The sequence below is a fragment of the Corynebacterium uropygiale genome (assembly GCF_021568315.1).
In the GTDB taxonomy this organism is placed as follows: domain Bacteria; phylum Actinomycetota; class Actinomycetes; order Mycobacteriales; family Mycobacteriaceae; genus Corynebacterium; species Corynebacterium uropygiale.
The window spans coordinates 227298-400563 of the sequence record NZ_JAKGSI010000003.1 but is presented as its reverse complement, the minus strand read 5'-3'; the positions used below and the strand labels follow the sequence as shown (position 1 = coordinate 400563).

The following is a 173266-nucleotide window of genomic DNA, read 5'->3' as shown; positions in this document are numbered from 1 at the left end:
CCGCCAGCGTTCGTCCTGAGCCAGGATCAAACTCTCCTAAAAAGAATTTCAGAAAAACAACCAAAACCCCACCCACACCACCACCAGATGATGCGGCAAGAGCCTGATACCTGAAACAAACAAAAAAGAATTGCTCTTGAACCAAAAAACAATCAATCAATCATGACACAAACCACAACCATCAATGCCAGCAAGAGCACCAGCAACCACCACACCAAAAGGCATGATGTTGGTTGCACCTTATGCCACGAGGTCATGATCACCCACCCCACAACGGGGCAACATGGCCACCCACATGGTGGTCATGCCAGGTCACAAGACAAGGCAAAAAAGTACATTGGCTCACTATTGAGTTCTCACACAACACCACATCGTTTCCGCTTCAGCGGCCCCGATGTGCGGGGAGTTCTCAAACTAGGCGACGAACTTCTCGTTGTCAACCCGTTTGTTTCCCCTTTGTCACCGAGCAGTTACCCGAGGGTTACCGCGGCAACGAGATATGAATTTACCCCCTTCCCTGAATCTTCGCAAATGTCCAGGTGAAAGGGGGTTTCTCTGTTAGCGGCAGACTCCCGCGAAGTTCTTCTTGCCCTTACGGAGCACAAGGTACGTGCTGTGAAGGAAGGAGTCGTCTTCCGGCGCCCAGTCGGGATCAGTCACGCGCTCGTTGTTGACGTAGATCCCGCCTTCCTTCAGCGAGCGGCGAGCAGCACCCTTGGAGTCCACCAGTCCGGTGGCGAGGAGAAGGTCGACGATCGTTGCGCCGTCGCCCGCGGGCATATCTACGAGGCTCGTTTCCTGGAGGGCCGCGCGGAGGGTGGAGTCATCGAGGTCACTCAGCTCAGCGCGGCCGAACAGCGCCTGTGCAGCGAGTTCGACGGAGGCGGTGGCTTCTTCGCCGTGGACGAGGGTTGTCATCTCCCGGGCAAGTCGTCGCTGCGCCTCGCGCTTGAAGGGGCGCTCGGCAACCTCGGTTTCCAGCTCCTCGAGTTCTTCCTTGGAGATGAACGTCAGCCAGCGGAGGTAGCGGATGACGTCGGCGTCAGAGGAGTTGATGAAGTACTGGTACCACTTGTAGGGGCTGGTCATCTCGGGATCCAGCCACAGGCTTCCGCCGCCGGTCGACTTCCCCAGCTTCTTGCCCTCGGAGTCAGTGACCAACGGGGTGGTCAGGGCGTGTGCGGCGATGCTGCGCTTGCGGCGCAGGAGGTCGACACCGGCGATGAGGTTGCCGAACTGGTCGCCGCCGCCAATCTGGAGGGTCACTCCGTAGCGATCGTAGAGCTCGACGAAGTCATTGGCCTGGAGAAGCATGTAGGAGAACTCGGTGAAGCTGATGCCGTCGTTCTCCAGGCGACGCTTGATGGTCTCCCTCGACAGCATCGTGTTGAGGGAGAAGTGCTTTCCGGTGTCACGGAGGAACTCGATGACGCCGAGGTTCTTCGTCCACTCGTTGTTGTTCACCAGCTGGGCCGCATTCTCCCCCTCGAAGGAGACAAAGCGCTTGAGCTGCGAGCTGATGCGCTCGGACCACTCGGCGACGGTGTCGGCGTCGTTCATAGAACGTTCGCCGACGTCCCGAGGATCGCCGATCATGCCGGTGGCTCCGCCCGCCACCACGATGGGCTTATGGCCGGCACGCTGGAATCGGGCCAGCATGAGGAGCGGCATGAGATGACCTGCGTGGAGGGAGGGGCCCGTCGGGTCGAAGCCACCATAGAGAGTGATGGGGCCAGCTTCCGTCGCCTCTTTGAGGGCTTCCAGGTCCGTGTGCTGATTAATCAGCCCGCGCCACTGCAAATCATCAATAATATTCGGCATGCGAACATAGTCCTTCATGAACGGCTCAAAGAATACGTCGACAATGATAGCCTACGAGCACATCAGCACTCTGTGACCCGGGAGTATAAGAAAAGACCATGTTCAACGAGGACCTCGCCGCCCACTATCTCGATACATTCGCGTCCCTGAGTCTCCCGGACAATCAATCCACAACGAAGGACTCGGGAGTCATTCGCTGGGGAATGAGCCTGCTAGAGCGCGAGGCACACACCTTCTTTCAGGAGGAGATGCGGAGCCTCGGACTGGACTTGTCCGTGGACGCCGCAGGAAACAGCATTGCCACGCTTCCAGGCTCGGATCCGGACTGCGGCGCGCTGGCCTGCGGCTCGCATCTGGACTCTGTCTACCGGGCCGGACGCTACGACGGCATTGCGGGGGTCATTGCCGCGATGCTTGCTGCTCGGCATGTCGTCGAGAGCGAGGAACGATGGCGCCATCCACTGAGCTGCGTCGTCTTTGCGTGTGAAGAAAGCGCGCGCTTTAGCCAAGCGTGCCTGGGGAGCCGGCTGGCGACGGGACTGACCTCGCGCTCCGACCTGCGGAGGCTTCACGATGCCCAGGGAATTAGCGCGGAGGAGGCCATGAAGGAGTGTGGGCTGTGTCCCGAGGAGGTCGACGAGCAGCGCTGGCGCACCGAAGACTGGGAGGCCTTCCTTGAGCTCCACATTGAACAAGGACCACGGCTTGACGAGGAAGGTGTTCAGGCCGGGGTCGTCGAGGTCATTTCCGGAAGTACCCGCCTGCGGATCACTCTCGAGGGGATTGCCTCGCACAGCGGGGGAACGCCCATGGAGCTACGTCATGATGCGCTCGCGGGGGCGGCGGAGATCCTTCGTGCCGCGGAGGACTATGCCCGCGATGCCGCGCACCCGGGCACGCGGGTGACGTGTGGGGTCATTGACGTGGAGCCCGGCGGGCTGACCACCATCCCGGGGCGCTGCAGCATGAGCATCGATATCCGCGACACGTCAGCCGAGAGCCAGCGGGCGGCACGGGAGGCGATCGAGGATGCGGTCGCGACGGCGGCAGCGCGGCGGGGTCTGAGCGCGACCATCACGCCCCTCTCCCATGTCGACCCGGAGGAACTCGCGCTCGGTCCGCGGCAGGCGCTGAGGAACGCCTGCCGGGACCTGGGAGTATCCTTCATCGACCTTCCCTCTGGGGCGAGCCACGACGCGCAGATCATGGCGCGCCTGTGCCCCACCGGGATGCTCTTCATCCCGAGCCTCAACGGAGGAGTCAGCCACTCCCCTGACGAGTTGAGCCGCGTGAGCGACCTCGTCACGGGGGCGAGGGTGCTGCACGCGGCGTTGCGTCGGCTCGATCATGGAGCCTAAGGCTGAGGGCTAGTCGGCTGACTGCCCCTCGGGGGTATAGGGCTTCGCCTCATCGGGGAGAAGCACAGGGATGCCGTCCTCGATGGGATAGGCAATGCCCTTGCGGTCATTGATGAGGAGATTGGCCTCCTCGTCAAAGCGCAGAGGCCCCTTGTCCTGCGGGCAGGCAAGGATCTCGAGCAACGTCGGGTCCAGGCTCATTCCTTGTCCTCCTTTCGCACCGGGGTCTCTGCCCAGGCACGGTAGTCCTTCACTCGGCACTCCACGCGCTGCCGCTGCTCGGCAACCCGCACGCCCGCTGTTCCTCCCCGGGTGTCCCGGGAGGCGACGGCGCCATCGATGGTGAGCACGCTGCGGACCTCGGGGCTTAGCCGCCCATCGACGGAGGCGAGCTCCTCGTCAGTGAGCTCGTCGAGCCCCACGCCGCGCGCCTCGGCGAGGCGGACGCAGCCGCCTGAGGCCTCGTGCGCTTCGCGGAAGGGGACGCCCTGGCGGACCATCCACTCGGCCAGATCCGTGGCGAGCGTGTAGCCCTTCGGGGCGAGCTCACGCATGCGATCGGGGTGGAAGGTCAAGGTGGCCACGAGCCCCGTCATGGCGGGGAGGAGCAGGCGGAGTTGGGCGATGGAGTCGACGATTGGCTCCTTGTCCTCCTGCAGGTCCCGGTTGTAGGCCAGGGGCAGCGCCTTGAGGGTGGCCATGAGGCCAGAGAGATTGCCGATGAGCCGGCCAGTCTTGCCTCGGGTGAGCTCCGGAATGTCCGGGTTCTTCTTCTGGGGCATGATCGATGATCCGGTGGACCACTGATCGGCCAGGGTGACGTAGCCGAACTCGGGCGTCGACCACGCGATGATCTCCTCCGCCAGACGCGACAAATCCACCGCAATCTGGGCGAGCACATATGCCGTTTCCGCAGCGAAGTCCCGCGCGGCGGTGCCATCGAGGGAGTTGTCACAAGCCTCGGCGAAACCAAGCTCACGGGCGATGGCCTCGGGATCAAGGTGAAGCGAGGAACCCGCAAGCGCGCCCGAACCATAGGGCGAGACCGCGAGGCGCTTGTCCAGGTCCTGGAGACGCTCAATATCGCGTAGCAGCGGGTGCGCGTGGGCCAGAAGCTGGTGAGCGAGCAGCACAGGCTGCGCGGCCTGGAAGTGCGTCTTGCCCGGCATGATGACGTCCGGGTTGGCAGCAGCCTGCTGCACCAGGGCCTCGACGAGCTCGCAGACTCCCACAGCGGTGTCGCGAATCGCGTCGCGAACCCACATGCGGAAGAGCGTGGCGACCTGGTCATTCCGCGAGCGTCCCGCGCGCAGGCGGCCGCCCAGCTCGGGCCCCACTCGCTCGATGAGGCCGCGCTCCATGGCTCCGTGCACATCCTCGTCCGTCGGCTCGGGCGTGAAGGCTCCCGAGGCGACGTCCTCGCCGAGCTGGGTCAGACCGGCGAGCATGGCGTCGAGGTCCTCGGCGCTCAGCAGTCCGGCGGCGTGCAGGACGCGGGCGTGAGCCTTCGACGCGAGGACGTCATAGGGCGCCAGGACCCAATCGAAATGGGTAGATACGCTGAGCTGGAACATGGCCTCGCTGGGGCCGCCGGAAAAACGGCCGCCCCACAGAGCGCCTTGATTCGTTCCATGCTTCTCCATGAGCTCTCTGCTCCTTATCTCAGGAATCTCAGGGCCGATTACGAGCGGCGGGCTTCGCGGTCCCGACGGTTGGCGATCTTCGAGGAAAGGCCGTGGAGCTCGACGAAGCCCTTGGAGAGGGTCTGGTCGAAGGTATCGCCGGTGTCGTAGGTGGCGAGGTTGAAGTCGTAGAGGGACTGCTCCGAGCGGCGGCCATTGACGACGCAGCGGCCGGCCTGGAGCACCATGCGGATGTCGCCCGTGACGTTCTCCTGGGTGGACTCGATGAAGGCATCGAGGGAACGCTTGAGCGGCGCGTACCAGAGGCCGTCGTAGACTTCCTCGGACCAGCGGGCGTCGATGAGCCGCTTGTAGCGAGCGAGCTCGCGCTCGACGGTCACGTCCTCCAGCGCCTCGTGGGCGGTGATGAGAGCGACGGCACCCGGGGCCTCGTACACCTCGCGGGACTTGATGCCCACCAGGCGGTCCTCGACCATGTCAAGGCGGCCCACACCCTGCGCGCCGGCGCGACGGTTGAGCTCTTCGATGGCTTCGAGGACGCTCACCTTCCGTCCGTCGATTGCCACCGGCACACCGGACTCGAAGGAAATCACCAGCTCATCCGGGGCATTGCCGAGGGCGGGGTCCTCGGTGTAGGCGTACAGGTCCTTCGTCGGCGGATTCCACAGGTCCTCGAGGAAGCCGGTCTCCACCGCGCGGCCCCACACGTTCTGGTCGATGGAGAACGGCGAGGAGGCGGACTGCTCGATGGGAACGTCGTTCTCCTCGGCGAAGGCGATGGCCTTGTCGCGGGTCCACGCGAAGTCACGGGCGGGAGCGATGATCTTGAGGTCCGGGTCGGTGTTCATGAAGCCGACCTCGAAGCGGACCTGGTCATTGCCCTTACCCGTGCAGCCGTGCGCGACGTGCGTTCCGCCGTGCTCCTGCGCCGCCTTCACGAGGTGCTTGACGATGAGCGGGCGGGAGATCGCGGAGACCAGCGGGTACTGCTTCATGTAGAGGCCGTTGGCCTTGATGGTCGGGAGGCAGTACTCCTCGGCGAACTCATCCTTCGCATCGACCACGATGGATTCCACCGCACCGGCGCCGAGGGCGCGCTGACGCACGGACTCCATGTCCTCTCCGCCCTGGCCGAGGTCAATCGACACGGCGATGACCTCTCCCCCAGTCATCTTCTTGAGGTAGGGAATGGCGACGGTGGTGTCCAGACCACCGGAGTACGCGAGGACAACGCGATCAGTCATATTTAAGGCTCCTTCTCAGGGTGATCGTCCAGCCTAAGCGCTGGCTTGTCACTATAGTTTTTTCACTTTACATCTCGGTGTCTCCACCGAAGGGTTTGGGTGAACTCCCAGCTCTCACGGGGCTCTCGCGGGGTTCTCACGATGCTCGAGCGGGGAGGCTCACAGCTTCTTGAGGACCGAGCAGAGCTCTGCGCCATCAAGGGGTTCGCGGGCGAGGACGAACACCGTGTCATCTCCCGCGATAGACCCCACAACCTCGTTCATCCCCACGCGATCAATGAAGCTCGCCAGATATTGCGCCGCGCCCGGCGGGGTGCGCAGCACCGCGATCTGACCGGAGCTATCAAAGGAGACGACGAGCTCCTCCATCATTCTCCGCAGCTTCACCCGCGGCCCGGTGAGGGCTTCGGCGAGACGCTGTTCCACCTCGCCCAGGGCGTAGAACCCGCGCCCGCCCTCCTTGGGACGGACCTTCTTGGCGCCGAGCTCATCAAGGTCACGCGAGAGGGTGGCTTGCGTGATGTCAATCCCCTCGTCCAGGAGCAGCTCCGAGAGCTGGACCTGGGAGTACACCCTGGTCGTCGACAAGAGAGTGGAGATCCTATCGAGGCGGGCGGTCCGGGAGGTGGCGCCGGCGGCGGTATCGCGATCGATCATAGACCTCACGCCTCGCTGCTTCCCTGGTGCTCAAGAAGCCACACCATGAGGGCTTTCTGCGCGTGGAGGCGGTTCTCTGCCTCGTCGAAGACGACGGAGGCTGGGCCGTCGATCACCTCCGCGGTGACCTCATTGCCTCGGTATGCCGGGAGGCAGTGTAGGAAGATCGCGGAGTCCTTCGCCTGGGCCATGAGCTCCGTGTTGACCTGATAAGGCAGGAAGGGGGTGCGGCGGTCCTTGCCGTCGTTTTCCTGGCCCATGGAGACCCACGTATCGGTGATGACGACGTCGGCGTCGCGGACATCAGCCGGGTCCGTGCTCACGAGGACGCGCGCCCCTGTGGCCTCGGCGCGGCGCTGAGCCCGCTCCACGAATTTTGGCGCGGGGAGGAATCCCTCCGGACCGATGATGGTGATGTCCATGCCGGCCGTCGCGAAGCCCAGCATGTAACTGTGGGCCATGTTGTTGGCGCCATCGCCGAGGTAGACGGCCTTCTTCCCCTTGAGCCCGGCTGGGCCCTCCTCGGGGCACAGGTGCTCCACGCACGTCTGGAGATCCGCGAGAATCTGGCAGGGGTGGAGGTCATCGGAGAGGGCATTGATGATGGGAACGGTGGCCGTCTCCGCCATCTCCGTGAGGTTGCTGTGGGCGCCGGTGCGCCACACAATCGCCTCCACGAAACGGGAGAGGACTGCGCCGGTGTCCTGGTAGGTTTCCCCCTTACCCATCTGCGTGCCGCCGGTCTCGGCGACAATCGCGTGACCACCAAGGTGGGCGATGCCCGCGTCAAAGGAGAAACGGGTTCTCGTGCTTGTCTTATCAAAGAGAACGGCCACGCTGAGCGGCCCCTCGAGCGGTCGACGCGACAGCGGCTTCTCCTTCAGCTCCGCGGCAAGCTGGAGAACTTCTGCTTGTTCCTTGGGACTGAGGTCATCATCGGCAAGAAAGTGGCGTACAGCGCTCATTATTCGTCTCCTTCCTTCGTGGCGTCCTCGAGAGCAGCCGCGAAGCGCGTGATCGCTTCGTCGACGTCCTCGGCGGTGATCACCAGCGGCGGGGTGATGCGCACGACGTCCTGGGCGGGGGCGTTGAGGATCAGCCCGTGGCGGTAGCCCGCGGCCACAACCTCCTTGGCCAGCGGATTCTTCAGAACGACACCGAGCATGAGGCCACGGCCGCGGACGTAATCAACGCCCGGAAGGTCCGCAAGGCCTGCGGCGATCTGCTCGCTCCGAGCACGCACGCCGGCGAGGAAGTCCTCATCGATCGTCTGGAGAACCGCCCGCGCGGCCGCGCACGCGACGGGGTTGCCGCCGAAGGTCGTGCCATGCGAGCCAGGCCCAAAGAGCGACGCAGCCGGGCCCGTGGCCAGGCAGGCGCCGATGGGCAGCCCCGCTCCCAGCCCCTTGGCCATGGTGACGACATCCGGGGTCACGCCATAGGTTTCGTGGGCGAAGAACTGCCCGGTTCGGCCGACGCCCGTTTGGACCTCGTCGAAGATGAGGAGAATGCCGTGCTCATCGCACAGGTGGCGGGCCGTCTCGAGGAAGGCGCGCGTCGCGGGAATGACGCCCGTCTCCCCTTGGATGGGCTCGACGATGATCGCCGCCGTATCCTCCGGCGCCGCGGCGACCGCAGCGCTGAGGGAGTCACAGTCATTGAAATCGAAGAACTCCACCCCCGGCACGAGCGGGAGGAAGGGCTTTTGCTTATCCGGCTGGCCCGTCAAGGAGAGGGAGCCCATCGTGCGGCCGTGGAAACCGTGCACGGCCGCGAGAACGCGGCTCTTGCCCGTGAGCCGTGCGAGCTTGAAGGCCGCCTCATTGGCCTCTGCGCCGGAGTTGCAGAAGAAGACCCGGGTGTCTGCCTCTGCCTTGCCTCGAAGGAAGCGCGCCTTCAATTCGTGGGCGACGTCAACCACCGGCTGGGACACGAAGAGGTTGGAGACGTGGGCGAGCTCCGCCACCTGCGAGCTCACCGCATCAATGACGGCTGGGTGCGCGTGCCCGAGAGAGTTCACGGCGATCCCGGCGAGGAGGTCGATGTACTCCCGGCCTTCGTCGTCGAGAACGCGCGCGCCCTCCCCCTTCACGAGGGTGAGTGGCGGAACGCCATAGGTGTTCATGAGGTCATGGGCCCATTGCTGTGCGGTATCGCTCATTGGCCATCATCCTTTCGCAGCACTTTCCCCACAGGGTAATCAGCAAGGTCGAAGACGTCCGGGAGGACCATGGTGCCGATACCTCCCATCGTGAGCAGCTCCAAGAGCACCGAGTGCTCGATGCGCCCGTCGATCACGTGCGCCGCCGCCACGCCGGACTGCACGGCCTTGAGGCAGGACTCCATCTTCGGGATCATGCCGGACTCGAGGCTCGGCAGCAGCTCGGCGAGCTCCCCCACCTGGATCTTGGACAGGAGGGAATCCTTGTCCGGCCAGCTGGTGTACAGCCCCTCCACGTTGGTGAGGATGATGAGACGCTCGGCGTGGAGGGCGCTGGCTAGCGCCCCGGCCGCGCTGTCGGCGTTGATGTTGTAGACGTTGCCGTCACGGCCCGGGGCGATTCCAGAGACGACGGGAATCCGCCCCGCCTCAATGATGTCCATGACCGCCGAGGGATTGACGTCCGTGATGCGGCCGACGAGGCCGATGTCGGTCTCCTTGCCGTCGAGGGTGACGATCTTCTTCTCCGCGGTGAACAGGCCCGCGTCCTCGCCCGAACAGCCCACTGCGTAGGGGCCGTGGGAGTTGATGAGCCCAACCAGGTCGCGCCCCACCTGCCCAAAGAGCACCATGCGGACGACATCCATCACCTCGGGCGTGGTCACCCGGAGGCCGCCGCGGAACTCGCCTTTGAGGCCGAGGCGGTTGAGCATCGTCGTGATCTGGGGACCACCGCCGTGGACGACCACCGGCTTGGCCCCCACCGTGCGGAGAAAGACCATATCCGCAGCGAAGGCCGCCTTGAGCTTCTCATCCACCATGGCGTTCCCGCCATATTTCACGACGACGATCTTGTCGCGAAAGTGCTTGAGCCAGGGCAGGGCCTCAGCGAGCACCGTAGCCCGTTCCGCCGAGCTCAGCGTCGAAGTCTTATCAGTCATGCCACAATCCTTGCCGCTTAGGAAGAGTACGCAGAGTTGATTTCTACATAGGAGTGGGACAGGTCGGTGGTGTACACCGTCGCCTCCCCGGGACCGCCGGTGCCGAGGTCCACCTCAACGGCAATGTCCGCTCCGCTGAGATCCACCTGCCGGGCCTCGGGGGTACCCATGGAATCGCGGCACACGGCCTGGCCGTTGAAGTCCACCGAGATGTGCTCCGGATCCATCTCCGCCGGCGCCATGCCGACGGCGGCGAGAACGCGTCCCCAATTCGGATCCGAGCCGAACATGGCGCATTTCACCAGGTTGTCCCGCCCAATCGTCCGCGCGGCGGCAAGGGCCTGCTCATGAGAACCAGTGCCACGAACCGTGATCGACACGCGCTTGGTGACGCCCTCCGCGTCCGACTGCATCTGTTTCATGAGGCTGGAGCAGGCCTCGAGCACTGCTGCGTCGAGTTCATCCTGGGTGGGCTCCACCCCGCTCGCCCCGGAAGAAAGAAGGAGAACGGTGTCGTTGGTGGAGGTGGCGCCGTCGATGTCGAGGGTGTTGAACGTCGATTGGCTTGCTGCGCTCAGGGCTTTCTGGGCCATCTCCGCGGTGATGACGGCATCAGTGGTGAGGCACACGAGCATGGTGGCCAGGGACGGGGCCATCATGCCCACGCCCTTGCCCATGCCGCCGAGGCACCAGCCGTCCGATTGGACGATCACCTGCTTGGAGACTAGATCCGTGGTGAGAATTGCGGCGGCGGACTCCTCGCCGTGGTCGCCCAGGCCCTCCACCAGCTCGCTCAGGGCCGGGCGCATACACTCCAGAGGAAGAAGATCGCCGATAAGCCCCGTCGAGCACGCTCCGATGTCCTCCGGGGAGAGGTCGAGCTGCGCCGCGAGGCTCGTCACCAGCTCGAGCGCATCCGCATCACCCTGCTGACCATTGCAGGCGTTCGCGTTCCCGGAGTTGTAGAGCACGGCGCTGAGCTGGCCGTCGGCGATGTGACGCCTCGTGAGCTTCACCGGCGAGGCGCACACCTTATTCTGCGTGAACACGCCCGCGGCAACGTACTGCGGACCATCGTTGATGACAAGGGCCATATCCGGCTTCCCCGAGGGCTTGATTCCCGCGGCCAGCGCCGAGGATCGGAAACCAGCAGGGGCCGTAATACCAGTGGTGGACAAGAGAATCTCCTCAGTTCATCCGGAAGTGAATCGTGACTAGGGTCCGAGTGTGGGGTTCAGAGTGACGGAGGCCGTGGTCGGCACTTAGGGGGCGACGGCTGCCATCGGGAGACCAGCCGTTTCCTCCCAGCCTAAGGCGAGATTCATGCACTGGATCGCCGCGCCCGCGGTGCCTTTCGTCAGGTTGTCGATAGCCGAGATGACGAGGAGCCGCCCCGCCTCCTCATCGACTTCCACGGCCAGGTGACACATGTTGCTGCCCAGCACACACTGGGTTTGGGGCTGCTGCCCGGCGGGAAGCAGATGAAGGAAGGGCTCGGAAGCGCAGAATTCCTCATAGACCGCGCGGGCCCGATCCTCATCGACGCCCTCCTGTATGGGAGCCGACGCCGTGGTGAGAATGCCTCGCGGCAGAGGGGCGAGAACGGGCGTGAAGGAGACCGTGACGGGATCCTCGCTGTACTCGGAGAGGTTCTGCGCGATCTCCGGGGTGTGCCGGTGCTTCCCGGCGGTGTTGTAGGCCTTGAGCGAGCCCATGGTTTCCGACCCGAGGAAAGGCACCGCAGCCTTCTTGCCTGCGCCGGACACACCGGTGATCGAGGTAATGGTGACCTCGGGGGCGATGAGGCCGGCCTTCACGGCCGGAAGGAGCGCGAGCGTGGCGCCCGTCGGGAAACACCCGGGAACGGCCACTCGCCGCGTGGCCGCCAGGGCCGCGCGGTGGCCGGGCATCTCGGGAATGCCATAGGGCCAGGTCCCGGCGTGCGTGCCCCCGTAATACTTCTCCCACTGTGCGCTATCGCGCAGCCGGAAGTCCGCGGCGCAATCGATGACCAGGGTGCTCTCCCCGACCGCCTGGGCGATCTCCGCCGAGTGCCCGTGCGGCAAGGCGAGGAACACGATATCCATCCCGCGGAGGGCGTCGACGTCCGTCGGCTCAATAGCGCGATCTGCGATCTGCGGCAGGTGCGGCATGAGCTCGCCGACGGTCTGGCCGGCGGTGCTCGCGCCCATCAAGGCGGAGATCTCTAGCTTCCCTTCCGCCCAGGCGGGGTGCCCAAGGAGGAGACGGAGGATCTCGCTTCCGGCGTATCCACTCGCTCCGACTACTGCGACTCTCAAGCTCATGCCCACCACCCTAACACTTTATGCACTGGGATGTAAATTATACATGCCGTGTGGGGTGGAAGCTCCCTGTGGCCCGGGTGCCCAGGCCGCAGGGGCTCAGCGCGCCCGCAGCCTCTAGGCGCGCATCTCCGCGCCGAACTTCTCGCGGGCGCGCTCGGCGGCGGCGAGGCGCCATTCATTGGCCTCATCGTCCGTCAGCGTGCGATCGGGGGCGCGGAACTCGAGCGCAAAGGCGAGGGACTTCTTGTTCTCCCCCAGCTGCTCCGAGGTGTACACATCGAAGAGGCTGACATCTTCCACGAGCTCTCCCGCGCCCTCGAGCAGCGCGCGGCGCACATCCTCGGCCGGAATATCGGCATCGACGACGAGCGCGATGTCCTGGTGCAGGCTCGGATACGCCGACAGCACCGGCGCCGGCAGGGACTCCGTCACGGAAATCGCCGAGAGGTCCATCTCCATCGCGCACGTCCGGGCCGGAAGCCCCATCGCGGAGACGATCTGCGGGTGCAGCTCACCGGCATAGCCCACCGTCTGCCCCTCATAGCGCAACTCGGCGCAGCGGCCGGGGTGCCACGGGGTCTGCTCGCCCTGGACGACCTCAAGCTCGATGTCCGCCGCTCGCGCCACAATCCGCGCGGACTCGACGGCGTCTGCCCAGGAGTAGTGCTGGGCGTCGCTGAGCGGTCCTTCCTCCACCGTGCGCCCCACGCCTACCGTCGCAACGTGAAGGGGCTGCTCAGGCAGCGAATCATAGACTTCGCGGAGCGTCTCATCGCTGGGGCGATCCGTCACCGAGGGCATCGGGGAGGAATCGGCGCGCTTGAAGGACACCTGCTGGAGACCGAAGAGGGCCACATCTGCTCGACCGCGGGCGGCGTTACGCACGACGGCGTCGAGCATGGCGGGAAGGAGCGTGGTCCCGAGGTGCGCCTGGGCAGAATCCAGCGGATTCTGCACGGCGACGAGCTGGAGCCGCGGGTCCTCCGCCGGGAGATCCCAGCTCTCCAGGGTCTCCTTGGACACGAAGGGCGTCGGCAGGATCTCCGCATAGCCCGAATACGCAAGGGCATGCCCCACCGCGCGCTTCCGCTTCTGCTCGGGGCTGAGCCCGCGCCCGCCGCGCGGCGTCGGGAGGACGGAGGGGATGTCCTCCAGACCTTCGAGGCGCAGCACCTCCTCCACGAGTTCAGCGGGCATCGTGAGGTCCGTCCGCCACGTCGGCGGCGTCACGGAAAGCACGCCCTCCCCCTCGCGGGAGACCTCGCACCCCACCTCCTCCAGGCGGCGGACGACGGTGTCTTCGGAATATTCCACCCCGGCCAGCTCGGAGGGGAATGAAGAGCGCAGCGCGATCGTCGGCATCGTGGGGAGCTCGCCCAGGAGGGTGCGGCCCGGATCGACCTCGCCACCTGCGATGTCAACGAGCAGGCTCGCCGCTATGTCCAGTGCAGCCTCCACAAGGTCCGGGTCCACGGTGCGCTCGAAGCGACGCGAAGCCTCGGAGCTCAGCTTGTGGCGGCGCGAGGAACGGGCAATGGCCACGGGGTTCCAGATCGCGGCCTCCAGGTACACATCCGTCGTCTCCTCAGAAATCTCGGAGGTGAGGCCGCCCATGACGCCGGCCATCGATTGGATGCGCTCGTCATCACAGATGACGATGTCCTCCGGATCGAGCTCACGGACCACGTGGTCCAGCGTCTCCAGCTTTTCGCCGGAGCGCGCCGGACGGATGCTGAGCCCGCCCGCGATCTTTGCGGCATCGAAGGCGTGCATCGGCTGCTCGAGAAGCAGCATGACGTAGTTCGTCACGTCCGTCGCCGCGTTGACGGGACGCTGGCCGCACAGCATGAGCTCACGCTGCAGCCAGAAGGGCGAGGCCGCACGCGGGTTGATCCCACGGACGCGGCGCACCCCGAAACGCTGAACCCCAGCCTCCGGGTCAATGTCCACGCGCAACGCCTCGCCGCTGACCTCGGGGACGGTGACACCCAGGCCCGCGGCCGCGGGGTTCTCCTTGGGGTCAACGAAGGTGAGATCGAAGGCGCTCGCGATTTCTCGGCAGAGGCCTCGAGCGGAGAGTGCGTAGCCACGGTCCGGGGTGATGTTCACGTCGAACACCGTGTCCGCAAGGCCCACCACCGGTCGCGCATCCTCTCCCGGCTCCCCCGCACCCTCAGGGAGGGTAATGATCCCGGAATTCTGCTGGCGCGCCAGACCGAGCTCCATCGCGGAACACATCATGCCCGCCGACATTTCCCCATAGGTCTTCCGAGCAGAGATTTCAAAATTCCCCGGGAGAACAGTCCCCGGGAGAGAGACGACGACGAGGTCCCCCTCCTTAAAGTTCCGGGCGCCGCACACAATCGACTGCAGCTCCCCCGTGCCGTTCGCCTCACCGACATTGACGTGGCAATGACGGATCGGCTTCTTAAAGCCCTCGAGCTCGCGGATCTTTTCCACCCGCCCGATCACGAGGGGGCCCGTGATCTCCGGAAGGGGCTCATAGCCTTCCGTCTCAAAACCCACGCGGACAAAGCCGGCGTCGAGATCCGCCGCGGATACCCCCCACTCCGGGTTGGCATACCGCAGGATCCGAGTGATCCAATTCTGTGCAATCAGCATGACGTAGAGTGCTCCTTTTCGCGGTTGCTCAAGTAGGGGTTAGACGTGGATGCCGAAGGGAACGGTGAAACGCACATCGCCCTCCACCATGTCACGCATATCGGTGAGACCATTGCGGAACTGGAGGGTACGCTCCAGCCCCATTCCGAAGGCGAAGCCCGAGTACTCCTCCGGGTCAATACCCGCCGCCCGGAGAACATTCGGGTTGACCATGCCGCAGCCGCCCCACTCGATCCAGCCGGCCCCGCCCTTCTTGTTGGGGAACCACACGTCCACCTCTGCAGAGGGCTCGGTGAAGGGGAAGTAGTTGGTGCGCATGCGCGTCGTCGTCTCAGGGCCGAAGAGAGTCTTGGCCAGGTGATCGAGGGTGCCCTTGAGGTGAGCCATCGTGAGGCCCTTATCCACCGCGAGGCCCTCGACCTGGTGGAACACCGGGGTGTGGGTGGCGTCAAGCTCATCGGTGCGGAAGACGCGGCCGGGGCAGGCAACATAGAGCGGGAGGTCCCGCTCGAGCATCGTGCGCACCTGGACGGGCGAGGTGTGCGTGCGCAGCACCTGGTTGGAGCCGGGCTCGCCGATGTGGAAGGTGTCCTGGAGGGTACGCGCCGGGTGATCCGGGAGGAAGTTCAGCGCGTCGAAGTTGAAGTACTCCGCTTCCACCTCGGGGCCCTCGGCGATCTCCCAGCCCATGCCGATGAAGATGTCCGCGATCCGCTCGCCCAGCTGCGTGATCGGGTGGAGGGCGCCGAGCTGCCGGGTGCTCGTCGGAATGGTGACGTCGACGCGCTCCGACCGGAGCACCTCAGCGTTTCGCTTCTCCTCCAGCTGCGCCTTCACCTGGGCAAAGTTCTTCTCGACGCGGCCACGCGCCATGTTGACCAGGCGGCCGGCCTCCTTGCGCTCGCTCTTCGGCATCTGGCCGATACACCGACGGGCCTGCGGGATGAACGCCGCATCCCCCAAGTGTTCGCGCCGCAGGTCAGCGAGTTCCTCGAGGTTCTCCGCTGCCGAAAAAGCGGCAATCGCCTTCTCTGCTGCATCGTTCAACCGCTCTTCTGTCAAGGCATCCGCCGTCATCTGAGGCTGCTCAGCAGATGAAGTCACCTGGTCACCTTCCCGTTCATTCGTGTGTGGTGTTGATTCGATTAATATACCGCGTGCGCTGTGGCGCGCCGCGTTCGCTCTGATCGCGGGCTCAGGCCCTGGCCGTGCCAGCCCGTCGCTGAGCCCGCGCGGACTCGTAGAGGCAGATCGCGGAGGCCGTAGCGAGGTTGAGCGACTCAGCGCGCCCCGTGATAGGGATCCGGACCCGATGATCCGCCCGCTCTTGAAGCTCCGTGCTCAAGCCGTGCGCCTCGTTGCCGAACAGCCACGCCGTCGGCTGCGCGAGGAGCTCCTCCGCCTCGTCGAGGTTCACCTCTCCATCCGCCGCCGTCGCGAGCAGAGTGAGCCCCGAGTTCGAGAGTCTCTCGATCACCGCGTCGATATCCCGATTCCGGACCACCGGCAGGTGAAAGAGCGAACCCGCAGAGGAGCGCGCCGCCTTCGAGGAGAGGGGGTCGCAGGTGTCCCCGGCAAAGACGACGGCATCTGCCCCCATCGCGTCCGCGACGCGGATCATCGTCCCGGCGTTTCCCGGCTCGTTCGTCTCGACCGGAACGCTAAGAAGCCGCGGCTGCCCACGCAGGCAGGAGCCGAGGGACCACAGCACCGGCTCGCACACAGCAAAGATCCCCGGACTATGCACGGTGTCGGCCAGCTGCCGGGCCGCCTTCTCCGTGATCGGATGGGTGGGGATCCCCATGAGATCGGCTGCCTGCAGGAGCTCGGCGCTCCGCTGAGCCCCGGCTTCCGTGACGAAGATGTCACGGGCTGCGCCCGTCCCGATCGCGGCATCCACGCAATTCTCCCCCTCCACGAGGAAGGCCTGTGCTTTCCTTCGCGCCGAGGCGCGATGGAGCTTCTTCGCCGCAACGATCCGGGGCGTGCGTTCAGTAAACGCCCGATCAAAATCCATGAACTGTCAACTCGCTCTTCGTTTGGGGTCCTAGGACGGGCCCTTCGTGTTGTAGCTGCCGACGTCGAGAAGGATGAGGATGAACTCGACAGTGACCCACACGACGAGCACCGGGACAGACACGAGGTGAATGATGGGAACAAACGTGGCGCCGAAGAGGACCAGCTGCCCTATGCCCCGCTCCCTATTCCCTAAATAAAAGTTGTGGATTCCGAACTGCCCGAGGAACAGCGCAAAAACGGCGGCGAGGACTTTGTTCTTCCCCGCCGCAGAAACCGGCTGCAGACCTCCCTGCTGCGACACGACGGGATAGTGCTGCTGAACACCGGGCTGCGGCATCCCTGGCTGCGCGAAGGGATCAGCAGACGGATCCTTCGCCGGCGCCCACTTCTTCTTCGCGGCCTGGCGCGGCAAACCGTCCTCATCATAGGGATCCTCGAAGGGGTTACCCACCCTCATCCTCCTTCACTCAGGTGCTCTCGGCCCTCCCCATCATAGAACAATGCCCGGACATGACCGGGGATCGTCGTTCCTCGCCGAGGGCTCACGCCCTGCCCTAGACAGCACAAACCCGTCCCCTCCCGTGGGAGGGAACGGGTCACGAGCTGACGCACTCGGCTTTAGGCAGCCTTCGGGGCGTTCACGTCCTCCGGCAGCGCAGCCTTCGCGGCCTCGCAAATGGCCGAGAAAGCCTGGAAATCGTTCACGGCGAGCTCGGCGAGGATCTTGCGGTCCACCTCGATGCCAGCCAGGCGGAGACCCTGGATGAGGCGGTTGTAGGTGATGCCGTTCATGCGGGCAGCGGCGTTGATGCGCTGGATCCACAGCTTGCGGAACTCACCCTTGCGGGCGCGACGGTCCCGGTAAGCGTAGGTCTTGGAGTGCACCCACTGCTCCTTGGCCTTGCGGTACAGGCGAGAACGCTGACCACGGTAGCCCTTAGCGGAGTTCAGGATCGTGCGACGCTTCTTCTTGGCGTTAACGGAACGCTTAACACGTGCCACTTCGTTACTTCCTTAATGTTCTTCGAGCGTATAGGGCAGGACAGATCAGGCTCAGGCCTTGCCGAGCAGACGCTTGACGCGCTTGGTGTCGGGCTGGGCAACATCCGTCGTGCCCTTGAGGCGACGAGTACGGGTGGAGGGCTTACCCTCGAGCAGGTGGCGGCGGTTAGCCCGCTCGCGACGCAGCTTGCCGGATCCGGTGATCTTCACGCGCTTGGCGGTGCCCTTGTGGGTCTTCTGCTTCATCGGTATTGAGTCCTTAATCCCGGTTCACCGGGGTTGCTTGCTTACTTCTTGCCCTTACGGACGGGTCCGAGCACCATGGTCATGTTGCGACCATCCTGCTTGGGCCGCGATTCGACGACGCCCACCTCGGCGACATCATCAGCCAGCCGCTCGAGGAGCCGGTAGCCCAGCTCCGGGCGGGACTGCTCACGGCCACGGAACATGATGGTCACCTTGACCTTGGAACCCTTCTCCAGGAACCGGACCACGTTCCCCTTCTTCGTCTCGTAATCGTGATCGTCGATCTTCGGACGAAGCTTCTGCTCCTTGACCACGGTCTGCTGCTGGTTCCGTCGAGCTTCACGAGCCTTCTGGGCCTGCTCATACTTGTACTTGCCGTAGTCCATGATCTTGGCAACCGGCGGCTTGGCCTTCGGCGCCACCTCTACCAGGTCAAGGTCGGCATCGTAGGCGAGCTTGCGAGCATCCTCAGTGCGGACGATCCCGACTTGCTCACCACTCGGCCCGACCAGACGGACCTCGGGAACTCGGATACGCTCATTGATGCGAGCTTCAGCGCTGATGTGGACTCCTCAGGTAGCAGGGTAAGAATTCACGTACCTCACCACAATCAGAGGTCCCCGGCACGGAAAAACCCGCGGCGTGGATGCCGCGGGAGATCTCCAGTGCCAAGCTAATGGCCGACCCGAATCATCACCCGAATCGCACTAACTCTTGACCCTGAGCCAACCGTGAAGGCGGCATGGGGTGGGAGGATCTCCTCTTGCGGCCCCGCGTTATGGAACACGAGGCGGTAGCGGGTACTTAATGTACCCACCCCTCCCCCCGCTGTCAAATCGACGCGCCGGGTCCTATCGCCCTGGTCCCGTGATGATGACCTGTGCCTGATCCCCTCCCGAGCACTCGATGTAGCCATGGCCGAGGCCCCGGCACGTCATCGTGTACCGCTGCCCCGTGACCGGGCTCCGCACAGTGAACTGCTGGACGTCCGTGTCCGGCATGCCAATGGCCGTGTTCGCCACTTCATTCGCAAACTCGCAGGAGGTGTTCGCGTTACCCGACCACACGCCCTGCGAGGCCAGGTGCCCGCACTGGGTTTGCCCGTCCTGGCCCACCGCAATGGGCGGAGCGGCCGGGCGCGGCGGCGGGTTCGGTTCGGCCGTCGTCGATGGCGCGCTCGAGGTGCGCGAGGAGGTCGGGTGGCTGCTGCGGGTGGAGGAGCTCGTCGACGAGGACGTTCGCGAGGAGGAGGAGGACGTCGAGGTTCGGGACGTCGTCGAGTGAGAGGAGGAGGCGGTCACCGTGCTCGTCGACGGGGCGACGGCGGCCGGGTCCTCGTGCTTATTTCCGTCGCCGGACAGCCATGCCCAGACAGCCCCCGCCAGCGCTAGCGCGATAATCACGAGGATTACAACGATGATGATCGGCCCTACGGTCCCCTGGCGCTTCATGTAGCGCTGCCCTTCTGCCTGGTCCCAGGGGTTGTCTTCGCTGGGGATCGGGAAGGACTCGGTGTTCGGGTTCTCGTCTCTCGGGGACATAGGCTTCAGACTATCTCACGTCGAGAAGCTCGGCGAGGAACTGCCCGGTGTAGGACCCGGGCTCCCGGGCGACGTCCTCGGGGGTGCCCTGGGCCACGACGGTGCCGCCTCCCGAGCCGCCCTCGGGGCCCATGTCGATAATCCAGTCCGCGGCTTTGATGACATCCAGGTTGTGCTCGATGATGAGCACCGTATTCCCCTTGTTTACCAGGCCCTGGATGACGAGCATGAGTTTGCGGATGTCCTCGAAGTGCAGTCCCGTGGTGGGCTCGTCGAGGATGTAGATGGTTCGCCCGTTGGAGCGTTTTTGCAGCTCGGAGGCCAGCTTGACACGCTGGGCCTCGCCGCCAGACAGCGTCGTGGCGGACTGCCCGAGACGCACGTAGCCGAGACCGACGTCGACGAGGGTGTTGAGGTAGCGGTGGATGGCGGTGATGGGCTTGAAGAATTCGGCCGCCTCGCTGATGGGCATGTCGAGGACCTCGGCGATGTTCTTGCCCTTGTACTTCACCTCGAGGGTCTCGCGGTTGTACCGGGCACCATGGCAGACCTCGCAGGGGACATAGACGTCCGGGAGGAAGTTCATTTCGATCTTGATGGTGCCCTCGCCGCGGCAGGCCTCGCAGCGACCGCCCTTGACGTTGAAGGAGAAACGGCCCGCCTTGTAGCCGCGAACCTTCGCCTCGGAGGTCTCCGCGAAGAGCGTGCGAATCTTGTCGAACACGCCCGTGTACGTCGCGGGGTTCGAGCGCGGGGTGCGCCCAATCGGCGACTGATCGACCTGGACCAGCTTGTCGAGGTTCTCCATCCCCTCGACCCTCTGCGCCTTCCCGGGCACGAGGCGCGCGCGGTTGAGCTCGTTGGCCAGGTTCTTCGCGAGCACCTCGTTGACCAGGGTGGACTTCCCGGAACCGGAGACGCCCGTCACGCACACCAGCACGCCCAGCGGAATGCTCACGTCAATGTCCTGGAGGTTATTCTCCCGCGCCCCGCGGATGGTGAGCATCTTCTCCCGATCGATGGGACGCCGCTCCTCCGGGACGCCGAGCACACGCCGGCCCGAGAGATACGCCCCCGTGAGCGACTCCTCCGTCTCGAGGATCCCCGCGGGCTCGCCCTGGTAGACGATCTCCCCGCCGTATTCGCCCGCTCGCGGGCCGACGTCGACGAGGTAATCCGCCGCGCGGATGGTGTCCTCATCGTGCTCGACGACGATGAGCGTGTTGCCAATGTCCCGCAACCGCTTCAGCGTCTCGATGAGCCGGTGATTATCGCGCTGGTGGAGTCCGATCGACGGCTCGTCGAGAACATAGAGAACACCTGCCAGGCCGGAACCGATTTGCGTGGCCAGACGAATGCGCTGGGCCTCCCCGCCCGACAGGGTGCCGGCCGCGCGATTGAGGGTGAGGTAGTTGAGGCCGACGTCGAGAAGGAAGTGGAGGCGGGCCTGAATCTCCTTAAGGACCGCGCCCGCAATCATTTCCTCGCGCGGGCCGAGGACCAGGGAGTCAAGGAACTCCGAGGCCTCCTCAATGCTCAGCTCACACAGCCCCGCGATGGACTTCTCCCCGTGGGACGTCGACGCCAGCCTTACGGCAAGGATCTCCGGCTTGAGCCGGGTCCCCTCGCACGTCGGGCAGGGCACTTCCCGGGTATAGGAGAGCAGCCGCTCCTTCTGAGAATCCGTGTCGGCGTTCTCCAGCTTGCGGTACATGTACCCCATGACGCCCTCGAAGGGCGCCGTCCAGCTGCGCTGCCGGCCAAAGCGATTGCGGTAGCGGACGTGCACCTCGGTGCTGGTGCCGTGGATGAAGTCGTGCTGGTGCTGCGCGCTGAGCGCGGAGAAAGGCGCGTGGGAGTCCACGCCCATCGCGGCGGCAAATCCGTCCACAAGCTTCTCGAAGTAGCGGTGATTGGGGCTCGACTTCCACGGTTGGACGCACTGGCGCAGCGGGGCCTCGGGATCGGGGATGATGAGCTCCTCGTCGACCACCGTGCGAGTCCCGAGGCCATCACAATCCGGGCACGCACCATAGGGCGAGTTGAAGGAGAAGGCCCGCGGTTCCAGCTCATCAACGTGGAGTGTGTGGCCGTTGGGGCAGGCCATCTTCTCCGAGAAACGCATGATACGGCGAGGATCGTCCTCGTCGAGCCCCACGAACTCGAGGACGACGACGCCGTCGGCGAGCGCCAGGGCCGTCTCGATGGAATCGGTGAGGCGCTGCCGCTGGCTCTGCTTGACCTGGAGGCGATCCACGACCACGTCGATATCGTGCTTGATCTGCTTCTTGAGGGTCGGCGGATCCGAGAGCGGGTACACCTCCCCATCCACCCGCACGCGCGCGTAACCCTGCGCCGCGAGATCCTGGAAGAGGTCGACAAACTCGCCCTTCCGGGTCCGCACGACGGGAGCCAAGACCTGGAACTTCAGCCGCTCCTCCAGCTCTAGAACCTGGTCGACAATCTGCTGCGGGGTCTGGCGACTCACTGGCGCATCACACACCGGACAATGCGCGGTGCCGGCCCGCGAAAACAGCAGGCGAAGGTAGTCATAGACCTCGGTGATGGTGCCCACCGTCGAGCGCGGGTTGCGGTTGGTGGACTTCTGGTCGATGGATACAGCGGGGGATAAACCGTCGATGAAATCGACATCCGGCTTGTCCATCTGCCCGAGGAACATGCGGGCATAGGAGGACAGGGACTCGACGTACCGCCGCTGCCCCTCAGCGAAAATTGTGTCGAATGCCAGCGAGGACTTCCCCGAGCCACTCAGCCCCGTAAAGACCACGAGCGCATCACGGGGGATGTCAATATCCACCCCTTTGAGATTGTGCTCCCGGGCACCACGGACAATGAGGCGATCTGCCACGCTATCTGCTCCCACCTTGGAAAAAATCTACTTCATCGAACATAGCAACGATTGGCCCGCACTGCATAGTTCCCGCCGCCTCCCGTACGCTGGTGAGGCATGACGAACACTCTCTCACTCCAGCACGTCTCCGTCTCCTCGATGGACAACAACTGCTACCTCCTCTGCGCGGGCGGCGAGGGCCTCCTCATCGACGCCTCCGACGACGCCCCGCGTCTGCTCCAACTCGCGGAGGACGCGGGAGTCCGCATCACCGGGGTTCTTACCACCCACCGGCACCACGACCACGTCCGCGCCCTCCGCGAGGTTCTCGACGCCACCCACGCCACGCACTGGGCTTCCTTCCTCGACGCGCCCGCCCTCCCCGTGGCTCCCGACGTCGAGCTCCACCACGGCGATACCCTGGACTGGAATGGATTCTCCTTCCCCGTCATGATTCTCCGGGGCCATACCCCCGGTGGCCTCGCCATCGCAGCCGAGATTGATGGGGAGACCCACCTGTTCGTGGGAGATAGCCTCTTTCCCGGCGGCTTAGGAAAGACAACGAGCGAATCGGACTTTGTCCGCCTCTTTGAGGATGTCAAAGAGCGGATTTTCGAGAAATACCCAGATGAGGCCATCGTTCACCCCGGTCACGGGGACTCCACTACACTCGGCGCCGAGCGTCCGCACCTCGCCGAGTGGTGGGAACGCCGGTGGTAAAAGCTATCTTTCCGTGATAGTCGCGTACGATTACAGAGAAGGCCATATTCGCGCACCGAGTTAGGAGCGAACAGACACATGATTCGGAAGATTGCACGCCCGATGCTCGCATCGGCCTACATCGTCGATGGCGTTGACACCCTCGTAAACGTCGATGCCCACGTCGAAGGCACCGAGCAGGTCCTCAAGCGCGTGCGTTCCCTGCTGCCCCGCAAGTACGCTAAGCAGCTCCCCGAGGACCCGAAGCTCGTCGCCCGTGCTGTGGGCGGCACCAAGGTGGGCGCGGCCTCCGCGTTGGCGCTTGGCAAGGCTCCGCGCCTCGCCGCCGGCACCCTCACCGTTCTCACTATCCCGACCATCCTCGCCCGCCACGCCTTCTGGGAGACCCAGGAGGAGGAAGAGAAGAAGGCGCGCAAGCAGGGATTCCTCACGAACGTCGCCCTCCTGGGCGGCCTCGCCATCACCTCCCTCGACACCGAGGGCCGTCCGGGCCTCAAGTGGCGTGCCTCCAAGGCCGTCCAGCAGGCGCTGCCGACTAAGTCCGAGACCGAGAAGTTCCAGGCCAACGCCAAGGAGTTCTTCGCCGACGCCTCCGACAAGGCCTCCGATTACGCCTCCACCGCCCGCGACTACATCGAGGACAACAAGGAGGACTGGATCGACACCGTGAAGTCCAGCGCCTCGAGCCTCAGCGACAAGGTTCAGGACCTCACCGAGTCCGCCCGCGACTACATCGAGGACAACAAGGAGGACTGGCTCAAGAGCGCCAAGGACAACTCCGAGACGGCCCGGAAGCACGTCGTCAAGGTGGCCTCCAAGGCCCAGGATCGCGCGGACTCCGCGCTGTCCACCGCCCAGAAGAAGGCCGACAAGAAGCTCAACTCCCGCAGCGCCAAGCGCGCTCAGAAGAAGGCCCAGAAGCTGCAGAAGCACGCTGACAAGGCCCTGAAGAAGGCTCAGAAGAAGCTCGCCGACAAGTTCGACTTCTAAATCCTGCGCCTCGAGCCCCGTCCACGCTGCACCCATGCAGCGGGTGGCGGGGTTTTCCTTATCTGTTCTACGCTGAGAGGTCTATGCGTCGCGACGGAGGACACCAGAACACCATGAGTGAGCAGCACAACCATGCAGCGGAGAGCACGGACGATGTGGCCCGTGAACAGGCCTATGTCAACAGCCTCTTCGCCCGACTCGACGCCGAGGTCGAGCACGCCACGGAGCGGCTGCGGGCCGTGCAGCTCAACACGGATCCTGCGAACCCGGCGGCGGAGGCCCTCGTCCAGCGTGAGACCGAATACCATGCGCTGAACGCCAGGCTGGATAAGCTCAACCTCGCGCAGCTCGGGCTCGTCTTCGGGCGCATCGACATCACCGCCGATGAACCCGAGAGCATCGACAACCCCGTTCCCGGGCAGCCGGGGATGGACCGCCGCTACATCGGCCGCATGGGGCTCGACGCCCGGGAGGAGCACTATCGGACGCTGCTCCTCGACTGGCGCGCGCCCATGGCGCGCCCCTTCTACCTGGCGACCACCGCCCACCCCGAAGGCGTCACGCTCCGCCGCCACATCCGGACCCATGGGCGGACCGTCACGTCGGTGGATGATGAATACCTCTCCGGCGCTGAGGCCGGGACGCAGCGAGGCGGCGTCGGCACCGAATCCACCCTGCTCCACGCGCTCGACGCCGCGCGGACCGGCCACATGCATGACATTGTGGAGACCATCCAGCAGGAGCAGGACGACATTATCCGGGACCCCTCGCGAGGCGTGATGATCGTGGAGGGCGGGCCCGGAACGGGGAAAACGGCCGTGGCGCTTCACCGCGTCGCCTACCTCATGTACACGTGGCGGGAACAGCTCTCGCACACGGGTGTGCTCATCATCGGGCCGAACCGCACCTTCCTCGACTACATCTCGCACGTCCTTCCGGAGCTCGGGGAAACCGGCACGGTGCTCTCCACAGTGGGCGACCTCTTCCCCGGGGTCCACGGGACGGCGGAGGAGAGCCTGCTCGTGCGTGAGATCAAGGGCTCGGAGGAAATGGCGACGATCCTCAAAGAAGATGTGCGCCGCTACGAGACCCTCCCCGCCGGCGAGCGCGACTACGTGGTCGAGGGGATCACCCTGCGGCTCAGCCCCGCCATGGTGAAGGCCGCGCGCACCCGAGCCCGTCGCTCCCGGAAGCCCCACAACCTCGCACAGGCGATCTTCCGCGACACGCTGCTCGAGGAACTCGCGCGGCACATGGCGGAGAGGATCGGGAGCGACCCGCTCGGCGGCGCGAACCTCCTCAGCGGGGCCGACGTCGACCAGCTCCACGACGACCTCGCGGATGAGCCCATCATCCAGGAGCTCGTCGAGGAGTTCTGGCCCGAGCTCGACCCACCGAGCGTGCTCCGCGCCCTGCTGGAGGATCGCGAGCGCATCGCCCGCGCTGCCCATGCCTACGACGAGGAGACCCAGGAGGCGTTGTATCGCGCGCCCGGCTCCGAGTGGGCGCCGAGCGACGCCGCCCTCCTCGACGAACTCGCCGTGCTCATCGGGGCCGCCGATCCCGAGGAGGAGCGCCGACGCTCCGACGAAGAATGGCGCGCCCAGGTCACCGAGGCCCAAGAGGCGCTCGATATCCTCACCGGCTCGGCCAATACCGACACAGATGACGAGGACTTCGAAGCCGAGATCCTCAGCGCCCACGACGTCATCGACGCCGAGACGCTCGCCAGGCGCCAGCAGGTCCGCGATCGCCGGACCACCGCGCAGCGAGCCCGCAGCGACTACACCTGGGCGTATGGGCACGTCGTCGTCGACGAAGCGCAGGAGCTCTCCCCCATGGAATGGCGCATGGTCATGCGGCGCTGCCCCTCGCGGTGGATGACGATCGTTGGGGATACCGCCCAGACCGGCTCCCCCGCCGGCGTCGACGCGTGGTCCGAGACCCTGGCGCCCTTCGTTCAGCGCCGCTACCGGCACCATGCCCTCACCATCAACTACCGGACCCCGCGCGCGATCAGCGACTATGCCCAGCGGGTTCTCTCGATCATCGATCCGGAGGCGCCGACGGCCACCCCAGTCCGCGATGTCCCGGACGCCCTCCGCTTCTACCCCGAGGACACCGATCCCGCCGAGCTCCTGACCCAGCTGCGCTCGGAAGACCCCGAGCGGCTCGTGGCGGCCATCGGGGCCACCGCGGAGGGGGAGGTCCAGCCCGTCGAGCTCATCAAGGGCCTGGAGTTTGACCACGTCGTGCTCGTGAGGCCGCAGGAGATCGTCGAGCACTCCCCACAGGGCTGGCAGGACCTCTACGTCGCGATGACGCGGGCCACGCAGAGCCTTAGCATCATCGGGGACGTGCCGGACGACCTGCGAGAGGCCGCGGAGGCCAACGACTAGGACGCCCGCGTGCATGCCAAAGGCCCGGGATCTTCTCGGACAGATCCCGGGCCTCCAGTGCGGAGGGCACTTGCGGCAGGCGCCCTCCTATCCTTGTGCGGATTCTCCTACTTGACCGTGTGGACGATCATGACATCGCAGTCCGACTGACGAGCCACATCCGCTGGGACGGAGCCCAGGAGACGGCCGGTCAGGGAGTTGATGCCGCGGTTACCGACGACGAGCAGGTCAGCGTCGTTGTCATTGACGATGGCCATGAGCGCCTGCACCGGGGTGCCGGCGCGGAGCTCGGTCTTCACCTTCGTGACTCCGAACTTCTCCGCGTGGGCGGAGGCGGTCTCCAGGTTCTTCTGGGCGGTCTCATCACCGACGACGGTGACGGAGTCCTGACGCAGGGTCTTGGAGGCTTCCTCCTTGGTCTCATAGTAGGCCGAGCCCACAATCAGCGTGGCGTCGAAAGCAGACGCAATGCGCGCCGCCCGCTCCACCGCAAGCAAAGAGGAATTGGAACCATCAGTTCCGACGACGATCGTCGAATAGCAGTCGCTCATAAAGCCTTCCCTCGAAGAAATCTTTGATGTCGGATGTCGCTCATTCTAGCAATGGGTAGTCTACGCGCGTCAGGGATGTTTTTCCGTGTTGACGAGCATCACATCCACGTTCGCGTGGCGCGCCACCCCGGTGGGAATATTGCCAAAAACGCGGCCCGCCAGCGTCTTCACACCGCGGTTTCCCATGACAAGGAGCTCAATGCCGGACTCCTCGACGGCGTGCAACAAGACGTCAACGGGCGAGCCCTCCTTCGCGAGGACCTCAATCTTCTGCGCCCCCTCACCCTGGGCGACCCTCCGCGCCTCGGCGAGGAATTCCTGGGCGCGCTCGTCGCTGATGACCGGGATGGACGTCGAGCCCTTACCATGGGGCGCGTCCAGGAGGGACCCCGAGTTTCCGTAGAAGGCGCAGACGATCGTGAGCTCCGCGCCATAGGCCTGGGCCAGGCTCGCTGCCGTGGCCACCGCCTTCATCGATTCCGCCGAGCCATCGGTTCCGACGGCAATCCTCGAGTACTTCACCTTGCCTCTTTCTGTCCTGTGCGCGGCGGGTGGGTGATCCCGCCACAGTCCCATCACACTGTTTTACCAGGATTGACCGAGCGTAGCCGCTTACATCCCCATATCCTCGAGGCCGCGTCGTTCCTTCTTCAAATCCGCGATTTCATCGCGCAGACGCCCCGCCAACTCGAACTTCAGCTCGCGAGCCGCCTCGCCCATCTGGGCGGTGAGATCGTCGATGAGCTGCTGGACCTGCTCCGCCGGCATGCCCGAGATGTCCCGACGCTCCCCGCCACTGCCGGCCACCGCCGCGTCGCCGCGCTCGCCCGAGGTGGGTTCCTCTCCCCTGTTCTCGTGGACCTGGTCGAGGATGTCAGCGATCTTCTTGCGCAGCGGCTGCGGGTCGATGCCGTGCTCCTCGTTATAGGCGATCTGCTTCTCGCGGCGGCGCTCCGTCTCATCAATGGCGTAGCGCATGGACTCGGTGACGGTGTCCGCGTACATGATGACCTCGCCCGACACGTTGCGCGCGGCGCGTCCGATCGTCTGGATGAGTGAGGTGGAGGATCGCAGGAAGCCCTCCTTGTCCGCGTCGAGGATCGCGACGAGCGACACCTCCGGGAGATCCAGGCCCTCGCGCAGGAGGTTGATGCCGACGAGCACGTCGTACTCCCCCAGGCGCAGCTGCCGAAGGAGCTCGACGCGCTGGAGCGTATCAATATCCGAGTGGAGATAGCGGACCCGAATGCCCATGTCGAGCAGGTAATCCGTAAGGTCCTCCGCCATCTTCTTCGTCAGCGTCGTAACGAGCACCCGCTCGTCCTTGTCCGTGCGCTGGCGGATTTCCTCGATGAGGTCATCAATCTGGCCCTTCGTGGGCTTCACGGTCACCTTGGGATCAACGAGCCCCGTCGGGCGAATAATCTGCTCGACGAACTCCCCGCCGCTCGCGGTGAGCTCATAATTCCCCGGGGTGGCCGACATATACACGGTCTGCCCCACGCGATCCTCAAATTCATCCCAGGTGAGCGGGCGGTTATCGAGGGCCGAAGGCAGGCGGAAACCGTGCTCGACGAGGTTCCGCTTTCTCGACATATCCCCCTCATACATCCCACCGATCTGGGGAACGGTGACGTGGGACTCGTCGATAATCGTGAGGAAATCCTCTGGGAAATAATCAATGAGGGTCGCCGGGGCGGAGCCCGCCTCGCGGCCATCAATATGCCGAGAATAATTCTCAATCCCCGAACAGAATCCCACCTGCTGAATCATCTCAAGGTCGTATTCCGTCCGCATCCGCAGGCGCTGAGCCTCCAGCAGCTTCCCACGATTTTCGAGCTGAGCCAGGCGCTCCTCCAGCTCCTTTTTAATATTCTCGATGGCCTTCTCCATCCGCTCCGGACCAGCCACATAATGGGTGGCCGGGAATATCCTCAACTCATTCACCGAGCGCACGACATCCCCCGTCAGCGGGTGAATGTAGTACAGGGCGTCGATTTCATCCCCGAAGAACTCCACCCGCACGGCCAATTCCTCATAGGCCGGAATGATGTCCACCGTGTCTCCCTTTACCCGGAAGGCGCCGCGGGTAAAGGCCACATCATTGCGGTCATATTGGATATCCACGAGGACTCTTAAGAACTGATCACGCTCGACTTCCTCGCCCACGCGGAGCACAAGTGAGCGGTCCAGATAGGACTGCGGGGTACCCAGGCCATAAATGCAGGACACAGAGCTCACCACCACGACGTCGCGTCGTGATAACAGGGCGGATGTTGCGGAGTGGCGGAGGCGTTCGACGTCCTCATTGATAGAGGAGTCTTTCTCGATATACGTATCCGTCTGGGCGATATACGCCTCAGGCTGGTAATAATCGTAATAGCTGACGAAATACTCCACGGCATTATGCGGAAGGAGCTGACGGAGCTCATTGGCCAGCTGGGCCGCCAACGTCTTATTCGGCGCCATAACCAGCGTAGGGCGCTGCTGCTGTTCAATGAGCCACGCGGCGGTGGCGGACTTACCGGTACCCGTCGCGCCCATGAGAACGACGTCCCGCTCCCCTCGTCGCAGGCGTTCATCCAGTTCCTTGATGGCGGTGGGCTGATCCCCTGAGGGCTGGTACTCCGACTCGACGCGGAACGTCCCCTCGGTACGCTCCACCTCGCCCACCGGACGGAACTCTGAATAGGACAACACCGGATGTTCAGCAGCAAAAGCCATGGCTACTAGGGTACGCGTTCACCCGCGCACATCCCCACGCGCACTCGTTGGTACGTTCAATGAATCACGCCTAACCTGGACCCATGAGATTCACCACGCCTCCACGTATCTGCGTCGCCGCCGCAGGCATCAGCATGCTTGTCCTCACGGGCTGCTCCGGCGAATCCTCCCCCGCCACCACGAGCACCAGCACCGTCACGACGACGCCGTCCTCCTCTCACTCGACCCCGGATGCACCATCCACCTCAAGCGCCGCGGACAACTCCCCCGCAGCCGCCCCATCCAGCACCTCTGCCCCAGCCGGCCCAGAGGACACCAGCACCCCGGCGGACCCCGCCCGATTCGCGGCGTCGGCACTCTTCCCGGAGCAACCGGGCCTCATGTTCACCACCACGCGCGGAGACTATTGCGAGATGCACCCCGCGGGGCCCGATCAGCCTCAGGCGCAGACTCTCTGCCGGCTGAACGCCAGTACCTCCACCGCCAACGCGCTGCGCCTCAGCCCGACCTCCGGTGGGGTGGCGGAGGTCAACCGACCCCTCGGCGCCTTCGAAGGCACGCAGGTGCTCGAAGCCGGTCAGTCCCTCACGTTCGAGGGGATGACATGCACCGTCACCCCCGAGGTCGACATCCACTGCACGGCCGGTGAGCACCACATCCGCGTCGGCGTGGACGACTACGAGGCGTACTGATCGATCCTCTCAAGGAGGGCATCGATGGCGGGCTCAAGGTCCGCGATGGCGCCATTGTTATCGATGACGACGTCCGCTGCGGCTCTCCTTTCGCCGTCGCTGGCCTGGGCCGCCATGCGCCGACGCACGTCCTCCTCCGCCAGTCCTCGTGTCTGGACGAGGCGGCGGATCCGCTCCGCCCGGTCGACCTCCACCACGACAACGAGGTCCATGTCCTTATCGTGCCCATTCTCGATGAGCAGGGGCATGTCGTAGACCACCGCCCGTTCCCCGCGGGCGGCCGCCTCCGCGAAGCGACGGGCCGTTTCCTCCGTGATCCGCGGGTGTGTGATCTGGTTGAGAACGGCCGTCTCCTCCGGCGCCGCGAAAGCGAGGCGGGCAAGCTCAGGGCGGTTGAGGTGGCCGTCGTCGCCAATAATCCCCTCACCGAAGTGGGCGACGAGCTCGGCGAATGCGGGCTGGTCGGGTTCGACGATGTCGCGGGCGATCTGATCGGCGTCGATAACGGTGAGCCCCCGCTCGCGCAGGAGCGCCGAGACCGTGGATTTTCCGCTGCCGATTCCTCCCGTCAGTCCAATTGTCAGCATGCCACCCATGATAAATGGCTCCCCCACCACAGATGGTGAGGGAGCCACACGGGGGAGGGTCGCGAACGACCCCAGGGTTATTCGGTTATTCGCCGGACGGGGCGGTGAGGGTGAGGATGTGATCCCCCTCGGCAACGGTGGAGCCGCTCACGCCCTCGACGGAGGCGAACTTCTTCGTGTTCGTCACGATGATCGGGGTGATGTCCGGGTAGCCGGCCTCGTGGATCTTCTGGCGGTCGAAGGTGATGAGGGTATCGCCCGCCTTCACCTTCTGCTTGCGCTCGACGTGGACGGTGAAGCCCTCCCCGCCCATCTGGACGGTGTCGATGCCAATGTGGATGAGCAGATCGATGCCGTTATCCAGGCGAAGGCCCACCGCGTGACCGGTCTTCTGCGCGGCAAGGACCGTGGCGTCAGCGGGAGCGACGATGGTGTTCCCGCTCGGCTTAATGGCCACGCCCTGGCCCAGCGCGCCGCCGGCGAAGGCGGGGTCCGGGACCTCGCTGAGGCTCACGACCTCGCCGGCCAGCGGGGCGCCGACCTGCGTCGTGGCGCCCGGCTCGAGGGCGGTCTTGACCGGCTTGGCCTGGGTGGCCGTCGCCGTCGCGCCGGCAGCACCGGCAGCGCCAGCAGCGCCAGCAGCCCCGGCCCCAGCGGCAGCGCCAGCGGCGGGAGCGGCCGCTGCGGAGTCCGTGTCGTTGAGGGCGGTGACGCGCTCATCCTCGGCAGAGCTGGCGTCGGCACGCTCGGCCTCCATCTGCGCGAGCATGGCTTCCTTCTCCTCCGGGGTGCGGTAATCGAGGAAGAAGGTGAGGAAGAAGGACGTGGCAAACGCGACGACGATGGCGAGCACGTAGCCACCAATCGGGTCCATGGCGCCCACTGTGAGCACCGAGGTGAAGACGAAGGCGTGGGCCTTGATTCCGAAGAAGCCAGCGACGACACCGCCGAGGAAGCAGCCCGGGAGCAGGCGGTAGTAGGAGCGGCGGTAGCGCAGGAGCACACCGTAGAGGGAGGGCTCGGAAATACCGCCGAGGAGGCCGGCGAAGACGCCACCAGCGGACACCTGCCGCATCTGGGGGTTGTGCTCCTTGACGGAGAGGAAGAACACGGCGCTAATCACACCGAAGCAGGCGAAGTTCCACGCACCCATGGGGCCCTGGATGACGTCGTAGCCAGCCGGGCTATTGAGGCTCACGATCATGATCGCGTTGAGCGGCCAGTGCAGGCCCAGCGGGACGAGGAACGGGTAGAGCAGAGGAATCACGATGCCGAGGACCCACGGCGAGAAGTCATTGATGGCGTAGAGCATCGTGGCGATGCCATTACCCGCCTTGAGACCGATCGGGCCCACAACGAAGGCGGTGAACGGGATCATGATGAGCAGGGAGAAGAAAGGCACGAAGACCATCTGCACCGCGCCCGGGATGATCTTCTTCAGACCCTTCTCCACGAAGTAGAGGAACACCGCCGCGAAGATCGGCGGGAAGACCTGTCCGCCGTAGTCGCTGATGTACATGGGCAGGTGGAAGACCTCGGTCTTGAAGGCCGACTGGCCCTCAACGTTGGTGGCGATCTCCTGCGCGCTCTCCTTCATGCCCATAAACTCCGGGGTGAAGAGAGCGGCGGGGATGGCAGCGCCCACCCACTCATTGGCGCCGAGCTTCCGCGCCGCGGTGGCGCCCACCATAATCGGCAGGAAGTAGAAGACCGAGCGCCACATGGCGTGGAGGAACTGGAACGTCGGCGGCTGCTCCGTCATCTCCTGGCGGAAGTCCTGGACACCCGCGGTGTCGAGGAGAACGAGGATGGTGATGATGAGCGACGCACCCAGCAGGGCCCACAGAACCGGGCGGAAGGTATCCGACAGGAACTCGAAGCAATAATCCACCCAGCTGTACTTGCCGCGGACGCCGCCGTATTCCTTCTTCGAGGAATCCTTCGCGGCCGCCTTCTTCTCACCCATCCCGGGGAGAGCGTTAATGCTCTGGTAGTACTCCGCTACACCTCCCCCCATGATGATCTGCAGGCCTGTGCTCCCCTGCTTCACCACACCGAGCACCGCCGGATCCGATTCCAGGGCCTCGATATCAGCCTTGGCCTGGTCTGCCAGCTGGAAGCGCAGACGGGTTGCGCAGTGCGTGAAGGAGGTGACGTTCTGTGGACCACCGATGTGGTCCAGGATGTGTTGCGACGTAGTTGTCGTCGACGCCATGTGGACACCTTTCCATCCATGACACGGGGAGCACGAGATACACGTGTCCCCTTCTCAGAGTGAACAGATGCCACCCGCGCGACAACGAACAATTGTTCCCGAGAGAGTGGTTTCTGTTCCCGACGTGTCGATTATACGTCGTGCCAAACAGAAAGTCACAGGGTAATGTGTCCGTTTATGCCCGAATGGAATGAGATTTAAAACACAGAAAACCCGGGGCGTCGCGTGGACGCGCCCGGGTTGGGGTGAGAGCCGAGGGGCTTAGTTGCCGGTCAGCTTCTCACGGAGAGCGGCGAGCTGCTCGTCGCTGGCGAGGGTGCCGGCGTGAGCGGACTCGTTGTTGTAGGAGGAAGCTGCACCCTCATCGGACTCGGAGGAGTAGTTGGCTTCCTGCTCGGCGGCCTCCGCGGCGGCCGCACGGTGACGCTCAATCTGAGCAACGTGGAGCTGGTAGCGGTGCTCCGCCTCGGCGTAGCGGGTCTCCCACTCGCGCTGGGCGTCCTCGTAGCCCTCCATCCACTCGTTGGTCTCCGGATCGAAGCCCTCGGGGAAGATGTAGTTGCCCTGCTCGTCGTAGGAGTCGGCCATACCGTACTTGGTCGGGTCGAACTCCTCGTTGAAGTCGGCATCCGCCTGCTTGAGGGAGAGGGAGATGCGACGACGCTCGAGGTCGATGTCGATGACCTTGACCATGACCTCTTCGCCCACGTTGACGATCTGGTCCGGCACGTCCACGTGGCGCTGAGCCAGCTCGGAGATGTGGACGAGGCCCTCGATGCCCTCCTCGACGCGAACGAAGGCGCCGAACGGAACGAGCTTGGTGACCTTGCCCGGGACGATCTGGCCCACGGCGTGGGTGCGGGCGAAGACGCGCCACGGATCTTCCTGGGTGGCCTTGAGGGACAGGGACACGCGCTCACGGTCGAGATCGACGTCGAGAACCTCGACGGTGACCTCGTCGCCCACGGTGACAACCTCAGACGGGTGGTCGATGTGCTTCCAGGACAGCTCGGAGACGTGAACCAGGCCGTCGACCCCACCGAGGTCGACGAAAGCGCCGAAGTTGACGATGGAGGACACAACGCCCTTGCGAACCTGGCCCTTCTGCAGCTGGTGCAGGAACTCGGAGCGGACCTCGGACTGGGTCTGCTCGAGCCAGGCGCGGCGGGACAGCACGACGTTGTTGCGGTGCTTGTCCAGCTCGATGATCTTGGCCTCCAGCTCCTGGCCGATGTAGGGCTCGAGGTCGCGGACGCGACGCATCTCCACCAGGGATGCCGGGAGGAAGCCGCGGAGTCCGATGTCCAGGATCAAGCCGCCCTTGACGACCTCGATGACGGTACCGGTAACCGGCTCGTCCTTCTCCTGAAGCTCCTCAATAGCACCCCAGGCACGCTCGTACTGCGCACGCTTCTTGGAGAGAATGAGGCGGCCTTCCTTGTCTTCCTTGGTCAGCACCAGCGCGTCAATCTGATCGCCGACCTCGACGACCTCTTCGGGATTGACATCGTGCTTGATGGAAAGCTCGCGGGAGGGAATAACACCCTCAGTCTTGTAGCCGATGTCGAGCAGAACTTCGTCGTGATCGACATTGACGACGGTACCTTCGACGATGTCGCCATCATTGAAGTACTTGATGGTGGCATCGACTGCGGCGAGGAAGTCCTCAGCGGAACCGATATCGTTGACGGCTACCTGAGGGGTTTGAGAGTTGGGCATATGGTTAGTGCTCCGAGTTGGATAGGAAATCGTTGCGGACAGAGTGCGTGTCTCTCAGACTGCCCCTGACGTGGGCTTTTCTGATCCCGATTAGGCGCGCTTCCACCTCCTATCGCGATGGACACACGCCGTCTCACGGACACGTGGGCCTAACACTACCCATCTCGACCTGCTAATTCAACTGGAACACGAGGGAAGATCGGCAGTGTGCGAACTTTCACATCGGCCCCTCTCTGAGGCCTAATCGTGGGCCGCATCGTGCCAGTTTGCACCCATGCCCACGGAGACCTCCAGCGGCACCCGGAGCGCGATGGCGCTATCCATCTCCCGCTCGACGATCTCCCGCACCTTTTCCTTCTCTCCCGGAGCGACCTCGACGACCAGCTCGTCATGCACCTGGAGGAGGACCCGGGAACTCAGCGCAGCCTCGGACAGGGCGCGGTCCACCCGGATCATCGCCACCTTAATGATGTCCGCCGCTGTTCCCTGGATGGGCGCGTTGAGCGCGGCGCGCTCGGCATTCTCCCGGGCCACGCGGTTCGTGGAACTCAGCTCGGGCAAGTAGCGGCGCCGGCCGAAGAGGGTGCTGGTGTAGCCGTCCAGGCGGGCCTGGTGAACCACCTGCTGGAGATAGCTCTGCACCCCGCCGAAGCGCTCAAAGTAGCTCTCCATGATGGACTTGGCTTCCTTCGCTGGAATATCCAGCTGCTGGGAGAGCCCGTAGGCGGAGAGCCCATAGGCCAGGCCATAGGACAGCGCCTTGACGCGGCGGCGCAGCTCCGGGGTGACGCCGTCGATCGGGACGTCGAACACCTGGGAACCGACGTAATTATGGAGGTCTTCCCCGGATTGATAGGCGTGGATGAGCCCGGCGTCCTCGGACAGGTGCGCCATGACCCGCATTTCAATCTGCGAGTAGTCCGCAGTGAGGAGGGTGTCATAGCCCTCGCCCACGGTGAAGGCCGAGCGGATCTTCCGGCCCGCCGCCGTGCGCACCGGGATGTTCTGGAGGTTGGGGTCTGTGGAGGAGAGGCGTCCCGTCGTCGTGATCGTCTGATTGAAGGTGGTGTGGATGCGGCCATCGGGTCGCACGGCGGCGATGAGTCCCTCGATGGTGCTCTTCATCTTGGAGTATTCGCGGTGCGCGAGGAGGTGATCGAGGAAGGGGTGCGGGTGCTGCACCGCGAGCTGCTCGATCTCCTTCGCCGCGGTGGAGTAGCCGGTCTTGGTCTTCTTCGTCTTGGGGAGCTCGAGCTTTTCGAAGAGCACAGACTGCAGCTGCTTGGGGCTTGAGAGATTGAGGGTGGGCTCGTCGACGAGGTTCCTGGCCTCCTCCACCTCCTGATCGACGGCCGCCACGTACTCCTCCAGCAGCTCCTCAAGGACGTCGAGGCGCACCGCAATACCGGCGTTCTCCATTTCGCCGAGGATGCTCGCGAGGGGAAGCTCCAGGTCAGCGTAGAGCTCATAGGCGTTGATCTCCTGCAGCTCGCGGGAGAGCGCCTCGACGAGTTGCAGGACAGCCAGCGCCTTCGCGGCGAGCTCGCGGGCCGCTGAGCCGTCGTCGAGAAGGGAGAGCTGCCCGGACTCCTCCCCCTCCCGCTCCCAGTGGCGCTGGAGATGGCGCTGGTAGATGGTCTCCAAAGAGTACGTGCGCTGCCCCGGCCGGAGGAGATAGGCCGCGAGGAAGGTGTCCTGCGCCACACCGCGTAGCGTGATGCCCCGCCCGCGCAGCATGTGGGCGGCGGCCTTGGAGTCATGGACATAGAGCGGGGTGCCGGATTCGAGGCGCTCGACGAGCGCCGTCTCCTCCGCTGCGCTGAGCTCCTCAAGCTCGACGACGATGGCACGGCGCTCCTCATCGAGGAGCGCGAGCACCCGCGCGTCCCCCTCGGCGGGGTCGGGGTTCCCCTCGACGACCATGGCCAGCGGGCGATCCTTCCGTGCCCGGAGGAAGTCCTCGAGGCTCTCGTCCACGAGCTCAGCGTGGGGCTCATCCTCCTCCGCAGCGCTGGGGTCCTCCCCCGGCGCCATGATGCTAAGGAGGCGTTCGCGCAGGTGGGTGCCGAATTGGAGCTCGTCGAAGAGGGTGGCGACGGCGTTGCGATCGACCTCCCCGAGGAGAGCTCCGTCGGGGCCGATCGGGAGATCGAGGTCGCGGATCATCTGGGTGAGGTAGCGGTTGAGGCGCACCTGCTCGATGCTCTCCCGGAAGTTGTTGCCCACCACGCCTTTGATTTCATCGGCGTGCTCGATGAGGGCGTCGAGGCTGCCATAGGTGCTAATCCACTTGGTGGCGGTCTTTGGGCCGACCTTCACCACGCCCGGGAGATTATCCGAGCTGTCCCCCCGCAGCGCCGCCATGTCCGGGTATTGGGTGGGGCTCACCCCGTAGCGCTCCTCGACGGCGGCCGGGGTGTAGCGGCGGAGGTTGGACATGCCGCGCTCCGGGTAGAGCACCGTCACGTCGTCGGTGACGAGCTGGAGGTAATCGCGATCGCCCGTGACAATGAGTGTGTCAAAGCCCTCCGCCTCGGCGCGGGTGGCGAGGGTGGCGATGATGTCATCGGCTTCAAAATTCTCTTTCTCGAGCCACTGGACGCCCAGGGCGTCGAGAACCTTCTTGAGGAGATCCACCTGCCCATGGAACTCCTCCGGCGTGGCGTCCCGCTGGGCCTTGTACGCCGGGAATTTCTCCGAGCGGAAGGTGGTGCGCCCCACGTCAAAAGCCACCGCGACGTGCGTGGGCTCTTCCTCGCGAAGGATCCCGCTGAACATGCTGAGGAAGCCGTAGACGGCGTTGGTGTGCTGGCCGCCCGACGTCATGAAGTTCTCGGCCCGGAGCGCATAAAAGGCGCGGAAGGCCATGGAGTGTCCGTCGATGAGGAGGAGTCGTTGGGGTTGAGTCTTCTCAGTCACGTGTCCCGAGTGTAGGCGAGTGTGACGCTGCTCCCCACGATGTGGAGTTTGGCGGGGCATCGGCTATGCTAATCCGAGTGACTCCGCCCCAGTAGCCCAATTGGCAGAGGCAACGGATTCAAAACCCGTCCAGTGTGAGTTCGAGTCTCACCTGGGGCACTCAACCGACGACGTCGTGCCGCCGGTGCACGGATGAGGTGCACCGGCGGTGTTTTTATCGTTTTTGTCCGACGTGTATCCGACAAAACGCCCCCGTGTGTACCCGTGGGCCCCTCCCCCATCCGCCGCGTGGATTCCGCATCCATTCCCAGTGAAGGAACTCATGAGTATCTCTCCTCCCCGCGTGTCTCTTCTGTCTGTTGTCCTCAATGTCCTCCGCGGCGTCCTCATTGGGATGGCGGAGCTCGTCCCCGGGATCTCCGGCGGGACGGTGGCGCTCGTGGTCGGGATTTATGAACGAGCCCTGCACGCCGCTCACGCGCTGCTCCACTGCGCCAAGGTGCTTCTTCGCCGACCCTCCGAGTTCAAGGACGCTGCGCGGGCGGTGGACTGGGGGCTGCTCCTGCCCGTGGGGATCGGCATGGCGGGCGCGGTCTTCTCGCTCTCCTCGGTCCTCCACGCCTTCGTCACCCACCATCCGGAGACGAGCCGGGGGCTCTTTTTTGGCATGGTGCTCATGTCCCTCGCCGTACCACTCAGCATGATGGCCTGGCGGGTTCCTCGACGACGGCAGGCGCTCTACGGGCTGATCATCCTCGTGGGGGCTGCCCTCGCCTTCCTCTCGACGAGCCAGGTCTCGGAGCCGCACGCTCATCCCCCGCTCATTGCCATCTTCTTCGCTGCCTCGGTGGCGGTGTGCGCGCTGGTTCTCCCCGGGGTATCCGGCTCCCTCGTGCTCCTGGCGATGGGTCTCTACGCCCCGGTGATGGCAGCCGTCTCGGCGCGCCATGTGCCCACCCTGCTCGCCTTCGCGGCCGGCGCTCTGCTGGGGCTCGCACTCTTCGTCCGTGTGCTGGACTACCTCATGACCAGGTATCGCGACCTCACCCTCGCCGCCATGGGCGGGCTCATGCTGGGCTCGCTGCGCGCGCTGTGGCCGTGGCAGGATGAGTCCGGGGCGCTCAGCGGGCCGCAGGACCCCGTCGCGCTGCCCGTCCTCATGGTGGCCGTCGGCATGGGCGTGGTGCTTCTGGTCATCGCGGCGGAGAAGTGGGGCCTGGCCCGCGCCGGGAGCACGGCCGCACCAAGCGAGAAACACCCGTCTTAAGTTTTTCTCAAGGCGGCTATTAGACTCTTCATCATGACATTCTCGCGCCCTGTTCTCCGCCCGGCGCTAGGGATTCTCCTCTCCGCAACGCTCCTCACGGGGTGCGTCACCAATCATGAGACGGGAAACCCCGAGGGCTGGGAACCTATCACTCCCGCGGCCGTCGACGAGATCGCCGCGATGGTACCCCCAGAGATCTCCGCCAAGGGCTATCTCACCATGGGGACGAACCCGCCTTTCGCTCCCTTCGAGTTTAAGGACTCGGAGGGAAACATCATCGGCCTGGAGATCGACCTCGGGCGCGCGCTCGCCTCCGTCATGGGGCTGGAGCTCCGCCCTGTCGAGCAGGACTTCTCGAAGATCCTCCCCGCGGTGTCCGCCGGCACGATCGACTTCGGTGGCACGGGCTTCACCGATACCGAGGAGCGGCGAGCCAACTATGACTTCGTCAATTCCCTCTATGCCGGCGTGCAGTGGGCGCAGCAGACCGGCGACCACGTCGATCCCAACAATCCGTGCGGGCTGACCGTCGCGGTCCAGCGGACCACCGTCTCCGAGACCGACGACGTCCGTCCCAAGGCTGAGCAGTGCCTCGCCGAGGGCAAGGAACCGATCGAGGTCTTGGCCTATGACACCTCGGACAACGCGGCGACGGCCCTGGTCCTCGGCCGGGCTGACGCGCTGTCCGCCGACTCCCCGGTGACCTCCTGGGCGATCGAGCGGGCGAACGGGAAGATCGAGACCACCGGAGAGATGTTCCAAGCCGCGCCCTATGGTTATGCCGTGCCCAAGGGGTCTCCCCTGGGCCCGGCCCTCGGCGCCGCCATGCAGCACCTCATTGATACCGGCGAGTACGCCCGCCTCCTCCAACAGTGGAACATCCACGAGGGCTACTTAGACCGCGCCCTCATCAACGAACAGCCGCTCGGAACGAAGGATTAACGGAAACATGCAGGACACTCCGAACCCTCCCCAGCCTCAGCCCATCCAGGCCAAACCCCTTCGCCACCCGGGGCGTTGGATCGCCGCCGCGATCATCGTCGCGCTGCTCGCGTGGTTCATTATCTCTGCCCTCAACAACGAGGCCTATGGGTGGTCCACCTACGCCGCCTACCTTTTTGACACGCGGGTGGCCACGGCCGCCCTGCACACTCTGGCGCTCACGGTGCTCGCGATGCTCATCGGCGTGGTGCTTGGCGTGCTCGTCGCGGTCATGAGGATGTCCCCCAACGTGCTGCTCAAGACCGTGGCGTGGGCATACCTCTGGATTTTCCGTGGCACCCCGATTTATGTGCAGCTCGTCTTCTGGGGCCTGTTGGGCTCCATCTACCAGAGCCTCAACCTGGGCTTCACCGAGATTGACCTGCAGGATCTCCTGTCCAACATGTTCCTCCTCGCGGTCATCGGCCTCGGGCTCAACGAGGCGGCCTACATGGCGGAGATCGTTCGCTCCGGTATTCAGGCCGTCCCGGCCGGGCAGATGGAGGCCTCCCAGGCCCTCGGTATGAGCTGGTGGCTCACCATGCGCCGCACCGTGCTGCCGCAGGCGATGCGGATCATCATCCCGCCGACGGGAAGCGAGCTCATCTCCATGCTGAAGACCACCTCCCTCGTCGTCGCCGTTCCGTACACGGCGGAGCTCTACGGACGCAGCATTGATATTGCGAACTCGCTCTTCCAACCCGTCCCGCTGCTCCTCGTCGCCGCGACGTGGTACCTCTTCATCACCTCGCTGCTCATGGTGGGCCAGTACTTCCTGGAGAAGCACTATGATCGCGGGGCCAGCCGCGAGCTGACCGGGCGGCAGCTCGCCGCCCTCACCGACGCCGAAGGCGCCGTTCCCCACAACGTCACCATCGTGTCCACCCCGCCGAAGAAAGGGAGCCACTAAGCATGTCCACCCCCATGATTGACTGCCAGCAGGTCTGCAAGTCCTTCGGCCCCCAGCAGGTCCTCAAGGGCATTGATCTCCAGGTTCCCCAGGGCACCGTGACCTGCCTCATCGGCCCCTCCGGTTCCGGCAAGTCCACGCTCCTGCGCTGCGTGAATCACTTGGAGAAGATCACCGCTGGCCGGCTATACGTCGACGGCGAACTCATCGGCTACAAGGAGCGCAACGGTACGCTTTACGAGATCTCCGCGAAAGAGGCCGCCAAGCAGCGCGCGGACATCGGGATGGTCTTCCAGTCCTTCAACCTCTTCCCCCACCGCACGGCGCTGGAGAACATCATCGAAGCGCCCATTCACGTCAAGGGCATCGGCCGGAAGGAGGCTGAGGACAAAGCTCGCGTCCTCCTGGCCGAGGTGGGCCTCGAGCACAAGGCGGATGCCTACCCCGCCCAGCTCTCCGGCGGGCAGCAGCAGCGCGTCGCCATCGCGCGGGCGGTGGCCATGGAGCCCAAGCTCATGCTCTTCGATGAGCCGACCTCCGCGCTGGACCCGGAGCTCGTGGGCGAGGTTCTCCGCGTCATGCGCAACCTGGCGGAGCAGGGAATGACGATGCTCGTCGTCACCCACGAGATCGGCTTTGCCCGCGAGGTGGCGGACACCGTCGCCTTCATGGATGGCGGGGTCATCGTGGAGGCGGGAGATCCACGCAGCGTCATCGATCACCCCACGCACGAGCGGACCCGGACCTTCCTGTCCAGCCTCCTCTAGGACAAGTTAGCGCGGGCCCTCGCGGCGCCCGCGCAACGCAGAGCCCAGGGCTCGGTGACGGGATTTTTCGGTAACGCTCCCCGCCGCCGGGCCTTAATCTGTGCCCTGGGTGCCCCACTTCCGCTCGATCGCGGCGGCCACGCCCGGGGGCACGAGATCCGCAATCGCTCCGCCATAGCGGGCCACCTCCTTGAGGAGGGTCGAGGAGATATAGCCCCACTGCGGAGAGGTGAAGAAGAAGAGCGTGTCAATGCCGGAGAGCCGGCGATTCATCTGCGCCATGGGGAGCTCGTATTCGTAGTCCAGGGAGCTGCGCAGGCCCTTGACAATCGCGTCCACGCCGTGGCTGCTCGTGTAGTCAACGAGCAGGCTGGACCACCACTCCACGCTCACCGAGGGCCAGGGGGCGACGGCCTCGCGGATGAGCTCCACCCGTTCCTCGAGGGTGAACAATCCGCTGGTTTTCTGGGGATTCCCCGTCACGAGCACGACGACCTCATCGAACTGCTGCGCCGCGCGCTCGATGATGTCGAGGTGCCCATTCGTGATCGGGTCAAAACTCCCCGGGCAGACGACCTTCATTCCTTCTCCTCCCGGTGGAAGAACGCCATGTCCATGCGCGCGATCCCATAGGTCCGCTTCTTCAGCTTCTGGTTGGTGGGCTCATAGCCCTCAGGCCACTCGGGCTCGCGTGAGTCCACGTGACGCTCGATGACCACCATGGCCTCGTCAGCAAGGAGCGGCTCGAGCGCCCGGAGGATCTCCTCCACCGTCTCCGTGCTGAGATCATAGGGAGGGTCGGCCAGGACCAGGTCGAAGTGCCGCCGAGGCGCGGTGGCCACATAGCTCGACGCCTGCTGCTCGACGACCGTCGCCCCCGGAAGGCCCACCTTCTCCACGTTCGAGCGGATGACGGCCAGCGCCTGGCGCTGGTTCTCCACCAGAACCACCTCCTGGGCGCCGCGGCTCAGCGCCTCGAGCCCGAGGGCCCCGGTGCCGGCGAAGAGGTCGAGGACCGTGCGCCCCTCGAATCCGAAGCGCACCTGGAGGGAGGAGAAGAGCCCCTCCTTGGCGCGATCGGAGGTCGGGCGCGTTCCCTCCGGCGGCACTTTGAGCTTGCGGCCGCGGGCGATGCCGGAAATGATCCTCGGCTGGGACATCAGTGCTCCTCCACGATGAGTAAGAGATCTCCGCCGGACACATCGGCGAAGTCAGGGTGCTGAAACGTCGTTGCTGTGCCCGGCCCCGGGGAATACACGGGGGCCTCCAGCTTGACCGCCTCCACGATAGCGAGCACGTCACCAGTGTCCACCGCCTGGCCCGGCTGCACCTGGTAGTGCACGATTCCCGCGAAGGGGGCGCAAATATTCATACCCGTAGGGTATCGCACCTAGCTTTTGTCGAGATAGCCATAGTCGACGTCGTCCAACTGCCCCGCCAGCCGGGCAGCAGCCGCCGGATCGGCGCGTACGAAGGCGGCGGCGTCCTCGTGGGCGCGGGCGATGAGGTCGCCGTCGTCGACAACACTGATGAGCTTGAGCGAGCGGGTGTGCCCAGACTGCCGGGTGCCCAGCACGTCCCCCTCCTCGCGGTGGCTGAGGTCCTCCTCAGCGAGACGGAAACCGTCCGTGGTGGATTGCACAGCCACGAGCCGCTCGTGGGCGGGTGTGCCCACCTCCGCGCTGGTGAGGAGGAGGCAGAGCGAATCCTCGCTGCCCCGCCCCACGCGGCCGCGCAGCTGGTGCAACTGGCTGATACCGAAGTTCTCTGCCTCCCGGATGACCATCATGGTGGCGTTGGGGACGTCGACGCCCACCTCGATGACGGTGGTCGCGACGAGGATATCCGCCTCCCCCTTGCTGAAGCGGGCCATCGCGGCGTCTTTCTCCTCCCCGCTCATCCGGCCGTGGAGGAGCTCCACGCGAAGATCCGCGAAGGCGCCGCCGGGGGCCGTGACCTGCGAGTAATAGTCCAGCACCCCGCCCTCGTTCTCGATGCGCGGGCACACGATATATACCTGGTGGCCCCGCTGCACCTCCTCGCGGATGCGCTCATCCACGCGTGCCATCCACACCTGGCGCTCGACGGGGACCACTGTCGTCTGGATCGGGCGCCGCCCGCCCGGCAGCTCCCACAGCACCGAGACGCTGAGATCCCCGAACACCGTCATGGCGATCGTGCGGGGGATGGGGGTGGCCGTCATGACGAGCTGATGCGGCACCAGCCCGTCCCTGCCCTGGGTGCGCAGCTGGTCCCGCTGTTCCACGCCGAATCGGTGCTGCTCATCGACCACGACGAGCCCCACGTCGAAGAACTCCACCGAGTCCTGAATGAGCGCGTGCGTGCCCACCACAATGTCCGCCTGGCCGCTCATGATGGCCAGCAGCGCCTCGCGCTTCGCCGCCGTCCCCATCGAGCCGGAGAGCGTCACCACGCTCGTCCCCAACCCGGCGCGCCCAATGAGGCCCATGAGAGAGCGGGCGTGCTGCGCGGCGAGGACCTCGGTGGGCGCGAGCAACGCGCATTGCCGCCCGGAGTCCACCACCTGGAGCATGGCGAGGAGCGCCACGACGGTCTTCCCGGATCCCACGTCCCCCTGGAGGAGGCGGGACATGGGCGTGTCCCGGGAAAGGTCGGCCATGATCTCCGCGCAGACGGCGCGCTGCCCCTCGGTGAGCTCGAAGGGGAGATGGGATTGGAGAGTCTCGACGGAGGAGTCCGCGCCGGGGGCCGCACCCGGGCAGGCCGGGGCAGGGCGACGTTCGTGGTCGGCGCGCCGGACGGCCATGACGAGGGCGAGGCCCAGCGCCTCGTTGTACTTCAGCCGCTCGCGGGCGGCGCGGGGGCCTTCGGGCCCGGGCTCGTGGATGCCGCGGAGGGCGTCGTCGAGGCCTGGGAGGTCGCTGGGTGGCGGGTTGAGGGGCTCGGGGATGGGTGGGAGTCCCTCGAGGACGTGGTGGATGGCGGCCAAGATCCGCCAGGAGGCGAGGCGGGCGGTGGCCGGGTAGATGGGCAGGTAGTCGCGCTCGAGCAGGGTGGTGTCGAGGGAGTGCCCGGGGTAGGCGGCCATCGCCTTGAGGATCCCGGTGCCCTCCCCGCCGTGGGCGGCGGAACCGGGCCCGGGGGCGATGACAAAGAAGTTCGGCTGGGTGAGCTGCGGCGCGTCGCGGAAGAAGGAGAGCTTGCCGGTGAGCATGACCTGGGTGCCGTCGGTAAGGAGGCGGGCCGCGTAGGGAGAGTGGAAGAACGTCACGGCGATGCTCTCCGCGCCGTTGCGCACGCGGAGGGTGAGCCGGCTCTTCTTCCCGGCGTGGACGACGCGCGCGTGGCTGACCTCGCCAAGGAAGCTGATGGTGTCCCCCTCCTGGGCGGCGGCGAGGCTCGTCATGTCCCCGTGGCGGCTGTAGCTGCGCGGATAGTATTCCAGTAGCTCGCTGACGGTGCTGAGCCCGAGATGCTGGGTAAGCGCGCGGGCTTCCTTCTCCGGGAGAACCTCGCCGAGGGCCCGCTCGTCCTGCCATCCCAGCATGAGCTATTCCACCCCCACTTCTGCCGTGCAGGCGAGCCCCCGGGCGGGGTAGACCATGATCTCCACGTCCTCGGGGAGAGCGTGGCGCGCGCGGAGGGCGTCCTCGGTGCAGACGTCGGCGAGGTCGGCGTCGAGGAGGATGGTGAGCTGCTCGCAGCGCCCGCCCTCCGAGAGCGTGAGCACCGCGCGAGCGATGACCTCCACGAGGTCCTCCCCCGTGGCCACCGTTTCCGGCCCCCAGTGGGCGATGTACTCCCCCGCCGCCACAGATCCTTCGGTGGTGAACGTCGCCTGCGTTGCGGTCTCGACGACGGCCGTCCGCATCGCGTTGGCGGCCTCCGTCATGTTGAAGGTGGCGACACCGAGCGGGGCATCAGCATCATGCACAGCAAGGGCCGCGATGCCATCGGCGAGGTGCCGCGTGGGAATGAGCGTGATGGCTTGGGAGAAGGCGTGACCAGCCTTTTCCACCGAGATGAGCTCACGGCGGCTGAGCAGCCCGTTGGGGAGCAGAATCACTTCGGCGGCCCCGGCGCGACGGACGGTCGCGATGATGTCGCTCACCACGGTCTCCGAGGGCTCGATGACGCTCACCCCCGCCGAGGTGTAGAGGTCGCCGATCGTCCCGGGCTGCGCGAGCGCGACGATGAGCCTTCCCGGTGCGTGGACGTGCGCGGCGGGAAGGACCTCCAGGCGGAGGTTGCTCACCGCGCCGTGGCGGTAGCAGCACTCGATGACCTCCCCCGCGCGGGTGCTATGGATGTGGATGGTGGCGGGGGCGTCCTCGCCGTGGATGCTCGACTTCCCGATGATGAGCGAGTTCCCCATCGGCCGCAGCTCCGCTTCCAGCGCCTCGAGGTTCGCGTGCTCGATGCTCAGCATGACCTCGATCTCCGCGGAGGGGCCCACGGCCTCGGCCGCCGGGGGCTCGGGGGCCGACGGGATACTGGGCGCCGCCCCGGCGGAGGCTGCTCCGCTGACTTCGTCAAGGAGGGTTTCGAGCAGGATGAGAAGCCCCGATCCCCCGGCGTCGACGACGCCCGCGTGGCGGAGAGCGGGGAGCTGGCTCGGTGTCGCGGCGAGGGCCTGGCGGGCCGCCGCGACGACGCGCCGGAGGGTGGTGAGCAGGCCGTGCTTGTCCTCCGTCGATTCCCTCGCCGCGATAGCGGCCGCCCGCAACACCGTAATGACCGTCCCCTCGACGGGCTCGGCGATGGCGCTATCCACGAGCTTCACCGCCGTGGCGAGGCACTCTGTGACCGTCTGCGCGTCGACCGGCCCCTGGCTCGCCGTGTGGGCGACGGCCCTCAGGATCTGGGAGAGGACGAGGCCAGAATTGCCCCGCGCTCCGCGCACCGCCCCCTGGGCGAGGGCGCGCGCTGAGGCCGCAAGGTCCTCCGGCTCCTCCGGCAGAGCGGCCACCGCGGAGTCGATGGTGTGGGCCATATTCGAGCCGGTATCTGAATCCGGCACGGGAAAAACGTTGAGGGAGTTGATCTCCGCGCGCCGGGCGTTGAGCTCATCACGGGCACGCGCCATCCACTGATGGAGGACCGCCGCGTTGAGGGCGTTGAGAGAGGATGAGGCCGACGCTGTCATAGGCGCCAGTCCACGGGTTGAGCGCCCTGATCCCGGAGGATGGCATTGGCCCGGCTAAAGGGGCGCGAGCCGAAGAATCCCCGGTGGGCGGAGAGGGGTGAGGGGTGGGGCGAGCACACGCACGGTGTATTGCCGAGGAAGGCTTGGGTGGACTGGGCGTCGCGCCCCCAGAGGATGGCCACGAGCGGGGCGTCCCGCTCCGCGAGGGCACGGATGGCGCACTCGGTGACGCCCTCCCAGCCGCGGTTGCGATGGCTACCAGCTTTCCGCGGCTGGACGCTGAGCACCCGGTTAAAGAGTGCCACCCCCTGACGAGACCACGGCGTGAGGTCACCATCCTGGGGCTCGGGGATCCCGAGGTCATCAGAGAGCTCGCGGAAGATGTTCACGAGGCTCTTCGGCAGCGGCCGCACCCCCGGCTGCGTGGAAAAGCTGAGCCCCATGGCGTGGCCCGGCGTCGGGTAGGGATCCTGGCCAACGATGAGCACTTTCACCTCATCAAAGGGGTATTCGAAGGCTTTGAGCACGTCGTGGCCAGCCGGAAGGAAGCCACGCCCGGCGCGCTGTTCCTCGCGGAGGAAGTCACCGAGGCGGTGGATCGTCTCCTCCACCGGGGCGAGCACCGGACGCCAACTGGGGTGAACAGGCAATTCTTGAGTCATGACACTTAAAAACTTACCCAGCCTCCGCGATGGGCGGGGCTCTGCCCCCCGATGGTGATGTCCTCCGGCCCCTTATGGACGGAGCCGATGGTGCGGAAGCCGCTGGGCACGTCGGTGGCCGTGGTGGCGATGAGGGTGTGGTCCTCCCCGCCGCAGAGCACCCACTCCCAGGGGTCGGCGTCGAGGAGCGCCGCGGCCTCCTCCATGAGCGCGGAGGGGCGGATGGCCTCGGGGTCGAGGTCAATGCGCACGTGGGAGCGCTGCGCCATGAGGCCGAGGTCCGCGGTGAGCCCGTCGGAGTTGTCGGTCATGGCCGTGGCCCCGGTGGAGCGGGCCACCATCCCCCGCCCAGGCACGAGGCTGGGCGTGCGATGCGCCGCGACGAGCGGAGCGAACTCCCGGGGGAAGTCCGTGCCATAGCGCTCGAGCAGCGCCAACCCGGCCGCGCTGTGCCCGATCTCCCCGCTCGCGACGACCTTCTGCCCCGGCCGGGCGCGGTCGATGGTGAGCTCCGGGAGGTTGCCGCCCAGGGAGCCCAGCGCCGTCACCGAGAGCACAAGGTGATCGCCGGAGGTGAGGTCCCCGCCCACGAGCTCCGCCGAGAAATCCGCCACGCGCAAGGCAATCCCCCGCGCGATTCCGCGGAGCACCGAGACGGGGGTACTCGGCGGGGCGGAGAGGGCGAGAAGCGCTGCCGTCGGGCGCGCCCCCATGGCCTGGATGTCCGCGAAGTTCTGGACGATCGCCTTGTGCCCGATCTGCTCCGGGGTGGACCAATCCATCCGGAAGTGGCGTCCCTCGACGAGCATGTCCGTCGTGACCACCACCCTCGAGTTCGGCGAGGCGTGGCCGAGCACCGCCGCGTCATCGCCATTGTGCCGTGAGGGCGAGACCTTCTGGATCTCCTCGATCGCGCGATGCTCACCGATATCGCCAATCGTCAGTTCTGTCATGAGGCCTCCTCGGGCGTGATGGTCACGGTGGATACACTGACAATCATGCATGCTGAGTCGTCCTCACCATTTAACCGCACGCTCACGCTCATTTCTCTGAGCTTGGCGATTCTTTTCGTCATCGGCGTGCTCATCAGCGGACGCATGGTGTTTCAGCACGCAAGCCAACAACCCATCGGGATGTCCGCTCTCCCCGCCCCCGACGCCCAAACCCCGGAGTGCACGCAGCTCCTCGATTCCCTCCCCTCGACGCTCGACGGCCACCGCCGCGCCGAGCTCGTCGACCCGGCCCCCGAGGGGGCCGCAGCATGGGGAGAGTTCGGGCAACGCGCCATCAGCCTGCGCTGCGGGGTGACCCCGCCCGCCCAGTTCACGGCCCTCTCCGACCTCCAGGAGATCGACGGAACCGACTGGCTCCTCGTGGGCGATGCCACCCCCGGCTCCCAGATGAAGACCTTCTATGCGCTCAACCGGGCTGTCGTCGTCGCGCTCACCTATGACCAAGGTGGGGCCGATACTCCCCCCGAGGAGATCACGAGCCTCCTGGCGGACATGCCCACGACGACGCGCTCGCCCCAGCCTGCTCCCCTCGCCTCCCTTCCCCGCGCCGCGGGCTCCGCGGCCTCCTGCCGCGCGCTGCTCGCCCACCTGCCGGAGACGCTCGGCACGGACGGCGTCTACACCCGGGAGGAGCTCAAGGAATCGGGGCACACAGACACCGGTCTTCACCCCGAGAGCGACGCCGTGTGGACCGCCCCCGGCCTGGAACCTGTCGTCCTGCGCTGCGGGACCGAGCTCCCCGCGAGCTACCAGCCGGGCGTGGAGCTGCACCAGGTCAATGACATCCCCTGGTTCGAGGACACCGAGCTCGCCCCCGGAAGCACGGCCTCCACATGGTATGCCCTGGGGCGCGACGCCACGGTGGCTGTGAGCATGCCGCAGGAGGCGGCGGCGAGCGTCTCCGTCGACCTCGGCGCGGCGATCTCCCAGCACACGAAGAAGACGAGCGACTAAACACTCGCCCGCTTAGCCTCGCAGCGTGGTGTCCTCCACGTGCTCCTCATTCTTCGGCTCTGCGGCCTGGCGGATGAGGATGCTGAGAAGCTCCGCGTAGTCAATGCCCGTCGCGCCGAAGACCTGCGGATACATGGAGATGGGCGTGAAGCCCGGCATGGTGTTCACCTCGTTGAGGATGGGGCCCTCAGCGGTGAGGAAGAAGTCCACCCGGGCGAGCCCCCGCGCGTTCATCGCGGTGAAGGCGGTCTCAGCGAGCTGGCGAAGGCGGGTTGTCGTCTCCTCGTCATAGGGGGCGGGGATGGATGCGGAGACGACGTCGTCGAGGTACTTCGTCTCAAATCCGTAGAAGCCCTCCTCGGAGGAGTTTGTGCCATTGAGCTTGGCGGGCACGCTGCTGAGGATGCGGCCATCGGGGAACTCCAGCACCCCCACTTCCACCTCGTCCCCGATGAGTTCGGCCTCCACGAGGACCTTCGGGTCCTGCAGAGCGGCTTGAGTGATGGCCTCGCTGAGCTCATCCCAGGCCTCCACCTTGGACACCCCAATGGACGAACCCCCGCGGGCCGGCTTCACGAACACCGGGAGGCCAAGATACTCGCGCTCCTCCGCGGTGAGCTCCGTGCGCCCGCACACGACGATGTCGCGGGTCACCGGGATGCCCGCCTCACGCATGATCTTCTTTGTGTACTCCTTGTCCATCCCGCAGGCGGAGGCCAAAACACCCGGACCCACGTAGGGCAGCCCGGAGAGCTCGAAGAAGCCCTGGATGGTCCCGTCCTCCCCGAAGGGCCCGTGCAGCACGGGGAACGCGACGTCCACCTGCGCGTAGAGCGAGCCGTCCTCGACGAAACGCAGCTCCCCGCGGCGCTCAGGGTTCACGGAGAGATAGATCTCCGGGGCAGAATCATCCACGCTCGGCAGCACCCGATCCACCGTCCGGAGCTTCTCCGGGTCTTTCTCCCCCGTCACCCACCGGCCTGCGGCGGTGATGCCCACGGGGATGACCTCGAAGGCCTCGGCATCGAGGTGGGCCATGATCGCGCCGGCGGACACACACGAGACGTTGTGCTCGGAACTGCGGCCGCCGTAGATCACGGCAACCCTCGTACGCGTGGTGCTGCTACTCATGGCTAGAAAGTGTACAGGTGCGGATTATTCCGCCTTCTTTGACCGCCCCATGAGCGCCCGCACCATGTCACCGACGTCCATGCCGTGATGACAGACCGCGAAAACCGCCTGGGTAATCGGCATATCGACGCCATGATGCTGGGCCAGCTCATAGATCGAGGCCGAGGACACTACGCCCTCCGCCACCTGCCCGTGCGTGGCCTCGGCGGCCTCCTCCACCGTGGCGCCCTGCCCCAGGCGAGCGCCAAAGGTCCGGTTGCGAGAAAGCGTCGAGGAACACGTCGCCACGAGGTCACCGAGCCCCGCCAAGCCCGCAAAGGTGCGCGGCTCGGCGCCCAGCGCCACCCCGAGACGGGTGATCTCCGCCAAGCCTCGGGTGATGAGCGTGGCCGAGGTGTTGTTCCCCAAACCCCGCCCCGAGGCCACACCGCAGGCCAGCGCGATGACATTCTTGCAAGCCCCGCCGATCTCGCAACCGACGACGTCCGTGTTCGTGTAGGGGCGGACATAGGGTGTGGCGCAGGCGCTCTGGACGGTCCGGGCGCGATCCTCATCGACGCAGGCGATCACCGTGGCCGCGGGCTGTTCCTCGGCGATCTCCCGGGCGAGGTTCGGCCCCGAGAGCACCGCGATCCTCTCGGCGGGGGCGCCCGTCACGTCGGCGATGACCTCGCTCATGCGCAGGAAGGTGCTTTTTTCCACGCCCTTGGAGATGCTGAGCAGGGTGGCGTCGTCGGGAATATCCTCCCGCCACCGGGCGAGGTTCTCCCGCATGGTTTGGGAGGGGACAGCCGGAACGATGATGTCCGCGCCCCGCAGGGCCTGGGCGGCGTCGGAGGTCCCCCTGAGCTGCTCGGGGAGGGTGATGCCGGGGAGGTAGTCGGGGTTCGCGTGCTGCTCCTCGATGGTGGCTGCCAGCTCGGGGCGCCGGGCCCACAGAGTCACCCTGTTGCCCGCATCCGCGAAGACTTTCGCCAGCGTTGTCCCCCAGGATCCGGCCCCCATGATGGCGACGTTGTGCATCGATACTCCTCCATTCCCAGACGTCAAGAACTCGCTGACATGCATCTTACGGCCAGATTCGCACCTGCACAGCGCGTGCGAGACAATAACAGGTATGTCGAAACGCCCGCACGAATATGACAAGGACCGTGCAGGGGACCTTGATGTCACCGGAAGGCACCAAAGCATCCCCGTGCGGCCGCGCAAGGAGTTCTCTCGAACGACGCTCGCTGCCGGGGCCGTGCTCTGGCGCGGCGATCTTGATGATCCCGAGAGCGTCGAGGTCGCGGTCATTCACCGACCCCACTACGACGACTGGTCCCTCCCCAAGGGCAAGGTTGACGCCGGTGAGAATCTCGTCGCCACCGCCGCGCGCGAAATTCGTGAGGAGACGGGGTACGACATTCGCCTGGGGAAGCTCCTCGGCCGCGTGCACTATCCCGTAGGCCAGCGCACCAAGGTGGTCTACTACTGGACGGCCAAGGTGATCGGAGGGGAATTCACCCCCAACAATGAGGTCGATGAGCTGCGCTGGCTGCCCCCCGCACAAGCCCGGGAGCTGCTCAGCTACGACATCGACGCGGGGGTGCTCGACAAGGCGGAGAAGCGTTTCACCCTCCCCGCGACAAGCCGCATCCTCTACGTCCGCCACGCCCACGCCTTCCAGCGGCGCAACTGGGCGGGGGATGACAACCTGCGCCCCCTCGACAAGAAGGGGCAGCGTCAAGCCCAGGCGCTCGTCTCCCTGCTGGCCTTCTACCGTCCTCATCGGCTCTATTCCGCCGAGCCCCAGCGCTGCCAGCTCACCGCCGATCCCCTGGCGATGGCCCTGGGCAAGGACGTGACCGTGGACCCCATCTACGGCGACCAGGCCTGGCTCCACTCCATGACCGACGCCCAGCAGGCGATGACTGAGCTCATCGACGCCGGCGGCACGTCCGTCGTCGTGAGCCAGGGGCTCATCATCCCCGACATGATCGCCTGGCTGACCAACCAGGGCCGCCTCCCCCTCCCCGAGCGCTCCATCAAGGCGAAGAAGGGTTCCACCTGGGTCTTGAGCTTCCACCACGGGGATCTCACCGGGGCTGATTACCTCCCGAGCCCCCTGCCAGTGAAGTAACCGCGCACCCTCGGCTTCGATTCACCCCGCCGCCTGCCCTGTGGGAATCGTGGCGGCGGGGTGTCGTGTGCGCAGGGCGGGATGGATCTAGGGCTGGATGACCGGCTTGAAGGAGGGGCGGGAGGCCTCATAGGCCTCGATGTCCTTCTCGCGGCGCAGGGTGAGCCCTATATCGTCGAGCCCCTCCATGAGGCGCCACTGGGTGTAATCGTCGATCTCGAAGCGGTAGATGTTCTCCCCCGCCTGCGCCGTCCGCTCGCCGAGGTTCACCGTGATCTCCAGCCCGGGCTCTTGCTCCAGCTGTTTCCACAGCAGCTCGATGTCGGACTGCTCCATGATCGCCGCGAGGAGCCCCGCTTTGCCGGCGTTGCCTCGGAAGATGTCGGCGAAGCGGGAGGAAAAGACCACCCGGAAGCCGTAGTCCATGAGCGCCCACACGGCGTGCTCACGGGACGAGCCCGTACCGAAGTCCGGCCCCGCCACGAGCACAGAGCCATTGCGGTAGGACGGCTGGTTGAGCACGAAGTCCGGATCGTTCTTCCGCCAGTTCGAAAAGAGACCATCATCGAAGCCGGTGCGGCTCACCCGCTTGAGGTAGACGGCCGGGATGATCTGGTCCGTATCGACATTCGATCGCATGAGCGGAACGCCGACACCAGTGTGAATAGTGAACTTCTCCATGATTCCTTCTCCTCCGATTCGCTCTTAGCTGACCGCCGCGGCCGCTTCGCTGGGCTGGGGATCAAGGTCGGCGGGGCTCGCGAGGTGCCCGGCCACTGCCGTCGCCGCGGCCACCGCCGGGGAGACGAGGTGGGTGCGCCCGCCCGGCCCCTGGCGCCCCTCAAAGTTGCGGTTCGACGTCGACGCCGAACGCTCGCCGGGGGCCAGCTGGTCGGGGTTCATTCCCAGGCACATCGAGCAGCCGGCGGTGCGCCACTCCGCGCCGAATGCGGTGAAGATGGCGTCGAGCCCCTCCTCCTCCGCCTGCTCCTTCACCATCGTCGACGAGGGCACGACCATCATCCGCGTGTTCTTCGCGATCGTGCGCCCCTTAACGACGGCAGCCGCGGCGCGAAGATCCTCGATCCGCGCGTTCGTGCAGGAGCCAAGGAAGACGGTGTCAATAGCGATCTCCCGCAGGGGCGTGCCCGGGGTGAGATCCATGTAGCGCAGGGCCTTCTCGGCGGCGGCCTTGTCATTGTCGTTGGTGAAGGACTCGGGATCAGGAACCTCGGAGTCCAGGGGCAGACCTTGACCGGGGTTAGTACCCCACGTGACGAAGGGGCTGAGTGAGGATCCGTCGATATGGACCACCGTGTCGAACTCGGCGCCCTCATCGGTAGCGAGCGTGCGCCAGTACTCCACGGCCCTGTCCCACTCCTCGCCCTTCGGGGCGAACTCGCGCCCTTTGAGGTACTCGAAGGTCGTGTCGTCGGGGGCGATCATGCCGGCGCGGGCGCCGGCCTCGATGGACATGTTGCAGATGGTCATGCGCGCTTCCATGCTGAGCTTGCGGATCGCCTCGCCGCGGTACTCAATGATGTGCCCCTGGCCGCCGCCGGTACCGATCTTCGCGATGATCGCGAGGATGAGGTCCTTGGCGCTCACCCCCTCGGGCAGCTCGCCGCTCACCTCGATGGCCATGGTCTTGAAGGGCTTGAGGGAGAGCGTCTGCGTCGCCATGACGTGCTCCACCTCGGAGGTGCCGATGCCCATCGCGATCGACCCGAAGGCGCCGTGGGTGGAGGTGTGCGAGTCACCGCAGACGATGGTCATCCCCGGCTGCGTGGCCCCGAGCTGCGGCCCCACGGTGTGCACGATGCCCTGCTTCACATCCCCCATCGGGTGCAGGCGCACGCCGAACTCTTCGCAGTTCTTGCGCAGCGTCTCCACCTGGGTCCGGGAGGTGGGGTCACCGATCTCCAGGAGGTTCCCCCGCACGATGCCCTCTGTGGGCACGTTGTGATCTTCGGTAGCCAGGTGCAGCTCCGGGTGACGCATGCGGCGCCCCGCCAGCCGGAGGCCGTCGAAGGCCTGCGGGGAGGTCACCTCATGGAGCAACTGCAAGTCAATGTAGATAAGATCGGGTTCGCCGTTCTCCCCATGAACGACGACGTGGTCCCGCCACACTTTTTCGGCCAAGGTCAGTTTCTTCTCACCGGCCATGGGTTGAGTCACCTCTTTCTCGCTGAGTGCACGCCCTCGGGCTGGAGGGTGGATTCTCAATATATGGAATGTTAATATCGTGGTATGGGACAGTATAGCGTAACCGCCAGCTCCGGAATCAAAGTGCTCGACCGAGCCGTCGCCATCATGACTGCTGTTGCTGCGCAACCTCGCTCACTCGCTGAACTCTGCGAAGCCACCGAACTTCCCCGCGCCACCGCGCACCGCCTCGCCACCGCGCTGGAAACGCACCGCCTCCTCGCCCGCACGTCCGACGGACGCTGGTCGGTGGGCCCCGCGCTCTCGAGTTTGAGTATCGGCGGCAAGGATCAACTCATCGACGCCGCCACCCCGATCATGGCCTCCCTCATGGCCACCACCAACGAGTCCGTGCAGCTCTACCAACTCACGGGCACCACCCGGACGTGCATTGCCTCCCAGGAGCCGCCGGTCGGCCTCCACAATACGGTCCCCGTCGGCGCCCGTATGGCGCTCACCGCGGGCTCCGCTGCGAAGATCTTCCTCGCCTATTCCTCCCCAGGACTGCGGCACACCATCCTCCCCCACGCCGTCTTCACCGAAAAGGACCTCGAAGACGTCCGGGCGCGCGGCTGGTCCGAGTCCGTCTCCGAGCGCGAAATCGGCCTGGCCAGCCTCTCCGCCCCCGTCTTCGAGGGCAACGGCCTCTTCGTCGCGGTCCTTTCCATCTCCGGCCCGGCCGACCGCCTTCGCCCACACCCCGGGGAGAAGTGGGGCACGCAGCTCCTCGCTGCCGCCACGGAGCTCTCCAACGCGCTCTAAGTTCCACCCCCTGTGGGTGCCGACGCGCACCCGCCGCCCACACAGCATGACGCCCGCCTGGGGCTTGCGGTCTCCCAGGCGGGCGAATTCTTTGCTGTCATCGCGCCTTCACTCTCGTCCCGATCGTGGCGAAGGCGGAGGTTTCTTCCCTACGGAAGCGGGCGCAGTGTTCGTCCTAGCTGAGCGCCTATGCTTCTCGTAGCGTCCGCGTGACCCTGAGGGGGACTAAAGGCCACTGTGCACGAGTATGACGGTCGTGATGCAGCTCATCTGACGCTGAGCGATCATCATGTGGTAGTCAAGCTCCTGCTTCTCGCGAGAATTGCGGGGTGGAAGTCTGGATTATGGCAATGCCGCTTGTGCTACAACTGCCGATCGCTGCGGTCAGGGTTCAGAGTGTGACGTTCTGCCATACACTCCCCTTTCCGTTGTGGTGATAGTTCCTTGGGGGCGGGGCCGCTAGCGTGCCTCGCTGCCCCTGAGTGTACTCCGCCATAGCCTCGCGGGAGGGTGGGATATATCACAAAAGCCCGGCCTTTCCGAAGAAAGACCGGGCTGGTAGTACCCCGTACGGGATTTGAACCCGTGTTACCGGCGTGAGAGGCCGGCGTCCTAGGCCGCTAGACGAACGGGGCCGAAGCGGAACAAGACAGAAGATTAAACGACACGTGCGTTATTCACCAAATCCCCAGGTAGAAACGTGTTTTTTCAGCTTCAACCCCAAGGCTCCACACACGCGCTCGCCCGCCCCCTGACGCACGCTTCCCTTCTCCCGCAGCCGTCCCATGTCAGCACAGAGAAAAGCCCGGCCTTTCCGAAGAAAGACCGGGCTGGTAGTACCCCGTACGGGATTTGAACCCGTGTTACCGGCGTGAGAGGCCGGCGTCCTAGGCCGCTAGACGAACGGGGCGGATCGGTCAGAATAAACCGAAGCTGGCCTACCAGGACTCGAACCTAGAATGACGGTACCAGAAACCGTTGTGTTGCCAATTACACCATAGGCCATCGTTGCGATCTGGGGAGCAGGTCATCCCTGCGCCGTGCAACGGGGATTAATATAACCACAATCCCCGTAGCTCCACAAATCGCCTGGTAGGGGCACATTTTAGCGCTCGCCACAGTGCCCCTCTTTGCCCCGTTCCCGACCCCACATCGGAGCCACAAATCGAGGACTAGGCTCCGTTCTGCTGCGCGGAGGCCCACGGGGTCTGGCTCCGGGCGGCCTTCAGTCGGGCGAGGGTGGACTCCCGGCCCAGCAGCTCCATGGACTCAAAGAGCGGCGGGGAGACAGCAGCGCCCGTGACACCAACACGCAGCGCCCCATAGGCCTTCCGAGGCTTCAGGCCCAGCTTCTCGATGAGGGCGCCGCTCAGCGCCTTCTCGATCTCCTCCGTGGTCCACTCGGACACGCCCTCCAGCGCCGCGATCCCCTCGTCGAGAGCCTGCACGGCGTCCTCCTTGAGGTTCTTGCGCGCGGACTTCTCGTCAAGGGTGAGGTCCTCATCCTTGGTGACGAGGAAGGAGAGGAGCCCGTAGGCGTCGCCGAGAGTCTTGATCCGGGTCTGCACGAGCTGCGCGGCGATCGCGAACTTCTCGGCCGGGTAGTCCTCCGGGAAATCCGTGAACTCCGTGAGGTAGTCGCGCAGGCGGCGCTCGAACTCCTCCGGGGAGAGGCGGCGGATGTGGTCGGCGTTGATCGCTTCGAGCTTCTTCTGGTCGAACCGGGCAGGATTGCCGAGGACATCGGAGACGTCGAAGTGCTCGACGAACTCCTCCACGCTGAAGATGTCCTGGTCCTTGCTCAACGACCAGCCGAGCAGAGCCAGGTAGTTGATCATGCCCTCGGGGATGATGCCGGCGTCCCGGTGGTTGAAGAGGTTCGACTGCGGATCGCGCTTGGAGAGCTTCTTGTTGCCCTCGCCCATGACGAAGGGCAGGTGGCCGAAGGTCGGAATCGTCTCGGCCACCCCGATGCGGATGAGCGCCTCATAGAGTGCCAGCTGGCGCGGGGTGGAGGACAGCAGGTCCTCGCCGCGCAGCACGTGGGTGATGCCCATGAGGGCGTCGTCGACGGGGTTGACGAGCGTGTACAGCGGCTGACCATTGGAACGCGCCACCACATAATCCGGCTGCGTCGAGGGAGCGAACTCCATGTCCCCACGCACGAGGTCATGCCACGCCCACGTCTTCTCTGGCATGCGCAGGCGCCACACCGGCTTGCGGCCCTCGGCCTCGAAGGCGGCGATCTGCTCCTCGGTGAGATCGCGATCAAAATTGTCATAGCCCAGCTTGGGGTCTCGGCCGGCGGCGCGGTGCCGCTCCTCCACCTCCTGCGCCGTCGAGTAGGCCGGGTAGACCTCGCCCGCGTCGATGAGCTTTTTCAGCACATCCTGGTAGATCTTCCCGCGGAGGCTCTGCCGGTACGGCTCATGCGGCCCGCCCTTCACGACGCCCTCATCCCAGTCCAAGCCCAGCCAGGTCAGGGAATCAATGATGGCCTGGTAGGACTCCTCCGAATCCCGCGCGGCATCCGTATCTTCGATGCGGAAGATGAGCTTTCCGCCAGTGTGCCGGGCCTGCGCCCAATTGAACAGGGCCGTGCGGACCATGCCCACGTGGGGTGTTCCGGTGGGGGAAGGACAAAAGCGAACACGTACGTCAGTCATGATGGCTATGGTAGCTAGAATGGTTCCACATGTGTTCACGCCCTACCACTGCCCCTGATTTTCTGCTCTCCCGCGTGGACGGATCGGTGCGAACCCAGGGCTCAATCGACCAGTTCTCCGACCCCGAGGAGGCGGTCTCTGCCCTCCGCGGCGGGAAGGTCGAGATGGTGGTCGGCGCGCTGCCCTTCCTTCGCAGCGATCCGGCGGCGCTCACCGTGCCCCGCCACATCATTCGGGAAAGCGGGCCGCTCGAGCCGCACTCCTACTACCGCATGGGGCCGGGATCCCAGCTTCATGCCCAGGTGTCCGGGCTCGACCCCCGACCGGAGGAGCACGTGGAAAGGATCCGCTCCGCCGTCGCGACGATCCAGCGCACCCGCCTGGAGAAGGTCGTCCTCGCCCGCGCGGTGGATATCGCTTTCGACCCGCCGGTGGACCCCCTCCTCGTGGCGGCGCGGCTCATCGATCACTCCACCCACCGGGATGGATTCATCGCCGACCTCTCCCCCGCCGGCGGCCGCTTCGAGGGCTCCATGCTGGTCGGGGCCTCCCCCGAGGTCCTCATCCGGCGCCAGGGCACCCGCGTGAGCGCCTATCCCCTCGCCGGCTCCGCCCCGCGGCACCCGGACCGGGACCGCGATGCCCTCGTCTGCCACCAGCTTCAGACCTCCGCCAAGGACCTGGGGGAACATGCTTTCGTCGTCGAGCACATGCGGCAGGCCTTGAGCCCCCTGTGCGAGGACCTGCGCATCCCCCGCCACCCGGAGCTCATGAAGACGAGCGAGATGTGGCACCTCGCCACCCCCATCGAGGGCACGCTGCGCGATTCGCGGACGACGGCGCTGGAGCTCGCGCTCGCCGTGCACCCGACGCCGGCAATCTGCGGCACGCCGACGGAGGCCGCAGAAGAGATCATCCGCACAGCAGAAACCGCCCGCGGCTTCTATGCCGGGGCGGTGGGCTGGTGCGATGCCCAGGGGGATGGGCAGTACATGGTCGCGATCCGGTGCGCGGAGGTCTACCGCGGCGGGCACGCGGCCCGGGCGTGGGCTGGCGGCGGGATCGTCGCGGACTCGGACCCGCAGGCCGAGTTCGAGGAGACGAGCGCCAAGCTTCGCACCATCATGACCGCGCTGGGGCTCTAGGCCCGGGCGACGGGGTTGCGCAGCCGGCCGAGACCCGGGATCTCCACCTCGATGACGTCGCCGGGGACCATCTCCTCGGTGCCCGCCGGGGAGCCGGTGCAGATGACATCGCCCGGGAGGAGGGTCATGGAAGCGGTAATGAACTCGATGATCTCGCCGATGCTCATGATCATCTGCTGGGAGTTGGAATCCTGCTTGATCTGCGTGGAGCCCTCGTGGGTGAGGTGGGCCTTGATGGGTAGGTCCTCTACGTCGATGGCATCGAGGTCCGTCTCGATCCACGGGCCCAGCGGGCAGAACGTGTCAATGCCCTTGGCGCGCGCCCACTGCCCATCGGAGAACTGCAGGTCCCGGGAGGAGACATCGTTGACGATGGTGTAACCGCGCACCACCTGGCGCCACTGATCCGCCGCGACGTTCTTGCACGGCCGGCCAATCACGAGGGCGAGCTCTCCCTCGAACTCGACGTTCGTCGCGAAGTCCGGAATGCGGATGGGCTGCTCCGGCCCGATGACGGCCGTCGGGGGCTTAATGAAGAGGGTCGGTGGCAGGGATTCCGCGGACTTCTTGAAGACCTCCGCGACGTGATCCGCATAATTGCGACCGATGGCAACGATCTTGCTCGGCAGCATGGGGGCCAGGACCCGCACCTCAGAGAGCGGCCACTCTTTGCCTGTAAAGGCCGGCTCGGTGAACGGGGTTCCCTCGATCTGACGGGCGGTGAGCTGGGCGGGGTCCTCCCCCTCCCCCTCGATAACGCAGAAGCACATTCCCTCAGGGGTGGCGATTCGTCCATAACGCATGGTGGGTATCCTAGCCTGCCCTTAAGTGCCGGAGTGAGGCAGGTCGCCTAATGTCTCTCCCGTCGCCGCGCGTCTCACCGTCTGCGCAAGGTAGAGCTCCGCGCAGCCGAGGGCGTCGTGGAGAGCGTGGTGCCCGGGGTAGCGCGGGAGGCTGTAGCGCTCGCGCGCCCGCGGAAGGCGCAGGTCCTCCCCGCGGGGGTAGGTTCCCATCCGTTCCATGTGACGCCGCTCGAGGACAAAGGTATCGACGATCGGCAGGCGCACCGTCTGCCGGTAGTGCCGCCGACACGCGGCGCGGAGGAAGCCCTCCTCCACCGGGGCAAAGTGCGCGAGGAGAACCCTGCCGCGCAGCGCGTGGAGCAGCTGCTCGATCGCCTCCGACTCCGGAATGCCGGCGGCGAGGTCCTCGTCGGTGAGCTGATGGATGATCGCGGAGGAACCCACGGACACCCCCGGGGTCCCGGACACCACGTGATACCCCGCCCTGGAGAGGTCGATGCTGCGGCCGTTGACGGGCACCCAGGCGATGGACACGATCGAGTGGCGCGCCGGGCGCAGACCCGTGGTCTCCATATCCACGGCAAGCAGCGGCAGCTCCGCCAGCGGCGTGCGGGGCGAGGGCCACTCCGAGCCGGCGAGGGGGCCTGGGCGGGGGCGTCGTCGAAGAAACATGGTGCTCCTGGCGGCTCGGGCGCTAGATGGTGCGGATCGGATAGGCGGTGGCCAAGGAGGCCTGGATCTTCTTGATGACGTGGAAGGCGTCACGGAGATGCTCGCGATCCATCGCGCTGAGGTGGGCGGGGTCGATGTGATAGTCGGGGCGCGTGCCCGCGCGCATCTGCTCGGCCTGGTGGCGAAGGCTCAGCGAGCCGAGGACGTCGAAGGCATCGGTAAGGTGACGCGCCCCATCACCGGAGAGCGCGCCCCGGCTGGCGGATTCCGCGAGGCGGGTTCGGGTGTCGACGGCAAGAACCCCGCTGCTCAGCGCGTAGAGCCGGGCCAATTGGACGATGGCCGCCAGCCCTCCCTTCTTCACGTCGAGCGTGTGGGCATACTCCCCCGAGCGATCCAGCACGAAGCCGCGGAAGAATCCCAGCGGGGGCTCTCGACGCGCAGCCAGCGCGGCGAGGTGGGCGTGCAGGCGCGAGGAGACCTGGGCGTGGGCGGCCGTGTCGGCGCGGAGCTCCTCGGCAAGGTGTGCGCTTCCGCCCAGGAATCGGAGGTCAAAGAAGACCTGGGTGCTGAGCAGGGCGTCGGGGGTCGGGGCGGTCATCCACGTGTGGAAGGTCCGCGTCCACTCTCGGAGCGTCATCCGCCAGCGGGGGTTGCTCGCCATCATGTCCCCGGGGCAGGTGACTTGGCCGGCATCGTCGAGACCGCGGCAGACAATCTCCGCGAGAGCCTCGAAGTAGGGGCCGTGCTCCTCGGGGCGGTAGGCGTCGTCGAGAATGAGGGCATTGTCCTGGTCGGAGGCCAGGCCCATCTCCGATCGCCCCTGGGAGCCCACGGCAATGAAGGCATAGGGCACGGGTGGCGGGCCGAGCCGCTCCTCGGCGAGGGTGAGGAGCCGACGGGCGATCGCGCCGGCCACTGTCGTGAGGATCTGGGCCACGTCCGCGGGCGTGGAGCCGCGCTCGATGAAGCTGAGCGCCAGGCGGGAGGCATCGTGATAAGCGCCGCGGAGATCTTCGAGGCTGCGTTGGGAGAGATCGGCGGTGAGGTAAATGGGGTCCTGGTGGAGAAGCCTCATGACGTCCGCCGAGCTAATGAGGCCGAGGGTGGCGTCGCCGTCCAGGACGGGCAGATGATGGATGTGGCGCTCGGCCATGAGAAGCATGGCCTCGAAGGCGGGCGTCTCGGGGCTGATGCTGTGGAGATCGGCGGTCATGATGTTACGGACCGGGCGTTCCGGGCTCATCCCCCTCGCGAGGACGCGTCCCCGCAGGTCACGGTCGGTGAGTATCCCGCACAGCCGGTTCCCCTCGCCGAGGATGAGCAGCGAGGAGACGTCGTGATCCGTCATGAGGCGGGCGGCCTCGCGGATGGGCGTGGCCTCGGCACAGGAGAGCGCCGGCCCCTGGATGAGGGAGCGCACCGGGGTGTGGAGGAACTCCTCGGCGGGGCCACGGCGAAGCTGCTCGGCTTCGGCGGCGATGCGCCGGGTTTGGGAGGAGAAGAAGCGCTCGACGGCGGGGAGCTCCGAGGCCACCTCCAGGACGAGCCGCCCCGGCAGCGCCATGAGCAGGCTGTCCTCCACGGTGAGTGCACGGTAGCGAAACTCGGGATCGCCGAAGAGGGAGGAGTAGCCGACGGTGCGCCCCGCCTCCCGGCGGTCCAGGAGGACGCCCTCGGGATCGAGGACGTCGACGGCGCCCGAGCGGATGATGAACAGGGTCTCCCCCGGCTGGCCCTGCTCCAAGAGGACCTCGCCCCGGGGGTGATAGGTCACCGTCACCGCGCGGGCGAGGGCGCTCAGGGTGTCCGCGTCGGCACGGCTGAAGGGCTCGACCTCCGCGAGGAAGTCACGCACGGCCTCGATTTCCACGTTCATAGAGGCCATAGTGTACGTGCTTTTTAGGAGGCAAGTGCCCGCGCGATGCGGTCTCCCACCTCGGTGGTGCGCAGCGTCTCCTCCCCGCGGGCGGCCACGTCGCGGGCCACGGCCTCCTCGATGCGGGAGGCGTTGGCCTCATCGCCGAGGTGGCGAAGCAGCAGGGCCGCGGAGAGGATGGCGGCGGTGGGGTCGGCGATCCCCTTCCCCGCGATGTCCGGCGCGGAGCCGTGGACGGGCTCGAACATAGAGGGGTTCGTGCCCGAGGCGTCGATGTTTCCGCTTGCCGCGAGGCCAATACCGCCCGTCACCGCGCCGGCGAGGTCGGTGAGGATGTCGCCGAAGAGGTTGTCCGTGACGATGACGTCATAGCGCCCCGGGTCGGTGACCATGTAGATGGTCGCGGCGTCGATGTGGTTGTACTCCACCGTGACGTCCGGGTACTCCTGCGCCACCTCGTCGACCGTCCGCTGCCACAGACCGCCCGCGTTGACCAGCACGTTCGTCTTGTGGACGAGAGTGAGGTGACGACGACGCGCCTGGGCGCGCTCAAAGGCGTCGCGAACAACGCGCTCGACGCCGAAGCGGGTGTTCTGCGAGACCTCGCTGGCAACCTCGTGCGGGGTGCCCACCCGCAGACCACCACCATTACCGGCGTAGAGCCCCTCGGTGCCCTCGCGGACGACGACGAAGTCGATCTCCCCGGGGTTGGCCAGCGGCGAGGTGGCCGTCGGGTAGAGCTTCGCCGGGCGCAGGTTGACGTGGTGATCGAGGGCGAAACGCAGTTTCAGCAGCAGCCCGCGCTCGAGGATTCCCGGGGGAACCTTGCCCGGGGCGCCCACGGCGCCGAGCAGGATCGCGTCATGCTCGCGGAGTGCGGCAAGGTCCTCATCCGTGAGGATCTCCCCCGTCGCGAGGTAGCGCTCCGCGCCGAGGTCGAACTGCGTCTCCTCGACGTCGTCCTTCACCGCGTGGAGGACCTTGAGCGCCTCCGCCGTGACCTCGGGTCCGATGCCGTCGCCGCCAATCACTGCAAGTTTCATATTACGGGATCACCTTCTCATCAGATGGACTTTCCCGCTATGGTAGCAGCTCAGCCCAAACGGTGCATGACCGCCCGCACGGCGCCTGCCGCGGCGAGAATGCCATCGTGGATCGTGCGATCAAGCTGCGCGTCGCTGAGGCCCGCGCCCGCGGGAACGGCCACCGATCCCACGACAAACCACCCGTCCTCGTGGTGAATGACGCACACGGTGGCCAGGGACTCCTCCGCGTTGACCCGGTTGCACATGTGGAGCGCCGCGGCGGGATCGGGCTCCCCGGAGGCGCTCCCCTCCCCGGTCAGCGCCGCCGAGACGCGGATCTCACACACCGCGGAGTCCCGGAGCACAATATCCACCGGGGAGCCCTGGAGGGAGAGAGTGATGGTCTGCGCCTCCTCGTCGACAGGCACCTCCGATATGCCCTGAGCCTCGAACCACGCGGCGACCCGCTCGCGCGTCACCGCCGGGGCGGTGGCCTCGTTCGCCTCGACGACGGCCCCCGCGGCGTGATCCGAACCCTTCTCCGGGAAGGAGGCCTGGAAGGTGCTCACGAGGGTCACCCCTCCCGCCACCGCGCTGGCCGCCAGCGCCCGCACCTGCGCCTCATCCTCCGGGGTCGGGTGCACGATCCGCGCCCTGGCCACCACGCTCTCCCCCTCACTACCGAGGGCATCAAGAAGCTCGGTGCCCTCCCGCGGGGCGACGAAAGCGCCAGGCCAGGCGTGATCGGTGCAGATGGAATTGGCCACCGGGAGGGCGGCGAGGTAGTCCTCGCCGTCGAGTTCCCCATCCCACGTAAGCTGCACCGACCAGAACCCGACTGCCCCCGCCGCGGGGCCAATCTCCAGGCGAGCTGCACCGTCCTTGCAGGTCACTATGCATCCATCGAGCGTCGGTTCGAGTCCCGCCTCGGAGAGGACCTTCGCCATGGAGCGGGCGATCTCCCTATCCTCCACGTCCTGCCACCTTCCTTCGTCTTCACGAGCGTCTTCACGAGTGCCTCACGCCACCCCTCGCCGGGGGCGACCCGGGGGCGACGCGGCGGCGGAGCGCCCCTAGCCACTCCGCCGTCAACAGGGCCAACAGTACCCCGTGACGGGTGGCTTCTCTTTCGGATCCGAGCGCTTGCAGGACGTAGAGTAAAGTGGACATATTGTTATAACTTCATCTCTTGCTGTTTCTTTTGAAGGAGTGCTTCTCACCACATGAGAAACGTCATATCCATCGCCCTCGCGTTTATCGGGCTCATTGTGGGCGCGGGCTTCGCGACGGGCCAGGAAATGGTGCAATACTTCATCTCTTTCGGCACGGTGGGGCTCTGGGGAACCCTCATCGCCGGACTCATGATCGCCATCACGGGCATCGTCATCCTGCAGCTCGGAAGCTACTACCTCGCCGATGAGCACCAGTCGGTCTTCCGTAGCGCCACGTACACCTGGGTGGCCTGGCTGCTGGATATCGCCGTCATGATCACGCTCTTCGCCCTGGGCTTCGTCATGCTCGCCGGGGCAGGCTCCACGATCTCCCAGCAATTCGGCGGGCCCTCGTGGATCGGCTCGACCATCATGGTGGTGCTCATCATCGTGACCGGGCTTCTCGACGTCGAGAAGGTCTCCAAGATCATCGGAGGGCTCACGCCCTTCGTGATCCTCGTTGTGCTCGTCGCGTTCATCTACACGATGTTCCACATGCCCTCCGATTGGTCGCACCTTGACCAGCTGGCGCAGCAGACCGAGCCGCCCATCCGGCCGTGGTGGCTCTCGGCTATTAACTACGCCGGCCTCGACCTCATCCTCGCGGTGTCCATGGTGCTCGTCATCGGAGGCAGCTACATCAACCCCAAGGACACCGGCCGCGGAGGCCTCCTGGGCGGCGCGATCTTCACGATCCTCATGCTGCTCTCCTCCATCACCCTCTTCCTCAACATGGATGAGATCCAGGGCTCGAGTGTCCCGATGCTCCAGATCTTCCAGAACATGAATGGCTGGGCGAGCTACCTCGTCGTGTGGGTCGTCTACGGCATGATCTACAACACGTGCATCGGCATGTTCTACGCGCTGGGCCGGCGCATCAGCGTGAAGGACCAGAGCAAGTTCCGCGTCCGCTACATCGTCCTCTGCCTGGTCGGCTACGCCATCAGCTTCGTGGGCTTCAAGGTCCTCATGGAGTACGTCTATCCGGTCCTCGGCTACTTAGGGGCGATCATGGTCGTGGTCCTCGTGGCCTCCTACCTCAAGGACCGCCCGAAGATCTCCGCGGAAACGGAACGACGCGTCCGGCTGCGCTCCCTCTTCCTCCGCTCCGCCCGCTCGGGGCGCCGGCTCTCCCGCAAGGAGCGCCGCGAAGTGCGCGCCATGCTGCATGCCTCCAATATCGACGAGAAGCAGCTGCGCGACACCGTCCGCGAAGAAGTCCGCGAGGAACTCGAGGAAGAACGAGACTCCACCGAAACGGACAAGGAATAACACCGCTCCGTGCCTGTAGCCCACCACTCCGGCGGGCCGGCGGACACTGGGCACGAAAAAGGGGCACCCCTCAGGGTGCCCCTTTGGCGTCTCTTCCGCCTGCCGTCGCCTAGGCGCTGAAGTTGAGCTGGAAGGCCTTGGCGCCGAGCTGCTCGGCGATGCTCGCCACGAGCTCCTCGGGCACCTCGCGCTCCACGCGGAGAACGAGGATGGCCCCGTCGCCGCGTGCCGCCTGGGTGAGGCCGGCGGCCTCGATGTTGATGCCCGCTTCGCCGAGGATGCTCCCCGCCTTACCGAGGGCACCCGGGGCGTCCGTGTACTGGAGGAAGAGGTTGCGCCCCTCGGCGCGCATATCGAAGCCGCGGCCATTGATCCGCACGAACTTCTCCACCTCATCAAGCCCGGTGAGCGCGCCGACGACCTCGACGCTCTCGCCCTCCGCATTCGCCGCGACGACGCGCAGCGAGGACCTGTGCGTCGTGGACTCGGAGGCCTTCTCCACGGTGAGGTTGACGCCGCGCTCCTCAGCGATGGAGGGGGCGTTGACGAAGGTCACCGGCTCATCGAGGATGCCGGAGAAGAGGCCACGCATCGCGGAGAGCCCCAGCGCGGAGACGTCCTCCGAGCTCAGCTCGCCGCGCGCCTCGACCTCCACCGCCTGCGGGGCGGAATCCAGCAGGTGCCCCGCCAGGAGCCCGAGCTTCCGCGCGAGATCGAGCCACAGGGCCACCTCCTCGCCCACGCGGCCGCCGGAAACGTTGACCGCGTCCGGGACGAACTCTCCGTTGAGGGCGCGCAGCACTGAGTCCGCCACGTCCGTCCCCGCGCGATCCTGCGCCTCCACCGTCGAGGCCCCCAGGTGCGGGGTCACCACGGTGCCGGGGATCCCGAAGAGCGGGGAATCCGTGCAGGGCTCTGTCGCGTAGACGTCGAAGCCAGCGCCGCGGATACGGCCCTCCGTGATGGCGTCGGCGAGGGCCTGCTCATCAACGAGGCCGCCGCGCGCAGCGTTGATGATGATCTGTCCCTTCTTCGCCTTCGCGAGGAGCTCCGCGTTGAACATCCCGGCGGTCTCCGGGGTCTTCGGCAGGTGGATCGTCACGAAGTCCGCGCGGGATATGAGCTCCGGCAGCTCGACGAGCTCGACGCCCAGCTGCGCGGCGCGCGCCGGATTGGCGTAGGGGTCATAGGCGATGATCTCGGTGTCGAATGCTGCCAGGCGCTGCGCGAAGAGCTGCCCAATGTGGCCGAAGCCCACGATGCCCACCGTCTTGCCATAAATCTCCACGCCTTTGAAGGAGGAGCGCTTCCACTCCCCCTCGCGCAGAGAACGGTCCGCCTCTGGGATCTGACGCGCCGTCGAGAGCAAAAGGGAAATGGCGTGCTCACACGCGGAGTGGATGTTCGACGTCGGGGCGTTGGCCACCATGACGCCGCGCTCCGTCGCCGCCTCAATGTCAACATTGTCGAGGCCGACGCCAGCGCGGCCCACGATCTTCAGGTTCGGAGCGGCCTCGAGGACCTCCCGGTCCACGGTGGTGGCTGACCGCACGAGCAGCGCATCCGCCTCAGCGACGGCGGCCAGCAGCTCGGCACGGTTGGGCCCGTCCACCCACTTCACCTCAACGGCATCCCCCAGCGCGTCCACGGTGGACTGCGCCAACTTATCAGCGATGAGAACGATGGGACGATTCACAGGTAGTACTCCTGACAGAATGAGAAGTGTTCGCCCGCCGCCGGCACGACCGCGTCGACAGTGGGCGAGTTCACGCCTTCCCAGAGTGGCGTGCAACGCCACTGAGGCTACCGTAGACCGCTCAGTCTGTACATTTTGGTGGCCGAGCTACCCCCGATCTCGGCCACACCCCAGCCCCTTTCCTGTCTCTACTGATAGGAGACAAACCAGGGGCGCGGGGCAACGTCCGTGTAGGTCTGCTCCGGGCTAAAGAGCGGCTGGTCCTCGTCGAAGAAGTTCTTCCACGCCATGAAGAACCGCGGATCGAGGTCCTTCTGCATGACATCCCACGTGCCCAGCTTCTCCTCCCGGCTGCCGTGGCCATCCGCGTGGAGGACGAAGGCGAGCTCCGGGTGATCGAGGTTGAGCGTCTCCCGATCACGGATCATCTGCAGCTGGAACTGGTGGATGACCAGGGGCTTTTGCGGAAGATCGTTGTCCTTGACCAGCTGAGCGAGCCAGTCTGAGACCTCGTCGATCTCCGCGGCCTGCACGTGACCGACGGAGGACATCGGCTGCTCATCGGCCTCGAGCTTCCATTCCGGGTCCAGCGCAAGCCCCACATTCGGGCGCTTGAGCAGCTCCTCAAACTTCTTCGCCTGGTCCAGCAGGCGCGCCCGCCCCGGCTGCAGATCGATCACCGCATATCCCCCCGCCTGGGTGATCGCATCCACATACTCGGACAGGGATTCGGTGGAGAACTCGGTGCTATACGTCCCCTCAGGGCCGGGATCCGCCGCGGCGACCGTCCCGATAATCTCAAAGGCCGGGATGATCGGCTGGGAATCAAACTTCTGATACTCCGCCACGAGCTGCTTCACTCGCTCGACGGAGGCCGCCGGGTCCTGCTCCCCCAACGCGCCCAGGGCCGGGCCGGAGGGGTGCCCGTAGAGAGCGACCATCCGTCGGCCCGGGAAGACGAGCTGCCCGCCGCCTGGCTGCTCCGCGGTGACGCGCTCGCCCCGCTCGATCTTCTCCGAGAGGATCTTCGCGCTGCCGAACTGCGCGCCCAGCGCCAGCAGCGGCTTATCCGCGAGCCCCGCAACCATGCGCATGGTCTCATCGCTGAGGCGCGGATCCGGGTAGGGCATGAAGCGCACGTCCGCGCCAAAAGCGCGGGCGGTCCCGACGGCCGCGAGCGCCGACTCGGGGCTCGCGATGGTGATGGGCGTGGAGCCGGCATCCTCGGCGCTCCGCGAGGGCAGCGCGCCGGGCTTCTCCTTGGCCTCCGGGCTCGGCGCGTACGTGTCCCAGGCCGGGACGAGGAGGACGGCCTCCTTACCGTCGAGGTCGACGACAGACTTCACCATGTCCTCGGGCCTCTCCACCTGCTTCTCCACGAATTGGGTGGCGGTGAGTGCCTCAAGGGACTCCGGTGTGCCGGTGTCCAGGAGGAACTCGGGATCCGGCCGATCGGGCGAGTCGCCTTCCTCGCGGCGCGGCGTGATGTCCTCGGTCTTCACATCGCCGACCACCAGTACCTTGCGCGGCTGGAGCTGCTTGAGGGAGTCCTGGAGGTTCTTTTCCGTGCCCGGGCGGACGGTGAGCATCGGCGTGTGGGTCCACACGGCGATCGACGCCGCGCGCAGCTGGGCTGCATCCGTGGGCGCGGAGACGATGAGCGTCTCGGAGGTGTCGTGGAAGCGCGCGACGGCCTCGGCACCCGTGCCATCCGAGTCCGCGAGGATCTGCGGAGTCCGCTCGTAGTTCTCCGCGACATAGCGGTTGATATTTGCCGCAGCAGCCTCGGCATAGGGGCCGGCGTGAGCCTCCTCCGCCTGGTTCTGGGCGCCGTGATCCTCGCCCTGCTCAGACGCGCATCCGACGAGCAACGTGCTGCTGAGCACCGTCGCTCCCAGGAGCGCCCCCAGACGCGTCCACGGTCCTCGAGACTGTCCCACGGTGTGTGCCTTCCTTCCTCGCAATGTGCAATCCGGGCACCATATTACGCAAAGGCGGCGGGGCCTTCCTCGCCCCCGTGGGGGTCGGAATCGGTGAGGTCACGGATCACGGGCTTGTCCATGGCGTACTCCACCATTCCGATGATCCTCTCCTTCCGGTCCTCGAGGAAGTGCTGGGCGTCCCCGCGGTGAAGGGCCTCGACGTCCAGGTCGTGGCTCGCGAGGACGTCGTCGAACTCCTCATCCTCCATGAGCGACTTCGACTGCACCCGGGCGAGGTAGCGGGCGGGCGAGGAGCGGTCAATGACGATCGCAGTGCGCTTCCCCAGCGGCGTGCGGTTGATCACGCTCGCGGCGAGGGCCTCGTCCACCCCGCGGTCGACGCACCAGGAGACGGGGAAGATCCGCTCGAAGGAGGGCTGGAGCTGCGGATAGGTCCAGCGGTCGAAGGCCTTGCCCGAGCGCCAATCCCTGGCCCCGCGCCCCATGAGCAGGGCGTAGAGGCCGTGGTAGACCCCGGAGTCCTCGCTCACGCTGAGCAGGCGAGACTCGTTGAAGGAGGCGTCGCGAACCGTCTTGGGCTCCTCGATGTCCTCGCCAGACTCGCCGGCGCGGACCCAGCGGGTGACCTCGTCCACGTCGAGGCCCATCCGGATGATAACGGCCGGGGAGCCGTAGAGCTCGCCGAAGACGCCGCTCCAGAACCATCGGTGGAGACGATCCCAGCCGGCGGTGGTCCGCAGCGCCTCGGGGGTATCGCGGAGGAGGGCGAAGATCGCGGCGAGCGGGATGAGCTGCTTGCTAAAGGGCACCTGGCTGTTATCAAAGATGCAGCGCTGCGCGAGGAAGAGCGCGGCCTCACGGAAGCCGTAACGGGCGGCTTCCTCCGCCGCCTTGTACTCCTCGAGGCGGAGCTTGAGGATGTCCTCCCGGTGCCCGCTCGCGTGGCCGTGGCGGGCGGTGGCGATGAGCGAGACCGCCGTGAGGAACTCCGTGCGCCCGATCTCGCTGAGCGCCGGGTACTCGGCGAGCTCCTTCTCGATGGCCTCCCAGCGCTCGCGGAGGTGGAACTCGGGGTCCTCGGCCGCGAGCACGGCGGTGAAGAGCTCAAAGACGTCCATCTGGAGGCCCACCGAGTTCGCCTGCGCGAAGATGGAGCCGACGCCCGCCTGTGCGGTCTCTCGCCCGACGCGGATCATGGGCAGCTGGTAGGCCGCGAGCGGCCGCACGACCTTCGTGTAGAAGCGCTTGATGGTGCTCCGCAGCTCATCGTCCGCATCCTTCGCGAGGTCGAAGAGCAGGTCCGTCGCCTTGCCGCTGAGCAGCATAGACACCGGCACGACCCCGGCCTTGAGGACGGCCTCCTGGTCCGTGAGCCCCTCCGGGATGGCGGGGGCGAAGTGCGATTTCACGTGCCCCTCGCCGTCGACGTTAAACACGGCATCATCGGGCATGACATCATTCTCGACGGCCCGGCGCAGGTTGACGAAGAAGCGGCGGGTCACCCGCTTGTTGCGGAAGTCGACGCTGCGGACCGTGCCGTCGCCGCGCATGGCCGTGTAGAGGGTGGTGAGCCGCTGCTGGCCGTCGAGGAGGAGAAGGCCCGGCTGTTCCTCGGTGTGTGGCGCACCGTAGAGGGGGCGGGCGCGGAAGCGCATGGGGACGTTGCGCGTGTCCAGCGCCATGAGGCAGCCGGCCGGGTAGCCGCGGAGAACTGTGACGATGAGGGAACGGATCTGATCGACGTCCCAGCTGTAATCGCGCTGGAAGTCGGGCAATTGAAGATCGCCCCGATCGATGCGTGAGAAGAGGTCAGTTAACCCGTAGCTCGGTGTCGTGAAGCCCATAGGGATGACAATACGCGGCTCTCCCCCGCTCCTCCACGGCAGCATATACCCCGCCGAGCCCAGGGCGGGGCTGGCGGGGTGCGGGGTGCTGCCCACCGCTCGGGCAGCTCAGCGCGGGTGTGTTCCCGCGCCGTGAGTCTTAGGCGGTCTCGGCGCGGGCGTCGACTTTGACCCAGCTCATGAGGTCGCGGAGCTTCTTACCAGTGGTCTCAATCTGGTGCTCGGCGTACTCCTCGCGGTAGCGCTTCATCTCCGGCTGGCCGGCCTCGACGTCCTTGAACATGGCGTCGACGAAGGTGCCATCCTGGATGTCCTTGAGGACCGCGCGCATGTTGTCCTTGACGTGCTCGTCGATGATGCGCGGGCCGGCGACGTAGCCGCCCAGCTCGGCGGTCTCGGAGATGGAGTAGTTCATGTTCTCGATGCCGCCCTCGTAGATGAGGTCAACGATGAGCTTCATCTCGTGGAGGCACTCGAAGTAGGCCATCTCGGGGGCGTAGCCCGCCTCGGTGAGGACCTCGAAGCCGTTCATGATGAGCTTCTCCAGGCCACCACACAGGACAGCCTGCTCGCCGAAGAGGTCGGTCTCGGTCTCCTCGCGGAAGGTCGTCGGAATGACGCCAGCGCGGGCACCGCCGATCGCCGCAGCATAGGAGAGCGCCAGGTCGCGGCCCTCGCCCTTGGGGTCCTGCTCGACGGCGATGAGGGCGGGCACACCCTTGCCGTCAACGAAGGTCCGGCGCACGAGGTGGCCCGGGCCCTTCGGGGCAACCATCGCGACGGTGATGTTCTCCGCCGGCTGGATGCGCTTGAAGTGGATGTTGAGGCCGTGGCTGAAGAAGAGGGCGTCCCCGTCCTTCAGGTTCGGCTCGATGTCCTTGGCGAAGATCTCCGCCTGCGAGGTATCCGGGGCGAGGATCATGATGACGTCCGCCCAAGCCGCGGCCTCTGCGGTGGACTTCACCTCGAAGCCCGCCTCCTTCGCCTTCACGGCGGAACGGGAGCCGTCACGCAGACCAATGACGACCTCAACCCCCGACTCGCGCAGGTTCTGCGCGTGGGCGTGCCCCTGGGAGCCATAACCAATCACCGCAACCTTGCGGCCCTGGATGATGGACAGATCAGCGTCGTCGTCGTAAAGAACCTCAATAGCCATCGTGTTGTGTCCTACCTTCCTGTGTGCGTGGAACGCTTTTCTCTAGTTGTACCACACCATGAGACAGGCTGTCAGATCATGGCGGGAGTTTGACGTCATTATCGCAGGTGAACTGCGGATATGCAGCCGGGGAGCGTCCCACCTTATGAGACCCTCCCCGGGGGTATCAGCGCTGCTGCGGCAGCTCCCGGACGTTGGGCGCCATGATCTTCGGGCCGCGGTTGAGGGCAATCTGCCCCGAACGGATGAGCTCGCGGATCCCGAAGGGCTGCAGCACGTCAAGGAGGGCGCGCAGCTTCTGGTGCGAGCCCGTCGCCTCGATGACCACCGAGTCCGGTGAGACGTCGACGACGCGAGCCCGGAAGATGTTTGCCGCGTCGACGATCTGCGGCCGGTTGTGGTTATTCGCGGAGACCTTCACCAGCATGAGCGCGCGGGCCACCATCGAGTCATCCTCCAGGCGGACGACCTTCAGCACGTTGATGAGCTTGTTGAGCTGCTTGGTGATCTGCTCGATGACGACGTCGCTCGCGTCGACCACCACGGTGAAGCGGGCGATGCCGGGATTCTCCGTCTTCGCGGACACGATGGAGATGATCGTGTACCCACGCCGGGTGAACAGGGCCGCGATGCGCGCCGTGATGCCCTCCACGTCCTGGACCAGAACGGACAGGATGTGCCGTCGGACTGTGTTCTCGCTGTGATCGCTCGACATCGTTAGTGTTCCTCGCTCTCCGTCGCGTCGTGCTCAGCGCTGGGGTCCAACGCCTCATCCAGGGCTGCGGGGGATTCCGCAGCAGAATCCGGGTCATCGAAGAAGGGGCGCAGCCCCAGGGCGTACTGGATATCCGAATTCGACTGCCCAGCAGCAACCATGGGCCAGACCTGCGCGTCCTCGCCGACGATGAAGTCGATGACCACCGGGCGGTCATTGATCTCCCGCGCCTGGCGGATGGCCGGGAGCACCTCCTCTTCCTTCGTCACCCGGAGCGCCACGCAGCCCAGCGACTCCGCGAGGGTAACGAAATCGGGCAGGTACTGCCCACGGTCCCGCAGCTTTGTGTGCGAGTAGCGGCCCTCGTAGAAGAGCGTCTGCCACTGGCGCACCATGCCGAGGTTTCCGTTATTAATAATGGCGATCTTGATCGGGAAGCCCTCGACGGCCGCCGTGACCAATTCCTGGTTGGTCATCTGGAAGCAGCCATCGCCATCAATGGCCCAGACCTCCTTGTCCGGCCGGCCGGCCTTGGCTCCCAGCGCGGCGGGCACCGAGTAGCCCATCGTGCCAAGGCCCCCGGAGTTCAGCCAGGTGCGGGGGTTCTCGAAGTCAATGAACTGCGCGGCCCACATCTGGTGCTGACCAACCCCCGCACAGTAGATCGCGTCGGCCCCCACCTCCGCGGAGAGGGATTCGAGGACAAATTGCGGCGCAAGCTGGCCGTCAGCGGGCTTCTCGTATCCGCGGGGGAAGCGCTCCTTCAGTCGGTCGAGGGTGGCTCGCCACTGTGTGGTGTCGGGGAGCTCAATCTTCTTCCGGGTGAACAGCTCGTGGAGGGCGCGAAGGACCTCGCGGGCATCGCCGACGATGGGCACATCGACGGGCTTGATCTTGCCGATCTCCGCGGGGTCAATGTCCGCATGGATGATCTTGGCCTCCGGGGCGAAGCTCTCGACGTCGCCCGTCACGCGATCATCAAAGCGCGTACCAATGGCAATGAGCAGGTCCGACTGCTGCATCGCACCCACCGCGGGGACGGTTCCGTGCATCCCCGGCATCCCCATGTTCAGGGGGTGGGAGTCGGGGAACGATCCGAGGGCCATGAGGGTGGTGACCACCGGGATCTGGGTGAGCTCCGCGAAAGCGAGGAGCTCCTTCGCCGCATTCGCCTTGATGATGCCGCCGCCAACGTAGAGGCAGGGGCGCTCCGAGGCGGAGATCAGATCGACGGCCTGGGCGATCTGACGGTTGTGCGGGACCGTCGTCGGCTTATAACCAGGCATATCGACGACGGGAGGCCAGGAGAAATCAAACTCGCTGTTTTGGACGTCCTTGGGGATGTCGACGAGGACCGGGCCCGGGCGGCCGGAGTTCGCGAGGTGGAAGGCCTCGGCAATCGACTGCGGGATGTCCTCCGCGCGGGTGACCATGAAGTTGTGCTTGGTCACCGGCATCGTGATGCCGCGGATGTCGGCCTCCTGGAAGGCATCCGTGCCGAGCAGACTGCTGCCCACCTGGCCCGTGATGGCCACGACCGGAACGGAGTCAAGCATGGCATCCGCGAGCGGAGTGACAAGGTTCGTCGCGCCCGGGCCGGACGTCGCGATACACACGCCCACCTTGCCGGTGGCCTGGGCGTAGCCAGTGGCGGCGTGGCCGGCACCCTGCTCGTGGCGCACGAGAACGTGGCGCACGCGGGTGGATGAGAAAAGCGGATCGTAGAGCGGGAGGACGGCGCCTCCCGGGAGACCGAAGACGGTCTCCGCGCCGAGCTCTTCGAGGGAGCGCACGATGGCCTCGGCACCGGTCATGCGCTCTGGTTGTCGACCAGACGCGCGATCACGTGAGGCGAGCGTGGCCGGGGATGGCTGCTGCGTGGCTGCCGCGTTCACGGGTGTTCTTCTCCTTGGACGTGGGGGCAATGGGTGGTGGTGAGGCGGTGTGGGGTGGTCCGCTAATGACAAAGCGCCCTGCAATGCACGGGGTGTGTGCGTTGAGGGCGCTTACCAGACGACTCGACGAATTAGGTCGCTACGGCACGCGCCGCGAGATAAGTCGTACGAGTCGAATAATTGTCATGACTGACATCATACACAGGGCCTCGGAATATCCAACATCACGCTGATCCATACCCCCGTTCAGGTTATTTCCCTGCCCTGCCTCCCTTCCCGCGCGGCCGCCGCACGCCTGCCACGCGCCCGGCCCTAGGACCGAGATGAATGCCCGCTATGGAAGGCAGAGCATTCGCTTATCCCCTGAAAAGGAGTGAACGGCGGCGCTAGGCTATGCACATGTCCATCGGCGAGTTCATCCCTATTCAGTTCATCCTTCTTCGCGCCTGGAACTGGATAGTCAGCACAGGCATCAACCTCGCGTTGCTCATCGCGCTCATGCTGCTGGTCCCCCGCCTGGGCCGATTCGCCCTCTTCTGGATCCAGCGCCGCATCGAAAACCGCCCCTCCACCTCCGCGGCGGACAGCGCCGATGACAAGACGCAGCTCGCCATCGCTGGCGTCGCCGTCTATATCGGGCAGCTCATCCTCTATTTCTTGCTCTTCGTCTTCCTCCTCAAGACGTTGGGCTTCTCCCTCACGGGCGCGGCCATTCCCGCGACGGTGGCCTCGGCGGCCATTGGTCTTGGTGCCCAGTCGATCATCGCGGACTTCCTCGCCGGCTTCTTCATCCTCACGGAGAAGCAGTTCGGCGTGGGTGACTGGGTGCGCTTCGAGGGCAATGGCATCGAGGCAGAGGGAACTGTCATCCAGGTGACCATGCGTGCCACCCAGATCCGCACCCTCGCGGAGGAGACGGTCCTCATCCCCAACTCCACCGCCCGCGTGTGCATCAATGCCTCCAACCACTGGTCCCGGGCCGTGGTGAATATCCCCGTGCCGTTGCTCGGCTCCTCGAGCGTCGATGAAGCTATCGAACGCTCCGAGCGCGCCGCCCAGCGCGCCCTCGACCGCCCCGAGGTGAAGAAGGAGCTCCTGGGCGAGCTCGTGAGCCAGCCCGCCGTGAAGATCGAGCCGCCCACCACCGTCGGCATGCCCTGGCTCATGACCATGCGCTTCATGGTTCAGGCCACGGCCGGCAACCACTGGATGGTGGAGCGCGCCATCCGCCGCAGCATTCTCGACGAGTTCTGGGCGGAGTACGGCTCCGCGACGACGACATCCGGGCGCCTCCAGACAGACGCCGCCCTCCTCACCCCGGCGCCCGAGGAGGAGCCCGCGCCCGCCACAGCGCAGCAGCCCGACCTCCCGCCCACCGAGCAGCTGAGGATGGACCCCGCCGCCCAGGAGACGAGCATCCTGCCGGCCCTCACCCCGGACGCGCAGGACGGAGATTCCGCCGGGGCCGATACCGAGGAGAAGGATGCGGCCGCCGGCCGGCGCCACGCCCCGACCCACGGGCCGCGCGCCTGGCTCACCCTCCACGGCTGGGTGCGCCCCTCCACGTCCTTGCTGGCCATCGGGATGCTCATCCTTCTGCTCCTCAAGGCGCTGAGCCTCCAGACCGGGGAGGGCTCGAACGACGGCATCCTCGCCCCGCCGAGCTACCAGCCCCCGGTGAGCACCCCGGCCCCCCAGCCGCTCCCCAGCCCCACCTATGAGGAGGAGCCCACCACCACCGCAGAGACCGAGGCCCCGGGGCAGACCTACTCCACCGAGTCGAGCGTCGAGCCCTCCCCCGGGAACACAGCCCCCACCACCGGGGAGCAACCGAGCAACACCCCCGCGCCCACCCAGCCGGGGAGTACCCCGGAGCCCAGCGAGGGCGGCGGCTATCACACGAACGCCCGGGGCCAGTCGGGCACCGCGGGGGAGCCCACCCCAAATAGGCACCAGATCACAGGCTAGATACGATAACGACATGAGTTCCACACCGGCATCACAGTCCGAGGTCACCTTCCGCCCCGAGCGCACCCATCTTCTCGCGGCGGTCATCATGGCGGTCATTGGCATTCTGGCTACCGGTTCAGCCCCCACACCCTGGTGCTGGATCTTGATGGTCCTCTTCCTCGTCGGTGTTGCTCTTTTTTGCTGGTGGGCGCTGCGCACCTCGACCACGGTGAATGACGCGGGCATCACCGTTCAGCGGGCCTTCTCCGGCTCGCGCTCCTTCGCGTGGGACGTGGTGAGCGGTGTGTCCTTCGAGAAGTCCACTGCTCTCCTCCACACCACCGACGGTGACAAACACACCCTGCCCGTCGTGAGTTTCAACGATCTCCCCCGCCTCCAGGAGGCCTCCCGGGGCCGGATCCCCGACGCCCTCACCATGGGCCGAGAGGCCGTGGATGAGAAGGTACGCGTCGTTCACCGCGACGGCCACGAGGTGCTCATGACCCGCGAGGAATACGCGGAGCACCAGCGCCAGGAGCGCGCCCGCACCCGCGGTCGCGACCGCACCACCAACCCGAATGCTTAACGCAGCTGCCCCGGCACCTGTCTCCCTAGCACCAGCTCAGCCAGCCCAGAGGAGTCCTCGCCCATGATCCCCCTCCGCTCAGCCGTCACCACCCAGGGACGTAATGCCGCCGGCGCCCGCGCCCTCTGGCGCGCCACCGGCACCGAAGAAGACGATTTCGGCAAGCCCATCGTGGCGATCGTGAACTCGTACACCCAGTTCGTGCCCGGGCACGTCCACTTGAAGAACGTCGGCGAGATCGTCGCCCAGGCCGTGCGCGAGGCCGGCGGCGTGCCCAAGGAGTTCAACACCATCGCCGTCGACGACGGCATCGCCATGGGTCACGGGGGCATGCTCTACTCCCTGCCCAGCCGCGAGATCATCTCCGACTCCGTGGAATACATGGTCAACGCCCACACCGCGGACGCCATGGTGTGCATCTCCAACTGCGACAAGATCACCCCCGGCATGCTCAACGCTGCGATGCGGCTCAACATCCCGGCGGTCTTCGTCTCCGGCGGCCCGATGGAGGCCGGCAAGGCCGTGGTGGTGGACGGCGTGGCCCACGCGCCCACCGACCTCATCACGACGATCTCCGCCTCCGCCAACGACGCAGTCTCCGACACTGACCTGCGGACCATCGAGAACTCCGCCTGCCCGACCTGCGGCTCCTGCTCCGGCATGTTCACGGCCAACTCCATGAACTGCCTCACCGAGGCGCTCGGCCTCTCCCTCCCGGGCAACGGCTCGACGCTGGCCACCCACACCGCGCGCCGCGCCCTCTTCGAAGAAGCCGGCCGCACCGTCGTGGCCCTCTGCGAGCGCTACTACGGCCAGGGCGATGAGTCCGTCCTCCCCCGGCAGATCGCCACCAAGGAGGCCTTTGAAAACGCCATGTCGCTGGACATGGCCATGGGTGGCTCGACGAATACCGTCCTCCACATCCTCGCGGCCGCGCAGGAGGGCGGGGTGGACTTCACGCTCGCCGACATCGATGAGCTCTCCACCCGCGTGCCCTGCCTGGCTAAGGTGTCCCCCAACTCCGCCTACCACATGGAGGACGTCCACCGAGCCGGCGGCATCCCGGCCATCCTCGGGGAGCTCCACCGCGCCGGGAAGCTCAACGAGAACGTCCACACTGTCCACTCCTCCGACCTCAAGAGCTGGCTCCAGGCCTGGGACATCCGCGGCGGCTCCCCCTCCGAGGAGGCCGTCGAGCTCTTCTCCGCGGCCCCGGGTGGGGTGCGCACCACCGAGGCCTTCTCTCAGTCGAACCGCTGGGATTCGCCGGACACCGACGCGGTCTCGGGCTGCATCCACGACGTCGAGCACGCCTACACCGCAGATGGCGGACTTGTCGTTCTCCGCGGCAATCTCGCCGAAGACGGCGCCGTCATCAAGTCCGCCGGCATCGACGAGGAGCTCTGGCACTTCGAGGGGCCGGCCCGCGTCGTCGAGAGCCAGGAGCAGGCTGTCGCCTGCATTCTCAACAAGGAGATCCAGCCCGGCGAGGTACTGGTGGTCCGCTATGAGGGCCCCTCGGGCGGGCCGGGTATGCAGGAGATGCTCCACCCCACCGCCTTCCTCAAGGGGGCCGGGCTGGGCCGCTCCTGCGCGCTCATCACCGATGGCCGCTTCTCCGGCGGTTCCTCCGGTATCTCGGTGGGCCACATTTCCCCGGAGGCTGCCCACGGTGGGGCCATCGGCCTCATCGAGAATGGTGATCTCATCACCATCGACGTCCACCGCCGCCTGCTCCAGCTCAACGTTCCCGAGGAGGAGCTCGCCCGCCGTCGGGAGGAGATGAACCGCCGGGAGGCGCCGTGGACCCCCGTCGGCCGCGAGCGCACCGTGACGCGGGCCCTCCGCGCCTACGCAGCCATGGCGACGAGCGCGGACAAGGGCGCTGTGCGGCAGGTCGAGGGCATGGTCTAATGTAAGGCACGTGATCAGCCAGGACCCCGACACCATCAACTCCCAGGAGCGCATGATTCGCCTCCTGGGAGTACTTTGTTTCCTCGTGGGAATGTCATTGACCTACCGGCACACCAGGATCTCTGACTTCCCCGTCGACGCCGCCGTGTACCAGGAGGGCGCCCGCGCCTTCCTCCACGGCACCCCGCTGTACACGCAGCTCATGCACGTGGGGAACCTCCATCTTCCCTTCATCTATCCGCCCTTCGGCGCGCTCTTCCTCACTCCACTGCTGCTCTTCGGGATGGGTGCTGACGCCGCCGGCAACGTCATCGCGGTGGTCTCCTCAATCATCCTTGCCTTCTGCTGCTACTTCGCGGCGCGGGCAATTACCCCGCACCACCGGCTCTCGACGCAGCTGGCCCTGGGCGGCGCGTTCTGGACGCTCGGGCTCCTCATGGAACCGGTCTGGCTCAACGATTCCTTCGGGCAGATCAACGTCATCATCATGGGCCTCGTGGTGCTTGACCTCGTACCGCGCCGTCGCTGGCTCCCCCAGGGCTGGCTCATCGGTGTGGCCGCGGCGATCAAGATCTCCCCGCTGGCCATGCTCCTCTACTTCCTGTTGAGGAAGGAGTGGAAGCCGATTGTCACCGCGGTGTGCTCCGGGGCCATCGCAACCCTCCTCGCGACGGTGCTGCGCTTCAGCGTCACCCGCGAGTACATCGAGGTGCTCTTCGGGATGGGCGCGAGCGGCGACGTGGGCGTCGACCCCAGCTACACCTCCAACAGCTCTCTCAAGGCCATGGTCATGCGCTGGTTCCCCAGCAAGGCGGTGCTGGAGTCGGATAGCGGCAACCTGGTGCTCAACATCATCTGGATTGTGCTGGTGATCTTGACGATCGCGGCCGGGGCTATCCTCATGCACAAGCTCATCCACCGCGGCTGGAACACCGATGCGTGGCAGGTCAACGCCGTGGTGATGCTTCTCATCTCCCCGATCAGCTGGTCGCACCACTGGGTGTGGCTCACCCTCATCCTGCCGGTATCCGCGCACCACATCGTGCGCCACCGCTCTCATCACATCCCCCTCGCGGTGGTCACCGTCGTGTGGCTGCTCTGCGTGCTGACCAATCCCCCGAAGTGGTGGTTTGGCGACGGCATCGACGCCGTCGCCCTCGGCTGGTTCCCCACCGTGCTTGTTTCGGACTTCGTCTGGCTCGGCCTCGCGTGGATCGCCTCTCTGTTCTGGCTTCTCCGCGGCCAGCCCGAGCACTACGCCCAGCCCGAACACCGGATCGAGCACGACGAGGATCCCGCCGCATCCCCTGCCGAGCGGCACCCCGTACGGGGCGCTGCTAGTTGAAGGGGTTGGTGGCCGCCCCGAACCACCACAGTGCCGCCGCCCCAATGACGGCCAGCACCACGAAGAGCCAGGAGGACGCCAGCGGACGGCGCGCCCAGGAGCGGCTGCCGTCGAGGGAATAGAGCCCCGGCCCCGTGAACTGCAGCGCGATGGACATCCCCGCGATCATCACGGCGAGCACGAGCGGCGCCTCCCAGGTGAAGGGGTTGAGGCCGACGTCGGACTGCGCGTAAACGTGGACGGCGTTGAAGGCCGCTGCCACAGTGGACAGCGCGGCGAAGAGCGGGGTCACCAGGCCAAAGAGCAGGAAGACGCCGGCCGTAATCTCCAGCCCCGGCACCGCGATGGCCAGGAAGCGCGGCAGGGCATACGCCCCAAACGTCTCCTGCAGCGAGCCGATGCCACCGCCGCCTATGCCGAAGAAGGCGTGGACGGAGTCCATGATGAGCCACAGGGCGAGGAGCAGGCGGAGAATCAGAAGCCCCAGGTCCGTCGTTCCGCGGCGGTACTCCGGGATTGCCTCGGTGTCATCGCTCTCCTCGCGGAGGGCGACGGGCTCCTCTGTGTAGTTCTCCGCGGGGAGGGAGTCGAGGTCCAGGGGGGCCGGGGCGTCCGGGGCCTCCTCCTCCCGGGGAAGGGCCGTGGTGGGTTCGGGCTCGACGCTCGCGCTCGTAGTGGCGGTCGCCGCGACGGCATCCTCGCGCGGTGTCTCCGCCGGCTCCTCCTCTGCCCCCATTCGCGGGAGCGCGGTGGTGGGCTCGGGCTCGACGCTCGCGGAGTCGGCATCCTCGCGCGGCGCGTCCGTGGGAGCCTCGAAAGAGACCGTGGGCTCCGGGTCGCGGCGCGGCTGGATCACCTGCGGCGCCACCCGGCCCGTGCGCTCGTACATGGTCTGTTCAGGGGTTTCTTTCTTCGGCTTCGGGGTGTAGGTGGGCACATCGTCGTCGAAACCATCGATCGCCCTGTCCGGTCGGGAATTCGATGCATCACTCATAACTTCTCAGCCTAAGGGATGGGAAGTGGAAGATTTGGGACCATAGACCGGCGAGCCGGACCCTTTTGTTGTTAATAATGGGAGGGATCACTCGCCCGAACGATCCCAGGAGGCTTCCATGCCCGTCCCGTACCTCACCGACGAGGAGATCTACGCCCTCATCAGCCCCGCGCAGGCTCGCGAGGCTCTCAAGAAGGTCATTCTCGACGGCTTCCACCCGGCCGATGACCCCGCCCGCATCTCCGTCCCCGCCGGCACGGGAGAGCTGCTGCTCATGCCGTCGAGCACGGCGACGTACACCGGGGTGAAGGTGCTGAGCGTCGCCCCCGATAACCAGGAGAAAGGTCTCCCCCGCATCCAGGCGCTCTACCACCTCTGCGACACCGAGACGCTCTCCCCCCGCCTCATTCTTGAAGGCGAGTCCGTGACGAACCTGCGCACGCCGGCCGTCTCCGCGCTGGCGGCCGACGTCCTCGCCGCCCCCGATGCCTCCCGCCTCCTCATCGTTGGGGCGGGCCCCCAGGCGGTGGGCCATGTCCACGCGCTCGCAGCCATCCGACCGCTCTCCGAGATCCGGCTGAGCTCGCTCAGCCAGGACAGCGCCGAGGAGGCGGCCCAGCGCCTTCGCGAGGAGGGCTATGCGGCCACGGCCATCGGCCCCGAGGAGCTGCATGCCGCGACCGAGGCGGCGGACATCATCTGCTGTTGCACCTCCGCCGGGGATCCCGTCATCGAAGATGTCGTGAAGGACGGGGCCTGCGTCATCGCGATGGGCTCCCACTCCCCGGACCGCCGGGAGCTCCCCGGCAGCCTCGTGCGGCGCTCGCTCGTCGTCGTCGAGGATGAGAAGACGGCCTGGCGGGAGGCCGGGGACGTCGTCATGGCCCACGAGGACAAGGCCCTCCCGGAGGGGCACCTCCACTCCCTCGAGGACCTCGTCCGCGGTGAGGTCGCGCGCGCAGAGGACAGGCCGAACATCGTGAAGACGACGGGGATGTCCTGGGAGGATCTCGCGGTGGCCATCGCCATCGCGGAGGCGAGCCATCACGGCATCGACAGCTAAACCCGCCCGCTCCCCTTAGGTCCGCGAGTTCTCCGGCTCCCGCGGGAGGACCCGTGCGGCGGCGCACACGGCCGTGGTGAGCTGCTCGAGGAGGAGCGATTCCAGCCGCCAGCGCTGCCAGTAGAGCGGCACCTCCTCCACCTTGTCATCGAGGACGCAGAGCTCGCCCTCCTCGAGGAGTCCGCCCACCTGCTGCTCCGAGAGGAGCGCCCAGCCGAGCCCCCGCCGTGTGGCTTCGAGAAAGGCCTCCGAGGAGGGGATCCGGGAGACGCGGCGACGGCGGCGCACTCCCGGGGCGAGACGCCCGGTGAGATCATCATCCTGGAGGGTGTCCTTGGGCCCGTAGCGAAGAACCGGCATGTGCGCCCAGTCGAGATCCCCGTTGTCGAGGCGGTAGCTATCGCGCAAAGCCGGGGTGGCCACCGCGCGGTAGCGCATGACCCCCAGGGGGTAGCAGTGGCAGCCCGTGACGGGCTCCGCGCTGCGGGTGTGACGGCGCCGAGGACATCGCCGCGGCGCAGGAGGGCCTTCGTGTGCGCCTCGTCCGCGATGCGCAGGTGGAGGGCCGCCGAATTCCAGGAGGCGACCTCCCCCAGCACCTCGCGGAACCAGGTAGCCAGGCTATCGGCGTTGATGGCCACCGCCAGGGCGACCTCGTCGAGGCGGTCCCTCAGCTGCGCCTCCACCTCCGCTTGGAGCACGGCCATGCGTCGAGCCCCCTGCACGAGGACCTCGCCTGCCGCCGTGGCCGTCACCGGGGTGCTGCGGTGGAGGAGCACCCGACCCGTGTCATTTTCCAAGGCTTTGATGCGCTGGCTCACGGCAGAAGCGGAGATCCCGAGGACCGCCGCGGCATGATCGAAGCTGCCTTCATCGATGATGGTGAGGAGAGTCTGGAGGTGCACAGGGTTCATGAAGCTCAATTAAACCATATGTAGAAACTTCAATTGGACTTCAGGTTCCCTTCGCAGCACACTAGGAGCCATGGGCCTCGTGTTGTCTGGATTTATGCTTGGAATTTCACTCATTGTCGCGGTGGGTCCGCAGAATATCCTCATCATCAAACAGGGGATTCGGCAGGAGTACGTCACCCTCGTTCTGGCAATCTGTTTCCTCTCCGATGTGGTGCTGTACACCATCGGCGTCGTGAGCATCGGTCATATCTCCACCCTCGCGCCCCACGCACTGTTGGTCCTGCGGATCCTCGGTGCCATCTACCTCCTCTGGTTCGCCTTCTCCGCAGCCCGCGACGCCCTCCACCCCCACCGGCTCAGCGTCACCGAAGAAAACGAGCCTGAGGTCCCCCGCGAGCACATCCTCGCTGAGGGGCTCGACGACGGCGAAACCCACGTCCTCCCGGCGCAGAACTCCGGCGGCGGCAGCGTGGCCACCCGGGAACGCGTCCGACTGCGCCGTCCCGCCTGGGTCGCCCCGGCGCTCACCGCCCTTGCGCTGACGTGGCTCAACCCGGGCGCCTACATCGACACGATCGTCATGGTCGGCGGCGTCGCCAACCAGCACGGCGACCCCGGGCGCTGGTTCTTCGCGGGCGGTGCGCTGCTGGCCAGCGCCGTGTGGTTCCCGCTCATCGGCTACGGGGCCCGCGCGCTGGCCGAGCCGCTCTCCAGCCCTCGAGTGTGGAGCGTCCTCAACTGGGTGATCGCCGCGATGCTCTGCTTCATCGCCATTCGGCTTCTCCTCGGTTAGGGCTCCAGTCCTAGCGCGCAACGAAGGGCCCTGGCTTCCCTCTGGAGACCAGGGCCCTTTCGCCGTGTGTGCCGACCTGCGGCACCTTCGGAACTAGTCCCCGTGGATGCGGGACTTGGTGGCGTCGGCCCAAATGTTGATGCCGGCGTCGGAGGCGGCCTCATCGATGGCCTGGCGCTCGGCATCGCTGAACTCGAGGTTCTCCAGGGCCGCGATGTTCTCGTCGAGCTGTTGGGTGCTCGAGGCCCCGATGAGGGCGCTCGTGACGGTCTGCTCGCCGTAGTCGCCCTGCTCGCGCAGCACCCAGGAGATCGCCATCTGGGCGAGGCTCTGGCCGCGCTCGGCCGCGATGTCATTGAGACGACGCACCATCGCGAGGTTCTCCTCCGAGAGCATCCCCTTGCTCAGCGACTTTCCGGCCGCCGCGCGGGAGTCCGCCGGGACGCCGTCGAGATAACGATCGGTGAGAAGGCCCTGCGCGAGCGGCGAGAAGGCGATGACGCCCAGGCCGTTGTTCGCGGCGGCCTCGAGGAGGTTCTCATCATCCTCCCCCGGCTCCTCCACCCAGCGGTTGACGATGGAGTAGCTCGGCTGATGGATGAGCAGCGGGCAGCCTTCCTCGGCCATGAACTCCGCCGCCTCGGCCGTAAGCTCCGGACCGTAGGAGGAAATCCCCACGTAGAGGGCCTTCCCGGAGGCCACGATGTCCCGCAGCGCGTAGAGGGTCTCCTCCAGCGGCGTGTCCGGGTCCGGACGGTGGTGGTAGAAGATGTCCACGTAGTCCACGCCGAGCCTCTCGAGCGACTGGTCCAGGGAGCTCATGAGGTACTTGCGGGAGCCGCCGAATCCGTAGGGGCCGTCCCACATGTACCAGCCCGCCTTGCTGGAGATAATCATCTCATCGCGGTGGCGGGCGAAGTCCTCGCGGAGGATCCGGCCGAAGTTGAGCTCCGCGCTCCCGGCCGGAGGCCCGTAGTTGTTCGCGAGGTCGAAGTGCGTGATCCCCCGATCGAAGGCTCGACGGATGATCGAGCGCTGGGTCTCCAGCGGGCGATCATCGCCGAAATTGTGCCACAGGCCCAGGGAGAGGGCCGGCAGCTTGAGGCCCGAATGGCCCACGGTCCGGTACGTCATGTCCTCGTAACGATTGTCATTCGGCGTGTATGTCATGCCCCCAGTGTGCTACGCCGTATCCATCGTGTCGAGGGCCTCGGGCTTAAGAGTCCGCCGTAGGCTTCTCCGTCTTCCCAGCGTCGTCGGTTTCTTCGGGGTCAAGGTGAAGCTCCTCACGGACCTCCTCGATGATGGTCTCCTCGATCTGCTCGTCCTCCGCCTGGGACTCCGCCAGCGCGTGCTCCAGGAGGCGGGCCTGCTTGGAGGTGAAGCGCTTGGAGGGATCCTCGCGACGGCGCACAAGCTTGCGGATCTTGGAGCGCAGGCGGGACTCCTTGCTGATCTCGACGCGGGAGCGCGCCCAGAAGATGATGATGACGAGCACCATGAACATGCCCGCGTAGCCGAGCGCCGGGTAGACCGAGCCCATGAGCTCGGTGAAGCCAACGAAGCTCACCGCGTAGCCGAGCACGCAGACCACGATAAAGACCGGGGTGAAGCGCTCGGGTCGCTTCGCCGTGAGGCGCTTACCCAGCGCATAGAACATCCCGATGCACGTGTTGTAGATCATCGCGAAGATGATCCACACCATGACGTAGGCCAGCCAGGGGTGGATATTCTCCATGATCTTCAGCATGGGGACCTGGGCGCCGCCGACCTTGTCGAAGGTGAAGAAGATCGTCACGGCGGCCATGAGCATCATGATCGTGTAGAGCACACCACCGGCCAGGCCGCCGCGGCCGGCCGCCACCGTGTCCGCATGGTTACCGCCGATGACCAGGCACATCGAGACGCCCAGGAGGAGGGCCAGGCCGTTGTAATTGAGCGCCGAGAGCCACCACGGGCGGACCGGGGACTCCGTGTCCCGAGCCATGGAATCCAGCTGGGAGATATCGGAGGGCAGGTGGAACATCGTGTAAATGAAGCCCACGAGCACGGCGATGATGATGAGCGGGGTCACGAGGGAAATAATGCTGCTCACGCGGTCGACGTCGAAGAAGCCCGTGATAATCACGAGGATGAGCATGAGGCCCGAGCCGACCCACGTCGGCCACCCAAACTGCTGGCTGAGGTTGGAGCCCGCGCCCGCGAGCATGACGAAGCCAATGGCGAAGAGGGTGATGGTGACCATCGCGTCGAGCACCCAGGACAGCCACTGGAAAGACATGTTCTTAAAGACGAGGTTGTGCTCGTTTGCCAGGTAATAACTTCCCAGCTGGAGGATGACCGCGCCGGCCAGAGAGAAGACAATACCGGCCAACACCGCGCCCCAGATACCGTCCAGGCCGAAGGAAATGAAGTACTGGATCACCTCCTGACCTGTAGCGAATCCAGCTCCCACGAGCAGGCCCACGAAGGCCAAGGCAATCGATATTGTTCTTTTCACTCTGAGGATGCTCCTTGATATTTGTGTCACAGAAATCAGGGCGGGCCGCACGTCCCTGCGCGGCGCTGCCTCACACTGTGGGTGCCCCCGAAACCCACAGACCATCCACGTACCTTAGCGAAGAATGAGAAAAGCGGCGAATTATTTCGCCGCTCAGGCCCCGTATGGGGCGTTCTCTTCACACTTTTATGGGGTGACTAATCCGCCAGTTTCTTAGCGATGAGCTGGTTAACTGTCTTCGGATCCGCCTTCCCCTTTGTGGCTTTCATCACAGCACCGACGATCGCGCCCGTCACCTTCTTATTCCCGGCACGATATTTCTCGACGATGTCCGGGTTGGCAGCCAGCGCGTCGTCGACGGCCTTCTCGATCGCGGAGTCATCGCGGACGACCTCCAGGCCACGCGCCGCGATAACCTCCTCCACGTCGCCCTCGCCCGCGAGGACGCCGTCCACGGCCTGGCGGCCAAGCTTGGTAGTCAAGCGACCCTCCTTGACCAGGGCGATAACCCGGGCCACCTGGGAGGGGGTGATCGCCAGCTGCTCGAGCTCCACGCCCTCCTGGTTCGCTTTTCCGGCCAGGTAGGAGACCCACCAGGCGCGGGCCTCGTCGGGGCTGGCGCCTTCCTCGGTGGTGGCGATGATGAGGTCCAGCGCGCCCGCGTTGACGAGGTCGCGCATCTCCTCATCGGAGAGCTTCCACTCTTCCTGGATGCGGGCGCGGCGGATCCACGGCAGCTCGGGCAGGCTGGCGCGGATCTCCTCCACCCACTCCTTCGGGGCGATCACCGGGGGAAGGTCCGGGTCATTGAAGTAGCGGTAGTCCTCGGCGGTCTCCTTCGGGCGGCCCTGGGAGGTGGTGCCGTCGGCCTCCTGGTAGTGGCGGGTCTCCTGGCGGATGGCCTCGCCGCGCTCGAGGCAGGCGGCCTGGCGCTGCATCTCAAAGCGCACGGCCTGCTCCACGGACTTCAGCGAGTTGATGTTCTTCGTCTCCGTGCGGGTTCCGAAGGTCTCCGTGCCCACCGGACGCAGGGACAGGTTGGCGTCGACGCGCATGGAGCCCTGGTCCATGCGGGCGTCCGAGACTCCGAGCGACTTCACGAGGTCCCGCAGCGCGCTCACGTACGCCCGGGCCACCTCGGGCGCGCGCTCCCCCGCGCCGACGATCGGCTTCGTCACGATCTCGATGAGCGGGATGCCCGCGCGGTTGCAGTCCACCAGCGAGCTCGTGGCCCCGCTGATGCGGCCCGTCGCCCCACCAATGTGGGTGAGCTTCCCGGTGTCCTCCTCCATGTGGGCGCGCTCGATCTCGACGCGCCAGGTGGTGCCGTCGTCGAGAAGGACGTCGAGGTAGCCATTCGAGGCGATGGGCTCGTCGTACTGGGAAATCTGGTAATTCTTCGGCTGATCGGGGTAGAAGTAGTTCTTCCGGGCGAAGCGGGAGAACTCTGCGATCTCGCAGTTGAGGGCGAGGCCGATCTTGATGGCCCACTCGACGCCCTTCGCGTTGACGACGGGCAGCGCCCCCGGGAGCCCGAGGGACACCGGGTCCACATTCTCGTTGGGCTCAGCGCCGAAGTGCGCGGAGCTGGCGGAAAACATCTTGGTCTCGGTGGCGAGCTCGACGTGAACCTCCAGGCCCATGACAGGTTCATAGGTGCGCAGGAGCTCGTCATAATCCATCAAGTCGTACATCGCTGCAGTCATGTCGGTTAGTCTACTTCCTTTCGCTCTCCGTCTACCCTGGGGTCATGAACTCCACGCTGCCCTCCCGGCTCCCCGTTGCCATCATCCGTGGCGGGACCTCCCGCGCGGTCTTCTGTCGTCTGCGCGACCTCCCCGAGGATCCGCACATGCGCGACGAGCTCTGCCTCCGCCTCATCGGCTCCCCCGACCCCGTGGCCATCGACGGGCTGGGCGGCGGCGTCTCCTCCAACTCGAAGGTCATGTTCGTGGGCACCGCCGCCGAGGCCCGCGAGCGCGGCCTCCGCATCCCCGCCGAGCTGCCGGCTGAGCACCTCATCAGCTTCTTCGCGCAGGTCTCCCCCGCCGAGCCGCGCGTCGACTGGCGCGGCCAATGCGGCAACATCTCCGCCGCGATCTCGGCCTATGCCCTCGCCGAGGGGCTCTGCTCCTTCCCCGACACCGCCACCGAGGCCACCCTCCCCGTCTACAACGCCAACACCGGCATGCCCCTCGAGCTCCACCACCCCCTCGACGGCGGCCGCTTCCCCACCAGCGGTGATTTTGTTCTCGACGGCGTGCCCGGCTCCGCAGCCCGCGTTGACCTGCGCTTCCTTCTCGACGACGTCCCGTTCCGCACCACCGAGATCGAGGGACTTATGACAACGCTCATCGACGTGGCCAATCCCGTGGCGATCGTGCGGGCTGCCGACATCGGGGTCGATGTTCGGCTCAGCCCCGCGGAGCTCAATGCGGATTCCGCGCTCCTCGAGCGCCTCGAGGCTCTGCGTCAGGCCGCCGGGCGGGACATGGGCGTGGAGAATTCGGCGGTGATTCCGCGGGTGGCGATCGTCGAGCCCCTCGAGGACGGTGCGGGGCTGCGCGCGCGGATGACCTCTGTGGGCATCATTCACCATGCACTGCCCGGGACGGGGCTCCTCGCTCTGGGAGCGGCGCGCACCCTCGGCGCGCCGGTGATCGATCTCCCTCCCGCCGAGGAGACGCGCATCGAGCATCCGAAGGGCGAGGCCACCGTGAGCGCTCACCTCGAGGGCGAGCGCCTGCGCTGGGTGGCGCTTGCCCGCAGCGCGCGGATCATTCTCCGCGGCGAGGTGGAGCTTCGCGGCGACGCACCCCGGGACTGAGGCGGGGGCGTCTTTAGCGGGCGGCGCGGCGGGCGTCGATCCGCTGGCACAGCGCCGCGAGGATCGCGCCGGAGAGGTTATGCCACACAGAGAAGAGGGCGCCCGGCAGCGCGGAGAGCGGGGACATATACTGCGCGGCCAGCCCGGCCGCCAGCCCGGAGTTTTGCATGCCGACCTCGACGGCCATCGTCCGGCGCACCGGGACCGGCTGGCCGCTGAGGCGCCCCGCCAGGAATCCCAGCAGGTAGCCCAGCGCGTTGTGGATGACGACGGCCACCGCCACGATGAGCCCGGCTGTGAGGATCGAGGCGCGCGAGCCGGCGACGACCGCCGCGACGATGAGCGCAATCGCGGTCACCGAGATCCACGGCAGGGCCGGCAGGACCTTCGTCACCACACGCGGAAGAAGGAGCCGCACGACGAGCCCCGCCACCACCGGGACGAGGACGACCTCCACGACCGACAGCGCCATGCCGGCGGCGTCGAGCGGCATGTACTGCCCCGCCAGCCACAGGGTGAGCAGCGGTGTGAGCAGCGGGGCGAGGAGGGTGGAGATGGCGGTCATGGTGACCGAGAGGGCGACGTCGCCGCGGGCCAGGTAGCTCACGACGTTGGAGCTCGTCCCGCCCGGTGCGCAGCCGACGAGGATGACGCCCGCCGCGATCTCCGCCGGCAGGTGCAGGCACCACACGACGATGAGCGCCGCCACCGGCATGAGCACATACTGCGCGATGACGCCGATGAGGACGGGCAGCGGGCGCTGGGCCACATAGGCGAAGTCCCCCGGCTTGAGGGTGAGGCCCATCCCGAACATGACGATGCCCAGGAGGATGTTCACCCACGAGCCCAGGGCGCTCACGGGCTCAGAAAAGAAGAACCCCAGGAGTCCCCCGATGATGACAAGCACGGGGAACCCTAGGGTAGCGAGGTATCCAGATTCACGGCCTGCGGCCTCCGATGCGCGTTCCATGGAGTGACATTGTAGTCCCACAGAATGGAAGAGGTTTCACGGGCCTGAGGAGATACCCGAGAGATGCTCGGTAGAAACTCCGGCGGGGAGCGTCTAACCGAACATCGCCTTCGCGGTGACGTAACGGGCGTGAGGCACGGACTTCAGCGTGCCGACAGCCTCGTTGAGATCGATGAGCTCAATGTGCTCGCCATGGAGGGCGACGCACTTGCCGAAGTCGCCCGAGTGGCAGGCCCGCGCCGCGTGGACGCCGTAACGCGTCGCGAGGACGCGGTCGAAGGCCGTCGGGGTACCGCCGCGCTGGATGTGGCCGAGCACCGTCGTGCGGACGTCGTGGCCGAGGCGATTGTGGATCTCGTCGGCGATCTGCTGGCCGATGCCCGTGAAGGTCTTGTGCCCGAACTGGTCGATCTCCCCCTCGCGGGTTTCCATCGTCCCCTCCTTGGGCAGGGCGCCCTCGGCGACGCAGATGATGCCGTACTTCTCGCCCATCTGGAAGCGACGCTCCATCGCCTTGCAGATCTCCGCGATGTCGAAGGGCTCCTCGGGGATCACTGTGTAGTGGGCGCCGCCCGCCATGCCGGCGTGGAGCGCGATCCATCCCACGTGGCGGCCCATGACCTCGACGATCATGACGCGGTTGTGGGACTCCGCAGTGGTGTGGAGGCGGTCGATGGCGTCGGTGGCCACCGACACGGCCGTATCAAAGCCGAAGGTAAAGTCCGTGCCGTTGACGTCGTTGTCGATGGTCTTCGGCACGCCGACCACCGGGATGCCGTTATCGGAGAGCCACTTCGCGCCCTTGAGCGTGCCCTCGCCGCCGATGGGGATGAGGGCGTCGACGCCGGCGTCCTCCAGGTTGGCCCGAATCTGATCGAGTCCCGCCTTGAAGCGGTCCGGGTGGAGGCGGCCGGTGCCCAGAATGGTGCCGCCGCGCAGGAGAATCCGGTCGATGTCTTCGTCGTCATACAGTTGGATTCGCTTGTCCTCCATGAGGCCGACCCAACCATCTTGGTAGCCGACGACCGTGGAGTTGAACTCCGCGCTGCAGGTCCGAACAATTCCGCGGATGACCGCGTTCAGGCCGGGGCAGTCGCCGCCGGAGGTGAGAGTCGCAATTCGCATGATCCCTAGTTTAATCAACCATGCGGGAATCTGCCCGTTTCTGCCCGATTATCGGGAGATTTCCTCGGATTTAAAGAAACATACGGCTATAAACCCACAGGCTAGAGCGGCCGCCGGCAGCAGCAGCGCGCGCCCCGCCGCCGCGGAGACATCGTGCCCCTGCGCCAGGGCCATCTGCATGGCCGCGCCCACCGCAGCGGATCCCACGACGGAGCCGGTCTGCCGCGTCGTGTTGTACACCCCCGAGGCCGCGCCCATGTAGCGCTGGCTCATCGTGCGCATGGCGGCCGTCGAGTTCGGCGACCACACGCACGACGTCCCGCAGCCGAGCAGAACCAGCCCCGCGAAGAACCATCCGAGCGGCAAGCTCCAGATGATCGTGAGGCCCAACCACCCGAGGGAGAAGGCGGTGAGGCCGAAGCCCACCGTCGAGAGCGTGCGCGGGTGGAGGCGATCCGCGAGCCGGCCAACGATGGGCGAGCCGATGATCGTCACCGCGGCCATGGGCAGCATCATGACTCCGGCGTGCTCCGGGCTGTAGCCCAGCCCGTCCTGTAGGTGAAACATGATGGGCAGCATCATGGCCGCCACGCAGAAGCCCATCGTCGAGATCGAAAAACTCGCGATAGAGAAGTTGTGATTGCGGAAAATGACGAGGGGGACCAGCGCATCCTTCCCGCGACGGGCGGCGGTGCCCTGGAGTCGGACAAACCACGCCATCCCCGCCACGCCGACGACGATGCAGCCGATAAGCAGCGCGCTCCACCCCAGCTGCGGGCCGTTGAGAATGGCGAAGACGATGAGGGACATCGCCACGAGGGAGACGAGGACGCTTAGTTCATCGATCGACCGGGCGTGCCGCGGCAGCGGCGGCACCCACAGGCTCACCAGGACAAGGGAGACCACGCCGAGCGGGACGTTGATGAAGAAGATCCACTCCCAGCCGGGGCCGCCCACGAGCACCCCGCCCAGCACCGGGGAGACCACCCCGGCCAGCCCGCCCACGGCGCCCCAAACCCCCAGCGCGGCGCCCCGGCGCGAGGGCGCGAAGATCCGGTTGATGACGCTCATTGTCTGCGGGATGAGGATGGCCGCGCCGAGGCCCTGCACCGCCCGCGCGGCGATGAGCATCTCCACCGAGCGCGACAGACCGCACGCCGCCGACGACAGCACAAAGAGCGCCATCCCCAGGCGGTACATGTTGCGCTGCCCATAGCGATCGCCGAGCCTCCCCGTGAACAGCAGCGGCACGACGATGCAGAGTAAGTAGATGGAGGTGATCCAAAAGACCTGGTTAATCGACGCCCCGAGCTCGGTCTCAATATTCGGGGTGGCCACCGCCACGATCGTCTGATCGAGCAGGATCATGAAGAAACCCACGCACAGCGCCGCCAACGCCCGCCACGCCTGGCTCTCGGGAATCTGAATTTTCTCTTCCGTGGGGGATGAGACCATCGTGCTTCCTTTTCCTGTCATCGTGGATGGGCTGGGTGCAGCAGGTGCTGGCAGCCGGGCGATCTAGAGAGTAAGCATAAAAGCATGTCTTCCTGTGATCTCAAGAAACCCCAGAATGTCAACACCGCCGCCGTCGTGTCGACGGGGCTCATCGGCGGGTGGCTCACCGCCCGGGAGACCGGGATTCGCCCGCTGGGCGGCGTCGTCCTCGCCGCGGCCGCAGCGTGGGCGGGCCGCTCATGGTGGGCGAAGACGGACGGCCCCACCACCGCCCTCTTGGAGAGCATCTACCTCGCGGGCTTTGGGCTCTCCCACCCCCTGGCGAAGAAGATCGGCGCCTGGCCGGCGGTCCTCACCGTCACGGCCGCCTCCGCCGGCGCGGCCTGGGCGCTCTCAGATCGACGATAGCCCGCGCAGCCGCTCCTCCTCGGCTTCGTTCTCCTCGTTGAAGGCCCGCTTGGAGGATTGCCACTGATCCTCGGTCATCGCCAGGCGCCAATAGCCCGAGATGGAGACGTCCTCCCGGGCGATCTCCCTCTCGATGAAGAGGACTCGACGCACCTCCCGGATCATTTCCGCCACCCCGTGCACGAACCAGGAGGTGCGTTCCTTCGTCTCGGGAAGCTCCGCGAGAGCCGCGCTGAGCGGGGTGCCGTGGGTGGCCCCGCGCCGATGGATCCAGCGGACCTCGATGCCTGGCCCCTCGGGGAGCTCGAACTGCGAGTCCTCATCCTCCACCTCGATGAGGGCGAGGGCCTTCATCCCCTCCGGGAGTTTCTCCAGGGCGTGGGCAATGGCCGGGGCCGCGGCGTCGTCCCCCGCGAGGACGCACGCCTCATAGCCTTCTTCCGGGTGCCAGGCGCCGCCGGGCCCGAGGAAGCCGAAGGTCTCCCCCACTTCGGCGCGGGCGGCCCAGGGGCCGGCGATGCCCTCTTCCCCGTGCACGACGAAGTCAATGTCGGCAACACCGCTCGTGGTGTTCACCCGCCGCAGGGTGTACGTGCGGGTGATCGGCCAGAACTCCCGCGGCTGCGAGGAGCGGATGCCCTCCATGGAGAAGGGCCATGCGTAGTCCGCCCCCTCGGGGACGAAGAGAAGCTTGACGTAGTGGTCAGTGTGCGGAAGGTCCGCCCCGATGAGAGCATCGCTCTGCACCGTGAGACGGACCATCGTGGGCGAGACCTGGCTGGTGGCCACAATACGGGCCTCGTGTGCGCGGCGGGGTCGGCGTGCCGGCTTAGACATCAAAGAGAGCCTCCTCACATCGGAAAGATGAGGTAAGCATAACCCACCTTTTCGGGAGGAGGCTAGGGGCGGGGTAGCCGCTGGGACTAGGAGCGCCCCGCTTCGAAGGCCGCGCCGACGCGGTAGAGGCGGTCATCCTGGAAGGCCGGAGCCATGATCTGGAGGCCCGTAGGCAGGCCGCTGTCCTCGGCAAAGCCGGCGGGCACCGACATGCCGCAGAGGCCCGCGAGGTTCAGCGGCAGGGTGCAGAGGTCGAAGGTGTACATGGACAGCGGGTCCGAGACCTTCTCCCCCAGCTTGAAGGCGGTGGTCGGCGTCGTCGGGGAGACCAGAACGTCAACCTTCTCGAAGGCCTTCGCGAAGTCCTGAGCGATGAGGGTGCGCACGCGCTGGGCTTGGATGTAGTAGGCGTCGTAGTAGCCCACCGAGAGCGCATAGGTTCCCAGGATGATGCGGCGCTTCACCTCGGGGCCAAAGCCCTCCGCGCGGGAGAGGGACATGACCTGCTCGGCGTCGTGGCGGCCGTCATCGCCCACGCGGCGGCCATAGCGCATGCCGTCGAAGCGGGCGAGGTTGGAGGAGACCTCACAGGGGAGGATGAGGTAGTAGGCGGCGAGGGCGTCGTCGAAGTGGGGGCAATCGACCTCCACGACCTCGGCCCCCTGCTCCTTGAGCTGGGAGACCGCCGAGTGGAAGGAGTTCAGCACGCCGGGCTGGTAGCCCTCGCGGTCGAACTGGCGGACAACGCCCACGGTCACGCCGGAGAGGTCCCCGCGCGCGCCCTCCTTGGCGGCGTCGACGACCGGCGCGATCGGGGCCACCGACTCATCGACGCTCGTGGCATCGAAGCGGTCGTGGCCAGCGATCACGCTGTGGAGCAGTGCGGTGTCGAGGACCGTGCGCGCGCAGGGGCCGCCCTGGTCGAGGGAGGAGGCGCACGCGATGAGCCCGTAGCGGGACACCGTGCCATAGGTGGGCTTCACGCCGACGGTGTTCGTCAGCGCGGCCGGCTGGCGGATCGATCCGCCGGTATCGGTGCCAATCGCCAGCGGGGCCTGGCCCGCCGCCAGCGCAGCCGCCGAGCCACCGCCCGAGCCGCCGGCGGTGCGCTCGACGTCATAAGGGTTGTGGGTGGGGCCGTAGGCGGAGTTCTCCGTGGAGGAGCCCATGGCGAACTCGTCGAGGTTGGTCTTGCCGAGGATCGGGATCCCCGCCTCGCGGAGCTTGCGCGTCACGGTCGCGTCGTAGGGGCTCATGTAGCCCTCGAGGATCTTGGAGGCGGCGGTCGTCGGCGCGTCCGTCGTCGTGAACACATCTTTGAGCGCGAGGGGGACGCCAGCCAGCGGGGAGGCGGGCTCCTCGCCGCGAGCAAGGGCCTCGTCGACGGCATCGGCCGCCGCGAGCGCCGAGTCCGCGCTCACGTGGAGGAAGGCGTGGAGCGTCTCGTCGGTCTCCGCGATGCGGTCGAGGTGGGCCTGGGTGACCTCGCGGGAGCTTACCTCGCCACCGTGGATGCGCCGGGCCAGCTCGGCGGCGCTCAGCCGGGTGAGTTCGTTGGCGGACTGCTCTACCACATAGGAATTCTGTTCAGTCATGATTATTCAGCCTCCCCACCGAGAATGCGCGGAACAACAAATCGCTGGTCCTGGACCTCCGGAGCCTGGTCCAGTGCCTGCTCCGCGCCCAGGGTCTTCTCGACGACGTCCTCGCGCATCGTCGTCTTGATGTTGTGGGGATGGCTCATCGGCTCGACCCCCTCCACATCGACCTTCTGGACGGCCTTGACGTTGTCGATAATGTCGTCGATCTGCTCCGCAAACTGGGCCAGCTCCTCTTCCGAGAGCGCCAGGCGGGACAGTTTGGCGAGGTGGGCTACCTCATCACGTGAAATCTCAGCCACGAGTCCTTCTTCCTCATCTTCACGTCTATGGTCGCTAGTGGGCCATCCTACTTCACCGAGGCCACCCCCATGCAGTCCCCCTCTACGCATCACATGGGGGAGCCGGTACCATCAATACCCGTCAGTCAACAGAAAAACTCGTGATCTCGGCTCGGAGGGACCTCCCCTCGGCCGCAGGCCCCACGATGAAGGAAACTGCCGTGTCCCATATGTCGTTTTTGCTTCGCGTCCAGCTGCCCGATGCCCCCGGCTCTCTCGGCCACCTCGCCGAGGCGATCGGCCTCGTCGACGGCAACATCCAATCAGTCGACATTGTTGAACAAGACCCCCGTGGCACCGTCGTCGACGACATTGTGGTGACCCTCCCCAAGGAGTCCATGGCCGACGTCCTCATCACCGCGGCCCAGTCCGTCGAGGGCGCGGAGGTGGACTCCATCCGCCCCTTCACCGGCGCCATCGACCGGCGCGGCCAGATCCGCATGCTCAACGAGATCACGGCGCACCGCCGCAACCTCCCGGCCGCGATGACGGAGCTCGTGCGCGTGTTGCCGAAATCCATGACGGCGAGCTGGGCCATCGTCCTCTGCTCCGATGTGCCGGTGAAGCGGATCGCGGCCTCCCAGGCAGCGCCGGAGGATGACGGCTCCAACCCGGAGCAGATCAACATCACCGAGGCGCGGATCCTGCGCCCCGACCAGGAGGAGTGGATCCCCCAGTCCTGGGCGCTGCTCGATTCGGCGCTGGCCGCCGCCCCGCTCCAGGGGACAGGGATGGTTCTGGTCATCGGCAGGACCGGGGGGCCGGACTTCCTTGCCACCGAGGTGGAGCACCTCGGTCACCTCGGGACCATCATCGGCGCGATCCTCAGCTAGCCCTCTTCCGGGGATTCCTCCGAGCCCTCGAGTCCCTCGGCGCCGCTGGCGAGGAGGACGTGGAACTGCGCCTCGGAGAGGATCGGAATGCCCAGGTCCCGGGCCTTCGTCTCTTTCGATCCCGCATTCGCTCCGACCACCACAAAGTCCGTCTTCTTCGACACGCTCCCGGCGGCCTTCCCGCCGCGCGCGATGATGGCTTCCTTCGCGCTCTCCCGGCTGAAGTCCTCCAGCGAGCCGGTGACCACGACGGTGAGCCCCTCCAGCACCTGCTCCGGCGCATCGCTGCGGTCCTCCTCCATGGTCACGCCGGCCGCGGCCCAGGCGTCGACGATATCCCGGTGCCATTCCACCGTGAACCACTCCGCAACGCTCTCCGCGATGACCGAGCCGACGCCGTCGATCGTGGCCATCTCCTCGACGGACGCCTCCCGGATCGCGGGGAGGGACCCGTAGCGCTGGGCGAGGGCCCGGGCGGCCGTCGGCCCCACATGGCGGATAGACAGGGCTACAATGACGCGCCAGAGGTCGGTGTGCTTGGCCTGCTCGAGGTGCTCGATGAGCTTCTTCCCCGCGGCGTTCACCGCGCCCTTGGCGGTGGTGTACACGGCGGAGGTCTCCAGGTCCTCCAGCTGGAGGCTGAAGAGCTCCGACTCCCCGCTGAGGATGCCGCGGCGGATGAGGTCGAGCGCCCCCTTCTCCCCCAGCGCCTCGATGTCGAAGACCGCGCGGCTAGCCAGCGACTCGAGCCGGCTCGAGAGCTGGGCCGGGCAGGAGCGGGTGTTGGGGCAGCGCCAGTCGGCGTCGCCCTCCTTCTGCGGGGCGAGGCGGGTCCCGCAGGCGGGGCAGAGCGTCGGGAAGATGAAGGGGCGCTCCTCGCCGGTGCGTTTCTCGACGACGGGCCCGAGGACTTCCGGGATCACCTCCCCGGCCTTGCGGATAACGACCTCATCCCCGATGAGCACGCCTTTGCGCTTCACCTCGGTCTGGTTGTGCAAGGTGGCGCGCTCCACCTCGGAGCCGGCGACGCGGACGGGGGCCATGATCGCGAAGGGGGTCACGCGTCCCGTGCGCCCGACGCCCACCTGGATGTCGAGGAGCCGGGTACGAACCTCCTCCGGTGGATACTTGTAGGCGATGGCCCAGCGCGGGGCGCGGCTTGTGTGGCCCAGACGCCGCTGGGAGGCTCGCGAGTCCACCTTGATGACCAGGCCATCCATCTCATGCAGCGCATCGTGGCGGTGATCCGCCCAGTAGCGGACGCGCTCGATGACGTCGTCGGCACTGTCCACCACCTGCGTGTACGGGGAGACGGGCAAGCCCCAGGCCTCGAGTGCCTGGTACACGTCCTCCTGGAGTTCGGGGGAGAAACCCTCGCTCGCGCCGAGGCCGTGGCAGATCATGCGCAGGCGACGCTCCTTCACCGCCGCGGTGTCCTTCTGCCGCAGGGAGCCGGCCGCGGCGTTGCGCGGGTTCGCGAAGGGCTTGCCTCCGGAGCGCTGGCGGGCGTCGTTCACCTCGGCGAAGTCCTCCACCGCGATGAACACCTCGCCGCGGACCTCGAGGAGGGAGGGCACTGGGATCCCCTCGACGTCGCGCAGCTCGTGAGGGATGTCCTCGATGACCTTGGCATTGGCCGTGATGTCCTCACCCACGCGGCCATCGCCGCGGGTGGCCGCCTGGACGAGCACGCCGTCTCGGTAGGTGAGATTGATCGACAGGCCATCGATCTTCAGCTCCGTGACATAGCGCTCCCCCGGAACTTTGGCGAGCCAATCGCGCAGCTCCGATTCGTCAAAGACGTTGTCGAGGCTGAGCATCGCGGAGGGGTGCTCGACGTTGTCGAACGTCGAGCCCTCGGGGACGGGGGCGCCCACCTCGGCGGTCGGGCTCTCCGGAACGTCAAGCTCGGGGTGCTCCTCCTCGAGCCGCTGAAGGGCGCGAAACAGCTCGTCGAACTCCGCATCGGTGATCTCTGGCTGCTGGTTGTAGTAGAGGTCGCGGTGGTGGCGCACCTCGCTGGCCAGCTCGTTCCAGCGCCGGCGGAGATCAGTGTCCGTGCTCTGCTGTTCGTGGGGAGAATTCACGGTGCTGATTCTAACGGTTGAGACCGGCCGAGCCGGACCGTGGCCTGCAGCTCCACCCATCCGGGCGCTCATGTCCGACCCACTCAGTAGAGTGAGCCGCATGAAGAGTTTTGACGCCTCCCGGATGCTCTCCTTCGATCTGGAAACGACGGGCACCAACCCCCACGCCACCCGTATCGTGACCTCCTCCCTGCTTCGTATCGACGGCTCGTCCGTCGACACCACGGAGCTCCTCGCCGACCCGGGCGTGGAGATCCCTGAGTCCGCGACGGCCATCCACGGCATCACCACCGAGTACGCCCAGCAGCACGGCCGCCCCCACGAGGAGGTCCTGGCGGACACCATCGCGCGCATCCGCGATGCCTGGCGGCAGGACATGGCGCTCATCGTCTTTAACGCCCCCTATGACCTCACGGTGCTGCGCTCCCTTGAGCCCTCCTTCACCGTGGATGGCCTCGTGTTTGACCCCCTGCTCATCGACCGGGCGATGGACCGATATCGCCGCGGGAAGCGCACGCTCAGCGCCCTGTGCGAGCACTACCGGATCACCCTCGACAATGCGCATAACTCCTCTGCCGACGCCCTCGCCGCCGCGCGCATCGCCTGGAAGCAGGTGCGCACCTGGCCGGAGCTCCAGTCCTACAGCATGGAGGAGCTCATGGAGTTCCAGGCGGTGAAGTACTACGAGATTCAGAGTGAGTTCCGGGAATGGCGGGAGAAGCGTGGGCAGGATGCCTCCACCGTCTCCACCTCCTGGCCGGTACAGGGTTAAGGGTTAAAAGCCACTCGCGCCTGGCGCTCAGAGGAGGAGGTTGCCCGCGTCCCTGCTGAGGATCTCCGCGCTAGCGCTGAGACTACGCAGGAGGGGAACGAGCCCCGCGGAGGAGGAGACCTCCGCGTCATCCCGGCCCCGAAGGAGGACGTCACCGGAGAGTGAGGAGGGGTCGAAGCCAAGGGTTCGCCAGAGTCGGGCAAGGCGGCGCGCGCTGTCCTGGGGCTCCTCCCCAGCCGCCGCATCGAGGGCGAGGCTGAGCGAGGTGCCCTGGCTGAGGAGGGAGCCCAGCCCGTCGAGGTCTCTCGATCCCCACACCGTGCGAAGGGCGAGGTCAACACGATGAGCCCCGCAGCCCTCGGCCACATCCCAGAGGACCTGCTGCATGCCGAAGCTCAGGGTGATCTCCGGGGCGCTCTCTCCCGAGGGAACAATCTCGAGGAGCTCGTGGAGGACGCGGGTGAGGCGCGGGGCAGGGATGGCCGGGATCGTGTCGAAGTCCGAGGTCCCCGGCACGGTGCCCGCGTGGAGGGCCGAAAGCTCGGGCTCCAGCAGGAGGATGGCGCAGCGGGCGCCGAATCGCCGGTGCGCCGCGCGGGCGAGGTCAGCGAAGGCCTGGGCATACATCCCGGGGAGATCGCGGAGCACTCCCCCATCCGTGAGGGCGCGGTGCCCGCCTGCCAGCTCGACGCGGGTGACGAGGCTCCACGGACCGAGGAGGGGAATCGTCACGGTGCCGCCGCAGGATCCCCACAGTTCTTCCAGCCCATCGAGGTCGCGTTCCCACAGGTCCCGGGCGGCCCAGGTGAGCCGCTGGGGGCGCGGGCTCAGCCGCCAGGAGCGGGGGCCGCGCTCGGCGTGGAGGCCGTCGAGGAGGCTCACCGTGCGGGCGACGGCGTCGGCAATGATCCCCCGCTCCGGGAGGAGCGGGAGGACGCGGGTGTCACCCGTCTCCCCGCCGATGATGTCCGCGGTGTCCAGCCAGTTCGTGCCCCGGAGCTGGGCGGGGGCGCAGGCCTCAGCCATCGCGATCCTCCCCCGGCGCCGCGGCGCGGGTGGCGCAGATGGTGCCGGAGCCTAAGACCATGTCTCCCAGGCCATCGTCCATGGGGAGGTAGAGCACGGCGGCCTGCCCGCGGGCGACGCCGCTTAACGGCTCCCGGAGCTCCAGCTCCATGTGGTCGGCGGCGCGGTCGATGTGCGCGGTGCAGCCCACCACGGAGCCGTGCGCGCGGACCTGCACCTGGCACTCGATGTCCCCGTCCATGAGGGGGTGGAGGTACTTGAGGCGATCCGCGCTGATCCCCGTCACGGCCAGGGCCTCCCGGGGGCCGACGGTCACCGTGCCGGTCCGGGCATCGATGTCGGTGACATAGCGCGGGCGGCCATCGGGAGCGGGCGTCTTGATGTCCAGTCCCTTGCGCTGGCCGATCGTGTAGTTGAAGGCGCCGTCGTGGGTGCGCAGCTCGTGACCCTCCTGGTCCACGATCATCCCCGGGCGCAGGCCGATGGTGCGCCCGAGGAAGGCCTGCGTGTTGCCGTCGGGGATGAAGCAAATGTCATAGGAATCCGGCTTGGAGGCCGTGGAGAAGCCGTGGGCGGCGGCCTCCTTCCGGATCTCGGGCTTGGGCGTATCGCCCACGGGGAAGAGGCAGTGGGCGAGCTCCCGCTCGCTCAGCACACCCAGAACATAGGATTGGTCCTTGTTCTCGTCGGGGGAACGGCGCAGGTGGCCGTCGTCGTCAAGGGTGGCATAGTGGCCGGTCGCGACGGCGTCGAAGCCGAGGGCGAGGGCGCGCTCCAGGAGCGCGGCGAATTTGATGCGCTCATTGCAGCGCAGACAGGGATTGGGGGTCTCCCCGCGGGCATAGGACTCGATGAAGTCATCGATGACGTCCTCGCGGAAGCGGTCGGAAAAATCCCACACGTAGAAGGGGATGCCGAGTTTGTCGCACACCCGGCGCGCGTCGGCGGAATCCTCCAGCGAGCAGCACCCCCGCGAGGATTCCCTGACGGCCTGCGGGTCCCGCGAGAGCGCGAGGTGGACGCCCACGACCTCGTGCCCTGCCTCGAGAGCCCGCGCAGCGGCCACCGAGGAATCGACGCCACCGCTCATCGCCGCGAGTACGCGCATGCTGCTTCTCCCCTTTCTTCCAGACCTTCTCGCACTGACGCCCACAGCTTACCCAGGCAGGGTGCTCGCTAGGCTATGGGGCGTGATGCGCGCACCGAAACGATCCTCGTCCCCCTCCCCCGCCGGCAGCTACCCGATCAGCACCGGGACCCTGGAGGTGGAGGCCGATCCCTATCGGGAGAACAGCTGGGTGCTCTCGGTGAATGGGGTGCCCTCCTCGCATCTGTGCCTCGATGACCCGCTGGCCCTCGAGTTCGAATACATGCGGTGGATCGCCGCGGCCCTCGAGTCCTACGTCCCGGCCCACCTCGACATCACGCGCCTGCGCGTCACCCACCTCGGCGGCGCGGGCTGCTCGCTGGCGCGCTGGTGCGCGGCGCGGTGGCCGTCGTCGAGGAACACGGTGGTGGAGTTCGACGCCCAGCTCGCCGCCCTGGTGCGGGAGCTCTTCGATTTGCCGCGCGCACCCCAGCTGAAGATCCGCGCGAGCGAGGCGCGGGAGGTCATCGCCCGGGCCCGTCCGGCCAGCCGGGACATCGTCATCCGCGATGTCTTTGCCGGGGCGCGCACTCCGAGGCACGTGTGCACGGCCGAGTTCGCGAAGGAGGTGGCGGCGAGCCTCTCGGAGGCGGGACTCTACGTGCTCAACTGCGGGGATCACGCGGACCTCGAGGGCGCGGCCGCGGAGATCGCGACGGTGGGCGCGGTCTTCCCCTCGGTGGGGGTCATCGCGGATCCGCCCATGCTCAAGGGGCGCCGCTACGGGAACATCATCATCCTGGGCGCCAAGCGTCCCCTCCCCGGCGAGGGCTCGCCGGAGGCCGCGCAGCTCATGAAGTCCCTGCTCGGCGGGGCGGTCCCGGCGCGTTATGTGCCGGGGGATCAGCTCCCCCGGCGGCTGCGCGGCGGCGAGGTGTGGCATGACGAGCCCGCCTCTGATGACTCGGGGGCGGAGGACGCCTAGCCCCTGGGCCCCGGGAGGCTCTCCTTTTTCTCCCCGTGGTCTCCCATGGACTCGCCCCAGGCGCGGGCGGCTTTGAGGGCGTCGCTCATCTTCATGTCGGGGACGTAGCAGTGGGTGACGGCGAGCCCGATCGCAGGCAGGGCCAGCTCATCGGCGTAGCAGAGGAACCACTGGTGGTGCTCGGGGTGGAACTTGTACTTCGAGGCCGCAAGCGAGCGGAAGCCGTAGAGCGGCTCCATCGTGCGGCCGAGCTTCTCGAGGATGGCGTCGAGAATGCCCGGCTCCTCCGCGCTGTCTGTGCGCGAGAGCGGAGCCCCGGAGAGGGAGACCCAGCCGAGGCCCTCGTCCTGGGCCCGCTGTGCGCCCTCGGCGAGGAGGTACTCGATGACGGGGCGGAAGCCGGTGGCATCGCGGCGCATGAAGTCGAGGGTATAGCCGGCGAGCTCGCCACCCTCGTAGACGGGAAGCCAGCTGGTCACGCCGTGGACGCGGAGGTCCTCGTCGACGGCCACGAGGATCCGCGTTCCCGGCTCCTTGAGCTCCGAGATCCCGCCGAGGGTGAAGCCCATCTCCGGCAGCGTCTTGTCCGCCACCCAGTGCTCGGAGAGCGCGATGATCGACTCCTTCACCCGGGGGTCTAAGTCCTGCCAGGGCGCCCAGATCGTCGAGATGCCCTCCTTCACGGCGCGGTTGCGGGCGGTGCGGATGTTCTGGAACTTCTTGCCGCGGAATTCGAGGTGATGGCAATCCAGCGTGGATTCCTCCGCGACGTGCACGGCCCGGAATCCCCGACGCCCGCAGTCCCGCGCGAACTCCGAGCGCACCGAGTACCAGGCGGTGCGCCAACCATTATTCGTCGCGTAGTCCTCGAAGAGGAGGGCAATCCGCTGCGGATCATCCTCCCCGGCGCCCAGCACCGGCTCGCCCACGGTCACCGCGATGCCGCGATCCACCCGGTAGGCCACGTATCCCGACGGCTGCCCGCCCTCGTCTCGCGGGGGCGCAAACCAGTAGCGGTTGCCCTCCCAGAGCGTCATCCAGGAGAGGTGGTCCCCCGTCCCCTGGCGGATGATCTCCCGGGCCATGGCGCGGTGGGCCTCCTCCTCCGGGTTCGGCACGGACATGAGTGCGCGGTAGAGCACTACGAGGAGGATCGCCCAGAAGAGGATGCCCGTCCAGTTGTTGAGCATCCACCCGGAGCTCGTGTGGGGCACGAGCGTGTAGTTGTAGAGCTCCCCGAGGACGGGCGGAAGGTAGACCGCCGGGAGGTCGCCGAGCAGCAGGGGGATCGTCGCGTGCGGGTGGAAGTGGGAGGAGAGCACAAGCCCGCCGAGCACCCACAGCAGCGCGCTGAGCAGCGCCGCAACGAGTGCCCCACCGGCCGCACGGAGGAGCGCATCATGGCGCAGCGGCACCCGGAAGAGGGAGCGCCGAGCCACCAGGAACACCAGGCTCACGATCCACGGCAGGGTCATCATGAGGCCATTGATCACCAGCAGCGGGACGTCGGGTTCATCCAGGTCCGTGATGGTCCACAGCTGCAGCCCGATCACCGCGATGGTCACCAGCTGCGCCAGAACGGCGAGCTGCCAGGCCAGGCGTCGGCCCTTCATGAGACCGAGGGCAAGCACCCCGTAGACCAGCAGCGGGATGAGGTTGAGCAGGAAGGAGCCCACGCCTGTCTGGGCGGCGTGGAGCACGGCGTCGGTGCAATCCTGGCTGGCGGAATCCTCGCGGCAGAGGGAGTACATCGTTTCCAGCGAGATCTCCGGGCCCCAGATGAGCTGGATGACACCGGAGAAGGCGCCCTCGGCGAGAGGGTTGAAGGCGGCGAGCACCGGCCCCAGCGCCGTGCAGAAAAACACGAGACTGAGCAGCTTCCTCGCCTCCCGACGCGAGGCGACGCGGGCCTCACCCGGGCGCTCCGGCGCGAGGACCGCGCCCGCGAGGACGCCCCCAAAGAGCGCGACGAGCGCCACCCCATCGGAGAGCGTCCCGGAGAAGAGCACCATCGTGATGCTCAGCGCGCCGAGCAGCGTGCGCACCCGTCGTCGCCACAACAGCGGCATGCGCGCGGAGGCAATCGCCACCGAGCCGAAGATCCATCCCGCAGGCGAGAGGAGGACCATGTTGAGGAAGTCGCCGCCCCACCAGTGCAGGCCGGTTTCCTCGACGGCGCGGGCGATCATGAGCCCAATCGGGGTGGCGACGAGGTGCACCAGCAGAGCACAGAGGGCAAAAAGCCGACTTCCGAGGATCCTCTCCGCCGGGACTGCGAGGAGGAGGATGCCCACGGTCGCGATCGCGGCGCTGCCCACCCCGAGGGTGGTGAGGCCGCAGACCAGGATCCGCGGGTCACTGATGGCATAGGGCATCCTGAGCCCCAGGGTGTCCATCATGTCCCACTGCGGGAGCAGGGCATTTGCCACGTGGCAGCCCCACAGGATGACGAGGAGCACGAGGCTCACGGGCGTCGAGAGCAGTTGTTTGAGCGCCCACACACTCACCGAGCCAAGCTGGCGTCCCACCGTTTTGACCATCACTTCTCCGTTCCTTTCTCCTGCACACTAGCCTGACCGGCCGGGTCATTCACGGCGTGGGGTCCTGGGGTGGTGGCGGGTGCCGTGCCGACGGCTGGCACGCCTGCCAGCCCGCCGCGCTCCGCGACCCAGGGAAGGGTGTCCGCCAGCGCCCGACGCCACACCTGGAAGGAATGCGCGCCGGGGACGGTTTCCATCGTCGAGGAGATTCCCGCCGCCCCGGCGAGTTCGTGGAGGTGGCGCAGGGCAGCGACGGATTCCCCGTCCGCGCTCCCGGCGATGAAGCGGCCCCCGATCCCCGCATACGTGTCCGTGCCCGCGGCCTTCGTGAGGAGGGCCTCGGGGTTGACGGCCTGGAACTTCTCCTCGCTGCCGCCGAAGAATTGCTCGACGGTGGCCCGGTGCTCCCCCACCGTCGGCTCGGCCTGACCAGAGAAGTCGAGGAAGGAGCCGTACACCTGCGGGGAGTTCGCCACCACCTGAAGCGAGCACGTGCCTCCGTAGCTCAGCCCGCCGATCGTCCACGTGCGAGTGTCCTCATTGACCCGGAAGGTCTCTTTCACCCGCCGGGGAACGTCCTTCTCCAGGTAGGTACGCACCTTGAGCTCGGGTCCGTCGACGCAGATGGGGTTGCCCGCCCAGCTGCCCGTGCCGTCGACACTGATGATGATGGGGGCCACCCCGCCGTGCTGGGCCTGGTAGCGGTCCGCGGTGTCCTCGCCCTGGCCGTCGCGGAACCAATCCATCGGCTCCCCGGGGTTGCCGGCCAGGAGGACGAGGACGGGCAGCGCGATCTCCGGGTGCTCCCAATAGGCGGGCGGGACATAAGCCACGGCGTCGCGGGCGGGGAATGCGGAGCCGCCCTCCGCGGCGGGATACCCGGGCAGGGGGAGCGTGACGAGCGCCCCCACCGTCCGCCCGTTCTGGCGGGGTGCGGAGCGCAGCGCCTGGAAGGCGGGGAGATCCATGTGGCTACTCACCGGCTCGGGGTCGAGGGACTCCACTGTCGCGAACTGCTGGTATTGGACATTGATGAGCCCCCACGTCCCCACGATGGAGAGCGCACAGAGCACCGCGGTCAGCACCCTCCTCCCCCGGTACACCCACACCCCGATGAAGAGGGCCAGGCTCGAGGCCACCGCCGCGCAGATCCGCCACGGCAGCGCATCCGGGAAGGGCCGCCACCACTTCTCCACGATGAGCCACGCAAGGAGCGACAGCACCGCGGCGAGAACGAGCGCCACGATGAGGGCCGTTCGGCGTCGTCGACGCACCCCGATGAGAAGAAAAAGGAGGAGGGGAATCGTGACCAGCAGGACGAAGAATCCCTCCGCCCTGCTGTCCGTCAAAGAAATCATGGCCAGGGTGCTCACGTCCAGTGAGGCTAGCCCTCAGGCCCCGCCCGGGCGAGCATTCCCGGCGCCCGCCCGGCAGTTAACAGGAACCTTTTATATTAAGCCGCATCGTCCCAGGTCACAAGGGGCGACGACGGGAACACCGGGCCCCGCAGAACCCGGGCTCCCAGCTTTCTCCCAGCTTTGATGCGGCAGCGGGGCAAGTGCAAGGCCAGCGCAAGGAGCACTAGACCCCCGCCGCGCGGGCGCGCTCCACCACCCTGGGTAGGACGCCCAGCACCGCGTCGATGTCGGCCTGCGTCGTCGTTCTGCCGAGGGTGAGGCGAAGCGCCCCTCGGGCGCTCTCCAGGCTCACCCCCATGGCCTCCAGCACGTGGCTTGCCCGGTTCACGCCCTGGGAGCAGGCCGAGCCGGTGCTCGCCTCCACTCCCGCCGCGTCGAGCAGCATGATGAGGCTATCGCCCACCGCGCCGGGAAAGCTCAGGTGCAGGTGCGTGGGCAGTGCCGGCTCAGCGGTATGGACCTCGACGTCCGACACCCGGGCGAGGATCCCCTCCCGCAGCCTCTCCCGCAGGGCGCGAAGGCGCGCCTCCTCCGCCTCCATCTCGGCGCTCGCTTCTGCCAGCGCCGCCGCGGTGGCGGCCGCACCGGCAACATTCGAGGTCCCGGGCCGGATTCCTCGCTCCTGCCCGCCGCCGAAGAGCACGGCGGAGGGGGCCGGCGAACGCCGCGCCAGGAGCACCCCCACCCCGCGGGGGCCGCCGAACTTGTGGGCGCTGGCGGCAAGCGTCGTCGCTCCGAGGGCATGGAAGTCCACCGGCAGCTTACCCACCACCTGGACAGCGTCGATATGAACGGGCGTTCCGGCGGCCGCAGCGCGGGCGGCGATCTCCGCGACCGGCTGGATCGCGCCGGTCTCGTTGTTGGCCCACATGGAGGTCGCGAGGGCGGCGGGCTCATCGAGGAGGCTGAGCTCGCTCACGTGTCCGCCCTCGTCGAGGGGCAGGAGCTCCGACTCCACCCCGGGCAGGTGGCTGATCGTCTCACGCACCGCCGAGTGCTCGATGGGCGTGGACACCACGCGGCGAAGCGGAGAGGCCGCATAGAGCCCCTGGATGGCGATGTTGTCCCCCTCCGTTCCCGAGGCCGTAAAAATCACCTCGATGGGATCGGCCCCCAGCAGCTCGGCGATCTGCTCGCGGGATTCCTCGAGCACCCGGCGCGCCTCGCGCCCCGAGGCGTACTGCCCTCCCGGGTTGAGCAGTCCCGCGTGGGTGGCCAGGGCCTCCACGGCGCAGCGGCGCATGGGCGTGGTGGCCGCGTGATCGAGGTAGTGGCTCATCGGCGGGACTCGATTTCCTTCGTCAGCGCCGGGAGCACGTCGAAGAGGTCGCCCACCACGCCCAGGTCCGCGATCTGGAAGATGGGGGCGTCCTCGTCGTTATTGATGACGACGATCGTCCCGGCGGTCTGCATCCCGGAGGTGTGCTGAATGGCGCCGGAGATGCCCGCGCCGATGTAGAGATCCGGGGAGACGGTCGCGCCGGTCTGGCCGATCTGGAACTGGGCCGGGTAGTGGCCCAGGTCGACGACGTCGCGCGTGACGCCCACGGCCGCACCCAGAGCGTCGGCCAGCGGCTCGAGGACGGAGTGGAAGTTCTCCTCCTCCCCCACGCCGCGGCCGCCGGCCACGACGACCTTCGCCTGGCTGAGCTCGGGGCGGTCCCCCTTGACCGCCGGAGTGAAGCTCAGCACGCGGGCACCGGGCGCCTCCTGGGCAACGAAGTCCACCGGGCAGAGCTCCCCCGCCCCGGCCTGCGGGTTCTCCTCGGGCTCGACGGCGCCCGGGCGCACGGTGTACACGGGGCAGGCCCCGCCGACCGCAGCGGTGATGGTGACCTTGTCACCGAAGATCGACTGCTGGGCGCTGCCGTCGGCGCGAAGGGCCACGACGTCGGTGAGCACGCCGGAGCCGAGCCGCGCGGCGAGCCGCCCGGCGATGTCCCCGCCCTCGGCGGTGTGGGCCAGCACAACCGACCCCTGGGAGTAGTGGTAGACGACGTGGTGGATGAACTGGAGATCGGTGACCTCGAAGAGGTCCTCGGTGCCCTCCTGGGCCCGGTAGAATACCTTTTGCACACCCAGCTCCCCGAGGCGCGCGCCCCACGCCTGGGCCTTCTCAGCCCCTGCCAGGACGATCGCGTTGACCTCCCCCGCGGGGCGGGCCGCGGCGATGAGCTCGGCGCTCGCGACGTCGAGATCGCCCTCACGCTGGTCAATGATGACGTTGAGAATACTCACGGAGTAGTCCTTTACCTTCCTGGAATGGCTTATTTAAGGAGAGAGCGTTCGTCGAGGAAGTCGGCGATGGCGGCGGCCGTCGCGGCGGGATCGTTGTCCCTGATGATCGTGCCGGCGCCGCGCGCCTCGCGGGTCTCAGCGGCCGTCACGGCCGTGGCCGCATGGGCGAGCCCCACCTGGTTCTCCAGGACGCCAATGTTCTCCAGCTGGAGGCGGGTGATGGTGGCCTTCTTCGCGGCCGCCAGCCCCTTAAAGTTGGGGTAGCGCGGGCGGTCCGCCTGCTCCCCCACCGAGATGACGGCGGGCAGCGAGGCCTCGAGCTCCCACTCCCCGGCGCTGGTCTCGCGCACCCCGCGGACCACGCCGTCCGCCACGCTCACGCTCTTCAGGTGGGTGAGCGCCGCGGCGGGGAGGTACTCAGCGATGATGCCGGGCACCGCGCCCGAGGCTCCATCGGAGGAGGCCGAGCCCGCGATGACCAGCTGGACGTCGTCAATCGTGCGAATCGCCGAGGTCAGCGCCCACGCCGTGCCCAGCACATCCGAGCCTGCCATGCGCTCATCGCAGAGGTGGATGGCGTCGTCGGCACCCATCGCGAGGGCGGTGCGCAGCGCCTTATCCGCCTCCTCGGGGCCGGCGCTCAGGACGACCACGCGGTAGCCGGCCTCCGGGTCTGCTTCCTTGATCCGGAGAGCCTGCTCGACGGCATACTGGTTGACCTCGTCAATGACGTTGTCCACCGAGCTATCCGAACTATCGCGCAGGAGCGTGTAGTCCTCCTCCAAGGATTTTTCGGACCAAGTATCTGGCACGTTCTTCACAAGCACCACGATGGTGGGCATGAAGTGTCCTCCCGTATGTGAGTTTCTTCAGTATCGACGGCCTAGTGTAGTCCCAGAAGAGGGGCGCGGGGAAGGGCCCTCCTCCGCCCACGTGCGCGGACCACAGACGATCGCCACCGCACTGCGCCCCTGCCGGGTGAGCACGAGCCCCAGGGATTGACTGCCTTTGAGCTTGAGGGAACGACGCAAACGATCCGGATCGATATCCACCCCGCGGCACAGGATCTCGACGCGCCCGCAGTCCCGGCGCTGCAGCACCTGGCGCACCTTCTTCACCGGGCAGGTCTCCAGGACACGGAAGCCGCTGGTCCCGGCGGGGACGTGATCCCCGGTGAGGTAGGCGATCCGCTCGTCGAGCATCCAGAGCCCCTCGCGCACGGCATAGTGGCGCACGAGACCCGCGCGGACGATCGCCCCGTCGGGATCGATGATCCACGTGCCGGGCTCCCCGGCGAGGTCGCGCTCGGGCTCATCGGGCAGGAGATCATCGAGGTGATCGCGGAATCCCGAGCGCAGGATGATCGCCTCCCGGCGCGCCCCGCCGCCGAGCCCCGGAGTATACAGGCAGGCCTCTTTCACCCCGCCGTCCACGCTCACCACGCTGACCAGCCCCTCCCAGAAGGAATAGTCCAGCCCCGGGGCGCACTTGATCGCCATCTCCCGGCCGCGATAGGTCTCCACCACATCGGGCAGCGGCGGGATGAGCTGCCGCGGGGAGGTGATGCGGCGCCCAGCGTGCCGTCGGGCGGGATCCGCCACGATGACCTCCGCCCGCGAGCTCGGGCGCAGGGCATCTGCCCGCGTGATGAGCGCGCCGCGCCCGCGCAGGTTCCACGCCGCCATGGCGCAGCGAACGGGATCAAGGTCCGAGCCCACCGTGCGCAGGCCCGCGTCGAGAAGGGCAGCCCCCTCCGTGCCGACGGAGCAGGTGACGTCGTGAACGATGCTGCCCTCCCCCATGGCCCGGACGATCCGCCGGGCTCGGGCCTCAGCGACCACCCGCGGGGTGGCCTGCTGGGCGGAGTCATGGCAGACGAGCCAATCCCCCGGGAACTTCCCCGCCGCCACGCCGGAGCGCTGGGCTTGCACGAGCTCCGCCGCCGCGCGCCCATAGTCCCCGTAGACGGCCCGCAGCTCGGCGACGTCACTCACCAGGGAGCCGCCGCTCAGCTGGAGGTCGGCGCAGCGCTCCTGGATGTCGGGCATGGTATCGCGGAGGAAGCGCAGTTCGTCGAGGGTGTAGCTCATAACAGCTTTTGAGGATAGCGCGAAGCCGGGAACCTTCGCGGCCGGCGAGACCCGGCGGGACCCGGCTAGATCCGGTCAATGGGCGTGTGCGTGTAGAACTCCTCGTAGCGGGGGTCATCCCGGAGTTCGCCGACGTGGGGCTCCATGTCGGCGTTATGGGCGTCGGCAAGCGCCTCCGCCGCGCTCTCATAGTGCGCGAGCTCCTTCAACTGGGCCCACGTGGGAATGACGAAGCGGACGAGGCCGTGCCGCCAGCCCTCCAGCAGGAGGGAGGGCGGGAACCAGCCAGCGGAGTCCGTCTCCGTATTGTCCGAGTCGGGGTGCTGTCCCTCCGGCTGGCGGGCGAGGAAGGAGAAGGTATCGAACCAGATCCCGGTGTCCGCCTTCCCCACCCACCGGGCGAAGGGGCGCACGAGCGTCGAGTCCACTTTGAGGGAGTTGGCCTCGAGAACGCTCGTGAGCGAGAGGCGATGGGACTCCAGCCCCAGCCGATCCCCGTGATAGGGGGTGGCGTCCGTGATGGGGTGGCCCTCCTCGTGCACAGCGAGGAGCGTGCCCGTTTCCTCGAAGGTCTCCCGGACCGCGGCGAAAAGCAGCGCATGGGCTTTGTCCTTACTCGTCCCCATCGTGCGCGCCAGAGAAATGACCGACGGCCCCGTCCACAGGTGGCCCGAATCCCACGATTTTGGGGGGTAGTCCCGCGGGTCAACCCCACCACCGGGGAAGACCGTCATGCCCGGATAGTTCGGCATGGTGTTGACGCGCTCTTGCATCCACACCTCGAGCCCCTGGGCGCCATCGCGGATGAGAAGGACGGTGGCAGCCAGCTTGGAGCCACCATATCCGCTGCGTGGACCGGCAATCGCCACACCGATCACGCTCCTTCCCGACGAGGACCCTGGCACCCAAATTGTAGCCGGGGGTACGCAGCGGGGGCACAGGAGGTGTACTAAGCAGCGCTATGCCCGGCGCGCGAAGAAGCGATCCCCGATCCGGTCGACGGTAATCGGCTGGTGGAAGGCCGTGGAGAGGTTCTCGGAGGTGAGGACGTCGTCGATAAGCCCCTGCGCCACCACCGAGCCCTCATCGAGGATGAGGGCGTGGCTAAAGCCCTCCGGGATCTCCTCCACGTGGTGAGTAATCATGACGATGGCCGGCGCATCCGGGTCCATCGCCAACTCCTTGAGATAGGCGACGAGGTCCTCGCGCCCGCCGAGGTCCATGCCCGCCCCCGGCTCGTCGAGGATGAGGAGCTCGGGATTGGTCATGAGGGCGCGGGCGATGAGGACGCGCTTGCGCTCCCCCTCAGACAGGGTCCCCCATGTCCGCTCCCTCAGGTGCCAGGCGCCCACCTGGCGGAGGATCTCCTCGGAGCGGCTTTCGTCGAAGGTGTCATACTCCTCCCGCCAGCGGCCAAGGATCGCGTAACCGGCGGAAATCACCAGGTCGCCTACCTTCTCCGTCGGGGGAATGCGGTTCCCGACGGCCGAGGAGGAGACGCCAATCATGGCGCGGAGGTCACGCATGTCCGTCCGGCCGATCCTCTCTCCCATGATGATGGCCTCGCCGCTGCTGGGGAATTCCTCCGCGGAGGCCATGCGAATCAACGTGGTCTTCCCCGCGCCGTTGGGGCCGATGATGACCCAGCGTTCGTCGAGCTCAACCTGCCAGTCCACGGGCCCCACGAGGGTCTTTCCGCCCCGGATGAAGCTCACGCCACGGAAATCGATGAGAAGGTCTTCGTTGTACTCACACACACCTCCATCATGGCCCAAAAGGGCCCGCGAGTGTGGCGGGACACAGCGGGTGTTCTCCCTTTACCCCCATTGCCCACGGCGGCCCGTGCGTCCACCCATCCTCAACTACTCTTTGAGATGGACACTGCACGAATCCATGAAACGTTAGGTGATGACATGTCCGGACAGATCGATGACGTCCGCCCTGAGATTTCCGGCGCCACGGTCGCCTCGAAAGCCGTGGTCGGAGAGGTGCTTCCCATCACGGCTCTCGTGTGGCGCGAGGGGCACGACGCCGTCGGTGCCACGCTCACCGTCCACGCCCCCGGGGAGAGCACCCCGCGGCACATCACGATGACCCAGGACCGGGAGAACGTCGACCGCGTCCATGCCATTATCACCCCGGACCGCGTCGGTACGTGGACCTTCCAGATCGACGCCTGGTCGGATCCCATGGCCACCTGGCGCTGGGCCGTCTCCAAAAAGCTCGAGGCCGGCCAGGACGAGGACGAACTGGCCAATGACCTCGCCCACGGCATTGACATCTTCCGACGCGCGGCCGCCGAGCACACCGGGAAGGAGGCCGCCCACCTGCGCTCCGTCGCCGAGGTCCTCGCCGCCCCCGGTGACCTCCACGAGAGAGTCGCCCAGGCCATGAGCCCCGAGACCCTCGCGATCCTCCACGCGCAGCCGCTGCGCGAGGAGATCCGCCGCGGCACCCCGCACGCCGTCTCCGTGGAGCGCCGGGAGGCGCTGGTCAACTCCTGGTATGAGCTCTTCCCCCGCTCGACGGGCGGCTGGGACGAGGACGGCAACCCCGTCCACGGCACCTTCGCCACGACGGCCAAGGCGCTCGATCGCGTCGCCGCCATGGGATTCGACACGGTGTACTTCCCGCCCATCCACCCCATCGGCCGGATCAACCGCAAGGGGCGCAACAACACGCTGACCCCGGAGCCGGGGGACGTCGGCTCTCCGTGGGCTATCGGCGCGAAGGAGGGCGGGCACGACGCCATCCACCCGAAGCTCGGCACCGAGAAGGACTTCGTTGAGCTGCTCCACTACGCCAAGGGGCTGGGGCTTGAGGTGGCGCTCGACCTGGCGCTGCAGGCCGCCCCCGATCACCCCTGGGCCACCGAGCACCCGGAGTTCTTCACCATCCTCGCCGACGGCACCATCGCCTACGCGGAGAACCCGCCCAAGAAGTACCAGGACATTTACCCGCTCAACTTCTTTAACGCTCCGAAGGAGATCTACCAGGAGATTCTTCGCGTCGTCCGCCACTGGGTGGATCTTGGCGTCACCACCTTCCGCGTGGATAACCCGCACACCAAGCCGGCGGAGTTCTGGTCCTGGCTCATCAAGGAAGTGCACAGCACGAACCCGGAGGTCATCTTCCTCGCCGAAGCCTTCACGCGCCCGGCGCGCCTCTACGGCCTGGCGAAGGCAGGGTTCTCCCAGTCCTACACCTACTTCACCTGGAAGGTGACCAAGGAGGAGATCACCGAGTTCGCCACTGACATGGCCGAGATGGCCGACGTCTTCCGGCCCAACCTCTTTGTCAACACCCCCGATATCCTCCACGCCTCCCTCCAGTACGGCGGGCGCGCGATGTTCGCCATCCGCGCGGCGCTGGCCGCCACGCTCTCCCCGCTGTGGGGCGTCTACTCCGGCTATGAGCTCTACGAGAACCGTGCTCTCAAACCCGGTAGCGAGGAGTACCTCGACTCGGAGAAGTACCAGCTCAAGCCGCGGAACTTCGAGCTGGAACTCGCCCGGGGCAACTCGCTGGAGCCCTACATCACCTCGCTCAACGCGATTCGCCGGAACAACCCCGCCCTCCAGCAGCTGCGCACCCTCCACTTCCATGAGGTCGACAACGAGCACATCATCGCCTACTCCAAGGTGAATCCCACGACAGGAAACGCGATCCTCGTCGTCGTGAACCTCGATCCCCGCAACGCTCAGGAAGCCACCGTGCACCTGGACCTCAAGGAGCTCGGGCTGGCGTCGGCGCAGGACTTCCCCGTCCATGACCTCGTCACGGGCGCCACCTACACCTGGTCCACGCACAACTTCGTGCGCCTTGAGCCCATGCGCGATGTCGCGCACATCTTCCGCCTGCCCACGGTGGCAGAGGAGGACCGAGAGGAGATCGCCTACCGCACGGTCACCGACTACCGCCCCTAACTCCGGGCCCCGTCCCTATCCACGAACTGAGAACCAAGAGAAGCAGGATTCGATTTATGAGTGATCCAGCACAGCTCCATCCCGCTGATTACATCCCCGCCGCGGATCTCGATCACCTCCGCAACTGCAGCCACTGGGCGCCCCACGACTTCTACGGGTGGCACTCGACGCCCGAGGGCTCGGTGATTCGCACCCGGCACATCGGCGCTGAGCACGTCGAGCTCCTCATCGACGGCACCGGGATCGACATGACCCCGGTCGGCGATGACATCTGGATCGCCTCGCTGGAGAGGCGCGATTCCGCCGACTACCGCTTCGCCATCACCTGGCCCGGCAGCGATACGCCGGTCATCACGGCGGATCCCTACCACTTCCTCCCCAGCCTCGGCGAGCAGGACCTCTACTTCATCAACGAGGGCCGCCACGAGCGCCTGTGGGAGGTCCTCGGCGCGAACCCCCGCACCTACGAGACCACCATGGGCTCCGTCTCGGGCACCTCCTTCGCGGTCTGGGCGCCGAATGCCGCCTCCATCGCGCTGATCGGCGACTTTAACGGCTGGAACCCGGCCCAGCACCCCATGCGCGCCCTGGGGTCGACGGGTGTCTGGGAGATCTTCCTCCCTGACGTCCACGCTGGCGCCCGGTACAAGTTCGCCATCCTCACGCAGGATGGCACCCGCAAGGAGAAGGCCGACCCGCTGGCCAAGGCCGCCGAGGTTCCCCCGGGAACGGCGTCCATCGTCGCGGAGAGCACCCACGAGTGGGGCGACTCCGAATGGATGGAGCGCCGGCCGCACCGCGATGTCGCCAGCGAGCCGATGAGCATCTACGAGGTCCACCTCGGCAGCTGGAAGCAGGGGAAGACCTACGCGGATCTGGCGACGGAGCTCGTCGATTATGTCGCCGAGCAGGGCTTCACCCACGTGGAGTTCCTCCCCGTCGCGGAGCACCCCTTCGGCGGATCCTGGGGCTACCAGGTGTCCGGCTACTATGCTCCGACGGCCCGCTGGGGCAGCCCCGACGAGCTGCGCGGCCTCATCGACGCCTTCCACCAGCGGGGCATCGGGGTCATCATGGACTGGGTGCCCGGGCACTTCCCCAAGGATGACTTCGCCCTCGCCCGCTTTGATGGGCCCGCCCTCTATGAGCACCCGGACTGGCGCCGCGGCGAGCAGCGCGACTGGGGCACTCACGTCTTCGACTTCGGCCGCCGCGAGGTGCGCAACTTCCTCGTCGCCAACGCCCTCTACTGGATGGAGGAGTTCCACATCGACGGCATCCGCGTCGACGCCGTCGCCTCCATGCTCTACCTGGACTACTCACGCAACGAGGGCGAGTGGCTGCCCAACGAGTACGGCGGCCGGGAGAACCTCGAGGCAGTCCAGTTCCTCCAGGAGGTTAACGCCACCGCCCACCGCCTCTACCCGGGGATCCTCACCATCGCGGAGGAGTCCACCTCCTGGCCGGGGGTTACCGCCCCCACCTGGGCCGATGGTCTTGGCTTCTCCCTCAAGTGGAACATGGGCTGGATGAACGACACCCTCCGCTACTTCGGGCTCGACCCCATCCACCGCTCCTACCACCACAACGAGATCACCTTCTCCATGGTCTACGCCTACTCGGAGCGCTACGTCCTCCCCTTCAGCCACGACGAGGTCGTCCACGGCAAGGGATCCCTCTGGACGCGCATGCCAGGCGACACCTGGAACAAGGCCGCCGGTCTGCGCAGCCTCTACGGCTACATGTACTCCCACCCCGGGAAGAAGCTCCTCTTCCAGGGCCAGGAATTCGGCCAGATCTCCGAGTGGTCCGAGGCCACCTCCCTCCCCTTCGACGACGCCGAAGGCTGGGAAGGCGAGTACCACGCCGGCATCCAGCTCCTCGTCCGCGACCTCAACCGACTCCACCGCGAGGAGCCCGCGCTCCACACCCAGGACTTCGAGCCCGCCGGCTTCCAGTGGCTCAAGGCCGACGACGCGGCGAATAACATCCTCGCCTACATCCGCTGGGGCACGGACGGCTCCGCGATCCTCGCCGTCAACAATTTCGGCGGCACCTCCCAGCCGGATTACATCCTCGGGCTGCCCGTGGGAGGCGACTGGGACCTCATCCTCAACACGGATGCGGCCGTCTACCAGGGCGCGGGCAATGACCTGCCTGGCAGCGTCCACACTGTCGACGCAGGCTGGGACAACCAACCCCACTCGCTCCACCTCCACATCCCGGCGATGAGTACCCAGTACTACCGCCTCCGCCGCGCCTAGGGCGCACGCGCCCCGCTCTGCGGGGCCCGGAGCACAGCAACACCCCCGGTGAGAAACATTCTCACCGGGGGTGTCTTCGGGCGCGGAGCCTTAAAGAAGTTACTTGCTGCTGCCCATCAGGCCCTTGATGATCTCACCCATGCCGGAGCTGCTGACCTCAGGGAGCTTGAGGTCGGAGGAGCCGTCCTGGTTGAGGAAGTTGGAGGAGCCAGCGCCGCCCAGGATGTCACCGGTGGTGCCAGTGGAACCAGCACCCGGGAGGATGTCACCAGCGGTAGAGCCAGCGCCACCGAGGATGTCACCAGCGGTGGAGCCGTCGTTGTTGAAGAGGTTGGAGGAGCCAGCGCCGCCCAGGATGTCACCAAAGGTCGAGCCTGCGTTCACGTCACCGACGGTGGAGCCAATGTTGAGCTCCTTCGGCAGCTCGACGTTCACCGGGGGCGGGGTCACCAGGTTGAACTGGGGAACCGCGGTGTGCAGCTGAACGAGAAGGTCCTTGATCGGGCCCTCGACGATGTCCTGAATCTGAAGCAAGAAGTCCATGTGTATACCTCTCTGAATGTTGCCCCGAAGCCCTTCCTCGAGACCACTGCAAAATATACACAATTCCTTACTTATCCCTCAACACTCCTGAAGTCCGGGCGTGTCACAAATGCCTGGTCAAAGGTTTAATCCATTGGAGACCTACCGCCGCAGTCTTTAATGGTCCAGTGCATATATCCTTTTCCTTCGTGAATATACACTTCTATTGAGGTCAAAAAGATGTGTCCCCACCCTGCGTAAGAACTCGCCTACACCATGGCCCTTTTAGTTATTTCTCAGTGCTTCCATAGAGAGCACATCATGATCTAGACCTTTAGACGGCTGTGGCCCCCGCCGCACACAACGGCGAGGACCACGAAGAGGGGTAAGAGAATCGTCACTCTCCCCTAAAACAGCGCGCTGGCCATCTGTCCTCGGGCAGCCAGCACCCGCGGGTCGCCCGCATCGAAGAGCTCGAAGAGCTCGAGGAGACGGGCCCGGGCCGCGTCACGCTCCGGCCCGCGGAGGAAGGCGATGAGCCGACGGAAGGCCGCCTCCGGGTCGCCGTTCGCGATCTCCGCATCGGCGGCAGCGCGGGCCGCGTCGAAGTCCTCCGGGTGGGCGTCGGCGGCGGCGATGGGGTCCTCCCCTTCCGACTCGCTCATCCGCTGGAGGATCTCAATCTGGTGGCGGGCCTGGCGGGCATCGCGATTCTCGGGATCATCCTCGAGGATGTCCACGTAGAGGGAGAGCGCGCGGGCGTAGTCCTCGGAGCCTGCGGCGGACTCGGCCTCATCGAAGCGCGGATCGCGGGCCTCCTCGGCCTCCTCGCTTCCCTCCTCGGGCGGGAGGCCTTCCAGCTGCGATCCCACCTGGCTGACAATCTGCTGGGTCCACTGCTCGAGCACCTGGCGGGGTTGGCCGCCCTCGAGGCTCGTCAGCGGGCGCCCTCCGGCGAGGACGAGGACCGTCGGGAGTCCGCGGACGCCGAAGGCCTGGGCGACCTGCGGGGTGGCGTCGGCGTCGACGTAAGCAAAGATGAATCCGCGCCGGGATGCCTCCGCCAGCTCCGAGAGGTCGGTGCGCAGCTGCTCGGACTCGGGGCTGCGCCCGGTACCGATCAGCACGATGACCGGCACCTGGAGGCTCCGGCGCAGGACCTCGGCTTCCAGGTTCTCTGCCGTCACGGTAATGGAGCTGGGAATACTTCCCGCCGGCTGCGAGGCGGACTTCTCCTTGGCCTCGGCCCGGGCCTTCACCTGGCCCAGGTCCACGGCGCCAGCAGCAAAACGATCAGGCATAGTCATGTGTTCCTCCTACTTCTCGTTCTCCCGAAGGCGAGCTTCCAAGGACTCCACCTTCTGCGTTATCTGACCACTGTAGCCGGGGCGGATATCCGCCTTGAGCACGAGGGAGACCCGCGGGGACACCTCCATGACCGCCTCGGTGGCGCGGCGGATGACGTCCATGACCTCGTCCCATTCCCCCTCGATGTTGGTGAACATGGCGTTGGTCTCATGGGGAAGGCCGGACTCCCGCACGATCTTCACCGCGCGGGCCACCGCCGCGGACATCTCCGCGTCGGCCGTGGGGGTCTGGGTAGGTGCGACACAAAAAGCAACGATCATACCTCGAGGATAACCACCCGGCCCCCGCCTACCGACGAGCCCAACACCACGTGTGCCAGTGCCGGCGATCCGCCACTCCCCCAGCCCACTCGAGCGGCCACGCCACGATATGCGAGGTCCCCGGGCGAATCGGGTTCTCGCAGCCCGGGCAGATATAGGTCTTCGTCGCCGCCTGAGCCCCCATGGGCCGCACGACGAACGTCTCCTCCCGCGCCCACGAGGGGCCCGGCTCCCGTCGTTCCCCGAGGTAGGCGGCCCCCTCCGCCCGCAGAGGACGCACCCCGTGCACCGGCCGACGACGATGGCGCCGCGGCATCAGAAGAGCCGCAATTCGTCGCTCTCGATGCCGCGGAGCTCGTCATAGTCGAGCGTCACGCAGCGGATCCCCCGGTCCTCCGCGAGCGTCCGCGCCTGCGGCTTGATCTGCTGCGCCGCGAAGACCCCCTGCACGGGGGCGAGGACCTCATCCCGGTTGAGCAACTCCAGGTACCGCGTGAGCTGCTCCACCCCGTCGATTCCGCCGCGCCTTTTGATCTCGACGGCCACCGTCGCGCCCGATTCATCCCGGCAGAGGATGTCCACCGGGCCGATGGCCGTCGGGTATTCACGACGGATGAGCCGGTAGCCCTCGCCCAGGGTGTCGATGTGCTCGGCGAGGAGCTCCTGAAGGTGGGCCTCCACCCCATCCTTCACGAGGCCCGGGTCCTCCCCCAGCTCGTAGGTGTGCTCATGGTGGAGGGCCTCGATGGTGATCCGCAGCTGCTCTCCCTTGGGGTTCTCGACCACCCACAGCCGGGAGTCCGTCTCCTCCCCGGTGTCGTCGAGGACCGGGCGCTCCTCCAGGGTGCAGGGCGGAGTCATCCAGTTGAGCGGCTTATAGGCGCGGTCATCCGCATGGATGGAGACGGAGCCATCCGCCTTGATGAGGATGAGCCGGTCCGCCATGGGAAGGTGGGCCGAGAGACGGCCAACATAGTCCACGGAGCAGCGAGCAATCACGAGACGCATTCTTCCTAGGCTAGCGTGCGTCCGTGGTGGCGCGTCGAGAACCCCGGGGCTTTGTGCGTTTTCCCTAGGAGCCCAGGTGCTTGCGCCAGTACTTGCGGTCCAGGCGTTCCTGGCGTGCGCTGGGAGCGGACTCCACCCAGGCGGTCAGCGCCATCTCGGCCTCGGGCTGGGCGGCCATCTCATAGTCCTGACCATTCACGCTGAGCTGGAGAATGTGCATGCCCTCGGGCAAAAAAGAAGCCTCCGCCTCAGCCATCGGACGATGGCCGGAGACGGAGACGTCACTGCGATGCACCACAAGGTCAGCGACCGGGGACAGCGAACGGAGCTTGTAATAGCTCAGGTGATCAGCCCGGTAATTAATAATCCCGTGGCGCCAGCCGTGCACCCCTTCTGCGGGCATTCGGCGAAGCACCACGGTGCTGCCCTGCGATCGAAGCATAAAAAAGCGCCACATGCCGAGGCCGCACAGCACGAGCACCACCAGCACGATAAGCCACATCAGGATATCCATGCCAGCCTCCCTGTCAACGGCGCGGTATGGGCAAGTCAATGGTATGGGCTGAGTCTAGCACCATTCTCAGCTCTTCCCCAATGTGTCGCCGGGTGGCACTCAGGGAGCAAAAACCACCCCCGGGGAATCCCGGGGGTGGTGGGTGTGGGGAGAGGCGTGGCGCCCCTCAGCTCCTCGTGGAGCTTAGCTCTCGCGGCTGCGGCGCAGGGCGCGGAGGCCGGCCTCAGCGCGGGAGCGGATGAGCTCATCCTCGGACTTCAGCTCGGCTTCTGCCTTCGCCTGATCAACCTCGTCGGCCCAGACCGCGAAGTCGGCGAGGACCGTCACCTTCTCGGTGCTCACGGAGATGAACCCGCCCTGGACGGCTGCGACCTTGCGCTCGCCGTCCACGGGGCGGATGGTCACGACGCCATTCTCGACCAGCTGGCCAAGCATGGGCTCGTGGCCGGGCAGCACGCCGATCTCACCCTCGGTGGTCTGCGCGGTGATGATGGTGGCCTGGCCGGCCCACAGCATCCTTTCCACAGAGACCAATTCCACGGTGATGTCAGCCATGCGCTCGTCTCCCCTACTTCTCGGTCATCTTCTTGTAGGCCGCCTCGACGTCGTCGAGGCCACCGAGGCCGTTGAACGCCTGCTCCGGGTAGTGGTCGAACTCACCGTTGCAGATGCGCTCGAAGGCGTCGATGGTGTCAGCCAGCGGCACGTAGGAGCCCGGCAGGCCGGTGAACTTCTCCGCCACGAAAAAGTTCTGGCCCAGGAAGCGCTCGATGCGGCGGGCACGCTGCACCGTGATCTTGTCTTCCTCGGAGAGCTCGTCCATACCCAGGATGGCGATGATGTCCTGCAGCTCCTTGTTCTTCTGCAGAATACCGATGACGCGCTGGGCAACCTCGTAGTGGCGCTCGCCGACGATGCCCGGCTCGAGGATACGAGAGGTCGAGGTCAGCGGGTTCACAGCGGGGTAAATACCCTTGGAGGCGATGCCACGGTCAAGCTCCGTGGTGGCGTCGAGGTGGGCGAAGGTCGTCGCCGGCGCCGGGTCGGTGTAGTCGTCCGCGGGGACGTACACGGCCTGCAGCGAGGTGATCGACTTACCCTTCGTCGACGTAATGCGCTCCTGGAGGACACCCATCTCATCAGCCAGGGTCGGCTGGTAGCCCACGGCGGAGGGCATACGGCCCAGCAGGGTGGACACCTCAGAACCGGCCTGGGTGAAACGGAAGATGTTGTCGATGAAGAGCAGCACGTCCTGGTGCTGGACATCGCGGAAGTACTCCGCCATGGTGAGGCCCGAGAGAGCCACACGCATACGGACTCCCGGCGGCTCGTCCATCTGACCGAAGACGAGGGCGGTGTCCTGGAGAACGCCCATCTCCTCCATCTCGAGGAAGAGGTCGGTGCCCTCACGGGTACGCTCGCCGACGCCGGCGAAGACGGAGGTACCGGAGAACTCGCGGGCGATACGCGTAATCATCTCCTGGATGAGAACGGTCTTGCCCACACCGGCACCGCCGAACAGGCCGATCTTTCCACCCTTGACGTAGGGGGTGAGAAGGTCGATGACCTTGATGCCGGTCTCGAGAATCTCGGTCTTGCCCTCCAACTGGTCGAAGGGCGGCGGGTCGCGGTGGATGCCCCACTGCTCGCCGTCGCGGCCGAGGCCCGGCTCGTCGAGGCAGTCGCCCAGGGCGTTGAAAACGTGGCCCTTCACGACGTCGCCCACCGGGACGGAGATCGGCTTGCCGCTGTCCTTGACGTCGGCGCCGCGGACGAGGCCGTCGGTCGGCGCCATGGCGATGGTGCGCACCAGGTTGTCGCCGAGGTGCTGCGCCACCTCCAGGGTGATGGTCTTAGCGACCGCTTCGAGGGTCACCTCGACGGTCAGGGCGTTGTACAGGGCCGGGAGCTCGCCGCGCGGGAATTCCACGTCGACGACGGCACCAATGACCCGCACGACGCGACCGACGGACCCCGTCTGCTGGTCGGTGTGCTCATTGAGAGCTGTAGTCATAATTAGTCACTTTCTCCGCTTTCGGCGAGCGCGCCAGCGCCACCGACGATCTCTGTGATTTCCTGAGTGATCTGCGCCTGACGGGCCTGGTTGGCCACACGGGAGAGATCCTTGACCAACGCGGTGGCGTTGTCAGTCGCAGACTTCATGGCGTTACGCCGCGAAGCCGATTCCGAAGCCGATGCTTCGAGGAAGATCGCGAACAGACTCCGAGAAATGTACTTGGGCAGCAGCTGCTCAAGCAGGGTATCGGCGTCGGGTTCGAACTCGACGTCGGCGTGCACGCCATCGGCGTTGGCCAGGGCGCTTTCGCCGAACTCGATTTCCTCTTCTTCAAAGACGGGTTCGATGGGCAGCAGCTGGTGCGCCCGCGGAACCTGGCTCAGCATGGACTCGAACTCGGTGTACACGACGTGCACCTGGTCGAATCCGCGGACGCCCTGGCCGTCGTTCTCCGGCAGGCCCGGACGATCCTTAGCCACGCCCTCGGAGCCGGCGATGAAGCCGTCCACGAGGTGGCGCCGCACATCGTGCGTGGCATCCCAGGTGGGATCCTGGGAGAAGCCGTGCCATGCGCCGGCCACGGGCTCCTCGCGGAACCGGTAGTAGCCGATGCCCTTGTTGCCCGTCACGTAGCGGACAACCTCGTACCCCTTGTTCTTCAGGTTGGCCTCCAGTTCGGCGGCCTTCTTGAAGACGTTGTTGTTGTAGCCACCGCACATACCGCGGTCGCTGGAAACCACGAGCACGGCGGCGACCTTCCCGCCTTCGCGCTCACGCAGCATCGGGTGATCGAGGGAGCTTGCCGCCGCGAGCCGCTCCACGACATTCTGCATCTCGTGGGCATAAGGCATCGAGGCGTCGACGCGGGCCTGGGCCTTCGTGATGCGCGAGGTCGCGATCAGCTCCTGCGCCTTCGTGATCTTCTTCGTCGAGTTGACGGACCGGATGCGGTCACGCAGGTCTCGAAGACTAGCCATGGTTCACCTTCCTCCCTTCTCTCTTGATGATCTGCGAATTAGGCATGGAATGCTCTACTTCTTGGCAGACTTACGAGAGACGGAGAGCTGGTTCTTCTGAACCTCGGAGTCATCGAGCGGAGTGACCTCCGGCTCGTTGATCACGGTGTGGCCCTCGGAGGTGCGGAAGCTCTTAGCGAACTCGTCGTTGGCCTTGAGCAGGGCTTCCTTGGACTCGTCGGACAGCGCGGCCCCGCCCTCGATCTGCTGGTACACCTCGGGCACGGACTGGTGCAGGTGCTCGTGCAGCTCGGCCTCGTAGCGGCGAACGTCTTCGACGGGAACGACGTCGAAGGCGCCCTCGCCGGCAAGCCAGATGGAGATCATCTGGTAGTCGACCGGCTGCGGGGAGGACTCGGGCTGCTTGAGCAGCTCCACGAGGCGCTGACCGCGCTCCAGCTGGGCCTTGGACGCGGCGTCCAGGTCGGAGGCGAAGGCAGCGAAGGCCTCGAGGTCACGGTAGGCGGCCAGGTCCAGACGGAGGGAGCCGGCAACCTTCTTCATGCCCTTGGTCTGCGCGGCACCACCGACACGGGAGACGGAGATACCAACGTTGATCGCGGGGCGAACACCCTGGTTGAAGAGGTCGGACTCCAGGAACACCTGGCCGTCGGTGATGGAAATGACGTTGGTCGGGATGAAGGCCGAGACGTCATTGGCCTTGGTCTCAATGATCGGGAGAGCCGTCATCGAGCCAGCGCCCATGTCATCGGAGAGCTTGGCAGCACGCTCCAGGAGGCGGGAGTGCAGATAGAACACGTCGCCGGGGTATGCCTCGCGTCCCGGGGGACGACGCAGCAGAAGGGAGATCGCGCGGTAGGCCTCAGCCTGCTTGGTCAGATCATCGTAGATGATGAGGACGTGGTTGCCCTGGTACATCCAGTGCTGGCCAAGAGCGGCACCGGAGAACGGCGCCAGCCACTTGAAGCCCGCGGAGTCGGATGCGGGGGCGGCAACGATCGTCGTGTACTCGAGGGCGCCATGCTCCTCGAGGGTGCGACGGACGGCGGCGATGGTCGAGCCCTTCTGGCCGATCGCCACGTAGATGCAGCGCACCTGCTTGGACTTGTCGCCGGATTCCCAGTTGGCCTTCTGGTTGAGGATGGTGTCGATGCAGACCGCGGTCTTACCGGTCTTGCGGTCACCAATAATGAGCTGACGCTGACCGCGACCGATCGGGGTCATTGCGTCGATGGCCTTGATGCCGGTCTGCAGAGGCTCTTCAACCGGCTGACGCTGCAGCACCGACGGTGCCTGCAGCTCGAGGACGCGGTCCTCTTCCGCCTCGATTGCGCCCAATCCATCGATGGGCTGCCCCAGGGGGTTGATGACACGGCCGAGGAACTTGTCCCCGACCGGGATGGACAGGACCTCTCCGGTCCGCTTGACTTCGTCGCCCTCGTTGAGACTCTCGTAGTTACCCAGAACCACGACGCCGATCGAGTCGGTGTCCAGGTTCTGCGCGACGCCGATGACTCCACCCGGGAACTCCAGCAGCTCGTTGGTCATTACTGACGGGAGACCCGAAACCTGGGCAATACCGTCAGCCGTGGAAATAACCACGCCGACCTCCTCGCGGGAGGCCTCCGCGGAGTAGCTCGAGGTGTAATTAGCTATCGCGCCACGGATCTCATCGGAGGAGATCGTAAGCTCCGCCATGTTCTTCCTGCTCTCGGTAGTTTCTTCCTGCATTAACAATCAAAGGTGGTCGCGCCTAGACCAAATGCGCCCGAAGCCGCTGCAACTTGCCTGAGGTGCTTCCGTCGATGACTTCGTCACCGACCCGGATGACCATGCCACCGAGAAGATCGGGATCGACCTCCGCGTGGATGGACATCTGCTTCCCATAAATCCGGCCCAGCTTCTCAGCCAGCGTGGATTCCTGAGTCTCACTCAGCTCTCCGGCGGCAACCACGTGGGCCACCGTCCGGTCGCGCAGTGCCGCGGCACTTTCCGCCAGGGCGGCCACGTCGTCAATGGGCGTGCGCTCTGGACGGCCGACAGCCTGAAGCGCCAGCGCCTCCGTCACCGACGTCACCTTGCCGTAGAGGACGTTCGCGAGGAGCTCGCGCCTCTTCGTCGGCGAGGCGGTCCGGTCGGACAACAGCTGCGTCAGCCTGCCTTCGCGGTCCAGGATCCGGCTCAACCGGAACAATTCGTCTTCCACCTGCTCGAGCTGACCCTGCTGCTCGGCAGCGCGGAACAGCGAGCGGCGTCCGATGGTCACGAGCCCCTGGCGCAACTCACGAGGTGTGGACCACGTCTTCTCGACGGAGTCCTTGAGGATCTCCAGGGTTGCCTCGCTGACCTTCCCGCCGAACACGTCCGCGATGAGGCGGACGCGCTGCTCCGGGGTAGCTGAAGCATTAGCGACAGCGACGCGCAGGCCGCGGTCACCATCGAGCACCTCGACCACGTCGAAAAGCTCGGTGCCCAACTGCGCCGCCGTAGCGACGGTGTCACCGGAGCTTCCCAGTGCGGTGTCCAGGTGAGCGGTAACCTGTGCGAGCGCGTCGCGGCTTGCTGCGTGCATGGTGCCTACTTTCCTGCCGGCTTCACGGCGTCGAGTTCGGACAGGAAGCTGTCGATAGTGCCCGAACGCTTGGTGGCGTCAGACAGTTCGCCGCCCAGGAGGCGCTCCGCGAGGGTGATGGAGTGCTGCCCCATCTCACGGCGCAGTTCAGCCACGACCTGCTCACGCTGTGCAGCCAGTTGTTTCTCACCGGACTCGATAATGCGCTTGCTCTCTTCGGTGGCGTCAGCCTTCATTTCGGCCTCGATCTGCTTGCCGCGCTCACGGGCCTGCTCACGAATCTCGGCCGCCTCGGCGCGCGCCTCAGCGAGCTGTGCATTGTACTTCTCCAGGGCAGACTTCGCCTCAGCCTGAGCGGCCTCGGCGCGCTGAATTCCGCCCTTGATCCGGTCCTGACGCTCACTCAGTACCTCTTTGAACTTCGGAATGATGAAGATTGCGAAGAGCGCGAGGATTACGAGGAGCGGAATGATGGACCAGACGACATCGTAAGCCTTGGGGAAGAGGATGTTATTGCCCTGATCGAGCTTCTCTCCACCTTCCGCAAGCAATGTAATGACGTTCGTCATGTGGTCTCCAGTCTTCGTCGTTCTGAACTCTTAGGTCTTAGAACATGAAGCCGGCGGCAAGACCGATCAGAGCAAGAGCCTCAACGAACGCGATACCGATGAACATGGTGGTACGGAGGTTACCGGCCATCTCGGGCTGACGAGCCATGCCCTCGAGAGCCTTGCCAACGAGGATGCCGATGCCGACGCCGGGGCCGAGGGTGGCGATGCCGTAGCCGATGGCACCGAGGCTCGGGGTCTGATCTGCGGCCATCAGGATGATGTCGTTCATGTGAAAGTCGTTCCCTTTCTGAGTTCCCGGTCTCCGAACCGGGGATGTGAATGGTTGGGGTTATTCAGTTGATCTGGGCTCCGAAAACGGTACCCCTAGTGTGAATCAGCGTGGAGCGAGAGTTCCACGTAGACCGCAACCAGCAGCGCGAAGATGTACGCCTGCAGGAAGATCACGATGCACTCGTACAGTGAGAAAGCCACTGCAGCGATGATCGTCACACCAGACACAGCTGTCCAGCCGTTCAGCTGCCAGAAGAAGAAGTTCGTGGCAGAGTACAGCAGGACCAGGATGAGGTGTCCGGCCAGGAAGTTCGCCATAAGACGAAGAGCCAGGGTGACCGGACGGATGATGAATGTCGAGAGGAACTCAATTGGCACCACGAGAATGTGAAGAAGCGGCGGAAGATTCGGGATCACCACCGACGACTTCAGGAACTTCCCTGCCCCGTAGCGCTTCACCCCGGCATAAATCATCGTGATGTAGCCGAGGACCGCGAGCGCGATCGGGAAACCAATACGAGCATTGGGAGAAACATTGAGGCCGGGAATCACGGCCGGAATGTTCATCGCAATGACAGCGAAGAAGGTAGTGGCGATGATCGGCAAGAACCGGCGCCCCTCCTTCTTGCCCAGAATGTCCTCTGCGATATGAATCCGAACAAAGTCGAGGAAGTACTCCACGACGTTCTGGAAGCCACTCGGCACCAGCTTCGGATTGCGCATGCCTACTGCGAAGAAGACACACAGGATGACCGTCATCAAAATACGGATCAACATGAATCGGTCAAGAGCGAACATGCCATTGGCGACATCACCAAAGAGCATGTCGTAGTGACCACTGTGCCCCGGGAAAAATTCGTCGTCCAGATTAGGGGCGTGGAAGCGCCCCTCTAAGGACAAAGTCATAACGCTCAGCGTTCTCTCCCGTGTTCAGGGCCGTACAGGATCTCACGATCCCCTACGGTGCGATGGACGTCGTTCAATACACTGCGGCTGTCTCGGACTCCGTCGCACATCAACGGGACCGCCGCAGGGGATCACCCCATTGACGAGGAACGAGGGGACCCAAACATCACATTATCAGGGAGCATGGCCGTTCTCGCACGCAGCCACCCCCGCATCGCCATGACTGTGCACACGTCTCTCGAGAGGAAAGCTCAGGCCACTCTGAGGAGCTTTCTTCCCCACCTTCAGGATTCACGCACGCGGCCGCGCCTTTTCCCCGGCCATGGGCGTGACCGGGCCTTTCACGGGCTGCACACGTGCGAGCCCCTCCACTACCCTGCCCTCCCCCGAAAAGACCCCTCCTACCACCCGTGATACGGCACACAGTGCGCCGACCACCCCCGAAAGAGGGTGCCTAGCTCACGTAGAGGACCGTGGTCCTCGTGACGCCCCAGACCTCTGCCCCGAGGACCACGAGCAGGCTCAGCACGGTGGTGAGGAAGAGCGCCCAGTGGTGATAGAAATCCATCCCCTTCAACGCGGCGAGCACAAGGAGGACCAGCACGATCTTCAGCAGCCACCCGCCGAGGATCACGGCGGCGGTCGTCGTGGGCGCGCTGCGCGCGGTGAGGACGACGCTCAGAGCGGTGAGAAGCACGCATCCCCCGCCGATGAGCCCGCCGATGAGGGCACCCCAGACTCCGGGCATCCCCACGCCCACTCCCCACCCGATAAGGGAAAGGACGAGGACAGCGAGGAGACCCCAGCAGCCATTGCGCACGGCGGCGAGCAGCGGCAGGCGCGAGTCCTCGAGCGGCGAGGTGGGAGTGGAGGCGTCGTTCTCAGTCACGGGCGGCATTCTACCTGGCGTGGCTCCCGCGCGGGCGATGGGCCGAGCGCTGGGAGAGGGTGGGCACGAACGTGACGACGAGCGCCACCGCAAGTGCCACCACCGAGATCATCACGGCAAAGCGGACTGGCACCACCGAGAAGCTCACGGCGCTCAGCGCCACCACGCTCACCCAGAGATACAGCACGAGGACCACCTTGCGGTGCGAGTGCCCCATCTTGAGGAGGCGGTGATGGAGGTGCATCTTGTCCGCCGCGAAGGGGGAACGCCCCTGGGCGAGCCGACGCACCACGGCGAGGACCAGGTCAAGCATGGGGACGAAGATCGCGGCGATAACGACGACGAAGGGCGAGAGCAGCGCGACCAAGTCGGCGGCCCCATAGAGGTTCATGGTGATCTTCCCGGAGGCCGAGGTGGCCGCCGCCGCGAGGAGCAGGCCGATGAGCATGGAGCCGGAATCCCCCATGAAGATGCGGGAGGGTTCGAAGTTATGCGGGAGGAATCCCCCGCACATGCCGACGAGCGCCGCGGCGATCATCGCAGGCGGATAGGCGGAAACCGCGCCGCCGAGGTCGTGGAGGACCGTCACCGAGAAGATGAGGATCGCGAGCCCCGCGATGAGGCCAAGGCCCGCCGCGAGGCCGTCGAGCCCATCGACGAAGTTGATGGCGTTGATGAGCGCGACGGTAAAGAGCGCGGTGACAATGGTGCTCTGGAAGTTGTCGAGGGCGAGCGTCATGCCCTCGTTGAGGGGCAGGTAGACCATCGTCCAGCTGAGGCCCAGGGTGCTGAGGATGATCGCGCCGATGATTTGCCCGATGAGTTTGGTGATGGCGTCGAGGTCATAGAGGTCATCGAGGACGCCGACGAGGACGATCGCGAAGGCCGCCCACAAGACCGCGGTCATCTCCGGGGTGACCGGCTCGAAGCCCCTGGTCAGCGCGGGAAGCTGATGGGCGAGGAAAACCGCCACGATGAAGCCGGTGAACATCCCCACCCCGCCCATGCGCGGCGTGGGTTGGGTGTGCACATCGCGCTGGCGGATCTCACCAATCCGGCCGCTGCGCACCATCGCGGAGCGCACCAGCCCCGTGGTGAGATACGTGAAGATCGCAGCGGCCAGGATGACGAGGCCCAGCTCGCGCAAGGGAACACCCACGGCCCCCATCTAGGATTCCCCTCGCAGGATCTCGGGAGTGGTCGCGAGGACGGGGGCGATCTGCTCCGCGCTGAGGGCCGCCTCGCGCAGGAGGCGCGGCTGCGGGCCGGAGAGGTCAATGATGCTCGACGGGGTTCCGACGGCGGACTCGCCGCCGTCGAGATACATGTCCACGGAGGTGCCGAGTTGCTGGCGGGCGTCGGCGGCGGTGGTCGGCGGGGTGTGGCCGGTGAGGTTGGCGCTGGACACCGCCATCGGTCCCACGGCCCGGAGCACCGCGATGGCTACCGGGTGGTTGGGCATGCGCAGCATGACGGTGCCGCGCGTATCGCCGAGGTTCCACGGCAGGCTGGGCGCCTGGGGGACGACGATCGACAGGGCGCCCGGCCAGAAGGCGCGGATGAGGGCGTCGAGGTCCTCGGTGTACTCCGCCACGAGGCCCTTCGCGGTGTCCCAGCTCCCGACGAGCACGGGCATCGGCATGTCGGGACCGCGCCCCTTCGCGCGCAGGGCGGCGGCGACGGCCTCGTTGTTGAAGGCGTCGGCGCCGATGCCATAGACCGTGTCCGTCGGCATGACGATGAGGTTGCCTCGCTGGACGGATCCGGTGACGGCCATGAGGGCTCGCTCCAGACCGGCTTCATCCGTGCACTTCCACACCCCACTCACGCGGGTTTTCCTCCTTCATCGTGGTCGACATCGTGGTCATCGATGCGCCGCCGCGCTGCGTGGGCGCGGTGGCAATAGTCATAGCTTACCCGCGATAACGAAACGGTCACGACCGCTGAGGTCGGCGAGCGAACGCACGTCCGTCCAGCGCGGGTCCGCCGCGAAGAGCTCGCGGCAGGCGGCGGCCGTCGAGTCATCGTGCTCAATCCCCAGGATTCCGCCGGGCTTCAGCAGGGTATCGAGTACGTCCGGCAGCGCGGTGATGACGTCCATCCCGTCCTCGCCGGAGAAGACGGCCCGGTCCGGATCAGCGTGGACCTCCGGGGGCAGGTCCGCCCTGGCGCTCGCCGGCACATAGGGCGGGTTACTCACCACAAGGTCGACCGCCCCGGCAAGCCCCGGGCACTGATCGATCCACTCGCGGCGCGTCACGTCCCCCGCGACGAGCTCCACTCGCTCCGGAAGGTTCCGCGCGGCCCACCGGCGCGCCACGGGGTCGAGTTCCACGGCCACGATCCTCGCCGCCGGGTGTGCGTCGGCAAGGAAGGCGGCGAGGGCACCCGAGCCCGTGCAGAGGTCGACGACGACCGGCGCAGCACTCCTGCCCGGCGTGTCCTCGAGCCGGCGGAGCTCCCGCGAGGCCCAATCCGCCAGCACCTCCGTCTCGGGGCGAGGGATGAAGACACCCGGCCCCACCGCCAGGCTCAGCGGCCCGAAGGGCGCAGCGCCCACGATGTGCTGGAGCGGCTCGCGGGCGGCCCGGCGCTCGAGCAGCGAGGCGATCTCATCGCCCTGCTCAGCGCTGATCTCATCCCCACTGTGGAGGATGAGCCGCTCCCGGGGGATGCCTAGGACAAAGGACGCGATCTCCTGGGCATCCACCCGGGGAGAGGGAACGCCCGCCCCAGCGAGGCGGGCGGTGGCGTCGACGAGCAGCGCGCGGAGATCCACTTAGGCGTGCTCGGCTTCCAGGCGCTCGGCCCGCTCGGCGGTTTTCAGCGCGTCGAAGAGCGCGTCCATGTCGCCGTTGAGGACCTGGTCCAGGTTATTGGCCTTGAAGCCGATGCGGTGATCGCTGATGCGGTTCTCCGGCCAGTTATAGGTGCGGATGCGCTCCGAACGGTCAAGGTTACGGACTTGAGCGGCGCGCCCTTCGGCGGCCTCGGTTTCCGCCTTCTCCCGCTCCATCTGCTCCAGACGGGCGGCCAACACCTGCAGGGCGCGGGCCTTGTTCTGGATCTGGGAGCGCTCCTTCTGGCAGGTCACGACGATGCCCGTCGGCAGGTGCGTGATGCGGACGGCGGAGTCCGTCGTGTTGACGCCCTGGCCGCCCTTGCCGGAGGAACGGTAGACATCGACGCGGATGTCCTTCTCATCGATCTCGACCTCGCCCATCTCCTCCGGCTCGGGGTACACGAGCACACCCGCCGCCGAGGTCTGGATACGCCCCTGGGACTCCGTCACCGGGATGCGCTGGACGCGGTGGACGCCGCCCTCGAACTTGAAGAAACTCCAGGCGCCGTCGCGGGAGGGCTTCTTCGAGCGGATCGACAGGGTGATGTCCTTGACGCCGCCGAGGTCGGTCTCCGAGAGGCCAAGGATCTCCGTGACAAAGCCATGGCGATCGCAGTAGCGCTGGTACATGCGCAGGAGGTCGCCCGCGAAGAGCGCGGCCTCCTCGCCGCCGGCGCCGGCCTTGATCTCCAGGTAGACGTCCTCGCCATCGCGCGGGTCGCGCGGCGCGAGGAGGTCGGCGAGCTTCTCCTCGAGCTCGATCCGGCGGGCGTCGAGGCGCTCTGCCTCGGCCTGGAACTCGTGATCCTCGTGGGCCATTTCCCGAGCGTCCTCGAGGTCCTGGGTGACCTGCGTGAGCTCGTTGTGCACGTTGATCACGGGTTGCAGCTCCGAGTAGCGCTTCGCAACCTTCCGGGCCGCATCCTGGTCATCGTGAAGGCTCGGGTCGGCGAGCTGCGCCTCCAAGCCCTCGTATTCTGCCCGGATGTCGTCAACAGCAGAGACCTGATCGTGCATTAGGAGTAGTCCTCCTCCTCAATCGCGGCCGCCATGGGAGCGGACTTTGCCACCTGCATGAGGAATTCCCCATTAGAGCGCGTCTTCTTCAGCTGCTTGATGAGCAGATCGATGGCCTGCTGATTATCCAGCGCGGAGAGGATTCGACGCAGCTTGTGCATGACTCGCGCCTCCTCCGGCGCAAGGAGCAGCTCGTCCTTGCGGGTGCCGGAGGGGTTGACGTCCACGGCCGGGAAAACGCGGCGCTCGGAGATCTTGCGGTCCAGCTTGAGCTCGGCGTTGCCGGTGCCCTTGAACTCCTCGAAGATCACGGTGTCGCCGGCGGAGCCGGTCTCCACCATGGCCGTCGCGATGATCGTCAGCGAGCCGCCGTTCTCGATGTTGCGCGCGGCGCCCAGGAAGCGCTTCGGCGGGTAGAGCGCGTTGGAGTCCACACCACCGGAGAGGATGCGACCCGAGGCCGGGGAGGAGTTATTGTAGGCGCGCCCGAGTCGGGTGATGGAGTCGAGGAGGACGACGACGTCCTGCCCCTGCTCCACCAGGCGCTTGGCCCTTTCAATCGCCAGCTCGGCCACGCTGGTGTGCTCGCTGGGCGGGCGATCAAAGGTGGAGGAGATGACCTCGCCCCGGACGGAGCGCTCCATGTCGGTGACCTCTTCCGGACGCTCGTCGACGAGGACCACCATGAGGTAGCACTCGGGGTTGTTCGTCGTGATGGCGTTGGCGATGTTCTGGAGGATCGTCGTCTTACCGGCCTTCGGCGGGGAGACGATGAGCGCACGCTGCCCCTTGCCGATCGGCATGATGAGGTCGATGACGCGCGTGGTGAGGATCTTCGGCTCGGTCTCCAGGCGCAGGCGCTGGTTCGGGTACAGCGGGGTGAGCTTGGCGAAGCGGGGACGCTGGCGCGCCTCCTCCACGCTCATGTTGTTCACCGTGTCCACGTGGATGAGGTTGTTGTAGCGGTTCCGGCCGCGGCCACCCTTGCCGTGGTAGCCGCCACCGCCACCGCGGTTCATCCGGACGGTGCCCGTAATGTAATCGCCGGCGCGCAGGCCGCAGCGACGAATGAGCTGGTTATTGACGTAGACGTCCGTCGGCGCGGCGTGGTAGCCCGTGGTGCGGACGAAGGCCATGTTGTTATCGACGATGTCCAGGATGCCGGCAACCTCTTGGACATTGTCCTGTCGGTCCCCGTTCTGGTTCCCCCGGTCATCGCGCTCGTCGGAGGAGTCACGCTGATCGCGCTGCTCGCGGTTATCCCGGTTGTCCCGGCTGCGGCGGTTACGGCGGTTGCGGCGTCCCCGGCGGCCGTTCTCATCCTCCCCGTTGCGGTCCTGGCGCTCGGCGTTCTCCCCCTGCTCGGCGTGCTCGCGCTTCTCCCGCTCCCGCTCTTCCTTCTTTTCGCGCTTCTCGCGCTCGCGCTCTTCCTTCTGCTCGCGGTGGTGCTGGCGGGCACGGTTGCGGCGGGCTCGACGCGCAGCGGAGCGGGATTCGTGCCGCTTGGGGCGCTCATCCTCCTGCTCCTCGGAGCTCGTCCCCTCAGCCGCGACGGACGTGTCCGTGGCGTCGCTGTCCTGGGCGTTCTCGGAGTCCTTCTCGGGCTGCGCGGGCGCCTCCTGGGCCTTCTCGGGCTGGGGGGTGGTGCCGCGCGGGGCCTCGGCGGGGGATGCGCCTTCGATCGCGGCGATCAACTCCCCCTTGCGCAGGCCGTAAATTCCCTTAATTCCGCGCTGAGCGGCCAGCTGGCGCAGCTCAGGGATCCGCAGGGAAGCAAGATTCTGCTGCTCCCCACCGTTCGCGGCGGTGTCCTTCTCGGTCACAGATGTCCTTTCATCGACCACATGAGGACTCTCACGTCCTCGATGCGTCCGTGTATTTTTATGCTGATTGTCACTATTCACGAGCCCTCATCTGGCAGGGCTGGGTGAATCAGCAGACCGATTGTTCGTGATTCTCCGGGAGGCCGCCTCATCAGCCACGGTGATCTCCGCGCTCGCGGCGATCGTTGATCGGAGGGCGGACCGGTTCCCCGAGGTTTCCTGGTCGATCTGCGCGATAGTGTAGCGCATTGGTGGCAGTGCCGGTCAATAACACCCCTGGGGGTGTTCCCCTTCGCCTCACAGGTGCTCTTTGTAGAGTGTGATCATGCGCTCTACCATGCAGGACATTCCGCTCTCGGTGGCCAGGATTCTGGAATATGCCCGAACGGTGCACTCCGATACGACGGTCACCACGTATAGCGAGGGCAAGCTGCACACGAGCACCTATCGCACCATTGCGGCGCGCGCCTCGGCCCTCGCCCACGCTCTTCGCGAGGAGCTGGGGATTGTGGGGGATCAGCGCGTCGGCACCTTTATGTATAACTGTGCCGAGCACCTCGAGACGCTCTGCGCGGTGACTTGCATGGGGGCGGTGTTTAACCCGCTCAACCGCTACCTCATGAATGACCAGATTCGGCACATCGTCAATCACGCCGACGACGAGGTGATCATCGCCGACCCCCGCCTCGCCGAGCAACTGGGCGAGGTCCTCGAGGGCTGCGAGGGGGTGCGCGCCGTCGTCTTCATCGGGACGAAGCCGCTGACCCAGCCCTCCTCCTTCATGCCGGATCACGTGACCGTCTACTCCTATGAGGCGCTCCTTGATGGCCGGCCCACCCGCTACTCCTGGCCCGTCCTGCCGGAGACTACTGCCGCCGCCATCTGCTACTCCACGGGCACCGAGGGCGCCCCGAAGGGCGTGGTCTACTCCCACCGCTCGCTCTACCTGCAGTCCATGCACTTGAGGACCACGGATTCCCTCGCCATCTCTCACGGGGACACATTCCTCTGCTGCGTGCCCATCTACCACGTGCTCAGTTGGGGTGTCCCCTTCGCGGCGCTCATGTCGGGCGCACCGCTCGTCCTCCCGGACTCCGACGTCTCCCCCGCCACCCTCACCACGCTCATCGAGCTCACGCACCCGCGCGTGGCCCACGGGGCACCCACGCTGTGGATCCAGCTCATGGTGTATTACCTTGAGCATCCACCGAAGCGGATGAGCCTCACGGAGATCTTCGTCGGCGGCTCCCCCGCCCCGCCGGCGCTCATCCGCATGTGGGAGGAGCACTACGGCGTGGACGTGGTCCAGGTGTGGGGCATGACCGAGACCTCCACCGCCACGACCGTCGCCCGGCCCCCGCGCGGAGTCTCCGGCGCCGCCCGCACCGATTACCGCATCAGCCAGGGGCGATTCCCCGCCTCCGTGGAATACCGCGTGGTCAACGACGGCGAGATCGTCTCCTCCACCGATCGCAACCACGGCGAGCTCCAGGTCCGCGGCAACTTCGTCACGGGCAGCTACTACCATTCCCCCGCCGAGGAGGCGGAGGGATCCGCGCACATGTTCCGCGGGGAGGCCGTCGACGATGCCCTCGATAAGTTCACCGACGACGGCTGGCTGCGCACCGGCGACGTCGGGACGGTGACCTCGGACGGCTTCCTCATCGTGCAGGACCGGGCCCGGGACGTCATCCGCTCCGGCGGGGAGTGGATTTACTCCGCGGTGATTGAGAACTTCATTATGGAATCCCACGAGGTCGTGGAGTGCGCGGTGATCGGCTATCCCGATGAGAAGTGGGGCGAGCGCCCTCTCGCCGTGACGGTGCTCCACGAGGGCGTGGCCGAGGATGCGACGACAGCCGAGCGGCTACGCGAAGAGCTCCGCTCCCACCTGCCCAGCTGGATGCTGCCGGAGTATTGGACGTTCGTGCGATCCATCGACAAGACATCCGTCGCGAAGTTTGACAAGAAGGACCTCCGGGCCCACCTCAAGGAGGGGCGCTTTGATGTCATCGCCCTGCGCGGGCCCGGCGCGCGTGACCGTGAGTCGGCTCCCGCGCATGGGCGTGGCACGGGCGGGAGCGCAACCCCTTAAGATAGGGACAAATGCGCATTTCATTGTCCGATCCAGTGATCCCTTCGGCGAAGCCCGACGGACCCCGCTTCCGGCCGGGCGATCACGCCCTGCTCACAGACCGTTTTGGCCGCGTGGCGCGCGATCTTCGCGTAAGCGTCACGGACCGCTGCAACCTTCGGTGCACCTATTGCATGCCCGCCGAGGGGCTCGACTGGCTTCCCCGCGAGTCCACGCTCACGGATGAGGAGCTCATCCGGCTCATCCGCATCGCGGTCACCCGGCTGGGGATCCGGCAGGTGCGCTTCACCGGCGGGGAACCGCTCCTGCGCAAGTCTCTTCCCGCGATCATCCGCGCCACGACGGCGCTGCGGACCGACGAGGGCCGTGCGCCCGGCACCGCGATCACGAGCAACGGGGTGGGGCTTCGGCACCGCGCCCAGGAGCTGGCGGAGGCGGGACTCGATCGGGTCAATATCTCCCTCGACACCGTCGACCCAGAGCGCTATGCGCAGCTGACCCGGCGGCACCGCTTCGAGCACGTCGTCGAGGCCATCGACGCGGCCATGGCTGCGGGCCTGGGACCTGTGAAGATCAACGCCGTGGTCATGCCGGGCGTCAACGAGGAGGACATCATCCCGCTGGCGGAGTTCTGCCTCGAGCGCGGCGCCCAGCTGCGCTTCATTGAGCAGATGCCCCTCGGTCCGCGCGAGCAGTGGGACCGCCAGGAGATGATCACCGCCGAGGAGATCCTCGCGCGGCTGCGCTCGGACTTCCAGCTCCGCCCCGCCGCAGAGCCACGCGGCTCCGCCCCCGCCGCGCTGTGGGAGGCCAGCCACCGTCGTCGGGACCTGCGCGGAATGATCGGGATCATTGCCTCGGTCTCCCACTCCTTCTGCGGGGACTGCGACCGCACACGGCTCACCGCCGACGGCAACCTGCGCAGCTGCCTCTTCAGCCGCACGGAAACGCCCCTGCGGGAGATCCTGCGCGACGGGGCGAGCGACGAAGACATCATGAGCGCATGGGTGCAGACCATGAGTGAGAAGAAGGCGGGGCACGGGATCGATGATCCCGGCTTCCTCCAGCCCCAACGGCCCATGTCCTCGATCGGAGGTTAAGGATGCGACGCACAGCCGTTGAGCACTATCACGAGGTTCTCCGCACTGCCCTCGAGGCGGCGGGCGCTCGCGCCGTAGAGTCCTGCCCCACGGAGGAGGCGCTCGGGAGGGTGCTAGCCGAGGAGTGCCGGGCGCGCCTTCCCATTCCCCGTTTCCGCCACTCCGCGATGGACGGGGTGCTGGTGGACGCCGCGGGGTTCCAGCAGGAGCCCCCGTTCACCCTTCCGCTCGCGGGCGACGTCCCAGCCGGCGCGGAGCCGCAGATCCTGCCCGAGGGGCACGCGCTGCGCATCATGACGGGGGCGCCGGTAGCTGAGTCTTTGCCCGCGAGCGTCTGCGTGATCCCGGTCGAGCAGACAGATCTTCGCCCCGGGGCGGGGCCGGTTCCCCGTGAGGTGCGCATCGAGGGCTTCACGCCCGGGCGCAGCAACATCCGCGCCCGCGGCGAGGACCTCGGGGAAGGAGACCTCGTGGCCCGGGCGGGAACGCGCCTCGACGCCGGCAGCATCGCGGCGCTGCTCTCTGCTGGGGTGGACAGCGTCTCGGTGCGTCGAGCCCTCAACGTGGCCGTGATCTCCAGCGGGGAGGAGATCAGCCCCGGAGAGCGCGGGGCGCGGATCCCTGACTCCAATGGGCCGATGCTCGAAGCCCTCGTGCGCACCTTGTGCCCCACCGCGCAGGTCTGCCGGCAGCGCACGCGCGATGACACCGCGGAGTTTCGGGCCGTACTTGAGGAGTGCGCGGAGACTTCCGACCTCGTGCTCACCAGCGGGGGTATCTCCGCCGGGGCCTACGAGGTGGTGCGCGAGGTCATCGACCCCGAGCGCGCCGCCCACCCCCACCCGGTGTGGTGCGGGCGCGTCGACATGCAGCCCGGCAAGCCCCAGGGCGTGGGCCGCTGGGGACGGGCCATGCTCCTTGCCTTCCCGGGGAACCCGGTGGCCTGCTTTGTCAGTGCGTGGCTCTTCCTCGGGCCGGCGCTCGCGGCGCTGGAGGGGGAGGATCCAGGCCGCGAAGTTCCCGACGACGCCCCCAGCGCCCACCCGCCTCAGAACGAACCTTTCCCCTGGTCACACCACTATCCGCTGCTGCGAATCCCGGCGGAGCAGGACTTCCCCTCCCCGCGCGGCGGGCTGCTCGTCGTCCCCGTCCTGCTCGACACCACCCCAGACGGGCTGCGGGCGCGCCCCTTTAGCCCCGGCGGCAAGGGAAGCCATCGGGTGGGCTCGCTGGTCGGCGTGCGGGGGCTCGCCCTCCTGAGAGCCGGCGTGCAGAGTGGGGAGGATCTTCCCGTTCTCCTCCTCCCACGATGAGGGCACGCGCCCTCTGATCCCTAATCCCTCGAATCCCAAGGACTGCCATGAGCGATATCTCCTTCACCCATCTCACTCACCGCGGCGAGGCCCACATGGTGGACGTCACCGCCAAAACTCCGACCGTCCGGGAGGCGGCGGCCATCGGCGAGATCGCCTGTTCCGCCGAGGTCCTCGCCGCCCTGCGCGAGGGCCGGGTGCCCAAGGGCGATGTCCTGGCGGTCGCGCGCATCGCCGGGATCAGCGCCGCGAAGAAGGTGCCGGAGCTCCTGCCGCTCGCGCACACCATCGGGGTGCATGGTGCCAAGGTGGACGTCGAGATCCGTGAGGAGCACATTGCCCTGCGCGCGGAGGTGCGCACGGCCGACCGCACCGGGGTGGAGATGGAGGCGCTCACCGCGGTGTCGGTGGCGGCGCTGGCGATCATCGACATGGTGAAGGGGGTGGACCGCTCGGCATATATCCGGCGCATGGGGATCGTCGCGAAGTCGGGTGGGCGCAGCGGAGACTGGTCGCGGGAGCTTCCTCACCTCGTCGAGGCCGCCCCGGAGGAGTGATGGGCGTGAGTATCGTTCCCGGAATTGATGTCATCATCCTTGCCGGCGGGCGCGGGGAGCGCATGGGCGGGCGCGATAAAGCCATGGTGAGCGTCGACGGAGACACCTTGCTGGACACCCTGCTGGACGAAGTCTCCCTCCTCGACGGGCTGCAGCAGGTCGCCGTCGTGAGCTCCCGCAGCCCCGAGGTCCGCCCGGGGGTCAAGCTCGTCGCCGAGGATCCGCCCTTCTCCGGGCCGCTGTCTGCTCTCGACGCCGGTGTCCGCGCGCTGCGCGCCCAGGCGGCCGCCTACACCGCACTGCTTGCGGTGGACGCCCCGCATTCGGCAGCGCTGCTCCCCGATCTGCTCGACGCCCTGGAGAGCACTCCCCGGGCTGGCCTCGCGGCGGTGTCCACCTCCGCGGACGGGATCCAGCCGCTGTGCACCCTGTGGCACACCACGGAGCTCTGGCGCACGCTTGACGGGATAGAGACCACCGACCGCGCCCTGAAGAGCATCCTCGACGGGCACGGGCGCATCGCGCTCATTCCCGGCACCGGGGAGGAGCGTGACTACGACACGCTCGAGGAGCTCCGGGAGCTCGGGGACGTGGAGGACTCGGGCCGAGGATAAGGAATGGGGCGACGGGTGGGCGTCGTCCCCTTTTCCGTGTGAAATTTCTCACCAATAGGGCGGGGTTGACAGGGGATTGTCATGGGCGCGGGCGGAGGGAAATGGCGGCGCATTTATTGCCTATCGTGCGCTTCTTAGGGGGTCCACCACCCATAGCGAAGCACCTTTAAATAAATACGGCCAGAGCCGTGATAAAAATAGATTTTCCAGGTCAGGGCACATAAACTGGGTTCCAATGAGGCGCTGCATGTGCCCCGTGCGTCCACGGGCGGCTATCCCTCTCGGCGGCGCCTTCCCTCCGAAAAGAACAAGGTATGACGACACTATGAGTGCCCAGCCCACGAAGGGTCGAGTCCTGCACGGATGGGACCCGGAAGACTCCCGCTCCTGGGATTCCGCGACGGCGTGGAAAACCCTCATTATCTCCACGTTTTCGCTCATCATCGGATTCTCCACCTGGTATATCGTCTCGGCGGTCGCCCCGCTGCTCCAGGGCATCGGCTTTGATCTGAGCGCCGGCCAGCTCTACTGGCTCACGGCCATCCCCGGCCTCGCCTGCGGGCTCTTCCGCCTGCTCTTTATGTTCCTGCCGCCGATCATCGGGACCCGGCGCCTCGTCACGCTCTCCAGCCTGCTCTTCATCATCCCCATGGTGGGCTGGTTCTTCGCTGTGCAGAATACGTCCACCCCGTTCTGGTGGCTGCTCGTGCTCTCCTTCCTCTGCGGCATCGGCGGCGGCGTGTTCTCCGGCTACATGCCCTCTACCGGCTACTTCTTCCCTAAGCGGCTCTCCGGTACTGCGCTGGGACTCCAGGCGGGAATCGGGAACTTCGGGATGTCGCTCATCCAGTTCCTCGGGCCCTGGGTGATGGGTTTTGGGCTGCTGGGAATCGGCTTCATCGCGCCGCAGACCAGCCGCGATGGTTCGGAGCTCTTCGTCCATAACGCCGCCATCGTGCTCGTGCCCTGGGCGGTGATCGCCGCGATCCTCGCGTGGACCCTGCTCTATGACGTGCCGATCAAGGCCAACATCCGCGAGCAGATCGACATCTTCGGGAACAAGAACACCTGGATCCTCACGGTGGTCTACCTCATGTCCTTCGGCGCCTTCTCCGGCTTCGCCGCCCAATTCGGTCTCCTCATTAATAACCTCTACGGGGCCACCTCCCCCTTCGCCGACACGCACCCGGCGGCCTCCCTCCCCAGCGGCGCCACCTACGCCTTCCTCGGCCCGCTCATCGGCGCCGGCGTTCGTGCTCTCTGGGGCCCGCTCTGCGACCGCTTCGGCGGGGCCATCTGGACATTCATCGGATGCGTCGGCATGACGCTCTCCACCATCTGGGCGAGCTTCTATCTCTCCCCCACGGACCCCTCCCAGTTCTCCGGCTTCCTCACCGCCATGCTCGTGATGTTCTTCTTCACCGGCCTGGCTAACGCCGGCACGTTCAAGCAGATGCCGATGATCCTCCCCAAGCGCCAGGCCGGCGGCGTCATCGGCTGGACCGGGGCGATCGGCGCCTTCGGCCCCTTCATCGTCGGTGTTCTCCTCTCCGCGATGAGCGTCACCGCCTTCTGGTGGGGATGCATCGTCTTCTTCATCATCTCGACGGCGCTCGTGTGGATCTACTACGCGCGCCCCCACGCCCCCTTCCCGGGTTAATAGGAAGACTCACCCATGAACCCTCTCTTCAAGATGGGCAGCTTCGTCCGCCACGGCTCCACCGGCTCCGAGGGCCAACAGCTCTTCCTCGAGGGCGGACGCCAGGCCGACAGCTTCTACCGCAACCGCTGGGCCTTCGATAAGGTCGTGCGCTCCACCCACGGGGTGAACTGCACCGGCTCGTGCTCGTGGAAGGTCTATGTCAAAGACGGCGTCATCACCTGGGAGTCCCAGGCCGTCGACTATCCCAGCACCGGCTCCGAGCTCCCCGACTATGAGCCCCGCGGCTGCCCCCGCGGAGCCTCCTTCTCCTGGTACACCTACTCCCCCACCCGCATCCGCTATCCCTATGCGCGCGGGGTGCTCGTGGACATGTACCGGGAGAACAAGAAGGCCTTCGGGGACCCGGTGCTGGCGTGGAAGGACATCGTCGAGACCCCAGAGAAGCGGCACGCCTACGTCTCCCAGCGGGGCAAGGGCGGGCTCGTGCGCATCCCCTACGAAGAGGCCATCGAGATGGCTGCGGCGGCGCACGTCTACACGATCAAGCAGTATGGGCCGGATCGTATCGCCGGCTTCACGGTCATCCCCGCGATGTCCCAGGTCTCCTATGGTGCGGGCACGCGCTTCCTCCAGATGATCGGCGGTGTGGCGCTCTCCTTCTACGACTGGTACGCGGATCTCCCGCCGGCCTCGCCCCAAACATTCGGGGACCAGACCGACGTGCCCGAGTCCGGCGATTGGTACAACTCCAGCTACCTCATGATGTGGGGATCCAACATCCCCGTCACCCGCACCCCGGACTCGCACTTCATGGTGGAGACCCGCTACCACGGCACCAAGGTCGTGGTGGTCTCCCCCGACTTCGCAGACAACACGAAGTTCGCCGACGAGTGGCTGCGCATCAACCCCGGCACCGACGGCGCGCTGGCCTTCGCGATGGGCCACGTCATCCTCCGCGAGTTCCACGTCGGGAAGAAACCCCCCTACTTCCTCGACTACATGCGGCGCTTCACCGACGCCCCCTTCCTCGTGGAGCTCGACGAACGCCCCGACGGCACCCTCACCCCCGGGAAGTTCCTCACGGCCGCGACGTCCAGCGATCCCGCCCTCCGCGAGAGCGAGAACGCCACCCACCGGCTCCTCGTCCTCCAGCGGGATGGGCGGGTCGTCGACCCCGGCGGCACGGTTGCCGACCGCTATGGCGCCGCCGGCGAAGGCAAGTGGAACCTCCACCAGGAGGGGCTCGACACGGTCCTTTCCATCGCGGAGGCCGAGGACTACGACGGCCACACCGCCGAGGTCCTCTTCCCGCGCTTCGACCTCGCCGCCAGCGAGGACAGCGCCGAGGACGAGGGGCAGGGCCCGGTGGGGGCGGGCATCGTGCGCAGGGGTGTGCCCTACCGCCTCGTCGACGGGGTGAAGGTCACCTCCGTCTTCGACATCATGCTCGCCCACTACGGCGTCAACCGCGAGGATCTCCACCTGCCCGGCGAGTGGCCCGCCAGCTTCGACGACGCCTCCTGCCCCGGAACCCCCGCCTGGCAGGAGGAGCTCACCGGGGTTCCGGCGGCCGCCGCCATCCGGATCGGAAGGGAATTCGCGCAGAACGCGGTGGATTCGCGCGGGCGCTCCCAGATCATCATGGGCGCCGGCGTCAACCACTTCTTCCATGCTGACAGCATCTACCGCACGTTCCTGGCCCTCACTTCCATGTGCGGCACCCAGGGCGTCAACGGCGGCGGCTGGGCCCACTACGTGGGACAGGAAAAGCTGCGCCCGATGAACGGCTGGTCCCAATACGCCTTTGGCCTCGACTGGCAGCGACCCCCGCGCCAGATGATCACCACCGGCTTCTACTACCTCACGACCGACCAGTGGCGCTATGACAACACGCGCGCCTCGCGGCTCGCGAGCCCGCTGGCTGATCGCGGGACCGTTGGTGAGAAACTCACCTCGGATACCCTCATCGAATCGATGACCCGCGGCTGGATGCCGTCGTACCCCCAATTCAACAAGAACCCCCTGCGCCTCGGCGAGGAAGCCCGGGAACGCGGCATGGACGTGCGGGATCTCGTCGTCGAGCAGCTCACCTCCGGGGAGCTGCAGTTCGCCTGCCAGGACCCGGACGCCCCGGAGAACCACCCGAGGATCCTCCTCAATTGGCGCACCAACCTCATGGGTTCCTCCGCCAAGGGCACGGAGTTCTTCCTCCGCCACATGCTCGGGGTGGATTCCGACGCCACCGCCACGGAGCTTCCCCCCGAGGAGAGGCCTGCCAGCATCCGCTGGAGGGACACCGCCCCCGAGGGCAAGTTGGACCTCATGATGACCACGGACTTCCGGAATACCTCCACGACCCTGGTCTCCGACATCATCCTTCCCGCCGCCACGTGGTATGAGAAGCACGACCTCTCCACGACGGACATGCACCCCTTCATCCACTCCTTCAACGCGGCCATCAACCCGCCGTGGGAGGCGCGGACGGACTTCGCCGTCTTCCGGGATCTCTCCCAGGCGGTCTCGGAGCTCGCGGTGACGTGGCTGGGCACCCAGACGGACATCATCACCGCGCCCCTCGGGCACGACAGCCCCGATGAACTGAGCATGCCTCGCGGCGTCGTGCCGGACGTCGAGGCCGAGGGCTACATTCCCGGAAAGACCATGGCCAAGCTCATCCCCGTCGAGCGCGACTACACCGCCATCGCGGAAAAGTGGAACCACCTGGGTCCGCTCACGGCCTCGCTCGGCACGGGAACGCACGGCACGGCGTATAACGTGGCCGAGCAGGTGGAGGAGCTTCGCCTCATCAACGGCGAATCCCCCACCCGCTCTGCGGGGCCGCGCCCGGAGCTCAGCACGGAGGTCAAGGCCATCGAGACGATCCTCCACCTCTCCGGGGTCTCCAACGGCGCCGTCGCCCGCGAGGGATTCCTCAACCAGAGCACGCGCACGGGGATCGACTTCCACGATCTGTGGGCGGACACCGTCGGGACCCGCATCACCTGGGACGCCATCAAAGAGCGGCCCACGGAGGTCATCACCTCACCCGAGTGGACGGGCTCCAAGAAGAATGGCCGACGCTACACCGCGTTCTCCATCAACATCGAACACGGCAAGCCCTTCCACACCCTCTCCGGGCGGATGCACTACTACCTCGACCACGACTGGTTCCTCGACTACGGCGAGGCCCTGCCCATTTACCGCCCGCCGCTGGACCGCCGGCACCTCAACGGGGAGGTGGGCCCGGGCGAGACCCTCGAAGCCGAGGACGGCACCCGCGAGGTGACAGTCCGCTACCTCACCCCGCACAACAAGTGGTCCATTCACTCCCAGTACTTCGACAACCTGCATACCCTCTCCATCTCGCGGGGCGGGCAGGTGATCTGGATGTCCGACAAGGACGCAGAGAAGCTGGGGATCAGCGATAACGACTGGGTGGAGGCCTATAACCGCAACGGCGTGGTGAGCGCCCGCGCGATCGTCTCCCACCGCATCCCCGAGGGCACGGTGTACATGAACCACGCCCAGGAGCGCACCACCGGCACCCCGCTCAACGAGCGGACCGGCCGCCGCGGAGGCACCCACAACTCGCTGACCAGGATCATGATTAAACCCATTCACGTCGCCGGGGGCTACGGGCACCTCACCTACGGCTTCAATTACATCGGCCCCACCGGCAATAACCGCGACGAGGTCACCCGCATCCGTCGCCGCTCCCAGGAGGTGGACTACTGATGAAGGTCATGGCCCAGATCGCCATGGTGATGAACCTGGACAAGTGTATCGGCTGCCACACCTGTTCTGTCACCTGCAAGCAAGCGTGGACCAACCGCGCTGGCACCGAGTACATCTACTTCAACAACGTGGAGACCCGCCCCGGCGTGGGATACCCACGCACGTGGGAGGATCAGGAGCGCTGGAAGGGCGGCTGGACCCGCACCGCCTCGGGCAGGCTGCGGCCGCGCTCGGGCGGGCGACTGAAGAAGCTCGCCACCCTCTTCCACAACCCCAACCTGCCGACCATCCAGGACTACTACGAGCCCTGGACCTACGAGTACGATGCGCTCCTCTCCGCGCCGCGCGGACAGCGCACCCAGCCCACCGCCCGGCCTGTCTCGCAGCTCGACGGCCGGGAGCTGAAGAAGATCGAGTGGTCGTCGAACTGGGACGATAACCTCGGTGGATCCACCGCCACCATGGATGAGGACCCCGTCCTTCACACCATGAACATGGAGGTGAAGAAGAACATCGAGGACAGCTTCATGTTCTACCTCCCCCGGATCTGCGAGCACTGCCTCAACCCCACCTGCGTGTCCTCCTGCCCCTCCGGCGCGATGTATAAGCGCACGGAGGATGGGATCGTCCTGGTGGACCAGGATCGCTGCCGCGGCTGGCGCATGTGCGTCTCGGGCTGCCCCTACAAGAAGGTCTACTTCAACCACCGCACCGGCAAGGCCGAGAAATGTACACTCTGCTACCCGCGCCTGGAGATCGGGCAGCCGACGGTGTGCTCTGAGACGTGCGTCGGCCGGCTGCGCTACCTCGGTGTTCTCCTCTATGATGCCGACCGCGTCGCCGAGGCCGCCGCCACGGAGGACCCGAAGGACCTCTACGAGGCGCAGCGCTCCCTCCTCCTCGACCCGCACGACCCCCGCGTCATCGAGGCCGCCCGGGCGGAGGACATCCCCTACTCGTGGATCGAGGCGGCGCAGCAATCCCCCATCTACGCCCTCATCCAGACCTACCGGCTGGCCCTGCCCCTCCACCCGGAGTACCGCACCCTGCCCATGGTCTGGTACATCCCGCCGCTCTCCCCCGTGGTGGACTCCATCACGGCCTCCGGCGCCGACGGCGAGGACGCCACCCTCCTCTTCACGACGCTCGCCACCATGCGCATTCCCCTCGAGTACCTCGCAGGCCTCTTCACCGCGGGGGACACGGCGCCCGTCGAGCTCTCGCTGCGCCGCCTCGCCGCGATGCGCTCGTACATGCGGGACATCAACCTGGGGCAGGAACCCCAGGAGGAGATCGCCGAGGCCGTCGGCATGACCGGCGAGGAGCTCCAGCGCATGTACCGGCTGCTCGCCATCGCCAAGTACGATGACCGCTACGTCATCCCCACCTCCTCGCCCGAAACACCCCGGGGGATCGCCTCCCTCGATCCCTTCGGGGAGCAGCCGCTCGGCCCCGGCGCGCCCGAGGCCTGCACGGTGGGTGCGGGGAGTGCAGCGGGCCCCGTGTCCCTGGCCAGCTGGGATGCCGGCGCGCATCCGTCGAACCTCTTCCCGCCCCGGAGGGATGAGCAATGATGCCCCATGTGACGTCGCGCCTGCGCGGCAGGCTGGGCGCAAGGGGCAGGCGCTCCCGGGGCCAGACCCGGGGTGAGGCGCGGACCGAGGCGCGGAGAGCGAGACCCCAGCCGATGGTGGGCCGCCTCCCGGAGCAGCTCATCGAGGCGGTTCCCATGGGCGAGGAGGAGCGCCGGACGCTCTTCATGATGTGCTCGCTGCTGCTCGATTATCCCGGGCCGGAGTTCCCCGCGCGGCTGGCGGCCGTGCGGGAGCAGCTCGGTTGCGTGGAGCAGACGGTGCGCGCCGATATCCGCGCCTTCCTCGACGAGGCCCACGCACGCGGCCACCGCGGCATGGAGACCCACTACGTGGAGACCTTTGACCAGCGGCGGCGCTGCTCCCTCTACCTCAGCTACTACGCGGTGGGCGATACCCGCCAGCGCGGCAGCGCCATCCTCGCTTTTCAGCACTCCCTCTATGCGCTCGGCTACGAGCTCGAGCGCGAGGAGCTTCCCGATCACCTGGCGGTGCTCCTCGAGGCGGCGGCCCACGCTCACGGCGAGCTCCACGCCCAGGCGACGGAGCTCATCGCGGCCCACCGCGATGGCGTCGAGGTGCTGCGCGCCGCCCTCGAGCAGCTGCACTCGCCTTATCTCCACCTCGTGCGGGCGCTCTGCCGCGCCCTGCCTCCCATCGACGAGGACACCGTCGAGGCCTATCTTCAGCTCATCCGTTCAGGCCCACCGACGGAACTCGTCGGCCTCGGAACTCCCCTCCCGTATCCCACTCACCTCAAGGATCACCATGTCTCCCCATGACCTCTTCCTCTGGGTCGCGTTCCCCTGGCTGGCCGTGGCGGCGTTTATCGTCGGGCTGGTCTGGCGGTGGCGGACCGATCAGTTCGGTTGGACGACCCACTCCTCGCAGATCTACGAGTCCCGCCTCCTTCGCCTCTCCTCCCCGCTCTTCCACTGGGGGATGGTCTTTGTCATCCTCGGGCACGTGATGGGCCTCGCCTTCCCGAAGTCCTGGACCCGCGCCGTGGGGATCAGCGACCACGCCTATCACCTCATCGCCACGATCCCGGGAACGATCGCCGGGACAGCGGCGATCCTCGGGCTGATCGGTCTGCTCTATCGCCGGGTGGTCAACCGCACGGTCTTCCTCGCGACGTCCGTCTCGGACAAAATCATGTACGCGCTGCTCAGCCTCACGATGGTGGCCGGATTCGTGGCGACGGTCTCCACGCAGGTCTTCGGCGGCCCCCATGGCTATGACTACCGGGCGACGATCTCCCCATGGCTGCGCCAGCTCTTCATCTTCAACGCCCAGCCGGAGCTCATGAGCGATGTGCCCTGGCAGTTCAAGGTGCACGTCCTCTGTGGCTTCCTTCTTTTAGCCGTGTGGCCCTTCACCCGGCTCGTCCACGCCTTCTCTGCCCCGGTGGGCTACCTCACCCGCCCGTACGTGGTGTATCGCTCCCGCGACCCGCAGGGTACGTCCTCGCGGCGGCCGCGCTATGACGTGGCCTGGGAGCCGGTGCGCTCGCACCACAAGGAGATTCACCGCGCTGCCTCCCCGCGCACGCACGAGGAGCTCCGCTAGGGCGCTAGGGGCTCCGCTCTCGGGGCTCTCGTTGAGCTCTCGTGGGGGTCGCCGACGGGCCGCGCTGTTTTATACTGCTCGGGACGCCCGGCACTGCGGGGTTCGGCTCCATTCGGCCAGTGGGCACCCACCGCCGTCCGCAGGTACCCCACAAACCACTAAGGAGTTGCCATGATCCGATCGCGTTCTCTCCGCATCGCCGGAGCCCTGCTGAGCCTCGGGCTCGGGGCAGGCATGGTCGCCTGCGCCCCCTCGGAAGGATCGGCACCCGACTCCGATACCCCCGAGGCCACGACGCTCACCGTCCTCGGCGCCGCCTCCACCCGCGTGCTCAACGATGACCTCTCCGCCGCGGCCGCAGAACTGGACAGCCCGGCGACGCTCTCCTTCGTCAACGCCGGCTCCTCGACGCTCGTCCAGCAGCTGAGCGACGGGGCGCCCGGGGACGTCCTCATCACCGCGGACCGGCGGACGATGAAGGACGCGCAGTCCCGCGGCCTCGTTGAGGATCCCGTCGTGGCGGCGACCAACGAGATGGTCCTCGTCGTCCCCCGCGGGCAGGGGGAACGCTTCGCTGACCTTGACGTTCTCTCCTCCCCCGAGACGCACGTGGTGCTCTGCGATCCCCAGGTTCCCTGCGGCAACGTCGCGCAGTCGATCATGAAGGAGAATGGTTGGTCCTTCCAGCCGGTCTCCCTCGAGCATTCCGTCTCCGATGCCCTCGGCAAGGTGCTTTCCGGCGATGCCGACGCCGCCTTCGTCTACCGCACGGACTACCTGGCTTCCAAGGACGCGCTGGACGTCGTCGAGCTGCCTGGCGCGAAGGACTTCCCCAACGAGCTGCTCGCCGCCCGCACCTCCTCCTCCGAGCACGGCGAGAGCGCGGAGGCGCTCGTCTCCTATCTCACCTCCCCAGAGGCCGACGCCCTCTGGCACGATCACGGCTTCACCCCTTCCGAAGGCTCTTCGCACTAGGAGCGTGAGCCTCTGAGATGAGCCGTAGCCTCCGCCGCACGCCCACTCGGGCGCCCGTCCTCGCCCAGCTGCTCGCGCTGTGCGCGCTTCTTCTGCTCTGCGGGCCGCTTGTCGCGTTGCTCGCGCGCGTGTCCTGGACCGAGGTCCCCGAGGTGTGGGCCCGCCCCGAGACCCGCGAGATGCTGATCCTCACGATCGCAGCGGCCATCCAGGCCACGGTCGTGACCGTCATCCTCGGTGTTCCGCTGGCCTTAGTCTTGCAGTCGGTGCGCCGCGGCGCGGGCATCATCCGGCTTCTCGTGGTCCTTCCGCTCGCGATGCCGCCTGTCGTCGCCGGCCTGGCGCTCAGTGCCCTCGCCGGGCGCCGCGGCCTCCTCGCTCCCCTTCTCGACGCCCTCCACCTGCACTTTGCCTTCCATTTCTCGGGGGTGGTCCTCGCGCACGTCGTCATCACGTTGCCTTTCGTCGTGGTGACGGTCGACGCCGCCCTCCGCCAGATGGACCAGGAGGTGATCGCCTCGGCGGCGGCCCTCGGCATGAGTCCCGGGCGCATCGCCTGGCACATCATTCTGCCGGCGATCCTCCGGCCCCTGTGCACGGGCGCCGGCGTCGCCTGCGCGCGCTCCCTCGGCGAGTTCGGCACCACCCTCACCTTCGCCGGATCCCTGCCCGGCGTGACCCGCACGATGCCGCTGGGGATCTACCTCAGCAGGGAAATCGACGAACCCGCGGCCTATGCCCTCGCGATTCTTCTCATCGGCGTCGCCATCCTCGTCCTCGCGCTCAGCGCCCTTCCCTCCTGGCTCGGGGCGCGCCGCGAGCCGAAGCACAAGGCCCGGCGGCTCGGGGAGATCGACGTCGACGCCCTCCGCTCCCTCACCCGGCCGCAGAAGGCCGGCCCGGAGCTCCGATGCGGCGAGGCGCTCTTCCCGGCAGGACGGCTCAGCGCGCTCATCGGCGACAATGGCTCGGGCAAATCGACCCTGGCCAGCACCCTCGCCGGGCGGGTGGAGGACCCCCGACGCCCCGTAGGACTCAGCCCCGAGTACGGCGAGCGCCCCGTCATGCTCACCCAGTCCCCGGGCCTTCCCCCGCACAGCACCGTGGCGCGGGCTCTTACCATGATCACCCGCGATGGCGAGCGCACGCGCTCACTGCTTGCAGCCGCAGGGCTGAGCGCCCTCGCCGACGTCCCTGTCCCGCACCTCTCCGGGGGTCAGTCGGCGCAGGTGGCCCTGGTCCGCGCGCTCGCTGCGAGGCCCTCGGCGCTCATCCTCGACGAGCCACTTGCCGCCGTGGACCGCGCCTCCGCCGCCCGCTGGCGTCGGCTCTTCCGCGGCATCGCCAGGGATCGGACGACGGTTCTCATCACGCATGATCCCGTCGACATCGCCACCCTCGCCGAGGAGCTCCTCGTCATGGACGGCGGACGCTGCGTCGCCCAGGGACCCTGCGAGGAGCTTCTGCGCCGGCCGCCCACCCCCTTCGTCGCGAGCATCGCGGGCCTCAACCGGCTGAGCGGACGCGTGCAGGGCGTCGAGGGGGACGTGGCGCACGTCGATGCCGAGGGACTGAGCATCACGGGCACCCGGAGAACGGCTCTTCTGCCTGGTGAGGAGGCCATCGCCGTCTTCCCGCCGGAGGCGCTGCTCCTCTCCCCACTCAATTCCCCGGAGGGTACCCCCGCTCAAGGGCGCCCCACCTCCGCCCGCAACCGATGGGCAGCGCACATCGAGGACATCAGCGCCCCTTCGGGTACGTCCATCTCAACGCTGCTGCTCCGACTTGATGCCCCCTACGGCCCCCTCCTCAGCGCGAGCCTCACCCGCGAGGCCATCCAGAGCCTCGGCATCGTGCCTGGTGAGCGCGTGGAGGTTTTCATCAAAGCAACCGCGATCTCGGTGTTTCCCGCATGACTCCCATTCCACCCCCCACATCCACCGCCGCGCTCATCAGCGAGGAGCGTCAGCTGGGCGCCAAGCCCCTGGAGGTGCTCGCTTTCCTCCAAGCCCGGCCGAAGGGCGCGCGCGTCGTCGACATCGCCGCCGGCCTGGGGATCCACAGCAACACGGTGCGCGGCCACCTCGATGAGCTGGCCGAGCATGGGCTCGTCGATAGTGCCCTGGAAAAGCCCACCGGCCGCGGGCGCCCCACCCACCGCTATTGGTCGCGCTCACCGCGGCCGACGGCCGTCGCCTCGGAATACTTGAGCCTCGTGGAGGTGCTCATCTCGACGATCGGCGATCCCGATCATCCCCGCCCCGAGGACCACGCGACCGCGCGCCGAATCGGCAGCGTGTGGGCCGAGCGCACCGCCCTCAGCGACACCCCCTGGACTGAGCCCCGCGAGGCCATCGCGGGACTCATCACCTACCTGCGCTCGATGGGCTTTAGCCCCCGCCACGAATCCCTCGAAGCCGGGGACCGGGTGGAACTCTCCCATTGCCCGTTCATCGTCGGGGAGGAAGCCCCCTCTCCGCTCATCTGCAGCCTGCACCTCGGGTTCATCGAGGCGCTGACACAACAATGCCCCGTCCGGGTGAGCCTGCAACCGCTCGCCCGTCCGGGGCTCTGCACCGTCGACGTCTATCCCGACGTGGGCGAAGGATCCACCTCCACCTGAACCGGGCCCGCCACCTCGAGTTCCAGGACGCGGAGGCCGGCGGATCGGGCGTCATCGAGGACGGCCGCGTCGACGGGCTCCGTGGAGAGCACCATGATCGTCGGGCCCGCCCCGGAGAGGTAGGCCGCATAACCCCGATTGCGCAGGCGGTTCACCCACTCCGCGGTGACGGGCAGGACATCGGAGCGATAGGGCTGGTGGAGCCTGTCGCGGGTGCCTTCCCAGAGGAGCTCGGGGTAGCGCTGGATGGCCGTCGTCATGACGGCGGTACGAGAGACGTTGAAGCGCGCATCCACGTGGGTGACATGGCTCGGGAGGACCCGGCGCACCGCCTGCGTGGAGGCATGGAAGTTCGGGACCAGGGCCGTGGCGCGGATGGACTCATGCACCGGAATGGTCACCGCGTGGTAGCTCGGCTGGGACTGTCCATCGACGGGGATGTCCGTCCAGGAGACCACCGCATTCCCCAGCGCCGAGGCCCCGGCGTTATCCGGGTGTCCCTCGAAGGCCGAGGCGAGCTGGACCAACTGGGCGTCGTCGAGGGGGAATCCCGCGAGCCCATTCGCCGCGGCAACTCCCGCCACCGCCGCGGAGGCCGAGGAGCCCAGGCCGCGCGACTGCGGAATCGCGTTCGTGCACTCCACCTTGAGGCCGGGCGCACTCACCCCGGCGGCCTTGAGGCCGCTCATGAGTGCCTTGACCACGAGGTGCGTCGCGTCGCGGGGAAGGTCCTCCTCGCCCTCACCGTGGATCTCTACCTCGAGGCCATCCTCGATGACCTCCACCTCCACCACGTCGTAGAGGCTCAGCGCGATGCCGAGGGTATCGAACCCCGGCCCCAGGTTCGCCGAGGAGGCGGGCACCCGCACCCGCACCCGGCGGCCAACTTCCAGCTCTGTCGTCACTGCTCTTCCTTAGCTTCCTTAGCTTTCAGCCTGGCTGTTCTCTTCGCTGTAGAGCCGCAGCACGCTCTTCACCGCGCGCACGGACTCGGAGGTCTTGAGGTCCTCGACGCAGGAGGCCAGGTCCTCCTCGCGCGCGGTGTGGGTCACGAGGATGAGCCGCGCGTGACCATTGAGCTCCTCCTGGCGCACGGTCTTGAGGGAGATCCCGCGCTGCGCGAAGAAGGTGGACAGCTCAGCGAGGACGCCCACGCGGTCCACGACCTCCATGTCGATGTGATAACGGGTGGGCACCCGGCCAAAGTCCGCCACCGGCAGGTTCGCGTAGGTGTTCTCCCCCGGCGCGCGGCCCCCGTGCACCTTGTTGCGTGCGGCGCCGACGATGTCACCCAGGACAGCGGAGGCCGTTGGGTCGCCCCCGGCCCCGTTGCCATAGAACATGAGGCGGCCGGCCGCCTCGGCCTCCACGAAGACCGCATTGTAAGACTTATCGACGCTGGCCAGCGGGTGCTCGCGGCTGATGAGGGTCGGGTGGACGCGGGCGGAGACGTATTCCTTGCCGTCCTCGTCGCGGAAGCGCTCGCAGATGGCGAGCAGCTTGATGGTCTGCCCAGCGAGCTTCGCTGCCGCGATGTCCTCGGCGGTGATGGAGGAAATGCCCTCGCAGTGGACGTCGTCGTAGTTGACGCGGGTGTGGAAGGCGAGGCTAGCAAGGATCGCAGCCTTCGATGCGGCATCGTGGCCCTCGACGTCAGCCGTCGGGTCCGCCTCCGCGTAGCCCAGATCCATGGCCTCCTTGAGCATGTCATCGTAGGAGGCCCCGGTGGAATCCATGGCGTCAAGGATGAAGTTCGTGGTCCCGTTGACGATGCCGGAGACGCTCTCGATCTGGTCGCCCGCCAGCGAGCGGCGCAGCATCCCCACCACGGGGATGGCGGCCGCGACGGCGGCCTCGAAGTAGAGGTCAACATTGGCGGCATCGGCGGCGGCCGCCAGCTCATCGGCGTGCGCGGCGACGAGGGCCTTGTTGGCCGTCACGACGGACTTGCCCGCGTTGAGCGCGGCAAGGAGGAGGCGACGGGGGTAGTCGATCCCGCCGATCACCTCGACGACGAGGTCGATGTCCTCGCGCTGCACGAGGGTCATCGCGTCATCGGTGAGCAGCTCCTCCGGAACCGCACCCCGGTGTTTCTCCTTGTCGGAGACCGCCACGCCGCGGACCTCGATGGGCCCACCAATCCGGTGCTCGAGGGCATCCCGGTGCTGCTCCATGAGCCGCAGCACCTCGCGCCCCACGGTGCCGTGGCCCAGAATGGCGATACCCACCGGATCGCCCGGCGCCTTGGCCTTCTGCGCGGCCGCGGCCGCCCCGGTGGATGCTGACGCTGTGTTCTCGTGCGTGCTCATCGTGCTCCTGAGATCGAGATCGAGTTGGTATCTTTCACAGTTGATCTGGGAATCAGCTGAAGCTCACTATAGACCAAGCGGTCCATTTCCGCTATCCGGCGCTGACCTCTAAGGCAATGAGATCATCGATCGTCTCGCGCCGCACGATGAGGCGGGATTCGCCCCCTCGCACGACGACGATCGCCGGGCGTCCCATCATGTTGTAGCGCGAGGACATCGACCAGCAATAGGCGCCCGTCGCCGCGATAGCGATGAGATCCCCTGCCTCAATGTCCCCCGGATACTCGGCATCCTGCACGAGGATGTCCCCGGACTCGCAGTGACTTCCCACCAGGCGGGAAAGCACGGGATCGCCCTCCGCGAAGCGGTTGACCAGCCGCGCGTCGTACTCCGCGCCATACAGGATGGGGCGGATGTTGTCCGACATGCCGCCGTCGACGGCGAGGTAGCGGCGGGTGCGCTCATCGTCGTAGTGCACGTCCTTCACGGTGCCCACGCTGTACATGGTCACCGTGGAGGGGCCGGCGATGGCGCGGCCGGGCTCCACCATGATGGTGGGCGACTCGATGCCGAGGTTCTCCGCGTGCTGGGCCACCCGGGTGCGCAGGTCGTGGGCGACACTCTCGACGTCGAGCGGCCGGTCCTCCGCGCAATAGGCGATGCCGTAGCCGCCGCCCAGGTCCAGCAGGTTGAAGACCTCCGTCGAGAGCCCCAGGTCCTCGATGAGGCGGTCATAGAGCCCGAGGACGCGCTCGGCGGCGAGGGAGAAGCCCTCCGCGTCGAAGACCTGCGAGCCGACGTGGCAGTGCAGCCCCACCAGGCGCAGGCTCTCCGACTCCGCGCAGGCGCGCGCCGCCTCATAGGCCGAGCCCGAGGCCAGCGAGAAGCCGAACTTTTGGTCCTCGTGGCTCGTCGCGATGAACTCGTGAGTGTGGGCCTCAATGCCCGGCTTCACGCGCACGAGGACGTCCTGCGTGGCCCCCTCCCGGGCGGCGACCGCCTCGAGACGCTCCAGCTCCTGAGCCGAATCCAGCACGACGTGCCCAATCCCGGACTCCACACAGCGCTCGAGGTAGTGCTCATCCTTGTTATTCCCGTGCGCGGTGATGCGCTCCGCCGGGAAGCCCGCGCGCAGCGCCACCTCCAGCTCGCCGAGGCTCGCCACGTCGAGGCACAGGCCCTCCTCATCAACCCAGCGCACAATGTGGCTGGTCATGAAGGCCTTGCACGCGTAGTGAACATTCTCCGGCCCGCCATAGGCGGCCGCCATGTCGCGGCAGCGGGAGCGGAAATCGTCTTCATCGACGACGAGCACCGGGGTGCCATACTCCTCGGCGATCTCCGGGAGCGGGACGCCAGCGATGGTCACCACGCCGTCCTCCTGGCGCCGGGCATGGCGCGGCCAGACGTGCGGGGGCAGGGTGTTAAAGAGCTCGGTCTCCTGGACCATCTACATCCTTTCGGGGGCCGAGACGCCCACGAGGTTGAGGGCATTAGCAAGGGTCTGCCGGGAGGCGGCGGCCAGCGCGAGGCGGGCGTGGTGGACGGGCTCGTCCTGCTCACCGGCCTTGGGGAGGATCTGACAGTGATCGTAGAAGCGGTGGAAGACCCCGGCGAGCTCCTCGGCATAGCGGGCGATGCGATGCGGCTCGCGTAGCGTAGCGGCGGCCTTCACCACGGCGGGGAACTCCCCGAGCGTGCGGATGAGGTCCCCCTCCTTCTCGTGCGTGAGCAGACTGTAGTCCGGGTCTCCCAGCGTGACGCCCAGGCTCTCCGCCTTTCGGGCAAGGGAGCACAGGCGGGCGTGTGCGTACTGCACGTAGTAGACGGGGTTGTCATTGGACTGGGATGCCCACAGCCCAAGGTCAATGTCGAGGCTCGAATCCACCGAGGAGCGGACAAGCGCGTATCGTGCCGCGTCGACGCCAATTGCCTCCACGAGGTCATCGAGGGTAATGACTGTGCCCGCCCGCTTCGACATGCGGACGACCTCTCCCCCGCGCACGAGGTTGACGAGCTGCCCGATGAGCACCTCCACCTGCTCCGCGTTGTAGCCGAGCGCCTGGGCGGCGGCCTTGAGGCGCGCGATGTACCCGTGGTGATCGGCGCCCAGCATGTACAGACAAAGGTCGAAGCCGCGGCCGAACTTGTCCACGAGGTAGGCGATATCGCCTGCAATGTATGCGGCGTGCCCGTCGGACTTGATGACCACGCGGTCCTTGTCATCCCCGAAGTCGGTGGAGCGCAGCCACCAGGCGCCCTCGGCCTCATAGAGGTTTCCGCTCTCCTTGAGCTGGGCGATCGCCCGATCGACGGCGCCCGACTCGAAAAGGGAGTTCTCGTGGAAGAAGACGTCAAAGGTCGTGCCGAACTCCCGCAGACTGTCCTTGATGTGCGTGAACATGAGCTCCACGCCCTCGCGACGGAAGTCCTCGCGGATCTCGTCTTCGGAGCGGCCCTCGTCGAGGATGCCCGGGTGGGCGTCGAGAACCTTCTGCGCGATGTCCGCGATGTACTCTCCGCCGTAACCGTCCTCGGGCACCTCCTCGTGGCGGGCGCGGGCAAGGAGCGAGGAGACAAAGCGATCGATCTGCGTGCCGTGATCGTTGAAGTAGTACTCGCGGGTCACCGACGCACCGGAGTGTTCGAGGATTCGGCCCAGCGAGTCCCCCACCGCGGCCCAGCGCGTGCCGCCGAGGTGGATAGGGCCCGTCGGGTTGGCCGATACGAACTCGAGGTTGATGGACTGGCCCGCGAAGGTCTCGCCGGAGCCATAGGACTCCCCTGCCTCGAGAATGCCCCGCACGACCTCGCCCTGAGCGGCAGCCGCCAGCCGAATATTGAGGAATCCGGGCCCCGCCACGGAGGCCTCCGCGATAGCATCCTCAGCCTCGAGAGCCTCCGCGATCCACTGCGCCAGCTCGCGCGGCTGCACCCCTGCCCGCTTGGCGGTCTGGAGCGCGAGGTTCGTGGCATAATCCCCGTGCTCCGGGTTGCGCGGCCGCTCGACGGTGACGGTCTCCGGGAGAACGGAGGAGTCAACGTCGTGGTCGTTCATGACCCTCGTGGCACTGTTCTTAATGAGAGATGCGAGATCTGCGGGTGTCATGAAGGGGTATTTTAGCCGACGACCATCCAGCCCAAAACGCCGGTGGACTGCAAATACACCACAATCCCCAGGAACACCAGGAGCCCCAGGCTAAACTTCCAGGACTGCCCGAGGATTCGGCCTTCGCCGTTCTCCATCTTCGTGGCGGCGGCCGCGATCGCAGCGGTCTGCGGGGAGAGCATCTTGCCCAGCACCGCGCCAGACGTATTCGCGCCCACCATGAGGTAGTGCGAGGCCTGGATCTGGTCTGCGGCGGAGGCCTGCATCTGCGCGAACAGCGCGTTGGCGGACGTCGCGGAGCCCGTCACCGCGGTGCCCAGCCACCCGAGCGCGGGCGAGATGAGCGGGAAGAAGGCCCCCGTCGTCGCGAGGAGAGCACCAATCGAGGCGGTCTGGCCCGAGAAGTTCATGACGTAGGCCAGCCCCATCACCGACGCGATGGTCACATAGGACCAGCGCATCCGCACGAGCCCCGCACCCAGCTCCCGGAAGGCCTTCGGGACGGTCATCGGGAAGGCGTCGCCCTTGTTCGCGACGGTGTACACCACAGCGGTGATGATCCCACAGAGGAAGAGGATCGTGCCCGGGTTGGACAGCCACGTGAAGTTAAAGATGGTGCTGGTCACGGGCTTCCCCGAGCCAGAGAGCAGGTGCCCATGCAGGCCCGGCCACTCGATCGCGATATCGGTCTTCTTCAGCGCCGCGGGGACGTCGATCCCGATCCTCCACAGGCTCGTGAAGGCGAAAGCCACGACGATGAGCACATAGGGGAACAGGGCCAGCGTCATCCGCTGCCCCGTGAGGCTCGCGGCGTTGGCGTCGACCTGGCTGGCCTGATCCTCCGGGGTGCTGGGAGCCCACACGCGCAGGAAGAGCACGCCCATGACGAGGGAGACGAGGCACGCCACGACGTCGGTCAGCACGTAGGAGAAGTAGTTGGAGGCGAGGAACTGCCCGCCGCCGAAGCACACGCCCACCACGAGCGCCATCGGCCAAATCTGCCGCAGCCCGCGGGTGCCATCCATGATGAGGCACAGGATGAAGGGGACGACGACAGCCAGGAGCGAGACCTGCCGTCCCGTCATGGAGGCCAGGGTCTCCGCGTGGAGCCCGGAGAGGTTGGCGGCCGTCGTCACCGGAATGGCCATGGCTCCGAAGGCCACGGGCGCGGTGTTCGCGACGAGCGTCGTGAGCACCGCCTTCATGGGCTTCATCCCGATGGCCAGCAGCATGGCCGCAATGATCGCGACGGGGGCGCCGAACCCGGCGAGGGCCTCGAGGAGCCCGCCGAAGCAGAAGCCGATGAGCATCGCCTGCACACGCATGTCACCCCGGCCGATCCGGGAGAAGATGAGGCGAAGATCCTCAAAGCGGCCCGAACTCACCGTGAGGTCATAGATCCACACCGCCATCCAGATGATGAAGATGATGGGGAACACGCCGAAAGCAACGCCCTGCGTCAGCGAAAGCGCCGCCAAATGAATAGGCATATGGAAGGCAAAGATCGCGAGGAGGAGCGCGATGGCCGCCGCTCCCATCGCTGACCAGTGCGCTTTGAGTTTCAGCCCCATGAGCAGAAGGAAAAATGCTACCAGTGGGAGGACGCCGACCAGCGCCGACAGCGCCACACTGCCCGCTACAGCATGAGTGGAAGCTGTGAATGTGGAAGAGAGCACCTGTGCGCTCCTTTCATATCACCAAAGAAAAGACGTATCGTTCTCAACTTTCCAGGTCTTTCCCCTCCCGTCGAGAAAGATCTCGACGCGCACCCGTCGGCGCAGCCCAGGACCCCGCACCCACCCCTTTACGGGGGTAGGACTGTTACGATCCAGCACCCGCGAGCGACCCGCTTTTCCCGTCAGCGGCCGGCCAGAACGGGTCTTTCGAGAACACTAATGTTGCGTTAATTCCCCAGCTTAGGGCGCCCTGACCACTGTGTCTCCGCTCCTTTTCGGACGTATGATGAACCTCGCACTGTGACGATTCTCGCGCTGACGTGATGAACATTACTTATAGCTTTCTTGTGAATCGCCACGACGTCCCCTGACCAACCAACCGACAGGAGTTGACTGTGCGCGTAGCGCTTTTTTCCACCTGCATCGGCGACTCCCTCTTTCCCGATGCGCATAAGGCCGCTGCCATCGTGCTAGCGCGCCTCGGCTGCGAAGTCGTCTACCCGATGGGCCAAACGTGTTGTGGCCAGATGCATATCAACACGGGCTATCAGAAGGAAGCGATCCCGATCATCCGCACGTATGCGGATGCTTTCGCCGACTCCTCCATTGACTACGTCGTGGCCCCCTCCGGCTCCTGTGCCGCCGCCGTCCGCGATCAGCATGTTCGCGTCGCTGAGCGCTACGGAGACCGTGCCCTCGTCGACGGCGCCTCCATCGCCTCGAAGAAAACCTACGATCTCTCCGAGTTCATCGTGGACATCATGGAGACCTATGACGTGGGCGCCTTCTTCCCGCACCGCGTCACCTACCACTCGTCCTGCCACTCGGTGCGCTTCCTCAAGGTGGGCGATCGCCCCTATGAGCTGCTTCGCCATGTGAAGGGGCTCGAGCTCGTCGACCTCCCCAACCACGAGGAATGCTGCGGCTTTGGCGGCACCTTCTCCGTGAAGAACGCCGAGACCTCCGCCGCGATGGTGGCCGACAAAGTCCGCCACATCAAGGAGACCGGGGCAGAGTATGTCACCGCGGGTGACTCCTCCTGCCTCATGAACATCGGGGGCGCAATGTCGCGTCAGCACAACGGGATCCGGGCCATCCACATGGCCGAAATCCTCGCCTCCACCGTCCAGCACCCCTGGACCCCTGAGCACGCCGCGTACACCCGGGAGGCCATGCTGTGACCATTCATCTCAACCGTCCGACCATGCCCCCGCGGGCCCCGCACGAGCCGGCTCACCTCCGTGGCGCCGTCGGCTTCACGCAGGCCGCGCACAAGGACCTCAACAACGCCACGCAGCGCCGCAATCTTCATAAGGCGACGACGTCCATCCGCGCCAAGCGGGGCCGCGTCGTCGATGAGCGGGCTGATTGGCAGGATCTTCGCGAGGCCGGAAGCGGCGTCAAGCGCCAGGTTGCTGCCCGGATGCCAGAGCTCCTCGAGCAGTTCGAGGAAGCCGTCACCCGCAACGGCGGGCACGTCCACTGGGCGCGCGATTCGCGCGAAGCCTGCGACATCATCACCCGGCTCATCCAGGAGACTGGTGAGAAGAACATCGTCAAAATCAAGTCGATGGCGACGATGGAGATCGCCCTCAACGATGAGCTGAAGAAGGCAGGCATCACCGCGCGGGAGACGGACCTCGCCGAGCTCATCGTGCAGCTCGGGCATGACCGCCCCTCCCACATCCTCGTCCCCGCGATCCACCGCAACCGCGCGGAGATCCGCGACATCTTCATTGAGGAGATGCCCGACACGGACGAGACCCTCTCCAGCGAACCCGCCGAGCTCGCCGAGGCCTCGCGTCTCTTCCTGCGCCGGCAGTTCATGGAGGCCAAGGTCGCGGTCTCTGGCGCCAACTTCGGCGTCGCAGAGACGGGCACGATCTCCATCGTCGAGTCCGAGGGCAATGGCCGCATGTGCCTCACCCTCCCGGAGACGCTCATCTCCGTCATGGGAATCGAGAAGCTCCTGCCCTCCTTCTCCGACCTCGAGGTCTTCCTTCAGCTCCTCCCCCGTTCCTCGACGGGCGAGCGCATGAACCCCTACACCTCCCTGTGGAGCGGGATCACCGAGGGCGACGGGCCGAAGAACTTCCACGTCGTCCTGCTGGACAACGGCCGTTCGGCGGTCCTGTCCGACCCCATCGGCCGCGAGGCACTCAAGTGCATCCGCTGCTCCGCGTGCCTCAACGTCTGCCCCGTCTATGAGCGCGCCGGCGGGCACGCCTATGGCTCCACCTACCCCGGACCCATCGGCGCCATCCTCACCCCGCAGCTCACCGGCATGGAATCCGCGAAGGATCCCAACGCGAGCCTCCCCTTCGCCTCCTCTCTGTGCGGGCGATGCGACGAGGTCTGCCCCGTGAAGATCCCCATCACGGACATCCTCCTGGAGATGCGCCACCAAAAGGTGAGCTCTCACGCCATTCCCGGTGAGAAGGCCATCATGGAGATGGCGGCCTTCGCTATGGGGCGCCCCGCGCTGTGGAACAAGGTCATGCACATGGTCTTCCTCGGCCGGATCCTCGGCGGATTCGATCACACCATTCGCCACCTCCCCTCCTTCATGGCCGGCTGGACCAACGTCCGCGACGTCAACATTCCCCCTCGCCAGAGCTTCCGCCAGTGGTGGGAGAGCGACGAGGCCCGCGAGCTGCTCGCCCGCGCTCGTGAAGAAGGCGTCCCTGAGACCCCCAATGCCAGCACCACCGGCCCCCTTCACCCCAAGCACGAGGAGGATCACCGCGCATGAGCAGCCGAAACGCCGCGGCAAAGAAGGAAATTCTGAACCGCATCCGCAACGCTCAGAAACTCGCCGGAATCGATACGTCCGGCTACACCGTCGTGCGGAACTACCAGACCACCTCGGACATCTCCACGGATGATCTCCGGGAGCTGCTGATCGACCGCCTGGTGGATTACAAGGCCACGGTCCGTCGCTGCACCTCCGAGGAGCTCCCCCAGACCATCGCGTCGGTCCTCCGCGAGACCTCCTCCACCGAGGTGCGCTACGCCGAAGGACTCGACCCCGAGCTCTTCTCCCAAGTCGACGGCACCGCGCTCCCCGATGACCGGAGCACGGACCCGCGCGAGCTCGATGCCGTCGACGCCGTCGTCACCGACTCCCACGTCAGCTGCGCGGAGACCGGGACCATCTGCCTGCAGTCCAATCCGACGAACGGTCGCCGGGCCCTCACCCTCGTCCCCGACCGGCACGTGTGCATTGTCCGTATGGACACCGTCGTCCACCTCATCCCCCAGATGATTGAGCGGCTGGACCGCCGCCTGCCCACCACCATGATCTCTGGCCCGTCCGCCACGTCGGACATCGAGCTGGAGCGCGTCGAGGGTGTGCACGGCCCCCGTGACCTCATCGTCATCGTGGTGGACTAAGCCGACGTCTGCCCTGGCTGGCTCGCCACGCTGAGGAACAGCAACGGGCTCTCTCCGCAGGGAGAGAGCCCGTTTTTCTTCCCTTCGGGGCTAGTGCTAATATAGTCACGTTGCCGCCAAGAACTGGCGGCTTCGGTGAGTCTCCGTAGCTCAGTGGATAGAGCATTGGTTTCCGGTACCAAAGGTCGCACGTTCGAATCGTGTCGGGGACACAACAGACGGGCCCTGGATGTCATCCAGGGCCCGTGGTCGTAATTCTGCCTATCCCGCGATTACTGGCGTCGGCACTTTCAGTGACGCTCATGCAGGATTGCCCCCGATGCCGCGCTCTACGACTCCCCCTCGCCGCAGCACCCGGAACGCTCTGCCCCCGGTACGTTTTTCACTTCCATAAGCGACGTGAGGACCTCCCGCAGGGCACGAGCCTGCCCCTTAGTGAGGTGGTCAAAGAGGAGCCGGCGGACAGACTCCACATGCTCAGGCGCAGCCTGACGAATACGGCGCAGACCATCCTCCGTGATCGTCACTAGAACGCCGCGGGCATCGCCCTCACAGCGCATCTTCTGCACGAGCCCCCGCCGCTCCATGCGCGTGATCTGGTGCGAGGTGCGGCTGCGATCCCAATCCAACGCGTGACACAAGTCCCTCAGACGAAGGCCATAGCCCTCCGCCTCCGAGAGATGAACGAGAACCGCGAACTCCGATGAGGAGATATCGCTTCCCAGCTGCAGCGTCGCGTCAATGCAGCGGTCCATCTTGCGGATTCCTTGCAGCAGGAGGCGCCAGAGGGCCTGCTCGTCCTCGCTCAACCATCGGGGTTCCGTCATGGAGCTAAGCATAACGGCTCCCCCACCGCCCCCATAACCGGCCCCTCTGCACCCACATTTCCCCAGGAAACAATAGATTTCCACCCTTTTTGTTGACATGTCTACAACGTGCGAATATAGTGTGACACGTCAACAACAACGAAGGCAGCACCTCGCGGCTGCCGCCCTGATTGGAGGAACGATATGTCTACGTTTGCTGGTACCTGGACCCTCGACGCCGCCCACTCTGAGGTGGGTTTTGTTGTTCGCCACGCGATGGTCACGAAGGTGCGCGGGCACTTCAGCGATGTGTCTGCTCAGATCACGATCAACGGGGAGGACCTCTCCTCCGCGGTGGTGGAGGGCACGGTGGCTACCGCCTCCCTCGACACCGGCAATAAGGATCGTGACGCCCACGTCCGGGGCGAGGACTTCTTCGACGTCGAGAATCACCCGGAGATGACCTTCCGGAGCACGTCTGTCTCCGTCAACGGGGAGAGCGGAACGGTGACGGGTGACCTGACGATCAAGGGCGTGACCAAGCAGGTGACCTTCGACGTGGAGGTCGCCGGGGTAGCGGAGGATCCCTTCGGCGCCACCCGGATGGGCTTCGAGGCCTCCACCCGAATCAACCGCAAGGACTTCGGCGTGGACTTCCAGGCGCCTCTGAAGACTGGCGGCGTGCTCCTCTCCGAGGACGTCACCATCCAGATCGAGGGCTCCGCCACCAAGGCCTAAGCTCTCCCACCCGGGCCGGACGGGGCTCAGGCGTCCACGCCGCCCCGAGCCGTGCTCATGAGACTGTCGATCGGGTAGGTGTGCACTCCCCCGATCGACTCATAACGCCGGGGATAGCACGTGAGGATGAACACCTGGCCCCGCGTGCCCGCCTCCTTGAGGAGCTGGGACATGCGGGCGAGCCGGGTGGCGTCGCTATTCCCCAGGACATCGTCCATAAAGATCGGGGGGATCTCACCGGATTGTTCTTGGAGCAACTGCGCGATGCTCAGCCTTTGAATGAGCGCCAGCTGTTCCTGGGCACCTCCGGAGAGGTAATCGCGCGTGATCGCTCCCCGTTCCCCGGCGCGCGCGCTGATGGCGAGGTCCTCGTCGAGCGCTACCTCGGAATCATTCCCAAAGACGCGCCGGGCCATGGCGTTCATTGCCTTTCGCAGCGGCTCGCTATAGCGGTTCTGAAGCTCGCGCCGGTGACTCAGGAGCGTGTCATAGAGCAGTTCCGCCGCATTCGCCTGCCGCGTCATCCGTTCATAGGTGATGGTCTCAGCGCGCACAAGGCTATCGAGCTTGTCCCGCTTTTCCTCCTCGCCTCGAGCTCCCGCGAGGCGCTCACCGAGGCGGGCGATCTCCCGTCCGAGCCTCTCCTTACCCTTCCCCAGGTTCTGGACGATAGCCCGGTGTGACTCGGCCTCATCCCTCACGAGGTCTGGTTGCAGGGTTCGGTAGAGCTCTTCCTTCTTTTCACACTCGGCTGTGAGCTCGGCAGCGGTGGCTCGGGCACTATCGTGGGCCGAGCGCAGCTGCTCCATACTCGTGACTTTTTCCGCCGCGGCGAGACGTCGTTCGAGGGCTTCCTGCTCAGCAACGGCACTGCTCAGTTGCGTCTCCACGCGGATGAGCTCCTCTTTCTCCTGCTGGTAGGGGCTCTCTTCCTTCCGCCAATAGAGCTCTTCGCGGTGTTCTTCGCGCTGGTGCTCTTCTTTCTGTGCGGCGGAGAGAGCCTCGAGGGCATCGGCAGCGCTCAGCTGGCGCTCGTCATCATTGAGCTCCGCGGCGTCCCATCGCCTCTGCAGCTCCTCCCGGGCGCGTTCCAGCTCCTCCGTGGTGGTGTGATCGAGGAGATCCTTGCGCTGTCTCTCCATCATCTCGCGGGCGGTACGTGCTTCACGGCAGCGCTCATACCGATCTTTCGCCTCCGCGATGCTCTCACAATGCACTGCGCTGAGAAGGTCAGCAAGGGCCTGCTCAGCGGTCTCGACGGCTTCCTCACTGTCGTGACCATCTTGCCTTCCCCGGTGGTAGGTCATCAAGAGGCCGGCGTGCTCGATGGACGTTCCCTCCCGGAGGCTCAGGGAGAGTTCCTTCTCGACGCTCGTCTCCTCTCCATCCACGCGAATGTCGAGGGGCGTGTCGCTGCAGAGAATGAGCTTGGCTGCGGTCTCCTCAGCGATCCTCCGCTGAACGATGCACTCCTGCTCTGCCGCGGCCAGCGCCGACCATTGGGCGTCGCTGATCTCGGGACTCGGGCATTCCTCGTCGATGCGGCGACGCTTCGCGTCAAGCTCCTTGAGCGTGTCCAGCTGCGACTCGATAGAACGGAGTTCGTCTCGGGCAGCGATGGCCTCACTCACCACCCTGGCTCGGCGCACCACGTGGTGCTGGGCCGCTAGGGCCTCCCGCGCTGCAGTGCAGGCTTCATCGAGTGCACGCCATTGCCTCTCTTGAGCCTCGGCACGCTCGAGGAGGGACTGCACGTCGTCCTTGAGCTGCGAACATGTCTTCCGCCTGGCGGCGATGTCGCCTAGCATCTGTTCCCTGGCGGCAATGGCCACAGCAGCCTGGTCCACGGCGCGCTCCGCATTCTCCGCAGCGGCCTTCGCCTGCTCCCAGGTCTTCTGCGCATCCTCGGCTTCACGGAGCCGCTTCTCGACCACGAGCAGCTTCTTCTCTTCCTCCGGGATCCTCGCCTTGGTCTCTTTCAGGGCGGCGGTGTTGCGCTCGAAATCGCGGAGATCCTGCTGATAGGCGCTGATCCGCTCCTCACACTGGCGGAGCTGATCTCGCGCCTCGTTGAGCCTGGCCTGGCAGGCCTTGTACTCCTTGGTCGGATCACGTCTGTTCTCTGTGATGTAGATGGCCATTTCCCGCCTTGCGGACTCGAGGAGGCTGGCTTCATCGTGGACTCCACGCCGCGTTCCCACCTCAACTGGTTCGGTCTCGGAGGCGCTACTAAGAACCTCCCGAAGTCCGGGGAGTCCGCTCGCCTTCACTGCGTGGTCGAGCTTTCCCTGTTCAACGAAGAGGACAGAACGCAGCGACTCATCGAAATGCTCATTGAGAAGGCGCGCGAACGTGTCGTCCGCTTCGCGTCCGGTGTAGGAGGACGTGCCCGTCCCGCTCAGCGAGAGTTCCGACTTCTTTTCCCGGAGCCACTGCTTCCGAATCCTCGCTGTGGTGGCACCGAAGACAGCCTCCATGCACACCGAGGGCCCGACATCACGGCCTAGCGGCTGGAGGCTGCGGATCGCCTGCTTATTCGAGTTCGAGGCAGAGGTCCACAGCTCACGCAGACAGTCCATGATGGTGGATTTTCCAGCCTCGTTATCCCCGGTGATGAGGAACACTCCCCGTTCCGGGAGGTCGTGGAGCTCGAGGTGGTGAATCTTCCGAGCATTCGTGATGGATAAGGATGAGATGTACATTAGTGATCCTCCCTGGCCTTCTTTGCGAGTCGGAAGAAGAGGTGAAGGGCATTCTTCGCGGTCTCGGCCTCGTCCCCCTGCCCAGTCGCGGCCTTCGCCCGCAGGTCCTCGAAGGCTTCCGCAGCAAAGCCCGTCAATCCGAGTTCATCGAGTTCGTCTTCTTGCGGCTCGACGAGGAGTTCAGAGAAATCTCCGCGCACCCGGAGACAAGCGAAGACGGGCTCGAGGTCTCGGATGCTCGCGTGGAAATACTCCATATCCGTGGCGCTCAGAACTCCTCGCACGCGGTATTTGATCACCGTGCGCTGTTTATCGGGATAGCTCCTCAGCTGCGCCAGGGCTTCATCGATGTCCTCCCGGCAGGACAGGTTCCATTCGAGGGCTTCCCAGGTCCATCTGCCGGTGTTGAGCTCCGTGACGTCCACCCGCGCGTCGAGGGCAGAGCTCTTCGTCACGCTGACGATGAGCGCTGTGCCGGAGTTCGTCTCATTCGAGGGGGTTCCTCCCGAGAGATCGCAATAGTCCGTGGTCTCCGGGGAGCCGGAGAACCATATGCGGCGGGAGGCGTCGAGGGGCATTGCCGAGTGGGTGTCCCCGAGCGCCACGTAGTCGATGACCCCTCGATCAAGGGCTTCGGTTACGCGCTGCCGGCTGATGATCGCCGAGGGGTGATCGTCGGATCGCGCGTCCATCTGCCCGTGGGCGAGGAGGATGCGGATGGAGTCGGTGGGTTCCAGGGGGCTGAGGGCCTCTGCGACCAGGTCCACCTCGCTGTACTTGCTGTGCAGTGGGGCGCCCACGAGCTCGACACCCTCGGCGATGGTGACGGGCTCGGAATCTCTGAGGACGGTGAGGTTCTCCCCCACCTCTCCGCGGCTGATCTGATCCATGAGGCTCCGAGGAATGAGCGGGTCATGGTTCCCCGGCAGGAGGACCACGGGCACCGGGACCTGCGCGAAGGCATCGAGCGCCGCCTGCGTGGTGGACGGCTCCAACGTGGGATGCTCGAAGACGTCTCCGGCCACCACCATGAAGGCGCAGCCGTGCGCCACGCACTCCTCCCCGAGGCGGCGGATCACGCCCAGCCGGTCATCCGAGAAGCGGTTCTGCGCCGCGCCGTGGAGATCGTGACGGATCATGCCCAGCTGAAAATCCGAGGTGTGGAGGAACGTCACCGTCTGTTCAAGAGCCATAACCTACTTCTAGCAGGTGGGTCGGACATGAACGTCTGGCCGTCGATCAGGACTCCCCATCGTGGAATGTTTCGGGAGGTGGCGGGCCTTCGATAAGAAAGTCATAGAGGTCCTCGATGTCCGCCACAGCCGCGAGCTGATCGATCGTCGTATAGGAGACCATCCGCATCGCTTGGTGAAGGAGATCCATGTTCGAGTCATCAAGAGCAGAGCGAACCTTCGGCTCCGGGAGCTCGGGCAACGTCCCGCCCTCCCAATAGTCCGGGCCCGTGGACGAGCCAGCCTCGGCGCTTCGGGCGGTGGCGTGGTCCGTGACCATCGACGCCAGCTGGTTGATATCCAGGCCACGCAGCCGGAACAGCTCCTTCGGATCCGCTTCGAGACGCCGGATGAGGATCTCGACGACGGCCACCGCATGCTTGCACACGTCCGAGTGATCGGGGCAGTCGCAGATGAAGCGCAACTCCCCCGGCTCCGAACCAAGAATGATCTCCCGGACGCGCGGATCCACGCGCCCGGCCTTCGCATTCTCAAAGCCATCCTTGGTGGACAGGAGGATCTGTCCCACCTCAGCCAGGTCATCTGGGCTGCGATAGGGCAGGATAATCGTCACGGAGAAGGGCTGGAGCTGGCTGCCAGCCACCTGGGCGTCGACGCGCCCGTTCGCAATCTCCAGGTTCACGACGTTGCCGTTGAGGGCATAGTCGCGCCCCCGGTGGAGTCGGCCGCTATCCGCCCTCGAGCTCACAGCCGCGCGAAGGAACTCTGCGATCCCGCGCTGTTGCGATGAAGCCCGCCGGGGTGCCCCCGACTCCCCCGCCGCCGACGCGGTGTGCTTCTTCTCCGGCCCGGAATGCGCCGATTTCCGCCCAAAATTCGCGTAAATAACATTGCCCTCACGGGGGTGCCGCGGCTGATCCGCCATTATTCTCCCTCCTTTCGCCCGCGATAGCTCATGAGTTCCGCAAAGTCCTCCGGGGAAAGCTCGGTAATCCAGCCCTCGCCCTCACCCACGACGGCGGACGCAAGATGCAGCTTTCCATCCAGCACCTGCTGGATGGATTCCTCCATCGTGCCGGCGGTCATCATCTTATAAACGATGACATCCTTCCGCTGACCGATGCGATAGGCACGGTCAGTCGCCTGATTCTCCACCGCGGGATTCCACCAGCGATCCATATGGATCACGACGGACGCCGCCGTGAGATTCAGCCCTGTCCCTCCCGCTTTGAGGGAGAGGATCATGACCGGCGGCCCGTCGGGCTGCTGGAAGCGCTCGACCATCGCGTCACGGCGCGCCTTGCTCACCCCACCGTGGAGGAAAGGCACCTGCTCCCCCAGCCGTGCGGACAGGTAGGGAACCAGCAGGTCGCCGAAGGCACGGTACTGGGTGAAGATAAGCACGCGGTGCCCGGCGGCCAGGTGATCGTCGAGAAGCCGGACGAGCCCCGCGACCTTCCCGGAGCGGTGCCGGCCGCGGTAGGTGATCGGTGAGCCATCGCCGAGGTAATGCGCCGGGTGATTGCAGATCTGCTTGATCCTCGTGATGGTGGACAGCACAATTCCGCGCCGCGCGGCTTTGTCCTCCCTGCGGGTGGATTCCAGAATGTTCTGGATATTCTCCACCAGGGCGGTATAGAGGGAGGCTTGTTCCTCGGTGAGGTGAACGGTGAGGATCTGCTCCTGCTTCTCCGGGAGGTCGTCAATAATGGCGGGATCGGTTTTCAGGCGGCGCAGAATAAACGGCGCCGTGAGCGCTTTGAGGCGCGCGGTGAGCGCGGGATCATTCTCCCTCTCGATGGCTTTCGCAAAGTGATTCTGGAAGAAGGAGGCCGAGCCCAGGACACCGGGATTACAAAAGTCGAGAATCGCCCGCATTTCCGAGAGCCGATTCTCCACCGGCGTTCCCGTGAGCGCGAGCCGCTGGCGGGCGGGAAAAGCCCGAACGGCCTTGGCGGAGCGGGTGCGGACGTTTTTCACGTGCTGGGCTTCATCGAGAACAACATGGTCCCACGAGGGGCGGGCGAGGTCGTGGACGTCGCGCGTCGCGATTCCATAACTGGTGATGACCAGGTCGGATGAGGCGATCCTGCGCTCGAGCTCCTCACCGGCCAGGCGCCCCGTCCCGTGGTGGACGTAGACCTTCGCGGAGGGCGTGAAGCGGGAGGCCTCCCGCGCCCAGTTCCCCACCACGGAGGTTGGGCAGACCACCAGGCTGGGGCCGCTCGCCTCGCCGCGCTCGCGCTCCACCGCGAGGAGGCTGAGGAATTGCAGGGTCTTGCCGAGGCCCATGTCATCGGCCAGCACCGCGCCGAGCCGGTTCCTCGACATCCAATACAGCCAATCGACGCCGCGGCGCTGGTATTCGCGCAGCTCGGCGTGGACGCTCGGCGGGATCTCCACCCGCTGCGGAGCCGGGGTCTCGGTCCCGCCCAGCAGGGCCTCGTGCCAGGGCGAGCCTTCGAACTCCACGGGCTCGTCCGCCGTTGACTCGATAGCCAGCGCGCGAAGGTCGGAGAGCTCGACGGCATCTGCCTCCCCCGCCTCCAGCGCTCGCTCCTTCTCCTCGATGAGGGCGCGAAGCGAGGCGCGGTGCTCCTGGTCCTCCTCCTTCTCCGGGTCGAGGAGCTGCTCTTGCATGCGGAGGGAGGCGATCTCCTCCCGCAGGCGCTTCTCGGCCGTGCGATCCAGCTGACGGATGTACTCCGTCACCGTCGAGAGGGAGCGAGAATCCGCCAGCACCCACTGACCGCGCAGCTTCACGAGCCCCGATTTCGAACGCACGAGCTCCCGCATCTCGTCCTCGCTGAGCTCAACATCGCCGAGGGAAATGTGCCAGTCATAGCGCACGAGTTCCTCGAGGCCCAGCCCTTGATGGCGGTTCGAGCCCTCACCGCTGGCCTCGCGGGTGCGCACGGTGGCGGTGGCTTTGGCTGTCGACCACGCCCGGGGCAGCATCACCTGGATACCGTTGTCCTGGAGGCGTTGGGCGTCGAGCATGACGAACTCAACGAGCTCGGACGTCGGCAAAAGGACATCCCAATCCCCCGCCGTCGGATCCGTGGCGGGCCCCAGCGGGTGCTGCTCGGGCGAGAGTTTCGGGCACACCTGGGTCAGCGTGCGGTGATACTCGTAGAGCCGCTCCTTGGTGGTGCGATCGAGATTCTCCAGGTGAATGGGCTGCGGGGAATCCGTCCCGGAGCGCACCTGGATGCGCACCGGCCAGCCTTCCTCGTCGTTGATGATGGTCGCCTCGGATTCAGGTTCATCCACGACGACGATGAGCTGCAAATCCACCAAAGCGATGGA

At 66.3% G+C, this 173266-nt stretch carries 144 protein-coding genes, 5 tRNA genes and 1 pseudogene (1 of these 150 running past the window's edge); 46 read left to right on the top strand and 104 right to left on the bottom strand.

Features of this window, described 5'->3' with window-relative positions; translation table 11 throughout:
* Nucleotides 1-558: 558 nt before the first annotated feature.
* A complete protein-coding gene (gene tyrS, locus L1O03_RS07735) occupies nucleotides 559-1821 on the bottom strand; it encodes a tyrosine--tRNA ligase (protein WP_236119188.1) in 1263 nt (420 codons plus the stop codon).
* 98 nt (nucleotides 1822-1919) lie between these two features.
* On the opposite strand from tyrS, the gene L1O03_RS07730 reads away from it, so the two are divergent.
* Nucleotides 1920-3179 carry a Zn-dependent hydrolase gene (locus tag L1O03_RS07730; protein WP_236119187.1) on the top strand — a complete coding sequence of 420 codons (1260 nt, stop codon included), beginning with the start codon at nucleotides 1920-1922 and terminating at the stop codon, nucleotides 3177-3179.
* A gap of 9 nt (nucleotides 3180-3188) precedes the next feature.
* Here L1O03_RS07730 and L1O03_RS07725 read toward each other — a convergent pair whose 3' ends face one another.
* The 18 genes from L1O03_RS07725 to uvrA all read right to left on the bottom strand — a co-directional run bounded on the left by L1O03_RS07725 (nucleotide 3189) and on the right by uvrA (nucleotide 22430).
* The gene (locus L1O03_RS07725) at nucleotides 3189-3380 is read right to left on the bottom strand and encodes a Trm112 family protein (RefSeq protein ID WP_236119186.1); all 192 of its coding nucleotides are present in this window, start codon (nucleotides 3378-3380) and stop codon (nucleotides 3189-3191) included.
* Nucleotides 3377-4822: an argininosuccinate lyase gene (argH, locus tag L1O03_RS07720; protein ID WP_236119185.1), complete on the bottom strand. Its 1446-nt coding sequence runs from the start codon at nucleotides 4820-4822 to the stop codon at nucleotides 3377-3379. The genes L1O03_RS07725 and argH overlap by 4 nt, the downstream gene beginning before the upstream one ends.
* Before the next feature lie 38 nt (nucleotides 4823-4860).
* Nucleotides 4861-6066, bottom strand: a complete 1206-nt coding sequence (locus L1O03_RS07715) for an argininosuccinate synthase (RefSeq protein WP_236119184.1) — start codon at nucleotides 6064-6066, stop codon at nucleotides 4861-4863.
* A gap of 159 nt (nucleotides 6067-6225) precedes the next feature.
* Nucleotides 6226-6723: an arginine repressor gene (locus L1O03_RS07710; RefSeq protein WP_236119183.1), complete on the bottom strand. Its 498-nt coding sequence runs from the start codon at nucleotides 6721-6723 to the stop codon at nucleotides 6226-6228.
* A gap of 5 nt (nucleotides 6724-6728) precedes the next feature.
* On the bottom strand, nucleotides 6729-7688 hold the full coding sequence (gene argF / locus L1O03_RS07705) for an ornithine carbamoyltransferase (RefSeq protein WP_236119182.1): 960 nt from the start codon (nucleotides 7686-7688) through the stop codon (nucleotides 6729-6731).
* Nucleotides 7688-8884: an acetylornithine transaminase gene (locus L1O03_RS07700; protein WP_236119181.1), complete on the bottom strand. Its 1197-nt coding sequence runs from the start codon at nucleotides 8882-8884 to the stop codon at nucleotides 7688-7690. The genes argF and L1O03_RS07700 overlap by 1 nt, the downstream gene beginning before the upstream one ends.
* Nucleotides 8881-9825 carry an acetylglutamate kinase gene (gene argB / locus L1O03_RS07695; RefSeq protein ID WP_236119180.1) on the bottom strand — a complete coding sequence of 315 codons (945 nt, stop codon included), beginning with the start codon at nucleotides 9823-9825 and terminating at the stop codon, nucleotides 8881-8883. Before argB ends, L1O03_RS07700 begins: the two co-directional genes overlap by 4 nt.
* 17 nt (nucleotides 9826-9842) lie before the next feature.
* Complete coding sequence (argJ, locus tag L1O03_RS07690; protein WP_236119179.1) at nucleotides 9843-11003, bottom strand: bifunctional glutamate N-acetyltransferase/amino-acid acetyltransferase ArgJ; 1161 nt, start codon at nucleotides 11001-11003, stop codon at nucleotides 9843-9845.
* A gap of 84 nt (nucleotides 11004-11087) precedes the next feature.
* Complete coding sequence (gene argC, locus L1O03_RS07685) at nucleotides 11088-12131, bottom strand: N-acetyl-gamma-glutamyl-phosphate reductase (protein ID WP_236119178.1); 1044 nt, start codon at nucleotides 12129-12131, stop codon at nucleotides 11088-11090.
* A gap of 114 nt (nucleotides 12132-12245) precedes the next feature.
* Entirely contained in the window at nucleotides 12246-14753 is a 2508-nt protein-coding gene (gene pheT / locus L1O03_RS07680; protein WP_236119177.1) for a phenylalanine--tRNA ligase subunit beta, read from the bottom strand.
* Between the two features lie 39 nt (nucleotides 14754-14792).
* Nucleotides 14793-15830: a phenylalanine--tRNA ligase subunit alpha gene (pheS, locus tag L1O03_RS07675; RefSeq protein ID WP_236119214.1), complete on the bottom strand. Its 1038-nt coding sequence runs from the start codon at nucleotides 15828-15830 to the stop codon at nucleotides 14793-14795.
* A gap of 118 nt (nucleotides 15831-15948) precedes the next feature.
* Entirely contained in the window at nucleotides 15949-16770 is an 822-nt protein-coding gene (locus L1O03_RS07670; RefSeq protein WP_236119176.1) for a TrmH family RNA methyltransferase, read from the bottom strand.
* Between the two features lie 30 nt (nucleotides 16771-16800).
* A complete protein-coding gene (locus L1O03_RS07665; RefSeq protein WP_236119175.1) occupies nucleotides 16801-17223 on the bottom strand; it encodes a TM2 domain-containing protein in 423 nt (140 codons plus the stop codon).
* Nucleotides 17224-17390: 167 nt separating this feature from the next.
* Entirely contained in the window at nucleotides 17391-17774 is a 384-nt protein-coding gene (gene rplT / locus L1O03_RS07660) for a 50S ribosomal protein L20 (protein ID WP_236119174.1), read from the bottom strand.
* 51 nt (nucleotides 17775-17825) lie between these two features.
* Nucleotides 17826-18020: a 50S ribosomal protein L35 gene (gene rpmI, locus L1O03_RS07655; RefSeq protein WP_236119173.1), complete on the bottom strand. Its 195-nt coding sequence runs from the start codon at nucleotides 18018-18020 to the stop codon at nucleotides 17826-17828.
* Between the two features lie 41 nt (nucleotides 18021-18061).
* On the bottom strand, nucleotides 18062-18583 hold the full coding sequence (gene infC, locus L1O03_RS07650; RefSeq protein WP_338026141.1) for a translation initiation factor IF-3: 522 nt from the start codon (nucleotides 18581-18583) through the stop codon (nucleotides 18062-18064).
* A gap of 288 nt (nucleotides 18584-18871) precedes the next feature.
* On the bottom strand, nucleotides 18872-19561 hold the full coding sequence (locus L1O03_RS07645) for a hypothetical protein (RefSeq protein WP_236119172.1): 690 nt from the start codon (nucleotides 19559-19561) through the stop codon (nucleotides 18872-18874).
* 10 nt (nucleotides 19562-19571) lie between these two features.
* The gene (gene uvrA / locus L1O03_RS07640) at nucleotides 19572-22430 is read right to left on the bottom strand and encodes an excinuclease ABC subunit UvrA (RefSeq protein WP_236119171.1); all 2859 of its coding nucleotides are present in this window, start codon (nucleotides 22428-22430) and stop codon (nucleotides 19572-19574) included.
* Nucleotides 22431-22529: 99 nt separating this feature from the next.
* Between uvrA and L1O03_RS07635 the strand changes: the two genes are divergently transcribed.
* From L1O03_RS07635 to L1O03_RS07625, 3 genes are all read left to right on the top strand, one after another.
* Nucleotides 22530-23132 carry an MBL fold metallo-hydrolase gene (locus L1O03_RS07635; protein ID WP_236119170.1) on the top strand — a complete coding sequence of 201 codons (603 nt, stop codon included), beginning with the start codon at nucleotides 22530-22532 and terminating at the stop codon, nucleotides 23130-23132.
* Nucleotides 23133-23210: 78 nt separating this feature from the next.
* Entirely contained in the window at nucleotides 23211-24122 is a 912-nt protein-coding gene (locus tag L1O03_RS07630) for a DoxX family protein (protein WP_236119169.1), read from the top strand.
* 113 nt (nucleotides 24123-24235) lie between these two features.
* Nucleotides 24236-26521, top strand: coding sequence for a HelD family protein (locus tag L1O03_RS07625; protein ID WP_236119168.1), 2286 nt, complete (start codon nucleotides 24236-24238; stop codon nucleotides 26519-26521).
* A gap of 107 nt (nucleotides 26522-26628) precedes the next feature.
* On the opposite strand, the gene L1O03_RS07620 is transcribed toward L1O03_RS07625, so the two are convergent.
* The 3 genes from L1O03_RS07620 to uvrB all read right to left on the bottom strand — a co-directional run bounded on the left by L1O03_RS07620 (nucleotide 26629) and on the right by uvrB (nucleotide 29796).
* Complete coding sequence (locus tag L1O03_RS07620; protein WP_236119167.1) at nucleotides 26629-27072, bottom strand: universal stress protein; 444 nt, start codon at nucleotides 27070-27072, stop codon at nucleotides 26629-26631.
* Nucleotides 27073-27141: 69 nt separating this feature from the next.
* Complete coding sequence (locus L1O03_RS07615) at nucleotides 27142-27594, bottom strand: universal stress protein (RefSeq protein ID WP_236119166.1); 453 nt, start codon at nucleotides 27592-27594, stop codon at nucleotides 27142-27144.
* A gap of 90 nt (nucleotides 27595-27684) precedes the next feature.
* The gene (gene uvrB, locus L1O03_RS07610) at nucleotides 27685-29796 is read right to left on the bottom strand and encodes an excinuclease ABC subunit UvrB (RefSeq protein ID WP_236119165.1); all 2112 of its coding nucleotides are present in this window, start codon (nucleotides 29794-29796) and stop codon (nucleotides 27685-27687) included.
* Nucleotides 29797-29879: 83 nt separating this feature from the next.
* Here uvrB and L1O03_RS07605 point away from each other — a divergent pair, with 83 nt between their 5' ends.
* On the top strand, nucleotides 29880-30488 hold the full coding sequence (locus L1O03_RS07605; RefSeq protein ID WP_236119164.1) for a hypothetical protein: 609 nt from the start codon (nucleotides 29880-29882) through the stop codon (nucleotides 30486-30488).
* Here the strand turns inward: L1O03_RS07605 and coaE are convergent.
* The 4 genes from coaE to polA form a co-directional block, all read right to left on the bottom strand.
* Nucleotides 30473-31075 (bottom strand): dephospho-CoA kinase, encoded by a 603-nt coding sequence (gene coaE, locus L1O03_RS07600; RefSeq protein WP_236119163.1) that lies wholly within the window; start codon nucleotides 31073-31075, stop codon nucleotides 30473-30475. The genes L1O03_RS07605 and coaE overlap by 16 nt on opposite strands.
* Nucleotides 31076-31160: 85 nt before the next feature.
* The gene (locus tag L1O03_RS07595; protein ID WP_236119162.1) at nucleotides 31161-33290 is read right to left on the bottom strand and encodes a glucose PTS transporter subunit IIA; all 2130 of its coding nucleotides are present in this window, start codon (nucleotides 33288-33290) and stop codon (nucleotides 31161-31163) included.
* Nucleotides 33291-33551: 261 nt separating this feature from the next.
* The gene (gene rpsA, locus L1O03_RS07590) at nucleotides 33552-35009 is read right to left on the bottom strand and encodes a 30S ribosomal protein S1 (protein ID WP_236119161.1); all 1458 of its coding nucleotides are present in this window, start codon (nucleotides 35007-35009) and stop codon (nucleotides 33552-33554) included.
* 240 nt (nucleotides 35010-35249) lie between these two features.
* Nucleotides 35250-37877: a DNA polymerase I gene (polA, locus tag L1O03_RS07585; RefSeq protein ID WP_236119212.1), complete on the bottom strand. Its 2628-nt coding sequence runs from the start codon at nucleotides 37875-37877 to the stop codon at nucleotides 35250-35252.
* 136 nt (nucleotides 37878-38013) lie between these two features.
* Here polA and L1O03_RS07580 point away from each other — a divergent pair.
* From L1O03_RS07580 to L1O03_RS07560, 5 genes are all read left to right on the top strand, one after another.
* Nucleotides 38014-38087 (top strand) — tRNA-Leu (locus L1O03_RS07580).
* Nucleotides 38088-38250: 163 nt separating this feature from the next.
* Complete coding sequence (locus L1O03_RS07575; protein ID WP_236119160.1) at nucleotides 38251-39195, top strand: DUF368 domain-containing protein; 945 nt, start codon at nucleotides 38251-38253, stop codon at nucleotides 39193-39195.
* Between the two features lie 33 nt (nucleotides 39196-39228).
* Nucleotides 39229-40137 carry an ABC transporter substrate-binding protein gene (locus tag L1O03_RS07570; RefSeq protein ID WP_236119159.1) on the top strand — a complete coding sequence of 303 codons (909 nt, stop codon included), beginning with the start codon at nucleotides 39229-39231 and terminating at the stop codon, nucleotides 40135-40137.
* 7 nt (nucleotides 40138-40144) lie between these two features.
* Entirely contained in the window at nucleotides 40145-41086 is a 942-nt protein-coding gene (locus L1O03_RS07565; RefSeq protein WP_236119158.1) for an amino acid ABC transporter permease, read from the top strand.
* A 2-nt stretch (nucleotides 41087-41088) separates the two neighbouring features.
* Nucleotides 41089-41853: an amino acid ABC transporter ATP-binding protein gene (locus tag L1O03_RS07560; RefSeq protein ID WP_275949260.1), complete on the top strand. Its 765-nt coding sequence runs from the start codon at nucleotides 41089-41091 to the stop codon at nucleotides 41851-41853.
* 93 nt (nucleotides 41854-41946) lie between these two features.
* Here L1O03_RS07560 and coaD read toward each other — a convergent pair whose 3' ends face one another.
* From coaD to L1O03_RS07525, 7 genes are read right to left on the bottom strand one after another with little or no spacing between them, the layout of a single operon-like run.
* On the bottom strand, nucleotides 41947-42435 hold the full coding sequence (gene coaD / locus L1O03_RS07555; protein ID WP_236119157.1) for a pantetheine-phosphate adenylyltransferase: 489 nt from the start codon (nucleotides 42433-42435) through the stop codon (nucleotides 41947-41949).
* Complete coding sequence (gene rsmD / locus L1O03_RS07550) at nucleotides 42432-43013, bottom strand: 16S rRNA (guanine(966)-N(2))-methyltransferase RsmD (protein ID WP_236119156.1); 582 nt, start codon at nucleotides 43011-43013, stop codon at nucleotides 42432-42434. Before rsmD ends, coaD begins: the two co-directional genes overlap by 4 nt.
* Nucleotides 43013-43225, bottom strand: coding sequence for an acyl-CoA carboxylase biotin carboxyl carrier protein subunit (locus L1O03_RS07545; RefSeq protein ID WP_236119155.1), 213 nt, complete (start codon nucleotides 43223-43225; stop codon nucleotides 43013-43015). The genes rsmD and L1O03_RS07545 overlap by 1 nt, the downstream gene beginning before the upstream one ends.
* Before the next feature lie 18 nt (nucleotides 43226-43243).
* Nucleotides 43244-45382, bottom strand: a complete 2139-nt coding sequence (locus L1O03_RS07540; RefSeq protein WP_236119154.1) for an ATP-dependent DNA helicase RecG — start codon at nucleotides 45380-45382, stop codon at nucleotides 43244-43246.
* Nucleotides 45383-45385: 3 nt separating this feature from the next.
* Nucleotides 45386-46981: a DAK2 domain-containing protein gene (locus tag L1O03_RS07535; RefSeq protein ID WP_236119153.1), complete on the bottom strand. Its 1596-nt coding sequence runs from the start codon at nucleotides 46979-46981 to the stop codon at nucleotides 45386-45388.
* Nucleotides 46978-47643: a uracil-DNA glycosylase gene (locus L1O03_RS07530; protein ID WP_236119147.1), complete on the bottom strand. Its 666-nt coding sequence runs from the start codon at nucleotides 47641-47643 to the stop codon at nucleotides 46978-46980. Before L1O03_RS07530 ends, L1O03_RS07535 begins: the two co-directional genes overlap by 4 nt.
* 5 nt (nucleotides 47644-47648) lie before the next feature.
* The gene (locus tag L1O03_RS07525; protein ID WP_236119138.1) at nucleotides 47649-48596 is read right to left on the bottom strand and encodes a thiamine-phosphate kinase; all 948 of its coding nucleotides are present in this window, start codon (nucleotides 48594-48596) and stop codon (nucleotides 47649-47651) included.
* A gap of 45 nt (nucleotides 48597-48641) precedes the next feature.
* Here L1O03_RS07525 and L1O03_RS07520 point away from each other — a divergent pair, with 45 nt between their 5' ends.
* A complete protein-coding gene (locus L1O03_RS07520) occupies nucleotides 48642-49610 on the top strand; it encodes a DUF3515 domain-containing protein (protein WP_236119136.1) in 969 nt (322 codons plus the stop codon).
* Between the two features lie 12 nt (nucleotides 49611-49622).
* Here L1O03_RS07520 and L1O03_RS07515 read toward each other — a convergent pair whose 3' ends face one another.
* Nucleotides 49623-50741, bottom strand: a complete 1119-nt coding sequence (locus L1O03_RS07515) for a D-alanine--D-alanine ligase family protein (RefSeq protein ID WP_236119134.1) — start codon at nucleotides 50739-50741, stop codon at nucleotides 49623-49625.
* 24 nt (nucleotides 50742-50765) lie between these two features.
* Nucleotides 50766-51764: an NAD(P)H-dependent glycerol-3-phosphate dehydrogenase gene (locus tag L1O03_RS07510; protein WP_236119132.1), complete on the bottom strand. Its 999-nt coding sequence runs from the start codon at nucleotides 51762-51764 to the stop codon at nucleotides 50766-50768.
* Between the two features lie 94 nt (nucleotides 51765-51858).
* Here L1O03_RS07510 and L1O03_RS07505 point away from each other — a divergent pair, with 94 nt between their 5' ends.
* Nucleotides 51859-52863 (top strand): NUDIX hydrolase, encoded by a 1005-nt coding sequence (locus L1O03_RS07505; protein WP_236119124.1) that lies wholly within the window; start codon nucleotides 51859-51861, stop codon nucleotides 52861-52863.
* An 87-nt stretch (nucleotides 52864-52950) separates the two neighbouring features.
* On the opposite strand, the gene leuD is transcribed toward L1O03_RS07505, so the two are convergent.
* Nucleotides 52951-53544, bottom strand: a complete 594-nt coding sequence (gene leuD / locus L1O03_RS07500) for a 3-isopropylmalate dehydratase small subunit (RefSeq protein WP_236119116.1) — start codon at nucleotides 53542-53544, stop codon at nucleotides 52951-52953.
* Nucleotides 53545-53568: 24 nt separating this feature from the next.
* Nucleotides 53569-55029 carry a 3-isopropylmalate dehydratase large subunit gene (gene leuC / locus L1O03_RS07495; protein WP_236119210.1) on the bottom strand — a complete coding sequence of 487 codons (1461 nt, stop codon included), beginning with the start codon at nucleotides 55027-55029 and terminating at the stop codon, nucleotides 53569-53571.
* An 84-nt stretch (nucleotides 55030-55113) separates the two neighbouring features.
* On the opposite strand from leuC, the gene L1O03_RS07490 reads away from it, so the two are divergent.
* A complete protein-coding gene (locus L1O03_RS07490; RefSeq protein WP_236119114.1) occupies nucleotides 55114-55830 on the top strand; it encodes an IclR family transcriptional regulator in 717 nt (238 codons plus the stop codon).
* Nucleotides 55831-56392: 562 nt separating this feature from the next.
* Here the strand turns inward: L1O03_RS07490 and L1O03_RS07485 are convergent.
* The 4 genes from L1O03_RS07485 to gltX all read right to left on the bottom strand — a co-directional run bounded on the left by L1O03_RS07485 (nucleotide 56393) and on the right by gltX (nucleotide 58496).
* Nucleotides 56393-56465 (bottom strand) — tRNA-Glu (locus tag L1O03_RS07485).
* Between the two features lie 202 nt (nucleotides 56466-56667).
* A tRNA-Glu gene (locus L1O03_RS07480) sits at nucleotides 56668-56740 on the bottom strand.
* 23 nt (nucleotides 56741-56763) lie between these two features.
* Nucleotides 56764-56835: transfer RNA gene (locus tag L1O03_RS07475), tRNA-Gln, on the bottom strand.
* A gap of 167 nt (nucleotides 56836-57002) precedes the next feature.
* Nucleotides 57003-58496: a glutamate--tRNA ligase gene (gltX, locus tag L1O03_RS07470; protein ID WP_236119112.1), complete on the bottom strand. Its 1494-nt coding sequence runs from the start codon at nucleotides 58494-58496 to the stop codon at nucleotides 57003-57005.
* A 29-nt stretch (nucleotides 58497-58525) separates the two neighbouring features.
* On the opposite strand from gltX, the gene L1O03_RS07465 reads away from it, so the two are divergent.
* Entirely contained in the window at nucleotides 58526-59641 is a 1116-nt protein-coding gene (locus L1O03_RS07465; RefSeq protein WP_236119104.1) for an isochorismate synthase, read from the top strand.
* Here the strand turns inward: L1O03_RS07465 and L1O03_RS07460 are convergent.
* Genes L1O03_RS07460 through L1O03_RS07440 form a run of 5 tightly spaced genes read right to left on the bottom strand, consistent with a single transcriptional unit; the run spans nucleotide 59638 to nucleotide 64994 of the window.
* The gene (locus tag L1O03_RS07460; RefSeq protein ID WP_236119096.1) at nucleotides 59638-60444 is read right to left on the bottom strand and encodes a fumarylacetoacetate hydrolase family protein; all 807 of its coding nucleotides are present in this window, start codon (nucleotides 60442-60444) and stop codon (nucleotides 59638-59640) included. The two genes, L1O03_RS07465 and L1O03_RS07460, sit on opposite strands and share 4 nt — an antisense overlap.
* Before the next feature lie 21 nt (nucleotides 60445-60465).
* Nucleotides 60466-61116, bottom strand: a complete 651-nt coding sequence (locus L1O03_RS07455; RefSeq protein ID WP_420830315.1) for an exonuclease domain-containing protein — start codon at nucleotides 61114-61116, stop codon at nucleotides 60466-60468.
* A 22-nt stretch (nucleotides 61117-61138) separates the two neighbouring features.
* A complete protein-coding gene (locus L1O03_RS07450; RefSeq protein ID WP_236119094.1) occupies nucleotides 61139-62995 on the bottom strand; it encodes a DUF294 nucleotidyltransferase-like domain-containing protein in 1857 nt (618 codons plus the stop codon).
* A 23-nt stretch (nucleotides 62996-63018) separates the two neighbouring features.
* On the bottom strand, nucleotides 63019-64038 hold the full coding sequence (locus L1O03_RS07445; RefSeq protein ID WP_236119092.1) for a 3-isopropylmalate dehydrogenase: 1020 nt from the start codon (nucleotides 64036-64038) through the stop codon (nucleotides 63019-63021).
* Nucleotides 64039-64088: 50 nt separating this feature from the next.
* The gene (locus L1O03_RS07440) at nucleotides 64089-64994 is read right to left on the bottom strand and encodes a YbjN domain-containing protein (protein ID WP_236119083.1); all 906 of its coding nucleotides are present in this window, start codon (nucleotides 64992-64994) and stop codon (nucleotides 64089-64091) included.
* Nucleotides 64995-65243: 249 nt separating this feature from the next.
* Between L1O03_RS07440 and L1O03_RS07435 the strand changes: the two genes are divergently transcribed.
* A complete protein-coding gene (locus L1O03_RS07435; RefSeq protein ID WP_236119081.1) occupies nucleotides 65244-66503 on the top strand; it encodes a YkvI family membrane protein in 1260 nt (419 codons plus the stop codon).
* A 109-nt stretch (nucleotides 66504-66612) separates the two neighbouring features.
* On the opposite strand, the gene serA is transcribed toward L1O03_RS07435, so the two are convergent.
* From serA to L1O03_RS07405, 6 genes are all read right to left on the bottom strand, one after another.
* Nucleotides 66613-68199, bottom strand: a complete 1587-nt coding sequence (serA, locus tag L1O03_RS07430) for a phosphoglycerate dehydrogenase (RefSeq protein WP_236119079.1) — start codon at nucleotides 68197-68199, stop codon at nucleotides 66613-66615.
* 188 nt (nucleotides 68200-68387) lie between these two features.
* Nucleotides 68388-70139, bottom strand: coding sequence for an MBL fold metallo-hydrolase (locus tag L1O03_RS07425; protein ID WP_236119066.1), 1752 nt, complete (start codon nucleotides 70137-70139; stop codon nucleotides 68388-68390).
* 44 nt (nucleotides 70140-70183) lie between these two features.
* Nucleotides 70184-71986: a GmrSD restriction endonuclease domain-containing protein gene (locus L1O03_RS07420; RefSeq protein ID WP_236119064.1), complete on the bottom strand. Its 1803-nt coding sequence runs from the start codon at nucleotides 71984-71986 to the stop codon at nucleotides 70184-70186.
* A 139-nt stretch (nucleotides 71987-72125) separates the two neighbouring features.
* Nucleotides 72126-73142, bottom strand: coding sequence for a ketol-acid reductoisomerase (gene ilvC / locus L1O03_RS07415; protein WP_236119062.1), 1017 nt, complete (start codon nucleotides 73140-73142; stop codon nucleotides 72126-72128).
* A gap of 166 nt (nucleotides 73143-73308) precedes the next feature.
* Entirely contained in the window at nucleotides 73309-73857 is a 549-nt protein-coding gene (ilvN, locus tag L1O03_RS07410; RefSeq protein WP_236119054.1) for an acetolactate synthase small subunit, read from the bottom strand.
* A 2-nt stretch (nucleotides 73858-73859) separates the two neighbouring features.
* The gene (locus L1O03_RS07405; protein ID WP_236119042.1) at nucleotides 73860-75752 is read right to left on the bottom strand and encodes an acetolactate synthase large subunit; all 1893 of its coding nucleotides are present in this window, start codon (nucleotides 75750-75752) and stop codon (nucleotides 73860-73862) included.
* A gap of 399 nt (nucleotides 75753-76151) precedes the next feature.
* On the opposite strand from L1O03_RS07405, the gene L1O03_RS07400 reads away from it, so the two are divergent.
* From L1O03_RS07400 to L1O03_RS07385, 4 genes are all read left to right on the top strand, one after another.
* Nucleotides 76152-77720: a mechanosensitive ion channel domain-containing protein gene (locus tag L1O03_RS07400; RefSeq protein WP_236119033.1), complete on the top strand. Its 1569-nt coding sequence runs from the start codon at nucleotides 76152-76154 to the stop codon at nucleotides 77718-77720.
* Between the two features lie 13 nt (nucleotides 77721-77733).
* Nucleotides 77734-78288, top strand: a complete 555-nt coding sequence (locus tag L1O03_RS07395) for a PH domain-containing protein (RefSeq protein WP_236119031.1) — start codon at nucleotides 77734-77736, stop codon at nucleotides 78286-78288.
* A gap of 63 nt (nucleotides 78289-78351) precedes the next feature.
* Entirely contained in the window at nucleotides 78352-80202 is a 1851-nt protein-coding gene (ilvD, locus tag L1O03_RS07390) for a dihydroxy-acid dehydratase (RefSeq protein ID WP_236119030.1), read from the top strand.
* 10 nt (nucleotides 80203-80212) lie between these two features.
* A complete protein-coding gene (locus L1O03_RS07385; protein WP_236119028.1) occupies nucleotides 80213-81547 on the top strand; it encodes a glycosyltransferase family 87 protein in 1335 nt (444 codons plus the stop codon).
* On the opposite strand, the gene L1O03_RS07380 is transcribed toward L1O03_RS07385, so the two are convergent.
* Nucleotides 81540-82541, bottom strand: coding sequence for a DoxX family protein (locus L1O03_RS07380; protein ID WP_236119026.1), 1002 nt, complete (start codon nucleotides 82539-82541; stop codon nucleotides 81540-81542). The genes L1O03_RS07385 and L1O03_RS07380 overlap by 8 nt on opposite strands.
* A gap of 118 nt (nucleotides 82542-82659) precedes the next feature.
* On the opposite strand from L1O03_RS07380, the gene L1O03_RS07375 reads away from it, so the two are divergent.
* Complete coding sequence (locus L1O03_RS07375; RefSeq protein ID WP_236119017.1) at nucleotides 82660-83604, top strand: ornithine cyclodeaminase family protein; 945 nt, start codon at nucleotides 82660-82662, stop codon at nucleotides 83602-83604.
* A gap of 15 nt (nucleotides 83605-83619) precedes the next feature.
* On the opposite strand, the pseudogene L1O03_RS07370 reads toward L1O03_RS07375, so the two are convergent.
* A pseudogene (locus tag L1O03_RS07370) lies at nucleotides 83620-84518 on the bottom strand (LysR family transcriptional regulator ArgP).
* A 94-nt stretch (nucleotides 84519-84612) separates the two neighbouring features.
* Here L1O03_RS07370 and L1O03_RS07365 point away from each other — a divergent pair.
* Nucleotides 84613-85311, top strand: a complete 699-nt coding sequence (locus L1O03_RS07365) for a LysE/ArgO family amino acid transporter (RefSeq protein ID WP_236119015.1) — start codon at nucleotides 84613-84615, stop codon at nucleotides 85309-85311.
* Nucleotides 85312-85404: 93 nt separating this feature from the next.
* On the opposite strand, the gene mgrA is transcribed toward L1O03_RS07365, so the two are convergent.
* From mgrA to gatB, 3 genes are all read right to left on the bottom strand, one after another.
* Complete coding sequence (gene mgrA / locus L1O03_RS07360; protein WP_236119013.1) at nucleotides 85405-86481, bottom strand: L-glyceraldehyde 3-phosphate reductase; 1077 nt, start codon at nucleotides 86479-86481, stop codon at nucleotides 85405-85407.
* A gap of 46 nt (nucleotides 86482-86527) precedes the next feature.
* Nucleotides 86528-87811, bottom strand: a complete 1284-nt coding sequence (locus tag L1O03_RS07355; protein WP_236119011.1) for a YkvI family membrane protein — start codon at nucleotides 87809-87811, stop codon at nucleotides 86528-86530.
* A gap of 197 nt (nucleotides 87812-88008) precedes the next feature.
* Entirely contained in the window at nucleotides 88009-89517 is a 1509-nt protein-coding gene (gene gatB, locus L1O03_RS07350) for an Asp-tRNA(Asn)/Glu-tRNA(Gln) amidotransferase subunit GatB (protein ID WP_236119009.1), read from the bottom strand.
* A 44-nt stretch (nucleotides 89518-89561) separates the two neighbouring features.
* Between gatB and L1O03_RS07345 the strand changes: the two genes are divergently transcribed.
* Nucleotides 89562-90638, top strand: coding sequence for a PrpF domain-containing protein (locus L1O03_RS07345; protein WP_236119002.1), 1077 nt, complete (start codon nucleotides 89562-89564; stop codon nucleotides 90636-90638).
* A 13-nt stretch (nucleotides 90639-90651) separates the two neighbouring features.
* On the opposite strand, the gene L1O03_RS07340 is transcribed toward L1O03_RS07345, so the two are convergent.
* The 3 genes from L1O03_RS07340 to L1O03_RS07330 form a co-directional block, all read right to left on the bottom strand.
* A complete protein-coding gene (locus L1O03_RS07340; protein ID WP_236119000.1) occupies nucleotides 90652-91608 on the bottom strand; it encodes a bile acid:sodium symporter family protein in 957 nt (318 codons plus the stop codon).
* Nucleotides 91609-91701: 93 nt separating this feature from the next.
* Complete coding sequence (locus tag L1O03_RS07335) at nucleotides 91702-92733, bottom strand: 6-phosphofructokinase (protein WP_236118998.1); 1032 nt, start codon at nucleotides 92731-92733, stop codon at nucleotides 91702-91704.
* A gap of 48 nt (nucleotides 92734-92781) precedes the next feature.
* Complete coding sequence (locus L1O03_RS07330) at nucleotides 92782-94188, bottom strand: DHA2 family efflux MFS transporter permease subunit (protein WP_236118996.1); 1407 nt, start codon at nucleotides 94186-94188, stop codon at nucleotides 92782-92784.
* Nucleotides 94189-94272: 84 nt separating this feature from the next.
* Here L1O03_RS07330 and L1O03_RS07325 point away from each other — a divergent pair, with 84 nt between their 5' ends.
* The gene (locus tag L1O03_RS07325) at nucleotides 94273-94596 is read left to right on the top strand and encodes a hypothetical protein (protein WP_236118984.1); all 324 of its coding nucleotides are present in this window, start codon (nucleotides 94273-94275) and stop codon (nucleotides 94594-94596) included.
* Here L1O03_RS07325 and L1O03_RS07320 read toward each other — a convergent pair.
* The 3 genes from L1O03_RS07320 to gatC form a co-directional block, all read right to left on the bottom strand.
* Nucleotides 94582-95433, bottom strand: a complete 852-nt coding sequence (locus tag L1O03_RS07320) for a siderophore-interacting protein (RefSeq protein WP_236118982.1) — start codon at nucleotides 95431-95433, stop codon at nucleotides 94582-94584. The two genes, L1O03_RS07325 and L1O03_RS07320, sit on opposite strands and share 15 nt — an antisense overlap.
* An 86-nt stretch (nucleotides 95434-95519) precedes the next feature.
* A complete protein-coding gene (gene gatA, locus L1O03_RS07315) occupies nucleotides 95520-97028 on the bottom strand; it encodes an Asp-tRNA(Asn)/Glu-tRNA(Gln) amidotransferase subunit GatA (RefSeq protein WP_236118981.1) in 1509 nt (502 codons plus the stop codon).
* 2 nt (nucleotides 97029-97030) lie between these two features.
* Complete coding sequence (gene gatC, locus L1O03_RS07310) at nucleotides 97031-97333, bottom strand: Asp-tRNA(Asn)/Glu-tRNA(Gln) amidotransferase subunit GatC (protein ID WP_236118971.1); 303 nt, start codon at nucleotides 97331-97333, stop codon at nucleotides 97031-97033.
* A 209-nt stretch (nucleotides 97334-97542) separates the two neighbouring features.
* Here gatC and L1O03_RS07305 point away from each other — a divergent pair, with 209 nt between their 5' ends.
* Nucleotides 97543-98205: an ACT domain-containing protein gene (locus L1O03_RS07305; protein WP_236119208.1), complete on the top strand. Its 663-nt coding sequence runs from the start codon at nucleotides 97543-97545 to the stop codon at nucleotides 98203-98205.
* On the opposite strand, the gene ligA is transcribed toward L1O03_RS07305, so the two are convergent.
* Nucleotides 98202-100352 (bottom strand): NAD-dependent DNA ligase LigA, encoded by a 2151-nt coding sequence (gene ligA, locus L1O03_RS07300; RefSeq protein ID WP_420830314.1) that lies wholly within the window; start codon nucleotides 100350-100352, stop codon nucleotides 98202-98204. The two genes, L1O03_RS07305 and ligA, sit on opposite strands and share 4 nt — an antisense overlap.
* Before the next feature lie 10 nt (nucleotides 100353-100362).
* Between ligA and L1O03_RS07295 the strand changes: the two genes are divergently transcribed.
* Nucleotides 100363-101064, top strand: a complete 702-nt coding sequence (locus L1O03_RS07295) for a 3'-5' exonuclease (RefSeq protein ID WP_236118965.1) — start codon at nucleotides 100363-100365, stop codon at nucleotides 101062-101064.
* 27 nt (nucleotides 101065-101091) lie between these two features.
* On the opposite strand, the gene L1O03_RS07290 is transcribed toward L1O03_RS07295, so the two are convergent.
* Both L1O03_RS07290 and mnmA read right to left on the bottom strand, forming a co-directional pair.
* Entirely contained in the window at nucleotides 101092-102090 is a 999-nt protein-coding gene (locus L1O03_RS07290) for a uroporphyrinogen decarboxylase/cobalamine-independent methonine synthase family protein (RefSeq protein WP_236118963.1), read from the bottom strand.
* A complete protein-coding gene (mnmA, locus tag L1O03_RS07285; protein WP_236118961.1) occupies nucleotides 102083-103198 on the bottom strand; it encodes a tRNA 2-thiouridine(34) synthase MnmA in 1116 nt (371 codons plus the stop codon). The genes L1O03_RS07290 and mnmA overlap by 8 nt, the downstream gene beginning before the upstream one ends.
* A gap of 85 nt (nucleotides 103199-103283) precedes the next feature.
* Here mnmA and L1O03_RS07280 point away from each other — a divergent pair, with 85 nt between their 5' ends.
* Nucleotides 103284-104162 (top strand): spermidine synthase, encoded by an 879-nt coding sequence (locus L1O03_RS07280; RefSeq protein WP_236119207.1) that lies wholly within the window; start codon nucleotides 103284-103286, stop codon nucleotides 104160-104162.
* Here L1O03_RS07280 and L1O03_RS07275 read toward each other — a convergent pair.
* The 8 genes from L1O03_RS07275 to L1O03_RS07240 form a co-directional block, all read right to left on the bottom strand.
* On the bottom strand, nucleotides 104159-106702 hold the full coding sequence (locus tag L1O03_RS07275; RefSeq protein ID WP_236119206.1) for a bifunctional lysylphosphatidylglycerol flippase/synthetase MprF: 2544 nt from the start codon (nucleotides 106700-106702) through the stop codon (nucleotides 104159-104161). The genes L1O03_RS07280 and L1O03_RS07275 overlap by 4 nt on opposite strands.
* Entirely contained in the window at nucleotides 106702-108060 is a 1359-nt protein-coding gene (locus L1O03_RS07270; RefSeq protein ID WP_268914216.1) for an alpha/beta hydrolase, read from the bottom strand. The genes L1O03_RS07275 and L1O03_RS07270 overlap by 1 nt, the downstream gene beginning before the upstream one ends.
* Nucleotides 108061-108283: 223 nt before the next feature.
* The gene (locus L1O03_RS07265) at nucleotides 108284-109399 is read right to left on the bottom strand and encodes a cysteine desulfurase family protein (protein WP_236118951.1); all 1116 of its coding nucleotides are present in this window, start codon (nucleotides 109397-109399) and stop codon (nucleotides 108284-108286) included.
* Nucleotides 109396-110358: an electron transfer flavoprotein subunit alpha/FixB family protein gene (locus L1O03_RS07260; RefSeq protein WP_236118949.1), complete on the bottom strand. Its 963-nt coding sequence runs from the start codon at nucleotides 110356-110358 to the stop codon at nucleotides 109396-109398. The genes L1O03_RS07265 and L1O03_RS07260 overlap by 4 nt, the downstream gene beginning before the upstream one ends.
* Before the next feature lie 29 nt (nucleotides 110359-110387).
* A complete protein-coding gene (locus L1O03_RS07255) occupies nucleotides 110388-111200 on the bottom strand; it encodes an electron transfer flavoprotein subunit beta/FixA family protein (protein ID WP_236118947.1) in 813 nt (270 codons plus the stop codon).
* A gap of 27 nt (nucleotides 111201-111227) precedes the next feature.
* Nucleotides 111228-112448, bottom strand: coding sequence for a class I SAM-dependent methyltransferase (locus tag L1O03_RS07250; protein ID WP_236118946.1), 1221 nt, complete (start codon nucleotides 112446-112448; stop codon nucleotides 111228-111230).
* A gap of 65 nt (nucleotides 112449-112513) precedes the next feature.
* Nucleotides 112514-113317, bottom strand: a complete 804-nt coding sequence (locus tag L1O03_RS07245) for an NUDIX hydrolase (protein WP_236118944.1) — start codon at nucleotides 113315-113317, stop codon at nucleotides 112514-112516.
* A 90-nt stretch (nucleotides 113318-113407) separates the two neighbouring features.
* On the bottom strand, nucleotides 113408-114205 hold the full coding sequence (locus tag L1O03_RS07240) for an ABC transporter ATP-binding protein (protein WP_236118942.1): 798 nt from the start codon (nucleotides 114203-114205) through the stop codon (nucleotides 113408-113410).
* Nucleotides 114206-114361: 156 nt separating this feature from the next.
* Between L1O03_RS07240 and L1O03_RS07235 the strand changes: the two genes are divergently transcribed.
* The gene (locus L1O03_RS07235) at nucleotides 114362-116374 is read left to right on the top strand and encodes a maltotransferase domain-containing protein (protein ID WP_236118934.1); all 2013 of its coding nucleotides are present in this window, start codon (nucleotides 114362-114364) and stop codon (nucleotides 116372-116374) included.
* Between the two features lie 56 nt (nucleotides 116375-116430).
* Nucleotides 116431-118638, top strand: coding sequence for a 1,4-alpha-glucan branching protein GlgB (gene glgB / locus L1O03_RS07230; protein WP_236118932.1), 2208 nt, complete (start codon nucleotides 116431-116433; stop codon nucleotides 118636-118638).
* Nucleotides 118639-118737: 99 nt separating this feature from the next.
* Here the strand turns inward: glgB and L1O03_RS07225 are convergent, their stop codons facing one another.
* The 20 genes from L1O03_RS07225 to rho all read right to left on the bottom strand — a co-directional run bounded on the left by L1O03_RS07225 (nucleotide 118738) and on the right by rho (nucleotide 136195).
* The gene (locus L1O03_RS07225; protein ID WP_236118918.1) at nucleotides 118738-119181 is read right to left on the bottom strand and encodes a hypothetical protein; all 444 of its coding nucleotides are present in this window, start codon (nucleotides 119179-119181) and stop codon (nucleotides 118738-118740) included.
* 386 nt (nucleotides 119182-119567) lie between these two features.
* On the bottom strand, nucleotides 119568-120467 hold the full coding sequence (locus L1O03_RS07220) for a tetratricopeptide repeat protein (protein ID WP_236118912.1): 900 nt from the start codon (nucleotides 120465-120467) through the stop codon (nucleotides 119568-119570).
* 9 nt (nucleotides 120468-120476) lie between these two features.
* Complete coding sequence (locus tag L1O03_RS07215; RefSeq protein WP_236118911.1) at nucleotides 120477-120788, bottom strand: MTH1187 family thiamine-binding protein; 312 nt, start codon at nucleotides 120786-120788, stop codon at nucleotides 120477-120479.
* Between the two features lie 28 nt (nucleotides 120789-120816).
* On the bottom strand, nucleotides 120817-121104 hold the full coding sequence (locus L1O03_RS07210) for a hypothetical protein (RefSeq protein ID WP_236118909.1): 288 nt from the start codon (nucleotides 121102-121104) through the stop codon (nucleotides 120817-120819).
* Nucleotides 121104-121796, bottom strand: coding sequence for an endonuclease NucS (nucS, locus tag L1O03_RS07205; RefSeq protein WP_236118908.1), 693 nt, complete (start codon nucleotides 121794-121796; stop codon nucleotides 121104-121106). The genes L1O03_RS07210 and nucS overlap by 1 nt, the downstream gene beginning before the upstream one ends.
* 64 nt (nucleotides 121797-121860) lie before the next feature.
* Nucleotides 121861-122310, bottom strand: a complete 450-nt coding sequence (locus L1O03_RS07200) for a DUF2550 domain-containing protein (RefSeq protein ID WP_236118906.1) — start codon at nucleotides 122308-122310, stop codon at nucleotides 121861-121863.
* Between the two features lie 183 nt (nucleotides 122311-122493).
* Nucleotides 122494-122865 carry a F0F1 ATP synthase subunit epsilon gene (locus L1O03_RS07195; protein WP_236118905.1) on the bottom strand — a complete coding sequence of 124 codons (372 nt, stop codon included), beginning with the start codon at nucleotides 122863-122865 and terminating at the stop codon, nucleotides 122494-122496.
* A gap of 13 nt (nucleotides 122866-122878) precedes the next feature.
* Entirely contained in the window at nucleotides 122879-124324 is a 1446-nt protein-coding gene (gene atpD / locus L1O03_RS07190; RefSeq protein WP_236118903.1) for a F0F1 ATP synthase subunit beta, read from the bottom strand.
* 2 nt (nucleotides 124325-124326) lie between these two features.
* Nucleotides 124327-125304: a F0F1 ATP synthase subunit gamma gene (locus tag L1O03_RS07185; protein WP_236118901.1), complete on the bottom strand. Its 978-nt coding sequence runs from the start codon at nucleotides 125302-125304 to the stop codon at nucleotides 124327-124329.
* Nucleotides 125305-125358: 54 nt separating this feature from the next.
* A complete protein-coding gene (gene atpA / locus L1O03_RS07180; protein ID WP_236118900.1) occupies nucleotides 125359-127002 on the bottom strand; it encodes a F0F1 ATP synthase subunit alpha in 1644 nt (547 codons plus the stop codon).
* A gap of 55 nt (nucleotides 127003-127057) precedes the next feature.
* The gene (locus L1O03_RS07175) at nucleotides 127058-127876 is read right to left on the bottom strand and encodes a F0F1 ATP synthase subunit delta (protein WP_236118899.1); all 819 of its coding nucleotides are present in this window, start codon (nucleotides 127874-127876) and stop codon (nucleotides 127058-127060) included.
* A gap of 5 nt (nucleotides 127877-127881) precedes the next feature.
* Nucleotides 127882-128445 (bottom strand): F0F1 ATP synthase subunit B, encoded by a 564-nt coding sequence (locus L1O03_RS07170; RefSeq protein ID WP_236118897.1) that lies wholly within the window; start codon nucleotides 128443-128445, stop codon nucleotides 127882-127884.
* A 37-nt stretch (nucleotides 128446-128482) separates the two neighbouring features.
* A complete protein-coding gene (locus tag L1O03_RS07165; RefSeq protein ID WP_236118895.1) occupies nucleotides 128483-128716 on the bottom strand; it encodes an ATP synthase F0 subunit C in 234 nt (77 codons plus the stop codon).
* A gap of 95 nt (nucleotides 128717-128811) precedes the next feature.
* On the bottom strand, nucleotides 128812-129624 hold the full coding sequence (gene atpB, locus L1O03_RS07160; RefSeq protein ID WP_236118894.1) for a F0F1 ATP synthase subunit A: 813 nt from the start codon (nucleotides 129622-129624) through the stop codon (nucleotides 128812-128814).
* Between the two features lie 454 nt (nucleotides 129625-130078).
* The gene (locus L1O03_RS07155) at nucleotides 130079-130522 is read right to left on the bottom strand and encodes a Cg1360 family ATP-synthase-associated protein (RefSeq protein ID WP_236118892.1); all 444 of its coding nucleotides are present in this window, start codon (nucleotides 130520-130522) and stop codon (nucleotides 130079-130081) included.
* 1 nt (nucleotide 130523) lies between these two features.
* A complete protein-coding gene (locus L1O03_RS07150; protein ID WP_236118886.1) occupies nucleotides 130524-131681 on the bottom strand; it encodes an MraY family glycosyltransferase in 1158 nt (385 codons plus the stop codon).
* Nucleotides 131682-132341 carry an L-threonylcarbamoyladenylate synthase gene (locus tag L1O03_RS07145; RefSeq protein WP_420830313.1) on the bottom strand — a complete coding sequence of 220 codons (660 nt, stop codon included), beginning with the start codon at nucleotides 132339-132341 and terminating at the stop codon, nucleotides 131682-131684.
* Between the two features lie 78 nt (nucleotides 132342-132419).
* Nucleotides 132420-133292 (bottom strand): peptide chain release factor N(5)-glutamine methyltransferase, encoded by an 873-nt coding sequence (prmC, locus tag L1O03_RS07140; protein ID WP_236118884.1) that lies wholly within the window; start codon nucleotides 133290-133292, stop codon nucleotides 132420-132422.
* Nucleotides 133293-134372 carry a peptide chain release factor 1 gene (prfA, locus tag L1O03_RS07135; RefSeq protein ID WP_236118876.1) on the bottom strand — a complete coding sequence of 360 codons (1080 nt, stop codon included), beginning with the start codon at nucleotides 134370-134372 and terminating at the stop codon, nucleotides 133293-133295. It lies immediately after the preceding gene.
* On the bottom strand, nucleotides 134372-136195 hold the full coding sequence (gene rho, locus L1O03_RS07130) for a transcription termination factor Rho (RefSeq protein WP_236118874.1): 1824 nt from the start codon (nucleotides 136193-136195) through the stop codon (nucleotides 134372-134374). Before rho ends, prfA begins: the two co-directional genes overlap by 1 nt.
* A 325-nt stretch (nucleotides 136196-136520) precedes the next feature.
* On the opposite strand from rho, the gene L1O03_RS07125 reads away from it, so the two are divergent.
* From L1O03_RS07125 to L1O03_RS07065, 13 genes are all read left to right on the top strand, one after another.
* Nucleotides 136521-138290 (top strand): long-chain fatty-acid--CoA ligase, encoded by a 1770-nt coding sequence (locus tag L1O03_RS07125; RefSeq protein WP_236118868.1) that lies wholly within the window; start codon nucleotides 136521-136523, stop codon nucleotides 138288-138290.
* Between the two features lie 11 nt (nucleotides 138291-138301).
* Nucleotides 138302-139390 carry a GTP 3',8-cyclase MoaA gene (gene moaA, locus L1O03_RS07120; protein WP_236118866.1) on the top strand — a complete coding sequence of 363 codons (1089 nt, stop codon included), beginning with the start codon at nucleotides 138302-138304 and terminating at the stop codon, nucleotides 139388-139390.
* Between the two features lie 2 nt (nucleotides 139391-139392).
* Complete coding sequence (locus tag L1O03_RS07115; protein WP_236118864.1) at nucleotides 139393-140703, top strand: molybdopterin molybdotransferase MoeA; 1311 nt, start codon at nucleotides 139393-139395, stop codon at nucleotides 140701-140703.
* Between the two features lie 56 nt (nucleotides 140704-140759).
* Nucleotides 140760-141260, top strand: coding sequence for a cyclic pyranopterin monophosphate synthase MoaC (moaC, locus tag L1O03_RS07110; protein WP_236119204.1), 501 nt, complete (start codon nucleotides 140760-140762; stop codon nucleotides 141258-141260).
* A 5-nt stretch (nucleotides 141261-141265) separates the two neighbouring features.
* The gene (mobA, locus tag L1O03_RS07105; RefSeq protein ID WP_236118862.1) at nucleotides 141266-141874 is read left to right on the top strand and encodes a molybdenum cofactor guanylyltransferase; all 609 of its coding nucleotides are present in this window, start codon (nucleotides 141266-141268) and stop codon (nucleotides 141872-141874) included.
* A gap of 325 nt (nucleotides 141875-142199) precedes the next feature.
* A complete protein-coding gene (locus tag L1O03_RS07100; protein WP_236118859.1) occupies nucleotides 142200-143534 on the top strand; it encodes a nitrate/nitrite transporter in 1335 nt (444 codons plus the stop codon).
* A 15-nt stretch (nucleotides 143535-143549) separates the two neighbouring features.
* A complete protein-coding gene (locus L1O03_RS07095; RefSeq protein ID WP_236118857.1) occupies nucleotides 143550-147272 on the top strand; it encodes a nitrate reductase subunit alpha in 3723 nt (1240 codons plus the stop codon).
* Nucleotides 147272-148846 (top strand): nitrate reductase subunit beta, encoded by a 1575-nt coding sequence (gene narH, locus L1O03_RS07090; protein WP_236118851.1) that lies wholly within the window; start codon nucleotides 147272-147274, stop codon nucleotides 148844-148846. Before L1O03_RS07095 ends, narH begins: the two co-directional genes overlap by 1 nt.
* 113 nt (nucleotides 148847-148959) lie before the next feature.
* Entirely contained in the window at nucleotides 148960-149646 is a 687-nt protein-coding gene (gene narJ / locus L1O03_RS07085; RefSeq protein ID WP_236118840.1) for a nitrate reductase molybdenum cofactor assembly chaperone, read from the top strand.
* Nucleotides 149633-150433: a respiratory nitrate reductase subunit gamma gene (narI, locus tag L1O03_RS07080; RefSeq protein WP_236118833.1), complete on the top strand. Its 801-nt coding sequence runs from the start codon at nucleotides 149633-149635 to the stop codon at nucleotides 150431-150433. The genes narJ and narI overlap by 14 nt, the downstream gene beginning before the upstream one ends.
* A 171-nt stretch (nucleotides 150434-150604) precedes the next feature.
* Nucleotides 150605-151408, top strand: a complete 804-nt coding sequence (modA, locus tag L1O03_RS07075; RefSeq protein WP_236118831.1) for a molybdate ABC transporter substrate-binding protein — start codon at nucleotides 150605-150607, stop codon at nucleotides 151406-151408.
* 17 nt (nucleotides 151409-151425) lie between these two features.
* Nucleotides 151426-153324, top strand: coding sequence for an ATP-binding cassette domain-containing protein (locus tag L1O03_RS07070; RefSeq protein ID WP_236118830.1), 1899 nt, complete (start codon nucleotides 151426-151428; stop codon nucleotides 153322-153324).
* The gene (locus L1O03_RS07065) at nucleotides 153321-154031 is read left to right on the top strand and encodes a helix-turn-helix transcriptional regulator (RefSeq protein WP_236118829.1); all 711 of its coding nucleotides are present in this window, start codon (nucleotides 153321-153323) and stop codon (nucleotides 154029-154031) included. The genes L1O03_RS07070 and L1O03_RS07065 overlap by 4 nt, the downstream gene beginning before the upstream one ends.
* Here L1O03_RS07065 and thrB read toward each other — a convergent pair.
* The 5 genes from thrB to L1O03_RS07040 all read right to left on the bottom strand — a co-directional run bounded on the left by thrB (nucleotide 153995) and on the right by L1O03_RS07040 (nucleotide 161125).
* A complete protein-coding gene (thrB, locus tag L1O03_RS07060) occupies nucleotides 153995-154936 on the bottom strand; it encodes a homoserine kinase (protein ID WP_236118822.1) in 942 nt (313 codons plus the stop codon). The genes L1O03_RS07065 and thrB overlap by 37 nt on opposite strands.
* An 18-nt stretch (nucleotides 154937-154954) precedes the next feature.
* Nucleotides 154955-156340 carry a homoserine dehydrogenase gene (locus L1O03_RS07055; protein ID WP_236118821.1) on the bottom strand — a complete coding sequence of 462 codons (1386 nt, stop codon included), beginning with the start codon at nucleotides 156338-156340 and terminating at the stop codon, nucleotides 154955-154957.
* Between the two features lie 91 nt (nucleotides 156341-156431).
* A complete protein-coding gene (gene lysA, locus L1O03_RS07050; RefSeq protein ID WP_236118819.1) occupies nucleotides 156432-157790 on the bottom strand; it encodes a diaminopimelate decarboxylase in 1359 nt (452 codons plus the stop codon).
* Nucleotides 157791-159449 (bottom strand): arginine--tRNA ligase, encoded by a 1659-nt coding sequence (gene argS, locus L1O03_RS07045; protein WP_236118814.1) that lies wholly within the window; start codon nucleotides 159447-159449, stop codon nucleotides 157791-157793.
* 11 nt (nucleotides 159450-159460) lie between these two features.
* Nucleotides 159461-161125: an L-lactate permease gene (locus L1O03_RS07040; protein WP_236118812.1), complete on the bottom strand. Its 1665-nt coding sequence runs from the start codon at nucleotides 161123-161125 to the stop codon at nucleotides 159461-159463.
* A gap of 395 nt (nucleotides 161126-161520) precedes the next feature.
* On the opposite strand from L1O03_RS07040, the gene L1O03_RS07035 reads away from it, so the two are divergent.
* The 4 genes from L1O03_RS07035 to L1O03_RS07020 all read left to right on the top strand — a co-directional run bounded on the left by L1O03_RS07035 (nucleotide 161521) and on the right by L1O03_RS07020 (nucleotide 164730).
* Nucleotides 161521-162306 carry a (Fe-S)-binding protein gene (locus L1O03_RS07035; RefSeq protein ID WP_236118811.1) on the top strand — a complete coding sequence of 262 codons (786 nt, stop codon included), beginning with the start codon at nucleotides 161521-161523 and terminating at the stop codon, nucleotides 162304-162306.
* Nucleotides 162303-163877, top strand: a complete 1575-nt coding sequence (locus L1O03_RS07030) for a LutB/LldF family L-lactate oxidation iron-sulfur protein (RefSeq protein ID WP_236118807.1) — start codon at nucleotides 162303-162305, stop codon at nucleotides 163875-163877. The genes L1O03_RS07035 and L1O03_RS07030 overlap by 4 nt, the downstream gene beginning before the upstream one ends.
* On the top strand, nucleotides 163874-164518 hold the full coding sequence (locus L1O03_RS07025) for a LutC/YkgG family protein (RefSeq protein ID WP_236118798.1): 645 nt from the start codon (nucleotides 163874-163876) through the stop codon (nucleotides 164516-164518). The genes L1O03_RS07030 and L1O03_RS07025 overlap by 4 nt, the downstream gene beginning before the upstream one ends.
* Nucleotides 164519-164657: 139 nt before the next feature.
* Nucleotides 164658-164730, top strand: a tRNA-Arg gene (locus L1O03_RS07020).
* Between the two features lie 117 nt (nucleotides 164731-164847).
* On the opposite strand, the gene L1O03_RS07015 is transcribed toward L1O03_RS07020, so the two are convergent.
* Nucleotides 164848-165345, bottom strand: a complete 498-nt coding sequence (locus tag L1O03_RS07015) for a MarR family winged helix-turn-helix transcriptional regulator (RefSeq protein ID WP_236118792.1) — start codon at nucleotides 165343-165345, stop codon at nucleotides 164848-164850.
* 183 nt (nucleotides 165346-165528) lie between these two features.
* Here L1O03_RS07015 and L1O03_RS07010 point away from each other — a divergent pair, with 183 nt between their 5' ends.
* Complete coding sequence (locus L1O03_RS07010) at nucleotides 165529-166062, top strand: YceI family protein (RefSeq protein WP_236118781.1); 534 nt, start codon at nucleotides 165529-165531, stop codon at nucleotides 166060-166062.
* A 26-nt stretch (nucleotides 166063-166088) separates the two neighbouring features.
* Here L1O03_RS07010 and L1O03_RS07005 read toward each other — a convergent pair whose 3' ends face one another.
* The 4 genes in view from L1O03_RS07005 to L1O03_RS06990 are tightly spaced (at most 46 nt apart) and all read right to left on the bottom strand, a layout consistent with a single transcriptional unit that may run on beyond the window.
* Nucleotides 166089-168764, bottom strand: a complete 2676-nt coding sequence (locus tag L1O03_RS07005) for an AAA family ATPase (RefSeq protein ID WP_236118779.1) — start codon at nucleotides 168762-168764, stop codon at nucleotides 166089-166091.
* Nucleotides 168764-169957, bottom strand: a complete 1194-nt coding sequence (locus tag L1O03_RS07000) for a metallophosphoesterase family protein (RefSeq protein ID WP_236118777.1) — start codon at nucleotides 169955-169957, stop codon at nucleotides 168764-168766. Before L1O03_RS07000 ends, L1O03_RS07005 begins: the two co-directional genes overlap by 1 nt.
* A 46-nt stretch (nucleotides 169958-170003) precedes the next feature.
* The gene (locus L1O03_RS06995) at nucleotides 170004-170882 is read right to left on the bottom strand and encodes an SWIM zinc finger family protein (protein WP_236118770.1); all 879 of its coding nucleotides are present in this window, start codon (nucleotides 170880-170882) and stop codon (nucleotides 170004-170006) included.
* On the bottom strand, nucleotides 170882-173266 hold the 3' portion of the coding sequence (locus tag L1O03_RS06990; protein ID WP_236118768.1) for a DEAD/DEAH box helicase. Its footprint extends 699 nt past the window's final position; 2385 of the gene's 3084 nt are visible here — the last part of the coding sequence; the start codon falls outside the window, past its right edge; its stop codon occupies nucleotides 170882-170884. The genes L1O03_RS06995 and L1O03_RS06990 overlap by 1 nt, the downstream gene beginning before the upstream one ends.

What these genes read in the sequence shown, in the direction of transcription:
- tyrS (WP_236119188.1), bottom strand. Translation starts at nt 1,821, where the DNA reads ATGCCGAATATTATTGATGATTTGCAGTGGCGCGGGCTGATTAATCAG.
- L1O03_RS07730 (WP_236119187.1), top strand. Translation starts at nt 1,920, where the DNA reads ATGTTCAACGAGGACCTCGCCGCCCACTATCTCGATACATTCGCGTCC.
- L1O03_RS07725 (WP_236119186.1), bottom strand. Translation starts at nt 3,380, where the DNA reads ATGAGCCTGGACCCGACGTTGCTCGAGATCCTTGCCTGCCCGCAGGAC.
- argH (WP_236119185.1), bottom strand. Translation starts at nt 4,822, where the DNA reads ATGGAGAAGCATGGAACGAATCAAGGCGCTCTGTGGGGCGGCCGTTTT.
- L1O03_RS07715 (WP_236119184.1), bottom strand. Translation starts at nt 6,066, where the DNA reads ATGACTGATCGCGTTGTCCTCGCGTACTCCGGTGGTCTGGACACCACC.
- L1O03_RS07710 (WP_236119183.1), bottom strand. Translation starts at nt 6,723, where the DNA reads ATGATCGATCGCGATACCGCCGCCGGCGCCACCTCCCGGACCGCCCGC.
- argF (WP_236119182.1), bottom strand. Translation starts at nt 7,688, where the DNA reads ATGAGCGCTGTACGCCACTTTCTTGCCGATGATGACCTCAGTCCCAAG.
- L1O03_RS07700 (WP_236119181.1), bottom strand. Translation starts at nt 8,884, where the DNA reads ATGAGCGATACCGCACAGCAATGGGCCCATGACCTCATGAACACCTAT.
- argB (WP_236119180.1), bottom strand. Translation starts at nt 9,825, where the DNA reads ATGACTGATAAGACTTCGACGCTGAGCTCGGCGGAACGGGCTACGGTG.
- argC (WP_236119178.1), bottom strand. Translation starts at nt 12,131, where the DNA reads ATGAGCTTGAGAGTCGCAGTAGTCGGAGCGAGTGGATACGCCGGAAGC.
- pheT (WP_236119177.1), bottom strand. Translation starts at nt 14,753, where the DNA reads ATGCTGATTGCACAGAATTGGATCACTCGGATCCTGCGGTATGCCAAC.
- pheS (WP_236119214.1), bottom strand. Translation starts at nt 15,830, where the DNA reads ATGACGGCGGATGCCTTGACAGAAGAGCGGTTGAACGATGCAGCAGAG.
- L1O03_RS07670 (WP_236119176.1), bottom strand. Translation starts at nt 16,770, where the DNA reads ATGGATTTTGATCGGGCGTTTACTGAACGCACGCCCCGGATCGTTGCG.
- rpmI (WP_236119173.1), bottom strand. Translation starts at nt 18,020, where the DNA reads ATGAAGCAGAAGACCCACAAGGGCACCGCCAAGCGCGTGAAGATCACC.
- L1O03_RS07645 (WP_236119172.1), bottom strand. Translation starts at nt 19,561, where the DNA reads ATGTCCCCGAGAGACGAGAACCCGAACACCGAGTCCTTCCCGATCCCC.
- L1O03_RS07635 (WP_236119170.1), top strand. Translation starts at nt 22,530, where the DNA reads ATGACGAACACTCTCTCACTCCAGCACGTCTCCGTCTCCTCGATGGAC.
- L1O03_RS07630 (WP_236119169.1), top strand. Translation starts at nt 23,211, where the DNA reads ATGATTCGGAAGATTGCACGCCCGATGCTCGCATCGGCCTACATCGTC.
- L1O03_RS07625 (WP_236119168.1), top strand. Translation starts at nt 24,236, where the DNA reads ATGAGTGAGCAGCACAACCATGCAGCGGAGAGCACGGACGATGTGGCC.
- L1O03_RS07620 (WP_236119167.1), bottom strand. Translation starts at nt 27,072, where the DNA reads ATGAGCGACTGCTATTCGACGATCGTCGTCGGAACTGATGGTTCCAAT.
- uvrB (WP_236119165.1), bottom strand. Translation starts at nt 29,796, where the DNA reads ATGGCTTTTGCTGCTGAACATCCGGTGTTGTCCTATTCAGAGTTCCGT.
- L1O03_RS07605 (WP_236119164.1), top strand. Translation starts at nt 29,880, where the DNA reads ATGAGATTCACCACGCCTCCACGTATCTGCGTCGCCGCCGCAGGCATC.
- coaE (WP_236119163.1), bottom strand. Translation starts at nt 31,075, where the DNA reads ATGCTGACAATTGGACTGACGGGAGGAATCGGCAGCGGAAAATCCACG.
- L1O03_RS07595 (WP_236119162.1), bottom strand. Translation starts at nt 33,290, where the DNA reads ATGGCGTCGACGACAACTACGTCGCAACACATCCTGGACCACATCGGT.
- rpsA (WP_236119161.1), bottom strand. Translation starts at nt 35,009, where the DNA reads ATGCCCAACTCTCAAACCCCTCAGGTAGCCGTCAACGATATCGGTTCC.
- polA (WP_236119212.1), bottom strand. Translation starts at nt 37,877, where the DNA reads ATGGCCTTCCGCGCCTTTTATGCGCTCCGGGCCGAGAACTTCATGACG.
- L1O03_RS07575 (WP_236119160.1), top strand. Translation starts at nt 38,251, where the DNA reads ATGAGTATCTCTCCTCCCCGCGTGTCTCTTCTGTCTGTTGTCCTCAAT.
- L1O03_RS07570 (WP_236119159.1), top strand. Translation starts at nt 39,229, where the DNA reads ATGACATTCTCGCGCCCTGTTCTCCGCCCGGCGCTAGGGATTCTCCTC.
- L1O03_RS07565 (WP_236119158.1), top strand. Translation starts at nt 40,145, where the DNA reads ATGCAGGACACTCCGAACCCTCCCCAGCCTCAGCCCATCCAGGCCAAA.
- L1O03_RS07560 (WP_275949260.1), top strand. Translation starts at nt 41,089, where the DNA reads ATGTCCACCCCCATGATTGACTGCCAGCAGGTCTGCAAGTCCTTCGGC.
- coaD (WP_236119157.1), bottom strand. Translation starts at nt 42,435, where the DNA reads ATGAAGGTCGTCTGCCCGGGGAGTTTTGACCCGATCACGAATGGGCAC.
- rsmD (WP_236119156.1), bottom strand. Translation starts at nt 43,013, where the DNA reads ATGTCCCAGCCGAGGATCATTTCCGGCATCGCCCGCGGCCGCAAGCTC.
- L1O03_RS07545 (WP_236119155.1), bottom strand. Translation starts at nt 43,225, where the DNA reads ATGAATATTTGCGCCCCCTTCGCGGGAATCGTGCACTACCAGGTGCAG.
- L1O03_RS07540 (WP_236119154.1), bottom strand. Translation starts at nt 45,382, where the DNA reads ATGCTGGGATGGCAGGACGAGCGGGCCCTCGGCGAGGTTCTCCCGGAG.
- L1O03_RS07535 (WP_236119153.1), bottom strand. Translation starts at nt 46,981, where the DNA reads ATGACAGCGTCGGCCTCATCCTCTCTCAACGCCCTCAACGCGGCGGTC.
- L1O03_RS07530 (WP_236119147.1), bottom strand. Translation starts at nt 47,643, where the DNA reads ATGACTCAAGAATTGCCTGTTCACCCCAGTTGGCGTCCGGTGCTCGCC.
- L1O03_RS07525 (WP_236119138.1), bottom strand. Translation starts at nt 48,596, where the DNA reads ATGACAGAACTGACGATTGGCGATATCGGTGAGCATCGCGCGATCGAG.
- L1O03_RS07520 (WP_236119136.1), top strand. Translation starts at nt 48,642, where the DNA reads ATGCATGCTGAGTCGTCCTCACCATTTAACCGCACGCTCACGCTCATT.
- L1O03_RS07515 (WP_236119134.1), bottom strand. Translation starts at nt 50,741, where the DNA reads ATGAGTAGCAGCACCACGCGTACGAGGGTTGCCGTGATCTACGGCGGC.
- L1O03_RS07510 (WP_236119132.1), bottom strand. Translation starts at nt 51,764, where the DNA reads ATGCACAACGTCGCCATCATGGGGGCCGGATCCTGGGGGACAACGCTG.
- L1O03_RS07505 (WP_236119124.1), top strand. Translation starts at nt 51,859, where the DNA reads ATGTCGAAACGCCCGCACGAATATGACAAGGACCGTGCAGGGGACCTT.
- leuD (WP_236119116.1), bottom strand. Translation starts at nt 53,544, where the DNA reads ATGGAGAAGTTCACTATTCACACTGGTGTCGGCGTTCCGCTCATGCGA.
- leuC (WP_236119210.1), bottom strand. Translation starts at nt 55,029, where the DNA reads ATGGCCGGTGAGAAGAAACTGACCTTGGCCGAAAAAGTGTGGCGGGAC.
- L1O03_RS07490 (WP_236119114.1), top strand. Translation starts at nt 55,114, where the DNA reads ATGGGACAGTATAGCGTAACCGCCAGCTCCGGAATCAAAGTGCTCGAC.
- gltX (WP_236119112.1), bottom strand. Translation starts at nt 58,496, where the DNA reads ATGACTGACGTACGTGTTCGCTTTTGTCCTTCCCCCACCGGAACACCC.
- L1O03_RS07465 (WP_236119104.1), top strand. Translation starts at nt 58,526, where the DNA reads ATGTGTTCACGCCCTACCACTGCCCCTGATTTTCTGCTCTCCCGCGTG.
- L1O03_RS07460 (WP_236119096.1), bottom strand. Translation starts at nt 60,444, where the DNA reads ATGCGTTATGGACGAATCGCCACCCCTGAGGGAATGTGCTTCTGCGTT.
- L1O03_RS07455 (WP_420830315.1), bottom strand. Translation starts at nt 61,116, where the DNA reads ATGTTTCTTCGACGACGCCCCCGCCCAGGCCCCCTCGCCGGCTCGGAG.
- L1O03_RS07450 (WP_236119094.1), bottom strand. Translation starts at nt 62,995, where the DNA reads ATGAACGTGGAAATCGAGGCCGTGCGTGACTTCCTCGCGGAGGTCGAG.
- L1O03_RS07445 (WP_236119092.1), bottom strand. Translation starts at nt 64,038, where the DNA reads ATGAAACTTGCAGTGATTGGCGGCGACGGCATCGGACCCGAGGTCACG.
- L1O03_RS07435 (WP_236119081.1), top strand. Translation starts at nt 65,244, where the DNA reads ATGAGAAACGTCATATCCATCGCCCTCGCGTTTATCGGGCTCATTGTG.
- L1O03_RS07420 (WP_236119064.1), bottom strand. Translation starts at nt 71,986, where the DNA reads ATGGGCTTCACGACACCGAGCTACGGGTTAACTGACCTCTTCTCACGC.
- ilvC (WP_236119062.1), bottom strand. Translation starts at nt 73,142, where the DNA reads ATGGCTATTGAGGTTCTTTACGACGACGACGCTGATCTGTCCATCATC.
- ilvN (WP_236119054.1), bottom strand. Translation starts at nt 73,857, where the DNA reads ATGTCGAGCGATCACAGCGAGAACACAGTCCGACGGCACATCCTGTCC.
- L1O03_RS07400 (WP_236119033.1), top strand. Translation starts at nt 76,152, where the DNA reads ATGTCCATCGGCGAGTTCATCCCTATTCAGTTCATCCTTCTTCGCGCC.
- L1O03_RS07395 (WP_236119031.1), top strand. Translation starts at nt 77,734, where the DNA reads ATGAGTTCCACACCGGCATCACAGTCCGAGGTCACCTTCCGCCCCGAG.
- ilvD (WP_236119030.1), top strand. Translation starts at nt 78,352, where the DNA reads ATGATCCCCCTCCGCTCAGCCGTCACCACCCAGGGACGTAATGCCGCC.
- L1O03_RS07380 (WP_236119026.1), bottom strand. Translation starts at nt 82,541, where the DNA reads ATGAGTGATGCATCGAATTCCCGACCGGACAGGGCGATCGATGGTTTC.
- L1O03_RS07375 (WP_236119017.1), top strand. Translation starts at nt 82,660, where the DNA reads ATGCCCGTCCCGTACCTCACCGACGAGGAGATCTACGCCCTCATCAGC.
- L1O03_RS07365 (WP_236119015.1), top strand. Translation starts at nt 84,613, where the DNA reads ATGCTTGGAATTTCACTCATTGTCGCGGTGGGTCCGCAGAATATCCTC.
- mgrA (WP_236119013.1), bottom strand. Translation starts at nt 86,481, where the DNA reads ATGACATACACGCCGAATGACAATCGTTACGAGGACATGACGTACCGG.
- gatB (WP_236119009.1), bottom strand. Translation starts at nt 89,517, where the DNA reads ATGACTGCAGCGATGTACGACTTGATGGATTATGACGAGCTCCTGCGC.
- L1O03_RS07345 (WP_236119002.1), top strand. Translation starts at nt 89,562, where the DNA reads ATGAACTCCACGCTGCCCTCCCGGCTCCCCGTTGCCATCATCCGTGGC.
- L1O03_RS07340 (WP_236119000.1), bottom strand. Translation starts at nt 91,608, where the DNA reads ATGGAACGCGCATCGGAGGCCGCAGGCCGTGAATCTGGATACCTCGCT.
- L1O03_RS07335 (WP_236118998.1), bottom strand. Translation starts at nt 92,733, where the DNA reads ATGCGAATTGCGACTCTCACCTCCGGCGGCGACTGCCCCGGCCTGAAC.
- L1O03_RS07330 (WP_236118996.1), bottom strand. Translation starts at nt 94,188, where the DNA reads ATGGTCTCATCCCCCACGGAAGAGAAAATTCAGATTCCCGAGAGCCAG.
- L1O03_RS07325 (WP_236118984.1), top strand. Translation starts at nt 94,273, where the DNA reads ATGTCTTCCTGTGATCTCAAGAAACCCCAGAATGTCAACACCGCCGCC.
- L1O03_RS07320 (WP_236118982.1), bottom strand. Translation starts at nt 95,433, where the DNA reads ATGTCTAAGCCGGCACGCCGACCCCGCCGCGCACACGAGGCCCGTATT.
- gatA (WP_236118981.1), bottom strand. Translation starts at nt 97,028, where the DNA reads ATGACTGAACAGAATTCCTATGTGGTAGAGCAGTCCGCCAACGAACTC.
- L1O03_RS07305 (WP_236119208.1), top strand. Translation starts at nt 97,543, where the DNA reads ATGTCGTTTTTGCTTCGCGTCCAGCTGCCCGATGCCCCCGGCTCTCTC.
- ligA (WP_420830314.1), bottom strand. Translation starts at nt 100,352, where the DNA reads ATGGGTGGAGCTGCAGGCCACGGTCCGGCTCGGCCGGTCTCAACCGTT.
- L1O03_RS07295 (WP_236118965.1), top strand. Translation starts at nt 100,363, where the DNA reads ATGTCCGACCCACTCAGTAGAGTGAGCCGCATGAAGAGTTTTGACGCC.
- L1O03_RS07290 (WP_236118963.1), bottom strand. Translation starts at nt 102,090, where the DNA reads ATGGCTGAGGCCTGCGCCCCCGCCCAGCTCCGGGGCACGAACTGGCTG.
- mnmA (WP_236118961.1), bottom strand. Translation starts at nt 103,198, where the DNA reads ATGCGCGTACTCGCGGCGATGAGCGGTGGCGTCGATTCCTCGGTGGCC.
- L1O03_RS07280 (WP_236119207.1), top strand. Translation starts at nt 103,284, where the DNA reads ATGCGCGCACCGAAACGATCCTCGTCCCCCTCCCCCGCCGGCAGCTAC.
- L1O03_RS07275 (WP_236119206.1), bottom strand. Translation starts at nt 106,702, where the DNA reads ATGGTCAAAACGGTGGGACGCCAGCTTGGCTCGGTGAGTGTGTGGGCG.
- L1O03_RS07270 (WP_268914216.1), bottom strand. Translation starts at nt 108,060, where the DNA reads ATGATTTCTTTGACGGACAGCAGGGCGGAGGGATTCTTCGTCCTGCTG.
- L1O03_RS07265 (WP_236118951.1), bottom strand. Translation starts at nt 109,399, where the DNA reads ATGAGCCACTACCTCGATCACGCGGCCACCACGCCCATGCGCCGCTGC.
- L1O03_RS07255 (WP_236118947.1), bottom strand. Translation starts at nt 111,200, where the DNA reads ATGCCCACCATCGTGGTGCTTGTGAAGAACGTGCCAGATACTTGGTCC.
- L1O03_RS07250 (WP_236118946.1), bottom strand. Translation starts at nt 112,448, where the DNA reads ATGAGCTACACCCTCGACGAACTGCGCTTCCTCCGCGATACCATGCCC.
- L1O03_RS07235 (WP_236118934.1), top strand. Translation starts at nt 114,362, where the DNA reads ATGTCCGGACAGATCGATGACGTCCGCCCTGAGATTTCCGGCGCCACG.
- glgB (WP_236118932.1), top strand. Translation starts at nt 116,431, where the DNA reads ATGAGTGATCCAGCACAGCTCCATCCCGCTGATTACATCCCCGCCGCG.
- L1O03_RS07225 (WP_236118918.1), bottom strand. Translation starts at nt 119,181, where the DNA reads ATGGACTTCTTGCTTCAGATTCAGGACATCGTCGAGGGCCCGATCAAG.
- L1O03_RS07220 (WP_236118912.1), bottom strand. Translation starts at nt 120,467, where the DNA reads ATGACTATGCCTGATCGTTTTGCTGCTGGCGCCGTGGACCTGGGCCAG.
- L1O03_RS07215 (WP_236118911.1), bottom strand. Translation starts at nt 120,788, where the DNA reads ATGATCGTTGCTTTTTGTGTCGCACCTACCCAGACCCCCACGGCCGAC.
- L1O03_RS07210 (WP_236118909.1), bottom strand. Translation starts at nt 121,104, where the DNA reads ATGCCGCGGCGCCATCGTCGTCGGCCGGTGCACGGGGTGCGTCCTCTG.
- nucS (WP_236118908.1), bottom strand. Translation starts at nt 121,796, where the DNA reads ATGCGTCTCGTGATTGCTCGCTGCTCCGTGGACTATGTTGGCCGTCTC.
- L1O03_RS07200 (WP_236118906.1), bottom strand. Translation starts at nt 122,310, where the DNA reads ATGGATATCCTGATGTGGCTTATCGTGCTGGTGGTGCTCGTGCTGTGC.
- L1O03_RS07195 (WP_236118905.1), bottom strand. Translation starts at nt 122,865, where the DNA reads ATGGCTGACATCACCGTGGAATTGGTCTCTGTGGAAAGGATGCTGTGG.
- atpD (WP_236118903.1), bottom strand. Translation starts at nt 124,324, where the DNA reads ATGACTACAGCTCTCAATGAGCACACCGACCAGCAGACGGGGTCCGTC.
- L1O03_RS07185 (WP_236118901.1), bottom strand. Translation starts at nt 125,304, where the DNA reads ATGGCTAGTCTTCGAGACCTGCGTGACCGCATCCGGTCCGTCAACTCG.
- atpA (WP_236118900.1), bottom strand. Translation starts at nt 127,002, where the DNA reads ATGGCGGAGCTTACGATCTCCTCCGATGAGATCCGTGGCGCGATAGCT.
- L1O03_RS07175 (WP_236118899.1), bottom strand. Translation starts at nt 127,876, where the DNA reads ATGCACGCAGCAAGCCGCGACGCGCTCGCACAGGTTACCGCTCACCTG.
- L1O03_RS07170 (WP_236118897.1), bottom strand. Translation starts at nt 128,445, where the DNA reads ATGACGAACGTCATTACATTGCTTGCGGAAGGTGGAGAGAAGCTCGAT.
- L1O03_RS07165 (WP_236118895.1), bottom strand. Translation starts at nt 128,716, where the DNA reads ATGAACGACATCATCCTGATGGCCGCAGATCAGACCCCGAGCCTCGGT.
- atpB (WP_236118894.1), bottom strand. Translation starts at nt 129,624, where the DNA reads ATGACTTTGTCCTTAGAGGGGCGCTTCCACGCCCCTAATCTGGACGAC.
- L1O03_RS07155 (WP_236118892.1), bottom strand. Translation starts at nt 130,522, where the DNA reads ATGCCGCCCGTGACTGAGAACGACGCCTCCACTCCCACCTCGCCGCTC.
- L1O03_RS07150 (WP_236118886.1), bottom strand. Translation starts at nt 131,681, where the DNA reads ATGGGGGCCGTGGGTGTTCCCTTGCGCGAGCTGGGCCTCGTCATCCTG.
- prfA (WP_236118876.1), bottom strand. Translation starts at nt 134,372, where the DNA reads ATGCACGATCAGGTCTCTGCTGTTGACGACATCCGGGCAGAATACGAG.
- L1O03_RS07125 (WP_236118868.1), top strand. Translation starts at nt 136,521, where the DNA reads ATGCGCTCTACCATGCAGGACATTCCGCTCTCGGTGGCCAGGATTCTG.
- moaA (WP_236118866.1), top strand. Translation starts at nt 138,302, where the DNA reads ATGCGCATTTCATTGTCCGATCCAGTGATCCCTTCGGCGAAGCCCGAC.
- L1O03_RS07115 (WP_236118864.1), top strand. Translation starts at nt 139,393, where the DNA reads ATGCGACGCACAGCCGTTGAGCACTATCACGAGGTTCTCCGCACTGCC.
- L1O03_RS07100 (WP_236118859.1), top strand. Translation starts at nt 142,200, where the DNA reads ATGAGTGCCCAGCCCACGAAGGGTCGAGTCCTGCACGGATGGGACCCG.
- L1O03_RS07095 (WP_236118857.1), top strand. Translation starts at nt 143,550, where the DNA reads ATGAACCCTCTCTTCAAGATGGGCAGCTTCGTCCGCCACGGCTCCACC.
- narH (WP_236118851.1), top strand. Translation starts at nt 147,272, where the DNA reads ATGAAGGTCATGGCCCAGATCGCCATGGTGATGAACCTGGACAAGTGT.
- narJ (WP_236118840.1), top strand. Translation starts at nt 148,960, where the DNA reads ATGGTGGGCCGCCTCCCGGAGCAGCTCATCGAGGCGGTTCCCATGGGC.
- narI (WP_236118833.1), top strand. Translation starts at nt 149,633, where the DNA reads ATGTCTCCCCATGACCTCTTCCTCTGGGTCGCGTTCCCCTGGCTGGCC.
- modA (WP_236118831.1), top strand. Translation starts at nt 150,605, where the DNA reads ATGATCCGATCGCGTTCTCTCCGCATCGCCGGAGCCCTGCTGAGCCTC.
- L1O03_RS07070 (WP_236118830.1), top strand. Translation starts at nt 151,426, where the DNA reads ATGAGCCGTAGCCTCCGCCGCACGCCCACTCGGGCGCCCGTCCTCGCC.
- L1O03_RS07065 (WP_236118829.1), top strand. Translation starts at nt 153,321, where the DNA reads ATGACTCCCATTCCACCCCCCACATCCACCGCCGCGCTCATCAGCGAG.
- L1O03_RS07055 (WP_236118821.1), bottom strand. Translation starts at nt 156,340, where the DNA reads ATGAGCACGCACGAGAACACAGCGTCAGCATCCACCGGGGCGGCCGCG.
- lysA (WP_236118819.1), bottom strand. Translation starts at nt 157,790, where the DNA reads ATGGTCCAGGAGACCGAGCTCTTTAACACCCTGCCCCCGCACGTCTGG.
- argS (WP_236118814.1), bottom strand. Translation starts at nt 159,449, where the DNA reads ATGACACCCGCAGATCTCGCATCTCTCATTAAGAACAGTGCCACGAGG.
- L1O03_RS07025 (WP_236118798.1), top strand. Translation starts at nt 163,874, where the DNA reads ATGAGCAGCCGAAACGCCGCGGCAAAGAAGGAAATTCTGAACCGCATC.
- L1O03_RS07015 (WP_236118792.1), bottom strand. Translation starts at nt 165,345, where the DNA reads ATGACGGAACCCCGATGGTTGAGCGAGGACGAGCAGGCCCTCTGGCGC.
- L1O03_RS07010 (WP_236118781.1), top strand. Translation starts at nt 165,529, where the DNA reads ATGTCTACGTTTGCTGGTACCTGGACCCTCGACGCCGCCCACTCTGAG.
- L1O03_RS07005 (WP_236118779.1), bottom strand. Translation starts at nt 168,764, where the DNA reads ATGTACATCTCATCCTTATCCATCACGAATGCTCGGAAGATTCACCAC.
- L1O03_RS07000 (WP_236118777.1), bottom strand. Translation starts at nt 169,957, where the DNA reads ATGGCTCTTGAACAGACGGTGACGTTCCTCCACACCTCGGATTTTCAG.
- L1O03_RS06995 (WP_236118770.1), bottom strand. Translation starts at nt 170,882, where the DNA reads ATGGCGGATCAGCCGCGGCACCCCCGTGAGGGCAATGTTATTTACGCG.